The 215503-nt window shown below is 30.3% G+C and carries 206 protein-coding genes, 6 tRNA genes and 2 riboswitches (1 of these 214 running past the window's edge); of the genes, 88 read left to right on the forward strand and 124 right to left on the reverse strand.

All coding sequences use genetic code 11. The features are described from left to right. Both ACMHJW_RS08145 and ACMHJW_RS08150 read right to left on the reverse strand, forming a co-directional pair. A protein-coding gene (locus ACMHJW_RS08145; RefSeq protein ID WP_413532913.1) for a SusC/RagA family TonB-linked outer membrane protein crosses the window boundary here: on the reverse strand, positions 1–944 show its start. The gene continues 2086 nt to the left of window position 1, outside the view; 944 of the gene's 3030 nt are visible here — the first part of the coding sequence; its start codon is at positions 942–944; its stop codon lies beyond the left edge, outside the window. 528 nt (positions 945–1472) lie between these two features. Continuing rightward, positions 1473–2195 (reverse strand): GLPGLI family protein, encoded by a 723-nt coding sequence (locus ACMHJW_RS08150; protein ID WP_413532914.1) that lies wholly within the window; start codon positions 2193–2195, stop codon positions 1473–1475. A gap of 344 nt (positions 2196–2539) precedes the next feature. Between ACMHJW_RS08150 and ACMHJW_RS08155 the strand changes: the two genes are divergently transcribed. The 4 genes from ACMHJW_RS08155 (at position 2540) to ACMHJW_RS08170 (ending at position 5615) form a co-directional block, all read left to right on the forward strand. After that, positions 2540–3166: a peroxiredoxin gene (locus ACMHJW_RS08155; protein WP_413532915.1), complete on the forward strand. Its 627-nt coding sequence runs from the start codon at positions 2540–2542 to the stop codon at positions 3164–3166. Positions 3167–3325: 159 nt separating this feature from the next. Then, the gene (locus ACMHJW_RS08160; RefSeq protein ID WP_413532916.1) at positions 3326–3643 is read left to right on the forward strand and encodes a thioredoxin family protein; all 318 of its coding nucleotides are present in this window, start codon (positions 3326–3328) and stop codon (positions 3641–3643) included. Then, positions 3624–3875 (forward strand): DUF6952 family protein, encoded by a 252-nt coding sequence (locus tag ACMHJW_RS08165; RefSeq protein WP_413532917.1) that lies wholly within the window; start codon positions 3624–3626, stop codon positions 3873–3875. Before ACMHJW_RS08160 ends, ACMHJW_RS08165 begins: the two co-directional genes overlap by 20 nt. A 303-nt stretch (positions 3876–4178) precedes the next feature. After that, entirely contained in the window at positions 4179–5615 is a 1437-nt protein-coding gene (locus tag ACMHJW_RS08170) for an FAD-dependent oxidoreductase (RefSeq protein ID WP_413532918.1), read from the forward strand. Positions 5616–5702: 87 nt separating this feature from the next. Here ACMHJW_RS08170 and ACMHJW_RS08175 read toward each other — a convergent pair whose 3' ends face one another. The 8 genes from ACMHJW_RS08175 to ACMHJW_RS08210 all read right to left on the reverse strand — a co-directional run bounded on the left by ACMHJW_RS08175 (position 5703) and on the right by ACMHJW_RS08210 (position 16485). Continuing rightward, on the reverse strand, positions 5703–8810 hold the full coding sequence (locus ACMHJW_RS08175; RefSeq protein WP_413532919.1) for an efflux RND transporter permease subunit: 3108 nt from the start codon (positions 8808–8810) through the stop codon (positions 5703–5705). A gap of 3 nt (positions 8811–8813) precedes the next feature. After that, positions 8814–9905 carry an efflux RND transporter periplasmic adaptor subunit gene (locus tag ACMHJW_RS08180; protein WP_413532920.1) on the reverse strand — a complete coding sequence of 364 codons (1092 nt, stop codon included), beginning with the start codon at positions 9903–9905 and terminating at the stop codon, positions 8814–8816. A 4-nt stretch (positions 9906–9909) separates the two neighbouring features. After that, a complete protein-coding gene (locus ACMHJW_RS08185) occupies positions 9910–11160 on the reverse strand; it encodes a TolC family protein (protein WP_413532921.1) in 1251 nt (416 codons plus the stop codon). 136 nt (positions 11161–11296) lie between these two features. After that, positions 11297–12634, reverse strand: a complete 1338-nt coding sequence (locus tag ACMHJW_RS08190; RefSeq protein WP_413532922.1) for a sensor histidine kinase — start codon at positions 12632–12634, stop codon at positions 11297–11299. Between the two features lie 3 nt (positions 12635–12637). Next, positions 12638–13315 (reverse strand): response regulator transcription factor, encoded by a 678-nt coding sequence (locus ACMHJW_RS08195; RefSeq protein ID WP_413532923.1) that lies wholly within the window; start codon positions 13313–13315, stop codon positions 12638–12640. 140 nt (positions 13316–13455) lie between these two features. Then, on the reverse strand, positions 13456–14283 hold the full coding sequence (locus tag ACMHJW_RS08200) for a 5'-nucleotidase, lipoprotein e(P4) family (RefSeq protein ID WP_413532924.1): 828 nt from the start codon (positions 14281–14283) through the stop codon (positions 13456–13458). 50 nt (positions 14284–14333) lie between these two features. Beyond that, positions 14334–14885, reverse strand: coding sequence for a hypothetical protein (locus ACMHJW_RS08205; protein ID WP_413532925.1), 552 nt, complete (start codon positions 14883–14885; stop codon positions 14334–14336). 94 nt (positions 14886–14979) lie between these two features. Next, positions 14980–16485, reverse strand: a complete 1506-nt coding sequence (locus tag ACMHJW_RS08210; RefSeq protein WP_413532926.1) for a GH3 auxin-responsive promoter family protein — start codon at positions 16483–16485, stop codon at positions 14980–14982. Between the two features lie 349 nt (positions 16486–16834). Here ACMHJW_RS08210 and ACMHJW_RS08215 point away from each other — a divergent pair, with 349 nt between their 5' ends. Then, positions 16835–19006 carry a hypothetical protein gene (locus ACMHJW_RS08215; protein WP_413532927.1) on the forward strand — a complete coding sequence of 724 codons (2172 nt, stop codon included), beginning with the start codon at positions 16835–16837 and terminating at the stop codon, positions 19004–19006. 53 nt (positions 19007–19059) lie between these two features. On the opposite strand, the gene ACMHJW_RS08220 is transcribed toward ACMHJW_RS08215, so the two are convergent. Together ACMHJW_RS08220 and ACMHJW_RS08225 are read right to left on the reverse strand one after the other, a co-directional pair. Further along, positions 19060–20109 (reverse strand): acyltransferase family protein, encoded by a 1050-nt coding sequence (locus tag ACMHJW_RS08220; RefSeq protein WP_413532928.1) that lies wholly within the window; start codon positions 20107–20109, stop codon positions 19060–19062. Further along, the gene (locus ACMHJW_RS08225; RefSeq protein ID WP_413532929.1) at positions 20109–20714 is read right to left on the reverse strand and encodes an IMPACT family protein; all 606 of its coding nucleotides are present in this window, start codon (positions 20712–20714) and stop codon (positions 20109–20111) included. Before ACMHJW_RS08225 ends, ACMHJW_RS08220 begins: the two co-directional genes overlap by 1 nt. A gap of 140 nt (positions 20715–20854) precedes the next feature. Between ACMHJW_RS08225 and ACMHJW_RS08230 the strand changes: the two genes are divergently transcribed. Beyond that, positions 20855–21067 carry a hypothetical protein gene (locus tag ACMHJW_RS08230; protein ID WP_413532930.1) on the forward strand — a complete coding sequence of 71 codons (213 nt, stop codon included), beginning with the start codon at positions 20855–20857 and terminating at the stop codon, positions 21065–21067. Between the two features lie 3 nt (positions 21068–21070). Here ACMHJW_RS08230 and ribD read toward each other — a convergent pair whose 3' ends face one another. The 7 genes from ribD to ACMHJW_RS08265 form a co-directional block, all read right to left on the reverse strand. Then, complete coding sequence (gene ribD / locus ACMHJW_RS08235; RefSeq protein ID WP_413532931.1) at positions 21071–22123, reverse strand: bifunctional diaminohydroxyphosphoribosylaminopyrimidine deaminase/5-amino-6-(5-phosphoribosylamino)uracil reductase RibD; 1053 nt, start codon at positions 22121–22123, stop codon at positions 21071–21073. 9 nt (positions 22124–22132) lie between these two features. Next, positions 22133–23995, reverse strand: coding sequence for a DUF349 domain-containing protein (locus ACMHJW_RS08240; protein WP_413532932.1), 1863 nt, complete (start codon positions 23993–23995; stop codon positions 22133–22135). A 54-nt stretch (positions 23996–24049) separates the two neighbouring features. After that, positions 24050–24787 (reverse strand): shikimate dehydrogenase family protein, encoded by a 738-nt coding sequence (locus ACMHJW_RS08245; RefSeq protein ID WP_413532933.1) that lies wholly within the window; start codon positions 24785–24787, stop codon positions 24050–24052. Then, complete coding sequence (locus ACMHJW_RS08250; RefSeq protein WP_413532934.1) at positions 24784–25461, reverse strand: DedA family protein; 678 nt, start codon at positions 25459–25461, stop codon at positions 24784–24786. The genes ACMHJW_RS08245 and ACMHJW_RS08250 overlap by 4 nt, the downstream gene beginning before the upstream one ends. A 10-nt stretch (positions 25462–25471) precedes the next feature. Next, positions 25472–26782 (reverse strand): UDP-N-acetylglucosamine 1-carboxyvinyltransferase, encoded by a 1311-nt coding sequence (gene murA, locus ACMHJW_RS08255; RefSeq protein ID WP_413532935.1) that lies wholly within the window; start codon positions 26780–26782, stop codon positions 25472–25474. A gap of 24 nt (positions 26783–26806) precedes the next feature. Next, entirely contained in the window at positions 26807–27544 is a 738-nt protein-coding gene (locus ACMHJW_RS08260) for a DUF4290 domain-containing protein (RefSeq protein WP_413532936.1), read from the reverse strand. 422 nt (positions 27545–27966) lie between these two features. Then, positions 27967–29058, reverse strand: coding sequence for a M42 family metallopeptidase (locus ACMHJW_RS08265; RefSeq protein ID WP_413532937.1), 1092 nt, complete (start codon positions 29056–29058; stop codon positions 27967–27969). A gap of 61 nt (positions 29059–29119) precedes the next feature. Here ACMHJW_RS08265 and ACMHJW_RS08270 point away from each other — a divergent pair, with 61 nt between their 5' ends. From ACMHJW_RS08270 to ACMHJW_RS08285, 4 genes are all read left to right on the forward strand, one after another. Next, complete coding sequence (locus ACMHJW_RS08270) at positions 29120–29773, forward strand: DUF4294 domain-containing protein (RefSeq protein ID WP_413532938.1); 654 nt, start codon at positions 29120–29122, stop codon at positions 29771–29773. Positions 29774–29855: 82 nt separating this feature from the next. Then, the gene (gene pfkA, locus ACMHJW_RS08275; RefSeq protein ID WP_413532939.1) at positions 29856–30839 is read left to right on the forward strand and encodes a 6-phosphofructokinase; all 984 of its coding nucleotides are present in this window, start codon (positions 29856–29858) and stop codon (positions 30837–30839) included. Positions 30840–30873: 34 nt separating this feature from the next. After that, complete coding sequence (gene gap, locus ACMHJW_RS08280; protein ID WP_413532940.1) at positions 30874–31878, forward strand: type I glyceraldehyde-3-phosphate dehydrogenase; 1005 nt, start codon at positions 30874–30876, stop codon at positions 31876–31878. 250 nt (positions 31879–32128) lie between these two features. Continuing rightward, on the forward strand, positions 32129–32722 hold the full coding sequence (locus ACMHJW_RS08285) for an RNA polymerase sigma factor (protein WP_413532941.1): 594 nt from the start codon (positions 32129–32131) through the stop codon (positions 32720–32722). Between the two features lie 252 nt (positions 32723–32974). Here the strand turns inward: ACMHJW_RS08285 and aspS are convergent, their stop codons facing one another. Together aspS and ACMHJW_RS08295 are read right to left on the reverse strand one after the other, a co-directional pair. Next, positions 32975–34732, reverse strand: coding sequence for an aspartate--tRNA ligase (gene aspS / locus ACMHJW_RS08290; protein WP_413532942.1), 1758 nt, complete (start codon positions 34730–34732; stop codon positions 32975–32977). Between the two features lie 123 nt (positions 34733–34855). Beyond that, a complete protein-coding gene (locus ACMHJW_RS08295; protein WP_413532943.1) occupies positions 34856–36763 on the reverse strand; it encodes an amino acid permease in 1908 nt (635 codons plus the stop codon). A gap of 140 nt (positions 36764–36903) precedes the next feature. Between ACMHJW_RS08295 and ACMHJW_RS08300 the strand changes: the two genes are divergently transcribed. The 3 genes from ACMHJW_RS08300 (at position 36904) to ACMHJW_RS08310 (ending at position 40520) form a co-directional block, all read left to right on the forward strand. Beyond that, a complete protein-coding gene (locus tag ACMHJW_RS08300; RefSeq protein ID WP_413532944.1) occupies positions 36904–37932 on the forward strand; it encodes a M28 family peptidase in 1029 nt (342 codons plus the stop codon). Between the two features lie 205 nt (positions 37933–38137). Further along, on the forward strand, positions 38138–39628 hold the full coding sequence (locus tag ACMHJW_RS08305; RefSeq protein WP_413532945.1) for an aminoacyl-histidine dipeptidase: 1491 nt from the start codon (positions 38138–38140) through the stop codon (positions 39626–39628). Positions 39629–39728: 100 nt separating this feature from the next. Then, complete coding sequence (locus tag ACMHJW_RS08310; protein ID WP_413532946.1) at positions 39729–40520, forward strand: cobalamin-binding protein; 792 nt, start codon at positions 39729–39731, stop codon at positions 40518–40520. A gap of 146 nt (positions 40521–40666) precedes the next feature. Here ACMHJW_RS08310 and ACMHJW_RS08315 read toward each other — a convergent pair whose 3' ends face one another. After that, a complete protein-coding gene (locus ACMHJW_RS08315; RefSeq protein WP_413532947.1) occupies positions 40667–41116 on the reverse strand; it encodes a type I restriction enzyme HsdR N-terminal domain-containing protein in 450 nt (149 codons plus the stop codon). A gap of 3 nt (positions 41117–41119) precedes the next feature. On the opposite strand from ACMHJW_RS08315, the gene holA reads away from it, so the two are divergent. Then, the gene (holA, locus tag ACMHJW_RS08320; protein WP_413532948.1) at positions 41120–42130 is read left to right on the forward strand and encodes a DNA polymerase III subunit delta; all 1011 of its coding nucleotides are present in this window, start codon (positions 41120–41122) and stop codon (positions 42128–42130) included. Between the two features lie 71 nt (positions 42131–42201). Further along, positions 42202–43146: a thioredoxin-disulfide reductase gene (gene trxB / locus ACMHJW_RS08325; RefSeq protein WP_413532949.1), complete on the forward strand. Its 945-nt coding sequence runs from the start codon at positions 42202–42204 to the stop codon at positions 43144–43146. Positions 43147–43225: 79 nt separating this feature from the next. Here trxB and ACMHJW_RS08330 read toward each other — a convergent pair whose 3' ends face one another. Continuing rightward, a complete protein-coding gene (locus ACMHJW_RS08330; protein ID WP_413532950.1) occupies positions 43226–43870 on the reverse strand; it encodes a 2OG-Fe(II) oxygenase in 645 nt (214 codons plus the stop codon). 123 nt (positions 43871–43993) lie between these two features. Continuing rightward, positions 43994–44521 carry a GNAT family N-acetyltransferase gene (locus tag ACMHJW_RS08335; RefSeq protein WP_413532951.1) on the reverse strand — a complete coding sequence of 176 codons (528 nt, stop codon included), beginning with the start codon at positions 44519–44521 and terminating at the stop codon, positions 43994–43996. 129 nt (positions 44522–44650) lie between these two features. Here ACMHJW_RS08335 and ACMHJW_RS08340 point away from each other — a divergent pair, with 129 nt between their 5' ends. Next, a complete protein-coding gene (locus ACMHJW_RS08340) occupies positions 44651–45106 on the forward strand; it encodes a hypothetical protein (RefSeq protein WP_413532952.1) in 456 nt (151 codons plus the stop codon). A 57-nt stretch (positions 45107–45163) separates the two neighbouring features. Here ACMHJW_RS08340 and ACMHJW_RS08345 read toward each other — a convergent pair whose 3' ends face one another. Beyond that, positions 45164–45676: a gamma carbonic anhydrase family protein gene (locus ACMHJW_RS08345; RefSeq protein WP_413532953.1), complete on the reverse strand. Its 513-nt coding sequence runs from the start codon at positions 45674–45676 to the stop codon at positions 45164–45166. Positions 45677–45735: 59 nt separating this feature from the next. Between ACMHJW_RS08345 and ACMHJW_RS08350 the strand changes: the two genes are divergently transcribed. After that, entirely contained in the window at positions 45736–46617 is an 882-nt protein-coding gene (locus tag ACMHJW_RS08350; protein WP_413532954.1) for a NifU family protein, read from the forward strand. A gap of 75 nt (positions 46618–46692) precedes the next feature. On the opposite strand, the gene ACMHJW_RS08355 is transcribed toward ACMHJW_RS08350, so the two are convergent. Then, complete coding sequence (locus ACMHJW_RS08355; protein WP_413532955.1) at positions 46693–47034, reverse strand: outer membrane beta-barrel protein; 342 nt, start codon at positions 47032–47034, stop codon at positions 46693–46695. Positions 47035–47082: 48 nt separating this feature from the next. On the opposite strand from ACMHJW_RS08355, the gene ACMHJW_RS08360 reads away from it, so the two are divergent. Then, the gene (locus ACMHJW_RS08360) at positions 47083–47688 is read left to right on the forward strand and encodes an N-acetylmuramoyl-L-alanine amidase (RefSeq protein WP_413532956.1); all 606 of its coding nucleotides are present in this window, start codon (positions 47083–47085) and stop codon (positions 47686–47688) included. A gap of 55 nt (positions 47689–47743) precedes the next feature. Here ACMHJW_RS08360 and ACMHJW_RS08365 read toward each other — a convergent pair whose 3' ends face one another. Next, positions 47744–48433: a DsbA family oxidoreductase gene (locus ACMHJW_RS08365; protein ID WP_413532957.1), complete on the reverse strand. Its 690-nt coding sequence runs from the start codon at positions 48431–48433 to the stop codon at positions 47744–47746. 230 nt (positions 48434–48663) lie between these two features. Here ACMHJW_RS08365 and ACMHJW_RS08370 point away from each other — a divergent pair, with 230 nt between their 5' ends. From ACMHJW_RS08370 to purB, 3 genes are read left to right on the forward strand one after another with little or no spacing between them, the layout of a single operon-like run. Further along, positions 48664–49953, forward strand: a complete 1290-nt coding sequence (locus ACMHJW_RS08370; RefSeq protein WP_413532958.1) for an adenylosuccinate synthase — start codon at positions 48664–48666, stop codon at positions 49951–49953. 58 nt (positions 49954–50011) lie between these two features. After that, positions 50012–50866 (forward strand): fructosamine kinase family protein, encoded by an 855-nt coding sequence (locus ACMHJW_RS08375; RefSeq protein ID WP_413532959.1) that lies wholly within the window; start codon positions 50012–50014, stop codon positions 50864–50866. 21 nt (positions 50867–50887) lie between these two features. Continuing rightward, positions 50888–52315: an adenylosuccinate lyase gene (gene purB / locus ACMHJW_RS08380; RefSeq protein ID WP_413532960.1), complete on the forward strand. Its 1428-nt coding sequence runs from the start codon at positions 50888–50890 to the stop codon at positions 52313–52315. Between the two features lie 86 nt (positions 52316–52401). Here purB and ACMHJW_RS08385 read toward each other — a convergent pair whose 3' ends face one another. From ACMHJW_RS08385 to dnaA, 5 genes are all read right to left on the reverse strand, one after another. Next, positions 52402–52890 carry a ClbS/DfsB family four-helix bundle protein gene (locus ACMHJW_RS08385; RefSeq protein ID WP_413532961.1) on the reverse strand — a complete coding sequence of 163 codons (489 nt, stop codon included), beginning with the start codon at positions 52888–52890 and terminating at the stop codon, positions 52402–52404. Between the two features lie 249 nt (positions 52891–53139). After that, positions 53140–53526 (reverse strand): HU family DNA-binding protein, encoded by a 387-nt coding sequence (locus ACMHJW_RS08390; RefSeq protein ID WP_413532962.1) that lies wholly within the window; start codon positions 53524–53526, stop codon positions 53140–53142. 178 nt (positions 53527–53704) lie between these two features. Next, entirely contained in the window at positions 53705–54412 is a 708-nt protein-coding gene (locus ACMHJW_RS08395; protein ID WP_413532963.1) for an SAM-dependent methyltransferase, read from the reverse strand. Positions 54413–54421: 9 nt separating this feature from the next. Further along, positions 54422–54868 carry a low molecular weight protein-tyrosine-phosphatase gene (locus ACMHJW_RS08400; protein ID WP_413532964.1) on the reverse strand — a complete coding sequence of 149 codons (447 nt, stop codon included), beginning with the start codon at positions 54866–54868 and terminating at the stop codon, positions 54422–54424. 18 nt (positions 54869–54886) lie between these two features. Then, positions 54887–56314, reverse strand: coding sequence for a chromosomal replication initiator protein DnaA (dnaA, locus tag ACMHJW_RS08405; RefSeq protein WP_413533116.1), 1428 nt, complete (start codon positions 56312–56314; stop codon positions 54887–54889). Between the two features lie 228 nt (positions 56315–56542). Here dnaA and ACMHJW_RS08410 point away from each other — a divergent pair, with 228 nt between their 5' ends. From ACMHJW_RS08410 to ACMHJW_RS08420, 3 genes are all read left to right on the forward strand, one after another. Beyond that, on the forward strand, positions 56543–56830 hold the full coding sequence (locus tag ACMHJW_RS08410; RefSeq protein ID WP_413532965.1) for a hypothetical protein: 288 nt from the start codon (positions 56543–56545) through the stop codon (positions 56828–56830). A gap of 84 nt (positions 56831–56914) precedes the next feature. After that, on the forward strand, positions 56915–57343 hold the full coding sequence (locus ACMHJW_RS08415) for an acyl-CoA thioesterase (RefSeq protein WP_413532966.1): 429 nt from the start codon (positions 56915–56917) through the stop codon (positions 57341–57343). A gap of 93 nt (positions 57344–57436) precedes the next feature. Further along, positions 57437–57967, forward strand: coding sequence for an adenine phosphoribosyltransferase (locus ACMHJW_RS08420; RefSeq protein ID WP_413532967.1), 531 nt, complete (start codon positions 57437–57439; stop codon positions 57965–57967). 51 nt (positions 57968–58018) lie between these two features. Here ACMHJW_RS08420 and ACMHJW_RS08425 read toward each other — a convergent pair whose 3' ends face one another. From ACMHJW_RS08425 to ACMHJW_RS08435, 3 genes are all read right to left on the reverse strand, one after another. Further along, the gene (locus tag ACMHJW_RS08425) at positions 58019–59638 is read right to left on the reverse strand and encodes a glycoside hydrolase family 10 protein (RefSeq protein WP_413532968.1); all 1620 of its coding nucleotides are present in this window, start codon (positions 59636–59638) and stop codon (positions 58019–58021) included. Positions 59639–59920: 282 nt separating this feature from the next. Next, on the reverse strand, positions 59921–60655 hold the full coding sequence (locus tag ACMHJW_RS08430; protein WP_413532969.1) for a DUF2911 domain-containing protein: 735 nt from the start codon (positions 60653–60655) through the stop codon (positions 59921–59923). A 4-nt stretch (positions 60656–60659) separates the two neighbouring features. Further along, positions 60660–60821 carry a DUF5522 domain-containing protein gene (locus ACMHJW_RS08435; protein ID WP_413532970.1) on the reverse strand — a complete coding sequence of 54 codons (162 nt, stop codon included), beginning with the start codon at positions 60819–60821 and terminating at the stop codon, positions 60660–60662. A 164-nt stretch (positions 60822–60985) separates the two neighbouring features. Between ACMHJW_RS08435 and ACMHJW_RS08440 the strand changes: the two genes are divergently transcribed. From ACMHJW_RS08440 to ACMHJW_RS08450, 3 genes are read left to right on the forward strand one after another with little or no spacing between them, the layout of a single operon-like run. Next, positions 60986–61312: a hypothetical protein gene (locus ACMHJW_RS08440; RefSeq protein WP_413532971.1), complete on the forward strand. Its 327-nt coding sequence runs from the start codon at positions 60986–60988 to the stop codon at positions 61310–61312. After that, a complete protein-coding gene (locus ACMHJW_RS08445) occupies positions 61313–62230 on the forward strand; it encodes a 1-aminocyclopropane-1-carboxylate deaminase/D-cysteine desulfhydrase (RefSeq protein ID WP_413532972.1) in 918 nt (305 codons plus the stop codon). Beyond that, complete coding sequence (locus ACMHJW_RS08450) at positions 62227–63312, forward strand: glucosaminidase domain-containing protein (RefSeq protein WP_413532973.1); 1086 nt, start codon at positions 62227–62229, stop codon at positions 63310–63312. The genes ACMHJW_RS08445 and ACMHJW_RS08450 overlap by 4 nt, the downstream gene beginning before the upstream one ends. A 45-nt stretch (positions 63313–63357) precedes the next feature. Here the strand turns inward: ACMHJW_RS08450 and ACMHJW_RS08455 are convergent, their stop codons facing one another. Beyond that, positions 63358–63942 (reverse strand): TlpA family protein disulfide reductase, encoded by a 585-nt coding sequence (locus ACMHJW_RS08455; protein WP_413532974.1) that lies wholly within the window; start codon positions 63940–63942, stop codon positions 63358–63360. Between the two features lie 156 nt (positions 63943–64098). Between ACMHJW_RS08455 and queA the strand changes: the two genes are divergently transcribed. From queA to ACMHJW_RS08480, 5 genes are read left to right on the forward strand one after another with little or no spacing between them, the layout of a single operon-like run. Beyond that, complete coding sequence (gene queA / locus ACMHJW_RS08460) at positions 64099–65148, forward strand: tRNA preQ1(34) S-adenosylmethionine ribosyltransferase-isomerase QueA (protein WP_413533117.1); 1050 nt, start codon at positions 64099–64101, stop codon at positions 65146–65148. A 7-nt stretch (positions 65149–65155) separates the two neighbouring features. Continuing rightward, positions 65156–66205 carry a 23S rRNA (adenine(2503)-C(2))-methyltransferase RlmN gene (rlmN, locus tag ACMHJW_RS08465; protein ID WP_413532975.1) on the forward strand — a complete coding sequence of 350 codons (1050 nt, stop codon included), beginning with the start codon at positions 65156–65158 and terminating at the stop codon, positions 66203–66205. An 11-nt stretch (positions 66206–66216) separates the two neighbouring features. Then, positions 66217–67170, forward strand: a complete 954-nt coding sequence (locus ACMHJW_RS08470) for a hypothetical protein (protein WP_413532976.1) — start codon at positions 66217–66219, stop codon at positions 67168–67170. An 11-nt stretch (positions 67171–67181) separates the two neighbouring features. Further along, a complete protein-coding gene (locus ACMHJW_RS08475) occupies positions 67182–68159 on the forward strand; it encodes a polyprenyl synthetase family protein (RefSeq protein ID WP_413532977.1) in 978 nt (325 codons plus the stop codon). A gap of 58 nt (positions 68160–68217) precedes the next feature. After that, a complete protein-coding gene (locus ACMHJW_RS08480) occupies positions 68218–68556 on the forward strand; it encodes a hypothetical protein (protein WP_413532978.1) in 339 nt (112 codons plus the stop codon). Positions 68557–68665: 109 nt separating this feature from the next. On the opposite strand, the gene ACMHJW_RS08485 is transcribed toward ACMHJW_RS08480, so the two are convergent. After that, entirely contained in the window at positions 68666–69556 is an 891-nt protein-coding gene (locus ACMHJW_RS08485; protein ID WP_413532979.1) for a GNAT family N-acetyltransferase, read from the reverse strand. A 160-nt stretch (positions 69557–69716) separates the two neighbouring features. Here ACMHJW_RS08485 and kbl point away from each other — a divergent pair, with 160 nt between their 5' ends. The 3 genes from kbl to ACMHJW_RS08500 all read left to right on the forward strand — a co-directional run bounded on the left by kbl (position 69717) and on the right by ACMHJW_RS08500 (position 75714). Next, positions 69717–70916, forward strand: coding sequence for a glycine C-acetyltransferase (gene kbl, locus ACMHJW_RS08490; RefSeq protein ID WP_413532980.1), 1200 nt, complete (start codon positions 69717–69719; stop codon positions 70914–70916). A gap of 703 nt (positions 70917–71619) precedes the next feature. Then, entirely contained in the window at positions 71620–74307 is a 2688-nt protein-coding gene (locus ACMHJW_RS08495) for a PD-(D/E)XK nuclease family protein (protein WP_413532981.1), read from the forward strand. Positions 74308–74445: 138 nt separating this feature from the next. Further along, complete coding sequence (locus tag ACMHJW_RS08500) at positions 74446–75714, forward strand: dicarboxylate/amino acid:cation symporter (protein ID WP_413532982.1); 1269 nt, start codon at positions 74446–74448, stop codon at positions 75712–75714. Between the two features lie 82 nt (positions 75715–75796). Here ACMHJW_RS08500 and ACMHJW_RS08505 read toward each other — a convergent pair whose 3' ends face one another. Next, positions 75797–77029 carry a metallophosphoesterase gene (locus tag ACMHJW_RS08505; protein WP_413532983.1) on the reverse strand — a complete coding sequence of 411 codons (1233 nt, stop codon included), beginning with the start codon at positions 77027–77029 and terminating at the stop codon, positions 75797–75799. Between the two features lie 155 nt (positions 77030–77184). On the opposite strand from ACMHJW_RS08505, the gene ACMHJW_RS08510 reads away from it, so the two are divergent. Beyond that, positions 77185–78420 carry a GTP-binding protein gene (locus ACMHJW_RS08510; RefSeq protein WP_413532984.1) on the forward strand — a complete coding sequence of 412 codons (1236 nt, stop codon included), beginning with the start codon at positions 77185–77187 and terminating at the stop codon, positions 78418–78420. 39 nt (positions 78421–78459) lie between these two features. Here the strand turns inward: ACMHJW_RS08510 and ACMHJW_RS08515 are convergent, their stop codons facing one another. The 5 genes from ACMHJW_RS08515 to ACMHJW_RS08535 all read right to left on the reverse strand — a co-directional run bounded on the left by ACMHJW_RS08515 (position 78460) and on the right by ACMHJW_RS08535 (position 83117). After that, complete coding sequence (locus ACMHJW_RS08515) at positions 78460–79467, reverse strand: cytochrome d ubiquinol oxidase subunit II (RefSeq protein WP_413532985.1); 1008 nt, start codon at positions 79465–79467, stop codon at positions 78460–78462. A 2-nt stretch (positions 79468–79469) separates the two neighbouring features. Further along, positions 79470–80807: a cytochrome ubiquinol oxidase subunit I gene (locus ACMHJW_RS08520; RefSeq protein WP_413532986.1), complete on the reverse strand. Its 1338-nt coding sequence runs from the start codon at positions 80805–80807 to the stop codon at positions 79470–79472. A gap of 101 nt (positions 80808–80908) precedes the next feature. Next, positions 80909–81910, reverse strand: a complete 1002-nt coding sequence (locus ACMHJW_RS08525; RefSeq protein WP_413532987.1) for an acyl-ACP desaturase — start codon at positions 81908–81910, stop codon at positions 80909–80911. 9 nt (positions 81911–81919) lie between these two features. After that, on the reverse strand, positions 81920–82654 hold the full coding sequence (locus ACMHJW_RS08530; RefSeq protein WP_413532988.1) for a lysophospholipid acyltransferase family protein: 735 nt from the start codon (positions 82652–82654) through the stop codon (positions 81920–81922). A gap of 64 nt (positions 82655–82718) precedes the next feature. Continuing rightward, a complete protein-coding gene (locus ACMHJW_RS08535; protein WP_413532989.1) occupies positions 82719–83117 on the reverse strand; it encodes a hypothetical protein in 399 nt (132 codons plus the stop codon). Positions 83118–83181: 64 nt separating this feature from the next. Between ACMHJW_RS08535 and ACMHJW_RS08540 the strand changes: the two genes are divergently transcribed. Genes ACMHJW_RS08540 through ACMHJW_RS08550 form a run of 3 tightly spaced genes read left to right on the forward strand, consistent with a single transcriptional unit; the run spans position 83182 to position 84364 of the window. Beyond that, positions 83182–83538 (forward strand): HIT family protein, encoded by a 357-nt coding sequence (locus ACMHJW_RS08540; RefSeq protein WP_413532990.1) that lies wholly within the window; start codon positions 83182–83184, stop codon positions 83536–83538. 24 nt (positions 83539–83562) lie between these two features. Beyond that, positions 83563–84099 (forward strand): hypothetical protein, encoded by a 537-nt coding sequence (locus ACMHJW_RS08545; RefSeq protein ID WP_413532991.1) that lies wholly within the window; start codon positions 83563–83565, stop codon positions 84097–84099. Between the two features lie 13 nt (positions 84100–84112). Then, positions 84113–84364, forward strand: a complete 252-nt coding sequence (locus tag ACMHJW_RS08550) for a hypothetical protein (RefSeq protein WP_413532992.1) — start codon at positions 84113–84115, stop codon at positions 84362–84364. A gap of 86 nt (positions 84365–84450) precedes the next feature. Here ACMHJW_RS08550 and ACMHJW_RS08555 read toward each other — a convergent pair. From ACMHJW_RS08555 to ACMHJW_RS08565, 3 genes are all read right to left on the reverse strand, one after another. Next, a tRNA-Arg gene (locus ACMHJW_RS08555) sits at positions 84451–84524 on the reverse strand. 27 nt (positions 84525–84551) lie between these two features. After that, positions 84552–84626, reverse strand: a tRNA-Pro gene (locus tag ACMHJW_RS08560). A gap of 31 nt (positions 84627–84657) precedes the next feature. Then, a tRNA-Ser gene (locus ACMHJW_RS08565) sits at positions 84658–84741 on the reverse strand. A gap of 147 nt (positions 84742–84888) precedes the next feature. On the opposite strand from ACMHJW_RS08565, the gene ACMHJW_RS08570 reads away from it, so the two are divergent. The 4 genes from ACMHJW_RS08570 (at position 84889) to ACMHJW_RS08585 (ending at position 87360) form a co-directional block, all read left to right on the forward strand. Beyond that, positions 84889–85803 (forward strand): N-acetylmuramoyl-L-alanine amidase, encoded by a 915-nt coding sequence (locus tag ACMHJW_RS08570; RefSeq protein WP_413532993.1) that lies wholly within the window; start codon positions 84889–84891, stop codon positions 85801–85803. Positions 85804–85964: 161 nt separating this feature from the next. After that, a complete protein-coding gene (locus ACMHJW_RS08575; RefSeq protein ID WP_413532994.1) occupies positions 85965–86339 on the forward strand; it encodes a VOC family protein in 375 nt (124 codons plus the stop codon). A gap of 1 nt (position 86340) precedes the next feature. Then, the gene (locus tag ACMHJW_RS08580) at positions 86341–86589 is read left to right on the forward strand and encodes a hypothetical protein (protein ID WP_413532995.1); all 249 of its coding nucleotides are present in this window, start codon (positions 86341–86343) and stop codon (positions 86587–86589) included. A gap of 189 nt (positions 86590–86778) precedes the next feature. Further along, positions 86779–87360, forward strand: coding sequence for a hypothetical protein (locus ACMHJW_RS08585; RefSeq protein WP_413532996.1), 582 nt, complete (start codon positions 86779–86781; stop codon positions 87358–87360). 227 nt (positions 87361–87587) lie between these two features. On the opposite strand, the gene ACMHJW_RS08590 is transcribed toward ACMHJW_RS08585, so the two are convergent. The 8 genes from ACMHJW_RS08590 to ACMHJW_RS08625 form a co-directional block, all read right to left on the reverse strand. Beyond that, complete coding sequence (locus ACMHJW_RS08590; RefSeq protein ID WP_413532997.1) at positions 87588–89750, reverse strand: S46 family peptidase; 2163 nt, start codon at positions 89748–89750, stop codon at positions 87588–87590. 199 nt (positions 89751–89949) lie between these two features. Further along, a complete protein-coding gene (locus ACMHJW_RS08595) occupies positions 89950–92136 on the reverse strand; it encodes a polyribonucleotide nucleotidyltransferase (RefSeq protein WP_413532998.1) in 2187 nt (728 codons plus the stop codon). A gap of 138 nt (positions 92137–92274) precedes the next feature. After that, positions 92275–92544: a 30S ribosomal protein S15 gene (rpsO, locus tag ACMHJW_RS08600; RefSeq protein ID WP_413532999.1), complete on the reverse strand. Its 270-nt coding sequence runs from the start codon at positions 92542–92544 to the stop codon at positions 92275–92277. A gap of 302 nt (positions 92545–92846) precedes the next feature. Next, positions 92847–93665 carry a mechanosensitive ion channel family protein gene (locus tag ACMHJW_RS08605; RefSeq protein WP_413533000.1) on the reverse strand — a complete coding sequence of 273 codons (819 nt, stop codon included), beginning with the start codon at positions 93663–93665 and terminating at the stop codon, positions 92847–92849. A 15-nt stretch (positions 93666–93680) separates the two neighbouring features. Next, positions 93681–93890 carry a hypothetical protein gene (locus tag ACMHJW_RS08610; RefSeq protein ID WP_413533001.1) on the reverse strand — a complete coding sequence of 70 codons (210 nt, stop codon included), beginning with the start codon at positions 93888–93890 and terminating at the stop codon, positions 93681–93683. Between the two features lie 2 nt (positions 93891–93892). Next, complete coding sequence (locus ACMHJW_RS08615; protein ID WP_413533002.1) at positions 93893–94459, reverse strand: RNA polymerase sigma factor; 567 nt, start codon at positions 94457–94459, stop codon at positions 93893–93895. Between the two features lie 182 nt (positions 94460–94641). Beyond that, positions 94642–94926, reverse strand: coding sequence for a rhodanese-like domain-containing protein (locus ACMHJW_RS08620; protein WP_413533003.1), 285 nt, complete (start codon positions 94924–94926; stop codon positions 94642–94644). Between the two features lie 56 nt (positions 94927–94982). Next, a complete protein-coding gene (locus ACMHJW_RS08625; protein ID WP_413533004.1) occupies positions 94983–97004 on the reverse strand; it encodes a M13 family metallopeptidase in 2022 nt (673 codons plus the stop codon). Positions 97005–97338: 334 nt separating this feature from the next. Between ACMHJW_RS08625 and ACMHJW_RS08630 the strand changes: the two genes are divergently transcribed. Then, complete coding sequence (locus ACMHJW_RS08630; protein ID WP_413533005.1) at positions 97339–98295, forward strand: NAD-dependent epimerase/dehydratase family protein; 957 nt, start codon at positions 97339–97341, stop codon at positions 98293–98295. Positions 98296–98397: 102 nt separating this feature from the next. Here the strand turns inward: ACMHJW_RS08630 and ACMHJW_RS08635 are convergent, their stop codons facing one another. The 5 genes from ACMHJW_RS08635 to ACMHJW_RS08655 all read right to left on the reverse strand — a co-directional run bounded on the left by ACMHJW_RS08635 (position 98398) and on the right by ACMHJW_RS08655 (position 103407). Next, the gene (locus tag ACMHJW_RS08635; protein WP_413533006.1) at positions 98398–99285 is read right to left on the reverse strand and encodes a Ppx/GppA phosphatase family protein; all 888 of its coding nucleotides are present in this window, start codon (positions 99283–99285) and stop codon (positions 98398–98400) included. Beyond that, positions 99275–101341 carry a polyphosphate kinase 1 gene (gene ppk1 / locus ACMHJW_RS08640; RefSeq protein ID WP_413533007.1) on the reverse strand — a complete coding sequence of 689 codons (2067 nt, stop codon included), beginning with the start codon at positions 101339–101341 and terminating at the stop codon, positions 99275–99277. Before ppk1 ends, ACMHJW_RS08635 begins: the two co-directional genes overlap by 11 nt. Next, positions 101338–101823: a SixA phosphatase family protein gene (locus ACMHJW_RS08645; protein WP_413533008.1), complete on the reverse strand. Its 486-nt coding sequence runs from the start codon at positions 101821–101823 to the stop codon at positions 101338–101340. Before ACMHJW_RS08645 ends, ppk1 begins: the two co-directional genes overlap by 4 nt. A 93-nt stretch (positions 101824–101916) precedes the next feature. Next, on the reverse strand, positions 101917–102348 hold the full coding sequence (locus tag ACMHJW_RS08650; RefSeq protein ID WP_413533009.1) for an acyl-CoA thioesterase: 432 nt from the start codon (positions 102346–102348) through the stop codon (positions 101917–101919). 24 nt (positions 102349–102372) lie between these two features. Next, complete coding sequence (locus ACMHJW_RS08655) at positions 102373–103407, reverse strand: AI-2E family transporter (RefSeq protein WP_413533010.1); 1035 nt, start codon at positions 103405–103407, stop codon at positions 102373–102375. Positions 103408–103635: 228 nt separating this feature from the next. Between ACMHJW_RS08655 and ACMHJW_RS08660 the strand changes: the two genes are divergently transcribed. The 3 genes from ACMHJW_RS08660 to ACMHJW_RS08670 all read left to right on the forward strand — a co-directional run bounded on the left by ACMHJW_RS08660 (position 103636) and on the right by ACMHJW_RS08670 (position 105769). Beyond that, on the forward strand, positions 103636–104418 hold the full coding sequence (locus ACMHJW_RS08660; protein WP_413533011.1) for a hypothetical protein: 783 nt from the start codon (positions 103636–103638) through the stop codon (positions 104416–104418). Between the two features lie 84 nt (positions 104419–104502). Continuing rightward, positions 104503–105078, forward strand: a complete 576-nt coding sequence (locus ACMHJW_RS08665; RefSeq protein WP_413533012.1) for a hypothetical protein — start codon at positions 104503–104505, stop codon at positions 105076–105078. 91 nt (positions 105079–105169) lie between these two features. Further along, a complete protein-coding gene (locus ACMHJW_RS08670) occupies positions 105170–105769 on the forward strand; it encodes a hypothetical protein (protein ID WP_413533013.1) in 600 nt (199 codons plus the stop codon). A 36-nt stretch (positions 105770–105805) separates the two neighbouring features. Here ACMHJW_RS08670 and ACMHJW_RS08675 read toward each other — a convergent pair whose 3' ends face one another. The 6 genes from ACMHJW_RS08675 to ACMHJW_RS08700 form a co-directional block, all read right to left on the reverse strand. Beyond that, positions 105806–106420, reverse strand: coding sequence for an N-acetylmuramoyl-L-alanine amidase family protein (locus ACMHJW_RS08675; RefSeq protein ID WP_413533014.1), 615 nt, complete (start codon positions 106418–106420; stop codon positions 105806–105808). A 71-nt stretch (positions 106421–106491) separates the two neighbouring features. Further along, entirely contained in the window at positions 106492–107820 is a 1329-nt protein-coding gene (locus ACMHJW_RS08680) for a DUF58 domain-containing protein (RefSeq protein WP_413533015.1), read from the reverse strand. Then, a complete protein-coding gene (locus ACMHJW_RS08685) occupies positions 107820–108806 on the reverse strand; it encodes an AAA family ATPase (protein WP_413533016.1) in 987 nt (328 codons plus the stop codon). The genes ACMHJW_RS08680 and ACMHJW_RS08685 overlap by 1 nt, the downstream gene beginning before the upstream one ends. Beyond that, complete coding sequence (locus tag ACMHJW_RS08690; protein ID WP_413533017.1) at positions 108806–110038, reverse strand: hypothetical protein; 1233 nt, start codon at positions 110036–110038, stop codon at positions 108806–108808. Before ACMHJW_RS08690 ends, ACMHJW_RS08685 begins: the two co-directional genes overlap by 1 nt. Beyond that, complete coding sequence (locus ACMHJW_RS08695; RefSeq protein ID WP_413533018.1) at positions 110035–110697, reverse strand: hypothetical protein; 663 nt, start codon at positions 110695–110697, stop codon at positions 110035–110037. Before ACMHJW_RS08695 ends, ACMHJW_RS08690 begins: the two co-directional genes overlap by 4 nt. After that, positions 110684–111679: a stage II sporulation protein M gene (locus ACMHJW_RS08700; RefSeq protein WP_413533019.1), complete on the reverse strand. Its 996-nt coding sequence runs from the start codon at positions 111677–111679 to the stop codon at positions 110684–110686. The genes ACMHJW_RS08695 and ACMHJW_RS08700 overlap by 14 nt, the downstream gene beginning before the upstream one ends. 29 nt (positions 111680–111708) lie before the next feature. On the opposite strand from ACMHJW_RS08700, the gene ACMHJW_RS08705 reads away from it, so the two are divergent. Continuing rightward, complete coding sequence (locus ACMHJW_RS08705; RefSeq protein ID WP_413533020.1) at positions 111709–112431, forward strand: RDD family protein; 723 nt, start codon at positions 111709–111711, stop codon at positions 112429–112431. A gap of 29 nt (positions 112432–112460) precedes the next feature. Continuing rightward, positions 112461–112832 (forward strand): YchJ family protein, encoded by a 372-nt coding sequence (locus ACMHJW_RS08710; RefSeq protein ID WP_413533021.1) that lies wholly within the window; start codon positions 112461–112463, stop codon positions 112830–112832. A gap of 33 nt (positions 112833–112865) precedes the next feature. Here the strand turns inward: ACMHJW_RS08710 and ACMHJW_RS08715 are convergent, their stop codons facing one another. The 6 genes from ACMHJW_RS08715 to ACMHJW_RS08740 all read right to left on the reverse strand — a co-directional run bounded on the left by ACMHJW_RS08715 (position 112866) and on the right by ACMHJW_RS08740 (position 116916). Then, the gene (locus ACMHJW_RS08715) at positions 112866–113327 is read right to left on the reverse strand and encodes a PEGA domain-containing protein (RefSeq protein WP_413533022.1); all 462 of its coding nucleotides are present in this window, start codon (positions 113325–113327) and stop codon (positions 112866–112868) included. A gap of 84 nt (positions 113328–113411) precedes the next feature. Continuing rightward, on the reverse strand, positions 113412–114248 hold the full coding sequence (locus ACMHJW_RS08720) for a tetratricopeptide repeat protein (RefSeq protein ID WP_413533023.1): 837 nt from the start codon (positions 114246–114248) through the stop codon (positions 113412–113414). Further along, complete coding sequence (locus tag ACMHJW_RS08725) at positions 114223–114705, reverse strand: hypothetical protein (RefSeq protein ID WP_413533024.1); 483 nt, start codon at positions 114703–114705, stop codon at positions 114223–114225. The genes ACMHJW_RS08720 and ACMHJW_RS08725 overlap by 26 nt, the downstream gene beginning before the upstream one ends. A 64-nt stretch (positions 114706–114769) precedes the next feature. After that, positions 114770–115483 (reverse strand): nucleotidyltransferase family protein, encoded by a 714-nt coding sequence (locus ACMHJW_RS08730; RefSeq protein ID WP_413533025.1) that lies wholly within the window; start codon positions 115481–115483, stop codon positions 114770–114772. Position 115484: 1 nt separating this feature from the next. Then, positions 115485–115907, reverse strand: coding sequence for an ATP-binding protein (locus ACMHJW_RS08735; RefSeq protein ID WP_413533026.1), 423 nt, complete (start codon positions 115905–115907; stop codon positions 115485–115487). Then, positions 115900–116916 carry an aminoglycoside phosphotransferase family protein gene (locus ACMHJW_RS08740; protein WP_413533027.1) on the reverse strand — a complete coding sequence of 339 codons (1017 nt, stop codon included), beginning with the start codon at positions 116914–116916 and terminating at the stop codon, positions 115900–115902. Before ACMHJW_RS08740 ends, ACMHJW_RS08735 begins: the two co-directional genes overlap by 8 nt. 108 nt (positions 116917–117024) lie before the next feature. On the opposite strand from ACMHJW_RS08740, the gene ACMHJW_RS08745 reads away from it, so the two are divergent. The 13 genes from ACMHJW_RS08745 (at position 117025) to ACMHJW_RS08805 (ending at position 128785) form a co-directional block, all read left to right on the forward strand. Next, complete coding sequence (locus ACMHJW_RS08745; RefSeq protein WP_413533028.1) at positions 117025–117489, forward strand: hypothetical protein; 465 nt, start codon at positions 117025–117027, stop codon at positions 117487–117489. Between the two features lie 77 nt (positions 117490–117566). Then, the gene (locus tag ACMHJW_RS08750; RefSeq protein ID WP_413533029.1) at positions 117567–118202 is read left to right on the forward strand and encodes an NAD(P)H-dependent oxidoreductase; all 636 of its coding nucleotides are present in this window, start codon (positions 117567–117569) and stop codon (positions 118200–118202) included. 118 nt (positions 118203–118320) lie between these two features. Then, on the forward strand, positions 118321–118914 hold the full coding sequence (locus tag ACMHJW_RS08755; protein WP_413533030.1) for a glutathione peroxidase: 594 nt from the start codon (positions 118321–118323) through the stop codon (positions 118912–118914). Positions 118915–118916: 2 nt separating this feature from the next. Then, positions 118917–119618: a bacillithiol biosynthesis deacetylase BshB1 gene (gene bshB1 / locus ACMHJW_RS08760; RefSeq protein ID WP_413533031.1), complete on the forward strand. Its 702-nt coding sequence runs from the start codon at positions 118917–118919 to the stop codon at positions 119616–119618. A 120-nt stretch (positions 119619–119738) separates the two neighbouring features. Further along, positions 119739–119814 (forward strand) — tRNA-His (locus tag ACMHJW_RS08765). Positions 119815–119856: 42 nt separating this feature from the next. Beyond that, positions 119857–119932: transfer RNA gene (locus tag ACMHJW_RS08770), tRNA-His, on the forward strand. Between the two features lie 42 nt (positions 119933–119974). Continuing rightward, positions 119975–120051 (forward strand) — tRNA-His (locus ACMHJW_RS08775). A gap of 177 nt (positions 120052–120228) precedes the next feature. Then, entirely contained in the window at positions 120229–121443 is a 1215-nt protein-coding gene (locus ACMHJW_RS08780; RefSeq protein WP_413533032.1) for an NAD(P)/FAD-dependent oxidoreductase, read from the forward strand. 6 nt (positions 121444–121449) lie between these two features. Beyond that, the gene (locus tag ACMHJW_RS08785) at positions 121450–122445 is read left to right on the forward strand and encodes a ligase-associated DNA damage response exonuclease (RefSeq protein WP_413533033.1); all 996 of its coding nucleotides are present in this window, start codon (positions 121450–121452) and stop codon (positions 122443–122445) included. Continuing rightward, a complete protein-coding gene (locus tag ACMHJW_RS08790) occupies positions 122442–124037 on the forward strand; it encodes an ATP-dependent DNA ligase (RefSeq protein ID WP_413533034.1) in 1596 nt (531 codons plus the stop codon). Before ACMHJW_RS08785 ends, ACMHJW_RS08790 begins: the two co-directional genes overlap by 4 nt. Beyond that, positions 124037–126469, forward strand: coding sequence for a ligase-associated DNA damage response DEXH box helicase (locus ACMHJW_RS08795; RefSeq protein WP_413533035.1), 2433 nt, complete (start codon positions 124037–124039; stop codon positions 126467–126469). The genes ACMHJW_RS08790 and ACMHJW_RS08795 overlap by 1 nt, the downstream gene beginning before the upstream one ends. Next, a complete protein-coding gene (pdeM, locus tag ACMHJW_RS08800; protein WP_413533036.1) occupies positions 126462–127112 on the forward strand; it encodes a ligase-associated DNA damage response endonuclease PdeM in 651 nt (216 codons plus the stop codon). Before ACMHJW_RS08795 ends, pdeM begins: the two co-directional genes overlap by 8 nt. A gap of 26 nt (positions 127113–127138) precedes the next feature. Beyond that, positions 127139–128785 carry a dipeptidyl-peptidase 3 family protein gene (locus ACMHJW_RS08805; RefSeq protein ID WP_413533037.1) on the forward strand — a complete coding sequence of 549 codons (1647 nt, stop codon included), beginning with the start codon at positions 127139–127141 and terminating at the stop codon, positions 128783–128785. Between the two features lie 33 nt (positions 128786–128818). On the opposite strand, the gene ACMHJW_RS08810 is transcribed toward ACMHJW_RS08805, so the two are convergent. From ACMHJW_RS08810 to ACMHJW_RS08820, 3 genes are all read right to left on the reverse strand, one after another. Beyond that, positions 128819–129325: a YqiA/YcfP family alpha/beta fold hydrolase gene (locus ACMHJW_RS08810; protein ID WP_413533038.1), complete on the reverse strand. Its 507-nt coding sequence runs from the start codon at positions 129323–129325 to the stop codon at positions 128819–128821. 113 nt (positions 129326–129438) lie between these two features. After that, positions 129439–132561 carry a preprotein translocase subunit SecA gene (gene secA / locus ACMHJW_RS08815; protein WP_413533039.1) on the reverse strand — a complete coding sequence of 1041 codons (3123 nt, stop codon included), beginning with the start codon at positions 132559–132561 and terminating at the stop codon, positions 129439–129441. A gap of 129 nt (positions 132562–132690) precedes the next feature. Then, positions 132691–132912 carry a DUF2795 domain-containing protein gene (locus tag ACMHJW_RS08820; RefSeq protein ID WP_019976296.1) on the reverse strand — a complete coding sequence of 74 codons (222 nt, stop codon included), beginning with the start codon at positions 132910–132912 and terminating at the stop codon, positions 132691–132693. 174 nt (positions 132913–133086) lie between these two features. On the opposite strand from ACMHJW_RS08820, the gene ACMHJW_RS08825 reads away from it, so the two are divergent. Together ACMHJW_RS08825 and ACMHJW_RS08830 are read left to right on the forward strand one after the other, a co-directional pair. Further along, positions 133087–134028, forward strand: coding sequence for an NAD(P)H-dependent flavin oxidoreductase (locus ACMHJW_RS08825; protein ID WP_413533040.1), 942 nt, complete (start codon positions 133087–133089; stop codon positions 134026–134028). A gap of 62 nt (positions 134029–134090) precedes the next feature. After that, a complete protein-coding gene (locus ACMHJW_RS08830; RefSeq protein ID WP_413533041.1) occupies positions 134091–134858 on the forward strand; it encodes a GH12 family glycosyl hydrolase domain-containing protein in 768 nt (255 codons plus the stop codon). 30 nt (positions 134859–134888) lie between these two features. Here ACMHJW_RS08830 and ACMHJW_RS08835 read toward each other — a convergent pair whose 3' ends face one another. The 3 genes from ACMHJW_RS08835 to ACMHJW_RS08845 all read right to left on the reverse strand — a co-directional run bounded on the left by ACMHJW_RS08835 (position 134889) and on the right by ACMHJW_RS08845 (position 136807). Next, positions 134889–135788 carry an MBL fold metallo-hydrolase gene (locus tag ACMHJW_RS08835; protein ID WP_413533042.1) on the reverse strand — a complete coding sequence of 300 codons (900 nt, stop codon included), beginning with the start codon at positions 135786–135788 and terminating at the stop codon, positions 134889–134891. A 1-nt stretch (position 135789) separates the two neighbouring features. Next, on the reverse strand, positions 135790–136245 hold the full coding sequence (locus ACMHJW_RS08840; RefSeq protein WP_413533043.1) for a hypothetical protein: 456 nt from the start codon (positions 136243–136245) through the stop codon (positions 135790–135792). A gap of 76 nt (positions 136246–136321) precedes the next feature. Next, entirely contained in the window at positions 136322–136807 is a 486-nt protein-coding gene (locus ACMHJW_RS08845; RefSeq protein WP_413533044.1) for a TlpA family protein disulfide reductase, read from the reverse strand. Positions 136808–136924: 117 nt separating this feature from the next. Here ACMHJW_RS08845 and ACMHJW_RS08850 point away from each other — a divergent pair, with 117 nt between their 5' ends. Continuing rightward, positions 136925–137392: a DUF4268 domain-containing protein gene (locus ACMHJW_RS08850; protein WP_413533045.1), complete on the forward strand. Its 468-nt coding sequence runs from the start codon at positions 136925–136927 to the stop codon at positions 137390–137392. A gap of 43 nt (positions 137393–137435) precedes the next feature. On the opposite strand, the gene ACMHJW_RS08855 is transcribed toward ACMHJW_RS08850, so the two are convergent. Continuing rightward, complete coding sequence (locus tag ACMHJW_RS08855) at positions 137436–138287, reverse strand: ATP cone domain-containing protein (RefSeq protein ID WP_413533046.1); 852 nt, start codon at positions 138285–138287, stop codon at positions 137436–137438. Between the two features lie 109 nt (positions 138288–138396). Here ACMHJW_RS08855 and ACMHJW_RS08860 point away from each other — a divergent pair, with 109 nt between their 5' ends. Continuing rightward, positions 138397–138981, forward strand: coding sequence for a PhnA domain-containing protein (locus tag ACMHJW_RS08860; protein WP_413533047.1), 585 nt, complete (start codon positions 138397–138399; stop codon positions 138979–138981). Positions 138982–139032: 51 nt separating this feature from the next. On the opposite strand, the gene ACMHJW_RS08865 is transcribed toward ACMHJW_RS08860, so the two are convergent. The 3 genes from ACMHJW_RS08865 to menA form a co-directional block, all read right to left on the reverse strand. Further along, positions 139033–140664 carry an ABC-F family ATP-binding cassette domain-containing protein gene (locus tag ACMHJW_RS08865; RefSeq protein ID WP_413533048.1) on the reverse strand — a complete coding sequence of 544 codons (1632 nt, stop codon included), beginning with the start codon at positions 140662–140664 and terminating at the stop codon, positions 139033–139035. A gap of 107 nt (positions 140665–140771) precedes the next feature. Continuing rightward, positions 140772–141452, reverse strand: a complete 681-nt coding sequence (locus tag ACMHJW_RS08870; RefSeq protein ID WP_413533049.1) for a metal-dependent hydrolase — start codon at positions 141450–141452, stop codon at positions 140772–140774. 17 nt (positions 141453–141469) lie between these two features. Beyond that, positions 141470–142435 (reverse strand): 1,4-dihydroxy-2-naphthoate octaprenyltransferase, encoded by a 966-nt coding sequence (gene menA, locus ACMHJW_RS08875; protein WP_413533050.1) that lies wholly within the window; start codon positions 142433–142435, stop codon positions 141470–141472. 49 nt (positions 142436–142484) lie between these two features. Between menA and ACMHJW_RS08880 the strand changes: the two genes are divergently transcribed. Next, positions 142485–143330 carry a glycoside hydrolase family 25 protein gene (locus ACMHJW_RS08880; protein WP_413533051.1) on the forward strand — a complete coding sequence of 282 codons (846 nt, stop codon included), beginning with the start codon at positions 142485–142487 and terminating at the stop codon, positions 143328–143330. 51 nt (positions 143331–143381) lie between these two features. Here ACMHJW_RS08880 and ACMHJW_RS08885 read toward each other — a convergent pair whose 3' ends face one another. Continuing rightward, entirely contained in the window at positions 143382–145604 is a 2223-nt protein-coding gene (locus tag ACMHJW_RS08885) for a TonB-dependent receptor (RefSeq protein ID WP_413533052.1), read from the reverse strand. Between the two features lie 69 nt (positions 145605–145673). Here ACMHJW_RS08885 and ACMHJW_RS08890 point away from each other — a divergent pair, with 69 nt between their 5' ends. After that, on the forward strand, positions 145674–146768 hold the full coding sequence (locus tag ACMHJW_RS08890; RefSeq protein ID WP_413533053.1) for a PepSY-associated TM helix domain-containing protein: 1095 nt from the start codon (positions 145674–145676) through the stop codon (positions 146766–146768). 20 nt (positions 146769–146788) lie between these two features. Here the strand turns inward: ACMHJW_RS08890 and ACMHJW_RS08895 are convergent, their stop codons facing one another. After that, complete coding sequence (locus tag ACMHJW_RS08895) at positions 146789–148042, reverse strand: MFS transporter (RefSeq protein ID WP_413533054.1); 1254 nt, start codon at positions 148040–148042, stop codon at positions 146789–146791. 277 nt (positions 148043–148319) lie between these two features. On the opposite strand from ACMHJW_RS08895, the gene ACMHJW_RS08900 reads away from it, so the two are divergent. Then, positions 148320–150032: a T9SS type A sorting domain-containing protein gene (locus ACMHJW_RS08900; protein ID WP_413533055.1), complete on the forward strand. Its 1713-nt coding sequence runs from the start codon at positions 148320–148322 to the stop codon at positions 150030–150032. Between the two features lie 127 nt (positions 150033–150159). On the opposite strand, the gene ribB is transcribed toward ACMHJW_RS08900, so the two are convergent. From ribB to ACMHJW_RS08955, 11 genes are all read right to left on the reverse strand, one after another. Next, positions 150160–150822 carry a 3,4-dihydroxy-2-butanone-4-phosphate synthase gene (ribB, locus tag ACMHJW_RS08905; protein ID WP_413533056.1) on the reverse strand — a complete coding sequence of 221 codons (663 nt, stop codon included), beginning with the start codon at positions 150820–150822 and terminating at the stop codon, positions 150160–150162. A 132-nt stretch (positions 150823–150954) separates the two neighbouring features. Further along, positions 150955–151083: riboswitch (FMN riboswitch) on the reverse strand. A gap of 98 nt (positions 151084–151181) precedes the next feature. Next, positions 151182–151802: an SGNH/GDSL hydrolase family protein gene (locus ACMHJW_RS08910; protein WP_413533057.1), complete on the reverse strand. Its 621-nt coding sequence runs from the start codon at positions 151800–151802 to the stop codon at positions 151182–151184. Positions 151803–151888: 86 nt separating this feature from the next. Further along, positions 151889–153298 carry a radical SAM protein gene (locus tag ACMHJW_RS08915; RefSeq protein WP_413533058.1) on the reverse strand — a complete coding sequence of 470 codons (1410 nt, stop codon included), beginning with the start codon at positions 153296–153298 and terminating at the stop codon, positions 151889–151891. 286 nt (positions 153299–153584) lie between these two features. After that, positions 153585–153821, reverse strand: coding sequence for a hypothetical protein (locus tag ACMHJW_RS08920; RefSeq protein ID WP_413533059.1), 237 nt, complete (start codon positions 153819–153821; stop codon positions 153585–153587). Then, positions 153818–154573 (reverse strand): prolipoprotein diacylglyceryl transferase, encoded by a 756-nt coding sequence (locus ACMHJW_RS08925; protein WP_413533060.1) that lies wholly within the window; start codon positions 154571–154573, stop codon positions 153818–153820. The genes ACMHJW_RS08920 and ACMHJW_RS08925 overlap by 4 nt, the downstream gene beginning before the upstream one ends. A gap of 94 nt (positions 154574–154667) precedes the next feature. Then, positions 154668–155501 (reverse strand): 1,4-dihydroxy-2-naphthoyl-CoA synthase, encoded by an 834-nt coding sequence (locus tag ACMHJW_RS08930; RefSeq protein WP_413533061.1) that lies wholly within the window; start codon positions 155499–155501, stop codon positions 154668–154670. 146 nt (positions 155502–155647) lie between these two features. Continuing rightward, positions 155648–156661: an isochorismate synthase gene (locus ACMHJW_RS08935; RefSeq protein WP_413533062.1), complete on the reverse strand. Its 1014-nt coding sequence runs from the start codon at positions 156659–156661 to the stop codon at positions 155648–155650. Continuing rightward, a complete protein-coding gene (locus ACMHJW_RS08940) occupies positions 156654–157076 on the reverse strand; it encodes a PaaI family thioesterase (RefSeq protein WP_413533063.1) in 423 nt (140 codons plus the stop codon). The genes ACMHJW_RS08935 and ACMHJW_RS08940 overlap by 8 nt, the downstream gene beginning before the upstream one ends. Positions 157077–157079: 3 nt before the next feature. Next, on the reverse strand, positions 157080–157640 hold the full coding sequence (locus ACMHJW_RS08945; protein ID WP_413533064.1) for a 1-acyl-sn-glycerol-3-phosphate acyltransferase: 561 nt from the start codon (positions 157638–157640) through the stop codon (positions 157080–157082). A gap of 146 nt (positions 157641–157786) precedes the next feature. Then, the gene (locus ACMHJW_RS08950; protein ID WP_413533065.1) at positions 157787–159580 is read right to left on the reverse strand and encodes a PspC domain-containing protein; all 1794 of its coding nucleotides are present in this window, start codon (positions 159578–159580) and stop codon (positions 157787–157789) included. Further along, positions 159573–159914 carry a PadR family transcriptional regulator gene (locus ACMHJW_RS08955; RefSeq protein WP_413533066.1) on the reverse strand — a complete coding sequence of 114 codons (342 nt, stop codon included), beginning with the start codon at positions 159912–159914 and terminating at the stop codon, positions 159573–159575. Before ACMHJW_RS08955 ends, ACMHJW_RS08950 begins: the two co-directional genes overlap by 8 nt. Positions 159915–160208: 294 nt before the next feature. Here ACMHJW_RS08955 and ACMHJW_RS08960 point away from each other — a divergent pair, with 294 nt between their 5' ends. The 3 genes from ACMHJW_RS08960 to ACMHJW_RS08970 all read left to right on the forward strand — a co-directional run bounded on the left by ACMHJW_RS08960 (position 160209) and on the right by ACMHJW_RS08970 (position 163390). Further along, complete coding sequence (locus tag ACMHJW_RS08960) at positions 160209–161000, forward strand: S1/P1 nuclease (RefSeq protein ID WP_413533067.1); 792 nt, start codon at positions 160209–160211, stop codon at positions 160998–161000. A 206-nt stretch (positions 161001–161206) separates the two neighbouring features. Further along, a complete protein-coding gene (locus tag ACMHJW_RS08965; protein ID WP_413533068.1) occupies positions 161207–161626 on the forward strand; it encodes an Hsp20/alpha crystallin family protein in 420 nt (139 codons plus the stop codon). Positions 161627–161827: 201 nt separating this feature from the next. After that, positions 161828–163390 carry a M20/M25/M40 family metallo-hydrolase gene (locus tag ACMHJW_RS08970; RefSeq protein ID WP_413533069.1) on the forward strand — a complete coding sequence of 521 codons (1563 nt, stop codon included), beginning with the start codon at positions 161828–161830 and terminating at the stop codon, positions 163388–163390. 69 nt (positions 163391–163459) lie between these two features. On the opposite strand, the gene rplS is transcribed toward ACMHJW_RS08970, so the two are convergent. The 4 genes from rplS to ppk2 (ACMHJW_RS08990) all read right to left on the reverse strand — a co-directional run bounded on the left by rplS (position 163460) and on the right by ppk2 (ACMHJW_RS08990) (position 166435). Beyond that, on the reverse strand, positions 163460–163810 hold the full coding sequence (rplS, locus tag ACMHJW_RS08975; protein WP_413533070.1) for a 50S ribosomal protein L19: 351 nt from the start codon (positions 163808–163810) through the stop codon (positions 163460–163462). A 115-nt stretch (positions 163811–163925) separates the two neighbouring features. Beyond that, entirely contained in the window at positions 163926–164729 is an 804-nt protein-coding gene (ppk2, locus tag ACMHJW_RS08980; RefSeq protein WP_413533071.1) for a polyphosphate kinase 2, read from the reverse strand. Positions 164730–164747: 18 nt separating this feature from the next. Continuing rightward, positions 164748–165566 carry a polyphosphate kinase 2 gene (gene ppk2, locus ACMHJW_RS08985; RefSeq protein ID WP_413533072.1) on the reverse strand — a complete coding sequence of 273 codons (819 nt, stop codon included), beginning with the start codon at positions 165564–165566 and terminating at the stop codon, positions 164748–164750. 17 nt (positions 165567–165583) lie between these two features. Next, on the reverse strand, positions 165584–166435 hold the full coding sequence (gene ppk2, locus ACMHJW_RS08990; protein ID WP_413533073.1) for a polyphosphate kinase 2: 852 nt from the start codon (positions 166433–166435) through the stop codon (positions 165584–165586). 149 nt (positions 166436–166584) lie between these two features. Here ppk2 (ACMHJW_RS08990) and ACMHJW_RS08995 point away from each other — a divergent pair, with 149 nt between their 5' ends. The 3 genes from ACMHJW_RS08995 to ACMHJW_RS09005 are packed head-to-tail and all read left to right on the forward strand — an operon-like array spanning position 166585 to position 167956. After that, positions 166585–166950: a hypothetical protein gene (locus ACMHJW_RS08995; protein WP_413533074.1), complete on the forward strand. Its 366-nt coding sequence runs from the start codon at positions 166585–166587 to the stop codon at positions 166948–166950. Between the two features lie 60 nt (positions 166951–167010). Next, on the forward strand, positions 167011–167307 hold the full coding sequence (locus tag ACMHJW_RS09000) for a YHS domain-containing protein (protein WP_413533075.1): 297 nt from the start codon (positions 167011–167013) through the stop codon (positions 167305–167307). After that, entirely contained in the window at positions 167300–167956 is a 657-nt protein-coding gene (locus tag ACMHJW_RS09005) for an SCO family protein (RefSeq protein WP_413533076.1), read from the forward strand. Before ACMHJW_RS09000 ends, ACMHJW_RS09005 begins: the two co-directional genes overlap by 8 nt. A 53-nt stretch (positions 167957–168009) precedes the next feature. Here ACMHJW_RS09005 and ACMHJW_RS09010 read toward each other — a convergent pair whose 3' ends face one another. Next, the gene (locus ACMHJW_RS09010; protein ID WP_413533077.1) at positions 168010–168624 is read right to left on the reverse strand and encodes an NAD(P)H-dependent oxidoreductase; all 615 of its coding nucleotides are present in this window, start codon (positions 168622–168624) and stop codon (positions 168010–168012) included. A 184-nt stretch (positions 168625–168808) separates the two neighbouring features. On the opposite strand from ACMHJW_RS09010, the gene ACMHJW_RS09015 reads away from it, so the two are divergent. Further along, the gene (locus ACMHJW_RS09015) at positions 168809–169720 is read left to right on the forward strand and encodes a LysR family transcriptional regulator (protein ID WP_413533078.1); all 912 of its coding nucleotides are present in this window, start codon (positions 168809–168811) and stop codon (positions 169718–169720) included. On the opposite strand, the gene ACMHJW_RS09020 is transcribed toward ACMHJW_RS09015, so the two are convergent. The 3 genes from ACMHJW_RS09020 to ACMHJW_RS09030 all read right to left on the reverse strand — a co-directional run bounded on the left by ACMHJW_RS09020 (position 169717) and on the right by ACMHJW_RS09030 (position 172303). Then, complete coding sequence (locus ACMHJW_RS09020) at positions 169717–170382, reverse strand: response regulator (protein ID WP_413533079.1); 666 nt, start codon at positions 170380–170382, stop codon at positions 169717–169719. The genes ACMHJW_RS09015 and ACMHJW_RS09020 overlap by 4 nt on opposite strands. Beyond that, positions 170375–172078 carry a tetratricopeptide repeat protein gene (locus ACMHJW_RS09025; RefSeq protein WP_413533080.1) on the reverse strand — a complete coding sequence of 568 codons (1704 nt, stop codon included), beginning with the start codon at positions 172076–172078 and terminating at the stop codon, positions 170375–170377. The genes ACMHJW_RS09020 and ACMHJW_RS09025 overlap by 8 nt, the downstream gene beginning before the upstream one ends. A gap of 63 nt (positions 172079–172141) precedes the next feature. Then, a complete protein-coding gene (locus ACMHJW_RS09030; RefSeq protein ID WP_413533081.1) occupies positions 172142–172303 on the reverse strand; it encodes a hypothetical protein in 162 nt (53 codons plus the stop codon). Positions 172304–172654: 351 nt separating this feature from the next. On the opposite strand from ACMHJW_RS09030, the gene ACMHJW_RS09035 reads away from it, so the two are divergent. After that, entirely contained in the window at positions 172655–173011 is a 357-nt protein-coding gene (locus ACMHJW_RS09035; protein WP_413533082.1) for a hypothetical protein, read from the forward strand. Positions 173012–173248: 237 nt separating this feature from the next. On the opposite strand, the gene ACMHJW_RS09040 is transcribed toward ACMHJW_RS09035, so the two are convergent. The 3 genes from ACMHJW_RS09040 to cysD are packed head-to-tail and all read right to left on the reverse strand — an operon-like array spanning position 173249 to position 176858. Beyond that, entirely contained in the window at positions 173249–174637 is a 1389-nt protein-coding gene (locus ACMHJW_RS09040; protein WP_413533083.1) for a TSUP family transporter, read from the reverse strand. Between the two features lie 26 nt (positions 174638–174663). Then, entirely contained in the window at positions 174664–175899 is a 1236-nt protein-coding gene (locus ACMHJW_RS09045; protein ID WP_413533084.1) for a sulfate adenylyltransferase subunit 1, read from the reverse strand. Between the two features lie 50 nt (positions 175900–175949). Further along, positions 175950–176858 carry a sulfate adenylyltransferase subunit CysD gene (gene cysD / locus ACMHJW_RS09050; protein WP_413533085.1) on the reverse strand — a complete coding sequence of 303 codons (909 nt, stop codon included), beginning with the start codon at positions 176856–176858 and terminating at the stop codon, positions 175950–175952. Positions 176859–177144: 286 nt separating this feature from the next. Here cysD and rlmD point away from each other — a divergent pair, with 286 nt between their 5' ends. The 3 genes from rlmD to ACMHJW_RS09065 are packed head-to-tail and all read left to right on the forward strand — an operon-like array spanning position 177145 to position 179819. Continuing rightward, positions 177145–178563 (forward strand): 23S rRNA (uracil(1939)-C(5))-methyltransferase RlmD, encoded by a 1419-nt coding sequence (gene rlmD / locus ACMHJW_RS09055; protein ID WP_413533086.1) that lies wholly within the window; start codon positions 177145–177147, stop codon positions 178561–178563. A 16-nt stretch (positions 178564–178579) separates the two neighbouring features. After that, on the forward strand, positions 178580–179179 hold the full coding sequence (locus ACMHJW_RS09060) for a DUF6452 family protein (protein ID WP_413533087.1): 600 nt from the start codon (positions 178580–178582) through the stop codon (positions 179177–179179). Further along, positions 179133–179819, forward strand: coding sequence for a DUF6048 family protein (locus tag ACMHJW_RS09065; RefSeq protein ID WP_413533088.1), 687 nt, complete (start codon positions 179133–179135; stop codon positions 179817–179819). The genes ACMHJW_RS09060 and ACMHJW_RS09065 overlap by 47 nt, the downstream gene beginning before the upstream one ends. A gap of 89 nt (positions 179820–179908) precedes the next feature. Here ACMHJW_RS09065 and lon read toward each other — a convergent pair whose 3' ends face one another. From lon to ACMHJW_RS09085, 4 genes are all read right to left on the reverse strand, one after another. Continuing rightward, on the reverse strand, positions 179909–182347 hold the full coding sequence (gene lon, locus ACMHJW_RS09070) for an endopeptidase La (RefSeq protein ID WP_413533089.1): 2439 nt from the start codon (positions 182345–182347) through the stop codon (positions 179909–179911). Positions 182348–182576: 229 nt separating this feature from the next. Further along, the gene (gene bshA, locus ACMHJW_RS09075) at positions 182577–183713 is read right to left on the reverse strand and encodes an N-acetyl-alpha-D-glucosaminyl L-malate synthase BshA (protein ID WP_413533090.1); all 1137 of its coding nucleotides are present in this window, start codon (positions 183711–183713) and stop codon (positions 182577–182579) included. A gap of 23 nt (positions 183714–183736) precedes the next feature. Then, positions 183737–184867, reverse strand: coding sequence for a serine hydrolase domain-containing protein (locus ACMHJW_RS09080; protein ID WP_413533118.1), 1131 nt, complete (start codon positions 184865–184867; stop codon positions 183737–183739). A 2-nt stretch (positions 184868–184869) separates the two neighbouring features. Further along, complete coding sequence (locus ACMHJW_RS09085) at positions 184870–186618, reverse strand: glycoside hydrolase family 3 protein (RefSeq protein ID WP_413533091.1); 1749 nt, start codon at positions 186616–186618, stop codon at positions 184870–184872. A 111-nt stretch (positions 186619–186729) separates the two neighbouring features. Here ACMHJW_RS09085 and ACMHJW_RS09090 point away from each other — a divergent pair, with 111 nt between their 5' ends. After that, complete coding sequence (locus ACMHJW_RS09090) at positions 186730–187809, forward strand: TerC family protein (protein WP_413533092.1); 1080 nt, start codon at positions 186730–186732, stop codon at positions 187807–187809. 49 nt (positions 187810–187858) lie between these two features. Here the strand turns inward: ACMHJW_RS09090 and ACMHJW_RS09095 are convergent, their stop codons facing one another. The 4 genes from ACMHJW_RS09095 to ACMHJW_RS09110 all read right to left on the reverse strand — a co-directional run bounded on the left by ACMHJW_RS09095 (position 187859) and on the right by ACMHJW_RS09110 (position 190604). After that, positions 187859–188362 (reverse strand): c-type cytochrome, encoded by a 504-nt coding sequence (locus ACMHJW_RS09095; protein ID WP_413533093.1) that lies wholly within the window; start codon positions 188360–188362, stop codon positions 187859–187861. Between the two features lie 105 nt (positions 188363–188467). Further along, positions 188468–189382, reverse strand: coding sequence for a 23S rRNA (adenine(1618)-N(6))-methyltransferase RlmF (gene rlmF / locus ACMHJW_RS09100; RefSeq protein ID WP_413533094.1), 915 nt, complete (start codon positions 189380–189382; stop codon positions 188468–188470). Between the two features lie 66 nt (positions 189383–189448). Next, a complete protein-coding gene (locus tag ACMHJW_RS09105; RefSeq protein ID WP_413533095.1) occupies positions 189449–189706 on the reverse strand; it encodes a chaperone modulator CbpM in 258 nt (85 codons plus the stop codon). Between the two features lie 4 nt (positions 189707–189710). Further along, positions 189711–190604: a DnaJ C-terminal domain-containing protein gene (locus tag ACMHJW_RS09110; RefSeq protein WP_413533096.1), complete on the reverse strand. Its 894-nt coding sequence runs from the start codon at positions 190602–190604 to the stop codon at positions 189711–189713. 295 nt (positions 190605–190899) lie between these two features. Between ACMHJW_RS09110 and ACMHJW_RS09115 the strand changes: the two genes are divergently transcribed. After that, positions 190900–191121 (forward strand): VF530 family DNA-binding protein, encoded by a 222-nt coding sequence (locus ACMHJW_RS09115; protein ID WP_413533097.1) that lies wholly within the window; start codon positions 190900–190902, stop codon positions 191119–191121. Further along, the gene (locus ACMHJW_RS09120) at positions 191121–191504 is read left to right on the forward strand and encodes a hypothetical protein (protein WP_413533098.1); all 384 of its coding nucleotides are present in this window, start codon (positions 191121–191123) and stop codon (positions 191502–191504) included. The genes ACMHJW_RS09115 and ACMHJW_RS09120 overlap by 1 nt, the downstream gene beginning before the upstream one ends. 55 nt (positions 191505–191559) lie before the next feature. On the opposite strand, the gene purD is transcribed toward ACMHJW_RS09120, so the two are convergent. The 5 genes from purD to ACMHJW_RS09145 all read right to left on the reverse strand — a co-directional run bounded on the left by purD (position 191560) and on the right by ACMHJW_RS09145 (position 197464). After that, positions 191560–192813 (reverse strand): phosphoribosylamine--glycine ligase, encoded by a 1254-nt coding sequence (gene purD, locus ACMHJW_RS09125; RefSeq protein ID WP_413533099.1) that lies wholly within the window; start codon positions 192811–192813, stop codon positions 191560–191562. 19 nt (positions 192814–192832) lie between these two features. Next, entirely contained in the window at positions 192833–194344 is a 1512-nt protein-coding gene (gene purH / locus ACMHJW_RS09130) for a bifunctional phosphoribosylaminoimidazolecarboxamide formyltransferase/IMP cyclohydrolase (protein WP_413533100.1), read from the reverse strand. A gap of 90 nt (positions 194345–194434) precedes the next feature. Further along, on the reverse strand, positions 194435–194995 hold the full coding sequence (gene purN, locus ACMHJW_RS09135) for a phosphoribosylglycinamide formyltransferase (RefSeq protein WP_413533101.1): 561 nt from the start codon (positions 194993–194995) through the stop codon (positions 194435–194437). A 158-nt stretch (positions 194996–195153) separates the two neighbouring features. Beyond that, on the reverse strand, positions 195154–195654 hold the full coding sequence (locus ACMHJW_RS09140) for an FKBP-type peptidyl-prolyl cis-trans isomerase (RefSeq protein WP_413533102.1): 501 nt from the start codon (positions 195652–195654) through the stop codon (positions 195154–195156). Positions 195655–195784: 130 nt separating this feature from the next. Continuing rightward, positions 195785–197464: an AAA family ATPase gene (locus tag ACMHJW_RS09145; protein WP_413533103.1), complete on the reverse strand. Its 1680-nt coding sequence runs from the start codon at positions 197462–197464 to the stop codon at positions 195785–195787. Between the two features lie 119 nt (positions 197465–197583). Between ACMHJW_RS09145 and ACMHJW_RS09150 the strand changes: the two genes are divergently transcribed. Then, positions 197584–201576: a T9SS type B sorting domain-containing protein gene (locus ACMHJW_RS09150; RefSeq protein WP_413533104.1), complete on the forward strand. Its 3993-nt coding sequence runs from the start codon at positions 197584–197586 to the stop codon at positions 201574–201576. Between the two features lie 63 nt (positions 201577–201639). Here the strand turns inward: ACMHJW_RS09150 and purM are convergent, their stop codons facing one another. The 6 genes from purM to ACMHJW_RS09180 form a co-directional block, all read right to left on the reverse strand. Further along, positions 201640–202632 carry a phosphoribosylformylglycinamidine cyclo-ligase gene (gene purM / locus ACMHJW_RS09155; protein ID WP_413533105.1) on the reverse strand — a complete coding sequence of 331 codons (993 nt, stop codon included), beginning with the start codon at positions 202630–202632 and terminating at the stop codon, positions 201640–201642. Positions 202633–202659: 27 nt separating this feature from the next. Then, a complete protein-coding gene (locus ACMHJW_RS09160; RefSeq protein ID WP_413533106.1) occupies positions 202660–203013 on the reverse strand; it encodes a four helix bundle protein in 354 nt (117 codons plus the stop codon). A gap of 24 nt (positions 203014–203037) precedes the next feature. Then, positions 203038–204543: an amidophosphoribosyltransferase gene (purF, locus tag ACMHJW_RS09165; protein ID WP_413533107.1), complete on the reverse strand. Its 1506-nt coding sequence runs from the start codon at positions 204541–204543 to the stop codon at positions 203038–203040. 19 nt (positions 204544–204562) lie between these two features. Continuing rightward, on the reverse strand, positions 204563–205285 hold the full coding sequence (gene purC / locus ACMHJW_RS09170; RefSeq protein ID WP_413533108.1) for a phosphoribosylaminoimidazolesuccinocarboxamide synthase: 723 nt from the start codon (positions 205283–205285) through the stop codon (positions 204563–204565). Positions 205286–205533: 248 nt separating this feature from the next. Next, entirely contained in the window at positions 205534–209241 is a 3708-nt protein-coding gene (locus tag ACMHJW_RS09175; RefSeq protein WP_413533109.1) for a phosphoribosylformylglycinamidine synthase, read from the reverse strand. A gap of 103 nt (positions 209242–209344) precedes the next feature. After that, positions 209345–209443: riboswitch (purine riboswitch) on the reverse strand. Between the two features lie 195 nt (positions 209444–209638). Then, positions 209639–209884, reverse strand: coding sequence for a hypothetical protein (locus ACMHJW_RS09180; RefSeq protein WP_413533110.1), 246 nt, complete (start codon positions 209882–209884; stop codon positions 209639–209641). 192 nt (positions 209885–210076) lie between these two features. Here ACMHJW_RS09180 and ACMHJW_RS09185 point away from each other — a divergent pair, with 192 nt between their 5' ends. From ACMHJW_RS09185 to ACMHJW_RS09200, 4 genes are read left to right on the forward strand one after another with little or no spacing between them, the layout of a single operon-like run. Further along, complete coding sequence (locus tag ACMHJW_RS09185; RefSeq protein ID WP_413533111.1) at positions 210077–212041, forward strand: LTA synthase family protein; 1965 nt, start codon at positions 210077–210079, stop codon at positions 212039–212041. Beyond that, on the forward strand, positions 212031–212918 hold the full coding sequence (locus tag ACMHJW_RS09190) for a diacylglycerol/lipid kinase family protein (protein WP_413533112.1): 888 nt from the start codon (positions 212031–212033) through the stop codon (positions 212916–212918). Before ACMHJW_RS09185 ends, ACMHJW_RS09190 begins: the two co-directional genes overlap by 11 nt. A gap of 3 nt (positions 212919–212921) precedes the next feature. Then, entirely contained in the window at positions 212922–213605 is a 684-nt protein-coding gene (locus ACMHJW_RS09195) for a response regulator transcription factor (RefSeq protein WP_413533113.1), read from the forward strand. Continuing rightward, a complete protein-coding gene (locus ACMHJW_RS09200) occupies positions 213598–214986 on the forward strand; it encodes a histidine kinase dimerization/phospho-acceptor domain-containing protein (protein WP_413533114.1) in 1389 nt (462 codons plus the stop codon). The genes ACMHJW_RS09195 and ACMHJW_RS09200 overlap by 8 nt, the downstream gene beginning before the upstream one ends. The last annotated feature ends 517 nt before the right edge of the window (positions 214987–215503 follow it).

Here is a 215503-nt window from a genome sequence, read left to right on the forward strand (position 1 = left end):
TTATTAAAAGTGAAATAATTTGAACTAATTATACTTCTTTTAAAAATATCATCTTTCCAGCTATGATCATATTGAGATAATCTGTCGATTTCTTCTTGACTTCTTGCAACACCTAAACCTAAACTACGTCCTGTTTCTAAATCATTTAATTGACTTATTTCATTCTGAAAATTTAAAAACTGACGACCATTCATTAATTTGATATTCTTGAAACCTAGATTCTCACCAAACCCGATACGAGAAGAATACGAAATAATTCCTTCATTTTTCTTGGCACGTTTTGTCGTAATCAAAATAACTCCATTTGCTCCTCGAGATCCATAAATAGCTACTTGAGAAGCATCTTTCAATACTTTCATTTCCTCTATATCATTTGGATTTAATGCAACAATATCTGCAGCAGACAAATATGTTCCATCAACTACATAAAGTGGATTTTTAACACCGCCATTCAAACCAATTGCTCCTCTTATCACAACATTTGCATTACTTCCTGGCGCACCATTCTGTGCTTGAGAAGAAAGCCCTGAAACTTTCCCAGATAACAATTGATCAACTGAAGTTGATGGATTTAAGTTCTTGAAATCATCTCCTTTCAAAGTTGTTGTTCCTGCTGATTGCGGCGCTTCGAAAATACTTTTCACAACTACAACATCCAAATCAACACTTTCTGATTTTGGTTTCAAATCAATAACTCCCAAATCGTATTGATCAACTTTATATTCAGAGCCATTAATAATTAATATTGTTCCTAAAGGAAGATCTATCGAAAAATGTCCATTTTCGTCCGTATAAAATGTTTGATCTTGATTTTTAACTTTTATTTCTACATCCTGTGATGGAAAACCTAATTCATCATTCACTTGCCCTTTAATCTGAGCATACGTTAGAGAACTTAACAGCAAAAGTGCTATAAGACTTAACTTATTTTGAACTTTCTTCATTCATAAATTTTTATACTGCAAATCTCAATATTTAAAGAACATTATCCTATAAAACATATAAATAATATTTATTTTTAGAAATAATTTCTATTTTATTTAAAATAATTATTTTATGTATAATTGTTAAAAAATTAAATTATTATCAAAATTTTAGCATAAAATTTAACAAATCGTAAAACAAGCTAATAACAGAAGTCGACAAATGAGATTATCTGGAAGAAATTATAAATAGAAAAAAAATCCTATTTTTTAAAAGTCTATGGAATTAATAGAAATTTAAAATATAAATCATAGAAATTTATTAAAACAGGCAAGAAAATACCTTAAACATTGTTAATCAATTAGATGATTAGAAATGGAAAGAAAATCGTAAAAAGGGAAAGTCGATTCGAACAGCTATTTTTGGCGAATTTGAACTATTTTAAAAAAAATTATTCATTTTTTTATCGTTTCATTCGCCTTATTTTTTTAATCAAGAATAGTTTTAAAATTATCCTTAAAAAAGTTCGTGAATGCACGAACTTTTTTTTAATCTTTCTCTACACCTTGATAAATAACTGCTCCTGATTTTCTCTTTGACTTTTCCATTTCATTGTCATATTCTTCTTTGGTAACTTTTATAGCTTTATTTGGTAGCTCTATTTTTTCTTTGTATGGTTTTATATCAATGGCTGTAAAACTTACATTTGTATCCATATCTCTTGTAAATGGTATTTTGAATTTAATTTTTAAAATCAAACCTGGTAATCCATTGTAACGAGAAGGTCCATCACGAAAAGGCAAATCTACAGCATACCAAGCTTCTACCGTTTGCGTTGGATTGGTATACGTTGCTTTTCGTACTTTATAACCCAGTATTGTTGATTCTTCTTTAGTTAATATCCATGGAAAAGTTTGCATTGAATCTTTAACGAATAGCTTCGGTTTCATTTTACTATTTTCATACAATTCTTTCGTATTAAATTCTTTATAAATATTAGAACTAACATTACTGCTTAAACCAAGAGAAGTTATTGTCCCTTTCTGATCATTATTAATTCGTTCAATCTCTGTAAAATTGGAATTTGTATCATTTACAATCAATTCATAATAATATCGTTTATTCTCAGAATTATTGAGCATTTCTTCCATTTTAGCTGAAGTTTTTTTTATAGAACTTCTATCAAATTCTTGTTGAACTTCATATTCTACTCGGACGGCATCTTGCGAAAAACCAATCATTGGAAGGACGAATAATAAATATTTTAGCATTTTATAGTGTTTTTATGATTCTACTAATATAGAAATAAAAATTAATTCATTTTAAATAATCATCAACATAAGTAATATCATTCTTTAGGGTGAATAATCTTTGTAAATTAGCATAGAGATAAGATAAAAAGAGTTGTTTTATTGAATTTCAATAGAATATTAACTCAATAATAATTATTAATCATATATCATAAATATTATTTATAGTTTAATCTATTTTTGAAATTGAAAATATATGGACAGTTTAAAATATCACTCTAAATTTGTAGCAGAAAAAGAGATAAAAACTTTAATTAGTTTTATCAAATCAAGAAATAAAAAACAAAATATAAAAAATTAAAATTATGTCATTAGTAGGAAAAAAAGCGCCTTTATTTACAGCGCCTGCAGTAATTGATGGAGACGAAATCGTAGAAAACTTTTCAATGCCAATTGGAGAAAAAAACATCGTTTTATTCTTCTATCCAAAAGATTTTACTTTTGTTTGTCCAACAGAATTACACGCATTCCAAGCTAAATTAGCTGAATTCGAAAAAAGAGATGCTGTTGTAATCGCTGCTTCTTGTGATTCTGAAGAAACTCACTTAGCATGGTTAAACACTGCAAAAGATAACGGAGGTATCGAAGGTGTTACTTATCCAGTTGTTGCAGATTTAGCAAAAACTATCGCAATGGATTACGGTGTTTTAGCAGGTGATTATGTTTACAATGAAGAAAATGATTCTTTAAAATTTGAAGGAGCTCCAGTTGCTTACCGTGGAACTTTCATCATCGACAAAAACGGTGTTGTTCGTCACGAAACTATCAACGATTTACCATTAGGACGTAACATTGATGAATATGTACGTTTATTAGACGCTATTTTACATGTTGAGAAATATGGTGAAGTTTGTCCAGCTAACTGGGAAGAAGGAAAAGATGCAATGAACGCTACTAAAGATGGTGTAGCTTCTTACTTAGCTTCTCACTAAAAAATAACTTGAGAATCTTTTGATTTTCAAAATTCACGAAGAGGCTGTCTAAAAAATTGACAGGAGATTTTAAGAAATTCATTTTCAATAAAAATCACTAAGTTCAACACTTAGACGGCCTTTTTTATATCCAATTTTTAACTTTTAAAAATTAATAAAATGTTTGCAGAATTAGAACAAGATAACTTACAACAAGTTGTAGCTGATAACAACTTAGTAATTGTACAATATGGTGCTGGATGGTGTGGAAACTGCCGTTTGGTAAAACCAAAATTCAAAAAATTAGCAGCTGAATACGAAGGTAAAGCAGAGTTTTTATATGTTGATGCAGAGAAATTTGTTGAATCAAGAAAATTAGCTGAAGTTCCAAATTTACCAACTTTCGCTGTTTTCAAAGGAGGAGTTAATGTAGGACAAGTAACTGCATCTAAAATTGATGCTGTAAAAGAATTAATCAATGAAACTGCCGGTATTTAAAAATTTAGCAAAAAACCTTTCTGTTGAAGCAATGGAAACGGCTTTAGAAGTTTTGGAAGTTTATGCTGAATCTCCAGCTGTAAAAGAACCAGAACAAGAAGTAATTGGTGAAATGATTTCTAACATTTGTGGAGCGATGGAAATGAAGCAAATGATGGATGACGAAGGCATGGACGAACGTACTGCAGCCAATACTTTTATGCAACGTGTAATGGGTTCGATTGACAAATAGTTGTCAATAATTCCTAATAACTTAAATATATAATTCTACTTGAAATAAAAACGAAGTAGAATTATATATTTTTTTTATACCTAATTTCTAGATAAGAGAATAACTTCTAAATGATATTGAAGGATTTATTTCTAAAATTCAAAATATCCATCAAACTACATTATTTTATTTTCCTCATCATCTACATTAAGAATTTCTAAGAAATTAAACCAATAATTTATTATTTATTCCATAAACACATTCTTTTGTGATTAGATTTTTCTAAATAGTTACTTTAAACTTATTTTTGTAAAAATTTTAAAATTGAATACACGAGTAAATTGGATAAGCTGTAAGAGTTGTAATGGACTTGGAAAAAAAAGTCAAGGCGTTTCGAAAAGAAAACTTATACGCTATAAATCTTCTATTACTCAATCTAAAAAGATTGAAAATTCTACCATTCCTACTAAACCAAAAAGTTCTATGCAAATTTGTACAATTTGCTCGGGAACTGGATTAATGACAACAAATGAACTTCCTTTACCAAACGAAAAAAAATATCCACATATTGCTATTGTTGGAGCTGGAATTGGTGGTATTGCTTTAGCATTAGCTTGTTTGCATCGTCAAATTCCTTTCACTCTTTTTGAACGAGATCGTACTTTCAATGATCGTTCGCAAGGTTATGGATTAACGCTACAACAAGCGAGTAAAGAATTGAAAAAATTTGGCATTCAGTCTTTAGATGAAGGAATTGTTTCTACTTTGCATTTAGCACATAAAATAGATGGAAATGTAATTGGAGAATGGGGAATAAGAAAATTACAAAATAAAGAAGCTATTGAAGCAAAAAACAAGAATAAATTTACCAATATTCATATCGCAAGACAATCTTTGCGTTTAGCTTTTTTGAATCAATTAGGTGGTGATAATCAAGTTTTATGGAATCATCAATTAATTGATTATAAAATAAATGATAAAATAGAATTAACTTTTAATGTAAATGGAATTCAACAAAAATTTGAAACTGATTTACTTGTCGGAGCAGATGGAATACGAAGCACAGTTCGCCGATTAATCATAGATGAAAATAAAAGTCCGTTACGTTATTTAGGTTGTATTGTAATTTTAGGAATTTGCAAATTAGATGATTTAGAAAATGTTGAAAGTCATTTATTAGATGGAGCAACAGTATTTCAGACAGCAAATGGAACAGAGCGTATGTACATGATGCCTTATGATAAAGATTCGCTTATGTGGCAATTTAGTTTTCCTTTATCCGAAGAAGAAGCTATCGTTTTGAGTAAAAAAGGTTCTAATGCATTAAAAACAGAAGTAACAAAAAGAACGAACTGGCACTCTCCTATTCCAGAAATTATTGCATCAACAAAAGCAGAATTAATTACAGGATATCCTGTTTATGACCGAGATTTATTAACCCCAGATTTATTACAAAATGTTGGTCCAGTAACTTTAATTGGTGATGCAGCACATCCTATGAGCCCTTTCAAAGGACAAGGTGCTAATCAAGCATTACTAGATGCTTTGTTATTTGCTCAAAAAATAACATCTGCTTATAATGGACAAAATGAAGAAATAAATTTACGTAAAGACATTTTAGAATCTTACGAAAAAGAAATGATGGAACGTAGCAGTGTTAAAGTAAAAAAATCAGCAGATGCAGCTAAATTTTTACATTCGAATATTGTTCTTCAAGAAGGTAATGTAACCTTTGGTTCTAAATGGTCTTCTAGCCTTTAAATTAATTTTGATTAAGTGTATTATTCAAAATAAAATATAAAAAAATAGCGAGCTAATGCTCGCTTTTTTTTTATAAACTATTACAAATTAATCTACATATTTATGTTGATATTCTTTTCTATATGCGTAATAAAATACAACTGGAAGAATTGTAAAAGATAAGATTAAACAGATAATTAATCCTCCCACAATCATAATTGCTAAAGGTTTCTGAATTTCTGATCCCATTCCTGTTGAAAGTGCTGCTGGTAATAATCCCATAGATCCCATAAGCGCAATCATCACAACTGGACGAATTCTACTTTTCACACCATTAACGATTGCTTCTTTTAATTGCATTCTATGTTTCAAATTATCTCTAATAATACCAATTAATACAATTCCATCAATTGTTGCAACTCCAAAAAGAATAATAAAACCAATTCCTGCTGATATTCCGAAAATAGTTCCTGTTACCCAAAGTGAAATAAATCCTCCGATGAATGCAAAAGGCAATGTTAATGCAGCAATTGCTGTATCTTTTACGTTTCCGAAATTTGTATACAATAGCAATAAAATCAAAACTAACGAAATCGGAACAACCATTGTTAATTGTTTTGCTGCTCGCTCTTTACTTTCGAATTCTCCTGCCCATTCCATATAATTTTCTTTCGGCAATTTTACTTCTTTCGCGACTACTTTTTTAGCTTCATCAATCGTACTTCCCAAATCTCGACCTTCAATACTAAATCCGACTCCAATATATCGGCTATTTCCTTCTCTATAAATAAAAGCTGGACCTGTTTGATAACCAATTGTTGCGATTTCTTGTAAAGGAATATTTTGTCCATTACTTGTCGGAATCAAGATATTTGCAATTTTCTCTGGCGTATCTCTATAAGCTTCCTGAAAACGTAAAATAACATCAAACTGTCGATCGTTTTCATAAAACTTAGTCGCTGCTTGTCCTCCAATTGTCATTTCTATTACTGCCTGAACATCAGCTGTATTAATACCATATTTTGCCATTTTTGTATCACTCAATTCTATTCTAAGTTCTGGTAATCCGATATTTTTGTAAACATTGATATCCGTTATTCCATTTACTTTTTCGATAGAAGAAGCGACTTTATTTGCATATTTTTCTAAATCATACAAATCATCCCCAAAAATTTTAATAACCAATGAGCTTTTTACACCAGCTACATATTCTTCAACATTATCTTGAATAGGTTGCGAAAACCCGAACACAATTCCTGGATAATGATTCAATTTGTTTCGCATTTCTTGAATAATTTCATCTTTTGAAATTTTTCGGTTCCAATCTTTTTCATCTTTCAATTGAATATTAAATTCTATATTAAAGAATCCTGTTGGATCGGTTCCGTCATTCGGGCGACCTGTTTGTGTCAAAATAAAATCTATTTCATCGCAATTTTTTTGCATCAATTCTTTCATCTCTTTTGTTAATCGAGTTGATTCTTGTAAGTTGACACTATTTGGTAAAGTTGCTCGAATATAAATTGCTCCTTCGTTTAGTTTCGGAAGAAATTCTGAACCATAATTTGAGAATTTGAACAAACAAAGCGCTAAGATTCCTAAAAATATTCCTATTGTAGCTTTTTTGTATCGAAATGCAATTGCATATAAACCGAAAATAGTTTTTTGAAAAAATCGAGTAATAAAGTTTTCTTTTTCTACCATGTTTTTCTTGAAAAGCAATTTACACATCGCAGGAACATAAGTTAAACTTAATATTAAAGATCCTAACAAGGCATATCCTAATGTAAATGCTAAAGGAGAAAACATTTTACCTTCCACTTTTTGAAATGAGAAGATTGGTAATAAGGCAACAATAAGAATAAGTAAAGCAAAGAAAATATAAGAAGCTACACTTCCTGCACTTTTCTTTATGACACCCATTTTACTCATTTTTGCGAAACGCTCTGCTCCTACTTTATGTTGCATTGTTGCTAAAGCGACAAAAACTGTTTCGACAATTACCAAAGTTCCTTCTAGCAATAACCCGAAATCCAATGATCCCATTGAAATTAAATTCGCTGGCAATCCTTGTATTTTCAACATTATAATTGCGAATAAAAATGAAAGCGGAATAACCGATGCTACAATAAATGTTGATTTCCAATTGTATAAGAAAACAAAAACAATTAATGAAACCAATAGAATTCCTTCGATAATATTTTTAGAAACTGTGTGTACCGTATTATCAACCAATTTCGTACGATCTACAACTGTTTCAATTTTGACATTATCTGGTAAAGTTCTTTCATTTAATTCCTCTATTTTTGCTTTAAGATTTTCTATAACTTCTGATGGATTTTCTCCACGTAACATAACAACAATACCTTCTACCATATCATCATTATTGTTATAACCAACTTGTCCTAATCTAGGTTTATTTGAAACAACAACATCTGCTACATTTTTGATAAGAATTGGCGTAGAACCATTTAGGGCAACAGTAATATTTCCGATATCCTCTATTTTGTCTAACAAACCAACACCACGAACTACATAAGCTTGATCTCCTTGCTGAATAACATCTCCACCAACATTTATATTTGATTTAGAAACCGCTTCATAAACATCTAAAGGCGATAAATCATAATTCTTTAATTCAGTTGGATTAATTTTAATTTCATATGTTTTTTCTTCTCCACCAAAACTTACAACATCTGCAACTCCTGATACAGAAAGTAATTCACGCTCGATAACCCAATCCTGAATTGCCGTAACTTCTTTTATTGGTAAATCACTTTTTATGACATAACGAAAGATTTCTCCTGTTGCACCTGAAGGCGGTTCAATATCAGCATCAGCTCCTTCTGGTAAATCTACTCCGCTCAATTTATTCGACACATATTGCTGTGCATAGAAATCATCTACACCATCTTCGAACTGAACCGTTACAACAGATAATCCGAAAAGCGAAATAGAACGAATATTAGATTTGTGTGGAATACTGTTCATTACTTTGGAAACTGGTAAAGTCACCAATTTTTCCATTTCCTCTGCACTTCTTCCTGGCCATTGCGTTATAATACGAGCTCTAGTATTTGTCACATCTGGAAATGCTTCTATTGGCGTATGTTTCAAACAAAATATACCAGCGAAAAGCAATGCAAATACAGCAAATAATACAAAGGTTGTATTGCGTAACGAAAAAGTTACGACTGATTGTACTAACTTTTTCATTTATTATTTATTTAATTCCTCAAATATTATTAGCGCATTTCTAGAAATAATTTTTTCATTTGGAGCAAATTTTTCTTTAACAAATGTAAATTCCTCATTTTGCCCTATTGCTGTAATTTTTCTTATTTCCATTGTACAATCATCTTTGTAAACAACAACATATTCCTTATTATTCTCAAAAACTTTTGCTTTATTAGAAATAGCAAATGCATTTCCTAATATGTTTTCTTTATTGATAATAATATCTGCACTTAGTCCTGGCATTAACTTTAAATCTTGATTTTCTAACACAACACGAGCTTTCAAAACATGTTCGTTTTCATCAAATACGTTGTATATTTTATCAATCTTTCCTGTATAAATTCTATCCGCATAAGCCATTGATCTTACATTTACAGCATCTCCTTTTTTCACATATTGTAAGTTATTCGCATAAATATTTACCATAACCCAAACTTGTTTCAGATTAGAAATAGAAAATAAATTATCGTCTGATTCTGATGTGATCGATTGTCCAACGCTCATACTTTTTTGTACAATGTATCCATTCTTTGGTGCTAAAATTTGGAATTGTCCATTACCTACAGCACGATACATTTTTAAAGTTGCATTTATCTTATCAATCTCAATTTGATTTGATCGTAATTCATGTTCAGCTTCTGTTACTTCTGGTTGAGAAGCCATTCCATCATTCAACAATTCTTTTTTCGACTTGATTTGTTTTCGAATCAAATCCATTTGATTTTGATAATATCTTTTTTGTTGAACTAAATCTAAAACCTCGTTCGATTTTACAACAGCTAAAACTTGCCCTTGACGAACATAATCGCCCAATTCAAAATTTACTTTATCTACAACTCCTTGCAATAAACTTTTAAAACCTACCAAATCATTTTCATTGTATTCTATTTTACCTGATAAGGTTAATTGTTCGTGAATTGGTTTTTCTGATATATCAAGGATTTCTGTTGATTTTTTCAACTCATCATTCAAACAAAATTTTGTTTCTTCCTGCGTCTCTTTTTCTGTCTCTTGCTTGTTACAACTACTTAAAATAAAAGTTAAAGCAGTTAAAAAATAAAAAGTCTTTTTCATCATTCTAAAAATCTTGTCCAACGATATAATTTAATTCTTCAAAAGTGTTTTGATAATTCTCCAACAAATCCAAATAAGCTTGTTGCGATTCGCGATAAGCCTGTATAAAATCTATAAACTCTAATAAAGTAATTTGTTTGTTTTGTAAATGTTTTTTATAATTTTCAATCATAGTCAATTGATCTTGATTATTCATTTTATTCCATTGAATAATCGCTTTGTCTAATTGATTGATTTGATTTTGAATTCTATCAATTGTATTATTCAATTCAAAATCAATTGCATTTTTCGTGAACTGTTGCTGGCTAACTGCGATTTCTGCAGCTTTTATATTTCCTTTATTTGTATTGAAAATTGGCAAATCAACGCTAACTCCAATTCCAACAAAATCGCGCATAATATTTCCGCCACGATCATAACCAACTTGAAAAGCTAAATCTGGAACGCGCTGAGCTTTCTCTAAAATCAATTGCTTTTCAGCCATATTAATTTCATTTTCTTGCTTTTTTAGTGCGATATTTTGATTTTTAGCTAACTTTTTAACATCTAACGGAATCAATTTTGAATGTGTATTAAATGCAGAAAAGTCAATTTCATCCACTTGTAAATCTATATTTTGAGTTAATAAACGAAGCTTATTAATGGATTCAATTTCTTGATTTTCTAATTCGATTTGCTCTTTTTGTAAAGCAATTAATTCGGATTGAAGTCTGTAAAAATCAGCTTTTGGAACATTTTTCAAATCAGCTTGACGTTGATATTGCATGTTCATTTGTTCAAATAATTCAATACTATTTTGTAGTTCTTTTTTTTCTGCTAAAGTTCGAGCCAAAGAAAAATAAGTTTGTCTCAATTCTTTTTTCAATTCTCGAAGAAGTTCTTCGTATTCAAAAAGCGCAGAATTCTTTTCAAGTTCCTTTATCGCAACTCTTTTCTTTCTTTTTCCTGCTGTTTCTATTAATTGTTCTAATTCAACAGAAATCTGTTGATTTCTACCATATTTTCCAATTAAATAAGGCTGTTCTTCCACATTATACGTTTTCCAAAGATTAACTTCAGAAATGCTTAATGTTGGATTATTCCATAATTTTTCTTGAATAATTTCTGCATCAATTTTATCAATATTAAATTTATTCGAAATTAATTCATAGTTTTTTTGCAGAAAAGCAGCTTCCAAATTCTCTAAATTCACTTTCTGAGCCTGAGTTTGGACAACTAAAAAAATGCTTATTGCTGTAAAATATATCTTCTTCACTTTTAATCTTTTTTCAAAAATCAAAAGTAGTCGCGGTAAATTAAGGTAAGTTTTAAGCTAGATTAGAATTAGATTAGAAATTAAATTAATGTTCCTAATAATCAGAATTTAAAGAAATGAATTAAGAAGTTTTTATTTAAAAAATGAGTTGAACAATTGTTCCTTTTGGTTTATTTGGAACAATTTCTACTTCGATTTGATGAAGTGTAAAAATGATATTCGCCATCGAAAGTCCAATTCCTTTTCCTTGAAAACCTTGTGTATTTTTTCCTCGGAAAAAATTTTGTTTAATTTGTTTAATTTCAGTTTCTAAAATACCAATTCCCAAATCAGAAATATGAATTTGTAAACGATTATTGATTTCTAGAAATTGTACTAAAATTGGTTGATTATTCGAATATTTTATTGCGTTGCTCACGATATTATTCAAAGCAACTTCTAATAATTTTTCATTCCCTTGAATGGTTAATAATTTATCATTCTCAACTTGTAAATCTACATTTATACGAGCTTGATGATATAAAACTGCATTTTCTATAACTTGCCAAACAACCTCATCAATGCGAATTTGACTAAACTCGAAACTTGTTTTTGCACCAGAAAGTAACATCATTTGGTCCAAAGTTTCTTGCAAATCATTGGTATATTGTTGCAATTGTACAATCACATTTTCGTATTCTTCGAGCGTTCTTTTTTTATGATTGGTTACTTCTAAAGTACCTAATAATGCAGTAATTGGCGTTCGTAATTCGTGAGAAACATAATCAATAAAGTTTTTTTGCACATTAAATGTTTGCGCCATTCGATCTATAAAATTATTGTACGTTTTGATCAAATCCTCAATCTCTGTATATGATTTATTGAGCTTTAAAGGTTCAGTAAAATTCTTCGAATCACGTTCTTTTATTTGTTCTATAATTTTTGTGATTGGCTCATAAGCAATAATTCCTAAATAATTAGAAAACAAATAAATAAAAAGTAAACTAATTAAAGAAACTGAAATCAAAATCTGAAGTAAAGAATGCATTTGTTCATTAAACTCTTGTTTCGATTCTCGTGTAATTACGACGAAATCTCCTTCGTTGTCATGATAAAAAATTCCATCATAAAAATAATCTTTACTTACAAAAAAATCATTTTTATTTGAGCGAATATTCTCTACAAATTGTGTTGATATTTCATGATTATCTACCATATCTCCATGAATTTTTTTGTTGTCTTTATCAACAATCAAAATATTTTTTCTGGAAATTGTTTTTACCAATTGACTTTGAATATTATTATGCTCTAAAACTGGTAATTCGTCTTTTTCTAAATAGTAAATAGAAGCCAAAAGTGTTTTGTTCTGCAAGGATTTAAACTCTTTTTGTTCCATTTGGTTGTAAAAAGAAAAGTAAATAATTGTAGAAACAATGAGAATAATAATGCTAAAAATAACAACAGAATAAAGTGCTAATCGATGTTTTAACTTCATAATTTAAGCTTTAAACATATAACCAACACCTTTCACGGTATGAATGTATTTTGTTCCGTTTCGTTCTATTTTATTGCGCAAATAGGAAATATAAACATCGACAACATTGGTATGATTGTCAAATGTTATTCCCCAAACAGCATTTAGAATTTGGATTCGCGTAACTGTTCTATCAATGTTTTCAATCAAATAATTCAATAGTTTAAACTCGCGAGGAGAAAGCTCTGTTTCTTCTTGATTCACGAAAACTTTATATTGATCCAAATCGATTTCTAAATCATCAAATACTAATTTATTTTCTGGCGTTTCTTGTGAACGAAATTGATTTCGGCGCGTTAGAGCTTTAATACGAGATAATAATTCGTCGAAGTGAAATGGTTTTGTAATGTAATCATCCGCACCATAATCTAAAGCTGAAACTTTATCCTGGACAGTATTTAGCGCGCTAAGCATTAATATTGGAGTAAATATTTTTTTGTAACGCAGCGTTTGTACCAATTGAATTCCATCCATTTTTGGTAACATAATATCGCAAATAATCAAATCGAAATGAATAGTAAGGAATTCTTCTAAAACAGATTCTGCATCTTTACAAAGTGTGATTAAATGTCCATTTTCTTCCAATCCTTTGATCAAAAAATCACTAATTCGTTTATCATCTTCAATTACTAATATTTGCATATTGTTTCAGTTTCTTCAAAAATAAGGATTTTGATTAAGATGAAATGAATAGTAAGGCTTTTCTAATTCGATTTTAATTTCGCTTTTCTTTATAAAACAAAAAAACTGTCCAAATTAAGACAGTTTTTTGTTGATATATTTTATTCTACTGGTGTTTCTCTTGCGGCTTCGTATATGATGGAATCTCTTTGTTCTTGTGTCAAATCATATTTATAATTAAATATTGCAGATTCCCAATCACCATATCCTACATTCGGTAATACAATAAATCGTTTTCCAAATTCAGCTTTTAAAGTTTCGACTGCTGTAGCTCTTTCTTTTTCTGATTTATGATTATCAAATAAAGAAGAAAAATCTGTTAAACTATCTCCTAAAAGCAATACAATATCATAATCTTTTGAAACATTTTGGCGACGCGCTTCTTTGCTACTTTCTTTTGTTCTCAAAATTAAATTCTGAGCGCTTTGAATTGGATAATTGTATTTTTCTAAATTAGCCAAAGTTCCTGCACGTTCTTCTTCATATCGATTGGTGATATAAAAGATTTGAACTCCTTTACTTGCTGCATACTGAAAAAATTCTTGAGAACCAGCCAACGGAGTTGCAATTCCTTTCGAAGTCCAATTTGCCCAAGATTCTTGCGACCATATTTTTCCCTGGCGCGCCATTTCTACTGCATAGTACGAATTATCCAAAAAAGTTTCGTCAATATCTGTTACAATTGCCAAAGGTTTTGCTCCTTTTTTAGCAATTGCTTCATCCAATCTCATTTTCGCAACGTTATAAGCTTGTTGACTTAATGCTTGATATTCAGCTGCTCTTTGCTGAAAAAATGCAGCATAAATTTTACCATCAACTTGCAAACTTTTCTGTTGAACAGGCTGTTGTTCACTAACTATTTTTGGTGTTTGGCAAGCTGTTAATCCTAAAATCATCAAGCTTCCAAGCATCAATTGTATATGTTTCATATCTCTAAATTCTAATTGCAAAATTAAGCCTTACAAATCAAAAAATCTGTTTATTGAATATATTTTATCGATTGTAAAGTTGTTTGATGAAAATAAATTTTGAACTGATAATGTTCTCCATTTATTTCGATATCAATCTCCAAATAATCATTTTGGTTGAAACGATCCAAATCTGTATCGAAGAAATAAATATTTCGAATAACATGCGAATCAGGTAAAATTGTATTTTTCAATAAAATATCATTAGTTCCCATTCCCAATTCACCATAAAAAGTAACATCTGCTTTTATCTTTTCTTGAGAAAAATTTGAGTAAAAATCAGCTTCTATAATATTAATTCGAGCTGTTTTAGTACTATTATTTTGAACAGAAATTAAAAATTCTAATGTATTTTTTTTCTTCGTTACCGAATCTATTTTTATTTGATATTCAGAAAATTGTTGATTAGAATTTTGAATCAAATCATTTTCTTTATCAATTGCTAAATACTCGATTTTTTGTTCTTCTTCTTTCAGAAATGTTTTTTCTATTTGATCTTTTTTTAGTTTTTTGTAGATAATAAAAAGTATAAGTAATATAACTAAAAGGAATAAATATTTCATGCTGCAAATTTAAGAAAATCTTCTAGGAAGCTCTTTTTTCTATGATTTTAAAATCTATTAATTTGATATTTCTTCTTTCGATTTTTCTGTGCTTTTATTGCTGATCAAAAATTAAATTCAGCTTGTGAAATTCATCTGCAATCTCACGGTTATTCGACAAACGCGGAACTTTATTTTGTCCTCCCAACTTTCCGATTGATTTCATATAATGCTGAAAACCTTCATTTTTAACTTCAGAAATAACCAACGGACGCAAAATGTTTCCTTTTATCAAATCATCATAATATGTATTTTGATCACGCATTTGAAGATCAAGTTCTTTATTAAATTCTTCTAAATTTTGTGGTTTTTGATCAAATTCTATTAACCATTCATGATATGGTAAACCTGTTGTTGGATTGACAAATGGCGCAACCGTAAATTCGTTTACACTTGCTGGATATTTTTCTAAAGTTTTCTGTAAAGCTTGTTCCACTTCATGCCCAATTACATGCTCGCCAAATGCAGATGTATAATGTTTGATTCGTCCAGAAACAACAATTCTATAAGGTTTAATGGATGTAAAACGAACTGTATCGCCAATATTATATCCCCACAAACCAGCGTTTGTATTCAGAATTAGAACATAATCTTTTCCTATTTCTACGTCTTTTAATGAAATTCTTGTAGGATTTTCATCAAAAAATTCATCAACAGGAATAAATTCATAGAAAATTCCATTGTTCAATAGAAGTAATAAATCATCATTTTTTTGAGAATCTTGATACGCAATAAATCCTTCTGAAGCTGGATAAGTTTGTATACAATCTATTTTTCGACCAATTAATTGATTTACTTTATCTCGGTATGGCTCGTAATTAACTCCGCCTGTTACCATTAGTTGCAAATTTTTGAAAATCGATTGAACATTTTCCTTTCCTGAAACTTTAATTAATCGTTCAAAATACATGATTAGCCATGGTGGAATTCCAGAAATTAGCGTCATATCAGCATTCTTGGTTTCATCTACTACTCTATCTACTTTAGTTTCCCAATCATCAATTACGTTTGTTTCGTAAGATGGCAAACGATTTTTTTGTAAATAATTAGGAACAAAATGTGCACTAATTCCAGAAAGTCGACCAACTTTCAATCCGTTTTTATCTTCAAGAATAGGACTTCCTTGTAAGAAAATCATTTTACCATTAACAAAACTTGAATTCTTTGTTTCATTAATGTAAAACAGTAAAGCGTTTCGAGCAGAGTTGATATGTGTTGGAACAGATTCTTTTGTAAGCGGAATATATTTCGCTCCAGAAGTTGTTCCAGAAGTTTTAGCTAAATAAAGCGGTTTCCCTGGCCAAAGAATATCAGATTTTCCTGCAATTACTTCATCAAAATAATGTTTCAAACCTTCATAATCTTTAATAGGAACTTGCGATTTGAAATCTTCATAATTTTTGATTGAATCAAAATGATGATCAACTCCAAACTTTGTATTTTTTGCAGCAACAATTAATTCATGTAGAATTTTGTCTTGTGTTTCTAGCGGATTTTTTATCCACTTTTGTTCTTTGTTGACAATGTATTTTGCAAAAATTTTCGCTAAAAAAGCTTTCATGCTATTCATTTAAAACATTATTATTGGTCGAATTTAAACGAATATTCTAAATAATTTAACAACAATTGCAATGATTTTTCTTAGTCAAATCACTAATTACATTAAAGCTAAATCCTTAGCTATCATTTTATAATCATTGCGTTAAAAGTACCTTCCGAATTATTCCTATTCTACATAAAATTATCTTATTTTTTCGAAGGATGCAAGATTTTTTCTAATCGAACGTTTTATTGTAGATTTGTTTTTATTCACTATCATGAAAAAGATTGTACTGAGTATATTCGCCGCAAGTTTTTTAATCGGCTGTTCTACGCAAAAAAATAGTTTCAAAAACCGACAATTTCATAAAATGACTTCGTGGTTTAATGGAATATTTAATGCTGAAGAAGAGTTAGATAAAAAGAACACAGAATTACAAACAAATTATGTAGAAAATTATTCGAAAATTTTGCCTATTGGTATCGAATATTTTTCTGATTCTGTTAGTCTTGGAAATTTAAATACACCAAACTTTGATTTTGGTGGAGGAAATCAAAATAATCAAGATCGAGTAGAAAAACCTGTCGGATTTGCTGCTGTTGAAGCAAAAGCTTCTAAATCTATAGAAAAGCATTCCATGTTGATTAAAGGACAAGAAAAAAATCCTTTAATGGCGCGTGCGTATCTTTTGATTGGAAAATCTCTTTTCTATCAACAAAAATATTTTGAAGCACTTGATGCATTAAATTATGTTGTCAAAAATTTCAAAGATTCTAAATATGCGCAAGAAGCAAATGTATATAAAACAGTTGCAGAAATAAAAGGTGGAAATTATTTTGATGGAGCCGAAACGTTGCAAAAATTATATGAAAATGATCCTTACAAAAGCAAAGAGCTAAAAACAATGATTGCTCGCACTTATGCTCAATTTTTAATTGATCAAAAAAAGTACGAAGAAGCCTTAGATCCTTTGCAAAAAGCTGAATATTTTTCTACAAATAAAGAAGAACGAACGCGCTTATTTTATACAATGGGGCAAGTTTTTTCTAAATTAGGAAAACAACAAGAAGCAGGAGAAGCATTTATGCAAGTATATAAAATGAGTCCTGGCTTTGATATGGAGATTAAATCTCAATTGGCTATTGCTGCTAATTTCGATCCTAAAATTAATAATTATTCAAACTATAAACAGAATCTACTTGACGTTGCTAAAAAAGGAATATATACATCTAAGAAAAATGAATTGTATTATGGTATTTCTGAAATGGCATTGCGAGCAGATAAAATGGACGATGCTGTAGAATATGCAAAACTAAGTTTGAAAGAACCAATGTCTGATCCTTATATTCGTGGACGAGCATATGAAAATTATGGTGATATAAAATTCAAACAAAACGACTATGTTTATGCTTCTGCTTATTATGATTCTGCACAAACAAGTTATAATTTAAAAGAAGATCAAACACGAATTGGGAAACGAAACGATGTTTTGAAAAAGTTAATGGAAAAACATTATTTAGTTCAAAAAAATGATTCTATTTTAAAAATTGCTAAACTTTCAAAAGAAGATCAATCAAAATTTTTCACAGATTATATTGAAAAATTAAAAAAGAAAGAAGAAAAACAAGCTGTTGAACAACAAAGAGAAATGGAATCTTTTCAGTTGGAAACAAAAACTGCGAGTTTTACTTCTAGTTTTAATAATGCAGACAAAGGAAAATTTTATTTCTATAATCAAGGCTTAAAATCAAACGGACAAACAGAATTCCAACGTATTTGGGGAGGAATTTCTCTGAAAGATAATTGGCGAAATTCGAATGCGATTAGTACTGTTATTGAAGATAAACAAGCCGAATTAACGGGACAAATCTCAACTGGTGATCCAAGACGTTTCGAAATAGATTATTATTTAGAAAAAATACCAACAACTCAAAAAGCTTTGGATGATTTGAAAGTTGAACGCGATACTACGCAATTATCTTTAGGAGTTGGTTATTTCGAAACTTTTGATAATAGCGAATTAGCAGGAAAAGAATTGAAAGAATTAGTTGCAACTCCTCCGAAATCGGAAGATGTAAAATTGAAAGCAACTTATCAATTATATCGTATTTACAGAAATCGTGATAAAAAATTAGAAGATCACTACAAAAACGAAATTCTTACGAATTATCCAAATACAATTTATGCTGGTTACATTTTAAATCCTGAAGTTGAATATATTACTCCAGAAACAAAAGAAGCTGTAGATGCCTACAAAATTGCTTATGAGCTTTACAAGGAAGGAAAATATGACGATGTAAAGAAAAAAGTTCAGGAAGCAATTGTAAAATATCCGACTGAAATTATTATCGCAAAATTTGTTTTATTAAATGCTTATGTTTTGAAACAAACGGCTTCAAAAGAAGAATTTGAACAAGCATTGGAAGTTGTTGCAACAGCTTATGACGGAACTGAAGAAGCAAAACAAGCAAAACGTTTGTTAGAAAAATTAAAAAATCCTAAAAATGAAGTTGCTCAACCGCAAATCGACGAAATGCAATAAGTAAAAAAGAAGAAAGACAATAAGTAAAGTATTCATGAATAAACTATTCGAGATTACTTTACTTTTTCTTTTATAAATTTTGCAACTGGTTTTTCAAAATATTCAAACGTTAAAGAGCTTAAAATTAAAGCAATCGCAAAATAAATTCCAATCTTCATAAAATCATTTATCGCTGGTAAATATTGATTTCCATATTTTATCACAATCATATGAATCATATAAAATGCGAAACTAATTTCTCCTAAATAAACAAAACTTTTGTGTTGAAGAATTTTAGACAATAAACCTTTTTGTAACGCAAAAATTAAAACAATTCCAATCATCGGAATCCAATAATATATGCCATATCGAAAAGCTCTTGCAATATCATTATGAAAGTAGAAAAATAGCGATAAAACAATAACAGCTACTATTTCTAGTAAAGTTCCTTTCGAGAAATTAATCTTAGAATCTTTTATCTTTTTATAGATTTGACATGTGATAATTCCTAAAATAAAATCTAAACTTCGAACAATTGGATTGATATAAAAAATAGCTTTTTCCAATTTCATATTTGATCTGAAATAAGGTTCTGCGAAAATAATTATCGGAATAGTAACCAATAAAATATATTTCAATTTCGGAAATTTATGTAACCAAATTACATAAAAAGGAAACATTAAATAGAAAAATAATTCAGTAGAAATACTCCACGAAACATTATTAATAGAAAAATAAAAATCCTTTATCGGAATATAAGATTGTAATAAAAATAAGTTTGCACCAGCAATATCCCAATGAAAAAATCCTTGCCAAACATTAATCATAACAAAAGGCAACATAACACAAAAAGTGAGAACATGTAAAGGATAAATTCGTGCAATTCGTGCGATGTAAAACTTCTTTTTATCAAAATTTGGATTGTCAATAATTTTCTTTTCGTAATTAAGAGCCAAAACAAATCCACTCAAAATAAAGAAAAATCCAACGCCAAGATATCCTTCGAAAAAGACATCATTTTTTAAATAATTATACCAAGCTAAATCTGTTTTTACAAACGTTAAATGACTTAAGAAAACTACAAAAGCAAAGAAAAAACGTAAAGAAGTTAAGCTATTTAGCATTAGTCAATTATTTTTATTTCCATTTGATAATATTCATCAAACATGCGAATAAATTCGTCCAATTTACTTTCTCTAACAGATATCGTAAACATACATTTATCTGAAAAATGTTTATCTTTTATCTCTCCAGAAATACGATCTATATTGCGCTCTACAATTCCTTGTTGATCATAATTGAAAACCATTTTCACACGTTTCGAAACAAATTTCTCAACAATATTCGCTTCTTCCAAAACAACTTGTGCAGCGTATTTATAAGCTTTTACTAAACCAGGAATTCCCAATTTTGTTCCGCCAAAATAACGTACAGAAACAATTAAAACATTGGTAATTTCGCTTGATAAAATCTGATTATAAATTGGTAAACCAGCCGAACCACTTGGCTCGCCATCATCATTTGCACGATGATTTTTACCATCAATTCCAAGCGCATAAGCATAACAATGATGATTTGCATCGGGATGAATTTCGCGCAATTGTTCCAAATAAATTTTGATGTCATCTTCGTTTTCAACTGGATAAGCAAAATTAATAAACTTACTGCCCAATTCTTTAAAAATCACATTTTCTACTGGTTTCTCTATTGTACGATAATTGTCCGTCATATTGTATTGAAAAGTAGCGCAAAGATAGTTTAAATAGTACTTTTAAAGAAGAAAGGTTTTATATTTATACGAGATGAAAAAGAATTATAAATGATAAAGTTATTTTAAATACTTTTTTAGGAAAAAAGAATACAAATGATTTGAAAGATGGGAATCATTATTGGATTTTAATTGGAGAGAAGGGAAAAGTTATTGAAATAAATAATGATTTATTTGAAGGAAGAGTTTTGGTTTTATTTGATAAAAATTTAGATGAATTAAAGCTTAATAATCATAATCCAATAAAAAATTCTCTTTGGATATTAGAAACTGATTTAATAATTTATGAAATGGAAAATAAAAAAGAACCTTAAAATCTAAGGTTCTTCAATTTCTATTCTATTTTCGAAAATATTTAATTCATCATTCAAAAAGCGATGTTTTTCAGTTCGAATTCCTTTCAATCGTGGAGCTAAAATTCCTTCGTTCCAAATTGTATCCGAGCTCAAAATTCGAGCTTCGTCCCATAAATCAGCATCAATAAAATGTTGAATTGTACCACTTCCTCCTTCTATAATTAAGGATTGAATATTATTCTTGTATAAATAATCCATTATTTGTGGAAGAATTTTTTCTGAAAAATCCAATTGTACAAAAGCTAAATTTTCCTCCGAATTGTTTTCAATCGAATTAAAGATAACCGTTGGTTGAGTTTGATCAAACAAATGAAAATTTCTCGGAATTGCGAGATTTTTATCGATCACAATTCTCAACGGATTATTTCCTTTCCATAATCTTGAATTAAGCTGTGGATTATCAATCAAGGCTGTATTTTTCCCAACCAAAATTGCTTGCTCTTCCGTTCTCCATTTGTGTACCAATTGTTTCGTATATTGATTTGTAATCCACAATTGCACATCGTCTCGTCCCATATATCCATCTTCGGTTTGTGCCCATTTTAGGATAATATACGGACGTTTTTTCTCATGAAAAGTAATGAAACGCTTATTGAGTTCGATACATTCTTTTTCCAAAACACCCAACGTAACATCTACTCCATTTTTCAATAAACGCAAATAACCTTGACCATTTACTTTTGCAAAAGGATCTAAAGTTCCTATTACAACTTTTGGAATTTCTTTTTCTATAATCAAATCAGCACAAGGAGGTGTTTTTCCGTGATGCGAACAAGGTTCTAACGTAACATACAACGTAGATTCCTTTAATAATTCTTGATTCTTAACAGAATTAATTGCGTTTACTTCTGCATGTGGTCCACCATATTCAGACGTAAAACCTTCGCCTATAATTTGATTGTTATGTACAATAATAGAACCAACAAACGGATTAGGATATGTTGTTCCTAACCCGTTTGTTGCAATTTGTATACAACGAGCCATATATTGCTCATCGATAGATTGTTTTGTCATGCTTAAAAATTATGCATTAAAATCAATGTTGAATAATGTTTTCAATTTGATTTCTGCTTCAATTAATTTTTTACGTTTTTCGTCAATTTGTTTGTAAACATCTTTTAATAAAGGATTGTTTTCATTCGCATTCGAAAAGAAATGTACATTGTTATCTAATTGATTGATTTCTTTTTCTAAATCGTCAATTATTTTGCGTGTTTTTCTAATTTCGTCGTCTAATAAATTTCCATTATTTCCAGATTTCACTTTATTGACAAAAGATTGTAACTTATAATCATTCAGTTCATTACTAGAAAGATTCAACGCATCTAGTTTCTTATGATAAAAATCTGAAAACTCTTGATTAATAGATGTTTTATCAGCAGGAACTTTACCTAAAGCTGTCCAATTATGCTGAATTTCATCTAATTGTTTTAATGCTTCATCTTTATTTTCAGAAATCGTTTGATTTTTGAAATCTTCTAAAAATGCTTGTTTCTTTTCAAAATTTTGCTCGAATTTTTGATTCGCTTGTTCGTGACGATTTTTGTAACGATCAAAGAATTGGTTACAAGTATTTTTAAATTCTTTCCATATTTTATCTGAATTTTTTCTTGGAACGTGACCAATTTTTTTCCAATCGTTTTGAATTTTTTTGATCACTTGTACAGAAGCATTCCAATCTGTGCTGTCCGAATGTTGTTTTGCAATTTCAAGTAATGCTAATTTCTTTTCAAGATTGAATTGTTGCTCTGTTTTCAGATTTTTATAGAAATCATTTTTTATATGATTAAATTGCCTTGTAACTTCTTTGAAAGCTTCCCAAGTTGCAGAATTTTTATCTTTTGGAACGCGCCCTAAAGTGATAAAACTTTCACGCAAAGAATTAACTTCAGAAATAGCTTTTTGCCAATCACCATGCGATTTTGTTGTTGCTTGTTCTGTAATTTCTTTTATACGAGCAATAATCTGATTTTTCTTTTCTAAATTATCTTTTTGCTCTTGTTTTATTTTTTCATTCAATTCTCCTTTACGATCATGAATTTTATTTGTCAATTCTTTGAATTTTTGCCATGTTGGTTCGCGCAAATCTTCTTGTACAGGAACGGCTTCTTCTTTCCATAAACGATGCAAATATTGCAATTCATTCAATGCTTTTTGTACATTTTCTTCTTGTACTAATTCTTCTGCACGTTTGATAATGGATTGACGAACTTCTAGATTATGAGCATAATCCAGCGTTTGTAATTCCTTATTCATATCTAAATATGTATAGAAATTATCTAAATGGAAAAAATAATTTTTGAATACATTTTCCGCATTTTTACTTGGAATTCTTCCTGCATTATGCCAACGAGTTTTTAGCTCACGAAATTTCTTGAACATTGCTGCCGATGAATCACTTGGTTCTTGATACAAGGCTTTTAATTCTTCAATAATTTCTAAACGTTCATTTAGATTATCTTCTTCCTTTTTTTCATTTTCTTTATGAAAAACTGCTAACTGATTTTTGAAATCGTTGTAAACAAGATTGAATTTTGCTCTAAAAGATGTTTCGTATTTAAAATCTGATTCATCTCCTCCTTCATTCAAAAATTCTTGTTTTTTGGCAGCTTCATCTTCTTCTAATTTAGCTTTGAAAGTATCGCGAATAAGATTAAAATGTTCACGAATATCTTGAACATCATATTTACTTAGTAAATTTTTTGCTTCATTGATCAAAACATCAAAACTAAATGTTTCATAATCTTTGAACGAAATTTCACTTTTCTTTTCTTGGTTCGTTAACTCTTCCGTTTTATAAGATTCTGTGTTCAAATCCTTTGTAGTTACAGGTTTTGGTAATTGTTCTCCGTCTGCATTTTGCAGGTTATCCATTTCATTATTCATAAGAAAATAAGTTTTGTTTCTCAAATCTAATAAAATTTGAGGAAAATATCAAGACTATTCTGTATGATTATTCCAAATTTTCCAAGCTTCTTCTGCTTGCAGAATCAACATTTCGTGACCATTTTTTATTTTGGCTCCATTTTGCTGTCCTTTTTCCATAAATTTTGTCAAAGGTGGATTGTAAATCAAATCATATAACAAATGTTTATCATTGATAAATTGATAAGGGATAAGTGGCGCATTTTCAATATTTGGAAAAGTTCCTAAAGGTGAACAATTCACGATAATTTGATAAGAATTCATAATTTCTTCATTCAAATCGTCGTATGTAAAATTATTTTCTGTTTTTGTTCTTGATACAATTTTATATTCAATTTTCAATAAATCAAGAACATAATAAACTGCTTTAGCAGCTCCACCATTTCCTAAAACTAATGCTTTTTTGCGATGTGATTCTAAAAGTGGTTTTAATGAATGATAAAAGCCATAACAATCTGTATTATGACCGATTTTTTTTCCATCTTTTATCAAAACTGTATTGACAGCTCCAATTGATTTTGCTTCTGGTGATAATTGATCTAAAAATGGAATAATTTCTTGTTTGTAAGGAATTGTTACATTAAAACCTTTTAAATTTTCGATTTCGAATACCTTTTTTACTTCATCGATATGCTGTAAATCAAAAACATTGTAGACAGCGTCTACAATGTTTTCGTTTTTAAATTTTTCAGCAAAATAAGATTTAGAAAATGAATAAGCTATATTTTTTCCGATTAAACCAAATTGCCTCATTCTTTTATTTTGTTTTTATTAAATTGAGCTTTCACTAAACGGATAATCAATGGCATATTTGCTAATAAAATGATTCCGAAAATGAATTTCTCTAAATTATTTTTTACAATCTCAAATTGACCTAATGTGTGTCCTAAAAGCGAAATAACGCCAACCCAAAGAACAGCACCTATAAAACTATAGGTAATAAATGTGCGGTAATTAAGATTTGTAACACCACATATAAATGGAATTATGGTACGAACAACAGGCATAAAACGAGCGATAATAATTGCTTTTTTACCATTTTCATTAAAAAATTCTGTTGCTTTTTCAATGTGCTTCTTTTTCAGAAACCATGAATCTTTTCGACCTAAAATCCAACCGCCAAATTTGCGTCCGACATAATAATTTACATTATCACCAAGAATTGCTGCAACCATTAGCAAAGGAATAATATATTCGATATGCAAATGGTTTTGCTCATCGTTTGCGGCAATCATTCCAATTGAAAATATTAGTGCATCTCCAGGTAAAAAAGGCATTAAGAATGACATGATAATTAAGCCTGTTTCTGCAAAAATTATCAGGAATAATATAGCATATATCCAATAACCGTAATTATTGATAATGTCCATTAATACCTTATCTGGACGTTGAACAAAATTGGTGATAAACTCAATAATAGATTGCATTTTCTTTTTTTTAAGCTCTGATTATATCAGCTCCAATTGCACGTAAACGTACATCGATATCTTCGTAACCACGATCTATTTGATCGATATTATGAATAACTGTTTTTCCTTTCGCTGAAAGTGCAGCAATCAATAAAGACATACCTGCGCGGATATCAGGAGAAGTTAATTCAGCTCCTTTTAATGGTATTTCGTGATTAAGACCAATAACGGTTGCTCTATGTGGATCACATAAAATAATTTGTGCGCCCATTTCGATTAATTTATCTACGAAGAATAAACGAGATTCGAACATTTTTTGGTGAATCAAAACACTTCCTTTTGCTTGTGTTGCAATAACTAAAATGATTGATAATAAATCTGGTGTAAATCCTGGCCATGGAGCATCAGAAATCGTTAAAATCGATCCGTCAATAAAACGTTCTATTTCATAATGTTCTTGAGCTGGAATATAAATATCATCATTGCGACGTTCTAATTTAATTCCTAATTTTTTGAAAACATCTGGAATAACGCCTAAATTTTCCCAAGAAACATTTTTGATTGTTAATTCAGATTTTGTCATTGCTGCTAACCCAATCCAAGATCCAATTTCGATCATATCTGGTAAACATGTATGTTCTGTTCCGCCCAATTTCTCAACTCCTTCTATTGTTAATAGATTAGAAGAAATTCCAGAAATCTTAGCTCCCATACGATTCAACATTTTACATAATTGTTGAATATAAGGTTCACATGCAGCGTTATAAATAGTTGTTGTTCCTTTCGCTAAAACCGCAGCCATAATAATATTTGCAGTTCCTGTTACAGAAGCTTCTTCTAATAACATGTAAGAACCTTGCAATCCATTTTCATCAACTTCTACTCCATAGAAATCTTCATCTGGATTAAAACGATATTTAGCTCCTAAGGCAAAAAATCCTTCGAAATGTGTATCTAAACGGCGACGTCCAATTTTATCTCCTCCTGGTTTTGGCATAAAAGCTTCTCCGAAACGAGCTAAAAGTGGTCCCATTAACATGATTGATCCACGTAATGCAGCGCCATCTTTGCGAAATTGTGTTCCTTTTAAATAATCTAATCGTAATTCGTCCGCTTGAAAAGTAAAATCACCTTTTCCATTTTTTTGTGTTTTCACACCTAAATCACCCAAAATTTCAATCAAACGATTGACATCACGGATGTCTGGAATATTTTTTACACGAACTTGTTCATTGGTTAATAAAACCGCACATAAAATTTGTAGTACTTCATTTTTAGCACCTTGCGGAGTAATTTCTCCTTTCAAAGGTTTCCCTCCCTTTATTTGAAATGTTGCCATTTAGTTGTATTAAATAGTTTTGATTTAACCTTTTGTATTTCGAACGTTTTGGTTTCGATTGTTATTATTTTGATTATTTCGGTTATTGTTGTTTTGACGATTATTCGAATTTTGGTTATTATTTCGATTGTTATTATTTTGATGATTACGATTATTATTTTGGTAACTTCTGTTATTTTGATTGTTGTTTGAATGATTATTATTCGAATTCAATCGTTCTGGAGAAACCAAATTATCATCAACTTTTCTTAAATCAATTTTACCATCAGACAATTCATATAAATGATTGAAAATAACTTGATCGTCAACCGTATCTTTGTTCCAAAGTAAATAACATTTTTTCATGTGATTGGCGATAGCAAAGTACAAACCTTCTCGTTTTTCTCCTTCTTCCCACGTCACTGCAACGTCAATCATTTTACGAATATTATTTCCGTAATATCTATATTTATATATACTTTTTGGATATTCGACTTTATTTGGTTTACTATTTACCGTGTCTTTTTTAGTCGGAATTGGATAAGGAGATTTTACATCCAAATCAAATTCTGCCATGATAAAAAGTTGATCCCAAAGTTTGTGTTGAAAATCTGGTACATCGCGCAAGTGCGGATTTAATTCTCCCATTACTTCAATAATAATTTCGGCAAATCCGTTGCGTTCCGATTCGTCTGTTATTGTTTTACAATGATTTACCATTTCTTGAATATGACGTCCATATTCTGGAATAATCAATTGTGAACGAAGTGTATTATATTCCATTAAATTTTCTAATGTATTGGTTACAAACTTACAAAATTCTATCCGATTATTAGGGTAGAAAACTTGTATTGATTGCTAATTTTTTATTAAATTTTATTCCTCAAAAATTGATTATAAGTTGAAGAAGATAAATTGTAAAAACAAGTTTTTTTCTATTCAATTCAAAATAGTTAAGAATTTTTATAACCAAGGAAATTAAGTTAAAATCGTTTTGATTTTCAACAAATATAGTATTTTCTTTTTATAAAATAGAATTTCGGTTTTTTGATGATTTGTTTAGTTTTTATTATCAATCTCTAACCTTATTCTATTAATTAGAAAGCTAAATTAAATGTAAATAATAAAATAGTTCTTCTATTATTCAAATAAAAAGGCTATCTCTTGATAGCCTTTTATAGTTTTTATCAGTTTATAGTACTATATTATATAGTATGATATTTAAAACTTTGTTCGTTTTTAATTGTTTTTACTGATTCGTAAATCAACTCAATCACATTTTTTACATCTGATTGATGAACCATTTCTACAGTTGTATGCATATAACGCAACGGCAACGAAATTAAAGCAGAAGGGACTCCTCCATTACTATAGGCAAAAGCATCTGTATCTGTTCCTGTTACACGAGAACTTGCTGCACGCTGAAAAGGAATATTATTTTTCTCTGCTGTATCAATAATTAATTCGCGTACATTATTCTGAACTGCTGGCGCATAATAAACAACTGGACCATCACCACATTTTTGTTCACCTTCTTTCGATTTCGTAATCATTGGTGTAGTTGTATCATGTGTTACATCTGTAATAATTGCAACATTTGGTTTTATGGTTTGCGTAATCATTTCTGCTCCACGTAAACCAACTTCTTCCTGAACTGCATTAACAACGTATAAACCAAAATCTAATTTATCTTTATTTTCTGCTAATTTACGTGCAACTTCAGCAATCATAAAACCTCCCATTCTATTGTCTATCGCACGACAAACAAAATAACGATCGTTTAACGTGAAAAACTCATCTGGATAAGTGATCACACAACCTACATGAATTCCTAGTTCTAAAACTTCTTCTTTTGAAACACAACCTGTATCAATCCAAATTTTATCTGGAGTTGGAGCTTCGTCTTTTCCTGATTGACGCAAATGAATTGCTGGCCAACCAAAAACTCCTTTCACAATTCCTTTTTTTGTATGAATATTTACAACTTTAGAAGGTGCAATCATATGATCTGATCCTCCGTTGCGAACAACATAAATCAATCCATCTTCTGAAATATAATTTACAAACCACGAAATTTCATCTGCATGCGCTTCAATCACAACTTTATATTTCGCTTCAGGATTAATAATTCCATAAGCAGATCCATAATTATCTGTTCTTACTTCATCTACATATGGTTTAATGTAATCCATCCAAACTTTTTGTCCTTCGCTTTCAAAACCTGTTGGTGAAGCTGTATTCAAATACTTTGTCAAAAAATCCAAAGATTGTTGATCAAATAAATTATTTACACTCATTTTAGTTTATTTATCTAGCAAATGTATTAATTTTAGGAACAATTTTTGAACAAATTCTAAAATGAAATTTAATATATATTATATAACCTTAATACTCTCTTTATTTGGATTTTATAATTTGAACGCTCAAATTTTTGGATTAGATTTAGGTGGCAAAAATCCTTCACAAGAAATTAAAAATGATTCCATAAATATTAATGATTTATCTTTCAATCCTTTTGATACAATTCATTTAAATGAATCAAATTTTTATTCTGTAAATCTCAAAACAGATTTAGAAAAAAAATATTATTTATGGTTAAGAAAGCGTGTACGAGATGTTTGGCCATATGTAAGAACTGCTGTTAGAGAATATAATTATGTTTCGGATACAATCCAAACAATGGATAAAAAACGAGACAAAAAGCGCTTCATTAAATCTCGACAAAAAGATTTGGCAGATCAATTTGAAAATCAATTGAAAAATATGTCGAGTTCTAGAGGACAAATCCTTACCAAATTGATTTATAAAGAGACGAATAAAACAACTTATGATATTATAAAAGAATTGCGTGGTGGTTTAAACGCTTTTCTTTATCAAGCTGCAAGTGGTGCATTTGATATTGATTTGAAACAAACTTATAATCCAAAACGAACTCGTGAAGATTTGTACATAGCAGTTATTCTTCAAAGAGATTTTGCAGATGGTACACTTATACCAGTTGATGAAGATTAAAAAAGATTAATTTATCTTTAATGTTACCTATTACAATAATATTCTGTTTTTTTATTATATTTGATTTAATAAAGGGAAAAACGTGGGAAACAATATAAAAAGAATCGGTGTATTAACCTCAGGAGGTGATGCGCCTGGGATGAATGCGGCCCTACGCGCCGTTGTGAGAGCATGCAAGTACTACGATATCAAATCTATAGGAATCCGTCAAGGATATGAAGGATTAATTAATAATGATATGATCGAGCTTGGTCCTCGTTCAGTAAAAAATATCATTAATCAAGGAGGTACAATTCTTAAAACTGCTCGTTCTTTAGAATTTAAAACATCAGAAGGTCGTCAAAAAGCTTACAATCATCTAAAACAAAATAATATTGATGCTTTAGTTGTCATTGGTGGAGATGGTTCTTTCACAGGAGCAAATATTTTTCATCAAGAATTTGGCATTCCATTTATTGGAATTCCTGGAACTATTGACAACGATATTTTTGGAACAGATTTTACAATTGGATACGACACAGCTTTAAATACAGTTGTTGATGCAATTGACAAATTGAGAGATACAGCTACTTCACATGACCGTGTATTTTTTGTAGAAGTTATGGGACGCGATGCTGGTTTTATCGCTCTAAATAGTGGAATTGCTTCTGGAGCACAAGATATTTTAATTCCAGAACAACGTGATAGCGTTGAAGAATTATGTTCTTCATTAGAACGTTCAGAAAAATCTGGAAAAAAATCAAGCATTGTTGTTGTAGCAGAAGGAGAAAAATTAGGAGGTATTTTTGAATTAGCCAAACAAGTTCAGAATCATCATCCAGAATATGATATTCGTGTAACTGTATTAGGTCACATTCAACGTGGAGGATCTCCTTCATGTCACGATCGTGTTTTAGCGAGCCGTTTAGGAATTGCCGCTGTAGAAGGATTATTAGAAGGAAAAACTAACCTAATGGCAGGTATTCGTTCGAACAAAGTTGTCTTCACTCCTATCGATGAAGCTATTAAAAAACATAACGAAATCGATATGGAATTAATCAAAGTTGCTAATATTTTAGCAATCTAATAAAATTTAAATATAAAGGGAAATAATATATAATATGTCAAAAATTAAAATTGGAATCAACGGATTCGGAAGAATTGGTAGCCTTGTTTTCGGGGTTGCTATTGAAAGAAACGATATTGAAATCGTAGGTATTAATGATTTAGTAGATGTTGAATATTTAGCTTACATGTTAAAATATGACTCTGTTCATGGAAAATTTAACGGTGAAGTAAAAGTTGAAAATGGAAATTTAATCGTTAACGGACAAACGATTCGCGTTACAGCAGAAAAAGATCCAGCAAACCTTAAATGGGATGAAGTTGGTGCAGATATCGTAATCGAAGCAACAGGTTTATTCTTAACAAAAGAAACGGCAGGAAAACACATCCAAGCAGGAGCTAAAAAAGTTGTTTTAACAGGTCCTTCTAAAGATGATACACCTATGTTCGTAATGGGAGTGAATCATGATCAAGTAACTGCAGAAGATACAATCGTTTCAAATGCTTCTTGTACAACAAACTGTTTAGCACCATTAGCAAAAGTAATTCACGAAAATTTCGGAATTGTTGAAGCATTAATGACTACAGTTCATGCTACTACTGCAACTCAAAAAACTGTTGATGGACCATCAATGAAAGATTGGAGAGGAGGACGTAGTGCAATGGTAAATATCATTCCGTCATCTACTGGAGCAGCAAAAGCTGTAGGTAAAGTAATTCCAGAATTGAATGGAAAATTAACAGGAATGTCTTTCCGTGTACCAACAGTTGATGTTTCTGTAGTTGATTTAACAGTTAAATTAGCTAAAGAAACAAACTACGACGAAATCAAAAAAGTAATGCGCGAAGCTGCAGAAGGAGAATTAAAAGGAATCGTAGGATATACAGAAGATGCTGTTGTTTCTCAAGATTTTGTAGGTGATACAAGAACTTCTATTTTTGATGCAGAAGCTGGAATCATGTTAAACCCAACTTTCGTTAAGTTAGTTGCTTGGTATGACAATGAAATTGGTTATTCTAACAAAGTAGTTGACTTAGTTCAACATATTGCTAAGATTTAAGAATATTTCTTAATTTATCATAAAAAAACCACTCGAAATTGAGTGGTTTTTTTATGATTTTTTTTATTTAATTAAGTATTAAAACAATAACTAAGTTTAACTTTAAATCATTTTTTTAAGAAATTTTTATACAAAATTTAGAATAATTATGTTAAAAAACTTGTAATATTTTTTTTTTCCTTATATTTGGAATGAAAAAAAATTACAGCCTATAGATTTTAATTCTACTTTAAAATTAACAATTGCTACTATGAACTATGAAGACGACTCTTTACTTATTCAAGATTATTTGAAAGGTAATGAAAATGCTTTAGAAACATTGATAGAGAAATATAAAGGAAGAATCTATAGTTTTATTTACTCTAAAGTATTAGATAAAGATGTAACTGAAGATATTTTTCAGGATACATTTATCAAAGTTATCCTTACACTGAAAGGAGGACGATATAACGAAGAAGGTAAATTTTTACCATGGGTTATGCGTATCGCTCATAATTTAGCTATTGACTATTTTCGATCAAACAAAAGAATGCCTACTGTTAGTGAGACAATTGGTTACAACGACGATTTCAATATTTTTGATTTTATCGGAATTTGTGACGAGTGTTCAGAAACTAAACTAATTAAAGCTCAAATTGAGCATGACTTGAGAAATTTGGTAACTCAGTTACCTGAAGATCAACGAGAAGTGTTAGAATTACGCATTTTTAAAGAATTAAGTTTCAAAGAAATTGCAGAAGAAACAAACGTAAGTATTAATACAGCTTTAGGGAGAATGCGTTATGCGATTATTAATCTTAGAAAAGTTATTGAAAATAATAACATTATTTTAACATTCGATTAAAAAATAAATGTAAATATTTAGCGTTTTCAGTGTAAATAATTAAGTATAAATGATAGAATTTTACTCTGGAGATTTACAACCTCAAAAATTTACAATTGATAAATTATTATCTTTTTCAAAATCAGTTAGCTTTATTAAGTCAACAATATTACATGAGGACTTTTTGATAAATCTGAATTAATTTAATTTTAATTCAATAAAAAATGTCTAAGATTTCACATCTTAGACATTTTTTATCCTCTTATTTTTTATTTATTTCTCTGTAAAAGTAGAATTAATAAATAATTCATCCATCTGTGTTTGATCAATTGGAGCTGGCGCATCAATCATCACATCGCGTCCTGAATTATTTTTAGGGAATGCAATGTAATCACGAATTGTCTCAGATCCATCTAAAATTGATACAAAACGATCAAACCCAAATGCTAAACCTCCATGAGGTGGCGCTCCATATTTGAATGCATTCATTAAGAAACCAAATTGAGCTTCTGCTTGTTCTGGTGTAAATCCTAATAATTCGAACATTCTTGCTTGAACATTTTTATCAAAAATACGGATAGAACCTCCACCAATTTCGTTTCCGTTTAATACTAAATCATAAGCATTTGCACGAACTTCACCTGGATTAGTATCAATTAAATTCATATCTTCTGGTTTTGGTGAAGTAAATGGATGGTGCATTGCATGGTAACGTTCTGATTCTTCGTCCCATTCTAATAATGGAAAATCTATAACCCACAATGGTGCAAAAACTTCTGGATTACGTAATCCTAAACGTTCTGCAATTTCCATACGTAAAGCTGATAATTGAGAACGAACTTTATTCGCATTTCCAGACATTACTAATAATAAATCTCCTGCTTTAGCATTCATACGTTCTGCCCATGCAGCTAAATCCTCTTGCGAATAAAATTTATCTACAGAAGATTTATAAGTACCATCTTCATTACAACGAACCCAAACTAAACCTGTTGCTCCAATTTGTGGACGTTGAACCCATTCGATTAATTTATCAATATCTTTACGTGTATAAGAATTACAACCCTCAGCTGCAATACCAACGATTAATTCTTGTTCATCAAAGATTTTAAAATCATGACCTTTTGCTAAATCAGTAATTTCACCAAATTCCATTCCGAAACGGATATCTGGTTTATCATTTCCGTAGCGACGCATTGCATCTGCAAATGTCATTCTTGGAAATTGCTCAAATTCTAAACCTTTGAATGTATGTAATAAATGTTTTGCTAAACCTTCGAAAACATTCATAATATCTTCTTGTTCAACAAAAGACATTTCACAGTCTATTTGTGTAAATTCTGGTTGACGGTCTGCACGTAAATCTTCGTCACGGAAACATTTTACAATTTGAAAATAACGGTCTAATCCTCCAACCATTAATAATTGTTTGAATGTTTGTGGAGATTGTGGTAATGCGTAAAATTCACCTGGATTCATACGAGATGGAACCACAAAATCACGAGCTCCTTCTGGCGTAGATTTAATTAAAACTGGTGTTTCTACTTCTACGAATTCTTGCGCATCTAAATATTTACGAACTTCTTGCGCAACTTTAGAACGGAAAATTAATTTATCTTTTACGGGATTACGACGAATATCTAAGTAACGATATTTCATACGGATATCTTCTCCTCCATCGGTATTGTCATCGATTGTAAAAGGAGGTAACGCAGATTCATTCAAAATTGTAATATTTTCTGCTAAGATTTCGATATATCCTGTTGGAATGTTTGGATTTTTTGAAGCTCTTTCGATTACAGTACCTGTAACTTGAATTACAAACTCACGTCCTAAGTGACGAGCAGTTTCAAATAATTCTTTCGAAGAGCGTTCTTCGTCTAAGATGATTTGTGTGATTCCATAACGGTCACGTAAATCAATCCACATCATAAAACCTTTATCACGTAGTGTTGATACCCAACCGCTTAACGTAACTTTTTCATTAATGTTGGCTTGTGTTAATTCACCACAAGTATGAGTTCTAAACATTTGTCGTCAAATTTATTGAGCAAAGGTAAAGTTTTGAGTCGAAATAAAGAAGTTATCTCATTGTTTTGAAAAAATATTTTCAAGAAAAAAAGCGATTCAAATTTGAATCGCTTTTTTTCTATTTTATGAATTTTGATTTCTCAATTTACTATGTTTATATCCGTAGGTGAAATATATTGTTAAACCGATTGCAATCCAAATCAAGAAAATCATCCAATTTTTAAGTCCTAATTGTGCCATCATATAAAAACAACACAACATTCCTGCTAATGGAATAATAGAAGTTCTCTTGAAAAATGTTCTGATTGTCATAAAAATATAAATCATTAAAAACAGATACATTGGAATTTTGTGTTTAAAAACATCCCATCCTTTTTCAACTTTTTTATCCTCATAAACTGGCAATTTACTTAATGTAGATTCATATTGTTCAGGAGTTAATTGTGATAAATAGTCATTTAAAAATTCGATTTCATTACCTGTTAAATTATTAACTGTTGTATAAGAATCTTTTAATTCTTTTGAAGTTAACGAATTTACAAAATGTTCGACAGGCGCTGGTTGTGCCTTATTTGTAAAGAAATTAATTGAATCTTCTTTAAATGTTGTTGAACATAAAAATACAATTAGCACAGTTATAATTGGCATTATAAATTTTGCATTAATAAAAGGTGTTTTGAAATTTCCTCTTTTTGCATTTGGATTAGCATCCATTTTTAGTACAGCAGCACAAACCAGAACAAAAGCAAATAAAGTACCGATTGAACAAGCATCTACAACCAATTCCAAATCTGTAAATAGAATAGGAATTCCAACTACAAATCCTGTAAATATAGTAGCAAAAGATGGTGTTTTGAATTTTGGATGGATTTTAGAAAATTTTTTTGGTAATAAACCATCTCTAGACATTGTCATCCAAATACGAGGTTGACCAATTTGAAATACAATAAAAACACTCGCCATTGCAACAACGGCTGAAAAGGCAATAATTCCTGCAAGCCATTTCAAATCTTTTATTTTATCAAAAACATAAGCCAAAGGATCACCTACATTCAACTCAGAATAATGCACCATTCCAGTTATTACTAATGCTATTAATACATACAAAATAGTACAAATAATGATCGAAGCAAAAATACCACGAGGCAAATCTCTTTTCGGATCTTTACATTCCTCCGCTGTTGTACTAATCGCATCAAACCCAATATAAGCATAGAAAACAGATGAAACACCGGCCAATACACCTCCTATTCCATTTGGTGCAAATGGATCCCAATTATCAGGATTTACATAAAAAGCTCCTACAATGATAACTAAAAATACAACTGCTAATTTTAGTATAACCATTGCATTACTTGCTTTTCTCGATTCGTTGATTCCACGATAAACCAAGGCTGTAATTAAAAAAGTAATGATTAAAGCTGGGATATCCACTACCAAATTAAATCCAATATAAGGCGCATCTTTAAAAGCTAAATATTTCGGAATTTCTTGTGCATAAGGCGAGTTTGCAATTCCTTCTAATGTTTTTCCTTTTGCTAACTCATTCGAAATAAATTCAAATCCTTCTTTTGCTGTAAAATAATCCATGGTCATCCATTCCGGAAGATGAATTCCGAGTCCGGAGAGCAAGGTCGTAAAATAATCGCTCCAGGAAATAGCTAATACGATATTTCCTACAGCATATTCCATAATTAATGCCCAACCTATAACCCAAGCAAATAATTCACCAAAGGCAACATAGCTATACGTATAAGCACTTCCCGAAACTGGAACTAATGAAGCAAATTCGGCATATGCAAACGCTGTAAAACCACAAGCGATTGCTGTAAATATAAATAAGAAAATAACTGCAGGTCCGCCTTCGAAACTCGCTCGACCAATGGTACTAAAAATACCTGCTCCAACAATTGCGGCTATACCAAAACCTGTTAAATCTCGAACGCCTAACGTTCTTTTCATCGTGGACATGTTTTTAGCCGATTCAGCTAAAATAGACTCAACAGATTTTTTTCTGAATAATTGTGACATAATTTAATTAAAAACGGGCAAATATAAAAAAGTCAATTCCAAAAATGGATAGATTTCGCATAAATATTGGTTTTTTATACAAAATTTCTTTTTTCTTTTGCTAGGTTAGATTATTTTTAAATTTAAATTAAAAAATTTACATGAAACAATTTTTATTTACAATTACTATAGCGGCAGCTTTAGCAAGTAGTTGTAATTCTACAAAACCAATTTCTCAGGAAAAATACCAAAAAAATCTTGTAAAATACTCAGATAAGATATCTGAAGCTGAGTTGAAAAAAAATCTATATATCATTGCAGGAAATGAAATGGAAGGTAGAAACGCAGGAAGTGAAGGTGAAATAAAGGCAGGAAATTATATTGCTGATTATTATAAACAATTAGGAATAAATGGTCCTAACAATAATTATTTCCAAATTATTCCTGCTCAAACATTCAATCGTGTAAATGGTCAAATGCGTAACGTAATGGGATTTATCAAAGGTTCTGAAAAACCAGATGAAATTGTGGTAATTTCTGCACATTATGATCACGAAGGAATTAAAAATGGAAAACTATATGCGGGCGCTGACGATGATGGATCTGGAACAGTTGCTGTTATGGAGATTGGTCGTATTTTACGTGAAGCTGAGAAAAAAGGTATTCACCCAAAACGTTCTGTTCTATTGTTACATGTTTCTGGAGAAGAAAAAGGTTTATTAGGATCTAAATATTATTCAGAACATCCAATTTTTCCATTAGCCAATACTGTTGCAAATGTAAATATAGATATGATTGGACGCATAGATTATGAACACAATGAAAAAACTAGAGATTTTGTATATGTTATTGGTTCTGAAATGTTATCTACTGATTTGCACAAAGCTGTGTTAGCAGCAAATAATGGTTTGGGAATTGATTTAGACATGCGTTACAATACACCAGATGATCCAAATCGTTTTTATTACCGTTCTGATCATTACAATTTTGCAAAACATAATATTCCTTCTGTTTTCTTCTTTAATGGTGTACATGATGATTACCATCAACCAGGAGATACGCCAGATAAAATTGAATATGATTTGCTGACACGTCGTACAAAATTAGCCTTCAATACAATCTGGATTTTAGCAAACGCCGAAAATAGACCAATTGTAGATAAAAATTCTCCAATGCCATCGACAAGATAATTTATTGATAGTATTTATAACGTGAAATAATTAAGATTTTATTATATTGATAATTAATATATCTTATTTCTAAAAATGTTTAAAAAAAGACCTTCCTAATAAGGTCTTTTTTTTAAAAATAATTTAAAACTTCTTTACTAATACTATTTTACTTATACTATATTGTAGCAATTCCGTAACTTTGAGGAACAAAAAAAACAAACAAATGAATAACGATATTCTTAATTTGGAACCAAAAGCAATCTGGAAAAATTTTTCAGCATTGAATTCAGTTCCAAGACCTTCAAAAAAAGAAGAAAAAGTTCGCCAATTTATCATCAAATTTGGTGAAGATTTAGGTTTAGCTGTAGAAACAGACGAAGTAGGAAATGTTTTAATCAAAAAAGCTGCTTATCCAGGAATGGAAGATCGTAAAAAAGTTGTGATGCAATCGCACTTGGATATGGTTTGCCAAAAAAATAATGATGTAGAATTCGATTTCGATACTCAAGGAATTGAAATGTACATTGAAGACGATAAGTTTGTAACTGCAAATGGAACAACTCTTGGTGCTGATAACGGAATTGGAGTTGCTACAATTATGTCTATTTTAGAATCAAAAGATATTCCACATCCAGCTATTGAAGCCTTTTTCACAATTGACGAAGAAACAGGAATGACAGGAGCATTAGGCTTAAAAGCTGGTTTCTTATCAGGGAAAATTCTTTTGAATTTAGATACAGAAGAAGATGATGAATTAGACATTGGTTGTGCTGGTGGAGTTGATGTTACTGCAACAAAAACATATATTCCTGAAAATACAAACGGAACTGCTTTCAAATTAACATTAAAAGGTTTAAACGGTGGTCACTCTGGAATACAAATTCATGAAGGACTAGGAAACTCAAACAAATTAATTGCTCGTTTATTAAACGCAGGAACAGAATTTGGTTTGCAAATCGCTCATATGGAAGGTGGAAGTTTGCGTAATGCAATTCCTCGCGAATCTTGGGCTAATATTGTTATTCCAACAGACAAAGTCGATGCTTTCAAAACAGCTTACGAAACTTTACGTGCAGAAATCATTGAGGAATACGAAACGAAAGAGCCTAAAATGATTATTACGTTAGAACCTACAGAAGCAACTTCTGCAATGTCTGCACAGGAATCTAAAGTTTTCGCTCAAACTATTTTATCAGCTTTCAATGGTGTTTATAGAATGAGCCCTGATGTTGAAGGATTAGTTGAAACATCTAATAATGTTGCTCGAGTTGAGGTAATTGACGGTAAAATTAGAGTTTTATGTTTAACTCGTTCTTCTATAGAATCTGGAAAAGAAGCATTAGCACAAACATTAAAAGCTAGTTTTGAATTAGGTGGTTTTGATGTTCAATTTTCGGGTTCTTATCCAGGCTGGAAAGCAAATACACATTCAGAAATTCTTGAATTATTAAAAGGAATTTATATTTCAAAATTCGGAGAAGAACCAAAAGTTGTCGCTTGTCACGCAGGTTTAGAATGTGGAATTATCGGTACAAATTACCCAGGTTTAGATATGATTTCTTTTGGTCCAAACATTTCTGGCGCTCACTCTCCTGATGAAAAAGTAGAAATTGCATCTGTTCAAAAATTCTGGGACTATTTATTAGATATTTTAAAAGAAATTCCAAATGATGGTCCAGTTGATTACAGCTGCGCAAATTCTAAAAATATATAATTTAAGTTGAAACACTTAATCTTAAGACCACTTATATAAGTGGTCTTTTTTTTATTCAATATTTTAATCTTATTTTTAAATTGAAAATAATCAGACTAAAATGTCATCAAATAGATATCCTCAACGAATTGTTTGTTTAACTGAAGAAGGAACAGAAATTTTATATAAAATAAATGAGCAACATCGTTTGGTTGGTATCAGCGGCTTTACATATCGTCCGCCAGAAGCACGAAAAGAAAAACCAAAAGTTTCGACTTTTTTAGATGCAAAATTTGAAGAAATTATTGATTTAAAACCTGATTTAGTAATTGGTTATTCCGATTTACAAGCTGATATTGCAGCAGAATTAATCAAAAGAGGAATTAATGTTTTTATTTTTAATCACCGAACAGTTAACGAAATTTTGAACATGATTCTTCAATTTACTTCCTTGATTGGTTGCCAAGAAAAAGGTTTAGAGTTAATAGAATCTTATGAGAAAAGAATTGAAACTATTAAACATAAAGCTTCTCTCCTTCCCTATCATCCAACTATTTTCTTCGAAGAATGGGACGAACCGATTATTTCTGGAAGTGCTTGGGTAAATGATTTAATAGAAATTGCTGGAGGAAAATTAGCTTTTCCAGAACTCAAAAATAAAGCTTTGGCAAAAGATCGAATTTTATTGAATAACCAAGTAATTGAACGAAATCCCGAAATTATTATTGGTTCTTGGTGTGGTAAAATGTTTAAACCAGAAAAAGTAAAAGAACGTGCTGGTTTCGAAAATATAAAAGCTGTTAATAACAACCATTTGTACGAAATAAAATCAGAATTAATTCTCCAACCAGGTCCAGCTGCATTAACCGATGGTTTGGAGAAAATTATTGAGATTATAGAACGTTATGCTTAAATTTCTAAATGATTTCATTCTTTAATTTTACTTAAATTAAGATAATAAATTGTATTAAAATAATGCGACTTTTTTCAAAGTTTAAAATTTAACGAGAGAATTTTTTTTTAATTTTATTTTCCTCATTCGGAAAATCTATTTAAACATCATCTCTTCGGCAACTCTTTCAAGAAATTATATCGCTTGTTCACAAAATCCATCACACAATAAAAGTGATTCAAGCCATTTGTTACCATTAATAATTGTGAACCTAATACAATATTATAACGCGCAATTTGATCGAAAGTAGCTTGCGAAATTGGAATATGCGGCGCTTTACATTCCACCATTATAAACGGTTTTTCTTGCTGATAAACCACAATATCTGCTCGTTTTCGCATTCCTGTAATCTCAATTGGAACTTCCAAAGCAATCGCCGAAATAGAATATCCCAAATCATTGATTAAATAATTCAAAACGTGTTGCCTGACCCATTCTTCTGGCGTATAAACCAACCATTTTTTTCGAATCAAACAAAAGATATACAATTTATCTTGGGCTTGTTTCAATCTTATTTGGTATTTTTCGGAAAAATTTAATTGTACTAATTCAGTCATTATATGAGTCCTGTAGAATCTTTGATCAAAGATATAAAAAACAAAAACTATAAACCGATTTACTTCTTGGCCGGCGATGAGCCTTTTTTCATCGATCAAATTACTGATTTATTGGAAGCAAGTATTTTACCAGAAGAAGAAAAAGGATTTAATCAAACAATAGTTTATGGACAAGATATAGAAATTGGACAATTGATTGGAATGGCGCGCCAATATCCTATGGGCGCAGAAAAATCTGTAGTAATTGTAAAAGAAGCACAACATCTTAGTCGTTCAATAGATCAGTTGGAAATGTATGCAAATCAAGTACAAGATTCGACAATTCTAATTATTAATTATAAAGGAAATACGCTTGATAAGCGCAAAAAAATCTATAAAATTCTAAATGAAAAAGGTTTTTATTTTGAATTTAAAAAGATTTATGAAAGCGAACTTCCTGCTTGGATAGAACAAAAAGTTACAGAAAATAAATATAAAATAGAACCAAAGGCGAAGTTTTTGTTAACAGAATATGTTGGTACAGATTTATCACGATTGAATAACGAATTGGAAAAATTATTCACAATTGTTGATACAAATAAAACCATCACTCCACATCATATCGAAGAACATATTGGGATTAGTAAAGATTATAATGTATTTGAGCTTCGAAATGCTATTGAAACGAAAAACATCGAAAAAGCTTTTAAAATCATTAAATATTTCGAAAAAAATCCGAAAGATAATCCGTACGTAGTTTCGATTATGACGATTTTTAATCTATTTACAAATATCATTCAAGTACATGTTACACCAGACAAATCAAAACAAAACCTGGCGAAAGTATTGGGGATTAATCCATACTTTGTACAAGGAATGATGACAGCTGCAAATAATTATCCTCTAAAAAAAGCAACGAGAATTATCTCATTTATTCGTGAATATGATATGAAAGGAAAAGGAGTTGGTACAACTGGAAATGTAACACCAAGCCAATTATTAATTGAATTAGTGTATAAAATTATGCATCTATAATTTTCATCTATTTATAGAATCAAGAAAAATAAATAAGAAATACTAAATTTGTAAAAATATAAAATAACACCATGGAAAATAACGTAAGAGATGTTATCATAATAGGATCAGGACCTGCAGGTTATACAGCAGGAATTTATGCAGCAAGAGCAAACATGAATCCTTTGATTTTAACTGGAATGGAGCCAGGTGGACAATTAACAACAACAACAGATGTTGAGAATTTCCCAGGTTATCCTGAAGCTGTTACTGGACCAGAATTGATGGCTGATTTACAAAAACAAGCTGAACGTTTTGGAACTGAAATAAAATACGAATATGTAACAGAAGTTACTTTCGGAGAAAAAGAAGGTGATTTACATACTATAAAATCGAACAACGGAACTTACCAAACTCGTTCTATCATTATTTCGACAGGAGCAACTGCAAAATATTTAGGATTAGACGACGAAACAAAATATGCTGGTAGTGGAGTTTCGGCTTGTGCAACTTGCGATGGTTTCTTTTACCGTGGTAAAGATGTTGCTGTAGTTGGTGGTGGTGATACTGCTGCAGAAGAAGCAACTTATTTATCAAAACTTTGTAACAAAGTATATTTATTAGTTCGTAAAGAGGAAATGCGTGCATCGAAAGCGATGCAAGAGCGAGTTGCAAATACTCATAATTTAGAAGTTTTATATAACCACGAATTAATCGGTTTAGAAGGAAACAATGTTGTTGAGAAAGCTAAAATCATCAACAATGTAACAAATGAAGAAAAAGAATTAACTGTTGATGGAGTTTTCATCGCAATTGGACATAAACCAAATACAGAATTATTTCAAGGTAAATTAGATATGGACGAAACAGGTTATTTAATCACACAAGATCGCTCATATAAAACTAATGTTCCTGGAGTTTTCGCTGCCGGAGATGTTCAAGATTCAGTTTATAGACAAGCAATTACCGCTGCTGGTTCTGGTTGTGCTGCAGCATTGGATGCAGAACGTTATGTTGCAGAATTCTTTGAAGCATAATTTTTCAGAAAATAGCAAACTATAGTATAATAATCAAAGCTCAACCATTTGGTTGAGCTTTGATTATTTATAAGCTTTATCAATACGTTAAAATATTTCCTCGCGTTTTCAACCAACCTGTAATACTATATCGTGGTTGATGAACCGTTTTTACTTCGTGCGGAATCATTTTACTATCAAAAACAGCAAGACGACCAGCAAGAGGCTGAATATTCAATTCTTTTTCGGTATTATTCTCATCTGGCAAATAAAGCGTTAATTGACCTCCAAATTCATCTTTCCATTCTTCATCGTTTAAATACAAAACAATAGACAAAGTTCGTCTATCATCATTCTTAAACGCATCAACATGTCTTTGATAAAATGTTCCTTCGGGATAAATTGCGTAATGAAATTCACTTTCCTCAATTCCCATATAACATGTTAAATTGAGATAATTTATAAAATCATTTATTTTATCAAAGAAAATTTCTTCTGTTTCTGTTTTATTTTCTTCATCAATCCATTTGATTTTATCTCCTCTTATGGATTTTACAATTTGTTCATTAACAGCGCTACCAATCGCTGCTTCATGAAAAACTTTTTTCTCTTCTTTTTTTATTATTGCTTCGCGAAGTTGCTTTGTTTCCTCTATAGAGAAAAAAAAGTCTGAAATAGAATATTTTTGATTTAATAAGTCATCAATAATCTTTTCATAAATTGGGTTTAATGTAATATTACTCATTCATTATTATGAAAACTTCAGTAAAAGTAATTTTTATTACGAAAAGTTAAATCATAATTTTTCATTTTTTTTAATAAAATAAGCAGAAAAAAAATATTCTTTTAAAAATAGTTTTATTTTCAATTATTTAAACCAATCATTTTTATCGAGCTGATAAACAAAATTTACTTTTGGTTTTTCTCCAGCAAGCTGCACTTCAACTTCTTTCACTTTTTTACAACCTAAGCGTTCTACCGCAACTTGCGATCGAATATTTTGATTCCAAACATTTATATAAACTTTATCGACAAACTGAAAAATATAATCAAGCATTAACTTTTTTACAGATGGATTAAATCCTTTTCCCCAACAACTTGTCGAATAAAACGTATAACCTACAAGAATTGAAGATTCTTCTTGGTTATAATCGTAAAATCGAGTACTTCCTATGATTTTTCCATCTTTTTTATCTATAATTTTAAAAGCTCCTTTACTTTGAATTGCACTATCAAAAAAACCTTTAAAAACCTCTTTTTCCCAACGATTTTTATTCGGATGTTGTTCCCAAACCTTTGGATCTGATGCAGCTATATATAAATCTTCAAAATCGTTTACTGATAATGGTTTTAGTTCTACTAAATCATTTTCTAAATTAGGCTGAATGTTTATCATTTATTTGTTTTTAATACATGACTAATGTATCAAAATCCGACAAAAAATAAATCATATTTGGATTTTATTATCAAGTTCTAATAGAATAATTCACTTTTTATTTTTACCTTGAATAAAAAATAAAATATAATGTTTTTAAATTTTGAAGATAAAGTAGATGTTATTTCTAAACTAAAAAGTTTGAAAGTAGATCAGCAGCCTGAATGGGGAATTATGACACCTCAACATATGGTGGAGCATCTTATAGTAACAACAAAAATGTCAAATGGAAGTTTGACTATTCCTTGTCGTGTTCCAAAAGAACAGATTCCTCAGTATAAAGCTTTTATATTAGAATCTGACCAAGAAATGAAAAAAGGAATAAAAGCCGATGGCATGGAAGGTTTATTAGAATTGCGTTACCCTTCTTTGGATGCAGCAATAGAAAAACTAGAAAATGAAATTGATCGATTTCATGTTTATTTTGAGAATAATCCTGATGCGAAAATTGTAAATCCTGTACTAGACGAAATAGATTATGAAGATTGGAAAATATTTCATAAAAAACATTTCTCTCATCATTTTAAACAATTTGGTTTGATCTAGAAAAGTTTTCTCAAAAATGAGAAAACTTTTCTGATGCTTGAGAATTGATCTCCTTTATTATTTATACCAACTACTGTACATCAGATAATTGTTGGCAATTCGTTCTATTTCGCCTTCTTTCAATTCTTTTGGAACATCTTTTATTTTTTTAGCGGGAATTCCAGCCCATAATTCACCTTCTTTTACATGTGCTCCTTTGGTTAAAATTGCACCAGCAGCAATCAAAGAATTAGATTCTACAATACAATCATCCATTACAATAGCTCCCATTCCAACCAAAACATTATCGTGTATTGTACAACCATGTACAATTGCATTATGTCCTATCGAAACATTATTTCCAATTATTGTTGGAGATTTTTGATATGTTGCATGAATTGTTGCGTTATCTTGAATATTTACTTTATTTCCCATTTTAATAAAATGTACATCTCCACGCACAACAGCAGAAAACCAAATTGAGCAATCATTTCCCATTTCTACCTCTCCTACTATTACTGCATTATCTGCTAAAAAGCAGTTTTCACCGAACTTCGGCGCATGTCCATTTAATTCTTTAATTATTGCCATAACAAAATCTATAATTCTTATGATAAAGATACATTTTTATAGCGTATTTTTGTACAACTATGAGAGTATACGAAGAAATTACACCAAATAATAATGTGATGAAGTTCGTTTGTGACGAGACTTTAACACAAGGTGGCGTTGAATTCGATAAAGAATCTACAGCTGCCGAATCTCCTTTAGCGCAAGTTTTATTGACAATACCATTTATTCAAAAAATATTTATCACAGCAAATTTTGTTGCGGTAGAAAAGATAGATGCTGTTGATTGGGCTGATGTTACAGAAGATTTAAAAGAAATTATCAACGAACATTTAGAAGAAAATGCAATTTTAGCGCCAATGAAAAAGGCTCCAATTTCTATTTATGCAGAAATGACGCCTAATCCTGCTGCGATGAAATTCGTTTCAAATTCTATGTTAGCCCCAGAAATTATCGAAATAAAATCGAGAGATAAAGCTGCTGGAGTTCCATTGGCTGTTGCGATTTTTAAAGAATATCCTTTTGTAGAGGAAGTTTTTATTGTCGATAATTATGTCTCTTTAACGAAAAACGAATCTGAAGATTGGTCGCTTTGGGCAATGGATGTTCGTTCTTTTATCACGAATTATTTGCAAGCTGGAGGTCCTGTTTTTGATGAATTTTATGAATTCACTACAGAAGCTCCTGAACATGTTGTTGTAAAATCTGCTGAAGAATTTTCTTCTGTTGAGCAACAAATAAAAGCTATTTTAGACGAATATGTTCAACCAGCTGTTGCTAGTGATGGTGGAAATATTGAGTTAATAGAATTTGACGAAGAAACACGTACAGCGAAAATGTTATTGCAAGGTGCTTGTTCTGGTTGTCCTTCTTCTACAGCCACACTGAAAAATGGTATTGAAGGAATTCTAAAACAAATGATGCCTGATGTTGTAGACAACGTGGAAGCCGTTAATGGGTAAAATCATTAAGATTTAATACTAAACAAAGCTCAGAATATATTGTTCTGAGCTTTGTTGTTTTTTACTATTTTTTCATCAACTTCTATTTGCTTCTTCCGCATTCGAAGTTTGGCCTTTACTTACATTAATTTTAGAGTTTCCAAATTTATATGAAACTGAAAAACGTATAGATTGTGAATCATAATATTGTTTAAATGATTGGGGAATATTCTGCACATTTGTCGACAATGTTGTAAGATCTATTTTGAAAATATCATACGCCATTAATGATAAAGTTAATTTCTTATCCATTGCCAAATACTTAAAACCTATATCCAACGCAGAAAACAATAAGTAAAGTTGCATATTATAATGGTTAATGTTATAATTAGTAGACGCATAAAAACTTGAAATATTACATTTGTTTGATAAAAACATCTTTTTTAATAAATATTTGATTATGTTTATATTAAATAAATCATTACTATGAAAAAGGAAATATATCTATTTGCAATTGCAAGTCTCTTCGCAACATCGGCTATTTTTGCACAAACTTCTAAAACTTTCGTAATAGATGCTGGACATGGCGGTTTTGATAAAGGTTCAAAGAATCATAATATCATCGAAAGTGAATATTCTTTAGAATTAGCAAAAAAAATGCAGGAATTAGCCAAACAAAAAAATATTAATGTTATTTTGACAAGAGATACAGACGATTTTATTGATTTACAATCTCGTGTGGATAAATTACAAGAATTGAATCCTGAATTAGTCATTTCATTACATCTAAATAATGCTGTTAACAAAGAAACAAAAGGATCTGAAGTTTATATTAAAAAAGATAATCTAGATGCTCGCACCGAAAAAATAGGAACTGAATTAGCTGATTTAATAAGTTTCGATTCAATAAACAATAGAGGACTTAAAAAAGGTAATTTTAAAATATTAAGAGAATCTAAATCGCCAACTTTTCTTGTAGAATTAGGCTTTGTAAGCAATGAAAATGATGCTGAAACATTGAAAAATACAGAATATAAAAATCAATTAGCTGAAAAGTTTGTACAATTTTTAGAAAATTATCAATCGATATAGCAATAAAAAAGGCTTCAATAATATTGAAGCCTTTTTTATTTATTGGTAAATTGTATTAATCACAATTTCCGTCTATATCACAAGAAGCACCATTTTCTGGTTGATCCAAATGATCTTTTTCGTACGCTTGTGTCAAAGCAGAAACGAAATAGTCAACAGGCTGAGCTCCTGAAAGCGCATATTTACGATCAATTACAAAAAAGGGAACGCCAGAAACGCCAATATTACGCGCATCTAAAATATCTGAAGCTACTTCGAAAACATTCGCATCAGAATTTAACATTTCAAGAACTTCAGTTTTATTCAAACCAATTTCTTCTCCCAATTCAGCCAAAACTTCGTAATCAGCCACATTTTTACCTTCTGTAAAATAAGCTTTAAAAAGTCTTTCTTCTGCTTGAGAACCTTTTCCTTTTGATTGTGCAAAGTGAATCAATCGATGAGCATCTCCAGTATTAACAACTTTAGAGTTTTGTTGTTCAAAATCAATTCCAACAGCTTTTCCCATTTCAGCCAACTGATTATTCATTGCTGTAACTTGTTCCTGCGAGATACCTTTCGTTTCAACCAAATAATCATCTACAGAAATTACTTCGGTTTTTGACAAATCAGGATTAAGCTGAAAACTTTTCCATTCAACCTCGATTTTATCTTGATAGGGAATTTGCGTTAATGCTTGTTCAAAATGTTTTTTTCCGATATAACAGAATGGACACATTACATCCGACCAGATTTCTATTTTCATAATGGAAATTTTAGGTGTAAAAGTTTGTAAAATTACGCTTTTTATTTGAATGGATTCGGTTATTTTTTAGTTAATTTAATCTTCCAAAATTATTAACGAAATCTTGAAAAATAATCGTGCTAAATTGAGTTTAAAATTTGTTTAAGACAAGGTTTAAATTACCTTTGCACTGAACCAAGAAAAGATGAATCGTTTCATTTTTATTCCAAATCAAATAACGAACAAACAATATGTCAACACACGTAGTAGTCGGTCTTCAATGGGGTGACGAGGGAAAAGGAAAAATCACAGATGTATTAGCTGAAAAGTCTGATTATGTTGTAAGATACCAAGGTGGTAACAACGCTGGTCATACAGTTTATGTAGGCGATGATAAATTTGTATTACACTTATTACCTTCTGGAGTTTTACAATGCAAAGGAAAATGTATTATTGCGAATGGTGTCGTAGTAAATCCTGAAGCTTTCTTTACTGAAATAGAAAAGTTAGAAACAAGAGGTTTATCTACAGATCACGTTTTTATCTCGAGAAGAGCACATATCATTATGCCTTATCACATTTTGTTAGATGAATATCGTGAAGAATTTGCTGGAAAAGACAGTCAAATCGGTACAACAAAACGCGGAATTGGACCTTGTTATGAGGACAAAGTAGCAAGAGTTGGTATTCGTGCTATTGACTTGTTAAATCCAGAAGTTTTAGCAGAGAAAATCAAAGAAAATTTAGTGGTTAAAAATGCTTTATTCGAAAAATTATTCAATAAAGAACCATTAAAATTCGAAGACATTTACGAAAAATATCTAGCTTACGGAGAGCGTTTGAAAGAGCGTATCATTGATTCTGAATTAGAAATCAATCAAGCAATAGACGAAGGTAAAAATGTCTTATTCGAAGGTGCACAAGCCTTGATGTTAGACATCGATTTTGGTACATATCCATTCGTAACATCATCATCTCCAACAACTGGTGGAGCTTGTGTTGGTGCAGGTGTTCCTCCTACAAAATTGAAAAATTTAATCGGAGTTTCAAAAGCATATTGTACTCGCGTTGGTAATGGTCCATTCCCAACAGAATTAGATAATGAATTAGGTGAACAAATTCGTCAAGTTGGTCACGAATTCGGAGCTTCTACAGGTCGCCCACGCCGTACAGGTTGGTTAGACTTAGTTGCTTTGAAACACGCTTGTATGATTAACGGTATTACACATTTAGTAATTACTAAATTAGATGTAATGTCTAACATCGATACAGTTAAAGTTTGTACAGCTTACAAAACAGAAGACGGAAAAATCATTGATTACTTTACATCTTCTACAACAAAATTAGCTGATTACGAACCGCAATACGACGAATTACCAGGATGGAAAGAAGATATTACAAATGTAAAATCTTTTGATGAGTTACCGCAAACTGCACAAGACTACATCCACTACATTGAGAAATACTTAGGAATCGAAGTTTATTTAGTTTCGGTTGGACCAGAGCGTTCTCAAAACATTATTAGAACAACTTTATTTTAATAAATTAAATAGTATAGCCTAACATGCTTGTTGGGCTATAACTTTATGAGATATTTTTATGAATGAAATTTTAGAACGATTAAAACAATTGAATTTAGGTTTAGATTCTATCGTCCCTATAAAAGGTGGTGATATTAACGATGCTTTTCGATTAGAATCGTTTGATAAAAAATATTTTTTAAAGGTAAATTCCGCAAACAACTTTCCTCAACTTTTCAAAAAAGAAGCAAGAGCTTTAGAAGCGATCAAAAACACCAATACATTTTCGATTCCGGAAGTGATAAATGTTGGCGAAGCAGGAAAAGATTTCCAATACTTATTATTAGAATGGATAGAATCCTCTACTCCAACTGTTGTAAATTGGGAAAACTTAGGAAAAAACTTAGCAAAACTTCATCAAAATACGAATACACAATTCGGTTGGTCCGAAGATAATTACATTGCAATTGTACTTCAACCAAACAGTTTTACAGATTCTTGGAGCGAATTTTATGCAAAAAATCGCATTATGCCAATGATGAAATTATTGCACAACAAACAATTAATCAATTCAAAACAAGTAAAATCTGCAGAAACTTTATGTAAAGAATTGAATTCTATATTCCCAGAAGAAAAACCAGCTTTATTGCATGGAGATTTTTGGAACGGAAATATTTTAGCCAATAATAATGGCGAATTCTTAATTATAGATCCTGCAATTTATTACGGACATCGCGAAATAGATTTAGCTATTGCAAAACTTTTTGGAGGATTTGACGATGTATTTTTTGATGCTTATCAAGAAAGTAATCCATTAGAACCTAACTTCGAAGAGCGTTTACCAATTGCTCAATTATTTCCATTACTTATACATGCATACCTTTTCGAAGGTTATTATGTAAAAGATGTGCAAACCATTTTGAAAAAATTTTAAGAAACAAAACAAACAAATACAATGAACAAGTATCAAAATCCATTAGAATCGAGATATTGTAGCGACGAAATGCTATATATCTTCTCTCCAGAAAAAAAATTCACAACATGGAGACAACTTTGGATTGCTTTAGCAGAAATTGAAAAAGAACTTGGATTAGATATTACAGACGAACAAATTCAAGAGCTAAAAGATAACGCAACAAATATTGATTATGATGTTGCTGCTGCTTACGAAAAGAAATTTCGTCACGATGTAATGGCTCACGTACACACTTACGGAGATGTTGCACCAAGCGCAAAAGCAATTATTCACTTAGGTGCTACGTCTGCTTTTGTTGGTGATAATACAGATTTGATTCAGATTCGTGATGCTTTTCAACACATCAAAAAACAAATAATCAATGTTATAGATGGTTTAGCAAAATTTGCTCGTCAATACAAAGATTTACCAACATTAGGATTCACACATTTCCAACCAGCACAATTAACAACTGTTGGGAAACGTGCTACACTTTGGTTACAATCAGTTTTATTAGATTTAGAAGAATTAGAATTCAGAATAGACACTTTACGTTTTCGTGGTGTAAAAGGAACAACTGGTACAGCAGCATCTTTCAAAGAATTGTTCGATGGTGATTACCAAAAAGTAAAAACATTAGACAAAAAATTATCTGAACGTTTCGGATTCAAAAACGTTTTTGCTGTTTCAGGACAAACTTACGACCGTAAAATAGATGCGCAAGCGTTAGAATTATTATCAAACATTGCACAATCTGCACACAAATTCACTAATGATTTACGTTTGTTACAGAACCTAAAAGAGATTGAAGAACCTTTCGAGAAAAACCAAATCGGATCTTCTGCAATGGCTTACAAACGCAATCCTATGCGTTCAGAACGTATTGCTTCTTTAGCAAAATACGTAATGTCATTAGCAACTTCTCCAGCTATGGTGGCTTCTACACAATGGTTCGAAAGAACATTGGACGACTCTGCCAACAAGCGTTTAGCTGTTCCTCAAGCTTTCTTAGCAATTGACGCTATCTTAATTATTTGGAACAATATATTAGACGGTTTAGTGGTTTATCCTAAAATTATCGAGAAACATATTGCCGAAGAATTACCATTTATGGCTACCGAATACATTATTATGGAAGGTGTGAAAAATGGTGGTGACCGTCAAGAGTTGCACGAAATCATCCGCACACATTCTATGGAAGCTGCTAAGCAAGTGAAAATGGAAGGAAAATCGAATGATTTGATAGAGCGTATTATTGCTGATGATAATGTAAAGATTGACAAAGAAAAGTTAGTTGAATTATTAGATCCGAAAAACTTTACAGGATTTGCTCCTGAGCAAACAGAAGAATTCTTAAAAGATTTAGTCGATCCAATAATCGAAGAAAATAAAGCACTTTTAGGTTCACACACAGATCTTAAAGTATAAACTCGCTTAAAGGCAAACACATGAAACAAAAAAGACTTCCACTTAGGAAGTCTTTTTTTGTATTATACTATCTGTTGTTCTTTTTTCTATTTACGTATTCTTCCCCTTGCATTTGTATAGGGCGAAGCTGTATTGAACTGTATCATTCTGCCTAATGTCCATTTTTCGTACCACGAAACCTCGTATAACTCCTCATTAGTTTTTTGTTCTATCAAATAAAGAATCTCAACAACAGTTTCATCTAATTTGGTTTGTAATGTATTAAAATCAAGCTCTTCATAATCTTTATAAAATTTCTGAGCCAACTTACCAAGTTCATTCCATTTGTAACCAGTTTCTGGGAAATCTACAAACTCATTGTTCTCTCTTTTTCTATTCCATTTCAATACTAATTCTCCCCAACCAATCAAATAAGCAACAAGATTATTTATACTCATCTTTGTATTTTTGGCATGCCCGTCAATATTTTCTATCAAGGTTAGTTCGGCAGAAATGGTGAATAGTTCTTGCTTCAACTTCTTATAGTTTGTCTTAATAGCAAGTTGCAATTCTTCTTTGTTAATAGGTACAGCCATCTTCTATGGAATATTAAAATCAAATATAGAAAACTTATTATAGATTCTTATTAGCTATTATTTCTTAAAAGAAAACAAGTTGAAGAAAATAACAAATAACAAGAATTACTAGATAATGTAGTTAATGATGACTAAACGAGAAGGCTCTCATCAATAAATGAGAAGCTTCTCATTGACTAACGAGAAGCTTCTTGATTACGATTTAGAAGCTTCTCGTTTATACGTAAGAAACTTCTTGTTTTTTTAATCTTATTTTACCTTTTGAAATTTTGCTGTTTTCAATGCATCAGCAATACGTGCTCCAGGACGATAATTCATTTTAGCAGCTTTTATCAAACTGGTATTGAAACTAGCTTCTGTTGCAGAACCTTCGCTACTTAGACTTGGATAAAAACTTCCTAACTTGTCTAAACGGACTATTTTTCCATTTACTATTTGGTTAATAATTACGTTTTCTAAGGCTATAATCACTCCACGAATATCGGCTTCGGAAAGTGCTGAAAATTTTTCGATCTCCTTTGTCAATTCATCAACAGTAAATTCTCCATCTACTTTTGCGCTTGCATACCATTTTTTTACACCTCCGCCAGCTACTCCTGGTTGCGGTTTTTCTACTACGTTAAATTTTATAGACATATCATATTGGTTTAATTAATTCGTATTAAGATAATTACTTTTTCTTAATACGCAAAATATGAATGCCAAAAATGATTATACCAGAAAGCCAACTTCTACTTAAGTTGGCTTTCTGGTATACTTTGGAATAACGACTCGGGAAAAGAATCACGAAGTGGTTATCTATTATTTTTTTTATTTATGCTTGCATCACAAAGATGGCTGGGCGCTTGTGAAAATCGTACTTTTCGTTTTTCCATTCTTTTACAGAAAGTGTGCGAATATCTTCGTCCTCTAGCGTAATGTGGCAGGCAACACAAATCTTGGTTTCGGCACGAAGTATCTTTGTTAAATCTTCTACCATTTGGTTGTTACGATAAGGCGTTTCCATAAAGATTTGGGCAACTCCTGTTTTTGCACTTTCAGCCTCCAAATGTGCCAATTTCTTTTTACGCTCTGTTTTGTCGATTGGTAAATATCCGTGAAAAGCAAAGTTTTGACCATTCATCCCAGAAGCCATCAACGCCAATAAGATTGACGATGGACCAACCAATGGCACTACCTGAATGCGTTTCTGTTGTGCAATCTTTACCAATTGTGCACCTGGATCTGCGACTGCCGGCAAGCCCGCTTCGGAGATAATACCCAAGGTTTTGTTTTGATCCAATAGTTTTATCAAATCAAACATTTCTTCGGGTTCTGTATCTTTATTTAAGATGTAAATATCTAAATCTGCTTGAACTTTTTCGGGACAAACTTGCTTAATGAATTTACGCGCTGACTTCTCATTTTCGACCACGAATGTGTCTATTGCACGAATAACCTCAAGATTGTATAAAGGCAATACTCTACTGTGTTCGCTTTCACCTAAAAGTGAAGGAATCAAATAAACTTTAGCCGTGTTCATTGTATTGTTTTAAAGATTGTATTTTTTGATGATTCCGTCTGTAGCTTCATCTAATAATTGATAAACATGCTCGAAAGCATCTTCACCATCGTAGTAAGGGTCAGGAACATTTTGTATTTGTCCTGTTCCGTCTTTCAAGATCAATTTTATTTTGCTTTGCTCCTCTTCGTTTCGAGCCAATTGTTGCAAATCGATTAGATTTTGTTCATCCATCGCAAAAATTAGATCAAACTCTTCGAAAAAAACGGGATTGAAATGCATTGCACGTTGATCAGAAATATCAACACCATGTTTTTTTGCAACCGAAACCGAGCGTCTATCTGGTTGTTCACCTACATGCCAATCGCCTGTACCCGCAGAATTTACTAAATGATTGTCACCAACCTTTGTTTGTAAAATTCCTTCTGCCAACGGAGAACGACATATATTTCCTAAACAAACCATCAAAATTTTCATCGAAAAAGTATTTATAGATTAATCTGCAATCTTGCGTGATATATCTTCTATATATCCACGGAATTGCTTATCTGTTTCTTGTAAATTTTTCACTGTTTTACAAGCATGTAAAACTGTTGCGTGATCACGTTTACCAATTTGTGTCCCGATACTTGCCAAAGATGCTTTTGTATATTGTTTTGCAAAATACATAGCCAATTGACGCGCTTGTACGACATCTCGTTTACGTGTTTTTGATTGAATATCTTCAATCTTCACTTTGAAGTATTCACAAACTGTTTTCTGAATATAATCGATCGATATTTCTTTACGAGCTGTTTGTATTAATTTTGATAAGGTACGCGCTGTTAAATCTAACGTTATTTCGCGTTTATTCAATGTTGCTTGTGCAATTATTGAGTTTAATGAACCTTCAAGTTCACGTACGTTTGTATCAATATTTTGCGCAATATAATCCATAACCTCATCAGGGAATTCGATACCATCGTTCTCTAATTTTTGTTTCAAAATAGAAAGACGTGTATTGTAATCAGGGTTTTGTAAATCTGCTGATAATCCCCACTTGAAACGAGAAATCAATCGATCTTCCATATCTTGGATATCTGCTGGAGATTTATCCGAAGTTAGAATAATTTGATTTCCTCTTTGATGTAAATGGTTGAATATATGGAAGAATACTTCTTGTGTTTTTGCTTTTCCAGATAAAAACTGAATATCATCCATAATCAAAACATCAATCATTTGATAAAAGTGAATGAAGTCATTTTGATTATTGTTTTTTACAGCTTCTATAAACTGTTGTGTAAATTTCTCTGTCGAAACATACAAAACTGTTTTCTCTGGATGTAAATCTTTTACTTCTAAACCTATCGCATGAACTAAGTGAGTTTTTCCTAATCCTACTCCACCATATATAAATAGTGGATTGAAAGAAGTTCCTCCTGGACGTTTTGCAATCGCACGACCAGCAGCACGAGCCAATCGATTTGATTCTCCTTCGATAAAATTATTGAATGTATAATTATGATTTAACTGCGAATCAATTTTTAATTTTTGCAATCCTGGAATAACGAAAGGATTCATCATTCTACCAGCTTGCAAATTAATTGGTGCTTCTACCTCTTGTGGGCGAGGTTTTTCTTTATTAGAACTTGGAATACGTACAGTAAATGGTTCACGTCCTTGCGACTTTTGATCCATTAAAATACTATATACCAATTTTGCATCAGAACCTAATTCTTTTTGTAAAGCACTTTTTAAAATTTTGATATAATGCTCCTCTAACCATTCGTAAAAAAATTTACTTGGTACTTGTATTGTTAAAACATTATTATTTAGTTTGCCAGGACGTATCGGAACAAACCAAGTATTGAAGGCATCTTCTGCTATGTTATCTTTTATAAAAGACAAGCATTTTTCCCACACAGAATTTGCTGTTATCGTCATAATATTATCCAAAAGTGCTTAAGTTTTAATGTAAATTACTGAAAGTCAATGTTAATTTTTCATCAACGGTTCTCTACAAAATTGTGAACAAATTTTGAATAAAAAAAATGATTTAGGTATTGATATATTAAAAAATACTTTGTATAATTCCAGAAATTCAATAAATAGTTTTAGGTAACCCAAAAGTCCTGCAAATATAATATTTTCAGGTATATTTTGGCTTATAAAATGAATAATTCTTATTTTTGTATCACTATGGAAATTACACAAGAAAAAATAGATTTTGCAATCATCGAAGTCGAAAATTATTTAAATGATTTGGGGATCAAAAATAATTTTTCTCTTTTACGAATTGAAAAAGAAAAAGAGGAAAATGTACGAACTTTTTATTACGAAATAGCAAATCCAACTTTTAAAACTGTTATTCAAATTCAATATGATTTCTTAAAAGAAGAACAGAAAGATTCTTCTCAAACTTCTTTTAGTTGGATGGATTACAAAAAAATTACTGAATAGACTTTTTCATTTTTTATAGAATTAATGATAAAGTCTTTTTTTTGTTCTCTACTTTTGAATAATTAAATGATGTTTTAGAAAATTATGGAGAGAATAGAAGAAATCGAATCATTGAATGTTTTTCGAACTAAAACTCGTATTCTTTATAAGCATACAGATCAAATGAAGGTGGTTTATTATGGAAATTATCCTGAGTTTTATGAAATTGGACGTGTGGAATTGATGCGTGAAAGAGGTTTTCCGTATGCCGAATTAGAATCTATGGGCATTCAGATGCCAATTATCGAAATGCATTCAAAATATATAGGCAGTGCTTTGTATGATGAGTTGATTGAGATTGAAACAACAGTTCCCGAACGTGATAAAGGTGTTCGTATTCGTTTTGATTACAATATTTATAATGAAGCTGGAAAATTAATCAATCAAGGTTATACCATTTTATGTTGTATTGATGCTGAAACTCGTCGCCCGGTTCGTATTCCAGAGCGTATTTGGACAAGCTTAGGTTTATAATATTATTTAAAATGATTAATTATTCGTTAAAACAAATTCTAGCAAATGATTTCTCATTAAATTTGTTCCTTAACAAAACATGATTAAAAAAGAATGTCAACACTTCAAGAAAAAATCAATCAAACGATTGTAGATGTTATCGATTTTCCAAAAGAAGGAATTGTCTATAAAGACATTACTCCACTATTCTTAGACGCCGAACTTTCAGAAGAAATTGTAGATGCTTTTGTAGCAAAAGCAAAAGGTAAAGTGGATATTGTTTGTGGAATTGAAAGCCGTGGATTTTTATATGGAATTCAAATTGCTCAAAAATTAAAAGTTCCTTTTGTATTAATTCGCAAGGCTGGTAAATTACCTCCTCCAACGATTAGTCAATCGTACGATTTAGAATATGGTCAAGCAACGATCGAGGTTAATTCGAATTACATTAAAGATGGATCGCGTGTTTTAATTCATGACGATGTTTTAGCTACTGGAGGAACTGCAGAAGCATGTGCTAAATTGGTAGAGAAATGTGGTGGAAAAACAACTCAATTTTCGTTTATCGTTGATTTAACTTTCTTAAACGGAAAAGATAAATTAACACCTTTTACAACAGATATTGTCACATTGATAGAATATTAAAACAAAAAATCCTCAACTTAAGTTGAGGATTTTTTTTATAGAATTCAATTCTTAATTAATTCTTTCAGCAACATATTCGCTTTCGTTACCTATACGGTCGACAGCTTTTAATGCAACTGCTGTTAATTTTTTACCGTCTTTATGTTTCAAAATCGTTTGATTGGTTTTTGTTCTATCCAAAATAGATGTTTCCCAATCGTTGTTATAACGTGTGTACAAAATCCATTTCGAAACATTAGAATTCATCTTATAATCATTCCAATTCATCACAACCTCTGATGCTTTTGTGTCCACGGATAAATTTGGTTTTGTCAAACGATCTCCTTTAATCCAATCCATTGTTGGTACCAAAGCTTTGTTTTTATAAGGACCTTCTTTTAAATAACTTAACATTGAAGGATTTTTTGTTAATCCGGCAACACTCCAATGAATAACACCTACATTGTTTTGTAAAATTTCTCCAGCCATTTTCACCTGATTTGTAATCTCAGTTGTTCTATCCGGCACTCTTACTTCTACTGTATTCAAACCTGGCCAAAGATGACGATTATGTGTATTTTCTGACTTCCACCATTGTAATAATTTTGGAAAACTTTGTCCTGTCGAATTAATTGGCCAATACAATTGCGGCGAAAAATAATCTACCCAACCTTTATTCAACCATAATTTTGCATCTGCATATAATTCGTCATATTGAGAAGAACCTGTAATCCCTGAAGGATAACCTGGTTTCCAAATTCCAAATGGACTAATTCCGAATTTCACAAAAGGTTTTTCTGCCTTAATTTCTTTATAAATACGCTCGATAATTGTATTCACATTTTGACGTCGCCAATCTGCTCTAGATAATGTTCCTCCATTATTTTTGTAAACAGTCCAAGTTGCATTGTCAGGAAAATCTGCTCCTCCATTATAGGATGCATATGGATAGAAATAATCATCAAAATGAACACCATCAATATCATAACGAGAAACGATATCGCGAACAACTTCTGAAACGTGATTTTGTGTTTTTTTGTCTGCAGGGTCAAACCAATACATTCCATTTTTCAATCTCACTACATTACTTGGAGACCTTTTTACCATCGACTCGTTTGTCACTGGACCTCCACTGCTGTGATGCGCTCTGTAAGGATTTAACCAAACATGTAACTCTATTCCACGTTTGTGTGCTTCTTCTACCCAAAATTCTAAAGGATCATAATAAGGTGAAGGTGCTTTCCCTTCTTGTCCTGTTAAAAAATAAGACCAAGGTTCAAAATTACTTTTATACAAAGCATCTGCTGCAGGACGAACCTGAAAAATAACTGCATTAAAATTGTTTGCTTCTAACATATCTAACAACCTTATTGCTTCATCTTTTTGCTGAGATGTTGTCAAATCTTTTTTAGAAGGCCAATTAATATTAGCCACAGAAGCTACCCAAGCTGCTCTGAATTCTCGATTTACTTCAGGTAATTTAACAGTAAAAACTTCGTCTTTTTTGTTAGGGATTTCAGTTTTTGGAGTAGTAAGAATAGTTGGTTTTGTAGATTCTACAGGTTTTGTAGGTTGCTTTGTTTCTACTTTTTTATAAACTATTTTTTTCGAACTTTTATTTGAAGCACACGAAGATAAGCCTATTGTGGCAGCTCCGAAACATATCAAAATATATTTAAAATTAATTTTCATTCGTTGAAATATGTATTTTAGTGATACAAAATTAGTAATAAAGCTTTATTAATCCGCATTTTATCAAATATTTAGGATATCTAGATTTTCTTTCACTAATTAATTTACAATTTTTTTCTTGAAAATTATTCTATTGTTTCATTCTTTTCCAATCTTTTAAAATGTTTAATTCATGATGTTTTATAAATTTTATGTCGTTCATTATTATTGATAAGAGCGTTCTTAAAAATCATCCATAAAAAAATCCGTTCGATTAGTCGAACGGATTTTTGTTTTATAATATTAATATTTATTCTTTTCCAAATTAACTTTCAACTCTTTATAATAATCTGGTGCATTTACATCTTTCTCTAAAGCTGTATTTATCCATTTCAGCGCTTGATTTCTATCTAATTTATTCGAATAATAGAAATTTGCTGAATTGTAAAAATCTCGTGCAGAAGAATTTTCATTCAATTGTTCACCAATCATTTTCAAAACATCATTTATTGTATTCGTTTCAATATCCAATACAACATTTACATTATCCCAAGCCAAAACCAAATTTGCTGATTGTTGCGTCACATTTGTAAAACGAATCTCGAAAGTTTCTGTTTTATTGTTCATCGATTTTGTTGATGCAGCTTTCACTTTCAACGCAATATTTGATTCCTTCCATTCTTTCGGATTTCCCCAATTTTTTGTGTCTTTATAGAAAATCACATCCCAATCTTCTTTATTAGGAATACTATACAACGCATATTCTCCAGCAGCCAATTCTTTTCCATTCACTTTTATCGGCTTATCAAATTTGATAACTGTATTTTCGTTTGCTCCTGTTCGCCAAACTTCTCCATTTGGAACTAATTTTCCAAATACTTTTCTACCATTTACATTTGGACGATTATAGTCAACTTCAAATTCTGTTAATCCAACTTTTTGTTCAATTTCGGCATGAGAACTTACTGCAGGAAATTTCATTTGTGCAAAAGCACAACTTCCTATTAACAAAGCTAAAACCGTTGATGTTATTTTCATATAATTATCTATTATTCTTTATTTTATCTGTTTTCTTGTCGTAACCATACGGACAATGTTTACATCCACTTTTACAACAATATCCTCTTCTTTTAAGATATTGCGCAGTAAATATTCTGAAACCTTCTGGAGATAAATAATAATCTCCTTCTTCAAACTTTTTCATTTCTGATGCTGTGAAATTACAACTTTTATCTATAAATTATCATTAAATTTAGAACTGATAATGATTACTGAATTGTCTTATAAATTTACGATTTTTAATACTTTTTGAATCAATATCTTCTTAGTTTTATTTAATTTTGCAACAAAATCGTATTACCTAAAATCATGTTTGTAGTTGTTTTAAGTCATTTATTCCGAAAGAATTTTATAGGAATTACCATATTTCCTTTCATTTTTTTGAGAGATAAAAAACTGAAAAACGATAAAGTTTTAATCAATCATGAAACAATTCACATTATTCAACAACTCGAACTTTTGGTTATTTTTTTCTATCCTTTTTATTTACTTGAATATATCATTCGATTAATTCAATATCGTGATCAACATAAAGCATACAAAAACATTAGTTTTGAGCGAGAAGCTTACGCAAACGAACATAATTTAGATTATTTAAAAAAACGAAAATTTTATAGTTTTCTAAAATATTTATAAATGATTTGGAACGATTACAAAGCTAATATTCAATCAATTGACACTTCTCATTTAACCTCACAAAATATCCAACTTTCGATATTGAGAGAAGATTTGAATCATCCTGAAATTTCAGGAAATAAATACCGAAAACTGAAATATAATTTTATTGAAGCTGAAAACCTTGGTTTTAAAAAAGTCTTGACTTTTGGTGGAGCTTTTTCCAATCACATTGCAGCAACCGCAGCAGCTGGAAAACTTCATCAATTCGAAACAATTGGAATTATTCGCGGCGAAGAGTTAAATAATAAAGTTGATGAAAACCCAACTTTACGTTTTGCAAAAAAATGTGGTATGCAATTGCATTTTATTTCCAGAGAAGCTTATCGAAAAAAAGATGATTTAGAATTTATAAACAATTTAAATACTAAATACCCAAACACTTACGTTATCCCAGAAGGAGGAACTAATGATTTAGCGATAAAAGGTTGCAAAGAAATTTTGTTTGATGATTGTTTCGAATACGATTTCATTGCTTCTGCAATTGGAACTTGTGGAACAATTTCTGGATTGATTGAAAGTTCTAAACTTCATCAAAATATTTTAGGTTTTCCAAGTTTAAAAGGAAATTTTATCCAAAATGAGATTGAAAAATTGACAAATAAAAAGAATTTTACTATTTTTAATGATTACCATTTTGGAGGATATGGAAAAGTTTCGGACGAATTAATTACTTTTGTAAATGATTTCAAACGAATTTATCATATTCAATTGGATCCTATTTACACTGGAAAAATGGTTTTTGGAATTTTTCAATTAATTAAAAATCATTATTTTAGTGATAATTCTAAAATTCTTTTGGTTCATACAGGCGGATTGCAAGGAATTGAGGGAATGAACAAACTTTTAAAGAAGAAGAACAAAAATATAATAGAATGAAAAAATTGTTGTACGTTTTTAGCTTAGTGTTGACGATTTCAATACAAGCACAAGAAAGTAGAGACATAACTTACATTCGAAAACATGCTATTCTAGCTGTTGAAGAAATGAAACTTTACAAAGTTCCTGCTAGTATTACTTTGGCACAAGGTTTATTAGAAACTGGTGGTGGACAAAGTAAATTAGCCGATCAGGCTAATAATCATTTCGGAATAAAATGTAAAGGTCCAGAAGAATGGTCGCTAGATAAACCTAGAGTTTATCATGATGATGATGCAAAAGGAGAATGTTTTAGAAAATATACTTCTGTGGAAGAAAGTTACCGAGATCATTCTAAATTTTTAGCATTAAGACCTTATTATAAAGCGTTATTTATTTTAGATCCTACGGATTATAATGCTTGGGCACATGGTTTGAAAAAATCTGGTTATGCAACAGATCCAAAATATGCTTCAAAATTAATTTCGAGAATCGAAAAATATAATTTAGATCAATTTGATAAGATTTCTCCAGAAGAAGTTTATGCTAAATTATATATGCTATACAAGAATGAAAATGATATGATGTTAGCAAATAATTTTTCGAAATCTAAGACAAAAAAAGAATCAAAAACAATCAAGGAAGAAGTTCTTTTAGCTTCGTATCAACCACAAGAAAGCGCTATAGAAAATAGTGATCTTGTCGTAAATAATAATAAAACTATTGCCTACGAAACTCGACCTCAGAACCCAACATTGCGTATAAGAAATCATAAGAATAATATTCCTTATATCGTTGCGCAAGCGGGAGAAACAATAACAACAATTTCTAAAATATATAACAAAGTCCCTTCGGATATTGCTAATTTCAATGAAATACAAATGGGTTCTAAATTGAAAGATGGACAAATTGTATTTTTTGGAAAAAAGAAAACTAAAGGTTCTGATTATTCTTACAAAGTGCAAGAAGGTGATGATATGTACACAATTTCACAACGTTTTGGTGTAAAAGTTAGCAGTTTATACAAGCTAAATCGTATGGAACCTGGAGAACAACCAAGAGTTGGACAACGAATAAATCTTAAAACAAAAGTTAAAGCATAACAATTTCAATAAAACTAAAAAAAGCTTCCTAAAAGGAAGCTTTTTTTAGTTCATCATTTTAAAAATATCAACCAATTCTTTATTGATTTTGCCTGTTTGATAATCCATTGGCGCAGGTGCACGATCAATCATTGTATTTCCTTCTTTGTCTAAAATCATAAAAGTCGGAATGTATTCAATCTTATAATCAAAACCAAAATTATCTTCTTGTCCTGCAAACAATTGTACTCCAGACATCTGATTTTCTCTCACCATTTTCTCCCAAACTGGCTTATCTTCTAATTTATCCAAAGAAATACTTACAAAATAAATTGGCGCATTTTGAAATTGTTTTTCCAACTCTTTCATAAATGGAATTTGTACTTTACAAGGTCCACACCACGTTGCCCAAATATCTAGATAGATATACTTTCCTTTAAAATCAGCTAAATCATATCGTTTTCCATTGATATCAGCCAACGAAAAATCTGGCGCTTTAACCAATTCTTTTGGATTTTCTGTTTCATGAGATTCTATATCAATAACAGAATCAATTTTTTTAGCATCAATAGATTCTTCAATTTTTTGATCTGATTTATTACAACTAAAAAATGTAATTAAGATTGATAGGATTAATAATTTTGTTTTCATTTATAGATTTAAACTAAGTTTTATTTCTCGCCTTATAAACAGGTTTGTTATCAAAAATAAACATTTAAACGTTATCAATTTCATAAAATACCTCAATTCACTTGACAAAGGGCTATCTGAGGTCGTATATTTGCAAAAAATTGTACAATTATGAAAATGAAAACCTCCGATTTCGACTTTACTTTACCTGAAGAACTTTTAGCAGATCGCCCTTCTGAAAACAGAGACGAAGCTCGCTTAATGGTTGTTCATCGTGACACCGGAGAAATTGAACATAGACAATTTAAAGATCTTATCGATTATTTTGATGAAGGAGACGTTATGATTCGTAACAATACTAAAGTTTTTCCTGCCCGTTTAATGGGAAATAAAGAAAAAACTGGTGCTCAAATCGAAGTTTTCTTATTAAGAGAATTAGATGCAGAAACTCGTTTATGGGATGTTTTGGTTGATCCAGCTCGTAAAATTCGTATCGGAAATAAATTATTCTTCGACAATGATGATACATTAGTAGCAGAGGTTGTTGACAATACGACTTCTCGTGGACGTACATTACGTTTCTTATTTGATGGATCTTATGAAGAATTCCGTGCAAAATTGAAAGAATTAGGAGAAACTCCACTTCCAAAATATATTTTACGTGATGTTGAGCCAGAAGATGCAGAGCGTTACCAAACAATTTATGCTAAACACGAAGGAGCAGTTGCTGCACCTACAGCTGGTTTACACTTTTCTAAACATTTATTAAAACGTTTAGAAATAAAAGGCGTTGATTTTGCTGAATTAACATTACATATTGGTTTAGGAACTTTCCAAGCTGTTGAAGTTGAAGATTTATCTAAACACAAAATGGAATCTGAGCAAGTAATTATTCCTCAAGCAACAGCTGATTTAGTAAACAGAGCAATCGACGAGAAGAAAAAAGTTTGTGCAATTGGGACAACATCTATGCGTTCTATCGAATCTTCAGTTTCTGCTGATGGACATTTGAATGCTTATGATGGTTGGACGAACAAATTCATTCATCCACCTTACGATTTCTCTATTGCAAATTGTATGATTACAAACTTCCACACACCAAAATCAACATTAATTATGATGATTTCTGCGTTTGCTGGACACGATTTAACAATGAAAGCGTATAACGAAGCTGTAAAAGAAGGATACAAATTCTACTCTTACGGAGATGCAATGCTAATTCTATAAGAAAAGTTTGAATACAACAAAAAAAGACATACGAAAGCTGTCACAAGCTGAGATTGAAGATTATTTCAAAGAGATTGGAGAAAAATCATTCCGTGCAAAACAAGTATACGAATGGTTATGGAAAAAGAATGCGCATCAATTTGATGACATGACTAATATTTCAAAAGCTTTACGTGAGCAATTGGGACAATCTTTCCAAATTCAACCTGTTGAAGTCGATCTTCTACAAAAATCTAATGACGGAACCATCAAGAATGCTGTTAAGCTTCATGATGGTAACGTTGTGGAATCTGTTTTAATTCCAACAGACTCAAGAACAACAGCCTGCGTTTCTTCGCAAGTTGGTTGTAGTTTAGATTGTACGTTTTGTGCAACAGCACAATTAAAACGTATGCGTAACTTAACAGCTGCCGAAATCGTAGATCAAGTTGTGATTATCGACGAAGAAAGTAAGCGTTATTTCAATCGCCCTTTAAGTAATATCGTATTTATGGGAATGGGAGAACCTTTGTTAAATTATAATGAAGTGATTTCTGCCATCAAAAAAATTACGTTACCAGAAGGATTAGGAATGGCTCCAAGAAGAATCACTGTTTCAACTTCTGGAATTCCTAAAATGATTGAAAAATTGGCTGACGAAGATTTACGTGTTAACCTTGCGGTATCTTTACATTCGGCTCGTGAAGAAGTTCGTAATGTAATTATGCCTTTTTCTGTTAAATTTCCTTTGACAGATTTAATGGATAGCCTTCAATATTGGTACCAACAAACAGGTTTGCGAATAACATTCGAATACATTGTTTGGGGCGGTGTTAATGATAAGAAAGAAGATATTGATGCATTGGTTAAGTTTTGTAGAAAAATCCCTTCAAAAGTAAATATTATCGAATACAATTCTATTGATGACGGAATTTACAAACAAGCATCAGAACAAGCAGTTGATAATTACATCAAAGCATTAGAATCCAATAATATTGTCGTAAATGTACGTCGTAGCCGCGGAAAAGATATTGATGCAGCTTGCGGACAATTAGCCAATAAAACTGGAAATGATTAAATAATAATCAAATGAAATATTTAGCCATATTTTTATTTTTAATTCTGACTAAATTCTCTTTCGCGCAAATAGTAGAAAACATCGATACAATTTCTATTGATGATTATAAAATGGAAAGTATCAACTTACCTCCTACTTTAAACGAAATTTCGGCTTTAGAATATGAAAAACAAGATAAAAATATGGCTTCTTTTTGGGGCTTAAACGATTCTGATTCTAAACCAGAATTGTATCGTTTCAATGCAAAAACTGGGAAAATTATCAATACCATTTTCATCACAAATGCTCCAAATATAGATTGGGAAGAAATGTCTGCGGATGATAATCGAATATATTTTGCAGATTTTGGAAATAATTTAGGCAAACGAAAAGATTTAGTCATTTATTTTATTGAAAAATCTAACATCGATTATTCTAAAGCTTATCAGCAATTAAAAGCTGAAAAAATTGAATTTTATTATCCTGAGCAAGAAACTTTCCAATTCAAAAACATGACAACGAATTGGGATACAGAAGCATTTTTTGTTTACCAAAATGCGTTTCATATTTTCACAAAAGAATGGTCAAATATGGCAACTTCTCATTATGTTGTTCCTATTGACACTTCTAAAAAACATGCAGCTAAAAAGTTAGAATCATTTCCTACAAATTACGCTGTAACTGCTTCCTATATTGATTCTGATAAAAATAGTCCAACAAAAGGAATTTATTTATTGGGCTATACAAAAGAAGCATTAACGTTTATCAATTGGTTCGATTTACCAAAAGATAACAATCAGTTATTCTTCACTTCACAAGTTAAAAAAATAAGTTTACCTTTGGGCTTCACGACTCAGTTGGGACAATTGGAAGGGATTTCAGTTTTACCAACCGAAAACAAGATTTGTTTTAGCGGAGAAGAGTTTAACTATAAAGGTTTCTATGCAAAACAGGTTGTACATTGCATCAATAATTTTACGAATTAAAAAACTAAATTTTGAGTAACACGGTAGATTTGATAAAAGCGCCAATCGCGGAGGAAATGAAATTATTTGAACAAAAATTCTTCGAATCAATGAAGAGTAATGTTTCACTTCTTGACCGTATTACCAATTATATTGTACGCAGAAAAGGAAAACAAATGCGTCCGATGTTTGTTTTTTTAACAGCAAAATTAAATGGTGAAGTACAAGAACGTACCTACCGAGCTGCTTCTTTTATAGAACTTATTCATACAGCAACTTTGGTTCATGATGATGTTGTGGACGATAGTACATTGCGCCGTGGATTCTTTTCTTTGAATGCAATTTGGAAAAATAAAGTAGCTGTTTTAGTTGGTGATTATTTCTTGTCAAAAACCTTAATTATTTCAACAAAAAACAAAGATTTTGATTTATTAGAAGTCGTTTCTGTTGCGATACAAGAAATTTCGGAAGGTGAATTATTGCAAATCGAAAAAGCGCGGAAACTAGATATTACAGAAGATGTCTATTTCGAAATTATCCGAATGAAAACTGCTACGCTTATTGCTGCTTGTTGCGAAGCTGGAGCACGTTCTGTTGGATGTTCAGAAGAAGTAGCAAAGAAAATGCATCGTTTTGGTGAATTAGTCGGAATTGCTTTCCAAATCAAAGATGATTTATTTGATTACACAACTTCCAACGCAATTGGAAAGCCTGTAGGAATTGATATTAAGGAACAAAAAATGACATTACCTTTGATTTATTCCATTAACAATGCAACTGTAAAAGACAAAAAATGGTTGATTAATTCCGTAAAACGTTACAATAACGATAAAAAACGTGTTCGAGAAATTATTCAATATGTAAAGGAGCATGGCGGAATTGAGTACACACAAAAAATGATGAAACAATATAGCCAAGAGGCTTTGGATATACTTTACGAATTTCCCGAAAACGAATTTAGAAATTCATTGGAAACAATGGTGAGATACGTTATCGAAAGAGAAAAATAAAAAAAGGACTTCTAATTGAAGTCCTTTTTTGTATATTACAATATTGTAAAGCTACTAAATGAAAAAAGATAATATCATACTTACTATTTCTCTATTTTCTCCTCTTTTATTTTTAGGTAGTATTGTTACTTATTTTTTTCTTTTTCCAAAAACCTATTCTCCTTATGAATATTATAAAACAATACATTACAAAGGAAATGTTCAAAAAATATATACAAAATATGAAAGTAGAGGAAATAAATTAATGGTTAGAGTAAGATATTCAGATTATTATTTACCTTATGAAAATGCGAATAAGTTGATTGAAATAGGTGATTCTGTTGTTAAAAGAAAAGGAGAAACTAACTTATATATATTTAGAGATAAAATCTTAATAAAGACTTTAACTATAGAATAAACATTTTCAATTATATTATAATTAAAAATCTCATTAAAACCTTCTAAATTACTCACAAAAAAAGCTGCTACAAATTGTAACAGCTTTCATATATTATTCTAACTATTTATTAATTTAAATTCTTTTGATAAATATAATCATCCATGATGTAGCCATTTCCGATATCAAATGTTTTAGATTCCATTCTCTTGAAACCATTTTTCTCGTAGAAACGAATAGCTTTTGCATTGTGTTTATTCACTGTTAAATGAACAGCTTTTGCTCCTTTTTCGCGTGCATAATCCAACACTCTATTCATCATCAATTGCCCAATTCCTTTGGTTTGATTAGATTCTTTTAAGTAAATTTTTGATAAGAAAACAGTATTATTTTCATCTAATTTATAGTGCAAATAACCAGAAGGAACATTATCTATTTTCAAAACTTCCCAAACATCTCCAGCTGCAATTCCTTCATTTACTTTATCATTATTATACATCATATCAATCATATAATCGATTTGATCTTGTGATAATAAATCTTTGTAACATTCATTCCAAATCTCTCTCGCTAAAGGTTGAACCAAATGAATATTTTTCTCATTTACAGTATGAAAATGCGGATAAACATCTAGTTTTATTGGATTTATTTTCTGATTAACTTCTATATGCTGTAGAATTTCATCTTTACGTTTATCTATTTCTCCTTCCAACATTTGCAATGTCCATTTACGCTTTAATGAATTGTAATAAAACATTCCAATTAAAATATAAATAATAATATGCATGATTAGCTGAACATTATTATTTACGAAATAAGTATAAAAAGCTTCTGTAAAGTCTTTATTTTCTACTTCATATGTTTTAAGCTTTTCACTAAAACTAATAGAATCATCTAATGAAACGGGTTTCATTTGTACTCCTAAATCAATTACTCCACTCAAAATTAGTCCATAAAATATAAATAAAAGAACAACTAGTGAAATAAAGTACATTCCAATAACTGTGAAAATCGTTTTCAATTTATTCTTTTTGAAAAATTTTGCTAAGAAATAAAACTGAATGCTAAATATGATGATTAGAAACACTGATTACTATTTTTATATAAAACAAAAATACAAAAAATATGCCCGTAAACATTTATATTTGTATGAAACATATCAAAACAAAAAGTGATTTATTATGTATAGCGATAAATTTCAAAACTATTTACAAACGCAATTAAATGATTTAGAAGAACAAGGTTTATTCAAAAAAGAACGAATCATTGCTTCTCCTCAAAGTGCGGAAATTACATTAGAAAATGGTAAAACATTACTTAATTTCTGTGCAAACAACTATTTGGGATTATCTGATAATAAAGAAGTTATTTCTGCTTCTCAAAAAATGTTAGATGATCGTGGATACGGAATGTCATCTGTTCGTTTTATTTGTGGAACACAAGATATTCACAAGCAATTGGAAAAGAAAATTGCTGACTTCTTAGGAATGGAAGATACAATTCTATATGCAGCTGCTTTTGATGCAAATGGAGGTGTTTTTGAACCATTGTTCACAGAAGAAGATGCGATTATTTCTGATGAATTAAACCATGCTTCTATTATTGATGGTGTTCGTTTATGTAAAGCTGCTCGTTACCGTTACAAAAACAATAATATGGCAGATTTAGAAGCGCAATTAATAGCTGCTTCAGAAAAAAATCATCGTTTCAAAATTATTGTAACAGATGGCGTTTTCTCTATGGATGGTATTGTTGCTGATTTGAAAGGAGTTTGTGATTTAGCTGATAAATACGATGCTTTGGTTATGGTTGATGATTCGCACGCAACTGGTTTCATCGGAAAAACTGGTCGTGGAACGCACGAACATAATGAAGTTATGGGACGTGTAGATATCATTACATCTACTTTAGGTAAAGCTTTAGGTGGAGCAATGGGAGGATTTACTTCTGGTAAAAAAGAAGTAATCGAAATGTTACGTCAAAAATCTCGTCCATATTTATTCTCTAACTCTTTAGCTCCTGGAATTGTTGGTGCAGCTTTACAAGTATTAGAAATGTTAGAGAAAGATACATCTTTACGTGATAAAGTAATGTGGAACGCCGAATATTTCCGTAAAGAAATGGTTGCTGCTGGTTTTGATATTCCAGAAGGCGATGCTGCAATAGTTCCAGTTATGTTGTACGATGCAAAATTATCTCAAGTAATGGCAGACAAATTATTAGATGAAGGTGTTTATGTAATCGGATTCTTTTTCCCTGTTGTTCCTCGCGATAAAGCACGTATTCGTGTACAATTATCTGCTGCACATACAAAAGAACAATTAGATCATACCATTGCTGCTTTTACAAAAGTTGGTAAAGAACTAGGTGTGATTAAATAAGAAATTCTTTAATTAAATATTATATTAGCGACTATCTTTAGTCGCTTTTTTTATTATATATAATTAACCTAACAAATTATATAAAACAAACAGAATTAGAAAAGTATGAAACTATTTTTAGTTATTTTAATGATAATTTTCTCTTTTTTGGTTCCATATATGCATCAAAAGAAGAACATAAGAAAAATAAGCTCTTTACAATTCGGTTTTATATGGTTTGTGATTTTCTTAGTAACTATATTTACAATATTGTCAACTTATTATTTCATTAAATTTATTTGTAACGAAACTTTAATTCTTTTTGACACAGGATTTTCAGATAATTTAGGTTATATCCTAATATCTTTTATTTTCTGGTTTCCTTTGCTTTTATTTTTTATCGGTTTAGTCTGCGACATCTTTGATTATGATATAGATAAATATTATTCTATTGTAAAAAAAATAGGAAAGTTCTTTTATGTTCCTCTCGTTATGATTTCTTTTGCATTATTTCTTATTTATATACTTTTTAACGAAGAAATTAGAGCGCCCTATAATTTTATAATTCCTTTATTTCTAATTTTTATTGGGATAATTATCTATTTTTATTTTAAAGATCTTTTCAAAAATAAAAAAAAATAAATTTTTCAATTAATTCTAAACGCCACGAGTTGTCTCTCAAAATTCTTACTTTTACAACAACTCAACGAAAGAAAATTTCAAAATGGCTCAATTCATAGAAAATGTTGTAAAAGATTTAGTTCAAAATCAAAAAAACTTTATCAACACCACTTTAGTTTTACCAGGAAAACGTCCAATGTTATTCTTCAAACAAGAATTTCAGCGTCAAGCGCAGAACATAATTCTTCCTGAAATGAAAAGTATCGAAGAATTAATGAGCGAACTTTCTGGTTTAGAAATTATTTCAGGGATTAATCTATGGTTCAAAGCTTATCAAGCGTATAAAAAAATAGTTAGTAAACCTGATTCTTTTGAAGATTTTATAAAATGGGGACCAACTGTTTTAAAAGATTTTGATGATATTGATGCTTCTCTGCAACCTGCCAACAAAGTTTTAGATTATTTAGTTTCTGTAGAAAGAATTAATCAATGGGGAGAAGGAAAAATAGAAATTGGAAAAAATGAAATCATTCAAAATCATTTAACATTTTGGGGAATTGTTTCGAAATTATATTTTCAATTGCAACAAGATTTGCTTGATTCAAAAGAAGGATATGCCGGAATGGTTTTCAGAATTGCAAGTGAAAAAGTTGATGAAATTGTCGAAAAACGAACTTCACATTATGTTTTTGCCGGATTTAATGCTTTGACAAAAGCCGAACAAGCACTAATATTTCGATTAGAAAAAGAAAACTTAGCAACTTTATATTTCGATGCAGACAAATATTATTACGAAAATCCGAATCAGGAAGCAGGTTCTTTTCTACGAAAATACAAAGAGAAAATAAAACCAATCAATTGGGTTGTGGATGAGTTTTCTAAACCAAAAAATTTACATACAATTGGTGTTGCAAAGCAAGTTGGGCAAGCAAAATATATTGCAGATATAATTAGAAATCTCAACGAAGATGAAATAAAAAATACTGCTTTGATTTTGGCCGATGAAGCTATTTTACCCGCAATTCTCAATTCTTTGCCCGAAAATATTACACATCTAAATATTTCGATGGGAATTCCTTTGCGTTCGGTTCCATTAGCTCAATTTTTCAAATCTATTTTTGAGTTGCAAATGAATCGTGAGAAATTAGGAAAGAAAACAATGTTTTATTTCAAAAATGTTTTGCAAATTCTCGAAAATAAAACCTTATCACATTTTAGTTCAGATGAAAGCCGAAAATTAATTGGAGAAATACGTTCTCAAAATCGAATTTTCAATTCTCAAAATTCAATTCAGAATTCATTAGAAAACTCTATTTTCAAATCTATTTTTCATATTCCAACAAGCATTACTGAGTTTATTCATCATTTAAAAAATTGGACAGATGAATTGTTACATCATCCATCAATGAATGATTTATTAACGAAAGAATATTTATTCTTTTTCAAAAAAGTTTTCAATCAATTGCATGAAAATCTTCTGCAAGTAAATGATATCAAAGATTATAGAACGCTATTTTTATTGTATAACAAAATTGTATCTTCCGAAACAATTTCCTTTATTGGAGAACCTTTGAAAGGGTTGCAGTTGATGGGATTATTGGAAACTCGTTTACTGAATTTTGATAATATTATTATGACTTCTGTAAACGACGAAATTTTACCATTAGGAAGACAAAATAATACATTCATTCCATACGATATTCGTAAACAAATGAAATTGAATACATTTACCGAAAATGATTCAATTTATGCTTATCACTTTTATCGCTTAATTCAGCGTGCAAAAAATGCTTATTTCGTTTATGATACAGAAGCTGATGGAATGGGTTCTGGAGAAAAATCGCGCTTTTTAGCTCAAATCAAATTTGAAAGTAATCATGAAATAAAGGAAACATTTGCTGCTCCAAGTTTTGTAACCAAACCGCTAAAAGAAATTATTGTTCCAAAAACAGATGAAACAATGATAAAATTGTGGAATTGGGCAAATTATGGCATTTCTCCTTCTTCACTTTCTACTTATTTGCGTAATCCGTTAGATTTTTATGAGCAACGCGTTTTTAATGTAAATGAAGTAGAAGAAGCTGAAGAAATAGTAAGCGCAAGAACCTTAGGAAATATTGTGCATGGCGCTTTAGAAGATTTGTACAAACCTTATTTGAATAGAATTTTGCATGAAAATGATTTTAAGGATATCGAAAAAATAAAAGCAAAAACATTGCAAGAACATTTTAGCAAAGAATATAAAGATGGACATTTGGACAAAGGACCAAATTATTTAATTTATAAAATTGCTGAACGAATTTTGGATGGAGTTTTGTCTAAAGATGCAAAAACAGCAAAAGAAAATGAATTTGTTATAAAATCTCTGGAAAGTAAACACGATGTTGATTTTGAATTAACGAATGGAAAACACGTAAAATTGAAAGGAGTTATTGACCGAATTGATTCTGTAAATAACCAAATTCGAATTATAGATTATAAAACTGGTTATGCAAAAGATATTTCGGTAAAAACCGAGGATATCGAGATTGTTTATCAAAAAGAAGATAAAGCAAAACAATTGCAATTGATTTTTTATGCGCATTTATTTTATGCAAATAAAGAAAATCTAGATAAAGAAATTGAGTTATGTATTTATCCTATCAAGTTTCCGAATAAAGAATTAATAAAACTTTCTGTTGATGGAAATAAGATTACTGATTATTCAATTGTTGAAAAATCAATTCAGCCAATGTCAAAATTAATTGAAGAAATACTAGATCAAGAAATTCCATTCAAACAACCAGAATAGTACTCAATACACCATAATATAAACCCATTTTAAATACTAGATATAAAGGGTTTTATATTTAATTTGGTGTATAAATCAATTAAAATTCTTAATAATTTGCTAAAAAATAGTAGTTTTGGAAAAGTTTAAAATCGCATAATGAAAAACAATAAACTTTTTATAGCCATTATAGTTGCATTACTAATTGGTGTTGCTATTGGTGGATACGTACATTACTTTACATCTCCAGAATTTATTAAAACATTTTCAACTAATATCAAACTTCTTGGTACTATCTTCATCCGTTTAATTCAAATGATTATTGCGCCTTTGGTATTTTCTACATTAGTTGTGGGAATTGCAAAAATGGGCGATATGAAAATGGTAGGGCGTGTTGGTGGACGTGCTATGGGTTGGTTTATTACAGCTTCTCTAACTTCTTTGATTATTGGTGCTATCGTTGTAAATGTTATGAAACCAGGAGAAGGTGTCAATATCGAAATGGATGCTAGTTCAGCGCAAGACTTATTAAAAAGTCAAGCTTCTCTTACATTAGAACATTTCATAACACATATGATTCCTAAATCAGTTTTTGAATCTTTTGCTACAAATGAGATCCTACAAATTGTTGTTTTCTCTATTTTCTTTGGTGTTGCGCTAGCAGCTTACGGAAAAGAAGGAGAAATAATTACAAAAGCTTTAGATAAAATTTCTCATATCGTTCTTATCATGGTTGGATATGTAATGTGGACAGCTCCATTAGGTGTTTTAGGAACTATTGCTGCTGCAATTGCTACTTATGGATTCGGAATTTTTGCTTTGTATGTAAAATATTTAATCTCTTTCGTTATAGGAATTGCACTTTTATGGTTGGTATTATGTATCGTTGGTTATTTCATTTTAGGAAAACGTTTATTCGATTTACTAAGACACATAAAAGCACCTTTATTAATTGCTTTTTCTACAACTTCTTCAGAAGCTGTATTTCCTAAATTGGTAGAAGAATTAGAAAAATTCGGAGCTCAAAAGAAAATTATTTCATTTACATTACCACTCGGTTATTCCTTTAATTTAGATGGATCAATGATGTATATGACATTTGCATCACTTTTCATTGCTCAAGTTTATGGCATTCATATGCCAATCGAAAAACAAATTTTGATGTTATTAGTATTAATGCTTACTTCAAAAGGTGTTGCAGGAGTTCCTAGAGCTTCATTAATTGTAGTTGTTGCGACTTGTTCTATGTTTGGAATTCCTCCAGAAGGAATCGCATTAATATTGCCAATCGACCACTTCTGTGATATGGCTCGCTCAATGACAAATGTACTTGGAAATTCATTATCGACTGTTGCAGTTGACAAATGGGAAGGACATGTTGCTATTGAACAAACATATACGCACGATGATGATAATCAGAAAGCATAAAAGCTTTTCTATTTAAGAATAAAAAACAAATGCGATCATTATGATCGCATTTGTTTTTTATATTAATATTATTTGTTCTCTATTAAACGGATTTCAATTCTATTAATGTAATTTCGGGCCAAATCCCTACTCTTCCAGGATAAAAATGATAACCGAAACCACGATTTACATTGATGATCTTTCCTTCAAAATCATAAAAACCTGCCCATTGTGGATAAATATATTGAGCCGGGCTCCAACGAAGTCCAATTTTCGGAACTTCTATTCCTAATTGCATTCCATGCGTATGTCCAGATAAAGTTAAATCAAAATGTTTTGGATGATCTTTCAATATTTCATTCCAATGGGAAGGATCGTGAGACATTACAATCTTAAAATTATCCTTGTTTACATCTTGAGAAGCGGCATCAATATCTCCAAGTTTTTTGAATCTTGTTCCCCAATTCTGAACTCCTATCAAAGCAATTTTTTCATTATTTTTCTCAATAAATCTATTTTCATTAAGCAATAATTTCATTCCAATTTTAGGGAAAATAGCTTTTATTTTTTCAAAATTCGCTTGTTTTTCTTCCTCCGTTTTCCAATCCGAATATTCTCCATAATCATGATTTCCTAAAACAGCAAAATTCCCATAAGGAGCTTGTTTTATCTTAGAAAAAACATCATACCATTTATCCATTTCCCAGTGAAAATTATTCACAATATCTCCTGTAAACAATAAAATATCAAACTCTTGTTGATTAATTAAATCAATTGCATATTCTATTTTTTCTCGATTGTCTAAACTTCCAGAATGTATATCTGTAATATGCAAAATTCTAAATCCATCAAATGATTTTGGTAAACTCTGATACGCTAATTTTTTCTTAATAACTTTGAAATTATATTTCCCTAAAGTCATTCCATAAATCAAGCTAAAAAAAGGAATAGAAGCTACTGATAATCCTGAAATCATGACAAATTTTCGACGAGAAGGCAAATAAGAATTTTCTTTCGTTTGATGATTTGTTGCTCGATTAAATAGCCAACCGAATCCTCTAAAAATATCTTGAATAAGAAAAAACAGAAACAAAATTAATCGAGGAAATCCAAACAACATAAACAAACCTGTTGCCCACATTGTGGTTTGTGTTTGACCTACATTGCGATCAAAAAAGATTAAATTATACCCAAAATTACCCAAAACAAGTAACCATAAAAGTATATTTCCGAAAAGAAAATAGTTGTTTGAGAAGAATTTTTTAAAATTAAAATACAAGTAAATTTCAAGTACGATTGAAATGATAATTAGCGTGATTACACTACTGATAAACATTATTTTGATTGATTTTAAACAAAAATAAAACAAATCTTTTGAACAACTCTCTATTATTAAATTCTTAACACATAATTATAAAATTTATAAATGATTCTACATAAAATTTTGAAGCATAATAACGTAACTTTGTAAAACATTTTTAAGCATAAATTATGAAAAATAGACTACCTGTAACGGTACTTTCTGGATTTCTTGGAAGCGGAAAAACGACACTTCTTAATCATATATTACACAACAAAAAGGGACTAAAAGTAGCTGTTATCGTAAACGATATGGGCGCAATAAATATTGATGCACAAATGGTTTCTCGCGAAAATGATTTGATCCAAACAGATGAAAAACTGGTTGAGTTGAGCAATGGATGTGTTTGTTGTGAATTGCGCGAAGATTTAATCGTTGAGATTGAAAAATTAGCAAAATCAGAAAAATATGATTATTTAGTGATCGAAAGTTCTGGAATTTCTGATCCAGGTCCTATTGCACAATCATTGGATTTTGTTTCACCCGATGGTAAAATTGATTTGCCAAAAGTTGCGCGATTAGATACATTGGTAACGGTAGTTGATGCTTATAACTTCTTCAAAAATTTAGGAACAGACGAAGATGTTTTTGATCGAGGTTTTACAGAAAACAGAGAAGATAATCGTCCGATTGTCAATCTTTTAATTGATCAAATTGAGTTTTCTAATGTGATTGTTTTAAATAAAATGGATTTGGTTGATGAAGAAACGTTAATGAATATCGAAACGTTTGTTACAAAATTAAATCCTTCAGCTAAAATAATTCCTGCAAGTTTTTCTCACGTTGAATTAACTGAAATACTGAATACTAATTTATTCGATTTCGAAAAAATTCAAGATATGGATGCTTGGGTAAAATTATTGGAAGAGCAAGAAAAAGAAGAACATCACCATGATCATCATCACGAATGTGGAGAACATTGTACACATGAACATCACGATCATTTGGAAGAAAAATATGGAATGACTTCTTTTGTTTATCGTCAAAAGAAACCGTTTCATGCAGAACGTTTTTTAACTTATTTGAATGATAATTTTCCACCAACTATTTATCGATCAAAAGGTTTATTTTGGTTAGCAAATCGCCCTGATGAAGCTATTTTTCTAAGTCAAGCTGGTGGAAGTATCAGAATAGATCCTGCTGGAGCTTGGTGGTGCTCGATGCCGTATGATGAAAGAATTCAGTTTGCGGCTTATCAATTCAACCAGAAAACAATTGATGAAAAATGGTCGAAAGAATGGGGAGATCGTATGATTGAACTTGTTTTTATTGGTCAAGATTTAGATAAGGAAAAAATCATAAACGAATTAAATTCTTGTTTACTGAATGATCAAGAAGTTGCAGAATGGCAAGCAAAATATAATTAAAATTAAAAAACCACTTCATAATTGAAGTGGTTTTTTAATTTATATTTTTTGTTTCTGATGAAATGAATAAATCAAATAAAATAAAAATGGTAAAATAAATATCGAACCGAGTAACAATGCCCAAGCTAACATATCTATTGTGCTTAATGCGCCATAATCCTCTAATAATGATAAAGTAGAACCATCTTTGAATAAAACTAAATTTGGATAATGCGAATAAGATGCTGCAAATAAAATCATCATTACAATTATTCCTGCATAAATAATTAACAAAGAATCTTTTCCTTTGTTCAATGCTGAAAGCAATAATATGATAGAAATTGAAGCGATCGCAATTGCGATATATCCATAAATTTCTGAAGTTATCCAACTAAATAATGGAATGTTTTTCCAAAGTGAAACTGCAAAAACTAATGCTCCAGCAACAAAAGTTAATGCTGTATAATATTTTGCACGTTTTCTTAGAATGACTTTATCTTCGTTGCTTTTAACCGTTTGAATCGAATAAACTGAAGCTAAAAAAGCACAGATTGAAACAGTGAAAATCCCTACCGAAAAATTAAACCAAGATAACCACGAAAATATATACGAATCTTGAAATGAAATTGCATGATTATCAATACTTCCTGAAACTATAGATCCTGCAATTATTCCTAAAAATAAAGGCGTTACAAAACTAGAATAAGTGAAGATAACATCATACAAATTATGCCATTTATCGTTGATCGTATCATAATTTCTAAACGTAAAAGATGTTCCGCGCGCAATAATTCCTAACAACATAATTACCAAAGGAATATGCAAATGATTGGAAATATCTGCATAGATTTTAGGAAAACCTACAAATAAAATTACAATAGCTATGATTAACCACATATGATTCGCTTCCCAAATAGGGCCAATCGAATTATACATAATATTTTGCGTTCGTTTTCTATAACTTTTTTTAGAAAATAATTCAACAATTCCTGCTCCGAAATCTGCTCCACCTAAAATTAAATATAGACAGATAGAAACCCACAAAAATGCTATTACTACGTAAATCATACTTAATGTTTTTCTGGTTTATAATTTGGATCCTCCGGATCATAAAGTTTAGCAACCATTTGTATTTGTCTATTCATTAAGAATACCAAAATAATAGATAATGTGATAAATACAAACGTAAAAATATAGAACGAATATTGAATGCCTGGCATTGGAGTAATAGAATCTACTGTGCGCATAATTCCATAAATAATCCAAGGTTGACGACCAACTTCCGTCACTGTCCAACCTGCTTCTAAAGCAATATATCCAAACGGAGTAGCAATCATAAACAGTTTATAAAACCATCGTTTTGTTCGCCAATCTTTCTTAAAAAATTGTGCAATCAAATAAATTACAGCAATCCCCATCATCAACATTCCGAATGTAATCATAGTCTGAAAAGCATAATGAACAATTGCAACTGGCGGCCATTCGTCTTTCGGAAATTCTTCTAATCCTGTTACTGGTGTTTTAAAATCTTCATGAACTAAGAAACTCAAAACTCCTGGGATTTTTATTGCGTATTTCACTTCTTCTTTAGATTCGTCCACAATTCCGCCTAAAACAAACGGAGAGCTTTCTTCAGTTTTGAAATGAGCTTCCATCGCAGCTAACTTAATTGGTTGACGTTTTGCAACATCTTTCGCAGAAATATCTCCACTTAAAGGAGCTAGTAATGCTGCCGAAATAGCTAAAATAGAACTAATTTTGAACGCTTCTCGATGAAAATTTACATTCTTACCTTTCAAAATTAAATAAGCATGCAAACCTGCAACAGCAAATCCTGTCGCACAAAAAGCAGCAATTGTCATATGCAATGCTTGAGAAAACCATGCATCATTAAACATCGCTTTTATAGGATCTATATTAAGATACTCGCCGTTTACATAGTCAAAACCTGATGGTGAATTCATCCAAGCATTGGCTGCTACAACTAAAATTCCAGAAGCTAAACCACTAATTCCAACTATTACACCACATATCCAATGGAACCATTTGTTGAATTTATCCCAACCATAAAGAAAGAAACCTAAAGCAATTGCTTCTATAAAGAAGGCAGTTCCTTCTAATGAAAATGGCATTCCAAAAATCGGTCCGGCGTGTTCCATGAATTTAGGAAATAACAATCCCAATTCAAATGAAAGCATTGTTCCTGAAACAGCTCCTGTAGCAAATAAAATTGCAACTCCTTTACTCCAAGCTTTGGTTAAACCCTTATAAATTTCGTTCTTCGTTTTTAGATATTTGTAATGAGCTATTGCCATCATAAAAGGCATTACCATTCCAATACACGAAAAAACAATATGAAAGGCTAGCGACATCGCCATCTGACTTCTTGCCGCAATAAAATTATCCATAAGCAGTTGCTTTTTATTTTTTTACAGGTCAAATTTATAACAAAAAAGAGGCAATTAATGTTAAATTGCCTCTTTTTTATTTGATTTAGATTAGATATAATCTATTTACTTGTTGCCGGAATTAACCATTTAAATTCTGGTCCATCTTCTGGAATTACAATACGTTGAGAAATTCTATCCATTCTGTCTGGGAATTTCATAATGTAATCTCTAGCTTTTTCTGCCTCTGCATTCAAACCAGAGATTTTATCTAGCTTCCATGTTTCGATTAATTTTCGCATAATATCGATATAATCAAAAGCTGTATACACACCAATTCGTTGTGCAGCATCTGAAAAAGCATCAAATAAAGTTCCTCTCTCTTCGCCAGATGCTCTTAAGAAATGTGCTGGCATAACAATTTTAAGCTTGAACATATGTTGAACAGCTAACATCATTTCTGAAGGATCAGCTTCGAAAATACGACGAACAAATTCTGTATAGGCTAAATGGTGACGCATTTCATCGCCTGCAATAATTTTACACATACGTGATAATTTTTTAGCACCATATTTTTTTGCAATTGCCGATACATTATTATGCGATACATAAGTTGCTAATTCTTGAAAACTTGTATAAACAAAGTTTTTATAAGGATCATGTGCCGTTCCGATATCAAAACCATCATTGATCAAATGTTGAGTTGTTACTTCTACCTCGCGCATGTTGATACGTCCAGATAAATACAAGAATTTATTCAAGACATCGCCATGACGATTTTCTTCTCCTGTCCAATGACGAATCCATTTTGCCCATCCATTTTCTAAATAATTACCTTCTTCATCTACAACACCATCCATCTGCATTAGCCACGATTCGTATGTTGGTAAAGCTTCTTCGGTAATGGTATCTCCAATCAATGTTATCCAAAAATCATCTGGTAAATCTTTCGAAAGCTCTTGTAATTCTTTGATCTCATCAAAAAAAGAATCAGTTTGAGAGTTCGGTAAAAAATCTGTTGGTTGCCAAATTTTATCAGCTGGAACTAAGAATTTGTCCATATAAGCATCAATATCTTTCTCAAGAAATTTCATTACTTCCAGGCGAACATTTTTTATTGACATATATTTATTTTATGCGGTTATACTACTTTTTACAGCTTTTTCAGTCAGTTCGAATATTTCTTCAAATTTATATTCACTCACTTTCAGTGGTTTATGATATTCTATTGTTACTTTTGCTCCTAAATACATTGGGAATTTTCCCCATTTCTCAATTTTCCATGTATTGTTTAATGTAACAGGAACAATATATGCGTCTTTAGCATATTTCGTCAAAACTTTCAATCCATTTTCTTTGAAAGCTTTAGGTACTCCATTTTTACTTCTTGTGCCTTCTGGAAAAATAATCGCTGAATAATTATTTTTCTGAATATACTGCGCTAATTTTTTTATCTCTTCTATTGCTTGTTTTCCGTTTTTACGATCAATTAATGCAGAACCTCCATGCCTTAAATTATAAGACACACTTGGAATCCCTTTTGCTAACTCTATTTTCGAAATAAATTTTGGATGATAATCAGCCAAATCATATTCTAGTGGAGAGATATCATACATACTTTGATGATTACTTACAAAAATCAACGGTACATTTTGTATCAAATTTTCTCGTCCTTTATATGTATAGGTTGTTCCTAAGATTTTTGTCCAAAAAACCAAAAGACCATTCATCACTTTTACACTTTGATGATGAGCAGAATAACCTCCTATATTGTAACTTAACCATTGTACAACATGCATTACCAAAAACGTTAATCCATAAAAGAAATAATATACGATTGATAACGGATAACTTAAAATTTTCTTCAACATTAGAAATTTAGACAAATTTAATAAAAAATTATGCTTTGCATAATAAATTTTTGTTTGTGATTTATTTTATTAGACTCAAAGTTAACTTTTCTTGATGAGCTTCATCATAAAAAGTAATTTGATTTGGTGATTTTATTTTAAAATAAGCAGTTTTTTGCAAATTTTGAATCAAATTTTTAGAAATTTCGCAATCAGAATTTACTTCTTTTAAATGATTAAAAATAATTGCTTGATCTATTTTAGTATAATCTGCCGTGATAATTCCGCAAGTCGTTTTCATCACCATTTTTTTTGTTGCATCTTCAAAAATAATGTATTCATCTCCATTTATATTCCATTTGCCAGACAATTCAGTACTTTCTGGAGTTACAACTTTTGGTATAGAAACTGTTTTGGTTGGCAAACAACTTGTTAATCCTAAAAGAAAAAACAAAATTATGATTTGATTTTTATATTTCACGTGGTTTTATTTGTAACGAAGGTAGAAATATTTTATTATTGTTTAATAATCAAAATCAATATTTATGAGCCATTCAACGTGTATTTTTTGTCAACTAATTCGCAAAGAAATTTCAGCTGATATACTTTTTGAAGATGAAGAATTTATTGCTTTTTTAGATATCGATCCAATTAATGAAGGTCATCTTCTTATTATTCCAAAAATGCATGTATTAGATTTAGATGAACTAAATGAAAAACAACTTTCTCATTTAATGAATATTACAAAATCATTATTACTAAATCTAAAAAAAGAATATACAATCGATGGTTATTCGATTATGCAAAATGGTGGTTATTTTAATGATATTGGACATTTTCATTTACATCTTTTCCCAAGATATATAAATGATGGTTTTGGTTGGATTTTTCAAGATAAATAATAGATTTGTATAAAAAATATTATTATGATTTGGGTTGGAGTATTACCTTTATTATTTTTACTAATTTTAATGATCAACCATTCTATTAATCTAAACAAAAATAAGAATTTTGAAAAAAAGATTATAGATAACAGATATGATCCAAAAAATTTCATGAATTCAGGAACTCTTTATAACGGTATTCCTATTATTACTTCTAATTTTAAAAATACAAAAATTTACTTTGATAAGAAATCTTTAATAATTTTTGATTCTAATTATAATAAATTAGGTAAACTAGATTATAAAAATATTAAAGATTATACAATAGAGGATAAATCTTCTAGCGAAAAAGTTTTATCAAGTTTATATAAATTTAGTCCAGAGAGTAAATATACAACTGCTAGATATGATACTATTGATACTCTATTGAAATATGTTAATATCAATTGGGAAGAAGAAGGATTTAATAATACTCTTATTTTTCAATATGAAGGAAATAAAACTGAGTTAGTTAATCCTTTATGTTCCGAATTACAAAATAGAATTATTCAATATAGAAAAATAGAAAAAGGAGCATAAACTTTATAATTATATGGCAAATACAAAGAAAGGAGAAGTTTTTACAGATGAAAATAACATCAAGAAGGTAAAAATAGAACGAAAGCCGAGTTTTCCTAAAATTTATATTTTAACTGATGATTGTCAATTCGTGGAAGATGGTTTGTACGAATTAGATTTTTTTGAAACGCCAAGTGTTACCAATTTCAAATCTGAATTGAATCCAACCATTCCAGCAATTAACTTTAAGCAATTGAGTGAAAAAGGGAAAGAAAATTTAGTATAAAATCTTAAAAATAAAGAATAGAAAGTTAAAACAAGATATAAACAAAAAACCCACACTTCTAGAAGTGTGGGTTTTTCTTAAGATTGTGATCCAGTCAGGATTCGAACCTGAGACCTACTGCTTAGAAGGCAGTTGCTCTATCCAGCTGAGCTACTGGACCAATCCAAAATTTTATTACTAAAATTCGTCGGGGTGGCAGGATTCGAACCTGCGACCTCCTGCTCCCAAAGCAGGCGCGATGACCGGGCTACGCTACACCCCGAATGGTGTACTTTTTTTAAACTTAAAAAAAGCGGAGAGACAGGGACTCGAACCCTGGCATCGGTTTCCCGATGACAGATTAGCAATCTGCTCCATTACCGCTCTGGCACCTCTCCTACTCTTTATAAACAAGACTATAATTAGTCTCATAAAGCGGTTGCAAATATAATCTGACTTTTATTGCAAAACAAGTCTTTTTTGAAAAAAAATTAAAATATTTGGCTTAATTTTGGCTACTTAAAAGACTATTTAGAACTAAAAGAATGAATTTTAAAGGATTAGTATTTTCTGCAATTTCTTGTTTTTTTATTTTGGCTAGTTGTGCAACGAAAAAAGTTCCACCAAAAACTATTACAAAAGTAATTCGTGACACAGTCATTATTAATTCAAAAACAGATCAACCAGAAATAACTCGAGCTGCTAAGCTTGACAAGTACAAAGTTACAACAGATTATTATCCATCTATCTCTCAAGATGAACGTGTGCGATTTCTTGTTTTACATTACACCGCGATCAATACTGAGTTATCGTTAAAAGTATTAACTCAAAAAAATGTAAGTGCACATTATATGATTAATGATTATGATGACAAAACCATTAATCTTCTTGTTGATGAAACAAAACGTGCTTGGCATGCTGGTGTAAGCAATTGGAAAGGTTTAGATAATTTAAATTTCTCTTCTATTGGGATAGAAATTGTTAATCTTGGAAACAAAGGAACAGATGCTTATCCAAATTACACTCCTTATCCTGATTACCAAATTAAAAAAGTTGGAGAATTAGCAAAAGATATTATCAAACGTTACAATATTTCTCCTTTTAATGTTATAGGACATTCAGATATTGCTCCAGGAAGAAAACCTGATCCAGGACCACTTTTCCCTTGGAAAAAATTGTATACAGACTATGGTGTTGGTGCTTGGTATGATGATGCTGACAAATATATGTTTATACAACAATATCCTTGGGATATAACAAGTTCAGCTTTTATCTCTCAAGTGCAAACAGATCTAAAAAAATATGGATATAATGTTTCTACAAATGGTGTAATTGACAACCAAACAAAAAATGCAATTATAGCATTTCAGATGCATTTCCGTCCAGAAAAGTATGACGGTGTTATAGATGCTGAAACTTGGGCTATTTTGAAAGCATTAAACAAAAAATATAATCCATAAATCAACATTGATTTATAAAATGAAACTCCTACTAAGTAGGAGTTTTTTTTTTTGCACTAAAATTTACAGATGAATATTCATCAATTTTCAACATGTTTATCATTGAAAATTCAATGTATATTTAAGAAAATTTGAAGTAATTTTAGCCAAAATAATATACTATGGCTTTTAAAAGTTTGCGCCCAATTATTTGGACAAAAGATTTACAAAAAACAACAAAATTCTATAAAAAATTAGGTTTCAAAATTGCTGATCAAAACGAAGATTGGGTTTGGGCTTGCTTACAAAAGGACAATGTAGAAATTATGCTTGCTTATCCAAATGAAAATTCAGATTTTAAACAAGCTCATTTTACTGGATCTTTCTATTTTCTAGTAGATAATGTAGATGAATTATGGAATCAAGTAAAAAATGATTGTAAAATTGTTTACGAAATTGAAACATTTGATTGGGATATGCGCGAGTTTGCAATTTTTGACAACAATGGCTACATTTTACAATTTGGACAAGAAATAGAAACTACATTCGAAGATTAATATGTTAAAAAAACGATATTATAACATCATCTTAGCCATCATTATTCTTATTATTCCATTTGTATTTTATATGATAATCAATACAATGGTAAGTATAAAATATGAAACAGATGGAATAGAAACTTGTATTTCTTCTGTCACAGGAAAAAATCTTTGTTCACAAATCGATCAGTTAAAAGTTACGATTTACATCGATATGATTTTACTAATTTTTTGGCTAGCTTTAAGAAATTTTATTGTTAAAAAATAATCCTTTCATTATCCTTTTTATTGAGGTTTCGATTAATTCATTTCTGTGGAACTTTCTCTTTAATCTTTATAGGTAATTTTTTATTCATCTTATTTTTATAAAATCTAAAAATGGAATTCTATAAAATATTAACATTGCCTTAAGGTTTTTGGCATAATTTATGACAACTATATTTAAAATCAAAAAATTATGAAAAAAGCATTTTTAACATTAGTGCTAGGAGTATTTGCAACTTCAGCATTTGCTCAAGAAATTACAACACCTCAAACATCTGCTAGCGTAGGTACAACTCCTATTAAACAAGGTAATTGGATTGTAGGAGGTTCTATTGGATCTTTAGGATATTCTTTTGAAGGAGAGAATTTCAACATAAACATTAATCCACAAGCAGGTTACTTTCTTTCTGATGGAGTTGCTGTAGGTCTAGGAGTTGGAGCTGGTTTACAAACTGTAAACGGAGGTAAAAATGTATGGAACTATAGAGTAGCACCATTCGTACGTTACTATTTCCCTGAAGGAGCAAGCTCAACAGGTCGTTTCTTTGGACAAGGTGATATAGGTATCTCTGGAACAGGAGCAACAGATGTTCGCAACGCTGAAACTTCTTTTGCTTTTGGTATAAATGCAGGTTATGCTCACTTTATATCTCGTAATGTTGCATTAGAAGGAATGGTTGGATATGACTATTCTAAATCAGATTTTGCAAGTGCGCAAGCTAAGAATGGATTAGGTTTAAAAGTAGGTTTCCAAATTTATTTGGGACAAAAATAATTACTATTTTTATCTAATAAATATAAAGAAGCCTTACAAACGTAAGGCTTCTTTTTTTATATAATCATCTCACATCTATAAAATATAGTTATTCAATATCGATTCATCGTTCAAATTAAATCAATTAAACGATTAATAATTTGATTCACTAGAAGTAAAAGGTATTTTTATAATACTAAAAAAGGCTTCCAAAAAGGAAGCCTTAAAAATTATGATGATTGAAAATTTTATTTTACAATTGTCATCTCATCAACGATATGTTTTGCTCCAGCAAATTTATCAACAACCCATAAAACATAACGAATATCAACAGAAATCGTACGTTGTAATTTAGGATCGAAGATAACATCACCAGCCATTGCTTCAATATTTCCGTCGAATGCAATACCAATTAGTTCTCCTTTACCATTCATTACTGGAGATCCAGAATTACCACCTGTAATATCATTATTCGATAAGAAATTAACGTGTAAATAGCCATCTTTATCTGCATATTGTCCGTAATCTTTCGCTTTTGCTAAGTCTAATAAACGTTGTGGATTTTCGAATTCTTCGTCGCCAGGAATATTTTTAGCAACAGTTCCCTCTAATGTTGTAAAGTAGTTAGACGCAACATCTGGTTGACGTTTTGGATTTGTACTTTTTGGTAAATTTTGAATAGATCCGTATGTTAAACGTAACGTAGAATTTGCATCAGGATATAAAATATTTCCAATTTTTGATTCACGTAAACCTTTTACTAATAAACGGAAGTTTTTCGAATAAACATCATTCAATTTCTCTTGTTCAGGTGTTTGTTTCGAAGCTCTTTCAACTAACGCATTTGATAAAATATACAAAGGATCTTTTTTCAAAACTTCAACATCTGGAGAAATTAAGAAATTCTCAACTTGTTTTTGATCTGCAAAGAAACTTCTTTCAACTGCATCATTTACAAAAGATGTGAAGTTATTGTTATTTTGTTTTGCTAAATCGGCAACATAAGGTGCTAAACCTGCTTCCTTCGCTTTTGATGCATAAAGATTTAATTGTGCTGCCAATAAATCTTTTTCTAAAGGCAAGTACATTTTTTCATAATATGCATTGATTGTATTCTGGATACGAGGACGCATTTCGTCACGTTTCGCATCATTTGCCACTGCATAATTTTCTAATGCTTTACCAATAGAATAAGGAGCAATTGCCAATGTAGAATAACGTAATAAAATGTTGATGTAATTGTTATGACGAGCATCTAAATTTGTTTTTGCATAATAATTATTCAAATTAGATACAACATCACCATATTCAGTTTTGTTTTTAGACTTTTGAGCCCATTTATTGAATTTTTCTTCTTCTTTTGTTTTCTTCGCAACAGTTCCATGAAGTTTCAAAGCTTCAATCATTCCATCACGATTTTTCCAATAGTTCGCAACTCCAGCATATTTAGAAGCATAATCAATATTTACTTTTTGATTTTGCTCCATATATTTTTTCATTTGATCCATTGTTACTTTAGAAGCTTCAACCCAAGCTGGATATGCATAGTCAACGTTCTGAGCAACACCTTGCGCTGGCATCCAACGATTTGTACGACCTGGATAACCTAAAATCATCGCAAAATCATTTTGTTGATATCCTTTTAAAGAAACTGGTAAATGATGTTTTGGTTGTAATGGAACATTGCTTGTAGAATAAGCTGCAGGATTTCCATCTTTATCTCCATAAACACGGAAAATAGAGAAATCTCCGGTATGGCGAGGCCATTCCCAGTTATCTGTATCTCCACCATATTTACCAATAGAACTTGGAGGAGTTCCTACTAAACGAACATCTTCATAATCTTGATAAACAAAATAATAATATTCATTACCTTGGAAAAACGAACGAACAGAAACTACATATTTTCCATTTTCGCTGTTTTCTTTTTCAATTTTCGCAATCTCTTGATTAATCGCTTTTTCACGATCTGATTCAGACATTTTATCATTAACAACACCTAATATACGCTTAGAAACATCATCCATACGAACGAAGAAACGTACTTTTAAGCTTTTAGGTTTTAATTCTGCAGCTTTATCTTTAGCCCAGAAACCGTCTTTCAAATAATCGTGTTCAGGAGCAGATAATTCTGCAATAGCACCATAACCACAGTGATGATTCGTCAAAACTAAACCTTGTCCAGAAACCATTTCAGCAGTACATCCACCACCAAATTGTACAATAGCATCCTTTAAAGAATTATTATTGATACTATAAATTTCTTCTGAAGTTAATTGTAAACCTTGTTTTTGCATATCACGATGATTCAGACGTTCTATGAACATCAAGAACCACATTCCTTCGTCAGCCTTTACTTTAAAAGGAAAAAGCATAACCACTAAAAGCGTGGATAATAAAATTCTTTTCATTATTTGTTTATCTTCAATTTTACGAATTGCTAAAATAATTGATTATCTGAAGTTCTCCTAATGAATAAGAATTTAATGACATTTTATTGAGTAATTTTGAATAAATAACATCTTTTATTACTTATAGAAGAAACTCAAAAATATTTAAAAACAAAAAAGTCCGAGAAAATCTCGGACTTTTACTTTATATAAAACTTAATTAAGCTTCTTTATTTACTTGAGGTTTATCCTCTTTTTTGTCTGCTGGTTTAGCAGGTTTTTCTGTTTTCTCTGGTTTTGGCAATAATGCTTTACGAGATAATTTCATTTTCTTTTTATCATCGTAACCTAAGAATTTAACATCAATTTTATCACCGATGTTTACAGAATCCTCAACTTTTTCTAAACGTCTGTGCTCTAATTCAGAGATATGAACTAAACCTTCAACTCCTTTCGCAATCTCTACAAACGCTCCGAATGGTTTAATAGATTTTACAACTGAGTGATATGTTTCACCAACTTCTGGAACGAAAGCAATTTGTTTAATTCTTTCGACAACGCGATCGATGTTTTCTTGAATAACACCATTAATTTCTACGCGTCCTGTTGAATCTAACTCAGTAATTGCAATAACTGTTTCCGTTTCTTTTTGTAATTCTTGAATTACTTTTCCTCCAGGTCCGATTACTGCTCCAATGAATTCTTTAGGAATTTCAATGACAACAACTTTTGGTGCATTTGGTTTCAATTGTGGACGAGGTGCTGGTAAAGTTTCTAATAATTTACCTAAAATATGCTCACGACCTTCTTTTGCTTGTAACAAAGCTGTTTCCATGATTTCCATAGATAAACCTTGTACTTTAATATCCATTTGACAAGCAGTGATACCATCTGCAGTTCCTGTTACTTTAAAGTCCATATCTCCTAAGTGATCTTCGTCTCCTAAGATATCAGACAATACTGTAAATTTTCCAGATTTTGTATCTGTGATTAATCCCATTGCAATACCTGAAACTGGTTTTTTCATTTGTAAACCTGAATCCATTAATGCTAATGTTCCTGCACAAACTGTTGCCATTGAAGAAGAACCATTCGATTCTAATACTTCTGAAACAATACGAACTGTATAAGGACAATCGTCTGGTAACATTTGTGCTAATGCACGTTGAGCTAAGTTTCCGTGACCAACTTCACGACGAGAAGTTCCTCTTAATGGACGAGCTTCACCTGTTGAGAATGGTGGGAAATTATAATGTAAAAAGAATTTTTCGTCGAAGTTTGTTACAACACCATCTACCATATTAGCATCTTTAGATGAACCTAAAGTTACTGTAGCTAATGCTTGAGTTTCTCCACGTGTAAAAATTGCAGAACCATGTGTTGATGGTAAATAATCAACTTCTGTCCAAATTGGACGAATCGTTTTTGGATCACGCCCATCTAAACGAATTCCTTCGTTTAAGATTAATTGACGTACAGCTTCTTTTTGTACATCGTGGAAGTAAATATGAGCAAAAGGAGTTACACGAGCTAACTCTTCTTCATCTCCATCGTATTGAGCTAAGAAATCTGCTTCAACTTGTGCAAATTTTTCACCTCTTTCGTGTTTATCTGATGGATTTTTAGCGATATCATAAAATTTATCATATCCATAAGCCCAAACTTTTTCGCGAATTTCTTCGTCATGAGTTTCATGATTATATTCACGTTTTGGAGTAGATTTCCCTACTTTAGCCGCTAAATTCTCTTGTGCTTCAATTTGTTTTTTGATTTCTGAGTGAGCAAATTCAATTGCATCTAACATCTCACGCTCAGAAATTTCACTCATCTCCCCTTCTACCATAACAACAGAATCTTTAGAAGCACCAACCATAATATCGATATCTGCTTGATCTAATTGTTCTTTAGAAGGATTAATCATTAATTCTCCGTTCAAACGAATAACGCGAGCTTCTGAAATTAATGTAAAAGGAATATTTGTAATTGCAATGGCTGCTGATGCAGCTAAACCAGCTAAAGCTTCTGGCATTACATTTTTGTCGTAAGAAATAAGTGAGATCATTACCTGAACCTCAGCATGGAAATCTTCTGGAAACATTGGGCGTAAAACACGGTCTACAAGACGCATTGTTAATACTTCATCATCTGATGGTTTTGCTTCTCTTCTGAAGAAATTTCCTGGGATACGTCCTGCTGCGTAAAATTTCTCTCTATAATCTACTGTTAAAGGTAAAAAATCTACACCTGGATTTGCTTCTTTGTTTGCTACAACTGTAGCTAATAACATGGTGTCACCCATGCGTACAACCACAGATCCGTCAGCTTGTTTAGCTAATTTCCCTGTTTCAATTGTGATTTCTCTTCCGTCTGAAAGAGTAATCTTTTCTGTGATCGCCTGTGGAATCATTCGTCTTCTTAATATTTAATTCGTCTAAAGTTAAAGCCGTTTGCTTCAACCGTATTGTATAAAGATAATATCTTATTTTAATTTATTACAAAAAAAAAGGCAATTTATACGTAATTGCCCTTTTATATTGTCGTAAAATTACTTACGTAATCCTAATTCAGCGATAATCGCACGGTATCTTGTGATATCTTTTTTCTTTAAGTAGTTCAATAACGCTTTACGTTTACCAACTAACATAACTAATGATCTTTCTGTATTAAAATCTTTATGATTTTTTTTCAAGTGACCAGTTAAGTGGTTAATTCTGTAAGTGAATAATGCGATTTGTCCTTCTGCAGATCCTGTATCTGTTGCAGATTTACCATGCTTAGCGAAAATTTCGCTTTTTACTTCTGATGTTAAGTACATGCCAATATTATTTAATAATTATTATGTAATGAGCTGCAAATATACAACTAATTATATGAAATAATAAATTTTGTAAAAATAAAAATGACCGATTGGTTAAGTCGGTCATTTTTCAAAATTTGGTTTAGTTTGATTTAATAGATAATAGAAAGTGATAGGTAATATATTCTACTAAATCGAATAGGTTTGTTAGTTGTAAAAGACATGCTTTCACGATTTTGGTTGGTAGGTTAAAATCGGCTTGTTTTAATAATTAATCATAGGTTAGTTAATAATTATTAAATAGGTTTAGGTAGGTAAGATTAATCTTCTATAATTCGTATTTTTTTATTCGTTATTACTTTTATTGGATAAACAACTTTTTCATCAGCAGTTTGTATTGTCATACAGATGTTATTGATTGCAATGATTACTCCTTTTACATCGTCTTCAATTATAATTCTTTGTCCAACTTCGAAATTTCTATTCGTATAGAAAGACAATAATAATCTATAAATAATATCTTTTGATCCTAATCCGAAAGCAATTGCTAGTGTTAAAAATATTGATCCTAAGATTAATGAAAGATTATTTGTTATTAAATCTGTGTTAACTCCTGCTTGATTTAATGAGGTTACAATTGTAAATATCAGAATGATATAAAAAATGATATTACTAATTATGTTTGCTCCATTTAAATCAATAGATTTTATCAAACTTCTCAAAAATGATTTGATGTAATTTGCCAAATAAAATCCTCCTGCAAATATTAAAACCGCACTAAAAAATTGTGGTAGATAATCTACTATTCGTCCGATTTGGTTAGAAACAACTGTTAAACCAAAAATATCTGAACCGATAATGATGATTAACAGTATCATAAATAATCTTACAAATTGTAAAATTATCTTTGTCGGATCTATTTCAATTGACGAGTTTTTTAATGCTTCGTTGTTGTTTAATGCATTTTTCAATTTATCTATTTTAGATAATTTCAAAATGTATTTGGTTAGTATCAAAATTAACTTAAGTAAGATATACGAAAGGATAAGGAATATGATACCTCCTACAATTTTAGGAAAAACGAGTACCATTTCTTGATATAAACTTTCTAACAAGTTAAAATTTAAACCTATATTCATATAATCTATTTATAGTTAACCTTCTTTATCTTTTTTATTCGGCTTGTGATTTGACTTCTTTTTTGCGATTCCGAAAAAGTTTCCAATTGTACCTGGATATTTTACTGAAACCAGATCAGCGACCTCCAAGGATAATTTAATTAGAGCAACATCGTCCATAACTTTTTTCTTTATTGTTTCTGGAAGCTCTTCATTGGCTAGCATAGTCTTAAAAGGATTTTCCATTTTTATAAAGTGTTATAGATTTTTAATAAACGATTTTTTGCTCGATTCAATCTCATCTTAGTGGCACTTTCTCCTATCTCTAAAGTTTCTGAAATTTCTTTGATCGAAAATTCATCTTGATATTTCATTAGTAATATAGATTTTTCTTCTACATCTAATTTCTTTAGCGATTGCGTAAGTTTTTCTATTTTTAATTCAAAAATCTCTTTATCATCAATAATTTCATCATTATAGTTTTCAACCAAGTCATCCGTTACCGAATACTTTTTTCTTTCTTCCTTTATTTTTCGTTGTACGTGATTGACACAAAAATTATATGTAAAAGAATATAACCAAGTAGAGAATTTTGACTTTGATTGATATGTTTTCAGTTTTACAAACAACTTAACAAATATATCATGCGTCATATCTTGCGCCTCGGCTTTATCTTCAACAAAGCTCAAACATTTATTATATACCGCGTGGGCATATCGATCATATAATGTTCCAAACAAATGTTGATTTTTTGTTTCGACAATCTCATACACCAAAATGTCATCTGCAATTTTTTCTATAGAATCTTTTGACATTTTAACTGCTTACTTTCTTAAGACACAATTGTTCGTGTTTGGTCACATATTTTTTTATTTTTTTTTCTAAAAATATTAAATAAAGTTACCACAAACGATTATCTAATTAATATACAATAGTATATAAAAAAGCCGATAAATAAAAATTTATCGGCTTTTATAAAATAAATGATTATTTCTGTTTATTTTTCTAAAATATCTAAAACATCTTGAAAACCTCCTCCATTGAAAACTTCATCTAATCCTTGAGCTTGTAAATATTGCGCAGCTTGACCAGAACGGTTACCACTTCTACAAAAAATTACAATTGGTCTTGACATTGCTTTAAATTCTTCTACTCTTGTAGGAACTTCTCCTAATGGAATATTAATCGCATTTGGGACAAATCCATCCATTTCCAATTCAAAAGGTTCACGAACATCTACTAATGTAACATTAGCATTGTTTATTGCTTCAACTGTTGTCATTTTTATAATTCTATTTCTATTTTTTATCCAATTAATAATCTTATCAAACAGCATAATTACCAAATTCTAATACGATCTTTTGGTGCTTTGTATAATTTATCTCCTGGTTTTGTTTTAAATGCTTCATGGAACGCATCAATATTTATGATTGGTCCAAAAGAACGGTAATATCCAGGTGAATGTGGATCTGTTTTTACTTGGTTTACTAAAGCTTCATCAGTTGCTTTTGTTCTCCAAATAGTTGCCCAAGATAAGAAGAAACGTTGTTGTGGAGTATAACCATCAATATTTGCATAAGTTCCTTTATCTTTTAAATACATTTGTAATGCATCGAAAGCAACAGAAGCTCCTCCTAAATCTCCAATATTCTCTCCTGAAGTAAATGTACCATTTACATGCGATCCTTTTACTGGTTCATATGCATCGTATTGAGTTGCTAAAGCTTTCGTAGCTTTTGCAAATTTCTCTTCGTCTTGTGGTGTCCACCAGTTAACTAAGTTTCCATCACCGTCAAATTTAGCTCCAGAATCGTCAAATCCGTGAGAAATTTCGTGACCAATAACTGCTCCGATTCCTCCAAAGTTTACAGCTGCATCTGCTCTATAATCATAGAAAGGTGGTTGTAAAATTGCTGCTGGGAATACGATTTCGTTATTTGTTGGATTAAAATATGCATTCACAGTTTGTGGCGACATTCCCCAACGTGTTTTATCTACTGGTTTTCCGAAATCTTTCAAGTTTTCTGCTTGGCGCCATTTACTAATTGCCATTACATCTTCGATTAGGTTTCCTCCTTCTGACAAAGATTTAACTTGTAATCCTGAATAATCTTTCCATTTGTCAGGATAACCGATTTTTACTGTAAATTTATTTAGTTTTTCTAAAGCTTTAGCTTTTGTTTCATCAGACATCCAATCTAATTCTTTGATATGCTTATCAAAAGATTTGAATAAATAACTAATTAATTCTTCTGCATTTTCTTTTGCTTCTGGTGGAAAATTATCTTTCACATAAATTTGTCCTAATAATTCTCCTGTTGCTCCATTTACAAATGCTAAACCTCTTTTTTCTAATGGACGTTGTTCTTTTTGACCTGATAACGTTTTTCCATAGAAATCAAAATTAATTTTATCTAATTCAGATGTTGAATAACTTGCATAAGAATTGATTAATTTGAAACGTAAATAATCTTTAATCAACGGTAAATTTTCTTGATTTAAAACTTTATCTAAATTTTTATAATAATCTAATTCTCCAATAATTACTGTTTCAGGATTAATCCCTAACGCTTTTACATAACGCTCAATATCAATATTTTTAGTTAAGTTTTTAACTTCTGATAATTTTACAGGATTGTATGATTTATTTGGATCACGATCTTCTTCTACAGTTTTGATGTATTTCGCCATCATTTTTTCGAAGGCCACAATTTTTGGTCCTTTCAAATCTCTTGTTTTAGAACCTGTAAAAGGCATCAATTGGTCAACAAATTTATTTAGATTCGCTAAAGTTTCTGTATTTTTAGCATCTTCTTTTTGATAATATGTTCTACCTAAAGTCAAATCGATATCGCCTAAATAAACAGCATTTTGTTTACTATTTTTCAAATCAGTGTAAACATAAGCGCCATAAAATGGATTCTCTCCGATAGAAGCTACATCGATTAAATAATCTTGTAAACCTTTCATATCTTTGATCGCATCAATTTGCTTGAAATATTTTTGTAATGGTGCTAAAGCTGTTTTGTTACGCGCATCAATATTCATATACGCTTCATACAAATCGGCAATTTTTTGCTCGCTTGTTCCTTTAGCGTGTTTTGTTTTAATAAGATCTTTAACCAATTGTAAAGTAACCTTATCTGTATTTTCTCTTAACTCATCAAAACTTCCCCATCTTGCTCTATCAGAAGGAATTTCTGTGATTTTCATCCAATTTCCATTTACATAATTATATAAATCATCTTGTGGACGAACTGACTTATCCATATAATTTGGATTAAAAGCTTGATATGATTCTTGTGCAATTGCTAAAACAGAAGTACATGCAAATGCAGCAATAAATAGTTGTTTTTTCATATTTCTACTAAGTATTTTTGATATGATTTGTCGAAATTGATACGACCTTTGTTACAAATTTAGTAAATAAAGAATTAATTATTCATTCAATTTTGAGACTTGACAATGTTATTGAAGAATTTAATCACTTTTAAATAAAAAACATATTTTTAGAATAATTCATTTTTCAAAGGAAAGACTATAAAACAAAATTATTTTCTATAAAAAAGTTTCAAAATATATTTTTTTAACATAAATAAGCGTAATTCTATATTAATATCTAAATATTATTTTGTTATATCTAAATTTAATAGAAAATTTTTAAATTTGAACAAACAAAAGTAACTTTTTTAAAATGGAAACCGATACGATTTTGATCACGGGCGCTTTAGGACAAATTGGTTCTGAACTAGCCGAAAAATTAAAAACCATTTATGGAAAAAATAATGTAATTATTTCTGACATACGTGATCCTAAAGATGTTGATTATGATGGAATTTACGAAGTCATTGATGTAATGAATGTTGATCGAATAAAAGAAGTCATTGCAAAACATAATATAAAAACTGTTTATCATTTAGCTGCACTACTTTCTGGTACAGCTGAAAAAAATCCAATGTTTGGTTGGAAATTAAACATGGATACTTTACTTACTTTCCTAGAATTAGCGAAAGATAAAGTTATCGATAAAATATTTTGGCCTTCTTCTATTGGCGTTTTTGGCCCAGACACTCCAAAAGAAAATACTCCACAAAATACAATTCAAACACCTTCTACAGTTTACGGAATTTCGAAATTAGCGGGAGAATATTGGTGTAAATGGTATCAACAAAATCACAATGTAGATGTTCGTTCGGTTCGCTTCCCTGGTTTAATTTCTTGGAAAACTCCTGCAGGAGGAGGAACTACAGATTATGCTGTAGATATTTATTACAAAGCGATAGAAGATGGAAAATACACTTCTTTTCTAAAAGAAGGTACATATTTACCAATGCTTTACATGGACGATGCAATTGATGCAATCATACAATTAATGTCAGCTGATCCAAAAAAATTGGGAGAATTTAAATCTTACAATCTTGGAGGTTTGAGTTTTGCACCAGAAGATTTAGCTGCAGAAATAAAGAAACATATTCCAAATTTCTCAATAGATTATGCGCCAGATTTTCGTCAAGCAATTGCTGATTCTTGGCCTTCTCTTATTGATGATTCTGTTGCTAAAGCGGAATGGGGATTTGCTCCTAAATTTGACATTGATAAAATGACAAATACAATGATTGAAAACTTAAAAGAAAAATTAGTTAAAGCTTAATTTTTCCATATAATATAAATTAAAAAAGCTTGAACAAATGTTCAAGCTTTTTTAATTTATTATTGCGTTCTATTCAATTAGATTTTTTTAGATTGAAATCATTTATTTCTCTAAATCTTTATAAACTTTTCGAATAATTCCGTCTGAAAGTCCAATTTTCGGAACATGAATTCGCTTAGCATTTGACCACTTTAGAACATTATTATAAATTTCTAATGCATAGACTATAACATCAGCACGGTCTGGTTTCATGTTAAAGGTTTGCATACGTTCTTCAGTTGTCATATTTTGTAAAATTTGATAATGTTTTTTCACATAAACACTACTCAAAGGTATTCCTAATTTTACACCAGAATATTTGTACACATGATTGATATTCCCTCCTGCTCCAATTAATTCTACTTCATCTTTACCAATATTTTCGCCAATCCATTCTTTTATATCATTATATACATTGGGTGAAACTTTGTTTTCTAATAAACGAACAGTTCCTACTTCAAAAGATTTAGAAGTGAATACCTTATTATCTTTTAACAAAGTTAATTCTGTACTACCTCCTCCAACATCTACATATAAATAGTTTTTTTTATCCTTTATAAAATCACCTAATTCTGTATTAAACAATAATTCAGCTTCAGTTCTTCCGTCAATTATTTCGATATTAATTCCTGATTTTTTGGCTACTTTTTTTACAACATCTTTCCCATTTTTTGCTTCGCGCATGGCAGACGTTGCATAGGCTTTATAAATCTCGACATTATAAACTTTCATCATCAGAGCATAAGATAGCATTGCATCGCAAATACGCTCTATATTTTCATCAGAAATTTGTCCTTCAATAAAAACATCATGACCTAGCCGAATTGGCATTCGGACAATGCTTGTCTTATTAAAAATAGGTGCTCGACCTTCTTCCTCATAAACATAATTAATCAATAACCGCATAGCATTAGACCCAATATCTATTGCTCCTAATTTTCTAATCTTCATTTTCTTTCTCGTTTATTTTTTTTAAATATTCATAGGTCGTGAATTGAGAGCGGTTAGGTTTTTTATTATTTCGTTTATATTCTAAAGAAGAATCAGCTGTTATTTGGCGACCTTTCACATTGTCTTCGAAACTTAAATTAAATGTATCGATAACAATCTTTTTGAATTTAGGGTCATAAATTGGGCAAGCTACTTCTACTCGATTATCTAAATTGCGTTCCATCATATCGGCAGAAGAAATGTAAACTTTATCATCTCCAGCATTTTTAAACCAATAAACACGTGGATGTTCTAAGAATTTGTCGATTACACTTACACATTCAATATTTTCGGAAAGGTTTTTAACGCCAGGAATTAAACAATTTATTCCACGAACAACCAAACGAACTTTTACTCCTTTTTGAGAAGCTTTATACAATAAATCGATAATTTGTTTGTCGCTTAAACTATTTAATTTCATATTAATCTCAGCAGGCAAACCAGCTTGTTGATTTTTGATTTCTCGCTTTATCATTTTTACAATTTTTTTACGAGTTCCATAAGGCGAAACCAATAAATGATTGTAAGTTAAATTTAAGTAATTTGCTCCAAAAAATTTAAAAATCTGTTCTACATCTCTCGTGATCCCTGGATTTGTTGTGAAATATGTATAATCTGTATAAATCTTTGCAGTTCCTGCATGAAAATTTCCTGTACTAATAAATACATATTTTTCTGCTAGATTTCCTTCTGGTTTGCGTTCAATATAACCAATTTTTGAATGTACTTTTAAGCCTGGAACACCAAAAATAACATTTACACCAGCTTCTTGCAACTTCTTCGACCACATCGCATTATTCGATTCATCAAAACGTGCACGAAGTTCTAATACAGCTGTAACTTCTTTGCCATTCATCGCTGCATTTATTAGCGAATGCATGACTTGTGAATCTTTTGCAACGCGATAAATTGTAATTTTTATCTTGGTTACTTTTGGATCGATTGCTGCTTCACGAAGAAATTTTAACAATAAAGAATAATCATGATAAGGCGCCATCATCATTTCTTCATTTTCAGTAAAAGCCTGAAAATAACTATTGTATTCAAATGGTTTTTTCTGAATAATTGGTTTTATTCGATTGTAAGTTAAATTTGGAATATCAAAACTCGGGAAATTCATCAAATCCCTTTTATTATGATATTTTCCTCCAGGATTGATACTATCATATTCATCTAATCGTAATTTTTTCAAGAAAAATTTCAATGTATCTGGTGCTATTTCAGCATCATAAACCAATCGAACAGGAACTCCTTTTTTACGATTTTCTAAACTATGCATTACTTTTTCTAGTAAACTATGTTCCAAATCATTATCAAAATCAAGTTCGCTATCTCGTGTAATTTTGATTGAATGGGCTTCAATAGTTTCGAAATCAAACATTTTGAAAATATCTTTCAAATGATAGCGAATAATATCTTCCAAATACATGACGTAAGTATTTTCGTCGTACTTCGGAAGAACAATAAAACGAGGAAATAAATGTGTAGGAACAATTAGAAGTGCATATTGTACTTTATCTTTCAACTTCATTTTCACCGCTAAATAGAAAGATCCATCGCGTAAAGATGGTGCTTTTTTAATATCATCTAAAATAAAAACACCAACAGTATGAATAAATTCGTTGTAAAAATATTCGGAAATGTATTCTAAATAATTTTCTGGAATTGATTTATCATCAATCACAAAAATATTATAATTTTCTAATTCTTTAAACAATAGATTATGCAGTTCGTCGTATTGAACGCGTTGATGACGAACGATTTCATTAATTTCATCAATCAATTCTTCATCCGTTTGGTCTGTTATAATGTTTTGATAAACGATTTCTACATCTTTGAACTGAATAGAACGTAAAATAGTAGAATATCGAACAGAATAAAATTCGTCTAAATTATTGGAATAAATTCCTAAAAATCGAATTCGTTCTAACAACGGAACAGTTTCGTCAGAAGCTTCTTGTAACACGCGAGCATTAAAAGATAACCAACTTATTTCGCGGTTTATATATTTTTTCATTTAATTTCTTTCGGTAAAATTATTTTTATCGTTTTTCCTTTTTCTATTTTACTCCATCTATCGGAATCAAATTGCAACCACACAAACCCAGAAGTTGAAAGATTGTAGATCATTTCATTTCCTAATTGATTGGTAATATCTGTAAATGCAGGATTATGCCCAAAAATAAGAACATTTTGCAATTCATCATCTAAATTTCTAATCCATGTATCCAATAAATAATGTGAAAATGTATACAAATCTTCTTCTAGATGAATGGTTTGATCGGGAAACAAGATAGGTTTGACAAGTTGAGAAGTTTCTTTTGCTCGAATGGCGATACTCGAAAATATTTTATCAAATTTCAACTCAAAATTTTCATGAATATAATTTGCGACTTTCTTTGTTTTGAATTCTCCAGTATCTGTGATAGAACGAAATTGATCCGAAACATTTTCATTCCACTTACTTTTTGCATGTCGCATTAAAAATAAATTTTTCATAACCCTAAGCGTTTAAAAAGAAACAGTAGTTAAATCTAATCATTATCTGATGAAAAGACTTAACTACTGTTATGTTTTTTTTAAAGATTTATTTTAAAGATCTCCTTCGTAGTTCTTAAAATCGTTTTTTACCCAGTCTGGTAATTCAGTTGATTTTTTCTCTACCATATCGTACATCACTTGCGTACTTTTTCCTGTACAATGTATGATATCTTCGCCTTTTTCATTTTTGCTTGTTACGATATATTCAAAATCAAAACTCTTATTTCCTAATTTCGAAACACGAACACCAATACGAGGTTCTATTGCATCTGGTCGTAATTCTACCTTGTAACTTGCCTCCATATGTGCAATAACAAACATATGTTGCGTCCATTGCCATTTTTTGCTAGAAGCCATCATATAATAAGCTCTACCGATTTGGAAATACTCGAAATAAAATACATTATTAACATGACCAATTGGATCAAAATCACTCCAACGTGGTTCTAATGTTTTAAAAAATTTAAAGTTTTCTATACTCATTTTTACGGTTTTTATAAAAAATATTTAATCTTCAGGATTTGGATCAATAAATTCGAATTTATACAATTTAACTAACCAGAAAAACACTGAAAACAAAATTGGTCCAAAAATAATTCCAATAAATCCAAATAAATTTAAACCAACAATTACTCCAAAAATAGTAATTAATGGATGGACATCTGCCATTTTTTTCTGTAAAACTAAACGAATCAAATTATCTGATAATCCTACAATTACAAAACAGTAAATTAATAAACCTACAGCTTGTCCTGTATTTCCACTTGCTAACATAAACACTCCTAAAGGAACATAAATAAGTGCTGCTCCAACAACTGGTAACATTGCTGCGAAAATGGTTAATACAAACCAAGTAAAAGCATCATTTACACCAAAAACAAGATAACCGATATAAGCAATAATTGCTTGAAAAAGTGCTGTTAAAGGCATTCCTACAGCATTAGAAATAACTAAATCTTTAAGATCTTTGTTCATCTTGATTAAGTTACTTGTTTTAAAAGGAACTGTTTTATAAAACCAATTTTCAAGTTTTTGATGATTCATTAACATGAAATACAAAATAAGGAAAGCAACACCAAGTTGAATTGTCATATCCATCGAAGCATTCAAAGTTTTTTCTAACAATTTTCCTCCGACTTGTGTTATTTTTTCAATATTCGTTGCACTAAAAACATCAATATTAAACTTAGTTTGCAACATCTTGATAATTCTATTGACATCGGTTTTTATTTGAGCAGTATCATTCAATAAAACCATCACCTTATTCGTTAACATTTGAATTAATAAATAAAGAGGTCCAATAATCAAAATTGCACTACTTACCATTAGTAGAATTATACTTGCTAATTTATTCCATTTTTTTACATTTACCATCCATTGCAATGGATTAAGAAGCAAAACATACAAACATAAAGCGCCAAGTAATCCTGGTAAAAAAGACAATAAATTTTTAGTTATTAATCCAAAAACCAAAAGTATTATTGCTATAAATGCTACCTGCAACAACACATTGTTAGAAAGATAATGTTTATTAGAGTTCATAGGTTATTTATTTTTATTAACAGTTGTTGATATTTCCTTATCAAATTCAATGCTAAAAATAGTTAATTTCTATAAACTTTTCTATTTTTAAATATTGAATGAAATCAAAGCACTAAAAGAAAAACAACTATTCCAATCAAAGAACCGATGAAGAATTAAGAAATATTGGAGTTTTGTTTTTACTTATTCAATAAATTTGGAAACATTTAAAATTAAAGAATACAATACATGATAAAACAACTTTTACTTACAACAGCCGTTGTACTTTCGAATTTTGCCACTGCACAAGTAACATCAATGATTAATGATAAAAATGTAGATTCTTCGACGAAAGTCTATGGAATGGCATCTTTGAATGATCCAACGAAAGCTTACGAGAATTTTAATTTTATGTTAGAAAATCCTAATGCTATCCAAGCTGCAAAACCACTTTTGGAATATGGATACCAATCGTCTAATTTTCAAGCACAAGATAATGGACTTATGGTTTACATTGTAAAAGATAAAAAAATAGTTGATCAATGGTTGGTAAATCCTGCATTGTACAATGTTTTTCATGATGGTGTTCCTTATTCGTACGACGCGGATAAATTAGCTATTCTTGGAGAAAAATACCCATTGATTTATAAAGAAGAAAAACGTCAATACAAAAACGAAAAAGAATACCAAAAACAGCGTCAAGCATTGTTTGCTGATCCTTATAATTTAATTATTACAGAACCAGATTTTACATACGAAGGTTATTTTGAAGTTCAGTTTCCGCAAAATGAACAATTCAAAACACCTGAAGCAACTATTGATTACTTAAAACCTTTGGTCCAAAAATTAACAAAGAAGAAATTTGATATTAATTATTCCATTTCAGAAAAAAATATTTTAGATCGAACTCAATTCACAATAACTATTGCAGGAGAAGAAAATATCTACAAAAAAATAAAATTAGACAATTTACAAAAAGGAGATTGGCAATCATTAAGTTATGAAGCCAGTATTTTCCGAAAAGCAAATTAAAAGAATGAAAAGGTTTTTGAAATATTCAATAACCTTTTTTTTATCAATAAAGATTTGTAATTTGATTTTTTAACCCAAACAAATATGAACTCTAATTTTTTTAAAATATTAAATCATTCGAAAGAAAATAAATCTATAATCGCCATTTATAATTATCCAGAAGGAGATAATTTCTGGGCTGGATATATTCTAGATTTTAATGATGAATTTTTTGTAATGCAACATATTTCAAAATATGGTAAAAAAGATGGAATCCTAATCGAACCTTATTTCAAAATTAGCCGAATAGATGTTGATGATTACTGTAAATGCTTGAATTATTTAAAAGAACACCACACCGAATTGGATCAAGAAAATCCAGTAAATCTTACTATAACGCCCGAAGAAAATTGGGTTCAACAAATTTTAGCTGAAATAAATAATCAAACTGAATATGTTTCACGTATTCAATTAAATAATAACAGTCGTTTTGCGGGCTTCATTCGAAATTTAACAGAAGAAGATTTCGAATTGAAATGTATTGGTTCCGAAGGAACAGATGAAGGTTCTTTGTATTTCCAAATTGATGATATTTCATCTATAAGAGTGAACGACTTAGAAGCAAGACGAAGATTGTTTTTATACAATTATCGCCGTTCAATAGACTTTTTTGACGAATAAAAATTTTAAATCATAAAATGAAATAGGATAAGAAGTAATTATTATTTTTGTTCCCGTTATGTTATTGATTTTAAAAAAAATATAATTGACTTTGAAAATAATTATAAACATATGTGTACTATCATTGGTTTTCTCTTGTACAGGTAAAACAAAGAATGAAATAAAACAAATAACAGATTATTCAATTTTTAATACATATAAAATAGATTCGCATCTTAATAAAATAAGCATTTTCAAGAAAATGAATAAAATGCCAGAAATTTTAGATTTTAATCTAAAACCAAATGAAAAATTAAAAAGATCTACGGTTATGATTTTACAAACTAATAACTCGCTAGATTTTTCAAAAACATATGAAGATTCTATTTTTAATTGTACAGCAAAATTCATTAATCCCAATGAAATACTTATAAATATTGGTTATAAAAACATTGATTCTGAAGATGGTTTTAATATCAAAGTTCAAAAAAACGATTATTTTATTGAACCTTATATTTATTTAGTAAAATCGGATAAAGACAAAAAAATATTTAATACAATTATCAAACAAGAATTAACGCTAAATAAAGCATCTTATAAAAAAGGAGATAGTTTATATGGAAAATCACAATTTTTGATTAGACAAACTTCTATGCAAAACGATACCATTTATTTTAGAGGAAAAGGTTTTTTTAGATCAATTGTTCAATAAAATAAAAAAGCCTTTCTTGATAGAAAGGCTTTTTTATTATTTCAACGCTTCATAAATTTTATCAGCTATTTTTGGATAATAACTTTCGTTAGTTAATATTTTTCGATCTTCTTCATTTGTTAAATATCCAATTTCAATCATAATAATTGGAACCTTAGAATCGCGTAATATTTTCGAGTTTGTTTCAACTATTCCTAAGTTTTCAAAACCTAAAGAACTTATATTTTTACCGATTTTTTCACTAATCATTTTACTCTCTTCAAAAGTAGGATTTAATGGAGAAAGAAGAATTTCTGTACCTTTTTTAGATTCTTTTATATTGTAATTAACATGAATTGACAAAACCAGATCTGGTTTTATTTCATTAATCATATTTGTACGACTTGTATTAAGAATTTGCTCATCCCCTTTTCTTAATAACACAAAATCAACATCATTAAAAGGATTATTTTCTTGTATAATTTTTGCAATTTTCAGAACAATATCTTTTTCCTGAAATTCATTCATTTTAACGCCAGTATTAGATCCTCCATGACCAGCATCCAGAAGAATTATTCGCTTTGTAGAATCAGCAATATAATTAACAGCATTTTCTTGTCCAAAAATTCCAATTGACAGAACTAAACAGAAAAGCATAAAGAGTTTTTTCATAGATTATTTTGATTAACGTTTTTAACAATAATTATGCTTTTTTTTCTAAAAATTAAGTTAAAAAATAATTTTTAAAATAAACCTCTCGCTTTTATCTCTAAATATTTATTGATAAGATGAATTGACAATTCTTGCGGTTCGCAATAAATGGTTAAAATACCAAATTGATGCAAACGATTTACAATTAATTCTTTATCATAATTAAATTTCTCTGCAATTGTTTGATCGTAAATATCGGTTGTTGTTCTCGCTTTTTGATTTGTTAATTTTTTTAATTCCGAATTTTTAAAAAGAATTAAAACCACAACATGAGATTTTTTGATCAATTTCAGATATGGTAATTGCCGTTCCAAACCATCAATTGTTTCAAAATTTGTGTAAATAAATAAAAGCGAACGTTGCGTTAATTTTCGTTTGATATAGGCATATAATTTTCCAAAATCAGTTTCAAGAAAATCAGTTTGTACATTATACAACTTTTCTAAAATCAATTGCATTTGATGATTTTTTCTATCAGCAACAACATGATCTTGAATTGTTTTATTAAATGTGATTAAACCAGCTTTCTCATTCTTTTGAAGTGAAATATTTGCAAGAATCAAACTCGAGTTTATCGAATAATCCAACAATTTTAAACCATTAAAAGGCATTCGCATCGTTCTTCCTAAATCAATTAACGAATAAACTGGCTGAGATTTTTCTTCCTGAAATTGATTCACCATCAAACGATTTGCTTTCGCAGTTGCTTTCCAATTGATTAAACGATATTCGTCGCCAATTGTATAATTTTTGATGTTCTCAAATTCAGTATTTGTACCAATTTTACGAATTCTTTTCATTCCAAATTCATTCTGAAAACTCGCTGTAGAATACAATTGGAACTGTTTTAATTGCAAATAAGAAGGATAACAAGCAATAGAAATTGGTTCATTTATTTTCACTTTTTTCTCGATCAATCCGAAAACAGAAATAAAAACATTTGTCAATCCAAAGTTATATGATCCGCGTTCTGTTGGTCGAATATTAAAATCAAATTTCGTATTTTTATTGCTTTTAAATCGTTTTTTTAACTCAAAATTCCTTAATTGTAATTGAACCGGAAATTCTTCTATTATCCTGACATTCAAAGAAAATTGATAATTATTTCGCACAAAAATTTCCATTTTGTTTTCATCTCCATTAGAAAATCGTTCAGGATAATTTCGACGAACTTCTATCGAAGTTTTAGGAATATAAACCAAAAATATTTCGATAATAACGCTAATGATAAAAACAAATGTCAATATTTTTACAATAAAGTAAAAGAAAGGCAAGAAAAATGCAATTACGTAGCAAAACGCAAGCAATAATCCCGCATAAAAAAAGCGATTAGTAAGAAATAAGCTTCTGAAAAATTTCATTAACGAGGAATTTCTACGCGATCAATAATTTGCAGAATAATATGTTCTGTTGTAAAACCTTCCATTTCTTTTTCTGGAACTAATACAACACGATGTCCCAAAATTATATGCGCAACTTGTTTGATATCTTCTGGAATAACAAAATCGCGCCCATTAACTGCTGCATTTGATTTTGCTGCATCTAAAATAGCAATCGAAGCACGCGGAGAAGCGCCCATATACAAGGTTTGATCGATTCTAGTTTGATGAACAATTGATGCAATATATGTAATCAATGTTTCGTGAACGAAAACCGATTTTATCCGATCTTGGAATTCGATAATTTCATTTCCTGAAATTACTTTTTCTACCAACGATTCTTTGTCTATATTTTTTCGTTCTTGTTGCTCTTTCAATAACTCAATTTCACTTTCCAAAGAAGGATATTTCACATAAATCTTGAACATAAAACGATCCAATTGTGCTTCTGGCAAACGATATGTTCCTTCTTGTTCTATCGGATTTTGAGTAGCAAAAACCAAAAAAGGAGCTTGCAAAGGATAAGTTGTTCCATCAACTGTAACTTGTCTTTCTGACATCGATTCGAATAAAGCTGCTTGAGTTTTTGCTGGTGAACGGTTAATCTCATCAATCAGGACAATATTCGAAAAAATTGGTCCTTTTTTGAATTCAAATTCATTGATTTTAGAATTCAAAATTGAAGTTCCAATCACATCAGAAGGCATTAAATCTGGAGTAAATTGAATTCTACTAAAACCAGAATCGATTGTTTTGGCTAATAATTTTGCCATCATTGTTTTGGCAACTCCAGGCAAACCTTCAATCAAAGAATGTCCGTTGGAAAGCAGAGCTAAAATCAATTGATCAATAATATCATCTTGTCCGATAATTACTTTTTTCAATTCATTTTTTACAGCTTGCATTTTATATTGTATATCCGAAAAATCTACTCTATTTTCGAATGGTTGATATGTATTTTCGTTCATTAGATATTTGCTTTTTGTTTATAGTTTTCGATGATTTGATATGCTGTTTTCAAATCGTGTTCATTTGGTTTATTTTTTTGATAAATATTTTTCAGAATCGTAAATTTTTCCAAACATTCTTCATAACTCAGATTTGCTTTTTGTGCCACAATTTCAATAAATTGTTTCTCTGTAATATTATCCGTTTCGATTAAATATGTTTTTCTTAATTTGTATAAAAAATAATCTATTTTCTTCGAAAGAATGTCTTTTATTTCTCCATTTTCTTCGTATAAAGAAGAAATAGTTTTGGCAAATTCTAACGTATGATTTTCTTCTTTTGTATAAATTGGAATAATTTTTTGTTCGCGTTTACTTCTAAAAATTAAAAATAGAAAAAGTAAGATAAGTAATGTTATCCAAGCTGATTTTAATGTTGGTTCGGATAAAATAAAGCGCATCATAGACGAACTTCCTGCATATGTTTTCGATGTATTGTACCAAAAAATCGTTTTTCCTTTCAGCGGTTCTAAAACCGATTTTGCATAGAAATAACTGTCTTCATTTAATAAATAATAATTCGAAAAATAAAGCGGTTCTGCATGATATAAATAAAAACCTTTGTAATCTTTTGGTTTTATTTTTAAATAATTTGGATAAGCTTTGTCTTTGTAGGAAATTGTTCCAAGAATTTTAGAATCATTCGTAATCTCACTAAAATAGTGATGTTCGATTTCTTTTTTCTTCTTTATTTTGAACAATTTATCTGTTCTTAATTCAAAATCATCATTAATCTTTAATGTTTTATTATATAATGTATTTTCATCAATTTCGCTTGAATCCTCTTCAATTGTATCTGTAAAAGAATCTTCTTCGTAACCATTTGTATCATCACCAAAATTATCGTTATAATCTGCAACCATTACAATTCCTCCATTTCTAGCAATTTTGCTTAATAAATTTTTGGAAACTGTGTCAAAATAAATCTCAGAACCCAATACAACAACTGCATAATCTTTGGCTTTTTTAGGATCAATTTTTAATTCAGAAAGTTTTTCTAAATCTTTCATCTTTCCATTGGATAAATTTGCAAGTTCTTCGTGCATAATATACAATCCATAAGGATCTTTACTATTTTGGAAAAGATTAACTTCCCACGATTTAATCAATTTGTAATTTAATTTTGAGAAGGAAAAAACAAAAAAACCAATCAATAAAATTGCACCTAATAGAATTCCTAATTTCTTTTTCATGCGGCTAAATATTGATTAAACTGATTAAAATTCGTTTTGAATTCTTGATATTTTTCTTCATCAATTTTAAATTCTCCAAACCAAACTTGATTGAAAATTTTGGTATTCTGATTGAATATATTTCTCGATTTTTCGTCTTTTATTTGATTAATAAATTGTTGATTCGTTTTCTTTGGATCCCAATTAATCCAACCTTTTTTATCTAAATTTTGTAGATTCTGATAATGTAAATAGCGAATTGCTAAAGCAAAATTTTGTTCTTTTTCAGCTTTATTTATTAATGAATTCAAGTTGACTTCTGCCAAATTTTCTTCAATAAAATCAAAATCAGATTCATTGTACAATTTCTTCGAATTTCGTTTGAAAATTCCACCATTTTTGTAAATACGCGTCGCAAGGAAAACTAGAAATAATAAAACAGCAACATAAAAAATGATTTTCCAAGGGATATAAGACAAAAATCGAAATAATCTTTCTAAAAAATCTAAAAAATAATTCGTTTCAATTTCTTTTTTGGGTTTTGGAACTTCTTCATAATTAAATTCGTTTCCAGCATATTTTTCTTTGAATGCCTTAAATTCTGCTGTTTTTTCTTGTGCAAAAACAAAAAATTGAACGAATAATAATGTAATGGTTAAAAATAGTTTAGATTGTTTCATTCGTTTGTAAAGTTTGATTGAACGAAAGCATTTTTTGTCTATTTTTTTGAATTGGATAAATAATATAATACCAAACAATTAAGATTAATGAAAGAATAATAACCATTAAACTCAATACAATATTAACATCATATAAACGTGTAATAAAACCTTCTATAAAACCAGCGATGATAAACATTGGAACTGTGCTCAATAAAATCATTACAGCTTCTTTTGCTTTCATTATAAGTGATTTTTTTCGGGATAAAGTTTTCGGAAACATGAATCCATTTCCTAACATCAAACCGCAAGCTCCTGCAATAATAATAACAGAAATCTCGATTGTTCCGTGCATCCAAATTGCTGACATTGCTTTTCCTAAAACGCCTTCTTTGAAAAACATATAATGAAAAGCGCCTAACATAATTCCGTTCGAAAATAAAATATATCCCGAACCAATACTGAAAAATAAACCTAATGTAAAAGCTAAAAATGCAACACGAATATTATTGATTGTAATAGCTAATGTAGAACCTGTTTGGCTTCCTGATTTATAAATTGCAGCAGGATCGCCTCTTTTGATATTCATTAAAGTTTCGTCTACATAATGATTTCCTAAAATTAATCGTGTAAAATCTGGATCGAAATGTGAAGATAAAATCCCAATAAAAACAGCTAAAGCAAAAATTAGAAAGGAATACAAAAACATTTTCTGATTCTTATAAACTACATTTGGAACATCTTCCTTGAAAAACTGAACAAATTGATTACCTGAAGTTCGCTGATCTTTATAAATAGATTGATGCGCAAACAAAGCTAATTCGTTTAAATAATCTTTTGTCTTACTTTTTGGATAATAAGTTTGAGCAAAAGCCAAATCATTTGTAATTTCGATGTAGTTTTTTGCCAAAATATCTGGATGAACTTCAATTTTATTTTTCAAATTATGTTCAATATCAGACCATTTAGCCTTATTTTTATCAATAAAATGCGCTTCTCTCATTGTAGAGTGGTTGTTAGTTAACCAAATATATGAATAAACTTTTAGTCAATACTCCTCAAAACGTGCAAATTGCTTATAATATTGCGCCAATCGGAAAACGTTTGATTGCTTACATTATCGATATGATAATCCGCATCATATTGATTTATGCATTATATTATTTTTCTGAATTTATTCCTTATAAAGACGGATGGTTTCAAATGGGAATTTACAGTGTAATAGGATTTATATTTTTACTTTATCCGTTGATTCTCGAAATTTTAATGAAAGGACAAACAATTGGAAAATGGATTATGAAAATTCGAGTTATACGAATGGACGGAAATCGTGCCAATAACTTTGACTATTTTTTACGTTGGGTGATTGGACTTGTAGAATTGTTTATGTTTTTTGGTTTAATTGCCTTAATCACAATGATTGTAAATAAAAACGGGCAACGTTTAGGTGATATTGTTGCAAATACTTGTTTGATTGATCTCAATCCAAAATTAGATTTATCTCAAACTATTTTCGCTGAAGTTTCTGAAACATATAAAATTCGTTTTCCAGAAGTTTATCGCTTATCTGATCGAGATATAAATATTGTAAAAGAAAATTTTACCTCAGCATTGAAAAATAATAATTATGATGTTTTAGTAAAATTGACTCGAAAATTAGAGGAAATAATGGATGTAAAAAGTGATGGTTTAGGAAATATTGATTTTATTCAAGTTGTGATTCAAGATCATTATCATTATCACAAAGACAAGTAAACTGTATATTTGCAGAAATAAAAAGTAACATGAATTGTCCTTGTTGTTCAGGAAAAGAATATAAAAATTGCTGCGAATCTTTTCACCTAAATAAAGAATTACCCAAAACTCCAGAAGAGTTAATGCGTTCGCGTTATGCTGCTTTTTCCTTGGTTTTGCCTGAATATTTGATGGATACTACACACAAATCTACTCGAAAAAATAATGATTTTAGTGATATTGAAGATTGGGCAAAATCGAATAAATGGTTAAAATTAGAAATTGTTTTTGCAAAAGATAATAAAGTTCGATTTAGAGCTTATTATCAATATAAAAAAGGTGAAATCTACGAACACGACGAACTTTCTACATTTGTGCAAGAAAATGGAAAATGGTTTTATGTAGATGGAGTTTTTTATTAAAAAAAAGAAACCTCTAAAAAGAGGTTTCATGAATTATTTTTTTAATTGAGCAACTTTTTGCCAAGAAGGGTCAATATCTAATTTTACAGTAAAATAAATATCATTTCCTTTTTGTTTAAAAACTGTTCCTTGAGCCATTTCTGCTTCAATTTGTTGAGGCGTTAATTTAAACATTGCTCCAGTTATAGGATCTATCACAAGACCAATAATTCCTCCAAATAAAATGTTACCTATATACCAAGCATTGAATTTTTTTGTGAGTTTAGTTTCAAAAGGTTCATATCCCTCTAAAACAATTTTAACGTTGTAATTTTTCTTTCTTTCTAATTTAGTCTCAATAGGTGTTTTACCAATTTCAGATTCATTTATATAAACTGTAGCTTTAGAAGGATTACTTGTAAAACTAACATTTTGTTTAGAACCAGAAATAATAGTTGCACAACTTGTCAAAGAGAATAATCCTCCGAACAGTAGAGCAATAGTAAGTTTCTTCATGTTTTTCTTATAATGTAAGTTATTGCTGCAAAAGTAGAAGAATAAATTTATTAAGCAAATTTTATTTTTTGGGATATTGTAATTTTATAATTCTTTCAATTTATCACTGATTTCAGAAGCATAAATTTCTAAAAATCGTTCATCATAATGATCTTGATCTTTATAATTTTTATGTATTAAATCTAAGCTTTTATTATAATTCGCTTCGGCTGAATCTTTCTTATTGATAAGTCTGTATGTTTCGGCTTTATAATAATAGGCTTCCGCAATATTTTTATCCAAGCTGATTGTTTGATTGTAAAAATCTAATGCTTTCGAATAATTTTCTCGATCAGCTTCAATTTTTCCACGATACGCATACATTCCTGGAGAAATATTATCTGGATTCTTTTCAGAAGCAATAAATTTATCATAATAAACAATCGCCGAATCATAATCTCCCAAACCTTGATAACAAATTCCCATCTGATAATAAATATTTTCGCCCCAAGGATATTCCACAACCTTCGACAAATTATCCAATCGATGAAAATCTTTTAACGCATTTTCATAATCTTTTAATTTCGTATATTTTATCCAACCTGTGTAACCTAAATGATCAATCTTATTTAGAGAATTCGCTACGTTTAAACGGCTCATTCCTTCTTCAAAATCTCCATTTTTATTATATGCAACAGAAGATTCCCACCAAAATTTAGAATTCTTAGGTTCTGATTTTAATAAACGATCAAACGTAAAATCCGAATAATAAGAACCTTGAGTATCACCTGCTAGATCAAACAATTTATTGTTAGATGAAAATAAGAATTTGTTAATATAAAAAACACTTACACAAAAAATCGGAATTGAAATCAATAATTTCAATGTTCCCGAAATAATTCGCCACGTTTTTGACTTAAAAAATGTCTTCAACTTTTCCATTTCTCAATTTTATTTGAATTTGATAATACGAATCCTCATTTTTTCCATTCCAATCATTTAATTTCTGAATAATAGCAACAATTTTCTTTTGTAAATCGCTCGAAAGCTCGACATTTTTATAATCTTGATCAACTGCTTTAATTCTGAAATAACCAATTTCATTTTTACAATTAATTATAAAACGAACATTTATATTTCCAGAAAAATTAGGAAATTTTAATTGATGAATTGGTTCAGAAATCACTTTACGAATTCCATAACGTTCCGTTCTATAACCAGATTCTACAGAATAATATTGATAAACAAAAGAAGAACAAGGTTTGAAAGAAGTTCCTTGATCGATAATTTCGTTTTTATCAATCCTTCCCACTTTAGTTTTGAAAGAAAAGTAAAGTATTGAAACTAAAATCAACACTACAACAATAGTTAAATAGACAAAATAATTAATGTATTTCATTCTGTCTAAGGTATATATTTTTTCTACATAAAAAAAACTCAATTCAATGAATTGAGTTTTTGAATTATTTAAAAAATTGCTCTGCTTCTAAAACACTTTCTGGTCGACCAACATCGATTAAAATTCCGCCCGAATGATCAAAACCAAGAATAGATTCGGTTTGCATTAAATCCATATAAACTTTCATGATCGAAAATTTTCCTTTCTCTGTAATTTTATCAAAAAGAGCCGGAGAAATAACATGAATTCCACTAAAAGCCAAATCTTTGCAATTATCTAAAGAATCGATTGCTTTTATTTCTTCTTCAGTTTTCAGATTTCGCCAACCTTTCAGTTCATTTTGTTCATTAAAAAATAATTTTCGAGACGAATTTCTATCCGAAACAGCCAATGTTACCAATGATTTATTTGCTTGATGCGCTTTTATAAAATCAGCAAGATTCAAATCTGTTAGAATATCGACATTCATCACCAAAAAATCTTCTTCAAAATTGGCTTTTGCTTTCACTAAACCTCCGCCAGTTTCTAAAACTTGATCTGTTTCATCAGAAATTGTAATTTCGATTCCGAAATAATTGTTTTTTTCTAAAAATTCAATAATTTGATCTGCAAAATGATGCACATTAATCACGATTTCATTAATTCCGAAAGATTTTAAATATTCTATATTTCGTTGCAAAAGAGGTTTTTCATTTACAACAGCTAAGGCTTTGGGATGATTTTCAGTGAATGGTTTTAAACGAGTTCCAAGACCCGCAGCAAAAATCATTGCTTTCATATTAATAAGCCTCGTTTATCCAATTTTTTTCTTCTTGCACAACATGCTGTAAAGTTACTTGTGCTTCTGGAAATCTTTCTTGAATATGCTTAGCCGTTAAATCAGCAGAATAAACCGAACGATGTTGTCCGCCTGTACAACCAAAATTGATTTCTAGATTCTCGAAATCACGTTGTAAATAATCTTCAATTGTAATATCAATAACTTGAAAAACACCTTCTAAAAAAACTGCAATTTTAGTTTCTGTTTCCAAGTATTTTTTTACTTCTTCATCGCGTCCTGTTTTTGTTTTGTATTCTTGAATACGACCTGGATTTAAAATTCCACGACAATCGAAAACAAAACCTCCACCGTTTCCTGTTGGATCAGTTGGAATTCCTTTTTTGTACGAAAAACTACGAACGTTTATATTTAATTTAGTCATTTATTTTTTGATTTATACGTTCTAACGTTTCTGGAAGAACGAGGATTTTTATACTATTTTTTAATTCTGGATAAGTTTGTAATATAGGATAATCTATAATTGATTCTAAATTTTTTAGCCCAAAAGAAATACTTTCTAAAAAGTGTTTTTTTCGTTCAATAATTCCTCTCAAACCATAAGTTCCTAAAACTTGTAAAAGTCGAGCAACTACACAATATTCATAGGATTGACGAAAATCGATCGGAACTAAAGTTGGAATTTGTTTAGCCAATTCTTGGTAATAGAATTCGTACAATTCTTTCTTAAATTCAGGAGATAAATTAGCTTTTGCTTGCCAAATCAACGAAACCAAATCATACACAACAGGTCCATACAAACCTCCTTGATAATCGATAAAATATGGTTCGTTTTCATGAATCATAATATTGCGTGTCTGAAAGTCTCTAAATACAAAACCTTGAGGCGAAAGCTTATCAAATTGAGAAGCAAAACGATCAAAGTCTTGGATTAATTTTCCCGCATTATAATCAATTCCTAAGATATCTAAAAAGTAAAAATTAAACTGAAATAGATCTCTTAAAATTAAGGTTTTATCTAATTTTGGATAAGAAAAAGTATGATTAAAATCGATTTTATTTGCACCTTGAATTTGAGCAATTGCTAATTTTTCTAACGTTTTGAAATAATAAGGTTTTGCTTTCTCAAAATCATTCAGAACAAGATTCATCAAAGTTTCATCGCCTAAATCGGTTTGAATATAGTTTGTAAAATCTTCTGAAACTGAAATAATTTCAGGAATATTATCAATCACTTTTTTTAGATCTAATGAAAATTGAATAAATACTTTATTTTCTTCAACATTTGAACTTTCTGCCAAAATATACGATTGATTTTCATCAAAAAATCTCGAATAAACACGAGCCGAACCTCCTCCTGAAAGTTGAGTTAAACTTTCAATAGCTTTTTGAGTAAAATTTTCTTGCAAAAATTGAGCTTTAGTTTCGTTCATTCAGAATATTTTCCGAAAGTTACGCATATCAAAAATGATTTAAAAATATTTGTTTGTTGTAACCTTTTTCAAAATGTTGCATCTTTTAAGAAATAAAGATAAACTAATATGAAAAAAATAGCTCTTATTATCGCAATGATTTCTTTTCAATCATGTATAACAGTGAAAGTTAATGCAGATGTTGATTCGGAGACTTTTTATAAAAATTTTGATAATCCGAATATCAAATCTCAAGGAACTTTTTTTGACAAAGGAATTACTGATTCGAAATGGTCAAACTCAAACGGGGACAATTGGACAAAAGCCAAGTTTGATGATATTTCTGGAACAAGTTATATTAAACTAAATGTTTCAAAAAAAATAACGGTTAACTTTCATTCAATTGTTCAGTTAGATGGGAAAATAAATTTTGAAATTGTTGATCAAAACAATCAAGTCATTTTTAATAGTCAGCTTAAAAACTCGAAAGAAGAAAAGTTTGCACTTGATTTAGCAAAAGGAGATTACCAAGTTCGTTGGACTTCTACAAATGCAAAAGGAAGTTATTTCTTGGAATGGAAACAAGATAATTAATAAAAATTTTAGCATATTTTTGGCTTTAATCATTTCATTTTTGACGTATTTTTAGAAAGATTTTAAATAAATAATTTATGTCTTTAATAGATGATTTGAAATGGCGTTATGCTACAAAAAAATATGATCCGTCTTTGATTGTTGAAGAACACGATGTTAAAAAAATTGTTGAAGCTGCTCGATTAGCTCCTACATCATCAGGTTTACAACAATTCCGAATTTTAATTATTAAAAATAAAGAATTGCAACAGAAAATTGTTCCAATTGCTTATGATCAACAAATAGTTGCCGATTGTTCGCACTTATTGGTTTTTGTTGCTTGGGATCGTTATACAGAAGATCGAATTGATGCAATCTATGATTATACAACAGACGAAAGAGAATTACCAAGAGGTCGATTCGGTTCTTATACAGATCGATTAAAAGGTATTTATTTACCTCAAACTTCTGAAGAAAATTTTATTCATACCGCGCGTCAAGCTTACATTGGTTTAGGTTTTGCTCTTGCACAAGCAGCAGAATTAAAAATTGATAGTACTCCAATGGAAGGTTTTGAAAATGCTGAGTTGGATGATTTACTTGATTTGAAAGAAAAAGGAATGCGAAGTGTTTTGTTACTTCCTTTGGGTTACAGAGATAGCGAAGATTGGTTAGCTCCTATGAAAAAAGTTAGAAATCCAATGGAGGATTTTGCAATGAAATTATATGAATAGAAAAAAGGCTTTCCCAGAAATGAGAAAGCCTTTTGGGTTAAATATATTTTGAGTTATTTTAATCTACTTTAACTCACAAATCCTAACATTTTTTTAAATTTGTTTAAAACAAGACGTAATGAAATACTTATTCATCGGATTTTTAGGGCTATTTATAGCTTGTAATGCACAAGAAACAAAGAAAGTTTCGAAAAAGCAAACAGTTCATCAAAGTACAAAAACACCACAAAAAGTGAAAACAATTTACAATTATACATTCAAAGATATCAATGATGACGATTTTAATTTCGCAGATTTGAAAGGTAAAAAAATCCTTATTCTAAATACAGCTTCAAAATGTGGTTATACTCCTCAATACGATGCTTTAGAAAAAATATATCAACAATACAAAGATCAAGGTTTGGTTATTGTAGGCTTTCCTTCGGATAATTTTGGGGGACAAGAATTTGACAACAATGAAGAAATTGCAAGTTTTTGTAAATTAAATTATGGAGTTACATTTCCTTTAATGTCAAAAAGTGATGTGATTGGAGAAAATCAAAATGAAATTTTCAAATTTTTAACCAAAAAATCATTGAACGGGAAAGCTGACAATGAGGTAAAATGGAATTTTACAAAATTTTTGATTAATGAAGATGGAACTTTAGAAGCTTCTTATTCTTCTAAAGTAACACCAGATTCAAAAGAAATCATAGATTGGTTAAATAAATAAAAATGAAATTAGATATCCTTGCAATTGGTGCACATCCTGATGATATAGAATTGGGTTGTGGAGGAACGCTTGCAAAAGAAATTAAAAACGGTAAAAAAGTTGGAGTTCTTGATTTGACAAAAGGAGAATTAGGAACACGCGGAACTGATGAAACTCGCCGAATAGAAGCAAATGATGCCAAAAATATTTTAGGAATTATTGTAAGAGAAAATCTTGGAATCCCTGATGGCTTTTTCATGAATGACAAAGAAAATCAATTAAAAATTGTAGAAATCATTCGAAAATATCAGCCCGATATAATTTTGAGTAATGCTCCTCATGACAGACATCCAGATCATGGAAAAGGATCTGATTTAGTAAATACCGCTATCTTTTTATCAGGATTACCAAAAATTGAGAACGGTTTAGCAGCTTGGCGCCCTAAAAAGCACTTTCATTATATTCAATGGTTGCCTTTAGAACCTCACTTTGTCGTAGACATTTCAGGATTTATTGATACAAAAGTAGAAGCTTGTTTAGCTTATAAGACACAATTCTTTGATCCTAATTCAAGTGAACCACAAACACCTATTTCTTCGAAAAATTTTACAGATTCTATTCGATATCGAGCATATGATTTAGGAAGATTAATCGGAAGAGAAGCTGGAGAAGGATTTATTTCACGAAGTTATATTGGTGTAAATAATTTAGATTCTTTAATTTAGAAATAAAGGTTTAAAAAACCTTTATTTTTTTACAAAAATTATTTGCTAGTACCGATTAATAGGCTATATTTGCAATCCAATTGAGAGATTAATTTTAAAGTTAATTTCATATTGATAAATGGTGATTGTAGCTCAGTTGGTTAGAGCGCCGGATTGTGGTTCCGGAGGTCGTGGGTTCGAGACCCATCATTCACCCTAAAAACGTTAGAATTCGTTTCAAAAAAAATTCACACCAAATGGTGATTGTAGCTCAGTTGGTTAGAGCGCCGGATTGTGGTTCCGGAGGTCGTGGGTTCGAGACCCATCATTCACCCTAAAACGTTAGAATTCGTTTCAAAAGAAATTCATACCAAATGGTGATTGTAGCTCAGTTGGTTAGAGCGCCGGATTGTGGTTCCGGAGGTCGTGGGTTCGAGACCCATCATTCACCCCAGATTAAATCTCAACTTTTCTATTGAAGTTGAGATTTTTTTATTCGATTTTATTTCCATTTTGATAAGATTTAGATATTAAGTACTTTCCGTAAATATTTAAAATTCAAATAATAATTTATTAAAATTCATATTTGGTATATTTTTTTCTCTAGTAAAAAATCAACAAATTACTTACTATGGATTTACACTCAGGCTTACCTTTTTGGATCGTTAAAAACGAATTCTTTAATCTTTACAATCCGCTCAGAGAAAATTATAGTATTGATGTCGCTATTATTGGATCTGGAATTACAGGATCATTAGTCGCTCATGAACTATGTGAGGCAGGGATTTCTTGTGCAATTTTTGATAAACGTACAATTGGAACGGGAAGTTCAAGTGCTTCTACTGCCCAATTACAATATGAGATTGATATCCCGCTTTGTGATTTAGTAAAAAAGGTTCCTGAAAAAATTGCAGTTGATGCTTATTTTAATTGTTTACAATCAATTGCAGCTATTGAAAATGTTTTCAAGAAAACTAAGGTTGATGCAGATTTTGTTCGTGTTCCATCCGTTTTTTTAGCCAGTAATAAGCAAGGTGTTGAATTATTAGACAGAGAATATGAAATAAGAACAGAAGTTGGTTTACCAGTAAATTATTTAGATGCAAAACAACTAAAAGAATATCAAAATATTGATGGAATTGCAGCTTTACAAAATGACACTTCTGCTATGATGGATGCTTACAAAGGTGCGATTAATCTTTTGAAATATCATCAGAAAAAAAATAATCTAAAATTATTTACGCATACAAAAATTGAAAAAATTCAAGAAAATAAAAACGATTGTGAACTATTAACTGAAGACGGTCATACTATTAAATGTAAATATATTATCATCGCAACAGGTTTTGAAGCTGAACAATTTTTACCTAAAAAAGTAATGTCTTTACTTTCCACTTATGCAATTATTTCTCAACCTGTTGATGAAAAAATGATATGGCCACATCGAAGTTTAATATGGGAAACAGCCGAACCATATTTATATATGAGAACGACATTGGATAATCGATTAATTGTTGGTGGAGAAGATGAAGAATTTTATAATCCTGAAAAACGAGATGACTTACTTCGTAATAAAATAAAAACACTTGAACGAAAATTCAAGAATTTATATCCAGAGATCGAATTTATTACGGAAATGGCTTGGTGTGGAACATTTAGTTCGACTAAAGATGGATTACCTTATATGGGACCATGGAAAAAAGGTGAACGAAAATTATTTGCATTAGGTTATGGAGGAAATGGAATTACATTTTCTATGATTGCTGCTCAAGTTTTGCGTAACATTATTTTAGGAAAAAATGAACCAAGATTAGAAACTTTTGGTTTTGATCGCCCGCATAAATAAACTAACATGAAATTACTTTCTACCAACGAAAATGGAATCTATTGTGCACAAGGCGATTTTTATATCGATCCTTGGAAACCTGTGAAACATGCTTTGATTACACATGCTCATGCCGATCACGCTCGTTGGGGAAATCAGAAATATTTGTGTCACACGTTTACAGAACCTATTTTACGATTGCGATTAGGAGAGAATTTAAACATTCAAACAATTGATTACAAGCAGCAACTTACAATCAATGGTGTTAAAGTCACTTTTTTTCCTGCTGGTCACGTGATAGGATCTGCTCAAATTCGATTAGAATACAAAGGTGAAATTTGGGTTGTCACTGGAGATTATAAATTATATGATGACGGAACATCGACACCTTACGAACCTGTAAAATGTCATCATTTTATCACTGAATCAACGTTTGGTTTGCCAATTTATCAATTTGAATCTCCTTTAAAAGTTTTTAAAGAAATTGAAGAATGGTGGAAAGAAAATCAATCTCAAGAGCTAAACACAATTGTCATGTGTTATTCATTGGGAAAAGCACAATCTATTTTAAATTCAATCGATCAATCTATTGGAGATATTTATGTTCATCCCGCTGTTTATAATATCAATAAAGCTTTTGAAAAAGTTGGATTTCATTTTGAAGGAGAACCTATTTTTCAAGAAACCGATAAAAAGTTAATCAAAAATAGTTTAATCATTTGTCCTCCAGCATCAGATGGTTCTACTTGGCAAAAAAAATTAGGCCCTTCAAAAAAATCATTTTGTAGTGGTTGGATGCAAGTTCGTGGAGCTCGTCGCCGTCGAGGTGTTGATAAAGGTTTTGTATTTTCTGATCATTGCGATTTCAAGAGCTTGAATCAAGCTATTAAAAATACGGAGGCTGAAAATATTTACGTTACACATGGTTATGAAATTCAATTTACTAAATGGATTAATGAAGAATTAAATTTGAATGGTCAAATATTGAACACATTGTTTAATGATAATAATGAAGAGGAATGAGAAAATTTGCTGATTTATTTGATGCTTTGGATAGCACAACAAAAACTAATGAAAAAGTTGAAGCTTTAATCTCTTATTTCCAAAAAGTTAATCAAGAAGAATTACTTTTTTCCATTGCATTATTAATTGGTTTAAAACCTAAAAGAGCATTTAAAACAACACATTTACGAGAATGGTGTTCAGAAATTTCTGAAATTCCTTTGTGGTTGATCGAAGACTCTTATTATGTTGTTGGCGATTTAGCTGAAACATTAGCTTTATTAATTCCTACTCATCACAATCAAAACAAAGAAAAATCCTTAAAAAATTATTTTCAAGAACTAACAGCTGCTAAAAATTGGACCATTGAAGAGCAAAAAAAATATGTCCTACATAATTGGAATCAATTGAGTGGAACAGATTTATTTATTTTCAATAAATTAATTACAGGAAATTTACGCGTTGGCGTTTCCAAAACTTTGGTCGTTAGAGCATTGGCTAAATTATTAAATGAAGAAACATCTACCATTTCACATCTAATTATTGGAAAGTGGAATCCATTGGAAATTACATTCGATTCTATATTTAACAAAAATGCGATCGAATCTAAAGCTCATCTTCCCTACCCGTTTTATTTAGCTTATCCTGTCCAAGATAATTTCTTCGAAATCGAAAAAATTGATGATTTTATTTTAGAAAAAAAATTAGATGGAATTCGAGGTCAACTTATTATCAGAGAAGATGAAATTTACATTTGGTCACGTGGTGAAGATATTTTAACCGATAAATTTCCAGAGTTTGAAGAACTGAAATTACAATTACCAAATGGAACTGTTATTGATGGTGAAATAATTCCTTGGAAAGATGATGCTCCTTTACCGTTTAGCATAATGCAAACAAGAATTGGTCGGAAAAATGTAACAAAGAAATATTTGGAACAAGCTCCCTTGGTAATGGTTTGCTATGATTTATTGGAAGACAACGGAATTGATATTCGACATAAACCTTTACATGAAAGAAGAAAACGTTTGATTGAAATTTTATCTTATATAAATTCTCCTCTTTTATTACTTTCAGAAGAAATAATTTTTTCTGATTGGAATGAAGCATTAGAATTCCGAAATGAAGCAAGAAATCATCATGCTGAAGGCTTGATGATTAAACGATCAAATTCACCATACGAAGTTGGTAGAAAAAAAGGAAATTGGTACAAATGGAAATCAGATCCGTTAAGTATAGATGCTGTTTTATTATATGCACAAAGTGGTTCTGGAAGACGATCAAATTTATTTACAGATTACACTTTTGCTGTTTGGCAAGCAAATCAATTGGTTCCTTTTGCTAAAGCATATTCTGGATTGACTGATGCAGAAATTAATAAAGTTGACCGTTGGGTGAAACGAAATACACTTGAAAAATTTGGTCCTGTACGAAGCGTAAAACCAGAATTGGTTTTTGAAATCGCATTCGAAGGAATTGCCAAAAGTACTCGACATAAATCTGGAGTTGCTGTTCGATTTCCCAGGATATCACGTTGGCGAGAAGATAAAAGTGTAAACGAAGCCAATACATTAGAGGATTTGAATGATCTATTAGCTAAATACGGAAATTAATGAACAATTTTGCTGATGTTTTTTATAATAACCAGAATTGGATTCCTCATCCATTTCAAAAACAAGCTTGGAAAGCCATCAAAAATGGAGAATCAGGTTTGTTAAATGCGCCTACAGGTTATGGAAAAACATTTGCCATATGGTTTGGAATTTTAGATTACTATTACAATCAAAGTTTAAAAGAAAAACCAAATCGAAAAGGTTTACATACTTTATGGATTACGCCTTTACGTTCCTTATCCAAAGAAATTTATCTTGCAACTAATCGTGTTTCAGATGAATTAGAATTAGATTATCGCATAGAATTGAGAACTGGAGATACTTCTATTTCAGCTCGTCAAAAGCAATTAAAAGATTCGCCAGAAACATTAATTACAACGCCAGAAAGTGTTCATCTTCTTTTATCTACTAAGAATTGGAGAAAGTTTTTCGAAAATTTAGAATTTATTGTAGTGGACGAATGGCACGAATTACTTGGTTCTAAACGCGGTGTAATGATTGAATTGGCAATTCAAACACTTAGAGAATTAAACCCAAATTTAAAAATATGGGGAATATCTGCAACCATTGGCAATTTGAATCAAGCAAAAGAAATATTAATTCCGCATCAAAACTCTACTTTAATAAAGTCTAATATTAGAAAGAAAATCGAAGTCAAAACTATTTTTCCTGATAACGTTGAAAAATATCCATCTGCAGGACATTTAGGATTACAATTAATTGATAAAGTTATTCCTATTATTTTAGCGCATGAATCTACATTATTATTTACCAACACTCGATCTCAAGCAGAAATTTGGTATCAAAAACTAATTGAACATCATCCCGATTTTGCAGGACAAATTGCCTTACACCATGGTTCTTTAAGTGATGAACTACGACTTTGGGTAGAAGATGCATTGCGTAAAGGAATTTTAAAAGCAGTAGTTTGTACTTCAAGTTTAGATCTAGGTGTAGATTTTAATTCGGTTGATTGTGTTATTCAAATTGGTTCTGCAAAAGGAATTGCTCGATTTTTACAACGCGCAGGACGATCTGGTCATCGACCAAATGAAACGTCTAAAATCTATTTTCTACCAACACATTCTTTAGAAATAATGGAAGGTTCTTCTATAAAATATGCAATACAAAGAATGTTTATAGAAGAGCGAATTCCTTATATCCGAAGCTTTGATTTATTAATTCAATACATGATGACTTTAGCAGTTGGTGAAGGGTTGAATGTTGATTTATTGTACAATCAAATTATACAAACACATGCTTATAAAAGTGTTTCTCGCGAAGAATATATGCAATGTTTAGCTTTATTAACCCACGGAGGAAAATCCTTAACTGCATATGATGAATTTCATAAATTGATAAAAGACGACCAAGACAATTTATATAAAGCTGCTTCACGAAAAATTGCAATGCAACATCGTTTATCAATAGGAACAATAGTATCTAATCTAATGATGAAAGTTAAATTATTAGGCGGTAAATATTTAGGATCAATAGAGGAAGGCTTTATCAGCCGACTAAAAGAAGGTGAAGCATTTTGGTTCTCTGGTCGTCCATTAGAAGTTCAGCAAATAAAATACAACGAAGTAATAGTCAAACCTTCAAAAAAGAAAAAAGGAACAATCCCATCTTGGATGGGCGGGCGATTTGGAATATCTCAGAATTACGGAGAAGCAATTCGTCATATGTTTGATGAAGTAGACAAAGGAATTTCAAAAAAATATGAAGAATTACGATTTTTAGAACCTTTGTTTGAAGAACAAAAAATAAAATCTTATCTACCCAAAGAAAACGAATTAATGGTTGAATATATACATACCAAACATGGATATCATTTGCTTATTTATCCTTATGAAGGAAAATTAGTACACGAAGGTATGGCAGCTATTCTTGCTTATCGAATCAGTCAAATTCAGCCGATGACTTTTAGTATTTCGTCCAATGATTATGGATTCGAATTATTAAGTGATCAAGAATTTCCAATCGAAGATTATCTGTTTGAACTTTTTGAAGTTAAAAATTTAAGTACAGATATTTCGCAAGGTGTGAGCTTAGAAGAAATGGCAAGAAGAAAATTTAGAGATATCGCAAGTATTTCTGGTTTAATATTTAATGGATATCCGGGAAAATCAATAAAAACAAAACATCTTCAAGCAAATGCTTCATTATTTTTTAGTGTTTTTAAGGATTATGAACCTGATAATCTGTTATATAAACAAGCTTATGACGAAGTTTACGATTTTCAATTGGAAAGAAGCCGAATGCAACAAGCTTTTGAACGAATAGAAAGCCACGAAATAATTTTAAGAAAACCTTCAAAATTAACTCCATTTGCATTTCCTATCTTTGCAGAATCTTTTCGAGAACGTTATTCAAACGAAGATTGGGAAACACGATTAAAACGATTAAAAGACGATTTGACAAATGTATAATCCGTTTGAATGGAATTATCATTCTACTAAAATTCATTTTTTACCTCAAAAATTAATGCATTTACCAGAACAGAAAACTTTGGTAATCGCAGATTGGCATTTGGGAAAAATAGAGCATTTCCGAAAAAATGGTGCATTTCTTCCTCAAATTAATAATCAAAAAGAATATATTTTTATTCAGCAACTAATCAAAAATCTAGGTTTAAAAAAAATCATTCTTTTAGGCGATTTATTTCACAGTGAATTAAATTCGGATTGGTTTGATTTTGTCGAATTTCTTCAATTAAATTCTCAGATTGAATTTATTTTAACCAAAGGAAACCACGATATTCTACCAACTGAATTTTATCAAATAGAAAATCTTACAGTTGTAAAATCTTACCAAATTGATGACTTAATTTTCACACACAAAAGTTCAGAAACAGAACCTCATCAACTAAATATAATCGGACATCATCATCCCGGAATTATTGTAAAAGCACGAGCGCGACAATCTTATCGTTTACCTTGTTTTTATCTTGAAAATAATACCTTAATTATGCCAGCTTTTGGTGAAATGACGGGCTTATATATTTACGAAAAAACAAATCAAAATCAAATTTTTCTAATTTTAGGTCAAGAAATCATCGAATATAATCCTTAAATTTATTCACAAAAAAAAATCATTTAATGAAAAAATCATCAATATTCTTGGGATTGATTGTTTTTGCAGGAGTTTTAACTTCTTGTTCTACACAAAAAACAGCAACAGAATCAGCTCAAACTTCAACAGAAATGACAAAAGATTATCCTTATCAATATTACGCTCAAGTTCCTTTAACAACAGATATTTCGCATTTAACTAAAAACGAAAAAGAGATTTTACGTTTAATGTTTAAAACGGCAGATATTATGGATGATTTATTTTGGCAACAAGCTTATGGAGCTAAAATTGATTTAATGGACGAAACGACAGGAAAAGCCAAAGAATATGCAAAAATAAATTATGGGCCTTGGGATAGATTAAATAACGAAACTCCTTTTATAAATGGTGTTGGAGCAAAACCTGCTGGTGCAACTTTCTATCCAACAAATATGACAAAAGAGGAATTTGAAAAAGCGAATATCAAAGATGGTAAATCGCCCTACTCTATTATTCGTCGCAATCATGAAGGAAATTTATATTCAATTCCATATCATGAAAACTTCAAAAATCAATTGCAAAAAGCAGCTGATTATTTGAATCAAGCTTCTGAATTAGCTGAAGATGCTGGATTAAAAAAATACTTAAAATTACGTGCAACAGCTTTAACGAATGATGATTTCTATGCGAGTGATTTAGCTTGGATGGATATGAAAAATGCGAATATTGATATGGTTGTTGGTCCTATCGAAAATTATGAAGACCAATTATTCGGATATAAAACATCTTATTCAGCTTATATTTTAGTAAAAGATATCGAATGGTCGAATAAGTTAGCCAAATTCGTACAATATTTACCAGAATTACAAAAGAATTTACCAGTTTCTGCAAATTATAAAAAGGAAGTTCCAGGAACAGATTCTGATCTTAATGCTTATGATGTTGTGTATTATGCAGGAGATTGTAATGCTGCAGGAAAAACAATTGCGATTAATTTACCAAATGATGAAAAAGTTCAATTGGAAAAAGGGACGCGTCGTTTACAATTGAAAAATGCAATGAAAGCAAAATTTGATAAAATCTTAGTTCCAATTTCATCTGCTTTGATTGATGAAAGTCAACAAAAAAATATCAAGTTTGATGCATTTTTCTCAAATGTTATGTTTCATGAAGTAGCGCACGGATTAGGAATCAAAAATACTGTAAATGGAAAAGGTTCTGTTCGTGAAGCTTTGAAAGAAGCAAACTCGGCTTTGGAAGAAGGAAAAGCAGATATTCTTGGTTTGTATATGGTGAATCAACTATTGAAAAAAGGAGAATTAACAGGAACTCAGGAAGATTATTTTGTAACATTTTTAGCAGGAATTTTACGTTCTGTTCGTTTTGGAGCAAGCTCTGCACATGGCCAAGCAAATATGATTGCATTTAATTATTTTGCAGAAAATGGTGCTTTCGAAAAAACTAAAAATGGACGTTATAAAGTAAATGTTCCGAAAATGGAAAAAGCAATGAATGGTTTATCAGAATTGATTTTGACATTACAAGGAAATGGAGATTACGATGGTGTGAAAAAATTGTATGCTGATAAAGGAACAATTCATTCAGATTTACAAAATGATTTAGATGTTTTGAAAACGAAAAATATTCCAGTTGATGTTGTTTTTGAGCAAGGTCCAAATATGCTAGGTTTATAAAAACTGATATTATAATAATAGAAAAGCCACTTTTTAAGTGGCTTTTTTATTCTCCAAAAAAGTTTCAAAGGCTTTTTCGAATTCTTCTAATGTAATTAAGTGCGTCATTTCAGCATCAAAAATCTGTTCAATATTCGCATTTTGTTTTTGAAGATTTTCTACAAATTCAATCTGAAATTTTGGTTCGATAACATCATCTTTTAAACCTGTGAAAATTAAATTTTGTTCAGTTGGAATTCCTTTTAATAATTGTTCTGGCAAAAATGGTTTTAAACGTTCAACTGCAATTACAGCAGGATTGAACATCAAAACGGGAACATTTAATATCAACCCCAAATAATAACTTATCATTCCGCCCAAACTTGTTCCTGCAATAAATTCGATTGGTTCTTTTGTAAAATGCTCAACCAAATCTTGAATTAAAGTTGGTGCATTATCGTAATCAATAAATGGTGCATAACATTGTCCTAAAGAATCTAAATATTCTCTTTTTTCATCTGTTACAAAACCTTGATATCCGTGTAAATATGCAAATTTCATTTATTTTATTTTTTATAATTTAATACTGAAAACATTCAGTAGTTAATGTAAAAATAATAAAAAACCCTTTCCGAAAGTTTCAGAAAGGGTTAAAAGTTATATAAAAAAATCTTTTAGTTCGCTGTTTCAGTTTCTTCTAGAGATTCTTCTTTTTGAGCATTTGGTAATTCTCCTTTAAATAAGAATGAAATGATTTCTTTGTTCACTGTATCCAACATTCTTTGGAAAATGTGGAAAGATTCTTGTTTGTAAACAACCAATGGATCTTTTTGCTCGTAAACTGCATTTTGAGATGTTTTACGTAAATCATCAACATCACGTAAATGTTCTTTCCAATTATCATCAATTAAACTTAATACAACTGATTTTTCGAAATCTTTGATCAATGTTTTTCCTTGAGATTCGTATGCTTCTTTCAAATCACAAACAACTGTCATTTGACGAATTCCGTCTGTAAATGGAACTTGAATACGAGAGAACATATGTCCTTGATTTTCGAAAACATTCGAGATTACTGGGAAAGCTGTTTCTGCAACATATTTCATGCGTGCTTTATAATCTGCAACCGCAGCATCATACGTAATGTTTGTTAAATCTTTAATTGATTTAGATCTAAATTCATCTTCTGTAACTGGAGTTCCCATTGTGAAGAATTTAATTAAATCTAATTCATATTGTCCAAAATCTTCGAAATCTTTGTTTGATTTTACAACAGAAGCTGCAACATCATAAATCATGTTTGCAATATCTACTTCCAAACGATCTCCAAATAATGCGTTATGACGACGTTTGTAAATTACTTCACGTTGTTTATTCATAACATCATCATATTCTAACAAACGTTTACGAATACCAAAGTTGTTTTCTTCAACTTTTTTCTGTGCACGCTCGATAGATTTTGTAATCATAGAATGTTCAATCACATCTCCATCTTTATGTCCCATACGGTCCATTAATTTCGCAATTCTTTCTGAACCGAATAAACGCATTAATGAATCTTCTAATGAAACAAAGAATTGAGATGATCCTGGATCTCCTTGACGACCAGCACGACCACGTAACTGACGGTCTACACGACGAGAATCATGACGTTCTGTACCAATAATCGCTAAACCTCCAGATTCTTTTACTTCTTGGATTAATTTAATATCGGTACCACGACCTGCCATATTTGTTGCAATTGTTACAGCTCCCGGTTTACCAGCTTCTGTTACAATATCAGCTTCGCTTTTGTGTAATTTAGCATTTAAAACATTGTGATTAATTCCACGTAATTTTAATGCTTTAGATAATAATTCAGAAATCTCAACATTAGTTGTACCAACTAAAACTGGACGTTTATCTTCTTGAGACAAACGAACGATTTCCTCAATTACTGCTTTATATTTTTCACGATTTGTTTTGAAAACAATATCATTTCTATCATGACGTAAAATAGGACGGTTTGTAGGGATAGAAACAACGTCTAATTTGTAAATTTCCCAAAACTCTCCAGCTTCAGTTTCAGCTGTACCAGTCATACCTCCTAATTTATTGTACATACGGAAGTAGTTTTGTAATGTAATTGTCGCAAATGTTTGTGTTGCTGCTTCAATTTTTACATTCTCCTTAGCTTCTATTGCTTGGTGTAATCCATCAGAATAACGACGACCATCCATAATACGTCCTGTCGATTCGTCAACGATTTTTACTTCACCATCTACAACAACGTATTCAATATCTTTTTCAAATAAAGTATAAGCTTTTAATAATTGGCTTAATGTATGGATACGTTCAGATTTTATTGAGAAATCACGGAAAAACTCTTCTTTCATTTGAAGAATTTCTTCTTTATCTTTTCCTGAATTTTCAATAGCTCCAATATTTGTCGAAACATCTGGTAAAATGAAGAAGTTTTCATCTTCCATTCCTTTAGACAAATACTCAATACCTTTATCTGTTAAGTCAGATTGATTTTGTTTTTCGTCAATTACAAAGTACAAATGCTCATCAACTTTTGGCATTTCACGATTGTTATCTTGAATAAAATGCGCTTCTGTTTTTTGTAATTGAGCACGAATACCGTCTTGAGATAAGAATTTAATTAATGGTTTGTATTTTGGTAAACCACGATAAACTTGGTACAATTTGAAACCACCTTCTTTTAAATCTCCTTGTTTGAATAATGTTTTAGCTTCGTTTAATGTTTTTCCTAACATCTCACGTTGCATTTGATACAAACGATCAATTTTTGGTCTTAATACATCAAATTCATGGCGATCTCCTTGTGGAACTGGACCTGAAATAATTAATGGTGTACGAGCGTCATCAATTAAAACAGAATCGACCTCATCGACAATCGCAAAGTTTAACTCACGTTGAACCAATGCATCTGGCGTGTTTGCCATATTGTCACGTAAATAGTCAAAACCAAATTCGTTATTTGTTCCATAAACAATATCAGATGCATATGCATCACGACGCCCTGGAGAGTTCGGCTGATGATTATCAATACAATCTACAGACAATCCATGGAAAGAGAAAATTGGTCGCATCCACGCCATATCTCGTTTTGCCAAGTAATCATTCACTGTTACTAAGTGAACTCCTCTTCCTGTTAATGCATTTAAATATATTGGCAAAGTTGCTACTAATGTTTTACCTTCACCGGTTTGCATCTCTGCAATACGACCTAAATGTAGAGCAGATCCACCGATAAATTGAACGTCATAATGAGACATATCCCATGTTACTTGACGACCAGCTGCATCCCACGAATTTTTCCAAACAGCAGTGTTATCATCTTTTAACGATACGAAATCATGACCACGATTTACTAATGTTTTATCAAAATCAGAAGCAGTAACTTCTAATGTTTCATTCTCTGTAAAACGTTTACCTGTTTCACGCATTACCGCAAAAGCTTCAGGTAAAATTTCTAATAAAATCTTTTCTTCAACCTCGTAAGCTTGTTTGTTGATTTTATCGATTTGAGCATATAAATCTTCTTTTTCACCAAAATCTTCAGTTTCTTCAACTTTCAACTTCAACTCATCAATTTGAGCTTTAAGTTCTTTTGTTGCTTCAACTAATTTAGCTTTGAAAGCTGTTGTTTTTCCTCTTAATTCATCTATTGTTAATGAACCAAGTGATTGACCTGCTTGATTAGCAAGATCAACATATTTTTGTAATTCTTTTACATCTTTGGCATTCTTATCTCCTAAGAAACCTTGTAAAATTTTGTTTAAAATATTCATATTCTTATGCGTTCTTCGTCATAATTAGCCACAATATATTTGATGACTAATTCAGATACAAATATACGTTAACTATGTTAGTTATAGATTATAGAATCGAAAAAAGCCCCAATTTGGGCTTTTTTATTTTTAATATTCGTCCTCGTTCCAAAGGAAATCGTCATCCGTTGGATAATCAGCCCAAATTTCTTCGATGCTTTCGTAAGAATCTCCTTCGTCCTCTATTGATTGTAAATTTTCTACAACCTCCAAAGGAGCACCAGTACGAATTGCGTAATCAATTAATTCATCTTTTGTTGCTGGCCAAGGTGCATCACTTAAATAAGATGCTAATTCTAAAGTCCAATACATAGCTTATATTTATTTTTTTATTATTAGTAGAGATAGTTTAACTCTAATTCCTATCAAAGAATTCAATTTTTGCAAATCAAATTTTTTGCCAAAGTCAAACTGTCAGTATTTATGTTAAAATTAAATTTTTTCCTTCTTTATATTTCATTATTTTTATGTCTAAATATAATGAAAATGGACACGAATATAACAAAATTATTTGCAATAAAATACCCAATTATTCAAGGAGGTATGATTTGGAATAGTGGTTGGCAATTAGCTTCTGCTGTAAGTAATGCTGGAGGATTAGGTTTAATAGGTGCTGGAAGTATGTATCCTGATATTTTACGTGAACATATAAAGAAGTGTAAAACTGCTACAAATCATTCTTTTGGCGTTAATGTTCCTATGCTTTATCCGAATATTGAAGAAATTATGCAGATTATTGTAGAAGAAGGTGTAAAAATTGTTTTTACTTCTGCTGGAAATCCTAAAACGTGGACAGAAATATTAAAAAAAGAAGGAATTACTGTTGCTCATGTTGTCAGTAGTGCCAAATTTGCATTAAAATCTCAAGATGCTGGTGTCGATGCTGTCGTGGCAGAAGGTTTTGAAGCTGGTGGACATAATGGCAGAGAGGAAACAACTACACTTTGCCTTATTCCAAATGTAAAACGTCAAATAGATGTTCCGCTAATTGCTGCGGGAGGAATTGGAACTGGTTCTCAAATTTTGGCAGCCTTTGCTTTAGGAGCTGATGGAGTTCAGATAGGTTCTCGTTTTGCTGCAACAAGAGAATCTTCAGCTAATCAGGATTTCAAAAATGCGATTGTGAATGCTAAAGAAGGTGATACGCAACTTACATTAAAAGAATTAGCACCTGTCCGCTTGATTAAGAATGATTTTTATAATCAAGTTCAAGAAAAATATAAGCAAGGAACAACGGCAGAAGAATTAAAAGAACTTTTAGGAAGAGGTCGTTCAAAAAAAGGAATGTTTGAAGGAGATTTGATAAATGGAGAATTAGAAATTGGACAAGTATCTGCATTAATCGATTCAATTCCGACAGTTGCAGAAGTTTTTGATGAATTATTACTTGATTATCAAGCTTCAAAAAATAGATTATTACAACTGTAATGATTACAAATTGATATTTTTATCAGAATGTTAAAGCATCTTTTTTTTAATTAATTATAATGATGAAACAATTTTTAAATAGTTTATTTTTCTTTGTCCCAATTGTTAGTTTTTGTCAGCAATCTTATCAAGAAAAATCAGAAAATGGATCAACTCTGAAATGGCAGAAATTTGAAATAAACAACAATAAATGGGGAGAAAACAAAGTAAAAAAAGGTACTTATTCGCAAACTATTTTTACAACTAATACAACAGCTGGTTGGAAATGGGAAACATCAGGTAAAAAATATGGCGTGATTGGCTATCCTGAAATTTGGTTTGGAGAAAGTGCTTGGGTTAATTTATCAGCTATTAAAACAGATAATTATTTCAAGAATATAAATGAGTTGAAAACATTTGATGTTGAGTATAAAACAAAATTAAATGTTGATAACAAAAAGTATAATTTAGCTTTTGATTTTTGGTTACATAATTCTCCAAAAGTAGCTTTGGAAACTATCGGAATTGAAGTAATGATTTGGGAAGATTATAATAAATTTAAACCATTTGGTAAAAAAGTTGGAAATGTGTTTACTTCGTTTGGCGAATATGATATTTACAAAGGACATCTCATAAAAAAAGATTTGAATACGACTTGGGATTACATTGCCTTTGTAAGAAAAGAAAAGCGCACATCAGGAAAAGTTAATGTAATAGAATTAATTAATGAAATGAATAAGCGAAATTTCATTAAGCAAAACATCTATTTATCATCATTTGAATTTGGAACTGAAATTTTAAATTCGACTGGAAATATTTTAATTGAAGACTATAAATTGAATATAGAATAAAAGCTGTCAAAATTTGACAGCTTTTTATCTTTATAATCTTCCTTGTTCCTTTAATTTCCAATAACGTAATAATCCGTTTACTGACATCCAACAAGGATTGGCATATTCATATACTTGAATTTCGTCTTCTGTCAAACCTAATTCTTTGTAGCTAATTGTTACATAATCTACAAAAACTGGAACGATTTCTTCTACCGGAATTTTATCATCATACAATGGTTTTATGTATGCAGACCATTCATCCAATGCTTTTTCTAATTGATTGAAATGATTTTCTAAATCTTCATGATAACCAAAATGTGTAGGATAAATTCCTTTTGCGTTCACTTTTCTCAATTTTGCAATAGATTGTTTCCATAATTCAATGTTGATATCTGGAGGAGGACATGGCGGAGAAACAGGACCATTCTCTATTTTAACACCAGCAACATCTCCTGTAAAAATAACATCATCTAATACATAAGCATTATGATGTACAGCATGTCCAGGCGTGTAAATAGTTTGAAAAACTGCATCGCCAAATTCTACACTTTGTCCATCTGCCAAACCAACCAAATATTCCTCATCAATCGGTTGCATTTCACCCCATAAACGATCCATATCATCGCCATAAATCATTTTTGCAGATTCCCACAATTTCTCAGGATTTTTGAGATGCGGTAAACCAATAGGATTTACAAAAATTGTTGCGCCATGTTCTGTGAATTTCCATGCAGCACCAGCATGATCAAAATGAATATGCGTTATTAATATATTTTCTATATCAATTACTCTCCAACCTAATGCTTCTATTCCTGCTTTCAAATTTTCAAAAGTAGAATATGGTCCTGGGTCCACTAAAACTGGCCCTTGTTCTGTTTCGATTAGATAAGTAGCAATTGCCTCATTTTCATTTTGAAAATTAAGATCGATTGTATGTATCTTTGGCATATTATAATATTTCTTCTATTGAATAATCAATTCCGTTAAATTCTAGTTTATCTCCAACTCGTTTTCCAACCAAAGCTTCAAAAATTGGGGCTTGTGTACTAATTCCTACAAACTTTTTATCTTCCCATTCAAAATCTTTGAAAGATAAACCAATTACAAAATTAACTTTATCTGTAAAAACCACATTACCTTCTGTTATTTCATCCACTAATTCTGGTCGAAGCGTTTTGAAATTTTCCAAATCTTCAGTTGCTTGATTAATGCGAATTTGTAGATTTCTTGCTGAATCATTTGCTTGATCTTGTTGTGAAAAATCATCTATTTCTAAACTTGATTCTTCATCTAAATCTGCACTTTCACTATATATTTTTTTCGATTCTTTTAAGACATTTATTTCGTCTTGCTTCAATTGAATAAGATGTTCGATAACTTCTTTTCTAATATGTTTTTTATTCATTTTTTTTAGTTTTATGTTGATATAAACTTACAAAAAATAAAAAACTCCTAAAAGTATTTTCAGGAGTTTTATTCTATTAATTAAGATATTCGTTAATGTAATCTTCTAATTCGAATTTTGTCATCGCTTGATCATGGAAAACCTTTTTCTCACCTTTGTTATAAATGATAGTTACTGGAATATTCCCTGACCATTTTGCATCAAAAGACGGAATCCATTCATTCATACGTTTCGTATCATCCAGCAAAATAACTTCAGCGTTCATCTTATTATCAAGCATAAATTTCTTTACTTTATCCATAACTTTTGGTCGATCCAATGAAACTAATAACATCTTGAAATTCGGATTGTTTTTATATTTTTCATTAATTTCCATAAACGCAGGAATTTCCTCTACACAAGGTGCGCACCATGTTGCCCAAAAATTAACCACCACAACTTGATCTTTATAATTTGCTATTTTTTCGTGCAAAGCTTCATATTTTACAGTTTCTACAGATTGTGCATTTGCAGTAGAAAAAGCTAAAATCCCGATTAAACCAAGGAAAGAAAATAATTTCATGTTTACTTTTTAAAAATATTTGTTCAAATTTAATAGAACAAGAATCAAACCAAGCTATTTTTCTTAAAATTTTGTTGAATAGAATTTTAAACCGATTTTTGTAAAAAAATAATCAATTTGTTTTCAAAAGAAGATGCTTATCGCATAAAAAAAGATTTTTGGATTTCGTATGGAACTTATATGAAATTGCAAATGAATGCAGAAGGAACACGTATTAATTGGATAAATTATAAAACGGATGTAAAAGGTGTATATTTTAGAACTGATGTGGAACGAAAATATGCTGAAGTTTCGATTGAGATTTCTCATCCAGATCCGTCAGTTCAATTGATGATTTATGAACAGTTTGAGGAATATGAGAATGTTTTGGAAAGTTATCTTGGCGAAAAATGGATTTGGACAAAAGAAGATTATGATGAAGATGGAAAAATGATTTCGACCATAAAAACACGTTTAGAAAACATAAGTATTTTTAGAGAAACAGATTGGCCACAAATTATTCCATTCCTAAAAGAAAGAATGATTAATCTGGATGAATTTTGGTGCGATCACAAAGATAGTTTTGATATTTTTAAAGAATTATAATACAAAAGGAGCTTTAATATTAAAGCTCCTTTTGTATTATATATTAAGCAATTTCGCATTTAAAATCTTCTATTTCTAGCAATTCGTTTGTTTCTTCGAGCACTTCTTTTCGTTGTTCTTCAGATAAATTCAATTCATCTAAAAACTTATTATTTTGTTGTAAATCTTTCACCAAAATACATTCTTTTGACAAAAGAACTTTCTCTTGTTCTGGTGTTAAAGTCGTTAAACAAGTAATTGGATACAAAGCTGCATTATCAACCAAATATTTAATACTTCTGGTTTCTGGATAATCCCAAGAAATTAATCCAATTCCATAATAATTCGCAAAATCTATACTATCAGTTGTCAAATATGCATTTGTCACCAAAAAACCCTTTGTTGGTTTAAGATCTCTTCCAAAAAAATGATACGTATGATTTTCTACATCTTTCATTCGCGATAAAAAATACATAGGCGTTGTGACAGAAATCTTCGCATCTTCGTCATTTCTGAATTTACATTCGCAAAAAAGCAATTGATCGTCTTTGGATGCGACAACATCTATTTCGTGTGTTACTGCATTTCCTTGTACAATTTCCGAATTTAGTGATTGATAACCTGCTGCTTGCATCAACTTTCCAATCCATTTTTCGAAATAATAACCTTCTGGACCTAAATCTCTCAAGGCTCTTTTCAAACTATAGCGAGCTGCATAAGAATTTCTATAATTTTTGAGATGCGAAAAAGCAATGCGATACAATTCTTTTGTTGGGATTTCGTTGTAAATATCTTTTGAAACTAATTCAAAAACTTCTTCAACTTCTTCTCTTTTTGCGCCAGATTTGGTTAATGATCGCTTTAATGCTTTTGGATTATATGGAATTAACTCACCCGAGTTTTTCTTTACTAACATATTTATAGAGTTGGATTTATTCTTAACGAATTTAAATAATTCTAATCAAAAATCATTAAAAGTTAAAATTCTAAATAAAAGTTATCTTTGCAAAACTTAAAATCATCATATGAAACTAGAAACATTTTTACAAGAAAGAAGTGGTAATCAATGCGAGTTAACAGGAGCTACAGAAGATTTAGCTATTTATGAAGTAAATCCTGATGCAAGTAGCAATCCAGACAGAAATGTATATATAACTCAAAAATGTATTAATCAGATTGAAAAAAGAGAAGAATTAGATGCTTCTTTTTGGGAATCATTTTTACTTTCATCAATGTGGAGCGAAGTTCCTGCTGTACAAGTACTTTCTTGGCGAATGTTGAATCGCTTTAGAAACGAATCTTGGGCTGCTGATGCTTTGGATATGATGTATTTGGACGATGAAAATATGGAATGGGCAAAAGCTTCTGGAGATCATGAAGGTGACGGAAGTGTAGATTTACACAAAGATAGCAATGGAAATATTTTGGTGAATGGAGATACTGTTACATTAATTAAAGATTTGGATGTAAAAGGTTCTACGATTAATGCGAAAATAGGAACTGCTGTAAGAAATATCCGTTTAGTACATGATAATACGGATCAAATAGAAGGAAAAGTTGACGGACAATTAATCGTTATTTTAACGAAGTTTGTAAAGAAGCAAGCATAAAAAAAATTCCACTCATTGAGTGGAATTTTTAGTTTTATCTAAAAACTGAACTTATTTTTCTATTTCTTTTAAGTTTTCCATTTTCTTGGTTGCAAGAAAACCTTTGATATCTTCAAAATGTTCTTTAACACGTTTATTTCCAAATTCGAAAACTTTTTCTGCCAATCCATCCAAGAAATCACGATCGTGAGAAACTAAAATTACAGTTCCTTCAAATTCTTTCAGAGCATCTTTGATAATGTCTTTTGTTTTCATATCCAAATGATTTGTCGGCTCATCTAAAATCAACACATTGTACGGTTCTAATAACAATTTTACCATTGCCAAACGTGTTTTTTCTCCTCCAGAAAGAACTTTTACTTTTTTATCAATATCATCACCTTTGAACATAAAAGCGCCCAAAATATTTTTTATTTGTGTTCTGATATCACCTTCTGCAATTCGATCTACAGTTTCGAAAATTGTTAAATCTTCATCCAATAAAGCCGCTTGATTTTGGGCAAAATATCCGATTTGAACATTATGACCAATTTCTAATTTTCCATCGAAATCAATTTCATTCATAATTGCTTTAATCATTGTCGATTTTCCTTCTCCATTTTTTCCAACTAAAGCAACTTTTTGTCCACGCTCAATCACCATATTTGCATCTTTAAATACAATATGATCGCCATAAGATTTGTCTAAATTTTCAATAACAACAGGATATTGTCCAGAACGAGCTGCTGCAGGAAACTTTAATTTCAAAGCAGATGTATCTACTTCATCAACCTCGATTATATCTAACTTTTCTAACATGCGAACGCGCGATTGTACTTGTTCTGTTTTAGAAAATGTACCGCGAAAACGCTCGATAAATAATTTATTTTCGGCAATGAATTTTTGTTGTTCATCATATGCTTTTTGCTGATGAATTCTACGATCTTGACGCAAAACTAAATAATCTGAATATTTTGCTTTATAATCATAAATTCGTCCCATTGTTACTTCAATTGTTCGATTTGTAATATTATCCACAAAAGTACGATCGTGAGAAATTACCATAACCGCTTTGGCTTGATTTTTTAAGAAATCTTCTAACCATTGAATGGATTCTATATCCAAGTGATTTGTAGGCTCATCTAACAAAATTAAATCTGGTTTTCGCAGAAGAATTTTTGCTAATTCGATTCGCATACGCCAACCTCCAGAAAACTCAGAAGTTGGTCGATCTAAATCTTCTTGTGCAAATCCCATTCCTTTCAAAACCTTTTCTACTTCGGCTTCGTAATTAACTTCTTCTATTGAATAAAATTTTTCACTAACTTCTGAAACACGCTCGATTAACTTCATATAATCATCGCTTTCGTAATCAGTTCGTACAGTTAATTGCTCATTTAATTCATCAATTTCGTTCTTCATTGATAAATATTCAGCAAAAGCTTTTGATGTTTCTTCACGAACAGAACAATTATCTTCTGTTAACAAATGTTGTGGTAAATAAGCAATAACCGCATCTTTTGGCGCTGAAATATTTCCCAAAGAAGGTTTATTGATTCCTGCAACAATTTTAAGTAAAGTAGATTTTCCTGCTCCATTTTTCCCCATTAAAGCAATTTTATCGTTTTCGTTTATCACAAAACTAACTCCACTAAATAATGTTGAAGATCCGAATTGAACGGCTATATCATTAACTGTAATCATAAATTTCATCAAATAATTGCGGCAAAGATAATCTTTTTTCAAGGAGAATAAATCAATAAAAAAAAGCTCGAGATAATCTCGAACTTTAATATGTTGTAAAGAATTTCTTAAACCGTTAAATCTTCTCCAATTTCTAACAAAATCAATTGAATATGACGAGAAAAGAAAATCGATTTTGCTTCAGCTTTATCAATTTTAATTGGCGGAAAAGTATCGTAATGATAACCTAAAACTTTAGTTGCTTGTACATATTCAGCTGCAATTGAAGCACTTTTTGCGCCCATTGTAAAGTTGTCTCCAATTGGTAAAATTGCTAAATCAAGTTGTCCTATTGTATCTGGAATCAACTTCATTTCGTATGTCAAAGCTGTATCTCCTGCAATGTAAATTCGTTTTCCTTCGCTTTCAATAATATAGCCATTTGGATCACCTCCATATGTTCCGTCAGCAAACGAACTTGAATGAAATGCAATTGTAGATTGAATAGAACCAAAATCAAAATTGTATTTTCCTCCTGTATTCATGCCATGAGCATTCAATCCTTTTGCAGCATAATAACTTGCAATTTCAGCATTAGAAATAATCAAAGCGCCTGTACGTTTTGCTAGTTCTTCCACATCATAGACATGATCTTGGTGTGCATGCGTAATAACAATATAATCTGCTTTTAAATTTTCGAAATCAATGTTTTTTGCCAATTCATTTGGTGTGATAAATGGATCGACAATAATATGTTTACCGTTTGCTTCAATTGCTAAAGAAGCGTGTCCTAAATATTGAATGTTCATTTTGTTATTTTTTGTGATTAACGAATTAAAGTATCTATAAAATCAAAACCTATTAAACTATAGCCTAACAATACAGCGAAAAATAAAGCTAACATAGCCACTTGTTTTAAAAATGGATCAAAATCCTTTGGATCTTTCACTGCAAAAATTTGACGACGAATTGCATTCGCGAAAAAGATTAAAATTAAAAATGTAAATCCAGATAATCTACCTTGTTTCAATGGTGACATTGTTACATATAAAGCACTTAATGCAAATGGAATTGTCATTAAAGCCATTTGATAATATTTACTTTTTTGAAATCCTAATTTTGATGCAACTGTAATTTTATTATTCTTAACATCATTTTTAACATCGCGCATATTATTTAGATTTAGTACTGCTACACTCCAACATCCCATTGAAGCTGCTGGCAATAATGTTTGCCATTGAAAAACTTTTGAATATAAAAACTCTCCTCCAGCAACTGCTAAAATTCCGAAAAATAAGAAAACAAAAATATCTCCTAAACCAATATATCCGTATGGTTTTTTTCCCATTGTATATGCCATTGCTGCAAAAATAGATGCAACGCCTAAACCAAGAAAAATGTAAATATATTTTAAATCATTTGGATAAAAAGATACATATAATAATGCTGCAACGCAAACTAAAGAAATCGCTACCATAATGCCGATAGCTATTTTCATTTGGTTTTGAGTTATCAATCCAGAAGCAACAGCGCGTTGTTCTCCTACTCTATTTGCATCCGTTCCTTTTACTGCATCGCCATAATCGTTAGCGAAATTTGATAAAATTTGGAAAGCCAAAGTTGTTAAAAGTGATAAGAAAAATATATCATTTCGAAAGATTCCTTCTGATTTTGCAATAAATCCTGCCAATAATAATCCACTTAAAGAAAGTGGTAATGTGCGAAGCCTTGCGGCCAATATCCATTTTTTCATACTGAACAAAGATAATGAAGATTTTACTTTTTTTATCATCGAAAATTGAAGTAATATTGCATAAAATTTATCTATTTCAACTACTAAAATGCCCCGAAAAAAGAAAACAAAACAATCTATTTTTAATACATTAAAAAAAATTAAACTTTCGACTTATGTCATTAGTTTAATGATTTTTTGTGTTGTTTATTTTGCATATCGTTATCGTCATGGGATCAATTATTATTTTTCGGTTGTTGAAAAATCGCTGAAAGGTGAAAAATTAGTCGACGATAAAGTCACAAAATTTGACATTAGAAATATTGAGGTGATGGATAAATATTATCTCAAAACTTTTGGTGTAGATGTTTCACATTATCAAGGAAAAATTGATTGGACAAAAATGCATACAATTTATAATTTGTATCCTATAAATTTTGCTTTTATTCGTTCTACAATGGGAACTTCGTCTATTGATGAGACTTTTGAGGATAATTGGAAAGGTACAAAAGAAAATAATATTTTACGTGGAGCTTATCATTTTTATCGTCCTGATGAAAACTCTACTCTGCAAGCACAGAATTTTATTGCTAAAGTAAAATTAGAGAATGGCGATTTACCTCCTGTTTTGGATATTGAAACTTTACCTAAAACTCAATCGATGGAACGTTTAGTAGAAGGAATAAAAAATTGGTGCAAAATTGTTGAAGAGCATTACGATATCAAACCGATTATTTATACATCGGACAAATATTTTGAAGATTATCTACAACATCATTTTAAAGATCATATTATTTGGATTGCGAATTACAATTTTTGGGTAACAGAAATGAAAGGCCATTGGGATTTTTGGCAATTTACCGAAAAAGCAACCATAGAAGGTGTAAAACGTTACAAAGTTGATGTTAACATTTACAACGGAACTATCGATGATTTAGAAGGATTGACATTATAAAGAAAAAGCGAATCGATTGATTCGCTTTTTTTAGAATTTTTTACTAGAATTTTAAAAATTATATGTGAAATTTAAGTTGAATGTTCTTCCACGTCCAGCATAATAAAACAATTCAGGAACTTTGTATGCACTATATAACACTTGTGATTTTGCACTCCAAATTGTTTGATAATCGGTATTAAAAACATTTTGTACGCCTAAATTAATTTTTCCAAAAGGCAATTTGTAACTTATCATCAAATCTGATGTAGAATAACTATCAATTACATTTTCTAAACCATCTGTATATTTGAAACTTTGTAAAGTCTGAAATCTAAAATTCCAATTATCAAAAGCATAACCTGTATAAGCTGTAAGTTTTGAAGGTCCTGAAGTGGAAACATCTTGTTTTTTCCAAGAACCATCTTTTTCAACTTCTGATTTTATTAATAATGTATTTGCTCCTATATAAAAACCTCCAGTAGAATATGAAACCTCAGCTTCAACTCCCATATTTCTCAATTTTTGATCAATAACGTCTACCCAAAGATTTAAACCATCTCTTTTTAAGGCAATATTTTTATCTGAATTACTAATAAATCCTGATAATTGTCCTTTAAACCCATTAGCTGTTTTGAAACGATATCCAAGCTCAAATTGACCAGTTTTTACACCAGAAAGAGGCGATTCTTTTACGTTTACACTTGAGCTTAAATCCCAATTATTTGTAGCTGAATTGAATTTATAATTTCCATATCCATAAAATTTAGATGGATCTGCTAAAGAAACCCCTTGAGAATAAGTTGTCCATACCTGATTCGATTCATTAATTTTATACAACAAACCTGCATTCAACATCGTCATATTATAACTACTTTTTCCTCCTGGAATATAATCGGCTGTTTTTCCATAACCATTAGCGATTTGTAACTGTTGAGTAGAACCAATAAAGTCGTCTAATTTAATCGAAATATCTTGGTAACGAATTCCTCCAGAAACTTTCAATTGAGGTAAAATGTCATATTCCGCTTGCGCATATCCTGCAAAACTAGTAGAGCGATTTGTAGGATAACGATCAATTGTTAGAACAGTTTTATTAATCATTCCTCCACTAGATAATGATTTTTGTGAATCAAAAACATTTTGTTGACCTTCAAATTTTTCAAAATCAACATCAGCTCCATACGTCAATTTTAATTTTCCCCAATCTTTTACTAAAACAGCTTTTAATCCTGAATAATAAGTATCTTGTTGAGAAGCTGACATATATGGACTAGTTCCAGAAGGTAATGTTAAATTCCCAGGAAATGGATAAAATCCTAATTTTTCTACACGAGATGCAAACTGAACATATACATCTTGACCACCCAAAATATTTGTCCCTGTATAACTTAATGTCCCCATTACACGTTCTGTTCCAGGATTTTTATCGGTATCAAAACCATCCTTCATTTGTAAAACAGAAGCATCTCCTTTCGTTAATACACTAATATTTTCACCTAGATATAAACTTCTATCTCCACTATATTTTGAACGATAATATTGCAAAGATCCATTTAGTTGATGTTTAGAATTAAACTTATAACCCGCAGTTGCTAAAACATCTATCGACTGATTATATTGAAGATCTAATTGCGATATATCTGCAAAAATTTGATCACCATGTGCATCATAAGCACCTCCATTTTGTTGGAAAGCAACGGCTAATCTTCCTGTAAATTTATCGTTTTTATACCCTATAGATTGTGCAGCACGCCAATCATGATTATCTTTACCTGCGAAACCAGTTCTTAAACCAAGTTCAGTTTCTCCACTAATTCCATTTTTTTGTGCTTTTTTAGTCACAATGTTAATGATTCCTCCAGTCGCATTTCCTCCATAAATAGCACTTGCTCCAGATAGAACCTCGACTCTTTCAATATTAAAAGGATCTATTGCATCTAACTGACGGCTGATATTTCGAATACTATTCAATGAAACTCCGTCAATCATAACTAACATTGAACGTCCTCGCATATTCTGTCCATAGTTTGAACGTCCTTGCGAACCTACATCCATTCCTGGAATCATAATCGCTAAAGCCTCTTTTAGAGGAACTCCATTTTTAGCTTGTTGAGCAATTTGTTCTTGATTAATAACCCAAACCGTTCCCGCTAAGTCAGATATTTTAGTCGGCTTTCTTGAAGCAACAACAACTACATCATTTAGATTTGTACTTATACTATCATTCGTTTGGGCTGAAGACAGCGAAACCGTACCAAGTAAAATACCTAAACAGATTATATTTTTTCTCATGGTGTAATTTTAAAAATTTTATATTTGCTGCAAATATAATTTTAATTTATTCTAAATTAAGTTTAGTTTATGAAAAAAATTTTCATCTTTCTACATAAGTGGTTAGGTTTATTTACAGGCATAATAATCTTTATTGTCGCTATTACAGGAGCAATTTTCTGTTTTCAAGATGAATTGAAAGATGCTCTTTTTAATTACAGAAAAATAGAAGTAAGTCATCAACCTTTTATACAACCGAGCCAAATCATTCAAAACGTTCAGAAGAAAAATCCTAAACATCAAGTTTTACGTGTGATGTATATGGATAAAAATCGCACGACAGTTGTGATGACAAAAGATGACAAAAAAGAATCCTATTTTATATACATTAATCCTTATTCTGGCAAAATTCTATACCAAGAAAATATGAAACAAGATTTATTCTTGGTTATTCAGTATATTCATATGAATCTTTTATTAGGAGAAATTGGTAAAAATATCATTGGAATTTCAACCGTTATTTTTGTCATTATTATGATAAGTGGTTTGATTTTATGGTGGCCAAAAAAGAAAAAACAAGCTAAAAATGCACTGACAATAAAATGGAATGCGAAATGGAAACGTGTGAATTATGATTTACATAATGTATTAGGTTTCTATGCATTTTCTATAGCCATAATTGTTGCTTTATCTGGTTTAGCTTTTAGTTTCAAACCCATTAGAGAATCGTATTCACAAATTGTCAATTTAGGAAAATCCTATCCAAATGAGGAAAAAGGATATGTTTACAAACCCTCTAAAATTTTAGTAAACAATTTTTCAGTTGTCGATAAAGCATATCAATATAGTTTAAAGAATAGTCCTAATGCAACAATGCATTGGATTTATATGCCTATTCCTGAAAAAAATCCATTGGCAATAAGAGCTTATCACAAAAGTTTACAATATTATACTGTTGACGAATATCAATTTGATTCAGAACAATTTAAAGCATCTCAATTAATGGATAAAGATTTATCAAATGGTAAAAAATTTTCTAATGCGATGTATGATATTCATACTGGACAAATTTTAGGATTATTTGGAAAGATATTAGCTTTTAGCTCTTCAATGATTGTAGCAAGTTTACCAATTACAGGTTTTCTTATATGGCGAAACAAAAAGCGAAAGAACAAAAAAGCTTAGTTAAATAACTAAGTTTTTATTTACTTCAATTCTACATGCCTAATTTGTTTGATAAAAAATGCGATAAATATCACTGTTAAAATCGTCATTATTCCTCCAAAAATAATTCCAGGAACTAATCCTAAAAATGTTGCTGCAATTCCACTTTCTAGAGCTCCTAATTCATTAGAAGAACTAACAAAAATAGAATTCACTGAGGAAACTCTACCTTTTAAATTTTCTGGCGTTTTGATTTGTAAAATACTTTGACGAATTACCATAGATATTGAATCGAAAGCTCCAGCAAATAATAAAATCGCAAAACATAAATAGAGATTTTGACTAAATCCAAAACCAATAATACAAACTCCAAACATAGCAACAGCTAGCAATAATCTTGGTCCGACATTTCCTTTTAATAAACTCGGTATCATTGATAAGAAAAACAGCATAATAATAGATCCTATTCCGTGTGCAGAACGTAATAATCCAAATGCTTCAGAACCTTGATTCAATACTTTTTCGACAAATGCTGGTAATAATGATTCTGCTCCACCAAAGAAAACGGCAAACATATCTAAACTTAAAACAGCCAAAATAATTGGTGTTGCCCAAATAAATTTCAATCCTTCTTTGATGCGTATCATTGGAGATTCTATCGATTCAAATTCTGTAATTTCTGCTGGCTTTTTAGAAATCAATAATATCATAATCATCGAAATACACATAATTGTAAAAGCTGTTATTAAAGCTGCTTCTATTCCAAAATTTGCTAAAATAACTCCTCCAGACAATGGTCCTAATACAGAACCAATCATAAATGCGGAAGAGGAAACTGGAATTGCTTTTGTATAATTTTCTTTACGAACCACTAAGGCTAAAAGTGCAAACAAAGCTGGTCCACTAAAAGATCTTGTTAATCCCAAAATAAAAAATGCGAAATAACAGATTCCTAAATAAACAGGAATTCCAATTTCTTGTCGAACTGATGGAAAATTAACAATCATTAGCACAAAAGAAGCGATCATAAAACAACCAATGCTTCGTACCAAAATCATTCTTTTATCCAATCTATCGACCAGTTGCCCTGCATAAAATGCAGTTAGAAGAATTGGTAAAAACTCAGCTAAACCTATTAAACCAAGAAAAATCTCTTTCTTCGTTACTTTAAAAATTTCGTAGGCTACGGAAGTACTTTGAATGAATAAAGCAAAGATTAAGGAAAACCTTAAAAATATGAATGGAATAAATTCTTTATTTTTCCAAACGGACGGAATCTTCTTCTCTGTCGTCATTTTTTAAATTGAATTTTGATCTTTTAAATGTACATTGATTTTTATCAAATCATCTTGATTTTGGTTAATTATTTTTTTGAACATCAACAAAAAAAATGCGATTCAATAATTTAAATATTTGGAAAAAATAACAACCAATTTCATTTCCAATTTTCATTAAAATTCCTCCATTTCATCAGCTTTTATTACTGATAAATATTATGTTTTAACCCTATAAAAAAATTTGTCAGGTTTCATATATTATTTAATTTAGACTAAATAAAAATAATTATAATATATGAAAAAATTTACCTTTTTATTAGCACTATTACCATTAGCATTGAATGCCCAAAATTTTAAAGAAATAAAAACCTCTATCGCTGATTATTACTACTCTTCGAGCGATATTGCCGATTTTGATGGAGACGGTTTTTTAGATGTAATTTATAATGGTGCAATAGATTCTGATAAAGACGGAAATGTTGATGTTACCTTCAATGAAATTTACAAAAACACAAATGGAGTTTTTTCTACTTACGGCGATTTAGGAATTAATTCTACTCACTTAGGAGATATCAAATTTATAGATTTTGATAATGATGGTCTTTTAGATATTGTTTCTACAGGATTAAGTTATAATGATATTGTCAACTATCAACAATACAAATTTAGAAATACAGGAAATGGTTTCGAAATGATTGAAAACACACCAGGAAAAATCTATGGATCGTTAGAAGTTTTTGATTTCAATAATGATGGAAAACAAGATTTTGCCTTGAACGGTGTACAATATGTAAAAGATAAAGGATTTGTTTTTGAATTGGATTTGCATAAAAACAACGGAAATGGTTTCGATGTAAAAAATGCTTGGTTGCCTGGCACTCAAAATGGAAGTTTCAAAGTGATGGATCTAAATAACGATAATCTTCTTGATGCTGTTGTTTTTGGTTTTGATGCTGATATGACAGCAACTTTCAAAGTTTATTTAAACAATAATGGAAAATTAGAATTTTCTCAAGATTTACCTGGAATGAGCGATGGAAAAATGAATTATGCCGATTTTAACGGAGATGGTTTTTTAGATTTGGTTGCTTCTGGTGTTGACGAGGATTTTAATGAATATTTAACTGTTTTATGGAACGATGGAAAAGGAAAATTCACTTCAGAAATTATTGAGAATGAAGGCCTTTTAGGATCTAGTATCAAAACTGGAGATTTAAATAATGATGGTTACTACGATTTTATAGTTATCGGAGATGATGAAGATTTTAACGGATGGGTTAAAGTTTTTCTTTATAATCCTTCTACTCATAGTTTCACAAAAGCAGAAGATACAGGATTATCTAATTTAGGAAGCCAAGGAAATATTCAACTTTTAGATTATGACAATGACAACCATTTAGATGTATTAATGTCTGGTTTTGATTGGAATCAAGAAAGTATTCCAGCTTTAACCAAATTATTCAAAAATACTTCTGCGGAAGAAAATAAAAAACCTCTTGCTCCTACAAGTCTTTATTTAGAGAAAAAAGATAATCGATATAATTTTTCTTGGAATGGAGCAAGTGATGACAAAACTCCAACGAAAGCATTACGATACGAAATAAAAGTAGGAACAAAAGCTGGTGCACAAGATATTGCAAAATATGTTGTTACAACTCCATCTTGGTTCTTGGAATTAGAAAATGCTCCTGAAAATATTTATTGGAGTGTAAAATCTATTGATGCTTCTAATACATATTCTGATGCTTCTAAAGAAGGAAATCTTTCGCTTACAGATTATTCAATTGCAAATGAGATACAACTTTATCCAAACCCTGCATCTGACAAAGTTTTTGTAAAAGCTGATGACTTGAATTCTGTTGAGTTATATGATTTATCAGGAAGAAAAATTAATTTCCAACTAAACTCAGATCGTTCAATCAATATTACATCTTTGCCAAAAGGAATTTATCTTATTAAATTGAATGTTAAAGGACAAACAGTTACTAAAAAATTAATCAAAAAATAATTAATAACTAAAATCAATTGATTAAAAAGTGAGCTGAAAAAGCTCACTTTTGTTTTAAACAAAAAAACTTCGTGAATTAATTCACGAAGTTTTTTGAAAGTTTATGATTTTATATTTATGATTCAGTTTAAGCGAATTCTAACTCTTTTTTATTCTCTAATTGAAGACGATATTCGTAAATATCTTCAATTGTTAAAACAGTCATTTCATTCTTCTCTGCAAAATCTATAATTTGAGGCACTTTTGCCATAGTTCCATCAGGATTTGTTAATTCGCACAAAACAGCTTCATTTCCCAAACCAGCCAATTTTACAATATCTATACTTCCTTCTGTATGTCCACGGCGTTCCATAACACCATTTGGACGAGCTATTAAAGGAAAAACATGTCCAGGACGATTAAGATCTGAAGGTTTTGCAAAAGAATTAACTGCAGTTTTTATCGTTTGAATACGATCAGCAGCAGAAACGCCAGTTGTAACACCTTCTTTAGCTTCAATTGTAACAGTAAATGCTGTATGGAAACGAGAATTATTGTTTTCCACCATCGGATTCAATTCCAATTCATTTGCTTTTTCTTGAGATATGCACAGACAAACAATTCCGCTACATTCGCGAATTAAAATAGCCATATCTGGAGCTGTAATTGTGGAAGCAGGAAAAATAATATCACCTTCGTTTTCACGATTTTCATCATCGATTAATAAAATTCCTTTTCCGTTTTGAAGTTCTTTAATTGCATTTGCAATTCTTTCATTGGCAGTTGAGCCAAATTGTGTGATTGTTTTCATTTGATTTTTGTTTTTATCATGAAACATCACTTCAGGGCGAAACACATTGTTAAGTAATGAATTTAAAATTGCAGGTTTTGAGTTTTTTACTCAAAACTTAACATTTATCATTCATAACTTTCAATTATGTTCAATTTTCTTCTCTCATCCAGACTATACTGTCGGTTTTGGAATTTCGCCAAATCAGTCCCATAACAAAGTTAAAAGGAGTCGCGGACTATAACCGCCGGTAAGGAATTTCGCCTTGCCCCGAAGAAAATTTCGTTTGTTAATACTAATTTTTTATTTTAAAAATTACCATAAACTTTCATTACAAACTTACAAAATAGAAATGAGTTATTTATAATGAGTAAAGGTAATTATAGTAATCTTGTAAGAATTGGTTTAATTTGATTTGCGATAAAATCATAACCTTTCTCATTTGGATGAATTCCATCTTTTGAGAGAAATTCTTCTTTATTTGGATTAAAACTTGAATAAATATCAATAAAGTTAATATTATTTTGAGAAGCTAATTCTTTTATTTTTTGATTATATAATTCAATTTTTTCAGATGTACGAAATTTACGTTCAGGAATTTTTACACCATCAACTTTTTTAGAAATTGGTAAAATATTTAGCATATAAATATTCGTTGTAAATTCTTTCGCTTGGGAAATAACTTCAAATAAGTTTGCTTCAAAATCTGCTAAAGAAACCAATTCTATATCATTTTTTTCAGCTACATCATTAGCTCCATAAAATAAGAAAATTAGGTTTTCATCCGGTGAAATACGCGCATTTGTTTCAACTTCAAAACGCTTCATTAAGCCTTCAGTTGTCTCTCCTCCTATTCCAAGATTAAAACAATTAACTTCATTTGCATTGTTATTGTAAAATTCTGCATGACAATATCGTTTCAAAATTTCTACATAACCTCCTAATATTCCGTCGTATTCTCCGTACGTAATACTATCTCCAAAAAATAAGCAGTTTGTCATTTTATTGTTTAATTTTTAAATATTATTCCTTTTGAAATCCTTTATAAATGATTTTCTTTTAATAAAAGTAAAGAAAAATAATTCATCTAAAATAGCACTTTATCATCTTTTCTCAACTCTTCCAAATAATCTGCTTTTTCGTCGCGGTAAAATAAATTCATCGTTTCGAATGGAATTAATTTCAAATCTTTGTTCACAATATGTACACAAGATTTTTTTACAGCACGAACATCAAAATCATTTGCATCCATAAAATTCATAATAATTATTCGAAACAAATTATCATAATCTAAATCCAATTCAGGCGCGCAAACTTCTGGTAAACAACAAAGTAATTGATTCACTTTCGGTTGCACTTTATCAACCGAAATTCCTGTACTAAAAATGTCTAATAATTGCACTTTTAATTCTTCGTCTTGTTCGTAAACAATTGTATTTTTTGATTCATTATTCAACAAATCCGCAGGATTTATGTAACGTGTAAGCGGAATAACCTCATCATTCAATTTCAACATATATCCCATTGCCAAAGCATCTGGATTACACGGGACTGGAATAATATCATCTGAATTGAAAAGTGGATATTGATCAATAATTTCTTGACGAACTTCTGTCAATGTAATTTTTTCGTGAGCCGAATCATCTCTATTTCTTCCCGCAATTTCTACAGGTTGAAACGTCACGCCACGTACACATTTTTGTTTGAGTGCAAAATCAATTATTTTACCTATTTCATCAATATTTTTATCTTTTTGTAATACAACAACCAAAGTTGTAGAAAGATTTAATTCATTCAATTTTTCTAAAGCTTTCATTCGAACATCAGTCAAGTCTTTACCTCTAAAATCTTCTAAAACTTCTTTTTTGAATGAATCAAATTGTAAATAAACTTCAAATTCTGGTGCATAAGTCGCTAATTTTTCAGCAAAACCAGGATCATTTGCTATTCTAATACCATTTGTATTCAACATCAAATGTTTAATCGGTTTTGACTTGGCTATTTCCATAATTTCAAAAAATTGCGGATGAATTGTTGGCTCACCGCCACTAATTTGTACCACATCTGGCTCACCTTCATTTTTTACAATTGTATCGAACATAGCTTCGATTTGCTCTAAACTACGATGAGAACCGTAATGAGGTGATGACATAGCATAACAAGTTGGACATGTCAAATTGCATCGGTCTGTCACTTCTACAATTGATAAACATGAATGTTGCTCGTGATCAACACATAAACCGCAATCGTACGGACAACCATAATCGACATCCGTTCCAAAATGCAAAGGCATCTCAGAAGCTTTATTATAATTTCTGATGTTCTTGTAATAATCAACATCAGTTGCAATTTTTGTTTTGAAAAAACCATGATCTGGGCAACGTTTTGTCATAAAAACATTTTGGTCCTCAATAATAATTTTTGCCCCAACTCGTTTCAAACATTCTGGACAAAGACTTATTGTATAATCGTAATAGGTGTAATTTCTAACTGGCATAGTATGGTTTTGAGTATATAAAATCTTCTATAATAAAATAGAAACAATTGATATTAAAGAAATTAGAATAATTAAAATGATCAAACTAATAAATGATATAAAAAACAATAACATTAATCGTTTTCGATTAACATTTTTCTGAATTAATTTATAAATTAAAGTAATAAGACTTGAACCTATAAAAGCTATAAGAATTACAGCTAATACAACAAGAAAAATAATAAAATTTATAGTTCCTTCATGTATAAAATTTTGTAAAAAAATAACTGCTAACATTGGTTAATATTTACACTATTGAACCACAAATCATTCCTGAAATAACAAGTGTTATTAATGCACACATTCCGAAAACCATTAAATAGTATTTTCGTTCTTTTTTGTGTCCCGAAATTGAGTTAATAATTAGCGAAATTAATGAACCAACAACTCCTCCAATAATTGCGATTCCTAACAAAATTATGATGATAACATAAATAATTCCGTTTCCAAGACCACCTTCTGCAAAGATAACTGTGTAAATCATTTTAAATATTTAGGTTTAGTTTGTGATAATTTAAAGATATAATAAATAATGACACAAATGCATGTTAATTGTATAGAACTAAAGCCTAAAAGCAACGAATGAATTGGTTTGATAAAATCTAGACAAAAACGGAATGAAAAGTAAGCTAGCATAAAAATTTGAAAAAGATATCCCGAAGGATAAATATATTTTTTCTGAATAATTTTCAAAACGATCCAAAGAAAAATAAGGTAAACAATTTCATACAAAGCAACGGGATGACGCAATAAACCATCTCCTAAATTCATTCCGAAAATTGAGTTTGTTTCTATGCCATACGTTTGTTCGTAAATACCAGTCAAAAAACAACCAATCCGACCAATTATCATCGCTAAAATTAAGGGAAAGACAATCAAATCACCTGTACTTTCTTTATGATTAATAATTTTCTTTGTCAGCTCAACACCAATTAAACCAAAGGTTAATCCGCCGACAATTGTATTACTTGTCCAAAAATAAAGAAAGGGATTTTTTGCATCGAAAAAAGCTTGAGTATTTTCTAATGTTCCAACAATTTTAGAACCTAAAAGAGCTCCAATTAATGCACCAATAATGATACTAAACGACTGAATTGTTGTTAAACTTGATTTATTACTCTTTCGGAGAAAAGCATAATAACGCATCGCAATAAAAATCCCAATTGATTCGAGGATTGGATGAATTAAAACTGAATGTCCAAAAAAATCTACTGTTACTGGAAATTCTATTATCACAATAGTATTGGGTTTTGAGTAAATGTAATTGATTTTTTAAGAAATAAAAAAGCGATGTCGAACATCGCTTTTACTTTATATTTTGAAAATTTTATTATCTAAATTTAGAAAAATCTCTTGGTCGTTTTTCTAAGAAAGCATTACGTCCTTCTACAGCTTCTTCAGTTCCGTAAGCAAAACGTGTAGTTTCTCCAGCAAAAATTTGTTGTCCAACCAAACCATCATCCACTAAATTGAATGCAAATTTCAACATTTTAATTGCCGTTGGCGATTTTGTTAAAATTTCTTGAGCCCAATCAAATGCAACTTGCTCTAACTCATCATGCGGAACAACTAAATTTACCATTCCCATATCATAAGCTTCTTGTGCAGAATAATTCAATCCTAAGAAAAATATTTCTCGAGCACGTTTCTGACCAACTTGTTTTGCTAAATAAGCAGAACCATAACCACCATCGAAAGAAGCAACATCAGCATCTGTTTGTTTAAAAATTGCATGCTCTTTAGAAGCTAACGTCATATCACAAACGACATGTAATGAGTGTCCTCCTCCTACTGCCCAACCATTTACAACGGCTACAACAACTTTAGTCGAAAAACGAATCAAACGCTGTACTTCTAAAATATTCAAACGACCAACTCCATCTTGTCCTTCGTAACCTTTTGCTCCACGAACACGTTGATCTCCTCCTGAACAAAATGCCCAACCTCCATCTTTTGGCGAAGGACCTTCTCCAGTTAATAAAATCACACCAACTTCACGATCTTCTTCTGCTAATTGAAAAGCATCTAATAATTCGAAAACTGTTTTTGGGCGAAATGCATTGCGAACTTCAGGGCGATTAAAAGCAATACGCATTACTCCATCACATTTTTTGAATGTAATATCCTCGTATTCTTTTACCGTTTGCCAATTTATTGTTGCCATTATATATCTTTTTTATTTTGTCTTTTTTAATCCTTCGAAAATACTACTTTTCGAATAAATTCTCTAATTTTAATCTAATCAAATATCTCTTCTAAGCTTAATATAAAATCTTTCTCAAGCAAAGAATAAAATGTATTAATTTTTAATTAAACCAACAATTCTCCGATTGTTTTTGATTTTAATTCTGTTTCTCGCCATTCATTTTCTGGAATAGAATCGGGCATTATTCCTCCACCAACATACAAATTTACTTTGTTCGAAAATATTTTAGCACAACGAAGATTAACGAAATATTCTGATTCTGTTTCATTTTGATAGCCCATAAAACCTGCATAAAAAGTACGATCGTATCCTTCATTTTTTAGAATAAAATCTTTTGATAAATCTTTAGGCATTCCTCCAACAGCTGGTGTTGGATGCAAAGCTTTCAGTAAATTATAAAGTTCTGATTTATCTTTGATTTGAGCCGAAATATATGATTTCAAATGTTCAAAGAAACCTGCATTTACAGAAAATGGTCCATCAACATCAATATATGATGTATAAGGTACTAAAGTTGACGTAATATAATCGGTAACAACTTGTTGTTCATGATATTCCTTCTCTGTCCATTCGTCTTCTTTCGCCTTTGTTCCAGCCAAAGAAACAGTTTGTATGAATTGATTATTTTCTTTTAATAATAATTCGGGAGAAGCACCTATCCAACAACCTTCCTCCGCATTATATCGCAAATACAAATAAGCATTTGGATAATGTTCATGTAAATTTTTGAATGTTTCAGCCAAATTTATATTTGACAGAGAAAGTGTTTTTATTCTACTAATTACAATTTTTTTTGTAGGCGAATCACTCTGTAGTTCTTGAACAGTTTTTTGAATCAAATCGATATAATTATCATACGAAATTGCTTCATTTTTATCTGATTCTGGCAAAGAAAGTTCGAAATTTGGTAATTTATCTATTTCAATTTCAATAACCTCATCATCTTTAAACTCGATGAAAGTTGTATTATCAAAACTATTGCAAATAAACTTTTGAGCTGATTCAATCTCTTTATTCTCCCATAATTCTACTTGTGTTGAATTTGGTTTTCTAAAAAGTAGAAAAGATTGTTGATTTTGAATAAGTTTTTCAAGTTTATCTTGAAATTTTTTAAACATGTTTTTTAGAAATAATTGCGTTTGTTAAATGTGTATAACAGATTAATTTGTCGTTTTCATCTTTAATTTCGATTTTTATTAAATGCGAAGTACGACCTTGTTTCACAACAGTTGCATATCCAAAAATTGTTCCTTCCTTTTTTGGACGAAGATGATTTGCATCAACATGTTGACCAACTGCCACAAAATCATCAGAATCTAAAATTATATTCGATAAAGTGCTACCCAATGTTTCTGCCAAAACGATAGAAGCTCCGCCATGCAAAAGACCAAAAGGCTGATGAACTTTACTTGTAACAGGCATTTTTCCTGATAAAAAATCTTCTCCAACTGCTGTAAATTCTATATCTAAAGTCTCAAGTAATGTATTTTTTGACATTTCGTTGAGCTTTTTTAAACGATCTTGTTCATTCATGATTTAAAATATTTTTGGATTATAAAGTTCAGGATATTTTGGGTTAACATCTTTATAAAAATCTTGAATTTCGCTCATTACTTCTTCTAAAGTTCTGTTTTCTGTTTCTACAATTTTTGAAATTCCAGCTCGTTTTTTCTTAAAATCACAATAACCTAAAACAATCGGAACATCTGCTTTTTGTGCAATGTAAAAAAATCCATTTTTCCATTTTTCTGCACGCGATCTCGTTCCTTCTGGTGTATTGATTAAATATAATTTATCTGATTTTTTTAAAATATCCGAAGCAAAATCTACCATATTTTTTCGTTCCGAACGATCTATTCCAATTCCTCCCATTTTCTTAATAAAATATCCGTACCAAGGCTTTGTCCAAGCATCTTTGATAAACATTTTCATCGGAATTTTCATTTGCCAAAAAGCTAAAATAGTATAATAAAAATCCCAATTAGAAGTGTGCGGCGCACAAACCAAAACGCATTTATCTACTTTTGACAAATCGAGATGATTGTCTAATTTCCAACCTCCTAAAGAATAGAGTAATTTACCTAAAAATTCTTTCATAAAAATATGCTTTAAGCATATGCAAACATACAAAACTCGAAACGGATATTTGTAAATCGACATAAAATAAAAAGAGACATTCCTGAATGAAATGTCTCTTTTTATATATTATTAATTAAAATACTTCTTGAGTTTATGCAAAGAAATCAACGATTATTTGAATGATTTCTGTAGTTAATGTTAATAGAATCTGTATCATCTTTATAGTGTATTTCTTGGTTTGTTTTTTTGTTTCTGTTTTCTGTTCTTGGTAAATTCAGTCCTACAGAACCATCTTTACTTTCAACACGAATTCCATTTTTATCAATTCTAACTCTCGCCGAATCGTTTCCGTCATTTACATTAATGTTTAGATTTTCTGAATCAAGATTGATTTCATCTTCAGAATCTGAATCTTTCTGACAATTCAAACATACGAATTTTTTTCCATTATATCCAATAAATTTATTCTTTAAATCGTATAAATAATCTCGGTCATTATCGTTATTAATAATTTTAATTCGATCAGCATTATTTGAGTGAATCAATTTGTTTTTAGGAACATACAATTTAATGTCAACTGTTTGGTTTCTGAATTTGCCATCTTTTGGAATTTTAATAAACTCATCTAAATAAAGCTTATTGTCTTTCAATTCATAATTATATCTGATTGCTTCTAAATTTCGTTTTGCTTCTTCTTTGCTTCCTCCTTTAGAAGAATAAGTAATTTGAACATGAAACTTTTCATCTGTACTTTCTTCAATCTCAAAAATATCATCAATTGGAATAATTAGGTTTCCATCAGCATCAATTAATTGATCTAAATCGTTAAAAGTTTTGAATTTCATGTTTCCTTCATTATTTTCTCTAAAATAAACTTGTAAAGTATCAGAAGGAATTATGTAACTTTTTTCTTGTGTCAACTCGACTGAGTTTCTAAATTTACTTGCTGTACTTATTGATATTCCAATGATTGCAAATAATGCAACAAACCAAAGAGCTATTGATCCAAATATGACAGCTTTACTTACTTTTACTTTATTCCAGAAACATTTTACGCCTAAAATTGTCAATAAAACACCTGGAATCATCATCAAAATTCCTCCAAATATCTTAGCTGCCATACTCATCCACTGTTCTTCTACAAGATAACCGAATAATTCTGTTGGCATTTCTGTCCAAGTTGTAAAGAAGAAGAAAAAACCTCCAATTATTAATCCAATTCCAGAACTTAGAATGATAAATCCTACGAACCAAAGTAAAATTCGTCCAAAAACACCAAATACTCCACCTAATTTATTACTCAATTCTTTACTCCCACTTACAACAGCATCACTGGCTTGTTCTACGTTTTTTTTTAACGTATCAATGTTCGCTGGTTGTCCGTACATCTGCAATTTTTCAGATGTTGTTTTTGCTTTTGGAACAAAGATTAGCAGAATAAAATAACAGAATACTACTAAGAAAAATGAAACACCAGCTGTGAAAATTCCTAAAATTCCAAGAACTAACCAAATAGAACGTACAAACCAAGGATCAACGCCCATATAATGTGCTAAACCAGCAGATAACCCTGTTACAATTGTATCATCTGGATCTCGATACAAACGTTTTGCACTAGTTTGTTGTCCTCCATAAGATTGATTATTTGATGAATAATTCTGAGATGAATTTGTAGATGCAGTTTCATTTTCTTCATCCTCAACTTTGTATTGATCTGGATGTCCCATTGTCGCAATTACAAAATTGATATCGTCTTCGTTAACAACTTCTCTAAATTTTAATCGTTCACGAAACAATTCAGAAATACGGATTTCTACATCTTCAATAATATCTTCTACACCTTCTGTTCCTCTCAACGAAGTTTTAACATCTTGTAAATAGGTCTTTAATTTATTATAGGCGATTTCGTCTAACACGAAAGAAAATCCTCCTATACTTATTGATACTGTTTTATCCATTTTTGTGCGTTTCTGTGGTTACTTTATTCACTGCTTCAATTAACTGTTCCCAAGTTTCAGCTAATTCTTTTAAAAATTTTTCACCTAACTCTGTAAGTGCATAATATTTGCGAGGTGGTCCTGATGTTGATTCTTCCCAGCGATACTGTAAAAGGTCATCATTTTTTAGTCTTGTCAAAAGCGGATATAATGTTCCTTCAACAACAATCATCTCTGCTTTTTTCAATTCGTCTATGATATCAGATGCATATGCATCTCCTTTTTTGATAATGCTGAGAATACAATATTCCAGTACACCTTTTCGCATCTGAACTTTTGTTTTCTCTATATTCATAAGAACGGCTTGTTTTATTTTGTTATACAAATATATATAAAACTTTTAGTATTATGCAAAACAAAGTACTAAAATATTTTTAGTATTATAAATACAAAATTCAACAAAACCTCTGTTTATCTATGCTTATTGAATTAATATTTTTTTTAGTTTTTTTTAATAAAGATGAATTCTCATCAAAAATCATATAATTTGCTTTGAAAAAATATTAACTTTCTCTTAAAATAACGTTCAAAAATCACTCATTTTACTTGAATTAGTTTCCTTACCTTTGCCAAAAATCGAGCTCACAGAATGAAAAAAATTATAGGAAGTGCAATGCTTTTAGGAGCATTTTTAGCTTCAGAAAATGCTTTAGCTTGGGGATTAACAGGTCACCGAGTAGTTTCTCAAATTGCAGAACAACATATTAGCAAAAAAACTCGTAAAGAAATTACAAAAATTATTGGTCCACAAAAGTTAGCATATTGGGCAAACTGGCCAGATTTTATCAAATCTGACGATTCTTGGAAACATGCAGATTCTTATCATTATGTAAACATTCCAGGAAATTTAAATCGTGAACAATTTGATGTTGCTTTAGCGCAAACTTCAGAAGATAATATGTACAAAAAGGGATTGTTTTTAATAAATGAATTAAAAAACAATAAAAACCTTACAATAGAAGAAAAACAACACGATTTATATTTCTTAATCCATATTCTTGGTGATGCGCATCAACCTCTTCACGTTGGTCGCCCAGATGATTTGGGAGGAAATCGTATAAAAGTAGAATGGTTTCGTGACAAAGTAAATATTCACACCGTTTGGGATTCTAAATTGGTAGATTACGAAAATTATTCATACACAGAATACTCTAATTTATTGGATATTGCACCAAAAGAACAACAAGAAAAAATAAAAGAAGGAACGTATGCTGATTGGATTTATGGTTCTTATGTTCTTGCAAACAACATTTATGCTGGAGTAAAAATGGATGATAAATTAGGTTATCGTTATCATTTTGATAATAAACATATTGTCGAAGATCAATTATTAAAAGGAGGAATTCGTTTAGCAAAAGTTTTAGATGATATTTACAAATAATCTAAATTTTTAAATCATTATAGAATAAGTCACAATCCTGAAAAGTAAATTTTCAGGATTTTTTATATTTTAAAACTAATAAATTCAGACTTTTTGACATTGTAATTTTCTAAAAACAAGACATTTTGTCTCTTTAAACTGTTTTGCATGTAATTTGAAAAGCATTAAATAACAATAATGAAAATCAAAAACTTAAACATATAAAAATGAATACGGTTAGAAAAGAAAATTATTATCCTTTTGGATTTGAAAATGGAATGCGACCAAAATTAGAAGCTTTTGTTAATTCTCAAAATCAATTTCCAGCAGTTAACATCAAAGAAAATGAAAATAGTTTCGAAATTTTATTAGCTGCGCCTGGATTGAATAAAGAAGATTTCGCAATAGAAGTTGATGAAAATATTTTGAAAATCTCATCAGAACTAAAACAAACGGAAGAATTGAAAGAAGAAAAATTTTCGAGAAGAGAATTTAATTTTTCAAACTTCAAAAGAGCATTTACATTGCCAGAAACAATAAACGAAGACAAAATAGAAGCTTCTTATGTAAACGGAATTTTACAAATACTTTTACCTAAAAAAGAAGAAGCTTTACCTAAAGAAAAAAGAAGCATACATATTTCATAGATATAGTTATTTTTAGTTGGTTAGTAATCCTCAATTTTTCGAAGTTGAGGATTTTTTAAATTCATTTTTCAAAAAAAACAATATTATATTTTCATAAAAACATAAATTTTAAAAGACACCTTGAGATGTCTTTTTTTATTTCCGAAAATAACTTAATTTAGATCTAATTAGTAAAATTTATCACACGAAATTAATTTAATAATGAAATTGATTAACACATTAACCTACTCTACAATCATTTTATCATCTATTGCAGTACATGCGCAAGCACAGGAAAAATTAAATCCGACTGTACAAAGCTTTGTCACTGAGATTCAAAATAATTCGCAGTTAAAGAAAATTTCACATGAATTATTAGATGGTATTGGTCCACGTTTAGTTGGAACTCCTCAAATGGATCAAGCTGGAGAATGGGCGATTAAAACATTAAAAGCTTGGGGAATTGATGCTCGACGCGAAGATTATGGAACATGGAAAGCTTGGGAACGCGGAATAACGCATGTTGACATGATTTATCCAAGAGCAAAATCTATTGAAGCAACTCAACTCGCATGGTCACCAGCAACAAAAAAAGCTATCAAAGCTGATGTAATTGCAATGCCAATTTTCAAAACAAAAGCAGAATTTGATGCATGGTTACCTTCTGTAAAAGGAAAAGTTGTTTTAATGTCACAGAACCAATCTTACGGTCGTTCTAATTATCAATACAAAGAATTTGGTACAGAAGATTTGTATAAAAAAGTAACTGAAAATAGAAAAACTGAAGCTGAAAACTGGACAAATTCTATAAAAGTAACAGGTTACAATAACAATACACTTCCTGAAGTTTTTGAAAAAAATGGAGCTGCTGCAGTTGCTATCTCAAATTGGACTGGAACTATGGGCGCAAATAGAATTTTTGGTGCTAAAACGAAAACAATTCCAATGTTAGACATTTCAAATGAAGATTACGGAATGTTATATCGTTTAGCCGAAAATGGAACTGCTCCAAAATTAACGATCGATGCACAATCTAAACACAATGGTATTACGAAAACATTCAATATTATTGGAGAAATAAAAGGTAAAGAAAAACCAAACGAGTACATCATTCTTTCTGCTCACTTCGATTCTTGGGATGGTGCACAAGGTGCAACAGATAACGGAACAGGAACAATTACAATGCTGGAAGCTATTCGTACAATCAAAAAATTATACCCAAATAATAAACGTACAATTTTGATTTGTTTGTGGGGAAGCGAAGAACAAGGACTAAATGGTTCTCGTGCTTTTGTTGAAGATCATCCAGAAATTATTAAAAATACGCAAGCTGTCTTCAACCAAGATAATGGAACTGGACGAGTTGTCTACATCAACGGTTCTGGTTTTGAAAAATCTTACGAATACATGACACGCTGGTTACAAGCTGTTCCTAATTTTATTACAAAAGAAATCAAAACAGATTTTCCAGGAACACCAAGTAGCGGTGGTTCGGATCATGCTTCTTTTATCGCTGCAGGCACACCAGCATTTGGACTTAGTTCTCTAAATTGGGGTTATGGTACCTATACTTGGCATACGAATAAGGATACTTATGATAAAATTGTTTTTGAAGAAGTACAAAGTAACGCTATTTTAACTGCAACCTTAGCGATGATGGCAGATCAAGAAAAAGATTTAGTAAATCGTGATCGTCGTATTTTACCAGCTAATAAAGATAGAAAACAACAAGAATGGCCAGAAACAAAAAGTCCTGCTAGAACTTCTGATGCCTATTTCAAATAAACATTTATAAAATAAGAAATCCCTTCAATATATTGAAGGGATTTTTTATTTTTCCTAAAAAAGCAGTTTTTAGTAAGCAGCGTCTTTGATACGAGCTTTTTTACCACGTAATGCTCTGAAGTAGAAGATACGAGCTCTACGAACTTTACCTCTTTTATTAACTTCAATTTTTTGTAACGCTGGCATGTTAACTGGGAAGATACGCTCTACACCAACATCTCCAGACATTTTACGGATAGTGAAAGTTTCTGTTGTTCCTTGTCCTCTTCTTTGGATAACAACCCCTTTAAAGAACTGAACACGAGTTTTTCCACCCTCTGTAATTTCTTGATAAACTGTAATAGTATCACCTGCTGCGAAAGCTGGGAACTCTTTTTTAGCTACGTATTTTTCTTGTACGTATTTTACTAAATTTTCCATTATTATAATTTCAATTTATTTAAATTGAGCAACTTAAACGTCTTTCGTCAGAGGTTGAACAATGTGGATGCAAAATTAATCAAAAATATTAATTATACAAATGATTCTCTTTAATTTATGAATGAATTTTTATTAATTCATTCTCAAAAGTTTTATTTTCTAATTGTGAAATTATTGATTTCATAGCTAGAATTCTCGCTGTTTTTTTATCATCTGTTTCAATTTCTATCCAAGGTGAACTTTTAGTTCCTGTTTGTTGAAACATCTTTTCAATATAATTTGAATAGACATCCCACAATTCTTGAGCTTTTTGATCCAACGGGCCTAATTTCCAATGTTTCAATTCATTTTCTTTTCGATCTTGTAATCGTTCTGCTTGTTCGTTTTTCGAAATTGAAAGAAATATTTTAACTAAAATAATTCCATCATCTTGTAAAAGTTGTTCTACTTCTGTAACTTGTTTTATGAATTTCGCGTATTGATCATTCGTACAAAACCCGAAAACAGGTTCTACTACGGCTCTGTTATACCAAGATCTATCAAAGAAAACAGTTTCTCCCGCATTTGGTAATTTCTTAAAATAACGTTGAAAATACCATTGTCCTTGCTCGATTTCTGTTGGTTTTGGTAAAGCTTCTACGCGATATTTTTTAGGATTTAGAAATTCTGTTATCCTAGAAATAGTTCCTCCTTTTCCTGCTGCATCTCTTCCTTCGAAAATAATTAATAAACGTTTATTATCCTTTATAATATTAGATTGAATTTTTAATAATTTTTCTTGAAGTTGTTTTAATTCTTTCTCGTAAGCTAATTGTTCTTTGAATTTCTTTTCTTTTATAATATCATGTTCAACTAAAAAATCAATGATTTCTTGTTTATCATTTATTTTTTCTAAATCATTTAAATCAAATTCAGCCATAGTTTTAGGTTTTTACGATTAATTTTCTTCTTCTAAATCTTGATGTTTCAAAATACGTTTATTTTTATCATCGTAAGGAATTTTGGATAGAATATATTCCATTGCCTCTACTCTAGCTTTGTATTTTTTGTTCGCATCAATTACTTTCCAAGGCGCATTTTTTGTATTTGTATTCTTAAACATGACATCTTTATAAGCTGAATACACATCAAATAAATCTTGGGCTTTTTGATCAACAGAACTATATTTCCATTTTTTGGTTGGTGAATTTATAATGTCTGCAAATCGCTTTGCTTGTTGTTCTTTTGTAATAGAAAAATAAATTTTAATTAAATAGATTCCTGAATTAATCCACATTTTTTCGACATCATTCACTTCATTCATAAAAGTTTCATATTCTTCTTTTGTACAAAAATCATTTACAGGTTCTACAACAGCTCTGTTGTACCAAGATCTATCAAAAAAAACAATTTCTCCTTCGCGAGGTAATTGACGTACATAACGCTGAAAATACCATTGTCCTCGTTCTACTTCATTGGCTTTAGGAAGCGCTACAATTCTGTGTTCTCGTGGATTAAGATGTTCCACAATTCGGCGAATTGCTCCTCCTTTTCCTGCAGCATCTCGACCTTCAAAAACAATCATTACTTTTCCCTTGTTTTTAACTATCCAACTTTGCAGTTTTATTAATTCTTCTTGTAGTTGTTCTATTCTATTTTCATATTTTACAGTACGCAAGGCTTTAGTAAAGTTCAGTTTTCCGTGATCAGATTTCAAAAGCCCAATAAGTCCTTTTTTTGTTTGAATTAATTTTAAATCTTTCGGTTTTAGTTCCATTTCAAGTTATTTTAAAATTAATAATTCATTTTTTTTACTTTTCGATAATAACGCTCAATCACATTTGGATCAACCATTAAATTGGCTTCTGCATCTTCTTTCCCTTTATAATTAAACAAAGAAAGAACATAACGAATAGATTCTAATCTTGCTGCTTTTTTATCGTTTGCATTAACAATTATCCAAGGCGAAAAAGAGTTGTGTGTTCGTGTAAACATTTGATTGATATAATGAGAAAATTCGTCCCAAAGTTCTTGTCCTTTTGCATCGACTGGGCTATATTTCCATTTTTTTAGTGGATTATTTAATCTTAAATCAAAACGAGCTTGCTGCTCTTCTTTGGTTACAGAAAACCATAATTTAATAATATATGTTCCAGATTCGTACAACATATGCTCAAACTCAGAAACTTGTACCATAAATTGTTCATATTGTTGTTCCGTACAAAAACCCATAACAGGTTCTACAACTGCTCTGTTGTACCAACTTCTATCAAAAAAGACAATTTCTCCGGCATTTGGTAGTTCTTTGATATAACGATTAAAATACCATTGATTTTGTTCTACTTCGGTCGGTTTATTTAACGCAACAACACGCATAGAACGCGGATTAAGATGTTCGCGAAAACGTCGAATCGTGCCTCCTTTTCCAGATGCATCTCTTCCTTCAAAAATTATCGCAACTTTTTTCTTTTCTGTAGAAATCCAATTTTGAAGATTTACTAATTCCGATTGTAATTTTAGTAATTCAGTTTCGTATTCAAATTTATTTATAACATTTTTATATAGAGGATTTTCATCTTGATTTTCAACTAAGAATTGCATTAATTCTTCTGTTGTTGTAAAATCTAAAATCATACTTTTTTTCATAAATATTTAGGGATTGAAAAATCTGTTTTAAGATAAAAATTTTGTAGAATATAAAAGTGAATATTATGATAAATCTTTCTTTTAAATTCATAAAATTTATCATATTCAACCTCAATCAATTTGGTTAAATTTGCCAATAAATTCGTTTTTTGCGTATACTATTTTTCATATCGCTTATCTTTTCTATCGCATTTCGTCCTTTAATGCCGATGATAGATTATGTTTTGAATTATGATGAAATCGCAAATGAACTTTGTGAAAATAGACAAGAACCCGAATTGCTTTGCAATGGTTTTTGTTATTTGAAAAAAGAGGTTTCGGAAAATGAAAAAAATCCGACCGAAAATCATTTTGTCAAAAATTCGGTCAAAATATTGGATGCAATTGTTCCTCAGAAACAAAATATTTCTCCACAACATTATTTTATAGAAAAGAATAAATCGTCAATCGATAATTATCAAGATATTGATTCTAATTATATTATTCGTTTAGTTTTTCATCCGCCAATTGTTTAATTATATCTATATAAAAACTACAAAATAAGATTATAATTAATTATAAATAAACAATTTAAAATGAAAAATTTAAAAAATATATTCTCCTTTACAATTTTAGGATTTACATTACTTTCTTGTAACAAAGAACAAGCTAAAGAAGAAAATTTTGAAGTGAAACATATTTCTCACGAAGAAATGAAAGCTGCAAACAAATTGGATGTTGCAGTTGTAAATGAAGCTGATCCTATTTGTGGAATGAAAACAGCTGATCATTTGAGTGATACAGCGAATTATAAAGGAAAAACATATGGTTTTTGTTCGACAATGTGCAAAGAAGAGTTTCTGAAAAATCCTGAAAAATATATTCATGAATAAACAGTTAATTGCTTTTATTGTTATTGTTTTAGCTGTTGTAGGAACTGTTTTTTGGCTAAAAAATAAACCAAAAGATGAACTTTATACTGTAATGAAAGTTCCGGAATTTTCGATGACAGATCAACATAATGAAACAATTACCAATCGTGATATGTTGGGAAAAGTATATGTTGTAGAGTTTTTCTTTACAAGTTGTCCAACAATTTGTCCTGTTATGAGCCATAATCTACGCTCGATAGAAGATGAAATAACGAATAAAAACCTTGGTTTTATTTCGGTTACAATCGATCCGAAACGCGATATTCCTGCTCGTTTGTTAGAATATGCAAACCAAATTGGTGTAAAATCTCCGAATTGGCATTATTTAACCGCTGATAGAAAGGAAATTGAACAACTTTCTGATCAATTTAATATTTATGTTGGTAAAGATGAAACAACAGCAGAAGGTTTGAATCATAGCGGAAAGTTAGCTTTGGTTGACAAACAAGGAAATATCAGAAGTCGTTATAATAAATCTGGTGTTCCGATGTTGTTTTATTCAGGTTTGAATTACAAAGATCCTGAAGGAAAAGAACCTTCTTTAGGTGGAAAATATCATCCTGAAATAGAATTTTTAAAAGAAGATATTAAAAAACTTTTAGCAGAATAAAACTTAAAAACCTTCCTAAAATGGAAGGTTTTTTACTTTTAATTATACTTTTATTAAATCATTTTCAATTGTTGTTCAATTTCATTTTTCAAGAATAATTTATATTCATTTTCGTAAGCTTTTATAAGTTCTGGAGTTGCATTTTTCTCAATATCATGAAAATGGAAACCATTCAATCTTGTCATTCCTGTAAATTCATTCATCTTATGAAACCCGAACAAAACACCATCATCTACAGATTTTTGTTCAAAAAATTCTCCTTCTAATGTAAATGCTTCTTTTGGTGCATTCCAAGTGCTTGTTACCAAATATTTTTTTCCGTGCATTAATCCTCCTTTTCCATAATTAATTGCAGGATTTTTTCGCGAACGCCCATCACTTGCATAAATTCCATTGTTATATCCTGCTGTAAAAACATCATCAATATAGAATTTGAAACGATAAGGAACCTGAAACCACCAAATTGGAATATGATAAATGATCAAATCTGCCCATTTATAATTCTCTACTTCTTCTTGTGAATCAAATTCATCATTGATATCTGTTATTCGAATATTCAACCCTAAATCTTTTAATATTTCTTCTGACCAATTTGTAATAGAATGATTTAATTTTCCGCCTGAATGCGCATGTTTAAGTCCTCCATTTATAATAAAAACATTTTTCATTGTATTTTCTTTTTTGATGACACAAAATTCTGACAAGTTTTTCTATTATTAAAATAAGTTAAGTTATACATTTGTATTATAATTATTATAGAAATAGAAAACAATCTCATTTTAAAAAAGTGAAGAACTGATTCTATTAATTTTTAGAGGATTTAGCTTATAATAAAATTTAATTTAAGAAATTATGCAATCAAATCTTGAGTGGTTTAGAACCTTTAAGGCAATTTACGAAACAGGAACTTTATCTGCTGCTGCACAACAATTATTTATTTCGCAACCTGGCGTAAGTCTGCATCTCAATTCATTAGAAGCATATACAGGTTACAAATTATTTGATCGTTCGGCACGAAAAATGGTTCCCACTGAAAAAGGAAAAATCTTATATAATTTTATAGTCGAACCTATTCAAAAATTAGAATCTGCTGAACAACATTTTCATAAACGATCAGAGAAAGATCGAGCAACAATTAGTATTGGAATGTGTTTTGAAACTTTTCAATATACATTAGAAGAACATGTTTCTGAATTAGATTTTAATTTAATTATCAAATTTGGTGATTATAAATTAATGCATCAAGATTTGGATAATGGTTTATTGGATTTGATTATTACTCCGCAAAAAAATATACAAAAAAACCTTTGTTATCAGCCTTTTTCTAAAGAAAGAATTATTTTAATTGCTGGAAATAATACAGATTTAACTTCTGTAGAAAAAAATTTACTCGACAAAGATTACAAAGCATTAAAAAATGAATTAAAAGATAATCTTTGGTACAGTACAGCTGCAGATATGGAACATTTGAAAAATTTTTGGATGCAAAATTTTAAAGAACATCCAGATTTCAAACCAAATTATATCGTTCCAAATATCAGTTCTATTATTCGTTGTTTGAGCGATGGAAATGGTTTTTCTATTGTTCCTGATTTTTTGTGCCAAGAAGCTTTAAATTCTGGAAAAATAAAATTGGTTTGGCAAGGAGAAAAACCATTAGAAAATATACTCTATTTCGGATCTCGAAAAAATACGATTTACCAAAAAGAAATTGAACAACTACAAGAAATTTTTGTAAAAAAATGGTGTAAAGATTTGGGTTAAATACTACCCAAATCTTTAAAAAAGGCAACTAATTGATGATTACTTGTAATTTGTAATGATTCTTTTAGTACGCCCAATCTTTTTTCTACGCTACTTTTACTTGAAGGTTTTATATTCTTTTCTGTTAAGTAATTTGGAATATCTTTTAACAAAAATCCATTCGAAAGTAATGAAACAATCGTTACATCGTACGAAGTAAACTCTAATGTATTTTTTTGTTTTATACTACGTTTCACATTCAATTCCAAATGTTTACCATCTGCAAAAACTGTTTGTATTGCCTTTTTCAACTCTTTCGAATCTTCTCTACCTTTTGCTACAAATCCATCTATTTGATATTTTTTAAAAAGATTGTCTACCATATCAGCTTTCTTTTCTATCGAAAAAACAATTACTTTTAGGTTTGGCTGAATTGTTTTTACAGCTTCTATTAAATCTTTTCCATTTTTCAAATTTTGCTTGCGATGATCTTCTTCAAAAGATAAATCAGAAATTAGTAGATCGTAAGGTTGATTATCGTGTAATGCTTTTTTTACTTTCAAAAAGGCATCATCACAATAAAAAGCATAATCAGGATTTTCAACTTGTAAATCTTTTAAAACTTTCTGAACTGAAATATTAAAACTTTCAAAATCTTCTGCAATTAATACTTTTTTAAACATATTTTTTATTTGGGTTTTGAATTGAAAATTTGATCATAATTTGAAGACCATTTACATTTTCAGTTTCAAAAATAATATCTCCATTTAAATTAGAAATACGTGAAACCGTATTTTGAAGACCATTTTTTGGTTGTAAGTCAGAAATTCCGATTCCGTTATCTGAATATTTTATGATAATTTGCTCGTTCTCTTCCTTAAAATTTAGAATTACTTGCGTAGCTTCGCTATGCTTTTTCATATTTGTTAAGAGTTCTTGCATAACCAAGAAAATCTCTGTTTTTACGTGATCTTCAACTTTTTTCCAAAGTTTGTTTTCATTTCCAATCAAAAATATTTTAACAATTTCCGAATCATAAGAACTAATTAATTGGGATAATTTTTCAGCAAAATTTCTTTGTTGATTTTTATCTATTTTATCATAAGAAATATCTCGAGAAATTTCATAAACGATTTCTAATTTATCTAAAATTTCATTTCTATTCAATTCCGATTTATTCTCAATATCAGACATTACATAATAAATTCCATTTGCTACTTTATCATGAACTTTTTTCGAATATTTCAGTTCTGTTTTCTTTACTTCCAGAATCTTTTCTTGCTGTAATTTCTGTTTTCTTTTTCGGCTTATAAAATAGCCAAAAATAGAAAGCACGATTAAAAATCCGATTAGAATATAAAGTTTTAAAATAGCATTTTTCTTTTTTTCGTTTTCTGCTTCAGCTTTTAGAAAATCTGCTTTATTTTTCTCTGAATCGTAACGTATTAAGGCAAATTGATTTTTGGATTTATTGCGTATAAGCTGTATACTGTCATTTAATTTTTGATAATCATCAAAATATTTTTTAGAATTTATTGAATTTTCTAATGAAATAAGTTGTTCATAAACTTCTAATTGATCATCTATACTATTATTTTCGAAAGCTATTTCTTTTCTTTTATAAGCATAATCCAAAGCTTTTTTGTGATCTAAATTCGAATAATAATCTACTAAATGTGCGTAGCTTGCATTTTGTCCCCACAAATCATTTTCATCTACTCGAATTGCAAGCGCTTTATTCAAGTCTTCTTCTACAAATTGCTCATTATTTTGCAACCATTTTGTATAAGCTAAATTATCTAAAATACGAGCATATTCTTTCGGATTTTCAGTAATTTTATTATCTTTTAATAAGTTTTGGTAAATCGTTATAGCTTCATCAAATTGATTATTGTAACGATAACTATTTGCAATATTATTTTGATTGATAACATAAGCCGTTTTATCAGGATAATATTCTATTGCTTTTTTGTAATAATTTATTGCTTCTTTGTAATTTCCCAACTTATGTTGAGTTTGTCCTAAATTATTGTAAGCACTAGATAAAATTTCTTTTTTATCTTTTTCATTAGGATTTAAAAGTTTTATTGCTTCTATGGTTAATTCTTGACTTCCAAATAAATCTCCTTTATCCTTAGAAATATATCCCATATTAATCAGGCATTTTGCTGCTTGAGATTTGTTATTCTGTTTTAGAAAAACATTCTTGGCTTCATTAAAATAAGCATAAGCACTGTCACTTTCTTCTTTTTCATAAAATTTCCAAGCTGTTTCATAAATTTCACTATTAGAAGTTGTATCCTCCTTAGAATTTTCATCTTGAGCTTGTTGACAACCAAAAATAAATAAAATTAATCCAATAAATAAACTTCTTTCCAAAACTTCATATTTACTCAATAAAGCTAAAGAAAAAACGGATAGATTTCTCTATCCGTTCGAAGTTTATTTTTTTGGTGGAGTGTTACCTGTTTCTCCATTTGTTTCTCCTTCTATACTATTATCTGCTGATAATTTGTATACAGATGCATGATTATCTTGAGAAATTGTATTTGTATTTTGGTTAGGAAAAAAGAATCCCAATAAAGCGAATAATAATTCGAACATAACTTTAAATTTTATTTTTTTGACATAAGTGCTCTTCCTTGCAAAACAGATTGCAAGTCTTATACACCGAAAAAAAAGAAGCGCTTCTTATTGGGAAGTTTTATAGAATGAAAACAGTTAAGGAAAAATGCTTCCCATCAGTTAGCCTTAACTATTTTCAATCCTATATTTTTAGAAATCAAATTATTTTGTTTTATTTTGATTTCTGTTGCAAAGTAAATACAGAACGTAAAATATCTGATAGACAAAAAATAGACAAGTTTTAGACAATTATTAGACAACCTACTTTACGTAAAACCGTAATTTAATTTGACCAAAATTTGTCTTCTTTGTAAAAGAATTAAAAGTGAAATGTCTACAAAAAAACAGTTATTCGAAAAGGTTTTTGAGAAAGCAAAAAGAGAACGTGAAAGTGAAATAAAAAACGCTCTTGCAAAACATTTAGAACAAGCAACCAATTTTTCAATTAGTTCCAAAACTTTTTCGAGATACTATGATTATTTAGAGAAAAATGAAATTGAGGAAAAAAATATATCTATAGATATTTTAAATATTCTGGCTAACTATATTGGATATGAAAGTTTCAGAGATTTTAATCTAGAATTTAAAAATATCATAATTGAAGAGAATAAAACTGAAAAAATAAAATTCAATTCTTTTGAATTAAACATTAACGTAAAAGTCAAAATATCAATTCTTAGAGCTTAAGACAAACAAAAAATATTTTTTTAATAAGATAATTATTAAAATTAATTCATAAATAACTTTATATAAGCCATTTAATAACATTTATACAAATTATGGTTTACATCCAGAAAATGGTAAAACATTAAAACCTGTTTCTAAATATATCTTGGAAAAATATGTTTTAGAAAAAAAACAATAAAAAACACTCAACATACGAGATGAAGAGTGTTTTTATTTACTATTTGATTGCTAAATAATTTATAACATTTTAAAAAGAATACGAATACTAAAAATTATAACCAGAAAAGCAACAGCTAAAACAGCTATTTTTTGAGGAATTTTGCCTGCTAATTTTGCTGCAATTGGAGCTGCTAATGCGCCGCCAATAATTAAACCTGCAATGATAAATCCATGACTTACACCTAAAGCAACAAAAAAGGTTAAAGAGGCAGAAAGCGTTACAAAAAACTCAGCTAAACTAACAGTTCCTACAACTAAGTTTGATTTTTTTCCTTTTGCTAATAAAGTGGATGTTACAACTGGGCCCCAACCTCCACCTCCAAAGGCATCTAAAAATCCTCCTGAGAATCCTAAAAGTCCAACTCTTTTTACTTTTTTACGTTCTATTTTTTTTCTGAATGCTAAAATGATTAATCGAATTCCGATAATTAATGTATAAGAAGCTAAAATTCCGTAAGTTATTGTTTCATATTTATTTCCCAAATAAACCAACAATAATGAGCCTGAAATTGCTCCAATTATTCCTGGAATAGCTAACGCAACCAATAATTTCTTATTTACATTACCAAATTTATAATGAGAGAAACCACTAATTCCGCTCGAAAACATTTCTGCTGTATGAATACTTCCACTTATTGAAGGCAAATTAACACCGAATAACATCATACTTGTAGAACAAGTTACTCCATAACCTAATCCAACTGCGCCATCAACCATTTGAGCAAAAAATCCAATCGCTAACATGACATAAAATACATTTGGAATATGAAGCACAAAATCTTTTGCTTCCGAAAAACTTACAATTGAAGACAATGCATATCCTATGAACAATGCAAAGAAAACTAACGTAATTTCAGTAACTAATCGTTTATATTTTTTTGATATTTTTTTTCCTTCAACTGAAGAAGTTAATTGATTAAAATTTTCAGTCTTCTCATCAATCGAATCTGGAATAATATCTGAAAGATAATTACTTAAATATTTTTCCGTTTTATGATATTTCTTATTTGCATGAATTGCGATATTAAGATGATCTTTTTTTACAATAGTTCCGAAATAAAAATCAGATAAATCTGGTTGATGAACAACATGAACTAAAATCCCTTTTTCGTTGGCATTTTCCTTAATTTTTTGTATTATTTCTTTGTCTTTTATCGCAACAATTACTACATCAACATGCTCTAAATCATGAATTGTAAAAGCACGATTTTCTTGTTTTATTGTAGGATAATCCACAAAAATATCATTCAATTCTTGTTTGAATTCCTTTGCGATAACTTTTACGTTTACCGAAGGATTTTGTTTAATTAATACCGACAGCTTTTCTAAAGCAGCTTTTCCGCCTCCAACAATAAGAAAACGTAACTGTTCTGTTTTTAAAAATATTGGGAATAAATTATTTTCCATTCATCAATTGATTAACTATTAAAAAATTAATCTATAAACATCAAAGCTGCAACTGTATTTTTCGTTGTTTCATCAATCAAAATTGCATTTCCTGTATGAATATTTTCTTTGAAAGAATCAAAAAACAAAGGTTGATTTGTTTTTAAAACAACTTGTCCAATATCGTTTAGTTTGATTTCATCAGACGGAATAAATTCCCAATTATTAATATCTAATTGTTGATTAATTGTTTTGATTTTTGCACGAACCGAATGAAAACGATGTTGTAAAACATATGTTTTTCCTTGCTGCAATGCTTGATTATCTAACCAACAAATCCATGCTTTTGGCTCGTTTGTCGATTGTGGTTCTTCCGAAGTTTTAACAATTGTATCTCCTCTGCTGATATCAATATTATTTTCGAGATGCAAAACAACATTTTCTCCAGCTTCAGCTTGATCAACTTCTTCTAAATGTCGTTCTATTTTAACAATTTTTGATTCGATATTTGATGGAAAAACTTTTACTGAATCTCCAACATTATAAACTCCACTCAAAATTTGTCCTGCATATCCTCTATAATCATGATGTTCTTCATCCTTTGGACGAATCACCCATTGTACTTGAAAACGAGCTGCTAATTTTTTATCCGTTTCAATTGAAACTGTTTCTAATTGATGCAATAATGTTTCACCATTATACCAAGGTGTTTTTTCTGATTTATCGACAATATTATCTCCAACCAAAGCAGAAACTGGAATAAAAGTCACTTCATCATAATTCAATTGATTTTGAATTTGCTGAAAATCACTTTTTATCGTTTCGAAAATATCCTGAGAATAATCTACTAAATCGATTTTATTAATTGCAATAATTGCTTTTTTAATTCCCATTAACGAACCAATACTTGCATGACGTTTCGTTTGAGAAGTGATTCCTTTTCGAGCATCAACCAGAATAATTATCAATTCTGAATTTGAAGCTCCGGTAATCATATTTCGTGTATATTGTTCATGTCCAGGCGCATCTGCGATAATAAATTTTCGTTTTGAAGTAGAAAAATATTTATACGCTACATCTATCGTGATTCCTTGTTCTCGCTCTGCACGCAAACCATCTGTAATTAAAGACAAATCTATTTCGTCATCTTCGTTTGATTTACGTTTTTCTAAAACACCCAATTGATCGGTGTGAATACTATTTGAATCATAAAGTAAACGTCCTATTAAAGTACTTTTACCATCATCAACGTTTCCTGCTGTTATAAATTTTAATGTATTCATTTTACTTAATTTCTATAGATATTATAGAGTTTTGTTTGAAAAAATATGATCTAGAAATAACCTTGTTTTTTGCGGTCTTCCATTGCTGATTCTGATAATTGATCGTCTAAACGAGTTTGCCCTCTTTCACTAATTCTTGTATTGATAATATCTGTAATAATATCATCTATCGTAGAAGAATCCGATGGTACAGCAGCCGTACATGTCATATCTCCAACCGTTCTGTAACGAACTTTTTCTACAACAACCTCATCATTTTCATTTGGTTGAATAAAATCTGAAGTCGCAATCAATTTATCATTATAAACAATACATTCTCGTTCATGAGCAAAATATAAGTTTGGTAACTCGATGTTATTTTTCTTGATATAATTCCAAACATCTAATTCTGTCCAATTACTAATTGGAAAAACACGAACATTATGTCCTTTTTCGATTCTTCCATTCAAAATATTCCATAATTCTGGACGTTGAAGTTTCGGATCCCATTGACCAAAATCATCACGAACTGAGAAAATACGCTCTTTTGCACGTGCTTTTTCTTCATCGCGACGCGCTCCACCAATACATGCATCAAATTCATTTTCTTCAATAATATCTAATAATGCGTATGTTTGCAAGGCATTTCGAGAAGGAAAACGACCAGCAGTTTCTTTCAAATTATATTTTTTTATTGCATCTTCAACAGAAGCAACAATCAGTTTTTCACCAATTTTATCAACTAAATAATCTCTGAATTTTATTGCTTCAGGAAAATTGTGTCCAGTATCAACATGAACCAAAGGAAAAGGAAACTTCCCTGGACGAAAGGCTTTTAATGCTAAATGAATTAAAACAATCGAATCTTTTCCTCCTGAAAATAACAAAGCTGGACGTTCAAACTGAGCTGCTGTTTCTCTCAAAATGTAGATTGCTTCGTCTTCTAATTGATTTAAATAATTTTTTTCTTGACTTGACATTCTTTTCAAACTTATTTTTTGACAATAAAAAACTCCTCAAAATCTTAGAGGAGTTTATGAACTATTATTTTTCAACTTAATATAGCACAAAAGAGTCCTCCATTTCGAAAGAGTAACCCATAAACATTGAGATTATATTAAGTACTAAATTTTTCATAAAAATTATTAATCTATAATTCCGATAGATTTTATGTTGTAAAAATAGAAATAATATTTAAAATACAAAGATTGATTCCAAAAAAAGATAAAAAATTGAATATTTCTACGACTTCATTACCTTTGCAAAATGTCAAGAAAATCTAAGCAAAAAATCATATTAAATAATATAGAAGTTTTACGTGCTGGTGCAAAAGGTGTTTCAGTTGGTAAAACAGAGGAAGGAAAAACTGTTTTGATAAAAGGTGCGATTCCTGGAGATGTTGTAGATGTACACGTTTTAAAGAAAAAAAGCAGCTATTTGGAAGGTCAAGCAATTGAAATTCATACAAAATCTCCTTATCGTGTTGAACCAGAATGTGAGCACTTTGGTGTTTGCGGTGGTTGTAAATGGCAAGATATGAGCTATGAAGCGCAACTTAAATTTAAGCACGACGAAGTTGTAAATAATTTGGTTCGCATTGGAGGTTTCAAAGATTTAGAAGCTGAAATCGTTCCAATTTTAGGATCAAAGGAACAATATTTTTATCGTAATAAATTAGAATTTACATTTTCTAATGCTCGTTGGTTAACATTAGAAGAAATTCAATCTGGAAAAGAATTTGATGATAGAGATGTTATTGGATTCCATATTCCTGGAGCTTGGTCGAAAGTTTTAGATATCAAAAAATGTCATTTGCAACGCGATCCTTCGAATGCGATTCGTATCGAAGCAAAACGTTTTGCATTGGAACATCATTTAGATTTCTTCGATTTGAAGAATCAAGAAGGTTTATTAAGAACATTAATGATTCGTACTTCTCAGAATGGACAAGTAATGGTTTTAGTTCAGTTCTTCCGTGAAGAAAAAGAAAATCGCGAAGCTTTCTTACAAAATCTAAAAGATAAATTCCCAGAAATCACATCTTTATTATATGCGATTAATCCTAAACAAAACGATTCTGTTTATGATTTAGACATTGAAGTTTTTGCAGGAGAAGATCATATTATGGAAAAGATGGAAGATTTGAACTTTAAAATTGGTCCAAAATCTTTTTATCAAACAAATCCAGAACAAGCTTACGAATTATACAAGTTAACACGTGATTTTGCAGGATTAACTGGAAATGAGCTAGTATACGATTTATATACAGGAACAGGAACAATTGCACAATTCGTTTCGAAAAAAGCGAAGAAAGTAGTTGGTGTAGAATCTGTTCAAGAAGCTATTGATGCTGCAAAAGCAGCAGCAAAATTTAATGGAATAGATAATTGCGATTTCTATTGTGGTGATATGAAAGATGTATTGAATCAAGATTTCATCAACGAACATGGAATTCCAGATGTTTTGATTACTGATCCTCCTCGTGATGGAATGCACAAAAAAGTGGTTGAAAATATTTTGTTCATGAATCCTAAACGTATTGTTTATGTTTCTTGTAACTCTGCTACACAAGCGCGCGATTTAGAATTGATGAAAGATCAATATAAAATTGTTAAAGTTCAGCCGGTTGATATGTTTCCACAAACACATCATGTAGAAAATATTGTACTTTTAGAGCGAATTTAAAATTCAATCCAAAAAAATGAAAAAATTTCAAACCATCTTATCAGTTTCAATCGCTGCTATTTTGACAAGTTTTGTATTATATAGTTGCGAAGACGATGATATTTGTACCGATGAAGGCGAAGTACCTCGTATGGTTGTAGATATGTATTACAACATTGATAAAACTACGAAATTAGAAGATACTATTTTCTATTGGGCTTATGTTTTAAAAGATTCTATCCCAACTGGAACAAATAAAGATACAATATTAATTGATCAAGGATCTGTAAATATGAAATCTTCTTTTGCTGCTCCAATTCGTAATAATAAGAAAAAAGAAATCTATTATACCGTTGCAAGAGGAAGAGATGTTCCAATTACAGACGATAACAATAAAGTTATACGAACAATTTATGCAAAAAGAGATCGTTTGATTCTTAAGTATGATACAATTGGCAATTCATATACTTCTAAAGCTTGTGGTTTTGGATTAACTTTCGAAGGAGTCGATGTAGAATTGGTTAGAAAAACTGGAAGTGGAGCTGGAAATTGGATAAAAAATATAGAAACTGTAAATACTGAAATAAAAGATGGTTCGACAACTGTTATTAAGCTTTTTGCTGACGAACGCAACTAGTTTTGCATTTGGTCAAGAAAATAAAACTGATTCGACGAAGGTTTCGGTTACAGATTCTATTCCAAAGAAAAAACACCATGATATTTTTATCGGTGTAGATGTTTTCAATCCAATTGTTTCTGCTTTCAACGATAAAAAAGGAGTTAGTGCTTATGCTTCTTATCAAATCAATAATAAGTGGCATGCTGTTGTAGAAGCTGGTTTTGAAAAAAATAAATTCAATGAAATCAATTGGAATGTTGATGTAGATGGTGTTTTTGCAAAACTTGGAGCAAATTGGTTTGTTACGCAAGATGTAGAAAATCAATCGAACGGAATTTACATTGGTGGACGAATTGCGTATTCTAAATATTCGCAAACCATCAATAGTTATCCGATTAGAGATTTACAATCGAATGAGATTATCAATAGAGGAAGTTTGCCAAAAGCAAATGTAAGTAGTTATTGGATAGAAGCTGTTGTTGGAGGACGTGTAGAGATTTTCAAGAATTTTTATGGTGAATTAGCTTTGCATCCTGCAGCTTATATTGGAGGTAAAAAAGATCAGGGAATAGATCCTTTGGTTATTCCTGGTTACGGAAAATATAGTGGACCTTTCAATATGCCTGTTTTTTGGGGAATTTCTTATAAGATAAAGTAAGGTTAATTATAGGTCAAAATTAAGAATAGAATATATAAAAAAAGGAACTCAAATTTGAGTTCCTTTTTTTGCTTTGAGAAAATTTCAGATTAATCCAAAACCTTTGCTCCTTTTACTTTTTGATTTGTTAAAGCAATTTCTAGAACTTCTTTCATTTCTTTTACAAAATGAAAAGTCATTCCTTTTATATATTCTTCTTTTATTTCTTCAATATCTTTTCGGTTATCTTCGCACAAAATAATTTCTTTGATATTTGCACGTTTCGCAGCCAAAATTTTCTCTTTAATTCCGCCAACTGGCAAGACTTTTCCACGAAGTGTAATTTCTCCTGTCATTGCTAATTTAGCTTTCACTTTACGTTGTGTAAAAGACGAAACCAAAGATGTCAACATTGTAATTCCGGCAGATGGACCATCTTTTGGCGTTGCTCCTTCTGGCACGTGAATATGAACTTTATAATTTTCGAAAACTTCTGGTTTGATACCTAATTCGTCCGCATGTGCTTTGATATATTCTAATGCAATTGTCGCAGATTCTTTCATTACCGTTCCAAGATTTCCTGTAATCGAAAGTCCACCATTCTTCGCTTTAGATAAAATAGATTCGATAAATAAAATATCTCCTCCAACACTTGTCCAAGCTAAACCAACTACAACTCCAGGAACTTCATTGTTCTCATATTGATCTGGTATAATAGAAGGTCCTAAGATTTTCGAAATATCTTCGATAGAATATTTAGCATTAAATTCTTCTTCCAATGCAATATGTTTTGCTGCAGAACGAACCAATTTAGCTACTTTCTGATTCAATTTACGAACTCCAGATTCGCGCGTATAACCTGTAATTAAATATTCAATTTCTTTTTTACCTAATACAACATCTTTCTCTTTTAAACCATGTTCTGTTAATTGTTTTGGTAAAAGATGACGTTTTACAATTTCAGATTTCTCTTCTATTGTGTAACCTGCAATATTAATCATCTCCATACGATCTCGCAATGGACTTGGAATATCGCCAATATTATTGGCTGTTGCAACGAAAAATACTTTCGATAAATCGTATCCGATTTCTAAGAAATTATCATAGAAAGTCGAGTTTTGTTCCGGATCTAAAACTTCTAACATTGCTGATGAAGGATCTCCATGCGCACTTGCTGTCATTTTATCAATCTCATCTAAAACAAAAACAGGATTCGAAGATTCTGCTTTTTTTATTGATTGTAAAATACGTCCTGGCATCGCACCGATATATGTTTTACGGTGCCCACGAATTTCTGATTCGTCGTGCAATCCACCTAATGACATACGAACATATTTACGACCAATCGCTTCTGAAATAGATTTTCCCAACGATGTTTTTCCAACTCCCGGAGGTCCGTATAAACAAAGAATTGGCGAACGCATATCTCCTTTTAATTTCAATACTGCAAGATGTTCCAAAATACGTTCTTTCACATCTTCTAAACCATAATGATCATGATCTAAAATTTTCTTCGCATGTTTGATATCAAAGTTATCTTTCGTCAAAACATTCCAAGGTAAATCCAGCATAAATTCTAGATAATTTCGCTGAATATTATGTTCAGGCATTTGTGGATTTAGACGAGAAAGACGATTAATTTCTTTATCAAAATGATTAGCAACTTCTTCACTCCAATTTTTTGTTAGCGCACGTTTGCGCATTTCATTAATTTCTTCTTCTGTCGAATTTCCTCCTAACTCTTCTTGAATTGATTTGATTTGTTGATTTAAGAAATATTCTTTTTGTTGTTGATCTAATTCTTTACGAACTTTATTCTGAATCGTATTCTTTAATTCTAATTTTTGCAACTCAACATTCATAAAACGCATTACTTCCATTGCACGAAGTTTCATATCAGAAATTTCTAACAACAATTGTTTTTCGTCTAAGCTTAATGTTAAATTAGAGGCTACAAAATTGATTAAAAATGTATTACTTTCGATGCTTTTTATAGCTCCTGCAGCTTCTGAAGGCAACATTGGGTTTTCTTCTACAATCTGAAAAGCTAAATCACGAATTGAATCAATGATAATTGGATATTCTTTATTGCGAGAAGTTGGGACTTTTTCTGATAAAATTTCTACTTCTGCTTTAAAATATGGATCATCAGTAACAAATTCTTTAATTTTAAAACGTTTCATTCCTTGTAAAATCACCGTGATGTTTCCATCAGGCAATTTTATCATTCGCATAATTTTTGCAACTGTACCAACTGTGTATAAATCGTCTTTTGTTGGATCTTCTACTGCAATTTCTTTCTGTGAAAGCACACCAATAATGCGATCTTCTTTATACGCTTGTGTTAAAAGTTGGATAGATTTATCTCTACCTGCTGTAATTGGTGCAACTACGCCAGGAAATAAAACAGTATTTCTTAAAGATAAGATAGGCAATACTGAAGAAATATCTTGCTTATTCAGCTTGCTTTCTTCGTCTTTACTCATCAAAGGAATTAATTCGATTTCTTCTTCCATTACTTGTGCTAATGACAAATTGTCTATGTTCATAATTTTTTTGTACGTTCAATGTGTCAGTAAAACTATTTTTAACTGACGAAAGCTTTTCATAACATCAAAATGAATGTGATATTCTTCTCGTTTAAAGCTATTGGAAAAGCAACTATAAATAAGACAAACCTTGTGCCAATTAAATAATTTGTCAGTTTTTCAATAAGGCTTTGTTATGTGAATGAGGAAAATTAAAAATGAAATTTCTATTAAATAAAAAAATCGGGATTTACCCGATTTTAGATTTTGCAATAACTTTACGATAAAGTTCTTCGTATTTTGGAAGAATATTCGTTTTATCAAATCGTATTGCTTGTTCTTTTGCTTGATGACTAACCTCTGCTAAGCGCTTATCATCTTCTAAGATATAAATTGCCTTTTGTGCCATCATTTCGACATCTCCAACTGGACAAACAAATCCTGTAACACCATTTATATTAACTTCTGGAAGTCCGCCTGCATTTGAGGAAACAACCGGAACACTTGCTGCCATTGCTTCGAGTGCTGCTAAACCAAAGCTTTCTTGTTCGGATGGTAAAAGGAATAAATCGGCTGCTTTGAGAACATCATTCAAATCATTTACCATTCCAAGACTTTTCACTTTATCTTGAATTCCTAAATCTTGAATCATTTGATCAGCCATTTCCCATTCTGGTCCTTCGCCAGCAATAACCAATTTAGATGGAATTTCTTTCTGAATTAAATAAAATGTTTTAATTACATCTTCTATACGTTTTACTTTTCTCAAATTCGAAGTATGTAAAATAATTTTCTCGTCTGGTTGAGCAAAATTATCTCGACAACACACACATTTTTCTGGAAGATATTGTTCGTTATCTATAAAATTCGGCACAACTTCTATTTCATTTGTAATGTCGAAAGCACAAAGCGTATCTTGTTTTAAACTTTCGGAAACTGATGTTACAGCATCCGATTCATTGATCGAAAATTCTACTGCTGTTTTATATACCGGATGTTTTCCAACCAACGTAATATCTGTTCCGTGCAAAGTTGTTACAATTGGTAATTTATATCCTTTTCTCGCCAACATTTGCTTCGTAAAATATGCTGCATATGCATGCGGAATAGCATAATGTACATGCACCAAATCCAGCTCATAAAGCAAAACTTTATCATATAAAATTGTACTTAACGCCAAATCGTATGGTTGATATTGAAACAAAGGATATGTTTCGACATGAATTCGATGAAAGTATATATTTGATAATTTAATGTTTAATCTCGCAGGAACATTTGTGCTAAAAAAATGTATTTCATGCCCTTTTTCCGCTAAATCCATTCCCAGTTCTGTTGCCACAATTCCACTTCCTCCGTAAGTTGGATAGCATACAATTCCTATTTTCATTTGCGATTCTTATTTAGACAAATTTAAGGCAAAATTGCATCATAAATTACTTGTCGAATATTTTCTCGTACTTTTTTAATGGAAAGATAATTTGGCTCAACAGTTTCATTCACTCGATTGGAAAGAAAAATATAAATCAAATTATATTTAGGATCTGCCCAAACCATTGTTCCTGTAAAACCTGTGTGCCCGAAACTTTCGGCTGATGGACCAACTTTCGAAACTGATTTTATTTTATCAAAACCTGCACCACGATAATTTCCTTTGAATTGTTGTTTGGTAAATTCTGCTATAGTTTCTGGTTTCAAATAAACCTCATCACCATATTCACCTCCATTCAAATACATTTGCATCAATTTTGCTAAATCAATAGAATTTGAAAACAAACCTGCATGACCTGCAATTCCGCCTAACATTGCTGCACCTTGATCGTGAACGAAACCATGAATTAATTGATTTCTATAAGTTTTATCGTATTCAGTAGGAATAATATCTTCTAAACTAAATTTTTCCTTCGGATTGAAAGTTGTGCGATACATTCCCAATGATTGATAAAATTTTTCTTGAGTCAATTGATTCAAATCTTTCCCAAAATCATTTTCTAATTTTTTCTTGAAAATATAATAACCCAAATCTGAATATGCATAAGATTTATGTCCAAGTTGAGATTTATAAATATCCTCGTAAATTGTATCTTTTATAGAATTAATAATATAAATATTATCTGTAACTTTTATTTGATGTTCTTCGTCTTGTTTTCTCGAATAGAAATCTAAATATAATCGTGCATTTTTTACATTTACGGTTTCATTATAAAAACCAATCCAAGGTTTTAAACCAGCTTGATGCGCTAAAACTTCTCTAATTTTTAATATAGATTTATTCGAGTTTTTAGCATCCGAATCAATTTCTCCGAGCGTTTGTTCGAGGTTTAATTTTCCTTCATTTACCTCCAACATCAACAAAGGTAACGTCGCCGCTACCTTTGTTACAGAAGCGACATCATATAAATCTGTCCACTTCACTTTTTTTGAAGAATTTTTATCTTGCGTTCCAAAGCTTTTATCATACACAATTTTACCATCTTTTGCTACCAAAATTTGCATTCCAGGTGTGTAATGATTTGCAATTGCTTCTTCAGCAAGTTTATCAATTTCTAAAAGTTTTTTTTTCCTAAATTCACATTTTCAGGAGAAGTAAATCCCAAACGTTTGATCTGTTTTATTTCAATTCCTTTTCCCTCTTTCAAATTTTCATTAATATCTACAGGTAAAATTCCGTCAACATCAATTGCGCCAAAAATAACTTGTGCCGCTGCTATTTGCGCATCTTTGGTATTTTGATAATGAATTGTAACAGCATCTATATTTGATAAATCTAAATCTTTCAAACCATAAGGGCTTGTAAATAATGAAAAGATTTTCTTTTTGTTTTTTGGTAATGCTTTTAAAATTGCTTTTGAATTTTCTGATAATTTATATGGTTTATAAACCGTTTCATTCGATAAAAATGCACCCGAAATAATTACATCATAATCATTCAATAAATTGACTTGATTTGGATTTGTAATTTTCACCAATTCTACATTTGTATATTTTTGTAAATGTGTCAAAAATTGCTCATAATCAGTTTGTTCAAGTGGAACGAATGCGATTTTTTGATTCAATTTTTTAATTGGTAAAACTTTGTGTTCATTCTTTACAACTGTCGAAGCTTTCTCGAAAATCTTAGTTGTAAGAGCCAAATTTTCAGCAGAGTTTAAATCTTCTAAAACATTTACCGGATTTAATGTTTTAACTTCATTCAAACCTGTGATATATTTCGCCATCAAGATTTTCTTTACACTTTCTTCTAAACGTGCTTCAGAAATTTGACCTTTGTTTATCGCATCAATTATTTTTTGTTTACCAACATGTACATTTTGTGAAAATAATAAAATATCATTTCCTGCTATAAATGCTCTATAATCAACATCTCCAGGAGGAAACATTTTTGCAACACCATCCATATTCAATGCATCTGTAATCACAATTCCTTTGAACTGTAATTCTCCTTTCAAATAATCTGTAATGATTTTTTTAGATAAAGTAGATGGAATTTTTGGATCTGGCTCCAAAGCCGGAACATTAAGATGCGCAACCATTATTGATTGTACACCAGCTTCAATCATTTTTTTAAAAGGTGCAATATGATATTTTTCTAAATCTAATTTATTATCTGGAATTAAAGGCAAAACTTTGTGCGAATCTTGGTCTGTATTTCCATGTCCAGGAAAGTGTTTTGCTGAAGACAAAACATTTTGCTCACGCATTCCTTCCATGTAAGCAATTCCTTTTTCTGCTACACGATTTGGATTTGAACCAAAAGAACGATTTCCAATAATTGGATTATTCGGATTTACATTAACATCAATCGATGGTGAAAAATTGAACTGAACTCCAACTCTGTTTGCTTGTAAACCAATTTGTTTCCCAACTTGATATACTAATTTATTCTCGCGCAAAGCTCCAAGTGTCATATTCCAAGGAAAACGTTCCACTCCTTTTAATCGCATTGCTAATCCCCATTCTGCATCCATTCCAATCAACAATGGAATTTTAGAAATTGATTGAAATTTATTTGTCAATTCTATTTGATGAGCTGCTTGATCTTGCATAAAAATCAAACCACCGATGTGTTCTTCTTGAATTAATTTTAAAATTTCATTTTCATGTGCTGCATCTCTATTTGAGTAAGCTGCAACTATAAATAACTGACCAACTTTCTCTTCTAAAGACATTGAATTGTACTTTTCATCAACCCATTTCATTTGGATAGAATCTTTATACAATGGAGAAATTTGTTGTGCTTTAGAGGCAATAGGTAAAATAATTATTAAGAATATGTATGATATTATTTTTTTCATTCCAGAATAAATTAATTTTGTATGTTTTTTCTTTTGTAGAGACATTTTTTAATAGGCTTAACTGTTAGGATTGGTAAATTTATAGTAAATTGTCAAATTAAATAAAATTATATGAGTATTTTCAGTGTTGTACAGGATAGTATGCTAAATCATCCTGGACTAATAGCTGTTTTTGGAGTCGCAGTAATTATTATGTTGCTGTTGGATTTAGGTGTTTTTAATAAAAATGCGCATGCTGTTTCGAATAAAGAAGCACTTACTTGGACAATCGTTTGGATCTCCTTAGCAATGGTTTTTAGTGGAGTAATTTATTTCGTATTCAAACAAGCTGATGGACATGCATTTGCATTAAATAAATTTTCACAATTCCAAGCTGCCTATTGGATAGAAAAAGCTTTATCTGTTGATAATTTGTTTGTGTTTATACTTGTTTTTGGTTTCTTCAAAATTCCGAAAGAATATCAACACAAAGTACTTTTTTGGGGTATTTTAGGAGCACTTTTCTTTAGAGCAATCTTTATTTTTGCAGGAGTTGAATTAATTAAAATGACTTATTTACCAGCTTTTTCTATTGGAGATTGGCATTTTAATCTTGGTGAAGATGCCACACATGCAAACTTTGAAGCCAAGCAATTCTTCAGACCAAATGTTGTATTAACGCTTTTTGGATTCTTTTTAATTGTTGCTGGAATAAAATCATGGAAATCAAGTGATGAAGATGAAAATCAAGATTTATCTCAAAATTTCGGTGTTAAATTGGTACATAAATTTTTCAAAGTCACACCAAACTTTGATGGCGATAAGTTCTTTAGCATTCAAAACGGAATAAGAATGGCTACACCGCTTTTTGTCGCTTTAATGGTAATTGAAGTAACAGATTTAGTTTTTGCTGTAGATAGCATTCCTGCTATTTTTGCTGTTGCTCCAGACGATCCTTTTATTCTTTATTCTTCTAATATTTTTGCAATTTTAGGCTTACGTTCATTGTATTTCTTATTGGCAAACTCAATGGATAAATTCAATAAACTACATTATGGTTTAGCAATTATTTTGAGCTTTATCGGAATAAAAATGATTATCATGCCTTTCTATCATTTCGAATCAACAGTTTCTCTTTCTATAATTGGTGGCGTTTTACTAATCACAATTATTTGGTCGCTAATATCGAATAAATCCGAAATTTCTAAATAAACAAAAAGGTCGCTCAATGAGCGACCTTTTTTTATTCTATTTTATAATCTTATTTTGATTTCTTCGTTGCCTCTTTCAATGGCTTAGTTACTTCAGAAACACTTTTCACTTCAGTTTCGTCTTTCAATTCCTTCAATGATTTTGTAGGACTTTCGTTTCCTCTGTGGCACATCGTACATGTTACAACATTAATCATTTCTGGATTTTTTGCGTTTTCCCAATTGAAATTTTTTGCATTTATATCACGAGTCATCTTTATCATATAACGTGCAATTTCTTTTTCTTTCTTTGCATCGCTTGCAAAATCCATCTTTTTAGTTTCTGGATTTACTGCATGACAATAACTACATTTTACACCTAATGCCTCATTATATCCACTCATCAAACCTTTCAGGCTATCTTCTGATATATTTTGTGGTAATACTTTTAGGTTTTTCCATTCCGAATTCGAAATCGATTTCCCTGTGTCAATTTGGCGAGAATTTGTAAATGAAAAAATACTAAACATCAACGCTAAAACTCCCAAAGAAGTCATTATTCTACTTGTTTTCATCTGTAATAAGTTTGTTGCAGAAGTTAAAACAAATATTAAACCGAATAGAATACCTTAAAAAATTTAGAATAATTTTAAATTGTTAATCAACTATTATTAAGTCAGTTAAAATCTCCAAACCAATAAACGAGAAATTTTATTTCCTTGTTGCATATTTACAATTCGATAATCTCTTACTTTTTCGCGTTTTAAAATTCCTTCTAAAATACGAACATTCTCTTTTCTAGAAACTAATGTTGTAAACCATTTTACTTGGTGTTTGTAATCAGTACTTTCTTTTATCATTTTTGTGATAAATAAACGTTCTCCTCCTCTACACCAAAGCTCTGAATTATTTCCACCAAAATTTTGAATTGGTTTTTGATCTGATTTTTGACCTAAATTTTTCAGTTTACGCATTGTTTGTTCCATCACTTCTTGATTTGATCTAAAAAATGGTGGATTACAAATCGTAATATCAAACTTTTCTCCTTGTTTGATGATATTCTTAAAAATGTTATTTGGATTAAATTGCATTCTAATCTCAACTTTATTACGAAGTCGAGCATTTTTCTTTACAATTTCTTCCGCATTTTTGAAAGAAGCATAATCTAATTCTGCTCCGACAAAATTCCAATCATATTCATAATTTCCAATTATCGGATAAATACAATTGGCTCCAACACCAACATCCAAAACTTTTACGTCTTTTCCTCGTGGAATAACACCATCAAAACTTTCGTCTAAAATGTCGGCAACATAATGAATGTAATCGGCACGACCAGGAATTGGCGGACACAAATTATCTTTTGGTAATTCCCAATAATCAATATCGTAATACGTTTTCAACAACGCTTTGTTTAATGCTTTTACAGCATCTCTATCCGAAAAATTAATTGTTGGTTCGTTCTCTTTATTAGGTTTGATATATTTGGAAAGTGGTGAATAAATCGCGCACAATTTTTCGAAATTATAAGGCGCTAAATGACGATTGCGCGAATGTAATTTTTTTAATTTACTCTTCTTTTCGGGAGTATTCATACAAAAATATTTATGCAAAAATAAGACAACCTTTGCACTAAACTACAAAGGTTGTTTTGATTTCGTTTATTTTCGTTGCTTTTGTAGCGTTTCAATTTGTTTTAAAAGATGATGAATTACTTCTAAACCTTCTAAATTAACGCCTAAAGTATAATGAAATTCTATAAATCTTTCGATTAATTTCAAATCATCTTCTTCGATAAAATATTCTTGGTTACGTTCGTGTAAAACAACCAAATCATTTTTGTATAAATCAATTACAAATTGAGGTTCAATCTCATGATATTTGCTAAACTGAACAACTGATATCGTTACATTTTTCATGGTTTTAAGCTTTTTTAATTGAACGTAATTTCTCGAATAATTCTTTCTCTTCTTCTGATAAATTAGTTGGAGTTTTTATAGAAAATGTTACGTATAAATCTCCAAACTGATCATCTTTCTTATAAATTGGTAAACCTTTTCCTTTTAATTTTACCTTTTTATTATTCTCTGTTCCTTCTTTTATCGGAACTTTCACTTTCCCTGAAAGTGTGTCAATCATTGTTTCTCCACCTAAAATTGCGTCATATAAATCGACCTCAACAGTTTTAGACAAATCTGCTCCATTTACCTGAAATGATGTATTATTTACGACATGAAAAGTAATATACAAATCTCCATTTGGACCATTGTTATAACCTTTTCCACCGTGACCTTTTATCTTAATTGTTTGTCCATCTTCTACTCCAGCAGGAATTGTAATACGAATATTTTTACCATTCACAGCAAAAGTTTGCTTATGAGAAGCCAACGTATCTGTCAAGTTTAGTGTCAAACTGGCATTTACATCTTGTCCTTTGTAACCAGTTGATCTACTTCTTCCTTCACGTCCAAACATTGAACTAAAAAAATCAGAATAACCATCAAAATCTCCAAAACCTTCAGCTCCATCAAAATCACTGTTACTGTATTGATATTGTTGCTGTTGTTGGCGAGCTTTTTCGTATTCTTCTCCATGTTGCCAGTTTTCTCCATACTTATCGTATTTTTTACGTTTTTCTGGATCGCTCAACACTTCGTTTGCTTCGTTTAATTGTTTAAATTTTTGTGCAGCTTCTTCGTTATTTGGGTTAAGATCGGGATGATACTTACGCGCCAATTTTCGATAAGCTTTTTTTATTTCATCTTTTGATGCGGTCTTTTGCAGACCTAATGTTGTATAGTAATCTATAAAAGCCATAGTAATTTACAAGTTTGTGTTTTAATTTTATCAAAATCGGTTCCAATTTTATCAAAACTGACAATACGGCTTATAGTTTTTAATCTATTGAAACTTTTTAATATTTTACTTAAAAATAAATAAATTTCTTATGATTATTCATCATTATATATAAAATATTTTTTCATTCTAAACCAATTACAAACTGAAATTAATTCAAAAAAAAAAGACAATACTTCTTCAATGAAATATATGAATGATCGTTTGAAATTTATTTCACTTAAATTCACCAAAACATTTTTCGTAAATTTGCAAAATGGAAAGTCAAAAAAATAATCCATTACATGGAAAACGTTTAGACGATATTATTGAAGAATTGGTCATTTATTATGGTGGTTGGGAAGGTTTGGGAAATCAAATTAACATCAAATGTTTTAATGATAATCCTAGTTTGAAATCTTCTTTAAAATTTCTTCGAAAAACCGATTGGGCGCGTAAGAAAGTAGAAGAATTGTACATCAAAAAAATTGTAAAATAATGTCATCTATTCTTGAAGAAAAAATTTTCATTGATTCTGAGCTTTTAACTAATATTGAGGAAGAAAGTCAAGTAATTATACATTGTTGTATGATAGCTGACGAGTATGCAAATGCTGCGCGTATTTGGCCTTCAACTTTCATTATTGATAATCAGTCAGGGAAACGTTCTCAATTAGTTTTTGCTGATGGAATAACGATGTATCCAAATTGGACGTATATAGAAGAAGGTTCTTCTATAAATTTCACTTTAATTTTTAATGGTTTACCGAAGAGTTGTAAATCATTCGATTTTATAGAAATTATACCACAAGCTGGAGGATTTGAATATCGAAAAATTATCCGAAATAAAAGCGATGTTTATCATATCCAATTTTCGGAATAAATAAAAAAAATCGGTTCATTTCGAACCGATTTTTTTATGATATAAGCTAAACCTTTTATTGAATAATTCCAATGTCTTTACGATAATATTCGTAATCGAAATGTACTTTCTTAATATTTTCATAAGCCGTTTCACGAGCTTCTTCTAATGTATTTCCTAATCCAACGATATTGATTACACGACCACCAGAAGTTACTATTTCATCTCCTGTTAATTTAGCTCCAGCAATAAAGTTGGGACAAGTTACATTTTCTAATCCACGAATCTCAAAACCTTTTTCATAATTTCCTGGATATCCTCCTGAAACCATTACGACGCAACAAGCATGCTGTTTTTTGAAATTCAAATCGAAATCTTCTCCTTTTATTGCTTTATTTACAACATCAGCCAAATCGTTTTCTAACAATGGCAAAGTTGTTTGCGTTTCTGGATCTCCCATTCTTAGGTTATATTCTAACAAATAAACACCCTTCGTAGTAATCATCAATCCGAAGAAAATAACTCCTGCAAATTCTAATCCTTCCTTGATTAAACCACATTTTGTAGGTTCCATAATTTCTTCTTGGAACATTCTGAAATGTTCTTCAGTAAACAATGGATTTGGAGCTATAACTCCCATTCCACCTGTATTTAATCCAGTTTCTCCTTCTCCAATTTTCTTATGATCTTTTGCAGATACAAATGGAACAATTTTCTTTCCATTGAAAAAAGATAAAATAGATGCTTCAAAACCTTCTAAATATTCTTCAATAACGACTTCGTTTCCTGCATCTCCAAAAGTTTTATCCTCCATAATTTCTAATACAGCTTGTTTCGCTTCATCAAAATCTTGGCAAATAATAACTCCTTTTCCTGCAGCTAAACCAGACGCTTTCACAACAATAGGATATTCTTGTTCTTTTAAATAATCAATCGCCAACATTGGTCCTTGAAAATTCTTATATTTTGCTGTTTTCACACCATATTTATTCATAAAATCTTTCGCAAAAGCTTTTGAAGCTTCTAATTGTGCTGCGGATTTATGCGGTCCGAAAACATTCAAATTTTCTTTCTGAAAAATATCAACAATTCCTTCTGATAATTCTGCTTCTGGACCAACAAAAGTTAAATCGATTTGATTTTCTTTCGCAAAATCTTTCATTTCTTCAATCGAAGAAATTGAAACATTTGTTCCGATTTGAGCTGTTCCAGCATTTCCTGGAATAAAAAATAGTTCTAAATCTTGTTCCTTTTTCTTAAAATCTTCTGAAAACTTCCATCCAATAGCATGTTCGCGTCCTCCAGAACCTATTATTAATATTTTTGTCATTTGTTTTTGTTTTTAATTATTAATGCATAAAATGTCTCATTCCTGTGAAAACCATAGGAATTCCTCGTTCATTGCATGCATCAATAGAATCTTGATCTTTGATAGAACCTCCTGGCTGAATAATTGCTTTAATTCCATTTTCTGCTGCAAAATCTGCTACATCACGGAAAGGGAAAAATGCATCAGATGCTAAAACTAAATCCTCTTCTACTTTCTCTTTTGCACGTGCAACTGCTTGTTGAGCTGCCCATATACGATTGGTTTGTCCACCACCTATTCCATAAGCTTGTCCATTTGTCGCAACAACAATTGCATTAGATTTTACCCATTTTACAATTTTTTGAGCAAATACTAAATCTGTCATTTGACGTTCTGTTGGTTGAGCTTCTGTTACAACTTTAAGATCTTTTGAAAATTGATTATCTGTAGATTGAACAATTAATCCACCATCAACTTTTACATAAGTTACTTTGTCCGAAACTGGATTTTTCACTTTGATAATACGTAAATTTTTCTTTTGTTTAAAAATCTCTAAAGCTTCTTCTGTAAATGAAGGTGCAATAACTATTTCTAAGAAAATTTTATTTAGTTCAACAGCTGTTTTTCCATCAACTTCTCTATTAAAAGCAATAATTCCTCCAAAAATTGACATTGGATCACATTCATATGCTTTTTCGTAAGCTATTAATGTTGAATCTCCAATTGCTACTCCACAAGGAGTTGAATGTTTTACTGCGCAACAAGCTATTTCTTCGAATTCTGAAACTACTTTATAAGCTAAATCCATATCACGAATATTATTGAAAGAAAGTTCTTTTCCTTGCAAATATTCGAAATCTTTCATTGCTCCATTTTTCGTTTTATCAACATAATAAGCTGCTTTTTGATGAGGATTTTCTCCATAACGCAAATCCATTACCTTTTCATAAGAAGATTCTAAAAATTGAGGAAAATCTTGATCTAAAAGATAAGTAGAAATTGCGGCATCGTAAGCAGAAGTTAAATTGAATACTTTACCTGCACATAATTTACGTGTTTCGATAGAAGTTGATCCATTCTCACGAATTTCATTCATTATAACTTCATAATCATTTACATCTGTTACAACAGTTACATCGTAAAAATTCTTTGCAGATGAACGTAACATTGATGGACCACCGATATCAATAAACTCAATCATTTCGGCTTCTGAAAGACCTGTATTCATTTTTTCGAAAAATGGATAAAGGTTTACAATTACAATATCAATCGGATTAATTCCATGTTCTGCAATTGTTGCCATGTGATTTTCGTCTGAACGGCGAGCCATAATACCACCATGAATAGCAGGATGTAAAGATTTTACGCGACCATCTAAAATTTCTGGAAAACCAGTTACATCTTTTACTTCTGTAACTTCTATTCCATTTTCTTGTAAATGTTTGTATGTTCCTCCAGTTGATAAGATTTTGTAATCTTGTTCAATCAAGAATTTTGCAAATTCTAACAAGTTTGACTTGTCCGAAACACTGATTAGCGCTTGTTTTTGCATTGTGTTTTAGTTTTTAAAGTTTATTGTTTGTTTACTATATTTATTGGAAATGAAAAACCTCAATGTACAAGACATTGAGGCATTCTATATTTATGCTTCGCTTATTTGCTTAATTGCCTTGATGTAGATTTCTCCTTCTACGTCAGCAACTTTACGCTGTAAATCTGCTATTTCGTCTCCTTCTTCGACATCAAATGTTCCTTGACAAATAATTTGTCCTTCGTCTACACCTGCTGTTACATAATGTACAGTTGCTCCTGATGTTTTTTCACCAGCTTCTAAAACTGCTTTGTGAACTTTTGAACCATACATTCCTTTTCCACCAAATTTTGGTAATAAGGATGGATGAATATTAATCATTTTAGAGCCCCATTTCGAGGTAAATTCTGGTGATAATATGGTTAAAAAACCTGCTAAAACAATTAAGTCGATATCTTCATCTTCTAAATTATGTTCGGCATCTTCCGAAAAAGTTTTTCGGTCTAAGACATACGTTCGGATATCTTTATCCAACGATCGTTCTATTGCATAACAGTCGCGGTCTGCCATTACCATCGAAATTTCGACATTTGGTAAAGTTCCGTCTTCAACTGCATCAATAATATTTTGAAGATTTGTTCCGCCTCCGGAAACAAATACAGCTATTTTCATGTTTGTTTGTAAGTAATCTTGTTTGTTTTACAAAGATAAGATTTTAGTTGAAGCTAGCCGAAAAATATAACTTGGATTTAATCTATTTATTAATGATTTATTCACAATTAAAAACAAGAAAGGCTATTTCAAATGAAATAGCCTTTTTAAATATTTTTTTAGTCTTCTTGATTTCCATCAATTCCATGAGCATGCCCATGAGCAATTTCTGTTTCTGTAGCTGGACGTACATTTAAAACCTCAACATCAAATTCTAATGTTTTTCCTGCCATTGGCGGATTTAAATCTGCAATTACAGCATCGTCTGTTACTTCTACAACTGAAGCACGGAATTGGTTTCCTGCATCGTCAGTTAATGGTAAAAGTGCTCCAACTGGTGGTAATCCTGATTCTTTGAACATATCTAAAGGTAATTTAGCAACAGCTTCTTCTACTCTTTCACCGTAACCTTCTGCTGGTGTAATTATGAATGATTTTTTATCACCAACTTTTAATCCTTTTAATTCTTCTTCGAATTTAGGAATCATCATTCCTGCTCCAACTAAGAATGTTAATGGCTCTTCTGCATTTGATTGTTCTACAAATACTTTTTCACCATTCGGTTCAATGGTATGTAATGAGTAGTTAACTGAAACTACATTGTTGTTTTCTATTGACATAAATTGTAAATTATGGATGCTTTTGAAAAGCGTTCATTTTTAATACTTATTTCATAACAACAATTATTCCTTTCGAAGAATTTTACCAATTTTGTCAGTTATTTAACTTTTATAACTGACAAAATATAATTTAATCTATAAAAAGTAACGCTTTTTTAATGTCTTCGTAACCAATTTCACCATTGAAATAATCATAGATTGGTTTTAAAATTTTATTTTCTTCAAAGTCGATTTCGCTATATGCAAAACGAACTTTTTCTAAAATCTTATCCGAAGGTTTAAACTTAGTATAATCCAAATCTGGTTCAATCTCTTTTATTTTACCAATATGATCAACGATTGCTGAAGATGTTAAACCTCTTTTTTCGGCAATTTCTTCTAAAGACAATCCTTCTTTTACATATTCTAAAGTTATTTCGTAAGTTGATTTCTTTTGACCTTTTTCTTTTGTTTTATTCTTTTCTATATTCTTCGCAATTTGCTTTTTATCTAATGTTCCACCGGAATATCGAATAAAAGCAGCCCAAGAATTTTGTAATTCTTTTTCGTCTAATAATGCATCTACTTCGTTTGATAGAACTTGAAAACGTCTGTCTGCCTTCATTGCTAGAGAATCAATTTCTAGAGCAGTTTGATTTAATCCATGTAACATCAACGAGTTTAAATCGCGTAAACGTGAAAGTGCAACATAGCCTTGTCCTTTTTCGAATGCTTTTGACAAATCAATAAAAGCAGAATCTAACGTCATTCCTTGTGATTTGTGAATCGTAATTGCCCAAGCTAAGCGCAACGGAACTTGTGTAAACGAAGCTAATGCTTTTCCGCTTTCGTCTTCAATTGCCCATGTTTCTGGTTTGGCTACATGAAATTCTCCATCCAACGTTTTGATAATTGGTTCGTCTTTTTCTGTATAACCCGAAACATTTCCAAGTGTTCCATTTACAAAACCAACTTCAAAATTATTACGAACAAACATTACTTTTGCTCCAATTTTAAGTTCTAAGACTTCTTCTGCTAAAACGGATTTTTTCAAAACTTCTATCAAAGCTGGATTTCCTGCAACTTTTGCTTCAAATGTTTTGGAAGAAGAATCGATATTAATTAATTGTCCTTTGTTGATTCGATCGACATCCATATTATGTGTATACAAACGTGTTTGAGAATCTATTTCATCAGGAAAATATTCAATTCGAGATTCTAATAAATCGACTGTTTTTTGTGTAATATTCCCTGAACGAATTTCATTCAGAATATCATTTAATGCATTATTGGTTTGACGATATTGCTCTGTTAAATAACAAATATGTACTTTCGATTGTACCCAAGCATCGGACATAAAACAAAACTTATCTTTCGATTCTTCCCATTCTTCTCCGATTGGTGGCAACTGAAAAAAATCGCCCGAAAAGATGACTTGAACTCCTCCAAAAGGTTCATCATTTTGTTTAAAAAATTTCAAAACATAATCAACTGCATCCAACTGATTTCGATGTAACATCGAGATTTCATCAATAATCAAGACTTTTACTTTATCCATTTTATCACGAAAATATTTCTTATCGCGAAGCGAAGCTAAATAGCGATCTGAAACATAATCTTTAATCCCGATTCCTGCCCAAGAATGTATGGTTTGCCCATTCATGTGCGTTGCTGCAATCCCAGTAGAAGCTGTGATAGCAACAGGAATACCATGTTGTTTGAGATAGGTAATGTATTGATTTAAAACATAAGTTTTTCCGGCACCTGCAGAACCTGTTAAAAATACATTTCGACCAGATTTTAGAATTGCTAAAGCCTTTGATTGTTGCATAACTTATGAGGAAATTTGAAATTTTTGAATAAAAACAAAGATACGAAGATTATATTAAGACGAAAACTAGTATTTATTACGAAAAATAAATACTAGTTTTGAAACAATAAATATTTTGAATGAAACACTTATACGCATTTATTCTATTATCTCTACTATCAATCTTTTCACTCGCTAACACATTAGGTTTCGAAAAAAATATTGGACAAATTGTTAATCAAAATAATAAACAAAATACATCTGTTTTATATACTTTAAAACTTGATGGATTTAATGTTAATCTTAATAAAGTAGGTTTTAATTATGATTTTTACGAAAATGAAAATAATGTCTTAAAAACACATCGTATTGAATTTAGATTCAAGAATATTAATCCAAACTATAAAATTATTCGAAACAACCGAATAGATTACTTCGAAAATTATATTCATCAAAACAAAGATTTTGTTATTAATTTTTATCAAAAAATAATTTATAAAAATTTTTACCAAAACATTGACTTAGAATTTTATGTAAATCCTGATTCTAATAAACCTTTTGAATATAATTTTATTTTGCATCCTGGCTCAAAAATCAATGACATCCAATTTGATATTAAAGGTGCTAAAGAAAAATTAAAAGCAAACCAATTAGATATAAAATTAAGATTTGGTGATTTAGTCGAATCATTACCTAATAGTTGGATAGAACATAACAATAAATCTGAAAATATTAATGTAGAGTATTGTTATCATCAAAATGGAAATATTGGTCTACAAACAAATCAAAATATTATCAATAAAAAAGTTGTTATAGATCCTTTACCAATAAGAAAATGGGGAAGTTATTTAAGCAAATATTACTTTAACGGCTATCCAACTGACAACCATTTTATGTCAATCGACAGAGTTAAATTTCATGGTAATGAATTTTACATTTTCGGAACAACTAGTCAAAGAAATCTTGCTACTACTGGAGCATTTCAAACAATAGCTTTAAATAATACTTATCAACCTTTTATAGCTAAATTTAATACAAAAAGTGAGCGAATTTGGTTTACATATTTTGGATCTGGTGGTAATACTGAATATGCCAAAGAAATGGATATTGATAACGATGGTAATATCTATGTTGGTTTTGATGCTTTTGGAAATGGACTTGCAACTCCTGGAGCTTATCAAGTAAATAAAGATGAGTATTATGATATTCTCATTGCTAAATTTAATACAAATGGTGTAAGACAATGGTCAACTTATTATGGAGGTAATTTAAATGAAGGAATAAATGCACTAAAAGTTGACCCTATCGATAAAACACTCTATATAGCAGGATCGAGTCATAGTTCTAATCTTGTTCATTCGTCAAATGCTATAATCAAAACACAAGAATTTAATGAAGGTAAAGGGCTTATTGTGAAATTTGATTTAAACGGTAACTATATATGGAGTAGTTTAAGTTATGGAAGTATAGATGGACTTACAATTGATAATGAACATAATATAATCATTACTGAAAATCGTTCCACTTCAAGTTCAAATTCTTTAGCATATGATAAAGAACTTTCTAAATATGATAAAAATTTAACCCCTATTTGGATACAAAAAAAAATTGGACAAATTTATACACCTATAGAAAAAATCATCACTGATAATAACAATGATATCATTATTGTAGGTGCAACAATTGATCGTAATAGTGTAAGTTTTGGAAATTCTTATTCCCCAACATTTACCTCAAGCTCTGTTTATGAAAGTACCTCATTAGCTGGTTTCTTAAAAAAATTCAGTTCTGATGGAACACAGATTTTTGGCACTTTTATCGGTGAAAAAGGTAAATCATATATTAGTGATATAGTTATTGGACATAACAATGAAATTATTATAGTTGGTGATGCTACCGATGAATCAAAGGTTTCTTATGGAAGTAATCATTTTCAAACCAATATAGAAAATAGATCACTAGACATAACGAATGACAATGCCTTATTAATGAAATTTGATTCAGCAGGAAACCCTATTTGGGGATTCCTTTCTGGAGACAAAGCATATCTTAATAGATATGTTGGAGTTGATTTTAATTATAATACAAATGAGATAATTGCAGTCGGATGGAATGCATCTCCTTACATGATTTCTACACCAAATGGTTATCAAACAAAACCTATCTATGAACATCAATATGGAAAATTAACAGGTTATAATGGAACTCTTACTCTATATGAAGACAATAAACCAAATAATTTTAAGATTGATAAATCTGGTGACGATTGTTATTTAGATTCCTTAACTTACACTGCAAGTGGAGCTAATAACTATATTTGGTATGATTATGATGGAAATATAGTTTCTACATCATCAATACTTTCACCATCTATACCTGGACAGTACACATGCAAATTTGACGATGGAACAAACATTGGATACATAAGTATTATTGCACAGGAAGTAAATCTCAATTTACCTCCCACTCCAGTTGTGAATAATCTTCCAAAGATTACAAATTATTGTATTGTAAAATTAGATAAACCGAAAGCCATTACATCTTGTGGAGTAGAAATAGAAGCTAGCACTGATAAAGTTGAATATAATACTCCAGGTACTCATCAAGTATTATGGACTTATGTTGACAAATTTGGTAATAAATCTGAACAAACTCAAGAAGTAGAAGTTCTAGCTGCTGAAAATTTTCTTAACGTAGAACAAAATATTACTGTTTGTGAAAGTGATAATTATGAAATTTATAATTTAACTTCTATTGAACAAAATTTTAATATCACAGAAAATGTTAATTTTAATTACTATGAATCTCTTGATAAATTAGAAAATAATTTACCAATTAATTCTCCTGAAACATATCAAAATATTCAATCTTTAGAATATGTTTATATCAAAGCAACACTAAATTCTGGATGTTCAGCTTTCACCAAAATACATTTAAAGACAAAACCTAAACCTATCGCTAATCGTCTTGTTAAAAATCTATGTGATGTAAATTCAACTGGAATTGTTGAGATCAATTTAAATCAATTTAACACAGAAATTAATAACGAACAATCTACTACAATCACATATTATCGAGATTCAAATTATACAAATAAAGTTGAAACTACTTCTATTTCGAATAATGAATTGATTTATGTAAAAGTAGAAAATGGTTTATGCGTTAATTATTCTACAATTCTTTTCAAACTATCAAATTATACAGTGGTTAACTCTACTCCTTTTGAGACTTGTAAAAACGAAAATACTGTTGGACAATTTAATTTATCTGAAAAAACTCTAGAAATTGCAACTTCACTAAATGTTAGTTCAACTGAAATTATTTATTTTGAAACCTTAGAAGAAGCTAAAAATAATTCTAATCCAATAACAGGAGTTTATAATAACCGCCATAATCTTGACAAAATTTATGCGACTTATATTTCCACAGACAAATGTAAAACTTACGTTGAAATACCTTTAGTTGAAAATATTAATCCTATTATCAACCTACAAGACATTTACTACAAATGTAAAAATACAGAATTGGAAGTTCAACTTGATGCAAACTATGATAATGTCCTTTGGAGTACAGGAGAAAGTTCAAATTCTATCAATATTCTAAATTCTGGCAAATATTCAGTTACTGTCACAACAAATAATTGTCATGTTACCAAAACATTCGAAATTAAAGATTTCAATGAATTAAAAGTAGATTATAAATACGACGGAAAACAAGTACATTTTACCATTCTAAATGATTTTAATGCTAAAATGAGTTTAGATGGAGTTAATTATACTTCAAACTTTTCTTTCATATTAGAACAAGGCGAATATACATTCTATTTCAAATCAGAAAACGGATGTATCGAAACTCGACAAATTTATTTATATAAAGATTTACCAAGTATCATGACTCCAAATGGCGATGGAATAAATGATGTATGGAATTTATCTTATCTAAAAGAATTAAAATATGTTCGTGTTTTTAATCGATTAGGAAGAATTGTTTTTGAAGCTACAGCATCTCAACAACCAATTGAATGGAATGGTAAATACCAACTTAAATCATTGCCATCAGACACATATTGGTATATTATCGAATTAAATAACGGAGAGAAAATTAACGGAAGTTTATTAATCAAAAATAAATAATCCCTAAAAATAAAAAAGCCGGATAAGAATTAACTTATCCGACTTTTTAAACTATTTAATCTACTATTTCAATATAATTTTGTCTGCGCCTTCTTGAATTTCTCCAATCACTGCACTTCCATCAATAATATTCAATACTTTTTCAGCATCAGTTTGGTCAACGATGACAACCATTCCTACGCCCATGTTAAATGTTCCGAACATTTCGTCTTCTGCAATTCCTCCGCGTTTTGCTAATTCTTGCATAACTGTTGGAACATTTATTTTATTTTTTTCTATTACAGCTGTTAATCCTTCATTTATAATACGAGGAACATTCTCGATTAATCCACCACCTGTAATATGTGCAATTCCAGACATTTCGATTCCAGCATCTTTGATTTTAAAAATATCGTTTTGATATAATTTTGTTGGAACTAATAATGTTTCAAATAAAGGTTTACCTTCAAATTCTTCGTTAAAATCTGGGAAAACTTTACGAACTAAAGAGAAACCATTTGAATGAAATCCACTTGAAGGCAAAGCTATAATTGCTTGTCCAGCTTTTATTTTTGATCCATCAATAATTTCATCACGTTCTACTACTCCAACACAAAATCCTGCAACATCATAATCTCCAATTTGGTACATTCCTGGCATTTCTGCAGTTTCTCCACCAATTAAAGCTGTTCCTGTTTCTTTACACGCTTGTGCAATTCCACCAACAATTTCTGCTGCGATATCAGAATCTAATTTTCCACAAGCTAAATAATCTAAAAAAAATAATGGTTTTGCTCCGTGACATAATATGTCATTTGCACACATTGCAAAACAATCGATACCAACTGTATCGTAAACTTTAGAATCTAAAGCGACACGTAGTTTAGTTCCTACACCATCTGTACCTGATACCAATACTGGATTTTTGTATCCACCTAATTGATAAAATGCACCAAAACTTCCAATTCCATTTAACACATTTGCATTATGTGTTGCTGCAACTGCATCTTTTATTTTCGATACCGTTTGATAACCTTCTTCTTTATCTACTCCGGCTTGTTTATATGTATTGCTCATTTTTAATTATGATTTGATAATGATGAATTATGAATTTAGTTTTTGTTTACTTGTGAGAATAATGCTTTTTAATAATTTTAAAACTTCTATACAATCAGAATATATTTTATAAAATAATTTTTCTTCAAGATAATTACTTTTAAATAGTAATTCTAACCAATAAAGTGTTTCATCACATTCTTTTTGAGCAATTGATAATTTGTGTATAAAATCTTTAGAACTTTCAGCATTCTGAGATTCTCTAACTAATGCACCAACAGCTGTTCCGCTTCTCAAAAGTTGCTTACTTAAAACATATTCATTTTTGTTTTGTAAATCTTTTGATAACTGAATGATGTTTAAAGCTAAATCAAAAGATTTTTCTTTCAAAATATTCGCCATAATTCATCATTCATAATTAGTAATTTAATCTATATGCAAAGATTTTACTTCTTTACATTCTTCATTAGAATAATTTACGGGATATTTTTCTGTGAAACATCCAAAACAATGTTGTTTACTTCCTAATAAATCAACTAGATTATCAACTGTTAAGAAATCTAATGAATCTACATTCAAATATTCTTCAACTTCCTTGATTGACTTGTTTCCTGAAATTAAATCTGCTTTAGAAGGCATATCAATCCCTAAATAACAAGGTGCAATAATTGGAGGCGAAGCAGAACGAAAATGAATTTCTTTTGCTCCCGCTTCTTTTAAGATTTTGATTAATAATTTTGATGTTGTTCCACGTACAATTGAATCATCTAAAACAACCAAACGTTTTCCTTTGATTTTGTTTTTAATTGGATTCAATTTTAGATTTACGACACGCTCACGCATTTCTTGCGAAGGCACGATAAACGAACGTGACATATAACGATTTTTAATCAAAATTGGTTCATAAGGAATTCCTGAAGCTTCTGAATAACCAATTGCAGATGGAATTCCAGAATCTGGAACACCAATTACAACATCTGCATCTACAGGAGATTGTTCGTATAATTTACGACCAGATTCTACGCGTAGATCATAGATTTCATTTCCTTCAATATTTGAATCAGGACGAGCAAAATAAATGTACTCGAATGCACAAATATTTCGATGAGTTGGTTGATTTAATGAATATGATTTCAATCCTTCTTCATTTACAACAATCAATTCTCCTGGTTCTACATCTCGGATAAATTCTGCTCCAACAGCATCTAATGCACATGTTTCTGAACAGAAAACATAGGCATCATCTAGTTTACCTAAACACAAAGGACGAATTCCGTTTGGATCTCGAAAAGCTGCCATTTGGTTATTTGCTAATAGCAAAACTGAATAAGCACCTTTCACTTTTTCAGTTCCTTTCTGAATAGCTTCTACAATATCTAAATGCGAATATTTTTGAATTGAACGCAATAAAACCTCTGTATCCGAAGTCGCTAAAAATGGTAAACCTTCAGCTTCTAATTCTGCTCTCAATGCTTCAACTTCGATTAAATTTCCGTTGTGTGCAATAGAGAAATGAGGTTTTCCATAAATATTGTATGTGTAAAGTGGTTGAATGTTACGACGACTTCCACCTCCAGCAGTTGTGTAGCGTGTATGTCCTATCGCAGCATTTCCTTGGTATTCTTCAATTTCGGTTTCCATTGTTTTGAAAACGTCTAATACCAAACCAGTTTTTTTCACCGTTTTGATGTTTCCATCTTTCAAGAAAGAAACACCACAAGCTTCCTGTCCACGGTGCTGAAGCGCAAATAAACCAAACTGTGCAATAGAATATGTATTGATATTATTTGGAGAATATACACCAAAAACACCACATTCTTCATTTACACTATCTAGCGTATCGGCTGCATATTTTTTCAATAAATTTCTTTGGTAGAAATTCGATAAATATTCAGCTTTTAATTGGCTTTTATGTAATTTTTTATCAATCATTATAGAATGAAAAAAATGTTTATTTTAAAACTTCTGTCAAACGATTATATACTTCGTGATAAGCTTCTGAAACATCACCTAAATCACGACGAAAACGATCTTTATCTAATTTTTTACCTGTTTCTACATCCCACAGACGACATGTATCTGGAGAGATTTCGTCAGCTAAAATTATATTTCCATCAACATCTTTACCAAATTCGATTTTGAAATCGGCTAAAATTAATCCAGCTTTTAAGAATAATTCTTTCAATGCTTCATTAATTACTTCGGTTTGAGTATACATTTCATCTAACTCATCATACGTTGCAGCTCCTAATAATACTGCGTGATGATCGTTGATTAATGGATCTCCTAATTCATCTTTTTTGTAACAGATATCGAAAATTGTAACAGGAGATTGTGCTCCTTCTTCTAATCCTAAACGTTGAGCCATTGACCCAGCAACATAATTGCGTACAACCATTTCAATTGGAATAATAGAAACTTTTTTCACCAATTGTTCACGATCATTCAACTTCTCGATAAAGTGAGTTTTAACTCCTTTCTCGATTAAATAGTTGAAAATTAAAGTCGAAATTTTATTATTCATTTCTCCTTTGTCCTCAACAGTTCCTCGCTTTTGTGCATTGAATGCAGTTGCGTCATCTTTGTAATAAACAATTACTTTGTCTGCTTCCTCTGTTGAGTAAACTTGTTTTGCTTTTCCTTCGTAAATGAAGTCTTTTTTTGTTAAGCTCATCGTTGTTTGTTGTTAAAACGTTGTTTGTTTTTTTGTTTTGTTTGAAATGAAAAAGTCCACTTCGTGTTTGTTGTTTGTTTTGAAAATTAACTTGTTCAAGGTTAATCTTCGGTATTAATTTCGATTGGTTCAGGATCGAAATTGGTATTTGTTTGTTGTTTGTTTTTTTTCTTAGTATTTAGATGTTAGATTTTAGTATTTAGATTTTTTTTCTAACTAATCTCTAACTTCTAATTTCGGAAAACTTATTATCCTCTAAAATACTCAACCGCATTTTTGAAAATATTCATATATCCATTTCCTGGTATATTTTTGAATAATCCTTCTTCGTAACGTTCTGGATGTCCCATTCTTCCATATACTTTTCCACAAGGCGATACAATTCCTTCCACCGCAAAAGTAGATCCATTTGGATTATATGGCATTTGTCCTGCCAATTCACCTTCTAAATTTACAAACTGCGTTGCAATTTGTCCTTTATCAATTAGTTTTTCTAATTCGACCTCATTTGCTACAAATCGACCTTCTCCATGCGAGAATGGAATCCAAAATTCTTGTCCTTCCATTCCTTTTAACCAAGGTGAATGTGATTTATTTACTCTTACTTTGGCTAATTGCGTAATGTGGCGACCAATTTCGTTGAATGTTAATGTTGGTGTATCTTCTTCTAAATCTTGAATACGACCATAAGGCAATAATCCAGATTTAATTAAAGCTTGGAAACCGTTACAGATTCCTAAAACCAATCCATCGCGTTCTAATAAATTGTGAATGGCAGTTTTAATTTTCTCATTACGTAAAACTGTTGCGATAAATTTACCTGATCCATCTGGCTCATCAGCTGCTGAGAAACCTCCTGGAATAAAGAAAATATTTGCTTGATTGATTTCATTTACAAAAGCATCTACCGATTCTTCAACATCTTGTTGCGTTAAATTACGGAAAGGTAAAGTAGAAACAATTGCTCCTTCTCTGCGGAATGCTTTGGCTGAATCGTATTCTGAATTTGTTCCTGGGAAAATTGGAATAAAAACTTTCGGATTTTCGACTTTATGTCCTGCAAAGGCAAAACAAATTTGATCAGCTTTTAAATCTTTTTGTTCTATTACTGTTTCAGAATTTGATTTGTATGGAAACAATGAATTGAATGTTTCTTTCCATTGTTGTTTCAATTCTTTCAAATTGATTTCTTCTCCATTAAAATTGAATGAAGTAGAATTATTTGTTTGACCTAGAACATGGTAATTTTGAGCAATTTCAGCAGGAATGTTTAAATCCTCTGAATGTTCAATAATAATTGAAGCTGGATAATATTTTGCTAAATCTAAATCTGTTTTGATTTCAAATCCGATTTCATTACCAAAAGCCATATTTGCTAACGTTTCTGCAATTCCACCAAACTTAACTGTCATCATTGATTTTACATCAGAATTAATTGTTCCAATAAAATCAAAAATAGATTTTGCATTTGCTTCGTCGATTAAATACTCTTCTGTTAATGTTGGAATAAAAACTGAAAGTTTCGAGTTCTTGTCAACTAAAGTTCCTTGTACAATTTTTTCTGCCTTAGAAGGCGCAACTGCAAAAGAAATCAATGTTGGTGGCACATCAATATCTTGATAAGAACCAGACATCGAATCTTTTCCTCCAATAGCAGGAATTCCGAATTGTTTTTGAGCTTCGATTGTTCCTAATAAAGCTGCAAATGGTTTCCCCCAACGTTTAGCTTCATCACGTAATTTTTCAAAATATTCTTGAAAAGTTAAACGAATATCTGCATAATTTCCTCCTGCTGCGACAATTTTTGTCATCGAATCGATTACTGCAAAGTAAGCTCCGTGATAATTTGACCAGCGAGAAATTGTAGGATTATAACCAAATGAAGCGATTGAAACTGCATTTGTAAATCCATCTGTTGGGAATTTTTGTACTGAAACATCTTCTGGAGAATCCATTGTTTTTCCTCCAAAAGCATTTAAAATAGTAGAACGTCCAACGTTGTTGTCAAACATTTCTACCATACCTTTCTGTGATGCATGATTTAACTCTTGCATCATTGATATAAACGATTCTTTATTGAATGTTTTATTCTCAAAAGGATTTTTATATTCTTCATCCGTAACCTCAACTTTTGCTTGTTTACGAACTCCATTTGTATCTAAAAATTTACGGTCCAATTCAACAATCTTTGTTCCTTTCCAAACCAAAGTCATTGTATCATCTCCCGTTACTTCGGCAACACAAGTTGCCTCAAGGTTTTCTTCTTTTGCTAATGCAATAAAAGTTTCCACATCTTTTGCTTCTACGGCAACAGCCATACGTTCCTGAGATTCAGAAATCGCTAATTCTGTTCCGTTTAATCCAGCATATTTTAATGGAACTAAATCTAAATCGACATTAATTCCTCGTGCAATTTCACCAATTGCCACAGAAACTCCTCCTGCACCAAAATCGTTACATTTTTTGATTAATGCTAAGACTTCTGGATTTCGGAATAAACGTTGAATTTTACGTTCTACAATTGCATTTCCTTTTTGTACTTCTGCTGATAAATCGTCTAATTTTAACCCATCATGTGTTTTAGAAGAACCTGAAGCTCCTCCTACTCCATCACGACCTGTTGCTCCACCTAATAAAATAATTCTATCACCGGCAACTGGTTCTTCACGACGAACATATTCTTTTTTTACAGCTCCAGCCACAAAACCAACTTCCATACGTTTTGCTTTGTATCCTTCGTCGTAAATTTCTTTTACAAAAGTTGTAGCTAAACCAATTTGGTTTCCGTACGAACTGTATCCATTTGCTGCTTCTTTTGATATTTTACGTTGTGGTAATTTACCTGGTAAAGTATCCTCAATTTTTTCTAAAGGATTTGCAGCTCCTGTAATACGCATTGCTTGGAAAACGTAAGAACGTCCACTTAAAGGATCGCGAATTGCTCCTCCAACACATGTCGAAGCTCCTCCAAATGGCTCAACTTCTGTTGGGTGATTATGTGTTTCGTTTTTGAATTGTAGTAACCATTCTTCTTCATTGCCGTCTACATCGATTGGAACGACAATAGAACATGCATTGATTTCTTCTGAAACATCAATATTTTTAACAACTCCTGTACGCGAAAGATATTTCCCCATAACAGTTGCTAAATCCATCAAACGAATTGGTTTCTTCGTTCCTAATTCTTGACGAATTTGTTGGTAATAATCGAATGTTTTTTGAAGCGTTTCGTTGAATTTAGAATTAAATTCAATGTCTGTAATTTCAGTCTCAAAAGTTGTATGACGACAATGATCTGACCAATATGTGTCTAAAACTTTTAATTCTGTTTCAGTTGGATTTCGGTTGATAGATTTGAAATAATCTTGAATAAAAACTAAATCATCTAACTCTAACGACAATCCGTATTGTTTGTAAATTTCTTGTAATTGATTATCATCAGCAGAAATAAAACCTTCGATAACTGGAACTTCTGTCGCTTCTGGATTCGCTGGAATTTCCATTTTCGAAAGATCTTTTTCTCGAGATTCAATTGGATTGATTAAATAATCTTTTACTTTATTTAAATCTTCCGCAGACAAATCATCATTGAAAACATAAAGTAAACCTGATTTTACCGTAACATTTTCAACATTCATCAAAACTAAACATTGTTCTGAAGAATCATCGCGCTGATTATATTGTCCTGGTAAAAATTCTGTTGCAAAGTAGTTTTTAGAATAAGGAATGCTTTCGTTAATTGCATCTTCTACATGTTTGAAAACAATATCCGTCACAGGATCGACAAACACCTTATTTTGAACCTCTTGTAGCTGGCTTTCTTCTATATTAAATAGATCATAAATAACAAAAACCTTGCACACAATTTGAGGTACAAGGTTTCTGAGTTCTATTGTAGTCTTCTGACTGATAACGTCAAAATTCGATTTCTTCTGAATGAAAAGTCTTTGGTTCATTGTATTGTTTGCTGTACTATTTGGTTTAATGTGTTTAGACCATTTGTATTATCTACATCAACAAACAAATTATTTTCTAATTCTGGTGGTTCACTACCTATTTTTAGAAAAAAAATTCATTTGTAGTGGCAATTGTTTATGGTCTGCCGTAGAGACGCTCAACCTTATTATGAGCTATACAAATGTTGTAAACTTTAAAAACTAAATCACCTTTAAAAGTGAATTGCAAAATTAAACATTTTATTAGTAAAATCAAATCTAAATCAACAATATTTTATTTAATTTTTATATTAAATATTTTCCTTAAATCTTAGTCGTGATTATCAATCAAATGTAACATTTTGCTACAAAAAAATCCTCATCATTTCTGATAAGGATTTTCTTTTTTTTTATAAAATTATCTTGTGATTGTCAAATCATATTCGTTATCTGATTCATCGAACTTATATGATAATTTCATATTAAAATCTTGCATAATTTTTTTACAAAACGTATCTATATTTAATGAATCTGGAAAAGTAGCTTTGTTAACTGTCATAAACAAAGTTGTCCAATTCGTATTGTCTTTAAAAATTACAGAGAAACGTTTCTCCCAATAGATTAAAAACTTTTCTTCTTTTTCATTTATTAATATCTCTTCCATTCTACCTACTTTATAAACCAGTTACAAATTTACAACTATTTCTAATGAAAACCATTTTTTTACTAATTATTAACGTTTGAAAATTCTATTTCTCAAGCGTTTATTTGAAACTTAAGATTTGCTTAAGATTCGCTTCAACAGCTGGATAATCTTTTAAATATCAAGACATTTGTGCCATAATTCAAAAACAAAATGTTTAAAAATATATCAAAAAATCGTTATAGTATTTTACTATTTTTCAGTTCGTTATTTATACTAATTTCGTTTGTTCTACGCCTAATTTTTGCGATTTGGGTAAAAAGCGATTTCGATTGGAATATCAGCTCTTTATTGCATACTATTTTTTATGGATTAGTGTACGACATTAGTGTTGTAAGCTGTTTTACGCTATTCTTGTCCTTTTATTTTATGGTTTTACCAAACAAATTCGTCAATTCATTATTTGATCGAATTTTTCTGTATTTCGTTTATGCATTGTATTTGGTTATCATTTATTTCACATTTTTTGCAGAAATTACTTTTTGGGACGAATTCAAAAGTCGATTCAATTTTATTGCAGTCGATTATTTAATTTATACATACGAAGTTGTAAAAAATATACAAGAATCCTATCCTTTACCAATTTTGATTGGTGGAATTGTTTTGATTACTGGCTTAACTATTTTTGCAACAAAAAAAGGAAAGTTTTTTTATAATACATTTCATAATAAACCAAAAGCAAGTCAAAAAGTTGGTGTTTTTCTTTTTAATTTAATCATTGTACTTATTTCGTTGTTCTTTTTGAATAATGATAGTAGTTCAACTTCAGAGAATCGCTACAACAATGAAATCTCAAAAGCTGGAATTTTCTCTTTCTTTTCTGCTTTCCGAAATAATCATTTGAAATATGATGAACATTATAAATCTATTCCGATTGAAGATGCTTTTACAATCATAAAATCTGAATTGAAAGATTCGAAAACAATTTTTGATCAACAATTTAAAAATCCAATACGAAGAACAATCTTAGCGAATAATCCTTCGCAAGCTGAAGAAAAACCAAATGTTATTTTTGTCTTAATGGAAAGTATGAGCGCTTCTTTTTTACAAGAACAGTTCAACGGAAAATCTATCACTCCAAATCTTAATGATATTGCAAAAAATAGTATCTATTTTTCTAATATGTATGCCAATGGAACGCGTACCGTTCGTGGAATGGAAGCTGTTACGTTATCTATTCCTCCAACTCCTGGAAATAGTATTGTGAAACGTGTTGATAATCAAAACTTGTATACAATTTCGAATGTTTTCAAAGCGAAAGGTTATCATAATATGTTCTTTTATGGTGGAGATGGATATTTTGATAATATGAATGCATTTTATGGCGGAAATGGCTTTGATATTTATGATCGTGGACGAGGAAGTGTGTTAAGTGATAAAATCAATACAAATCGTTTTAACATCAATGATGATGAAGTAACTTTTGAAAATGCTTGGGGAATTGCTGATGATGATATTTACAGAAAAGTAATAAAAGTTGCTGACGAAAAATACAAAACAAAACAACCATTTTTCGCATTCGTTATGTCAACTTCAAATCATAAACCTTATACATACGAAGATGGAAAAATTGATATTCCTTCTGGAACAGGTCGTCCTGGCGCTGTAAAATATTCTGATTATGCCATTGGAGATTTAATTAAACAAGCCAAAACAAAACCATGGTTCAATAATACTGTTTTTGTATTTATTGCCGATCATTGTGCAAGTAGCGCTGGTAAAGATGCAATTGATATAAAAAATCATCACATTCCTGCTTTCATCTATAATTTGAAATCGCATGCAAATGAAAATGTAACCAAAGAAGTATCTCAAATTGATATTTTCCCAACTTTATTTTCATTGTTCAATTGGAAATATACTTCTCAATTTTATGGAAAAGACATTTTTGATCCTCAATACAAATCACGTTCTTTCGTTGGAACCTACATTAAATTAGGAATGAAAAAAGGTGATGATGTTTCTATTTTATCTGACCAAAAGAAAATTAATCAATACAAATGGATTAATAAAAATCTAATCGATACGAAAATCGATCCTGTTTTTGAACGTTCGATTATTTCAAATTATCAAACAGCCGATTATTTATTTAGCAATCATTTATTAAATGAAAAATAAAATTATTTTTATCATCAATCCTATTGCAGGAAAAGGACAAGGACAACTAATTGAAAATGATATTCAACAATATTTCAAGAATAAAAATGTTGATTTCGAAACTTATTTGACTAAAAATAGCGGACATGCAACCGAAATAACAAATCAAGTTCTTGCCAAGAATCCTGATATAGTAGTTGCTTGTGGCGGCGATGGAACTATTAATGAAGTTGCACAAGCTTTGATTGGAAGTTCTGTTGCTTTGGGAATTATTCCGATTGGTTCTGGCAATGGATTGGCTGCTAATTTGCATATTCCAAAATCGACTATAAAAGCTTTTGATACGATTCTTGATGCAAAAATCAATAAAATTGACGCGGGAAAAATCAACGAAAATTACTTTTTCAGTAATATGGGATTGGGAATTGATGCAGATGTGATTAACAATTATGCGCAAAACAAAACGCGAAACTTTTTGGGTTATGTAACAGCGAGTACAAAAGCAATTTTTAACTTTCAACCGAAAAAATTCAAGATTGAATTGGATGATCAAGATACATTAGATGATGATTTTTATTTTGTATTCTGCTCCAATTCTAACGAAGCTGGTTATGGCATTTCATTTTCTCCTAATGCAAAGTTAAATGATGGAAAATTAGACTTTCTTGCCGTAAAAAAGCTTAATTTTATACAGCAAATTCAATTTTCGGCTAATGTTTTAGGAAAACGAATTGAGAAAATGAAACAAGCAAAAGTTTTGCAAGTAAATTCAGTAAAATTCAACTCAAAAGAACCTAAAACAGTTGCGCAAGTTGATGGAGAAGCTGTTATTTTTAACCAAAATTCTATCGAAGTTTCGATTGTTCCGAACGCTTTGAATGTTATTGTTCCGAATTAGAAAATGAACATACCAAAAGTTTTAATTGTTGAAGACGAATTGGGAATTGCCAATTTTATTTTTCAAGGTTTAGAAGAAGAAAACTTATCGCCAACGCATTGTTTAAGTGGCGAAGATGCGTTATTGAAAATAAACAAAGAGAAATTTGATGTTATTTTGTTGGATTGGACAATGTTAAACATTTCAGGATTAGAAGTTTGTAAAACAATTCGAACGACTGAAAATCCAAATGAAAATACACCAATTATTTTTATCACTGCAAAAGATACAGTTCAAGATACAATTGAAGGATTGAACGCTGGAGCAAACGATTACATTAAGAAACCTTTCGATTTCAATGAATTAGTTGCACGAATTAACGTTTATCTTCGTCAGAATGAATCGAATAACATTTTGAATTTCGGAAATATTTCATTAAATACAGAAACTCATCAAGCTTTTTTAGACAACAATTTGGTTGAATTAACATTGAAAGAATTTCAACTTTTGGTTTATCTTTTCAAGAATAAAAACCGAATTTGTACGCGAAAAGAAATTATTGAAAACGTTTGGGATATTCATTTTGATTACGATACAAGCGTTATAGATGTTTTTATTAATGCGATTCGTAAAAAATTAAATCTAAAAAAAGACGATCCACGTCTCCATACAATTCGTGGCGTTGGTTATATTTCGAAAGATGTTTAAAAAATTATCCGTTAAAAATAGAATTGCGCTTTTCTATAGCCTTGCTTTTTCGGTTGTTCTACTGGTTATCTTTTATTTGATTTATTTTTCTGTTAACCGTGGTATCAACAAAACAATGTACGAAACATTGGAGGAAGAAATTAATAGCCATATTGAATACGTTTTACATGAACCTACTTTAGAAAACTATGTTCAACCGCGCGAATGGGAAGAAGTAGAACATACAGATATTGCTTTAAATCCTGTTTTTATATCGATATATGACAAAGATTTTAATCTAATTGAGAGTTCTCCGAACTTGGTTCAAAATAAATTGGATTGGAATAAAGAAGAAGCCGAAAAGAAACCTTTTTATGCTGAATACAACTCGATTCAATTACTAATTTCTCAAGCTAAATTAATTCATCACGGTGAAATTGTTGGATATATAGTTGTTGGAATTTCGACCAAACACAACCAATTAGCATTGGATTATTTGAAAACAGCTTTGCTTCTTATCTTTCCTATTTCGGTTTTATTGACTTTTATTTTCGCTCGTTTTATTGCCTCAAAATCTATCAAACCATTATTCAACGTTATACATACTGCGCAATCTATTACAGAAAATAATCTATCAGAACGTATTGCATTACCCAAAAATAAAGATGAATTATTTCAACTCTCAACAACAATTAATTCACTTTTAGATCGACTAGAATTTCAAATTGTAAAAGCAAAACAATTCTCTGCCGATGCTTCGCACGAACTTCGAACTCCTTTGGCGATTATAAAAGGAACTTTGGAAATTTTGATTCGACGCGAACGCTCGCCTGAACAATACAATAAAAAAATAGATTATACGCTGAAACAAGTCAAACGTTTGGATCGTTTGGTGGAACAATTTTTATTGCTTTCGCGAGTAGAAAATAATAGTTTGGAACTAAAAACTTCTTTATTTGAAGTGAAATCAGAAGTTTTAAAATCAATTGAACGTTTTGATGTTTTATTGCAAGAAAAAGAAATTTCAATTTCTACAGATCAACTTCAAATCTATGAAATAGAGAATTATCAAGCTTTTTTTGAAATCATAATTGATAATATTTTATCAAATGCCATCAAATATTCGAATCTACAAGGCGAAATAAATATCTGCTCTAAAATCGAAAATAATTCTTACAACCTTATTTTTGAAGATAATGGAATTGGAATGAATGACGAAGATTTGAAATTTGTACAAGAACGATTTTTCCGAATTAAAAATGATTCAACATTCAATATTTCAGGATCTGGATTAGGATTAAATATTGCTTCGCAATTGGCAAAATTGTCAGCGATTGAAATGCGAATCGAGAGCAAACATAATGTTGGAACAAAAATTATTTTGAGTTTGAATAATAAGTAAAATCAGAATTGAGTTAACTTTCTATTCATTGTAGTCAAACTATTTATTTACATTCTGATTATATATATGCTTTTCTAATTTTTAAAGTCCACTTTTTAATGAAAATTACATCAAATAATTCAAGATAAAAAAAATCGATTTTCATAATTCATTTCAAATACATTACATACACTCTACAGCCATTATCCTGCCTTTATCCTGCCTTTATGTAGGGAGTAAGCGGTAAGCGGTAAGCGGTAAGCGGTAAGCGGTAAGCGGTAAGCGGTAAGCGGTAAGCGGTAAGCGGTAAGCGGTAAGCGGTAAGCGGTAAGCGGTAAGCGGTAAGCGGTAAGCGGTAAGCGGTAAGCAAAATTAAAATTTTGAATTAGAAGTTGTTTCTTATTTTCATTTTTTATAAATAATTTTGTTATTTTGAATTAAAATATTGAAATTTAAATGCTTAAAACAAGAAATCTCTTACTTTCATTTTTTTACTCATCTAAAAAAACGAAACAAAAAAAGATGCCGACAGTAGACT

This window comes from Empedobacter brevis (assembly GCF_965118635.1).
Lineage (GTDB): Bacteria > Bacteroidota > Bacteroidia > Flavobacteriales > Weeksellaceae > Empedobacter > Empedobacter brevis_A.

What these genes read in the sequence shown, in the direction of transcription:
- ACMHJW_RS08150 (WP_413532914.1), bottom strand. Translation starts at nt 2,195, where the DNA reads ATGCTAAAATATTTATTATTCGTCCTTCCAATGATTGGTTTTTCGCAA.
- ACMHJW_RS08155 (WP_413532915.1), top strand. Translation starts at nt 2,540, where the DNA reads ATGTCATTAGTAGGAAAAAAAGCGCCTTTATTTACAGCGCCTGCAGTA.
- ACMHJW_RS08160 (WP_413532916.1), top strand. Translation starts at nt 3,326, where the DNA reads ATGTTTGCAGAATTAGAACAAGATAACTTACAACAAGTTGTAGCTGAT.
- ACMHJW_RS08165 (WP_413532917.1), top strand. Translation starts at nt 3,624, where the DNA reads ATGAAACTGCCGGTATTTAAAAATTTAGCAAAAAACCTTTCTGTTGAA.
- ACMHJW_RS08175 (WP_413532919.1), bottom strand. Translation starts at nt 8,810, where the DNA reads ATGAAAAAGTTAGTACAATCAGTCGTAACTTTTTCGTTACGCAATACA.
- ACMHJW_RS08180 (WP_413532920.1), bottom strand. Translation starts at nt 9,905, where the DNA reads ATGAAAAAGACTTTTTATTTTTTAACTGCTTTAACTTTTATTTTAAGT.
- ACMHJW_RS08190 (WP_413532922.1), bottom strand. Translation starts at nt 12,634, where the DNA reads ATGAAGTTAAAACATCGATTAGCACTTTATTCTGTTGTTATTTTTAGC.
- ACMHJW_RS08195 (WP_413532923.1), bottom strand. Translation starts at nt 13,315, where the DNA reads ATGCAAATATTAGTAATTGAAGATGATAAACGAATTAGTGATTTTTTG.
- ACMHJW_RS08200 (WP_413532924.1), bottom strand. Translation starts at nt 14,283, where the DNA reads ATGAAACATATACAATTGATGCTTGGAAGCTTGATGATTTTAGGATTA.
- ACMHJW_RS08205 (WP_413532925.1), bottom strand. Translation starts at nt 14,885, where the DNA reads ATGAAATATTTATTCCTTTTAGTTATATTACTTATACTTTTTATTATC.
- ACMHJW_RS08210 (WP_413532926.1), bottom strand. Translation starts at nt 16,485, where the DNA reads ATGAAAGCTTTTTTAGCGAAAATTTTTGCAAAATACATTGTCAACAAA.
- ACMHJW_RS08215 (WP_413532927.1), top strand. Translation starts at nt 16,835, where the DNA reads ATGACTTCGTGGTTTAATGGAATATTTAATGCTGAAGAAGAGTTAGAT.
- ACMHJW_RS08220 (WP_413532928.1), bottom strand. Translation starts at nt 20,109, where the DNA reads ATGCTAAATAGCTTAACTTCTTTACGTTTTTTCTTTGCTTTTGTAGTT.
- ACMHJW_RS08225 (WP_413532929.1), bottom strand. Translation starts at nt 20,714, where the DNA reads ATGACGGACAATTATCGTACAATAGAGAAACCAGTAGAAAATGTGATT.
- ribD (WP_413532931.1), bottom strand. Translation starts at nt 22,123, where the DNA reads ATGACAAAACAATCTATCGATGAGCAATATATGGCTCGTTGTATACAA.
- ACMHJW_RS08240 (WP_413532932.1), bottom strand. Translation starts at nt 23,995, where the DNA reads ATGAATAATGAAATGGATAACCTGCAAAATGCAGACGGAGAACAATTA.
- ACMHJW_RS08245 (WP_413532933.1), bottom strand. Translation starts at nt 24,787, where the DNA reads ATGAGGCAATTTGGTTTAATCGGAAAAAATATAGCTTATTCATTTTCT.
- ACMHJW_RS08250 (WP_413532934.1), bottom strand. Translation starts at nt 25,461, where the DNA reads ATGCAATCTATTATTGAGTTTATCACCAATTTTGTTCAACGTCCAGAT.
- murA (WP_413532935.1), bottom strand. Translation starts at nt 26,782, where the DNA reads ATGGCAACATTTCAAATAAAGGGAGGGAAACCTTTGAAAGGAGAAATT.
- ACMHJW_RS08260 (WP_413532936.1), bottom strand. Translation starts at nt 27,544, where the DNA reads ATGGAATATAATACACTTCGTTCACAATTGATTATTCCAGAATATGGA.
- ACMHJW_RS08265 (WP_413532937.1), bottom strand. Translation starts at nt 29,058, where the DNA reads ATGAGTGTAAATAATTTATTTGATCAACAATCTTTGGATTTTTTGACA.
- ACMHJW_RS08270 (WP_413532938.1), top strand. Translation starts at nt 29,120, where the DNA reads ATGAAATTTAATATATATTATATAACCTTAATACTCTCTTTATTTGGA.
- gap (WP_413532940.1), top strand. Translation starts at nt 30,874, where the DNA reads ATGTCAAAAATTAAAATTGGAATCAACGGATTCGGAAGAATTGGTAGC.
- ACMHJW_RS08285 (WP_413532941.1), top strand. Translation starts at nt 32,129, where the DNA reads ATGAACTATGAAGACGACTCTTTACTTATTCAAGATTATTTGAAAGGT.
- aspS (WP_413532942.1), bottom strand. Translation starts at nt 34,732, where the DNA reads ATGTTTAGAACTCATACTTGTGGTGAATTAACACAAGCCAACATTAAT.
- ACMHJW_RS08295 (WP_413532943.1), bottom strand. Translation starts at nt 36,763, where the DNA reads ATGTCACAATTATTCAGAAAAAAATCTGTTGAGTCTATTTTAGCTGAA.
- ACMHJW_RS08300 (WP_413532944.1), top strand. Translation starts at nt 36,904, where the DNA reads ATGAAACAATTTTTATTTACAATTACTATAGCGGCAGCTTTAGCAAGT.
- ACMHJW_RS08305 (WP_413532945.1), top strand. Translation starts at nt 38,138, where the DNA reads ATGAATAACGATATTCTTAATTTGGAACCAAAAGCAATCTGGAAAAAT.
- ACMHJW_RS08310 (WP_413532946.1), top strand. Translation starts at nt 39,729, where the DNA reads ATGTCATCAAATAGATATCCTCAACGAATTGTTTGTTTAACTGAAGAA.
- ACMHJW_RS08315 (WP_413532947.1), bottom strand. Translation starts at nt 41,116, where the DNA reads ATGACTGAATTAGTACAATTAAATTTTTCCGAAAAATACCAAATAAGA.
- holA (WP_413532948.1), top strand. Translation starts at nt 41,120, where the DNA reads ATGAGTCCTGTAGAATCTTTGATCAAAGATATAAAAAACAAAAACTAT.
- trxB (WP_413532949.1), top strand. Translation starts at nt 42,202, where the DNA reads ATGGAAAATAACGTAAGAGATGTTATCATAATAGGATCAGGACCTGCA.
- ACMHJW_RS08330 (WP_413532950.1), bottom strand. Translation starts at nt 43,870, where the DNA reads ATGAGTAATATTACATTAAACCCAATTTATGAAAAGATTATTGATGAC.
- ACMHJW_RS08335 (WP_413532951.1), bottom strand. Translation starts at nt 44,521, where the DNA reads ATGATAAACATTCAGCCTAATTTAGAAAATGATTTAGTAGAACTAAAA.
- ACMHJW_RS08340 (WP_413532952.1), top strand. Translation starts at nt 44,651, where the DNA reads ATGTTTTTAAATTTTGAAGATAAAGTAGATGTTATTTCTAAACTAAAA.
- ACMHJW_RS08345 (WP_413532953.1), bottom strand. Translation starts at nt 45,676, where the DNA reads ATGGCAATAATTAAAGAATTAAATGGACATGCGCCGAAGTTCGGTGAA.
- ACMHJW_RS08350 (WP_413532954.1), top strand. Translation starts at nt 45,736, where the DNA reads ATGAGAGTATACGAAGAAATTACACCAAATAATAATGTGATGAAGTTC.
- ACMHJW_RS08355 (WP_413532955.1), bottom strand. Translation starts at nt 47,034, where the DNA reads ATGTTTTTATCAAACAAATGTAATATTTCAAGTTTTTATGCGTCTACT.
- ACMHJW_RS08360 (WP_413532956.1), top strand. Translation starts at nt 47,083, where the DNA reads ATGAAAAAGGAAATATATCTATTTGCAATTGCAAGTCTCTTCGCAACA.
- ACMHJW_RS08365 (WP_413532957.1), bottom strand. Translation starts at nt 48,433, where the DNA reads ATGAAAATAGAAATCTGGTCGGATGTAATGTGTCCATTCTGTTATATC.
- ACMHJW_RS08370 (WP_413532958.1), top strand. Translation starts at nt 48,664, where the DNA reads ATGTCAACACACGTAGTAGTCGGTCTTCAATGGGGTGACGAGGGAAAA.
- ACMHJW_RS08375 (WP_413532959.1), top strand. Translation starts at nt 50,012, where the DNA reads ATGAATGAAATTTTAGAACGATTAAAACAATTGAATTTAGGTTTAGAT.
- purB (WP_413532960.1), top strand. Translation starts at nt 50,888, where the DNA reads ATGAACAAGTATCAAAATCCATTAGAATCGAGATATTGTAGCGACGAA.
- ACMHJW_RS08385 (WP_413532961.1), bottom strand. Translation starts at nt 52,890, where the DNA reads ATGGCTGTACCTATTAACAAAGAAGAATTGCAACTTGCTATTAAGACA.
- ACMHJW_RS08390 (WP_413532962.1), bottom strand. Translation starts at nt 53,526, where the DNA reads ATGTCTATAAAATTTAACGTAGTAGAAAAACCGCAACCAGGAGTAGCT.
- ACMHJW_RS08395 (WP_413532963.1), bottom strand. Translation starts at nt 54,412, where the DNA reads ATGAACACGGCTAAAGTTTATTTGATTCCTTCACTTTTAGGTGAAAGC.
- ACMHJW_RS08400 (WP_413532964.1), bottom strand. Translation starts at nt 54,868, where the DNA reads ATGAAAATTTTGATGGTTTGTTTAGGAAATATATGTCGTTCTCCGTTG.
- dnaA (WP_413533116.1), bottom strand. Translation starts at nt 56,314, where the DNA reads ATGACGATAACAGCAAATTCTGTGTGGGAAAAATGCTTGTCTTTTATA.
- ACMHJW_RS08410 (WP_413532965.1), top strand. Translation starts at nt 56,543, where the DNA reads ATGAATAATTCTTATTTTTGTATCACTATGGAAATTACACAAGAAAAA.
- ACMHJW_RS08415 (WP_413532966.1), top strand. Translation starts at nt 56,915, where the DNA reads ATGGAGAGAATAGAAGAAATCGAATCATTGAATGTTTTTCGAACTAAA.
- ACMHJW_RS08420 (WP_413532967.1), top strand. Translation starts at nt 57,437, where the DNA reads ATGTCAACACTTCAAGAAAAAATCAATCAAACGATTGTAGATGTTATC.
- ACMHJW_RS08425 (WP_413532968.1), bottom strand. Translation starts at nt 59,638, where the DNA reads ATGAAAATTAATTTTAAATATATTTTGATATGTTTCGGAGCTGCCACA.
- ACMHJW_RS08430 (WP_413532969.1), bottom strand. Translation starts at nt 60,655, where the DNA reads ATGAAAATAACATCAACGGTTTTAGCTTTGTTAATAGGAAGTTGTGCT.
- ACMHJW_RS08435 (WP_413532970.1), bottom strand. Translation starts at nt 60,821, where the DNA reads ATGAAAAAGTTTGAAGAAGGAGATTATTATTTATCTCCAGAAGGTTTC.
- ACMHJW_RS08440 (WP_413532971.1), top strand. Translation starts at nt 60,986, where the DNA reads ATGTTTGTAGTTGTTTTAAGTCATTTATTCCGAAAGAATTTTATAGGA.
- ACMHJW_RS08445 (WP_413532972.1), top strand. Translation starts at nt 61,313, where the DNA reads ATGATTTGGAACGATTACAAAGCTAATATTCAATCAATTGACACTTCT.
- ACMHJW_RS08450 (WP_413532973.1), top strand. Translation starts at nt 62,227, where the DNA reads ATGAAAAAATTGTTGTACGTTTTTAGCTTAGTGTTGACGATTTCAATA.
- ACMHJW_RS08455 (WP_413532974.1), bottom strand. Translation starts at nt 63,942, where the DNA reads ATGAAAACAAAATTATTAATCCTATCAATCTTAATTACATTTTTTAGT.
- queA (WP_413533117.1), top strand. Translation starts at nt 64,099, where the DNA reads ATGAAAACCTCCGATTTCGACTTTACTTTACCTGAAGAACTTTTAGCA.
- ACMHJW_RS08470 (WP_413532976.1), top strand. Translation starts at nt 66,217, where the DNA reads ATGAAATATTTAGCCATATTTTTATTTTTAATTCTGACTAAATTCTCT.
- ACMHJW_RS08480 (WP_413532978.1), top strand. Translation starts at nt 68,218, where the DNA reads ATGAAAAAAGATAATATCATACTTACTATTTCTCTATTTTCTCCTCTT.
- kbl (WP_413532980.1), top strand. Translation starts at nt 69,717, where the DNA reads ATGTATAGCGATAAATTTCAAAACTATTTACAAACGCAATTAAATGAT.
- ACMHJW_RS08495 (WP_413532981.1), top strand. Translation starts at nt 71,620, where the DNA reads ATGGCTCAATTCATAGAAAATGTTGTAAAAGATTTAGTTCAAAATCAA.
- ACMHJW_RS08500 (WP_413532982.1), top strand. Translation starts at nt 74,446, where the DNA reads ATGAAAAACAATAAACTTTTTATAGCCATTATAGTTGCATTACTAATT.
- ACMHJW_RS08505 (WP_413532983.1), bottom strand. Translation starts at nt 77,029, where the DNA reads ATGTTTATCAGTAGTGTAATCACGCTAATTATCATTTCAATCGTACTT.
- ACMHJW_RS08510 (WP_413532984.1), top strand. Translation starts at nt 77,185, where the DNA reads ATGAAAAATAGACTACCTGTAACGGTACTTTCTGGATTTCTTGGAAGC.
- ACMHJW_RS08515 (WP_413532985.1), bottom strand. Translation starts at nt 79,467, where the DNA reads ATGATTTACGTAGTAATAGCATTTTTGTGGGTTTCTATCTGTCTATAT.
- ACMHJW_RS08520 (WP_413532986.1), bottom strand. Translation starts at nt 80,807, where the DNA reads ATGGATAATTTTATTGCGGCAAGAAGTCAGATGGCGATGTCGCTAGCC.
- ACMHJW_RS08525 (WP_413532987.1), bottom strand. Translation starts at nt 81,910, where the DNA reads ATGTCAATAAAAAATGTTCGCCTGGAAGTAATGAAATTTCTTGAGAAA.
- ACMHJW_RS08540 (WP_413532990.1), top strand. Translation starts at nt 83,182, where the DNA reads ATGAGCCATTCAACGTGTATTTTTTGTCAACTAATTCGCAAAGAAATT.
- ACMHJW_RS08545 (WP_413532991.1), top strand. Translation starts at nt 83,563, where the DNA reads ATGATTTGGGTTGGAGTATTACCTTTATTATTTTTACTAATTTTAATG.
- ACMHJW_RS08550 (WP_413532992.1), top strand. Translation starts at nt 84,113, where the DNA reads ATGGCAAATACAAAGAAAGGAGAAGTTTTTACAGATGAAAATAACATC.
- ACMHJW_RS08570 (WP_413532993.1), top strand. Translation starts at nt 84,889, where the DNA reads ATGAATTTTAAAGGATTAGTATTTTCTGCAATTTCTTGTTTTTTTATT.
- ACMHJW_RS08575 (WP_413532994.1), top strand. Translation starts at nt 85,965, where the DNA reads ATGGCTTTTAAAAGTTTGCGCCCAATTATTTGGACAAAAGATTTACAA.
- ACMHJW_RS08580 (WP_413532995.1), top strand. Translation starts at nt 86,341, where the DNA reads ATGTTAAAAAAACGATATTATAACATCATCTTAGCCATCATTATTCTT.
- ACMHJW_RS08585 (WP_413532996.1), top strand. Translation starts at nt 86,779, where the DNA reads ATGAAAAAAGCATTTTTAACATTAGTGCTAGGAGTATTTGCAACTTCA.
- ACMHJW_RS08590 (WP_413532997.1), bottom strand. Translation starts at nt 89,750, where the DNA reads ATGAAAAGAATTTTATTATCCACGCTTTTAGTGGTTATGCTTTTTCCT.
- ACMHJW_RS08595 (WP_413532998.1), bottom strand. Translation starts at nt 92,136, where the DNA reads ATGATTCCACAGGCGATCACAGAAAAGATTACTCTTTCAGACGGAAGA.
- rpsO (WP_413532999.1), bottom strand. Translation starts at nt 92,544, where the DNA reads ATGTACTTAACATCAGAAGTAAAAAGCGAAATTTTCGCTAAGCATGGT.
- ACMHJW_RS08605 (WP_413533000.1), bottom strand. Translation starts at nt 93,665, where the DNA reads ATGAATATAGGTTTAAATTTTAACTTGTTAGAAAGTTTATATCAAGAA.
- ACMHJW_RS08610 (WP_413533001.1), bottom strand. Translation starts at nt 93,890, where the DNA reads ATGGAAAATCCTTTTAAGACTATGCTAGCCAATGAAGAGCTTCCAGAA.
- ACMHJW_RS08615 (WP_413533002.1), bottom strand. Translation starts at nt 94,459, where the DNA reads ATGTCAAAAGATTCTATAGAAAAAATTGCAGATGACATTTTGGTGTAT.
- ACMHJW_RS08620 (WP_413533003.1), bottom strand. Translation starts at nt 94,926, where the DNA reads ATGACAACAGTTGAAGCAATAAACAATGCTAATGTTACATTAGTAGAT.
- ACMHJW_RS08625 (WP_413533004.1), bottom strand. Translation starts at nt 97,004, where the DNA reads ATGAAAAAACAACTATTTATTGCTGCATTTGCATGTACTTCTGTTTTA.
- ACMHJW_RS08630 (WP_413533005.1), top strand. Translation starts at nt 97,339, where the DNA reads ATGGAAACCGATACGATTTTGATCACGGGCGCTTTAGGACAAATTGGT.
- ACMHJW_RS08635 (WP_413533006.1), bottom strand. Translation starts at nt 99,285, where the DNA reads ATGAAGATTAGAAAATTAGGAGCAATAGATATTGGGTCTAATGCTATG.
- ppk1 (WP_413533007.1), bottom strand. Translation starts at nt 101,341, where the DNA reads ATGAAAAAATATATAAACCGCGAAATAAGTTGGTTATCTTTTAATGCT.
- ACMHJW_RS08645 (WP_413533008.1), bottom strand. Translation starts at nt 101,823, where the DNA reads ATGAAAAATTTATTTTTAATGCGACATGCAAAAAGTAAGTGGAATGAA.
- ACMHJW_RS08650 (WP_413533009.1), bottom strand. Translation starts at nt 102,348, where the DNA reads ATGAGTATAGAAAACTTTAAATTTTTTAAAACATTAGAACCACGTTGG.
- ACMHJW_RS08655 (WP_413533010.1), bottom strand. Translation starts at nt 103,407, where the DNA reads ATGAACTCTAATAAACATTATCTTTCTAACAATGTGTTGTTGCAGGTA.
- ACMHJW_RS08660 (WP_413533011.1), top strand. Translation starts at nt 103,636, where the DNA reads ATGATAAAACAACTTTTACTTACAACAGCCGTTGTACTTTCGAATTTT.
- ACMHJW_RS08665 (WP_413533012.1), top strand. Translation starts at nt 104,503, where the DNA reads ATGAACTCTAATTTTTTTAAAATATTAAATCATTCGAAAGAAAATAAA.
- ACMHJW_RS08675 (WP_413533014.1), bottom strand. Translation starts at nt 106,420, where the DNA reads ATGAAAAAACTCTTTATGCTTTTCTGTTTAGTTCTGTCAATTGGAATT.
- ACMHJW_RS08680 (WP_413533015.1), bottom strand. Translation starts at nt 107,820, where the DNA reads ATGAAATTTTTCAGAAGCTTATTTCTTACTAATCGCTTTTTTTATGCG.
- ACMHJW_RS08685 (WP_413533016.1), bottom strand. Translation starts at nt 108,806, where the DNA reads ATGAACGAAAATACATATCAACCATTCGAAAATAGAGTAGATTTTTCG.
- ACMHJW_RS08690 (WP_413533017.1), bottom strand. Translation starts at nt 110,038, where the DNA reads ATGAAAAAGAAATTAGGAATTCTATTAGGTGCAATTTTATTGATTGGT.
- ACMHJW_RS08695 (WP_413533018.1), bottom strand. Translation starts at nt 110,697, where the DNA reads ATGAAACAATCTAAACTATTTTTAACCATTACATTATTATTCGTTCAA.
- ACMHJW_RS08700 (WP_413533019.1), bottom strand. Translation starts at nt 111,679, where the DNA reads ATGAGAGAAGCGCATTTTATTGATAAAAATAAGGCTAAATGGTCTGAT.
- ACMHJW_RS08705 (WP_413533020.1), top strand. Translation starts at nt 111,709, where the DNA reads ATGAATAAACTTTTAGTCAATACTCCTCAAAACGTGCAAATTGCTTAT.
- ACMHJW_RS08710 (WP_413533021.1), top strand. Translation starts at nt 112,461, where the DNA reads ATGAATTGTCCTTGTTGTTCAGGAAAAGAATATAAAAATTGCTGCGAA.
- ACMHJW_RS08715 (WP_413533022.1), bottom strand. Translation starts at nt 113,327, where the DNA reads ATGAAGAAACTTACTATTGCTCTACTGTTCGGAGGATTATTCTCTTTG.
- ACMHJW_RS08720 (WP_413533023.1), bottom strand. Translation starts at nt 114,248, where the DNA reads ATGGAAAAGTTGAAGACATTTTTTAAGTCAAAAACGTGGCGAATTATT.
- ACMHJW_RS08725 (WP_413533024.1), bottom strand. Translation starts at nt 114,705, where the DNA reads ATGAAATACATTAATTATTTTGTCTATTTAACTATTGTTGTAGTGTTG.
- ACMHJW_RS08730 (WP_413533025.1), bottom strand. Translation starts at nt 115,483, where the DNA reads ATGAAAGCAATGATTTTTGCTGCGGGTCTTGGAACTCGTTTAAAACCA.
- ACMHJW_RS08735 (WP_413533026.1), bottom strand. Translation starts at nt 115,907, where the DNA reads ATGACTAAATTAAATATAAACGTTCGTAGTTTTTCGTACAAAAAAGGA.
- ACMHJW_RS08740 (WP_413533027.1), bottom strand. Translation starts at nt 116,916, where the DNA reads ATGAACGAAACTAAAGCTCAATTTTTGCAAGAAAATTTTACTCAAAAA.
- ACMHJW_RS08745 (WP_413533028.1), top strand. Translation starts at nt 117,025, where the DNA reads ATGAAAAAAATAGCTCTTATTATCGCAATGATTTCTTTTCAATCATGT.
- ACMHJW_RS08750 (WP_413533029.1), top strand. Translation starts at nt 117,567, where the DNA reads ATGTCTTTAATAGATGATTTGAAATGGCGTTATGCTACAAAAAAATAT.
- ACMHJW_RS08755 (WP_413533030.1), top strand. Translation starts at nt 118,321, where the DNA reads ATGAAATACTTATTCATCGGATTTTTAGGGCTATTTATAGCTTGTAAT.
- bshB1 (WP_413533031.1), top strand. Translation starts at nt 118,917, where the DNA reads ATGAAATTAGATATCCTTGCAATTGGTGCACATCCTGATGATATAGAA.
- ACMHJW_RS08780 (WP_413533032.1), top strand. Translation starts at nt 120,229, where the DNA reads ATGGATTTACACTCAGGCTTACCTTTTTGGATCGTTAAAAACGAATTC.
- ACMHJW_RS08785 (WP_413533033.1), top strand. Translation starts at nt 121,450, where the DNA reads ATGAAATTACTTTCTACCAACGAAAATGGAATCTATTGTGCACAAGGC.
- ACMHJW_RS08790 (WP_413533034.1), top strand. Translation starts at nt 122,442, where the DNA reads ATGAGAAAATTTGCTGATTTATTTGATGCTTTGGATAGCACAACAAAA.
- ACMHJW_RS08795 (WP_413533035.1), top strand. Translation starts at nt 124,037, where the DNA reads ATGAACAATTTTGCTGATGTTTTTTATAATAACCAGAATTGGATTCCT.
- pdeM (WP_413533036.1), top strand. Translation starts at nt 126,462, where the DNA reads ATGTATAATCCGTTTGAATGGAATTATCATTCTACTAAAATTCATTTT.
- ACMHJW_RS08805 (WP_413533037.1), top strand. Translation starts at nt 127,139, where the DNA reads ATGAAAAAATCATCAATATTCTTGGGATTGATTGTTTTTGCAGGAGTT.
- ACMHJW_RS08810 (WP_413533038.1), bottom strand. Translation starts at nt 129,325, where the DNA reads ATGAAATTTGCATATTTACACGGATATCAAGGTTTTGTAACAGATGAA.
- secA (WP_413533039.1), bottom strand. Translation starts at nt 132,561, where the DNA reads ATGAATATTTTAAACAAAATTTTACAAGGTTTCTTAGGAGATAAGAAT.
- ACMHJW_RS08820 (WP_019976296.1), bottom strand. Translation starts at nt 132,912, where the DNA reads ATGTATTGGACTTTAGAATTAGCATCTTATTTAAGTGATGCACCTTGG.
- ACMHJW_RS08825 (WP_413533040.1), top strand. Translation starts at nt 133,087, where the DNA reads ATGGACACGAATATAACAAAATTATTTGCAATAAAATACCCAATTATT.
- ACMHJW_RS08830 (WP_413533041.1), top strand. Translation starts at nt 134,091, where the DNA reads ATGAAACAATTTTTAAATAGTTTATTTTTCTTTGTCCCAATTGTTAGT.
- ACMHJW_RS08835 (WP_413533042.1), bottom strand. Translation starts at nt 135,788, where the DNA reads ATGCCAAAGATACATACAATCGATCTTAATTTTCAAAATGAAAATGAG.
- ACMHJW_RS08840 (WP_413533043.1), bottom strand. Translation starts at nt 136,245, where the DNA reads ATGAATAAAAAACATATTAGAAAAGAAGTTATCGAACATCTTATTCAA.
- ACMHJW_RS08845 (WP_413533044.1), bottom strand. Translation starts at nt 136,807, where the DNA reads ATGAAATTATTTTCTTTCCTTGGTTTAATCGGGATTTTAGCTTTTTCT.
- ACMHJW_RS08855 (WP_413533046.1), bottom strand. Translation starts at nt 138,287, where the DNA reads ATGTTAGTAAAGAAAAACTCGGGTGAGTTAATTCCATATAATCCAAAA.
- ACMHJW_RS08860 (WP_413533047.1), top strand. Translation starts at nt 138,397, where the DNA reads ATGAAACTAGAAACATTTTTACAAGAAAGAAGTGGTAATCAATGCGAG.
- ACMHJW_RS08865 (WP_413533048.1), bottom strand. Translation starts at nt 140,664, where the DNA reads ATGATTACAGTTAATGATATAGCCGTTCAATTCGGATCTTCAACATTA.
- ACMHJW_RS08870 (WP_413533049.1), bottom strand. Translation starts at nt 141,452, where the DNA reads ATGAACATTCAATATTTAGGACACGCTTCTTTAGCAATTGAAGCAAAC.
- menA (WP_413533050.1), bottom strand. Translation starts at nt 142,435, where the DNA reads ATGATAAAAAAAGTAAAATCTTCATTATCTTTGTTCAGTATGAAAAAA.
- ACMHJW_RS08880 (WP_413533051.1), top strand. Translation starts at nt 142,485, where the DNA reads ATGCCCCGAAAAAAGAAAACAAAACAATCTATTTTTAATACATTAAAA.
- ACMHJW_RS08885 (WP_413533052.1), bottom strand. Translation starts at nt 145,604, where the DNA reads ATGAGAAAAAATATAATCTGTTTAGGTATTTTACTTGGTACGGTTTCG.
- ACMHJW_RS08890 (WP_413533053.1), top strand. Translation starts at nt 145,674, where the DNA reads ATGAAAAAAATTTTCATCTTTCTACATAAGTGGTTAGGTTTATTTACA.
- ACMHJW_RS08895 (WP_413533054.1), bottom strand. Translation starts at nt 148,042, where the DNA reads ATGACGACAGAGAAGAAGATTCCGTCCGTTTGGAAAAATAAAGAATTT.
- ACMHJW_RS08900 (WP_413533055.1), top strand. Translation starts at nt 148,320, where the DNA reads ATGAAAAAATTTACCTTTTTATTAGCACTATTACCATTAGCATTGAAT.
- ribB (WP_413533056.1), bottom strand. Translation starts at nt 150,822, where the DNA reads ATGAAAACAATCACACAATTTGGCTCAACTGCCAATGAAAGAATTGCA.
- ACMHJW_RS08910 (WP_413533057.1), bottom strand. Translation starts at nt 151,802, where the DNA reads ATGACAAACTGCTTATTTTTTGGAGATAGTATTACGTACGGAGAATAC.
- ACMHJW_RS08915 (WP_413533058.1), bottom strand. Translation starts at nt 153,298, where the DNA reads ATGCCAGTTAGAAATTACACCTATTACGATTATACAATAAGTCTTTGT.
- ACMHJW_RS08920 (WP_413533059.1), bottom strand. Translation starts at nt 153,821, where the DNA reads ATGATTTACACAGTTATCTTTGCAGAAGGTGGTCTTGGAAACGGAATT.
- ACMHJW_RS08930 (WP_413533061.1), bottom strand. Translation starts at nt 155,501, where the DNA reads ATGGCAACAATAAATTGGCAAACGGTAAAAGAATACGAGGATATTACA.
- ACMHJW_RS08935 (WP_413533062.1), bottom strand. Translation starts at nt 156,661, where the DNA reads ATGTTTAAAAAATTTCAAGATAAACTTGAAAAACTTATTCAAAATCAA.
- ACMHJW_RS08940 (WP_413533063.1), bottom strand. Translation starts at nt 157,076, where the DNA reads ATGAATGAACAAGATCGTTTAAAAAAGCTCAACGAAATGTCAAAAAAT.
- ACMHJW_RS08945 (WP_413533064.1), bottom strand. Translation starts at nt 157,640, where the DNA reads ATGAAAGAATTTTTAGGTAAATTACTCTATTCTTTAGGAGGTTGGAAA.
- ACMHJW_RS08950 (WP_413533065.1), bottom strand. Translation starts at nt 159,580, where the DNA reads ATGGATAAAACAGTATCAATAAGTATAGGAGGATTTTCTTTCGTGTTA.
- ACMHJW_RS08955 (WP_413533066.1), bottom strand. Translation starts at nt 159,914, where the DNA reads ATGAATATAGAGAAAACAAAAGTTCAGATGCGAAAAGGTGTACTGGAA.
- ACMHJW_RS08960 (WP_413533067.1), top strand. Translation starts at nt 160,209, where the DNA reads ATGAAAAAAATTATAGGAAGTGCAATGCTTTTAGGAGCATTTTTAGCT.
- ACMHJW_RS08965 (WP_413533068.1), top strand. Translation starts at nt 161,207, where the DNA reads ATGAATACGGTTAGAAAAGAAAATTATTATCCTTTTGGATTTGAAAAT.
- ACMHJW_RS08970 (WP_413533069.1), top strand. Translation starts at nt 161,828, where the DNA reads ATGAAATTGATTAACACATTAACCTACTCTACAATCATTTTATCATCT.
- rplS (WP_413533070.1), bottom strand. Translation starts at nt 163,810, where the DNA reads ATGGAAAATTTAGTAAAATACGTACAAGAAAAATACGTAGCTAAAAAA.
- ppk2 (WP_413533071.1), bottom strand. Translation starts at nt 164,729, where the DNA reads ATGGCTGAATTTGATTTAAATGATTTAGAAAAAATAAATGATAAACAA.
- ppk2 (WP_413533072.1), bottom strand. Translation starts at nt 165,566, where the DNA reads ATGGAACTAAAACCGAAAGATTTAAAATTAATTCAAACAAAAAAAGGA.
- ppk2 (WP_413533073.1), bottom strand. Translation starts at nt 166,435, where the DNA reads ATGAAAAAAAGTATGATTTTAGATTTTACAACAACAGAAGAATTAATG.
- ACMHJW_RS09000 (WP_413533075.1), top strand. Translation starts at nt 167,011, where the DNA reads ATGAAAAATTTAAAAAATATATTCTCCTTTACAATTTTAGGATTTACA.
- ACMHJW_RS09005 (WP_413533076.1), top strand. Translation starts at nt 167,300, where the DNA reads ATGAATAAACAGTTAATTGCTTTTATTGTTATTGTTTTAGCTGTTGTA.
- ACMHJW_RS09010 (WP_413533077.1), bottom strand. Translation starts at nt 168,624, where the DNA reads ATGAAAAATGTTTTTATTATAAATGGAGGACTTAAACATGCGCATTCA.
- ACMHJW_RS09015 (WP_413533078.1), top strand. Translation starts at nt 168,809, where the DNA reads ATGCAATCAAATCTTGAGTGGTTTAGAACCTTTAAGGCAATTTACGAA.
- ACMHJW_RS09020 (WP_413533079.1), bottom strand. Translation starts at nt 170,382, where the DNA reads ATGTTTAAAAAAGTATTAATTGCAGAAGATTTTGAAAGTTTTAATATT.
- ACMHJW_RS09030 (WP_413533081.1), bottom strand. Translation starts at nt 172,303, where the DNA reads ATGTTCGAATTATTATTCGCTTTATTGGGATTCTTTTTTCCTAACCAA.
- ACMHJW_RS09035 (WP_413533082.1), top strand. Translation starts at nt 172,655, where the DNA reads ATGTCTACAAAAAAACAGTTATTCGAAAAGGTTTTTGAGAAAGCAAAA.
- ACMHJW_RS09040 (WP_413533083.1), bottom strand. Translation starts at nt 174,637, where the DNA reads ATGGAAAATAATTTATTCCCAATATTTTTAAAAACAGAACAGTTACGT.
- ACMHJW_RS09045 (WP_413533084.1), bottom strand. Translation starts at nt 175,899, where the DNA reads ATGAATACATTAAAATTTATAACAGCAGGAAACGTTGATGATGGTAAA.
- cysD (WP_413533085.1), bottom strand. Translation starts at nt 176,858, where the DNA reads ATGTCAAGTCAAGAAAAAAATTATTTAAATCAATTAGAAGACGAAGCA.
- rlmD (WP_413533086.1), top strand. Translation starts at nt 177,145, where the DNA reads ATGTCAAGAAAATCTAAGCAAAAAATCATATTAAATAATATAGAAGTT.
- ACMHJW_RS09060 (WP_413533087.1), top strand. Translation starts at nt 178,580, where the DNA reads ATGAAAAAATTTCAAACCATCTTATCAGTTTCAATCGCTGCTATTTTG.
- ACMHJW_RS09065 (WP_413533088.1), top strand. Translation starts at nt 179,133, where the DNA reads ATGGTTCGACAACTGTTATTAAGCTTTTTGCTGACGAACGCAACTAGT.
- lon (WP_413533089.1), bottom strand. Translation starts at nt 182,347, where the DNA reads ATGAACATAGACAATTTGTCATTAGCACAAGTAATGGAAGAAGAAATC.
- bshA (WP_413533090.1), bottom strand. Translation starts at nt 183,713, where the DNA reads ATGAAAATAGGAATTGTATGCTATCCAACTTACGGAGGAAGTGGAATT.
- ACMHJW_RS09085 (WP_413533091.1), bottom strand. Translation starts at nt 186,618, where the DNA reads ATGAAAAAAATAATATCATACATATTCTTAATAATTATTTTACCTATT.
- ACMHJW_RS09090 (WP_413533092.1), top strand. Translation starts at nt 186,730, where the DNA reads ATGAGTATTTTCAGTGTTGTACAGGATAGTATGCTAAATCATCCTGGA.
- ACMHJW_RS09095 (WP_413533093.1), bottom strand. Translation starts at nt 188,362, where the DNA reads ATGAAAACAAGTAGAATAATGACTTCTTTGGGAGTTTTAGCGTTGATG.
- rlmF (WP_413533094.1), bottom strand. Translation starts at nt 189,382, where the DNA reads ATGAATACTCCCGAAAAGAAGAGTAAATTAAAAAAATTACATTCGCGC.
- ACMHJW_RS09105 (WP_413533095.1), bottom strand. Translation starts at nt 189,706, where the DNA reads ATGAAAAATGTAACGATATCAGTTGTTCAGTTTAGCAAATATCATGAG.
- ACMHJW_RS09110 (WP_413533096.1), bottom strand. Translation starts at nt 190,604, where the DNA reads ATGGCTTTTATAGATTACTATACAACATTAGGTCTGCAAAAGACCGCA.
- ACMHJW_RS09115 (WP_413533097.1), top strand. Translation starts at nt 190,900, where the DNA reads ATGGAAAGTCAAAAAAATAATCCATTACATGGAAAACGTTTAGACGAT.
- ACMHJW_RS09120 (WP_413533098.1), top strand. Translation starts at nt 191,121, where the DNA reads ATGTCATCTATTCTTGAAGAAAAAATTTTCATTGATTCTGAGCTTTTA.
- purD (WP_413533099.1), bottom strand. Translation starts at nt 192,813, where the DNA reads ATGACAAAAATATTAATAATAGGTTCTGGAGGACGCGAACATGCTATT.
- purH (WP_413533100.1), bottom strand. Translation starts at nt 194,344, where the DNA reads ATGCAAAAACAAGCGCTAATCAGTGTTTCGGACAAGTCAAACTTGTTA.
- purN (WP_413533101.1), bottom strand. Translation starts at nt 194,995, where the DNA reads ATGAAAATAGCTGTATTTGTTTCCGGAGGCGGAACAAATCTTCAAAAT.
- ACMHJW_RS09140 (WP_413533102.1), bottom strand. Translation starts at nt 195,654, where the DNA reads ATGTCAATAGAAAACAACAATGTAGTTTCAGTTAACTACTCATTACAT.
- ACMHJW_RS09145 (WP_413533103.1), bottom strand. Translation starts at nt 197,464, where the DNA reads ATGCAACAATCAAAGGCTTTAGCAATTCTAAAATCTGGTCGAAATGTA.
- ACMHJW_RS09150 (WP_413533104.1), top strand. Translation starts at nt 197,584, where the DNA reads ATGAAACACTTATACGCATTTATTCTATTATCTCTACTATCAATCTTT.
- purM (WP_413533105.1), bottom strand. Translation starts at nt 202,632, where the DNA reads ATGAGCAATACATATAAACAAGCCGGAGTAGATAAAGAAGAAGGTTAT.
- ACMHJW_RS09160 (WP_413533106.1), bottom strand. Translation starts at nt 203,013, where the DNA reads ATGGCGAATATTTTGAAAGAAAAATCTTTTGATTTAGCTTTAAACATC.
- purF (WP_413533107.1), bottom strand. Translation starts at nt 204,543, where the DNA reads ATGATTGATAAAAAATTACATAAAAGCCAATTAAAAGCTGAATATTTA.
- purC (WP_413533108.1), bottom strand. Translation starts at nt 205,285, where the DNA reads ATGAGCTTAACAAAAAAAGACTTCATTTACGAAGGAAAAGCAAAACAA.
- ACMHJW_RS09175 (WP_413533109.1), bottom strand. Translation starts at nt 209,241, where the DNA reads ATGAACCAAAGACTTTTCATTCAGAAGAAATCGAATTTTGACGTTATC.
- ACMHJW_RS09180 (WP_413533110.1), bottom strand. Translation starts at nt 209,884, where the DNA reads ATGGAAGAGATATTAATAAATGAAAAAGAAGAAAAGTTTTTAATCTAT.
- ACMHJW_RS09185 (WP_413533111.1), top strand. Translation starts at nt 210,077, where the DNA reads ATGTTTAAAAATATATCAAAAAATCGTTATAGTATTTTACTATTTTTC.
- ACMHJW_RS09190 (WP_413533112.1), top strand. Translation starts at nt 212,031, where the DNA reads ATGAAAAATAAAATTATTTTTATCATCAATCCTATTGCAGGAAAAGGA.
- ACMHJW_RS09195 (WP_413533113.1), top strand. Translation starts at nt 212,922, where the DNA reads ATGAACATACCAAAAGTTTTAATTGTTGAAGACGAATTGGGAATTGCC.
- ACMHJW_RS09200 (WP_413533114.1), top strand. Translation starts at nt 213,598, where the DNA reads ATGTTTAAAAAATTATCCGTTAAAAATAGAATTGCGCTTTTCTATAGC.